This is a genomic window from Psychroserpens citreus (genome assembly GCF_055686305.1).
Genome location: NZ_CM145999.1, coordinates 90,172 through 320,857, shown reverse-complemented (window position 1 = coordinate 320,857; position 230,686 = coordinate 90,172). Strand labels below are relative to the sequence as shown.

General features: G+C 31.3%; 234 protein-coding genes and 2 pseudogenes (2 of these 236 running past the window's edge). 35 read left to right on the top strand and 201 right to left on the bottom strand.

Annotated elements, in window-relative coordinates; translation table 11 throughout:
- The 6 genes from ACTU6T_RS01650 to ACTU6T_RS01625 all read right to left on the bottom strand — a co-directional run.
- On the bottom strand, window positions 1-500 hold the 5' portion of the coding sequence (locus ACTU6T_RS01650; RefSeq protein ID WP_460219524.1) for a GIN domain-containing protein. The gene continues 334 nt to the left of window position 1, outside the view; 500 of the gene's 834 nt are visible here — the first part of the coding sequence; the start codon lies at window positions 498-500; its stop codon lies beyond the left edge, outside the window.
- Between the two features lie 108 nt (window positions 501-608).
- Complete coding sequence (locus tag ACTU6T_RS01645; protein ID WP_460219523.1) at window positions 609-1,337, bottom strand: head GIN domain-containing protein; 729 nt, start codon at window positions 1,335-1,337, stop codon at window positions 609-611.
- Window positions 1,338-1,359: 22 nt separating this feature from the next.
- Window positions 1,360-2,163, bottom strand: a complete 804-nt coding sequence (locus ACTU6T_RS01640; protein ID WP_460219522.1) for a nuclear transport factor 2 family protein — start codon at window positions 2,161-2,163, stop codon at window positions 1,360-1,362.
- A 108-nt stretch (window positions 2,164-2,271) separates the two neighbouring features.
- Window positions 2,272-4,113 carry a PspC domain-containing protein gene (locus tag ACTU6T_RS01635; protein ID WP_460219521.1) on the bottom strand — a complete coding sequence of 614 codons (1,842 nt, stop codon included), beginning with the start codon at window positions 4,111-4,113 and terminating at the stop codon, window positions 2,272-2,274.
- On the bottom strand, window positions 4,113-4,451 hold the full coding sequence (locus tag ACTU6T_RS01630) for a PadR family transcriptional regulator (RefSeq protein ID WP_460219520.1): 339 nt from the start codon (window positions 4,449-4,451) through the stop codon (window positions 4,113-4,115). The genes ACTU6T_RS01635 and ACTU6T_RS01630 overlap by 1 nt, the downstream gene beginning before the upstream one ends.
- 65 nt (window positions 4,452-4,516) lie before the next feature.
- Window positions 4,517-4,963: a DUF4870 domain-containing protein gene (locus ACTU6T_RS01625; RefSeq protein WP_460219519.1), complete on the bottom strand. Its 447-nt coding sequence runs from the start codon at window positions 4,961-4,963 to the stop codon at window positions 4,517-4,519.
- A 144-nt stretch (window positions 4,964-5,107) separates the two neighbouring features.
- Here ACTU6T_RS01625 and ACTU6T_RS01620 point away from each other — a divergent pair, with 144 nt between their 5' ends.
- The 3 genes from ACTU6T_RS01620 to ACTU6T_RS01610 all read left to right on the top strand — a co-directional run bounded on the left by ACTU6T_RS01620 (window position 5,108) and on the right by ACTU6T_RS01610 (window position 6,751).
- Window positions 5,108-5,566: a DUF4442 domain-containing protein gene (locus ACTU6T_RS01620; RefSeq protein WP_460219518.1), complete on the top strand. Its 459-nt coding sequence runs from the start codon at window positions 5,108-5,110 to the stop codon at window positions 5,564-5,566.
- Window positions 5,567-5,625: 59 nt separating this feature from the next.
- Window positions 5,626-6,423 carry a TIGR00266 family protein gene (locus ACTU6T_RS01615; RefSeq protein ID WP_460219517.1) on the top strand — a complete coding sequence of 266 codons (798 nt, stop codon included), beginning with the start codon at window positions 5,626-5,628 and terminating at the stop codon, window positions 6,421-6,423.
- 130 nt (window positions 6,424-6,553) lie between these two features.
- Window positions 6,554-6,751 carry a hypothetical protein gene (locus tag ACTU6T_RS01610; RefSeq protein WP_460219516.1) on the top strand — a complete coding sequence of 66 codons (198 nt, stop codon included), beginning with the start codon at window positions 6,554-6,556 and terminating at the stop codon, window positions 6,749-6,751.
- A 47-nt stretch (window positions 6,752-6,798) separates the two neighbouring features.
- Here the strand turns inward: ACTU6T_RS01610 and ACTU6T_RS01605 are convergent, their stop codons facing one another.
- Window positions 6,799-7,737 carry a LysR substrate-binding domain-containing protein gene (locus ACTU6T_RS01605; protein WP_460219515.1) on the bottom strand — a complete coding sequence of 313 codons (939 nt, stop codon included), beginning with the start codon at window positions 7,735-7,737 and terminating at the stop codon, window positions 6,799-6,801.
- Between the two features lie 103 nt (window positions 7,738-7,840).
- Between ACTU6T_RS01605 and ACTU6T_RS01600 the strand changes: the two genes are divergently transcribed.
- A complete protein-coding gene (locus ACTU6T_RS01600) occupies window positions 7,841-8,320 on the top strand; it encodes a Dps family protein (RefSeq protein ID WP_460219514.1) in 480 nt (159 codons plus the stop codon).
- Between the two features lie 91 nt (window positions 8,321-8,411).
- Here the strand turns inward: ACTU6T_RS01600 and ACTU6T_RS01595 are convergent, their stop codons facing one another.
- Window positions 8,412-9,887 carry a hypothetical protein gene (locus tag ACTU6T_RS01595; RefSeq protein ID WP_460219513.1) on the bottom strand — a complete coding sequence of 492 codons (1,476 nt, stop codon included), beginning with the start codon at window positions 9,885-9,887 and terminating at the stop codon, window positions 8,412-8,414.
- A gap of 123 nt (window positions 9,888-10,010) precedes the next feature.
- On the opposite strand from ACTU6T_RS01595, the gene ACTU6T_RS01590 reads away from it, so the two are divergent.
- From ACTU6T_RS01590 to ACTU6T_RS01580, 3 genes are read left to right on the top strand one after another with little or no spacing between them, the layout of a single operon-like run.
- Window positions 10,011-10,523, top strand: a complete 513-nt coding sequence (locus ACTU6T_RS01590; RefSeq protein ID WP_460219512.1) for an RNA polymerase sigma factor — start codon at window positions 10,011-10,013, stop codon at window positions 10,521-10,523.
- A 58-nt stretch (window positions 10,524-10,581) separates the two neighbouring features.
- The gene (locus ACTU6T_RS01585) at window positions 10,582-11,514 is read left to right on the top strand and encodes a FecR family protein (protein ID WP_460219511.1); all 933 of its coding nucleotides are present in this window, start codon (window positions 10,582-10,584) and stop codon (window positions 11,512-11,514) included.
- A complete protein-coding gene (locus tag ACTU6T_RS01580; RefSeq protein ID WP_460219510.1) occupies window positions 11,511-13,808 on the top strand; it encodes a TonB-dependent receptor domain-containing protein in 2,298 nt (765 codons plus the stop codon). Before ACTU6T_RS01585 ends, ACTU6T_RS01580 begins: the two co-directional genes overlap by 4 nt.
- Before the next feature lie 38 nt (window positions 13,809-13,846).
- Here the strand turns inward: ACTU6T_RS01580 and ACTU6T_RS01575 are convergent, their stop codons facing one another.
- The 9 genes from ACTU6T_RS01575 to ACTU6T_RS01535 form a co-directional block, all read right to left on the bottom strand.
- Window positions 13,847-14,419: a hypothetical protein gene (locus tag ACTU6T_RS01575; RefSeq protein ID WP_460219509.1), complete on the bottom strand. Its 573-nt coding sequence runs from the start codon at window positions 14,417-14,419 to the stop codon at window positions 13,847-13,849.
- Window positions 14,420-14,439: 20 nt separating this feature from the next.
- Window positions 14,440-15,090 (bottom strand): hypothetical protein, encoded by a 651-nt coding sequence (locus ACTU6T_RS01570; protein WP_460219508.1) that lies wholly within the window; start codon window positions 15,088-15,090, stop codon window positions 14,440-14,442.
- A 64-nt stretch (window positions 15,091-15,154) separates the two neighbouring features.
- Window positions 15,155-16,486, bottom strand: coding sequence for a DUF58 domain-containing protein (locus ACTU6T_RS01565; protein ID WP_460219507.1), 1,332 nt, complete (start codon window positions 16,484-16,486; stop codon window positions 15,155-15,157).
- The gene (locus ACTU6T_RS01560) at window positions 16,483-17,016 is read right to left on the bottom strand and encodes a hypothetical protein (protein ID WP_460219506.1); all 534 of its coding nucleotides are present in this window, start codon (window positions 17,014-17,016) and stop codon (window positions 16,483-16,485) included. Before ACTU6T_RS01560 ends, ACTU6T_RS01565 begins: the two co-directional genes overlap by 4 nt.
- A 2-nt stretch (window positions 17,017-17,018) precedes the next feature.
- Complete coding sequence (locus ACTU6T_RS01555; RefSeq protein ID WP_460219505.1) at window positions 17,019-18,116, bottom strand: AAA family ATPase; 1,098 nt, start codon at window positions 18,114-18,116, stop codon at window positions 17,019-17,021.
- Window positions 18,117-18,119: 3 nt separating this feature from the next.
- Window positions 18,120-19,325 (bottom strand): DUF4350 domain-containing protein, encoded by a 1,206-nt coding sequence (locus ACTU6T_RS01550; protein ID WP_460219504.1) that lies wholly within the window; start codon window positions 19,323-19,325, stop codon window positions 18,120-18,122.
- On the bottom strand, window positions 19,322-20,077 hold the full coding sequence (locus tag ACTU6T_RS01545; protein ID WP_460219503.1) for a DUF4129 domain-containing protein: 756 nt from the start codon (window positions 20,075-20,077) through the stop codon (window positions 19,322-19,324). Before ACTU6T_RS01545 ends, ACTU6T_RS01550 begins: the two co-directional genes overlap by 4 nt.
- Window positions 20,070-21,011 (bottom strand): hypothetical protein, encoded by a 942-nt coding sequence (locus ACTU6T_RS01540; RefSeq protein ID WP_460219502.1) that lies wholly within the window; start codon window positions 21,009-21,011, stop codon window positions 20,070-20,072. Before ACTU6T_RS01540 ends, ACTU6T_RS01545 begins: the two co-directional genes overlap by 8 nt.
- Window positions 20,998-21,975: a stage II sporulation protein M gene (locus tag ACTU6T_RS01535; RefSeq protein ID WP_460219501.1), complete on the bottom strand. Its 978-nt coding sequence runs from the start codon at window positions 21,973-21,975 to the stop codon at window positions 20,998-21,000. Before ACTU6T_RS01535 ends, ACTU6T_RS01540 begins: the two co-directional genes overlap by 14 nt.
- 23 nt (window positions 21,976-21,998) lie before the next feature.
- Between ACTU6T_RS01535 and ACTU6T_RS01530 the strand changes: the two genes are divergently transcribed.
- On the top strand, window positions 21,999-22,742 hold the full coding sequence (locus ACTU6T_RS01530) for an RDD family protein (protein ID WP_460219500.1): 744 nt from the start codon (window positions 21,999-22,001) through the stop codon (window positions 22,740-22,742).
- Complete coding sequence (locus ACTU6T_RS01525) at window positions 22,742-23,347, top strand: trimeric intracellular cation channel family protein (protein WP_460219499.1); 606 nt, start codon at window positions 22,742-22,744, stop codon at window positions 23,345-23,347. The genes ACTU6T_RS01530 and ACTU6T_RS01525 overlap by 1 nt, the downstream gene beginning before the upstream one ends.
- Before the next feature lie 7 nt (window positions 23,348-23,354).
- On the opposite strand, the gene ACTU6T_RS01520 is transcribed toward ACTU6T_RS01525, so the two are convergent.
- The 9 genes from ACTU6T_RS01520 to ACTU6T_RS01480 form a co-directional block, all read right to left on the bottom strand.
- Window positions 23,355-24,650, bottom strand: coding sequence for a leucine-rich repeat domain-containing protein (locus ACTU6T_RS01520; protein WP_460219498.1), 1,296 nt, complete (start codon window positions 24,648-24,650; stop codon window positions 23,355-23,357).
- A 58-nt stretch (window positions 24,651-24,708) separates the two neighbouring features.
- The gene (locus tag ACTU6T_RS01515) at window positions 24,709-25,224 is read right to left on the bottom strand and encodes a TlpA family protein disulfide reductase (RefSeq protein WP_460219497.1); all 516 of its coding nucleotides are present in this window, start codon (window positions 25,222-25,224) and stop codon (window positions 24,709-24,711) included.
- Window positions 25,225-25,285: 61 nt separating this feature from the next.
- On the bottom strand, window positions 25,286-25,828 hold the full coding sequence (locus tag ACTU6T_RS01510) for a DinB family protein (protein ID WP_460219496.1): 543 nt from the start codon (window positions 25,826-25,828) through the stop codon (window positions 25,286-25,288).
- A 65-nt stretch (window positions 25,829-25,893) separates the two neighbouring features.
- The gene (locus ACTU6T_RS01505; protein ID WP_460219495.1) at window positions 25,894-26,787 is read right to left on the bottom strand and encodes a DUF6882 domain-containing protein; all 894 of its coding nucleotides are present in this window, start codon (window positions 26,785-26,787) and stop codon (window positions 25,894-25,896) included.
- Window positions 26,788-26,917: 130 nt separating this feature from the next.
- Window positions 26,918-27,733, bottom strand: coding sequence for a DUF3179 domain-containing (seleno)protein (locus ACTU6T_RS01500; protein ID WP_460219494.1), 816 nt, complete (start codon window positions 27,731-27,733; stop codon window positions 26,918-26,920).
- 725 nt (window positions 27,734-28,458) lie between these two features.
- Window positions 28,459-29,238, bottom strand: a complete 780-nt coding sequence (locus ACTU6T_RS01495) for a DUF6090 family protein (RefSeq protein WP_460219493.1) — start codon at window positions 29,236-29,238, stop codon at window positions 28,459-28,461.
- A gap of 115 nt (window positions 29,239-29,353) precedes the next feature.
- A complete protein-coding gene (locus ACTU6T_RS01490; protein ID WP_460219492.1) occupies window positions 29,354-29,992 on the bottom strand; it encodes a T9SS type A sorting domain-containing protein in 639 nt (212 codons plus the stop codon).
- A 217-nt stretch (window positions 29,993-30,209) separates the two neighbouring features.
- Window positions 30,210-32,363 carry a M3 family metallopeptidase gene (locus ACTU6T_RS01485; RefSeq protein ID WP_460219491.1) on the bottom strand — a complete coding sequence of 718 codons (2,154 nt, stop codon included), beginning with the start codon at window positions 32,361-32,363 and terminating at the stop codon, window positions 30,210-30,212.
- Window positions 32,364-32,459: 96 nt separating this feature from the next.
- Entirely contained in the window at window positions 32,460-33,167 is a 708-nt protein-coding gene (locus ACTU6T_RS01480; RefSeq protein WP_460219490.1) for a peptidylprolyl isomerase, read from the bottom strand.
- 6 nt (window positions 33,168-33,173) lie between these two features.
- Here ACTU6T_RS01480 and ACTU6T_RS01475 point away from each other — a divergent pair, with 6 nt between their 5' ends.
- Together ACTU6T_RS01475 and ACTU6T_RS01470 are read left to right on the top strand one after the other, a co-directional pair.
- On the top strand, window positions 33,174-33,815 hold the full coding sequence (locus ACTU6T_RS01475) for an NUDIX hydrolase (RefSeq protein ID WP_460219489.1): 642 nt from the start codon (window positions 33,174-33,176) through the stop codon (window positions 33,813-33,815).
- A 47-nt stretch (window positions 33,816-33,862) separates the two neighbouring features.
- Window positions 33,863-34,663 carry a lysophospholipid acyltransferase family protein gene (locus ACTU6T_RS01470; RefSeq protein WP_460219488.1) on the top strand — a complete coding sequence of 267 codons (801 nt, stop codon included), beginning with the start codon at window positions 33,863-33,865 and terminating at the stop codon, window positions 34,661-34,663.
- 3 nt (window positions 34,664-34,666) lie between these two features.
- Here ACTU6T_RS01470 and ACTU6T_RS01465 read toward each other — a convergent pair whose 3' ends face one another.
- The 3 genes from ACTU6T_RS01465 to ACTU6T_RS01455 are packed head-to-tail and all read right to left on the bottom strand — an operon-like array spanning window position 34,667 to window position 36,287.
- Entirely contained in the window at window positions 34,667-35,146 is a 480-nt protein-coding gene (locus ACTU6T_RS01465) for a hypothetical protein (protein ID WP_460219487.1), read from the bottom strand.
- Between the two features lie 3 nt (window positions 35,147-35,149).
- Window positions 35,150-35,788 carry a hypothetical protein gene (locus ACTU6T_RS01460; protein WP_460219486.1) on the bottom strand — a complete coding sequence of 213 codons (639 nt, stop codon included), beginning with the start codon at window positions 35,786-35,788 and terminating at the stop codon, window positions 35,150-35,152.
- A gap of 4 nt (window positions 35,789-35,792) precedes the next feature.
- Entirely contained in the window at window positions 35,793-36,287 is a 495-nt protein-coding gene (locus ACTU6T_RS01455; protein ID WP_460219485.1) for an RNA polymerase sigma factor, read from the bottom strand.
- Window positions 36,288-36,420: 133 nt separating this feature from the next.
- Between ACTU6T_RS01455 and ACTU6T_RS01450 the strand changes: the two genes are divergently transcribed.
- Window positions 36,421-37,692 (top strand): NAD(P)/FAD-dependent oxidoreductase, encoded by a 1,272-nt coding sequence (locus tag ACTU6T_RS01450; protein WP_460219484.1) that lies wholly within the window; start codon window positions 36,421-36,423, stop codon window positions 37,690-37,692.
- Window positions 37,693-37,822: 130 nt separating this feature from the next.
- Here ACTU6T_RS01450 and ACTU6T_RS01445 read toward each other — a convergent pair whose 3' ends face one another.
- Complete coding sequence (locus ACTU6T_RS01445) at window positions 37,823-38,509, bottom strand: lysoplasmalogenase (protein WP_460219483.1); 687 nt, start codon at window positions 38,507-38,509, stop codon at window positions 37,823-37,825.
- A 138-nt stretch (window positions 38,510-38,647) separates the two neighbouring features.
- On the opposite strand from ACTU6T_RS01445, the gene ACTU6T_RS01440 reads away from it, so the two are divergent.
- The gene (locus tag ACTU6T_RS01440) at window positions 38,648-40,798 is read left to right on the top strand and encodes a TonB-dependent receptor (protein WP_460219482.1); all 2,151 of its coding nucleotides are present in this window, start codon (window positions 38,648-38,650) and stop codon (window positions 40,796-40,798) included.
- A gap of 93 nt (window positions 40,799-40,891) precedes the next feature.
- Entirely contained in the window at window positions 40,892-41,620 is a 729-nt protein-coding gene (locus ACTU6T_RS01435) for an energy transducer TonB (RefSeq protein WP_460219481.1), read from the top strand.
- Window positions 41,621-41,713: 93 nt separating this feature from the next.
- Here the strand turns inward: ACTU6T_RS01435 and ACTU6T_RS01430 are convergent, their stop codons facing one another.
- From ACTU6T_RS01430 to ACTU6T_RS01420, 3 genes are all read right to left on the bottom strand, one after another.
- Window positions 41,714-44,989 (bottom strand): glycosyl hydrolase, encoded by a 3,276-nt coding sequence (locus ACTU6T_RS01430; RefSeq protein WP_460219480.1) that lies wholly within the window; start codon window positions 44,987-44,989, stop codon window positions 41,714-41,716.
- Between the two features lie 115 nt (window positions 44,990-45,104).
- Window positions 45,105-46,070, bottom strand: a complete 966-nt coding sequence (locus ACTU6T_RS01425; protein WP_460219479.1) for a gliding motility protein GldB-related protein — start codon at window positions 46,068-46,070, stop codon at window positions 45,105-45,107.
- A 50-nt stretch (window positions 46,071-46,120) separates the two neighbouring features.
- The gene (locus ACTU6T_RS01420) at window positions 46,121-46,681 is read right to left on the bottom strand and encodes a thioredoxin family protein (protein ID WP_460219478.1); all 561 of its coding nucleotides are present in this window, start codon (window positions 46,679-46,681) and stop codon (window positions 46,121-46,123) included.
- A 36-nt stretch (window positions 46,682-46,717) separates the two neighbouring features.
- Between ACTU6T_RS01420 and ACTU6T_RS01415 the strand changes: the two genes are divergently transcribed.
- Genes ACTU6T_RS01415 through ACTU6T_RS01405 form a run of 3 tightly spaced genes read left to right on the top strand, consistent with a single transcriptional unit; the run spans window position 46,718 to window position 48,996 of the window.
- On the top strand, window positions 46,718-47,053 hold the full coding sequence (locus ACTU6T_RS01415) for a tRNA-binding protein (protein ID WP_460219477.1): 336 nt from the start codon (window positions 46,718-46,720) through the stop codon (window positions 47,051-47,053).
- A gap of 3 nt (window positions 47,054-47,056) precedes the next feature.
- On the top strand, window positions 47,057-47,968 hold the full coding sequence (locus tag ACTU6T_RS01410) for a bile acid:sodium symporter family protein (RefSeq protein WP_460219476.1): 912 nt from the start codon (window positions 47,057-47,059) through the stop codon (window positions 47,966-47,968).
- Window positions 47,965-48,996, top strand: a complete 1,032-nt coding sequence (locus tag ACTU6T_RS01405) for a 1-acyl-sn-glycerol-3-phosphate acyltransferase (protein WP_460219475.1) — start codon at window positions 47,965-47,967, stop codon at window positions 48,994-48,996. The genes ACTU6T_RS01410 and ACTU6T_RS01405 overlap by 4 nt, the downstream gene beginning before the upstream one ends.
- On the opposite strand, the gene ACTU6T_RS01400 is transcribed toward ACTU6T_RS01405, so the two are convergent.
- From ACTU6T_RS01400 to ACTU6T_RS01390, 3 genes are all read right to left on the bottom strand, one after another.
- Window positions 48,991-51,492, bottom strand: a complete 2,502-nt coding sequence (locus tag ACTU6T_RS01400) for a M14 family metallopeptidase (protein WP_460219474.1) — start codon at window positions 51,490-51,492, stop codon at window positions 48,991-48,993. The genes ACTU6T_RS01405 and ACTU6T_RS01400 overlap by 6 nt on opposite strands.
- A gap of 82 nt (window positions 51,493-51,574) precedes the next feature.
- Window positions 51,575-51,970 (bottom strand): PUR family DNA/RNA-binding protein, encoded by a 396-nt coding sequence (locus ACTU6T_RS01395; protein WP_460219473.1) that lies wholly within the window; start codon window positions 51,968-51,970, stop codon window positions 51,575-51,577.
- 66 nt (window positions 51,971-52,036) lie between these two features.
- Window positions 52,037-53,791: an ABC transporter ATP-binding protein gene (locus ACTU6T_RS01390; protein ID WP_460219472.1), complete on the bottom strand. Its 1,755-nt coding sequence runs from the start codon at window positions 53,789-53,791 to the stop codon at window positions 52,037-52,039.
- Window positions 53,792-53,921: 130 nt separating this feature from the next.
- Here ACTU6T_RS01390 and ACTU6T_RS01385 point away from each other — a divergent pair, with 130 nt between their 5' ends.
- The 4 genes from ACTU6T_RS01385 to yajC all read left to right on the top strand — a co-directional run bounded on the left by ACTU6T_RS01385 (window position 53,922) and on the right by yajC (window position 56,979).
- Complete coding sequence (locus ACTU6T_RS01385) at window positions 53,922-55,025, top strand: Glu/Leu/Phe/Val family dehydrogenase (RefSeq protein WP_460219471.1); 1,104 nt, start codon at window positions 53,922-53,924, stop codon at window positions 55,023-55,025.
- 124 nt (window positions 55,026-55,149) lie between these two features.
- The gene (gene nusB / locus ACTU6T_RS01380) at window positions 55,150-56,061 is read left to right on the top strand and encodes a transcription antitermination factor NusB (RefSeq protein ID WP_460219470.1); all 912 of its coding nucleotides are present in this window, start codon (window positions 55,150-55,152) and stop codon (window positions 56,059-56,061) included.
- A 126-nt stretch (window positions 56,062-56,187) separates the two neighbouring features.
- Entirely contained in the window at window positions 56,188-56,685 is a 498-nt protein-coding gene (locus ACTU6T_RS01375; protein WP_460219469.1) for a DUF1573 domain-containing protein, read from the top strand.
- 3 nt (window positions 56,686-56,688) lie between these two features.
- On the top strand, window positions 56,689-56,979 hold the full coding sequence (gene yajC, locus ACTU6T_RS01370; RefSeq protein ID WP_460219468.1) for a preprotein translocase subunit YajC: 291 nt from the start codon (window positions 56,689-56,691) through the stop codon (window positions 56,977-56,979).
- A gap of 64 nt (window positions 56,980-57,043) precedes the next feature.
- Here the strand turns inward: yajC and ACTU6T_RS01365 are convergent, their stop codons facing one another.
- Together ACTU6T_RS01365 and pepT are read right to left on the bottom strand one after the other, a co-directional pair.
- Entirely contained in the window at window positions 57,044-57,643 is a 600-nt protein-coding gene (locus tag ACTU6T_RS01365; RefSeq protein ID WP_460219467.1) for a YdeI/OmpD-associated family protein, read from the bottom strand.
- Window positions 57,643-58,887 (bottom strand): peptidase T, encoded by a 1,245-nt coding sequence (gene pepT, locus ACTU6T_RS01360; protein WP_460220732.1) that lies wholly within the window; start codon window positions 58,885-58,887, stop codon window positions 57,643-57,645. Before pepT ends, ACTU6T_RS01365 begins: the two co-directional genes overlap by 1 nt.
- A gap of 124 nt (window positions 58,888-59,011) precedes the next feature.
- Between pepT and ACTU6T_RS01355 the strand changes: the two genes are divergently transcribed.
- On the top strand, window positions 59,012-60,055 hold the full coding sequence (locus tag ACTU6T_RS01355; protein ID WP_460219466.1) for a quinone-dependent dihydroorotate dehydrogenase: 1,044 nt from the start codon (window positions 59,012-59,014) through the stop codon (window positions 60,053-60,055).
- A 34-nt stretch (window positions 60,056-60,089) separates the two neighbouring features.
- Here the strand turns inward: ACTU6T_RS01355 and ACTU6T_RS01350 are convergent, their stop codons facing one another.
- From ACTU6T_RS01350 to ACTU6T_RS01340, 3 genes are all read right to left on the bottom strand, one after another.
- The gene (locus ACTU6T_RS01350; RefSeq protein WP_460219465.1) at window positions 60,090-61,808 is read right to left on the bottom strand and encodes a T9SS type A sorting domain-containing protein; all 1,719 of its coding nucleotides are present in this window, start codon (window positions 61,806-61,808) and stop codon (window positions 60,090-60,092) included.
- 127 nt (window positions 61,809-61,935) lie between these two features.
- Window positions 61,936-63,672 carry a T9SS type A sorting domain-containing protein gene (locus tag ACTU6T_RS01345; RefSeq protein ID WP_460219464.1) on the bottom strand — a complete coding sequence of 579 codons (1,737 nt, stop codon included), beginning with the start codon at window positions 63,670-63,672 and terminating at the stop codon, window positions 61,936-61,938.
- Between the two features lie 104 nt (window positions 63,673-63,776).
- On the bottom strand, window positions 63,777-64,724 hold the full coding sequence (locus tag ACTU6T_RS01340) for a spondin domain-containing protein (protein ID WP_460219463.1): 948 nt from the start codon (window positions 64,722-64,724) through the stop codon (window positions 63,777-63,779).
- Between the two features lie 93 nt (window positions 64,725-64,817).
- On the opposite strand from ACTU6T_RS01340, the gene ACTU6T_RS01335 reads away from it, so the two are divergent.
- The 6 genes from ACTU6T_RS01335 (at window position 64,818) to guaB (ending at window position 71,189) form a co-directional block, all read left to right on the top strand.
- Entirely contained in the window at window positions 64,818-66,347 is a 1,530-nt protein-coding gene (locus tag ACTU6T_RS01335; protein ID WP_460219462.1) for a LysE family transporter, read from the top strand.
- 172 nt (window positions 66,348-66,519) lie between these two features.
- Window positions 66,520-67,704 (top strand): hypothetical protein, encoded by a 1,185-nt coding sequence (locus tag ACTU6T_RS01330; RefSeq protein ID WP_460219461.1) that lies wholly within the window; start codon window positions 66,520-66,522, stop codon window positions 67,702-67,704.
- A gap of 107 nt (window positions 67,705-67,811) precedes the next feature.
- A complete protein-coding gene (locus ACTU6T_RS01325; protein WP_460219460.1) occupies window positions 67,812-68,339 on the top strand; it encodes an FMN-binding protein in 528 nt (175 codons plus the stop codon).
- The gene (locus tag ACTU6T_RS01320) at window positions 68,339-68,842 is read left to right on the top strand and encodes a hypothetical protein (RefSeq protein WP_460219459.1); all 504 of its coding nucleotides are present in this window, start codon (window positions 68,339-68,341) and stop codon (window positions 68,840-68,842) included. The genes ACTU6T_RS01325 and ACTU6T_RS01320 overlap by 1 nt, the downstream gene beginning before the upstream one ends.
- Window positions 68,843-68,871: 29 nt before the next feature.
- Window positions 68,872-69,375 carry a ferritin gene (locus ACTU6T_RS01315; protein ID WP_460219458.1) on the top strand — a complete coding sequence of 168 codons (504 nt, stop codon included), beginning with the start codon at window positions 68,872-68,874 and terminating at the stop codon, window positions 69,373-69,375.
- A gap of 341 nt (window positions 69,376-69,716) precedes the next feature.
- Complete coding sequence (gene guaB, locus ACTU6T_RS01310; protein WP_460219457.1) at window positions 69,717-71,189, top strand: IMP dehydrogenase; 1,473 nt, start codon at window positions 69,717-69,719, stop codon at window positions 71,187-71,189.
- Window positions 71,190-71,232: 43 nt separating this feature from the next.
- Here the strand turns inward: guaB and ACTU6T_RS01305 are convergent, their stop codons facing one another.
- The 3 genes from ACTU6T_RS01305 to ACTU6T_RS01295 form a co-directional block, all read right to left on the bottom strand.
- Window positions 71,233-71,763 (bottom strand): hypothetical protein, encoded by a 531-nt coding sequence (locus tag ACTU6T_RS01305; RefSeq protein ID WP_460219456.1) that lies wholly within the window; start codon window positions 71,761-71,763, stop codon window positions 71,233-71,235.
- A gap of 104 nt (window positions 71,764-71,867) precedes the next feature.
- Window positions 71,868-72,293: a hypothetical protein gene (locus ACTU6T_RS01300; RefSeq protein ID WP_460219455.1), complete on the bottom strand. Its 426-nt coding sequence runs from the start codon at window positions 72,291-72,293 to the stop codon at window positions 71,868-71,870.
- A gap of 183 nt (window positions 72,294-72,476) precedes the next feature.
- A complete protein-coding gene (locus ACTU6T_RS01295) occupies window positions 72,477-72,818 on the bottom strand; it encodes an avidin-fold protein (protein ID WP_460219454.1) in 342 nt (113 codons plus the stop codon).
- Window positions 72,819-73,121: 303 nt separating this feature from the next.
- Here ACTU6T_RS01295 and ACTU6T_RS01290 point away from each other — a divergent pair, with 303 nt between their 5' ends.
- Window positions 73,122-73,802, top strand: coding sequence for a DUF481 domain-containing protein (locus ACTU6T_RS01290; RefSeq protein ID WP_460219453.1), 681 nt, complete (start codon window positions 73,122-73,124; stop codon window positions 73,800-73,802).
- A 23-nt stretch (window positions 73,803-73,825) separates the two neighbouring features.
- Here the strand turns inward: ACTU6T_RS01290 and ACTU6T_RS01285 are convergent, their stop codons facing one another.
- The 19 genes from ACTU6T_RS01285 to ACTU6T_RS01195 all read right to left on the bottom strand — a co-directional run bounded on the left by ACTU6T_RS01285 (window position 73,826) and on the right by ACTU6T_RS01195 (window position 92,811).
- A complete protein-coding gene (locus tag ACTU6T_RS01285; RefSeq protein ID WP_460219452.1) occupies window positions 73,826-74,113 on the bottom strand; it encodes a YdhR family protein in 288 nt (95 codons plus the stop codon).
- A gap of 43 nt (window positions 74,114-74,156) precedes the next feature.
- Window positions 74,157-74,594: a hypothetical protein gene (locus ACTU6T_RS01280; RefSeq protein ID WP_460219451.1), complete on the bottom strand. Its 438-nt coding sequence runs from the start codon at window positions 74,592-74,594 to the stop codon at window positions 74,157-74,159.
- A 68-nt stretch (window positions 74,595-74,662) separates the two neighbouring features.
- Window positions 74,663-76,069 carry a T9SS type A sorting domain-containing protein gene (locus ACTU6T_RS01275; RefSeq protein ID WP_460219450.1) on the bottom strand — a complete coding sequence of 469 codons (1,407 nt, stop codon included), beginning with the start codon at window positions 76,067-76,069 and terminating at the stop codon, window positions 74,663-74,665.
- A 146-nt stretch (window positions 76,070-76,215) separates the two neighbouring features.
- Entirely contained in the window at window positions 76,216-76,968 is a 753-nt protein-coding gene (locus ACTU6T_RS01270; RefSeq protein WP_460219449.1) for a class I SAM-dependent methyltransferase, read from the bottom strand.
- A gap of 159 nt (window positions 76,969-77,127) precedes the next feature.
- Complete coding sequence (locus tag ACTU6T_RS01265; protein WP_460219448.1) at window positions 77,128-77,811, bottom strand: DUF4253 domain-containing protein; 684 nt, start codon at window positions 77,809-77,811, stop codon at window positions 77,128-77,130.
- A 37-nt stretch (window positions 77,812-77,848) separates the two neighbouring features.
- Entirely contained in the window at window positions 77,849-78,745 is an 897-nt protein-coding gene (locus ACTU6T_RS01260; protein ID WP_460219447.1) for a hypothetical protein, read from the bottom strand.
- 131 nt (window positions 78,746-78,876) lie between these two features.
- Window positions 78,877-79,254: a DUF2200 domain-containing protein gene (locus ACTU6T_RS01255; RefSeq protein ID WP_460219446.1), complete on the bottom strand. Its 378-nt coding sequence runs from the start codon at window positions 79,252-79,254 to the stop codon at window positions 78,877-78,879.
- 199 nt (window positions 79,255-79,453) lie between these two features.
- A complete protein-coding gene (locus ACTU6T_RS01250; RefSeq protein WP_460219445.1) occupies window positions 79,454-80,605 on the bottom strand; it encodes a hypothetical protein in 1,152 nt (383 codons plus the stop codon).
- A gap of 120 nt (window positions 80,606-80,725) precedes the next feature.
- Window positions 80,726-81,202, bottom strand: a complete 477-nt coding sequence (locus tag ACTU6T_RS01245) for a tetratricopeptide repeat protein (protein ID WP_460219444.1) — start codon at window positions 81,200-81,202, stop codon at window positions 80,726-80,728.
- A complete protein-coding gene (locus ACTU6T_RS01240) occupies window positions 81,175-81,447 on the bottom strand; it encodes a hypothetical protein (RefSeq protein ID WP_460219443.1) in 273 nt (90 codons plus the stop codon). Before ACTU6T_RS01240 ends, ACTU6T_RS01245 begins: the two co-directional genes overlap by 28 nt.
- A 94-nt stretch (window positions 81,448-81,541) precedes the next feature.
- A complete protein-coding gene (locus ACTU6T_RS01235; RefSeq protein WP_460219442.1) occupies window positions 81,542-82,678 on the bottom strand; it encodes a TlpA family protein disulfide reductase in 1,137 nt (378 codons plus the stop codon).
- Window positions 82,679-82,924: 246 nt separating this feature from the next.
- On the bottom strand, window positions 82,925-86,461 hold the full coding sequence (locus ACTU6T_RS01230) for a T9SS type A sorting domain-containing protein (RefSeq protein WP_460219441.1): 3,537 nt from the start codon (window positions 86,459-86,461) through the stop codon (window positions 82,925-82,927).
- A 247-nt stretch (window positions 86,462-86,708) separates the two neighbouring features.
- A complete protein-coding gene (gene hchA, locus ACTU6T_RS01225) occupies window positions 86,709-87,620 on the bottom strand; it encodes a glyoxalase III HchA (protein WP_460219440.1) in 912 nt (303 codons plus the stop codon).
- A gap of 8 nt (window positions 87,621-87,628) precedes the next feature.
- Window positions 87,629-88,258 carry a nitroreductase family protein gene (locus tag ACTU6T_RS01220; RefSeq protein ID WP_460219439.1) on the bottom strand — a complete coding sequence of 210 codons (630 nt, stop codon included), beginning with the start codon at window positions 88,256-88,258 and terminating at the stop codon, window positions 87,629-87,631.
- Window positions 88,259-88,334: 76 nt separating this feature from the next.
- Complete coding sequence (locus tag ACTU6T_RS01215) at window positions 88,335-88,910, bottom strand: Crp/Fnr family transcriptional regulator (protein ID WP_460219438.1); 576 nt, start codon at window positions 88,908-88,910, stop codon at window positions 88,335-88,337.
- A 139-nt stretch (window positions 88,911-89,049) separates the two neighbouring features.
- A complete protein-coding gene (locus ACTU6T_RS01210; protein WP_460219437.1) occupies window positions 89,050-89,913 on the bottom strand; it encodes a hypothetical protein in 864 nt (287 codons plus the stop codon).
- A gap of 77 nt (window positions 89,914-89,990) precedes the next feature.
- Window positions 89,991-90,596, bottom strand: coding sequence for a hypothetical protein (locus tag ACTU6T_RS01205; protein WP_460219436.1), 606 nt, complete (start codon window positions 90,594-90,596; stop codon window positions 89,991-89,993).
- A 192-nt stretch (window positions 90,597-90,788) separates the two neighbouring features.
- Window positions 90,789-91,988 (bottom strand): hypothetical protein, encoded by a 1,200-nt coding sequence (locus ACTU6T_RS01200; RefSeq protein WP_460219435.1) that lies wholly within the window; start codon window positions 91,986-91,988, stop codon window positions 90,789-90,791.
- A 307-nt stretch (window positions 91,989-92,295) separates the two neighbouring features.
- The gene (locus ACTU6T_RS01195) at window positions 92,296-92,811 is read right to left on the bottom strand and encodes a GNAT family N-acetyltransferase (RefSeq protein WP_460219434.1); all 516 of its coding nucleotides are present in this window, start codon (window positions 92,809-92,811) and stop codon (window positions 92,296-92,298) included.
- Between the two features lie 394 nt (window positions 92,812-93,205).
- Here ACTU6T_RS01195 and ACTU6T_RS01190 point away from each other — a divergent pair, with 394 nt between their 5' ends.
- Window positions 93,206-93,616: an Lrp/AsnC family transcriptional regulator gene (locus ACTU6T_RS01190; protein WP_460219433.1), complete on the top strand. Its 411-nt coding sequence runs from the start codon at window positions 93,206-93,208 to the stop codon at window positions 93,614-93,616.
- A gap of 144 nt (window positions 93,617-93,760) precedes the next feature.
- On the opposite strand, the gene ACTU6T_RS01185 is transcribed toward ACTU6T_RS01190, so the two are convergent.
- The 4 genes and pseudogenes from ACTU6T_RS01185 to ACTU6T_RS01170 all read right to left on the bottom strand — a co-directional run bounded on the left by ACTU6T_RS01185 (window position 93,761) and on the right by ACTU6T_RS01170 (window position 97,871).
- Window positions 93,761-94,861, bottom strand: a complete 1,101-nt coding sequence (locus tag ACTU6T_RS01185) for a glycoside hydrolase family 3 N-terminal domain-containing protein (protein WP_460219432.1) — start codon at window positions 94,859-94,861, stop codon at window positions 93,761-93,763.
- A 761-nt stretch (window positions 94,862-95,622) separates the two neighbouring features.
- Window positions 95,623-96,345, bottom strand: a pseudogene (gene bla / locus ACTU6T_RS01180) (subclass B1 metallo-beta-lactamase); the annotation flags it as partial.
- A 160-nt stretch (window positions 96,346-96,505) separates the two neighbouring features.
- Window positions 96,506-97,171: an ankyrin repeat domain-containing protein gene (locus ACTU6T_RS01175; protein ID WP_460219431.1), complete on the bottom strand. Its 666-nt coding sequence runs from the start codon at window positions 97,169-97,171 to the stop codon at window positions 96,506-96,508.
- A 298-nt stretch (window positions 97,172-97,469) separates the two neighbouring features.
- Window positions 97,470-97,871 (bottom strand): CPBP family intramembrane glutamic endopeptidase, encoded by a 402-nt coding sequence (locus ACTU6T_RS01170; protein WP_460219430.1) that lies wholly within the window; start codon window positions 97,869-97,871, stop codon window positions 97,470-97,472.
- Here ACTU6T_RS01170 and ACTU6T_RS01165 point away from each other — a divergent pair.
- Complete coding sequence (locus ACTU6T_RS01165; protein ID WP_460219429.1) at window positions 97,846-98,514, top strand: response regulator transcription factor; 669 nt, start codon at window positions 97,846-97,848, stop codon at window positions 98,512-98,514. The two genes, ACTU6T_RS01170 and ACTU6T_RS01165, sit on opposite strands and share 26 nt — an antisense overlap.
- Window positions 98,515-98,723: 209 nt before the next feature.
- Here ACTU6T_RS01165 and ACTU6T_RS01160 read toward each other — a convergent pair whose 3' ends face one another.
- From ACTU6T_RS01160 to ACTU6T_RS01145, 4 genes are all read right to left on the bottom strand, one after another.
- The gene (locus tag ACTU6T_RS01160) at window positions 98,724-99,248 is read right to left on the bottom strand and encodes a GRAM domain-containing protein (RefSeq protein ID WP_460219428.1); all 525 of its coding nucleotides are present in this window, start codon (window positions 99,246-99,248) and stop codon (window positions 98,724-98,726) included.
- A 156-nt stretch (window positions 99,249-99,404) separates the two neighbouring features.
- Window positions 99,405-100,742: a S41 family peptidase gene (locus tag ACTU6T_RS01155; protein ID WP_460219427.1), complete on the bottom strand. Its 1,338-nt coding sequence runs from the start codon at window positions 100,740-100,742 to the stop codon at window positions 99,405-99,407.
- A 4-nt stretch (window positions 100,743-100,746) separates the two neighbouring features.
- The gene (locus ACTU6T_RS01150) at window positions 100,747-101,187 is read right to left on the bottom strand and encodes a MarR family winged helix-turn-helix transcriptional regulator (protein ID WP_460219426.1); all 441 of its coding nucleotides are present in this window, start codon (window positions 101,185-101,187) and stop codon (window positions 100,747-100,749) included.
- Between the two features lie 362 nt (window positions 101,188-101,549).
- Complete coding sequence (locus ACTU6T_RS01145; RefSeq protein ID WP_460219425.1) at window positions 101,550-102,083, bottom strand: lipocalin-like domain-containing protein; 534 nt, start codon at window positions 102,081-102,083, stop codon at window positions 101,550-101,552.
- A gap of 274 nt (window positions 102,084-102,357) precedes the next feature.
- Here ACTU6T_RS01145 and ACTU6T_RS01140 point away from each other — a divergent pair, with 274 nt between their 5' ends.
- Window positions 102,358-103,485: a T9SS type A sorting domain-containing protein gene (locus ACTU6T_RS01140; RefSeq protein ID WP_460219424.1), complete on the top strand. Its 1,128-nt coding sequence runs from the start codon at window positions 102,358-102,360 to the stop codon at window positions 103,483-103,485.
- A gap of 170 nt (window positions 103,486-103,655) precedes the next feature.
- Here the strand turns inward: ACTU6T_RS01140 and ACTU6T_RS01135 are convergent, their stop codons facing one another.
- The 16 genes from ACTU6T_RS01135 to ACTU6T_RS01060 all read right to left on the bottom strand — a co-directional run bounded on the left by ACTU6T_RS01135 (window position 103,656) and on the right by ACTU6T_RS01060 (window position 116,803).
- Complete coding sequence (locus ACTU6T_RS01135; protein ID WP_460219423.1) at window positions 103,656-104,324, bottom strand: hypothetical protein; 669 nt, start codon at window positions 104,322-104,324, stop codon at window positions 103,656-103,658.
- 144 nt (window positions 104,325-104,468) lie between these two features.
- Window positions 104,469-105,197: a fibrobacter succinogenes major paralogous domain-containing protein gene (locus tag ACTU6T_RS01130; protein WP_460219422.1), complete on the bottom strand. Its 729-nt coding sequence runs from the start codon at window positions 105,195-105,197 to the stop codon at window positions 104,469-104,471.
- A gap of 214 nt (window positions 105,198-105,411) precedes the next feature.
- Complete coding sequence (locus tag ACTU6T_RS01125) at window positions 105,412-106,317, bottom strand: hypothetical protein (protein WP_460219421.1); 906 nt, start codon at window positions 106,315-106,317, stop codon at window positions 105,412-105,414.
- 206 nt (window positions 106,318-106,523) lie between these two features.
- Window positions 106,524-107,591, bottom strand: coding sequence for a hypothetical protein (locus tag ACTU6T_RS01120; protein ID WP_460219420.1), 1,068 nt, complete (start codon window positions 107,589-107,591; stop codon window positions 106,524-106,526).
- Window positions 107,592-107,857: 266 nt separating this feature from the next.
- Window positions 107,858-108,052 carry a hypothetical protein gene (locus tag ACTU6T_RS01115; RefSeq protein ID WP_460219419.1) on the bottom strand — a complete coding sequence of 65 codons (195 nt, stop codon included), beginning with the start codon at window positions 108,050-108,052 and terminating at the stop codon, window positions 107,858-107,860.
- A 214-nt stretch (window positions 108,053-108,266) separates the two neighbouring features.
- Window positions 108,267-108,569 (bottom strand): type II toxin-antitoxin system RelE/ParE family toxin, encoded by a 303-nt coding sequence (locus ACTU6T_RS01110; RefSeq protein ID WP_460219418.1) that lies wholly within the window; start codon window positions 108,567-108,569, stop codon window positions 108,267-108,269.
- The gene (locus ACTU6T_RS01105; protein WP_344731073.1) at window positions 108,566-108,808 is read right to left on the bottom strand and encodes a type II toxin-antitoxin system ParD family antitoxin; all 243 of its coding nucleotides are present in this window, start codon (window positions 108,806-108,808) and stop codon (window positions 108,566-108,568) included. Before ACTU6T_RS01105 ends, ACTU6T_RS01110 begins: the two co-directional genes overlap by 4 nt.
- A 193-nt stretch (window positions 108,809-109,001) precedes the next feature.
- Complete coding sequence (locus ACTU6T_RS01100) at window positions 109,002-110,927, bottom strand: TonB-dependent receptor (RefSeq protein ID WP_460219417.1); 1,926 nt, start codon at window positions 110,925-110,927, stop codon at window positions 109,002-109,004.
- A 232-nt stretch (window positions 110,928-111,159) separates the two neighbouring features.
- Window positions 111,160-111,597 carry a hypothetical protein gene (locus ACTU6T_RS01095; protein ID WP_460219416.1) on the bottom strand — a complete coding sequence of 146 codons (438 nt, stop codon included), beginning with the start codon at window positions 111,595-111,597 and terminating at the stop codon, window positions 111,160-111,162.
- A gap of 155 nt (window positions 111,598-111,752) precedes the next feature.
- A complete protein-coding gene (locus ACTU6T_RS01090; protein WP_460219415.1) occupies window positions 111,753-112,517 on the bottom strand; it encodes an NADAR family protein in 765 nt (254 codons plus the stop codon).
- 151 nt (window positions 112,518-112,668) lie between these two features.
- Window positions 112,669-113,463, bottom strand: coding sequence for a cation efflux transmembrane domain-containing protein (locus tag ACTU6T_RS01085; protein WP_460219414.1), 795 nt, complete (start codon window positions 113,461-113,463; stop codon window positions 112,669-112,671).
- Between the two features lie 175 nt (window positions 113,464-113,638).
- On the bottom strand, window positions 113,639-114,328 hold the full coding sequence (locus ACTU6T_RS01080) for an MBL fold metallo-hydrolase (protein ID WP_460219413.1): 690 nt from the start codon (window positions 114,326-114,328) through the stop codon (window positions 113,639-113,641).
- 159 nt (window positions 114,329-114,487) lie between these two features.
- Window positions 114,488-114,889 (bottom strand): hypothetical protein, encoded by a 402-nt coding sequence (locus tag ACTU6T_RS01075; protein ID WP_460219412.1) that lies wholly within the window; start codon window positions 114,887-114,889, stop codon window positions 114,488-114,490.
- Window positions 114,890-115,492, bottom strand: a complete 603-nt coding sequence (locus tag ACTU6T_RS01070) for a hypothetical protein (RefSeq protein WP_460219411.1) — start codon at window positions 115,490-115,492, stop codon at window positions 114,890-114,892. It abuts the gene before it with no gap.
- Between the two features lie 42 nt (window positions 115,493-115,534).
- Window positions 115,535-116,245 carry a hypothetical protein gene (locus ACTU6T_RS01065; RefSeq protein WP_460219410.1) on the bottom strand — a complete coding sequence of 237 codons (711 nt, stop codon included), beginning with the start codon at window positions 116,243-116,245 and terminating at the stop codon, window positions 115,535-115,537.
- A 186-nt stretch (window positions 116,246-116,431) separates the two neighbouring features.
- The gene (locus ACTU6T_RS01060; RefSeq protein WP_460219409.1) at window positions 116,432-116,803 is read right to left on the bottom strand and encodes a winged helix-turn-helix transcriptional regulator; all 372 of its coding nucleotides are present in this window, start codon (window positions 116,801-116,803) and stop codon (window positions 116,432-116,434) included.
- A 93-nt stretch (window positions 116,804-116,896) separates the two neighbouring features.
- On the opposite strand from ACTU6T_RS01060, the gene ACTU6T_RS01055 reads away from it, so the two are divergent.
- Together ACTU6T_RS01055 and ACTU6T_RS01050 are read left to right on the top strand one after the other, a co-directional pair.
- Window positions 116,897-117,274, top strand: coding sequence for a hypothetical protein (locus ACTU6T_RS01055; protein WP_460219408.1), 378 nt, complete (start codon window positions 116,897-116,899; stop codon window positions 117,272-117,274).
- Between the two features lie 18 nt (window positions 117,275-117,292).
- Window positions 117,293-117,604: a monooxygenase gene (locus tag ACTU6T_RS01050; RefSeq protein WP_460219407.1), complete on the top strand. Its 312-nt coding sequence runs from the start codon at window positions 117,293-117,295 to the stop codon at window positions 117,602-117,604.
- Between the two features lie 248 nt (window positions 117,605-117,852).
- On the opposite strand, the gene ACTU6T_RS01045 is transcribed toward ACTU6T_RS01050, so the two are convergent.
- From ACTU6T_RS01045 to ACTU6T_RS00835, 43 genes are all read right to left on the bottom strand, one after another.
- On the bottom strand, window positions 117,853-118,719 hold the full coding sequence (locus ACTU6T_RS01045; protein ID WP_460219406.1) for an alpha/beta hydrolase family protein: 867 nt from the start codon (window positions 118,717-118,719) through the stop codon (window positions 117,853-117,855).
- Window positions 118,720-118,938: 219 nt separating this feature from the next.
- Window positions 118,939-119,682 (bottom strand): hypothetical protein, encoded by a 744-nt coding sequence (locus ACTU6T_RS01040; RefSeq protein ID WP_460219405.1) that lies wholly within the window; start codon window positions 119,680-119,682, stop codon window positions 118,939-118,941.
- A gap of 1,041 nt (window positions 119,683-120,723) precedes the next feature.
- The gene (locus ACTU6T_RS01035; RefSeq protein WP_460219404.1) at window positions 120,724-121,446 is read right to left on the bottom strand and encodes a hypothetical protein; all 723 of its coding nucleotides are present in this window, start codon (window positions 121,444-121,446) and stop codon (window positions 120,724-120,726) included.
- A 157-nt stretch (window positions 121,447-121,603) separates the two neighbouring features.
- Complete coding sequence (locus tag ACTU6T_RS01030; protein ID WP_460219403.1) at window positions 121,604-122,656, bottom strand: cadherin repeat domain-containing protein; 1,053 nt, start codon at window positions 122,654-122,656, stop codon at window positions 121,604-121,606.
- A gap of 172 nt (window positions 122,657-122,828) precedes the next feature.
- Window positions 122,829-123,284 carry a GNAT family N-acetyltransferase gene (locus ACTU6T_RS01025; protein ID WP_460219402.1) on the bottom strand — a complete coding sequence of 152 codons (456 nt, stop codon included), beginning with the start codon at window positions 123,282-123,284 and terminating at the stop codon, window positions 122,829-122,831.
- 166 nt (window positions 123,285-123,450) lie between these two features.
- A complete protein-coding gene (locus ACTU6T_RS01020; protein ID WP_460219401.1) occupies window positions 123,451-123,981 on the bottom strand; it encodes a hypothetical protein in 531 nt (176 codons plus the stop codon).
- 148 nt (window positions 123,982-124,129) lie between these two features.
- The gene (locus ACTU6T_RS01015; RefSeq protein ID WP_460219400.1) at window positions 124,130-125,614 is read right to left on the bottom strand and encodes an alpha/beta hydrolase; all 1,485 of its coding nucleotides are present in this window, start codon (window positions 125,612-125,614) and stop codon (window positions 124,130-124,132) included.
- A 22-nt stretch (window positions 125,615-125,636) separates the two neighbouring features.
- Window positions 125,637-126,317 (bottom strand): helix-turn-helix domain-containing protein, encoded by a 681-nt coding sequence (locus ACTU6T_RS01010; protein ID WP_460219399.1) that lies wholly within the window; start codon window positions 126,315-126,317, stop codon window positions 125,637-125,639.
- A gap of 645 nt (window positions 126,318-126,962) precedes the next feature.
- Window positions 126,963-127,784, bottom strand: a complete 822-nt coding sequence (locus ACTU6T_RS01005) for a DUF695 domain-containing protein (protein ID WP_460219398.1) — start codon at window positions 127,782-127,784, stop codon at window positions 126,963-126,965.
- 155 nt (window positions 127,785-127,939) lie between these two features.
- Window positions 127,940-128,566 (bottom strand): hypothetical protein, encoded by a 627-nt coding sequence (locus ACTU6T_RS01000; RefSeq protein WP_460219397.1) that lies wholly within the window; start codon window positions 128,564-128,566, stop codon window positions 127,940-127,942.
- A 79-nt stretch (window positions 128,567-128,645) separates the two neighbouring features.
- Window positions 128,646-129,206 (bottom strand): NIF family HAD-type phosphatase, encoded by a 561-nt coding sequence (locus ACTU6T_RS00995; protein WP_460219396.1) that lies wholly within the window; start codon window positions 129,204-129,206, stop codon window positions 128,646-128,648.
- A 445-nt stretch (window positions 129,207-129,651) separates the two neighbouring features.
- Window positions 129,652-130,158 carry an SMI1/KNR4 family protein gene (locus ACTU6T_RS00990; RefSeq protein ID WP_460219395.1) on the bottom strand — a complete coding sequence of 169 codons (507 nt, stop codon included), beginning with the start codon at window positions 130,156-130,158 and terminating at the stop codon, window positions 129,652-129,654.
- 157 nt (window positions 130,159-130,315) lie between these two features.
- Entirely contained in the window at window positions 130,316-132,001 is a 1,686-nt protein-coding gene (locus ACTU6T_RS00985) for a S41 family peptidase (protein ID WP_460219394.1), read from the bottom strand.
- 89 nt (window positions 132,002-132,090) lie between these two features.
- Window positions 132,091-132,477, bottom strand: a complete 387-nt coding sequence (locus tag ACTU6T_RS00980) for a helix-turn-helix domain-containing protein (RefSeq protein WP_460219393.1) — start codon at window positions 132,475-132,477, stop codon at window positions 132,091-132,093.
- A gap of 813 nt (window positions 132,478-133,290) precedes the next feature.
- Window positions 133,291-133,998, bottom strand: coding sequence for an SIMPL domain-containing protein (locus ACTU6T_RS00975; RefSeq protein ID WP_460219392.1), 708 nt, complete (start codon window positions 133,996-133,998; stop codon window positions 133,291-133,293).
- A gap of 393 nt (window positions 133,999-134,391) precedes the next feature.
- The gene (locus tag ACTU6T_RS00970) at window positions 134,392-135,957 is read right to left on the bottom strand and encodes a DndE family protein (RefSeq protein ID WP_460219391.1); all 1,566 of its coding nucleotides are present in this window, start codon (window positions 135,955-135,957) and stop codon (window positions 134,392-134,394) included.
- Window positions 135,950-138,055, bottom strand: a complete 2,106-nt coding sequence (dndD, locus tag ACTU6T_RS00965) for a DNA sulfur modification protein DndD (RefSeq protein ID WP_248413974.1) — start codon at window positions 138,053-138,055, stop codon at window positions 135,950-135,952. Before dndD ends, ACTU6T_RS00970 begins: the two co-directional genes overlap by 8 nt.
- Window positions 138,052-138,234, bottom strand: coding sequence for a DNA modification system-associated small protein (locus ACTU6T_RS00960; RefSeq protein ID WP_338101652.1), 183 nt, complete (start codon window positions 138,232-138,234; stop codon window positions 138,052-138,054). The genes dndD and ACTU6T_RS00960 overlap by 4 nt, the downstream gene beginning before the upstream one ends.
- Window positions 138,224-140,134: a sigma factor-like helix-turn-helix DNA-binding protein gene (locus tag ACTU6T_RS00955; RefSeq protein ID WP_460219390.1), complete on the bottom strand. Its 1,911-nt coding sequence runs from the start codon at window positions 140,132-140,134 to the stop codon at window positions 138,224-138,226. Before ACTU6T_RS00955 ends, ACTU6T_RS00960 begins: the two co-directional genes overlap by 11 nt.
- Window positions 140,135-141,391: 1,257 nt before the next feature.
- Window positions 141,392-141,814 (bottom strand): hypothetical protein, encoded by a 423-nt coding sequence (locus tag ACTU6T_RS00950; RefSeq protein WP_460219389.1) that lies wholly within the window; start codon window positions 141,812-141,814, stop codon window positions 141,392-141,394.
- A gap of 160 nt (window positions 141,815-141,974) precedes the next feature.
- The gene (locus tag ACTU6T_RS00945; protein WP_460219388.1) at window positions 141,975-142,571 is read right to left on the bottom strand and encodes a DUF3841 domain-containing protein; all 597 of its coding nucleotides are present in this window, start codon (window positions 142,569-142,571) and stop codon (window positions 141,975-141,977) included.
- Window positions 142,572-142,726: 155 nt separating this feature from the next.
- Complete coding sequence (locus ACTU6T_RS00940) at window positions 142,727-143,446, bottom strand: DMP19 family protein (RefSeq protein ID WP_460219334.1); 720 nt, start codon at window positions 143,444-143,446, stop codon at window positions 142,727-142,729.
- 235 nt (window positions 143,447-143,681) lie between these two features.
- Window positions 143,682-144,203 carry a cytochrome b/b6 domain-containing protein gene (locus ACTU6T_RS00935; protein ID WP_460219387.1) on the bottom strand — a complete coding sequence of 174 codons (522 nt, stop codon included), beginning with the start codon at window positions 144,201-144,203 and terminating at the stop codon, window positions 143,682-143,684.
- Window positions 144,204-144,234: 31 nt separating this feature from the next.
- Complete coding sequence (locus ACTU6T_RS00930) at window positions 144,235-144,657, bottom strand: antibiotic biosynthesis monooxygenase family protein (protein ID WP_460219386.1); 423 nt, start codon at window positions 144,655-144,657, stop codon at window positions 144,235-144,237.
- A gap of 37 nt (window positions 144,658-144,694) precedes the next feature.
- The gene (locus ACTU6T_RS00925) at window positions 144,695-145,126 is read right to left on the bottom strand and encodes a MarR family winged helix-turn-helix transcriptional regulator (protein ID WP_460219385.1); all 432 of its coding nucleotides are present in this window, start codon (window positions 145,124-145,126) and stop codon (window positions 144,695-144,697) included.
- Between the two features lie 274 nt (window positions 145,127-145,400).
- The gene (locus tag ACTU6T_RS00920) at window positions 145,401-145,922 is read right to left on the bottom strand and encodes a hypothetical protein (RefSeq protein WP_460219353.1); all 522 of its coding nucleotides are present in this window, start codon (window positions 145,920-145,922) and stop codon (window positions 145,401-145,403) included.
- Between the two features lie 704 nt (window positions 145,923-146,626).
- Window positions 146,627-147,292 (bottom strand): hypothetical protein, encoded by a 666-nt coding sequence (locus ACTU6T_RS00915; RefSeq protein WP_460219384.1) that lies wholly within the window; start codon window positions 147,290-147,292, stop codon window positions 146,627-146,629.
- 166 nt (window positions 147,293-147,458) lie between these two features.
- Window positions 147,459-148,181, bottom strand: coding sequence for a 3-keto-disaccharide hydrolase (locus ACTU6T_RS00910; protein WP_460219383.1), 723 nt, complete (start codon window positions 148,179-148,181; stop codon window positions 147,459-147,461).
- A gap of 188 nt (window positions 148,182-148,369) precedes the next feature.
- Window positions 148,370-148,960: a hypothetical protein gene (locus ACTU6T_RS00905; RefSeq protein ID WP_460219382.1), complete on the bottom strand. Its 591-nt coding sequence runs from the start codon at window positions 148,958-148,960 to the stop codon at window positions 148,370-148,372.
- Between the two features lie 537 nt (window positions 148,961-149,497).
- Entirely contained in the window at window positions 149,498-150,061 is a 564-nt protein-coding gene (locus ACTU6T_RS00900) for a hypothetical protein (protein ID WP_460219349.1), read from the bottom strand.
- Window positions 150,052-150,753, bottom strand: coding sequence for a hypothetical protein (locus tag ACTU6T_RS00895; protein WP_460219381.1), 702 nt, complete (start codon window positions 150,751-150,753; stop codon window positions 150,052-150,054). Before ACTU6T_RS00895 ends, ACTU6T_RS00900 begins: the two co-directional genes overlap by 10 nt.
- Before the next feature lie 144 nt (window positions 150,754-150,897).
- A complete protein-coding gene (locus ACTU6T_RS00890; RefSeq protein ID WP_460219380.1) occupies window positions 150,898-151,656 on the bottom strand; it encodes a hypothetical protein in 759 nt (252 codons plus the stop codon).
- Between the two features lie 165 nt (window positions 151,657-151,821).
- Window positions 151,822-152,478, bottom strand: a complete 657-nt coding sequence (locus tag ACTU6T_RS00885; protein ID WP_460219379.1) for a hypothetical protein — start codon at window positions 152,476-152,478, stop codon at window positions 151,822-151,824.
- Between the two features lie 155 nt (window positions 152,479-152,633).
- Entirely contained in the window at window positions 152,634-153,314 is a 681-nt protein-coding gene (locus ACTU6T_RS00880; protein WP_460219378.1) for a hypothetical protein, read from the bottom strand.
- A gap of 187 nt (window positions 153,315-153,501) precedes the next feature.
- Complete coding sequence (locus ACTU6T_RS00875) at window positions 153,502-153,990, bottom strand: GNAT family N-acetyltransferase (protein WP_460219377.1); 489 nt, start codon at window positions 153,988-153,990, stop codon at window positions 153,502-153,504.
- A gap of 165 nt (window positions 153,991-154,155) precedes the next feature.
- A complete protein-coding gene (locus ACTU6T_RS00870; protein ID WP_460219376.1) occupies window positions 154,156-154,689 on the bottom strand; it encodes a hypothetical protein in 534 nt (177 codons plus the stop codon).
- Window positions 154,690-154,797: 108 nt separating this feature from the next.
- Window positions 154,798-155,184 (bottom strand): hypothetical protein, encoded by a 387-nt coding sequence (locus ACTU6T_RS00865; protein WP_460219375.1) that lies wholly within the window; start codon window positions 155,182-155,184, stop codon window positions 154,798-154,800.
- Window positions 155,185-155,432: 248 nt separating this feature from the next.
- Window positions 155,433-156,002, bottom strand: coding sequence for a hypothetical protein (locus ACTU6T_RS00860; protein WP_460219374.1), 570 nt, complete (start codon window positions 156,000-156,002; stop codon window positions 155,433-155,435).
- Window positions 156,003-156,016: 14 nt separating this feature from the next.
- Window positions 156,017-156,322 (bottom strand): hypothetical protein, encoded by a 306-nt coding sequence (locus ACTU6T_RS00855; protein ID WP_460219373.1) that lies wholly within the window; start codon window positions 156,320-156,322, stop codon window positions 156,017-156,019.
- Between the two features lie 154 nt (window positions 156,323-156,476).
- A complete protein-coding gene (locus tag ACTU6T_RS00850; protein ID WP_460219372.1) occupies window positions 156,477-156,815 on the bottom strand; it encodes an avidin-fold protein in 339 nt (112 codons plus the stop codon).
- A gap of 119 nt (window positions 156,816-156,934) precedes the next feature.
- Window positions 156,935-157,372 carry a DinB family protein gene (locus ACTU6T_RS00845; RefSeq protein ID WP_460219371.1) on the bottom strand — a complete coding sequence of 146 codons (438 nt, stop codon included), beginning with the start codon at window positions 157,370-157,372 and terminating at the stop codon, window positions 156,935-156,937.
- Between the two features lie 22 nt (window positions 157,373-157,394).
- Window positions 157,395-157,718, bottom strand: a complete 324-nt coding sequence (locus ACTU6T_RS00840; protein WP_460219370.1) for an antibiotic biosynthesis monooxygenase family protein — start codon at window positions 157,716-157,718, stop codon at window positions 157,395-157,397.
- 12 nt (window positions 157,719-157,730) lie between these two features.
- Window positions 157,731-158,726 (bottom strand): leucine-rich repeat domain-containing protein, encoded by a 996-nt coding sequence (locus tag ACTU6T_RS00835; protein ID WP_460219369.1) that lies wholly within the window; start codon window positions 158,724-158,726, stop codon window positions 157,731-157,733.
- A gap of 90 nt (window positions 158,727-158,816) precedes the next feature.
- Here ACTU6T_RS00835 and ACTU6T_RS00830 point away from each other — a divergent pair, with 90 nt between their 5' ends.
- Complete coding sequence (locus tag ACTU6T_RS00830; protein WP_460219368.1) at window positions 158,817-159,737, top strand: LysR family transcriptional regulator; 921 nt, start codon at window positions 158,817-158,819, stop codon at window positions 159,735-159,737.
- Window positions 159,738-159,880: 143 nt separating this feature from the next.
- On the opposite strand, the gene ACTU6T_RS00825 is transcribed toward ACTU6T_RS00830, so the two are convergent.
- From ACTU6T_RS00825 to ACTU6T_RS00475, 71 genes and pseudogenes are all read right to left on the bottom strand, one after another.
- On the bottom strand, window positions 159,881-160,756 hold the full coding sequence (locus tag ACTU6T_RS00825) for a nuclear transport factor 2 family protein (RefSeq protein WP_460219367.1): 876 nt from the start codon (window positions 160,754-160,756) through the stop codon (window positions 159,881-159,883).
- A gap of 7 nt (window positions 160,757-160,763) precedes the next feature.
- Complete coding sequence (locus ACTU6T_RS00820) at window positions 160,764-161,174, bottom strand: MoaF-related domain-containing protein (RefSeq protein ID WP_460219366.1); 411 nt, start codon at window positions 161,172-161,174, stop codon at window positions 160,764-160,766.
- 97 nt (window positions 161,175-161,271) lie between these two features.
- Window positions 161,272-162,150: a helix-turn-helix domain-containing protein gene (locus ACTU6T_RS00815; RefSeq protein WP_460219365.1), complete on the bottom strand. Its 879-nt coding sequence runs from the start codon at window positions 162,148-162,150 to the stop codon at window positions 161,272-161,274.
- 141 nt (window positions 162,151-162,291) lie between these two features.
- A complete protein-coding gene (locus tag ACTU6T_RS00810; protein WP_460219364.1) occupies window positions 162,292-162,888 on the bottom strand; it encodes a hypothetical protein in 597 nt (198 codons plus the stop codon).
- Window positions 162,889-163,029: 141 nt separating this feature from the next.
- Complete coding sequence (locus ACTU6T_RS00805) at window positions 163,030-163,818, bottom strand: hypothetical protein (protein WP_460219363.1); 789 nt, start codon at window positions 163,816-163,818, stop codon at window positions 163,030-163,032.
- A 510-nt stretch (window positions 163,819-164,328) separates the two neighbouring features.
- Window positions 164,329-164,853 carry a hypothetical protein gene (locus ACTU6T_RS00800; protein WP_460219362.1) on the bottom strand — a complete coding sequence of 175 codons (525 nt, stop codon included), beginning with the start codon at window positions 164,851-164,853 and terminating at the stop codon, window positions 164,329-164,331.
- A 163-nt stretch (window positions 164,854-165,016) separates the two neighbouring features.
- Window positions 165,017-165,205: a hypothetical protein gene (locus ACTU6T_RS00795; RefSeq protein ID WP_460219361.1), complete on the bottom strand. Its 189-nt coding sequence runs from the start codon at window positions 165,203-165,205 to the stop codon at window positions 165,017-165,019.
- Between the two features lie 9 nt (window positions 165,206-165,214).
- Complete coding sequence (locus tag ACTU6T_RS00790; protein WP_460219360.1) at window positions 165,215-165,712, bottom strand: hypothetical protein; 498 nt, start codon at window positions 165,710-165,712, stop codon at window positions 165,215-165,217.
- Between the two features lie 165 nt (window positions 165,713-165,877).
- Window positions 165,878-166,279 carry a hypothetical protein gene (locus ACTU6T_RS00785; RefSeq protein WP_460219359.1) on the bottom strand — a complete coding sequence of 134 codons (402 nt, stop codon included), beginning with the start codon at window positions 166,277-166,279 and terminating at the stop codon, window positions 165,878-165,880.
- Window positions 166,279-166,656, bottom strand: a complete 378-nt coding sequence (locus ACTU6T_RS00780) for a DUF4844 domain-containing protein (RefSeq protein ID WP_460219358.1) — start codon at window positions 166,654-166,656, stop codon at window positions 166,279-166,281. Before ACTU6T_RS00780 ends, ACTU6T_RS00785 begins: the two co-directional genes overlap by 1 nt.
- 85 nt (window positions 166,657-166,741) lie before the next feature.
- Window positions 166,742-166,960, bottom strand: a complete 219-nt coding sequence (locus ACTU6T_RS00775; RefSeq protein ID WP_460219357.1) for a hypothetical protein — start codon at window positions 166,958-166,960, stop codon at window positions 166,742-166,744.
- Between the two features lie 163 nt (window positions 166,961-167,123).
- Window positions 167,124-167,861 (bottom strand): DUF6090 family protein, encoded by a 738-nt coding sequence (locus tag ACTU6T_RS00770; protein ID WP_460219356.1) that lies wholly within the window; start codon window positions 167,859-167,861, stop codon window positions 167,124-167,126.
- Between the two features lie 156 nt (window positions 167,862-168,017).
- The gene (locus ACTU6T_RS00765) at window positions 168,018-168,236 is read right to left on the bottom strand and encodes a hypothetical protein (protein WP_460219355.1); all 219 of its coding nucleotides are present in this window, start codon (window positions 168,234-168,236) and stop codon (window positions 168,018-168,020) included.
- A 36-nt stretch (window positions 168,237-168,272) separates the two neighbouring features.
- Window positions 168,273-168,767, bottom strand: coding sequence for a hypothetical protein (locus ACTU6T_RS00760; RefSeq protein WP_460219354.1), 495 nt, complete (start codon window positions 168,765-168,767; stop codon window positions 168,273-168,275).
- A gap of 1,760 nt (window positions 168,768-170,527) precedes the next feature.
- Window positions 170,528-171,049, bottom strand: a complete 522-nt coding sequence (locus ACTU6T_RS00755; RefSeq protein ID WP_460219353.1) for a hypothetical protein — start codon at window positions 171,047-171,049, stop codon at window positions 170,528-170,530.
- Window positions 171,050-171,769: 720 nt separating this feature from the next.
- Entirely contained in the window at window positions 171,770-172,156 is a 387-nt protein-coding gene (locus ACTU6T_RS00750; RefSeq protein WP_460219352.1) for a hypothetical protein, read from the bottom strand.
- Between the two features lie 728 nt (window positions 172,157-172,884).
- The gene (locus tag ACTU6T_RS00745; RefSeq protein WP_460219351.1) at window positions 172,885-173,970 is read right to left on the bottom strand and encodes a nickel-binding protein; all 1,086 of its coding nucleotides are present in this window, start codon (window positions 173,968-173,970) and stop codon (window positions 172,885-172,887) included.
- A gap of 93 nt (window positions 173,971-174,063) precedes the next feature.
- Window positions 174,064-174,441 (bottom strand): DUF4242 domain-containing protein, encoded by a 378-nt coding sequence (locus tag ACTU6T_RS00740; protein WP_460219350.1) that lies wholly within the window; start codon window positions 174,439-174,441, stop codon window positions 174,064-174,066.
- Between the two features lie 253 nt (window positions 174,442-174,694).
- Complete coding sequence (locus ACTU6T_RS00735) at window positions 174,695-175,258, bottom strand: hypothetical protein (RefSeq protein WP_460219349.1); 564 nt, start codon at window positions 175,256-175,258, stop codon at window positions 174,695-174,697.
- A gap of 154 nt (window positions 175,259-175,412) precedes the next feature.
- Window positions 175,413-175,904 (bottom strand): hypothetical protein, encoded by a 492-nt coding sequence (locus ACTU6T_RS00730; RefSeq protein WP_460219348.1) that lies wholly within the window; start codon window positions 175,902-175,904, stop codon window positions 175,413-175,415.
- Window positions 175,904-176,860, bottom strand: a complete 957-nt coding sequence (locus ACTU6T_RS00725; RefSeq protein WP_460219347.1) for a hypothetical protein — start codon at window positions 176,858-176,860, stop codon at window positions 175,904-175,906. Before ACTU6T_RS00725 ends, ACTU6T_RS00730 begins: the two co-directional genes overlap by 1 nt.
- Before the next feature lie 152 nt (window positions 176,861-177,012).
- The gene (locus ACTU6T_RS00720) at window positions 177,013-177,414 is read right to left on the bottom strand and encodes a contact-dependent growth inhibition system immunity protein (protein WP_460219346.1); all 402 of its coding nucleotides are present in this window, start codon (window positions 177,412-177,414) and stop codon (window positions 177,013-177,015) included.
- Between the two features lies 1 nt (window position 177,415).
- Window positions 177,416-177,814 carry a hypothetical protein gene (locus tag ACTU6T_RS00715; protein ID WP_460219345.1) on the bottom strand — a complete coding sequence of 133 codons (399 nt, stop codon included), beginning with the start codon at window positions 177,812-177,814 and terminating at the stop codon, window positions 177,416-177,418.
- A 166-nt stretch (window positions 177,815-177,980) separates the two neighbouring features.
- On the bottom strand, window positions 177,981-178,886 hold the full coding sequence (locus ACTU6T_RS00710) for a hypothetical protein (protein WP_460219344.1): 906 nt from the start codon (window positions 178,884-178,886) through the stop codon (window positions 177,981-177,983).
- 746 nt (window positions 178,887-179,632) lie between these two features.
- Window positions 179,633-180,073, bottom strand: coding sequence for a cbb3-type cytochrome c oxidase subunit I (locus ACTU6T_RS00705; protein ID WP_460219343.1), 441 nt, complete (start codon window positions 180,071-180,073; stop codon window positions 179,633-179,635).
- A 190-nt stretch (window positions 180,074-180,263) separates the two neighbouring features.
- Window positions 180,264-180,944, bottom strand: coding sequence for a DUF6090 family protein (locus ACTU6T_RS00700; RefSeq protein ID WP_460219342.1), 681 nt, complete (start codon window positions 180,942-180,944; stop codon window positions 180,264-180,266).
- 246 nt (window positions 180,945-181,190) lie between these two features.
- Window positions 181,191-181,892: a hypothetical protein gene (locus tag ACTU6T_RS00695; protein ID WP_460219341.1), complete on the bottom strand. Its 702-nt coding sequence runs from the start codon at window positions 181,890-181,892 to the stop codon at window positions 181,191-181,193.
- Between the two features lie 251 nt (window positions 181,893-182,143).
- Window positions 182,144-182,494, bottom strand: a complete 351-nt coding sequence (locus ACTU6T_RS00690; protein WP_460219329.1) for a CPBP family intramembrane glutamic endopeptidase — start codon at window positions 182,492-182,494, stop codon at window positions 182,144-182,146.
- 493 nt (window positions 182,495-182,987) lie between these two features.
- Window positions 182,988-183,728, bottom strand: a complete 741-nt coding sequence (locus tag ACTU6T_RS00685) for a hypothetical protein (RefSeq protein WP_460219340.1) — start codon at window positions 183,726-183,728, stop codon at window positions 182,988-182,990.
- 143 nt (window positions 183,729-183,871) lie between these two features.
- Window positions 183,872-184,849, bottom strand: coding sequence for a DUF1444 family protein (locus ACTU6T_RS00680; protein WP_460219339.1), 978 nt, complete (start codon window positions 184,847-184,849; stop codon window positions 183,872-183,874).
- A gap of 704 nt (window positions 184,850-185,553) precedes the next feature.
- Entirely contained in the window at window positions 185,554-185,913 is a 360-nt protein-coding gene (locus ACTU6T_RS00675) for a hypothetical protein (protein ID WP_460219338.1), read from the bottom strand.
- Between the two features lie 1,065 nt (window positions 185,914-186,978).
- Entirely contained in the window at window positions 186,979-187,443 is a 465-nt protein-coding gene (locus ACTU6T_RS00670) for a hypothetical protein (RefSeq protein ID WP_460219337.1), read from the bottom strand.
- A gap of 35 nt (window positions 187,444-187,478) precedes the next feature.
- Complete coding sequence (locus tag ACTU6T_RS00665) at window positions 187,479-187,949, bottom strand: nuclear transport factor 2 family protein (RefSeq protein WP_460219336.1); 471 nt, start codon at window positions 187,947-187,949, stop codon at window positions 187,479-187,481.
- A 159-nt stretch (window positions 187,950-188,108) separates the two neighbouring features.
- Window positions 188,109-188,834 carry a DUF6090 family protein gene (locus ACTU6T_RS00660; RefSeq protein ID WP_460219335.1) on the bottom strand — a complete coding sequence of 242 codons (726 nt, stop codon included), beginning with the start codon at window positions 188,832-188,834 and terminating at the stop codon, window positions 188,109-188,111.
- A 672-nt stretch (window positions 188,835-189,506) separates the two neighbouring features.
- The gene (locus ACTU6T_RS00655; protein ID WP_460219334.1) at window positions 189,507-190,226 is read right to left on the bottom strand and encodes a DMP19 family protein; all 720 of its coding nucleotides are present in this window, start codon (window positions 190,224-190,226) and stop codon (window positions 189,507-189,509) included.
- 162 nt (window positions 190,227-190,388) lie between these two features.
- A pseudogene (locus tag ACTU6T_RS00650) lies at window positions 190,389-190,985 on the bottom strand (DUF3841 domain-containing protein).
- 157 nt (window positions 190,986-191,142) lie between these two features.
- Complete coding sequence (locus ACTU6T_RS00645; RefSeq protein WP_460219333.1) at window positions 191,143-192,486, bottom strand: hypothetical protein; 1,344 nt, start codon at window positions 192,484-192,486, stop codon at window positions 191,143-191,145.
- Window positions 192,487-192,630: 144 nt separating this feature from the next.
- Window positions 192,631-194,355 carry an HsdM family class I SAM-dependent methyltransferase gene (locus ACTU6T_RS00640; RefSeq protein ID WP_460219332.1) on the bottom strand — a complete coding sequence of 575 codons (1,725 nt, stop codon included), beginning with the start codon at window positions 194,353-194,355 and terminating at the stop codon, window positions 192,631-192,633.
- Window positions 194,352-194,552: a helix-turn-helix transcriptional regulator gene (locus ACTU6T_RS00635; RefSeq protein WP_460219331.1), complete on the bottom strand. Its 201-nt coding sequence runs from the start codon at window positions 194,550-194,552 to the stop codon at window positions 194,352-194,354. The genes ACTU6T_RS00640 and ACTU6T_RS00635 overlap by 4 nt, the downstream gene beginning before the upstream one ends.
- Window positions 194,553-195,219: 667 nt before the next feature.
- Window positions 195,220-195,852 carry a hypothetical protein gene (locus ACTU6T_RS00630; protein WP_460219330.1) on the bottom strand — a complete coding sequence of 211 codons (633 nt, stop codon included), beginning with the start codon at window positions 195,850-195,852 and terminating at the stop codon, window positions 195,220-195,222.
- 147 nt (window positions 195,853-195,999) lie between these two features.
- Window positions 196,000-196,350 (bottom strand): CPBP family intramembrane glutamic endopeptidase, encoded by a 351-nt coding sequence (locus tag ACTU6T_RS00625; RefSeq protein ID WP_460219329.1) that lies wholly within the window; start codon window positions 196,348-196,350, stop codon window positions 196,000-196,002.
- Between the two features lie 1,103 nt (window positions 196,351-197,453).
- Window positions 197,454-198,194, bottom strand: a complete 741-nt coding sequence (locus ACTU6T_RS00620) for a DUF6090 family protein (RefSeq protein WP_460219328.1) — start codon at window positions 198,192-198,194, stop codon at window positions 197,454-197,456.
- Window positions 198,195-198,354: 160 nt separating this feature from the next.
- Window positions 198,355-199,302: a DUF4238 domain-containing protein gene (locus ACTU6T_RS00615; protein WP_460219327.1), complete on the bottom strand. Its 948-nt coding sequence runs from the start codon at window positions 199,300-199,302 to the stop codon at window positions 198,355-198,357.
- Window positions 199,303-199,460: 158 nt separating this feature from the next.
- On the bottom strand, window positions 199,461-199,901 hold the full coding sequence (locus ACTU6T_RS00610; protein WP_460219326.1) for a hypothetical protein: 441 nt from the start codon (window positions 199,899-199,901) through the stop codon (window positions 199,461-199,463).
- Window positions 199,902-200,969: 1,068 nt separating this feature from the next.
- Window positions 200,970-201,476, bottom strand: coding sequence for a hypothetical protein (locus ACTU6T_RS00605; RefSeq protein WP_460219325.1), 507 nt, complete (start codon window positions 201,474-201,476; stop codon window positions 200,970-200,972).
- 248 nt (window positions 201,477-201,724) lie between these two features.
- Window positions 201,725-201,985 carry a hypothetical protein gene (locus ACTU6T_RS00600; protein ID WP_460219324.1) on the bottom strand — a complete coding sequence of 87 codons (261 nt, stop codon included), beginning with the start codon at window positions 201,983-201,985 and terminating at the stop codon, window positions 201,725-201,727.
- Between the two features lie 13 nt (window positions 201,986-201,998).
- Entirely contained in the window at window positions 201,999-202,259 is a 261-nt protein-coding gene (locus ACTU6T_RS00595) for a hypothetical protein (protein ID WP_460219323.1), read from the bottom strand.
- A 684-nt stretch (window positions 202,260-202,943) separates the two neighbouring features.
- The gene (locus ACTU6T_RS00590) at window positions 202,944-203,519 is read right to left on the bottom strand and encodes a hypothetical protein (RefSeq protein WP_460219322.1); all 576 of its coding nucleotides are present in this window, start codon (window positions 203,517-203,519) and stop codon (window positions 202,944-202,946) included.
- Window positions 203,520-204,186: 667 nt separating this feature from the next.
- Complete coding sequence (locus ACTU6T_RS00585) at window positions 204,187-205,086, bottom strand: hypothetical protein (RefSeq protein WP_460219321.1); 900 nt, start codon at window positions 205,084-205,086, stop codon at window positions 204,187-204,189.
- A 228-nt stretch (window positions 205,087-205,314) separates the two neighbouring features.
- Window positions 205,315-207,285, bottom strand: coding sequence for an ATP-binding protein (locus ACTU6T_RS00580; RefSeq protein ID WP_460219320.1), 1,971 nt, complete (start codon window positions 207,283-207,285; stop codon window positions 205,315-205,317).
- Between the two features lie 162 nt (window positions 207,286-207,447).
- On the bottom strand, window positions 207,448-207,972 hold the full coding sequence (locus ACTU6T_RS00575; protein WP_460219319.1) for a RusA family crossover junction endodeoxyribonuclease: 525 nt from the start codon (window positions 207,970-207,972) through the stop codon (window positions 207,448-207,450).
- Between the two features lies 1 nt (window position 207,973).
- Window positions 207,974-208,396 carry a hypothetical protein gene (locus tag ACTU6T_RS00570; RefSeq protein WP_460219318.1) on the bottom strand — a complete coding sequence of 141 codons (423 nt, stop codon included), beginning with the start codon at window positions 208,394-208,396 and terminating at the stop codon, window positions 207,974-207,976.
- 179 nt (window positions 208,397-208,575) lie between these two features.
- Entirely contained in the window at window positions 208,576-209,166 is a 591-nt protein-coding gene (locus ACTU6T_RS00565) for a hypothetical protein (RefSeq protein WP_460219317.1), read from the bottom strand.
- Between the two features lie 345 nt (window positions 209,167-209,511).
- Window positions 209,512-212,529: a type I restriction endonuclease subunit R gene (locus ACTU6T_RS00560; protein WP_460219316.1), complete on the bottom strand. Its 3,018-nt coding sequence runs from the start codon at window positions 212,527-212,529 to the stop codon at window positions 209,512-209,514.
- Window positions 212,513-213,280: a restriction endonuclease subunit S gene (locus ACTU6T_RS00555; protein WP_460219315.1), complete on the bottom strand. Its 768-nt coding sequence runs from the start codon at window positions 213,278-213,280 to the stop codon at window positions 212,513-212,515. The genes ACTU6T_RS00560 and ACTU6T_RS00555 overlap by 17 nt, the downstream gene beginning before the upstream one ends.
- Window positions 213,277-215,043, bottom strand: a complete 1,767-nt coding sequence (locus tag ACTU6T_RS00550; RefSeq protein ID WP_460219314.1) for a type I restriction-modification system subunit M — start codon at window positions 215,041-215,043, stop codon at window positions 213,277-213,279. The genes ACTU6T_RS00555 and ACTU6T_RS00550 overlap by 4 nt, the downstream gene beginning before the upstream one ends.
- 659 nt (window positions 215,044-215,702) lie before the next feature.
- Window positions 215,703-216,218 (bottom strand): hypothetical protein, encoded by a 516-nt coding sequence (locus ACTU6T_RS00545; RefSeq protein WP_460219313.1) that lies wholly within the window; start codon window positions 216,216-216,218, stop codon window positions 215,703-215,705.
- A gap of 150 nt (window positions 216,219-216,368) precedes the next feature.
- Window positions 216,369-216,908, bottom strand: coding sequence for a dihydrofolate reductase family protein (locus tag ACTU6T_RS00540; RefSeq protein WP_460219312.1), 540 nt, complete (start codon window positions 216,906-216,908; stop codon window positions 216,369-216,371).
- 167 nt (window positions 216,909-217,075) lie between these two features.
- Window positions 217,076-217,735, bottom strand: coding sequence for a DUF6090 family protein (locus ACTU6T_RS00535; RefSeq protein WP_460219311.1), 660 nt, complete (start codon window positions 217,733-217,735; stop codon window positions 217,076-217,078).
- A 555-nt stretch (window positions 217,736-218,290) separates the two neighbouring features.
- On the bottom strand, window positions 218,291-219,049 hold the full coding sequence (locus ACTU6T_RS00530) for a DUF6090 family protein (protein WP_460219310.1): 759 nt from the start codon (window positions 219,047-219,049) through the stop codon (window positions 218,291-218,293).
- Window positions 219,050-219,539: 490 nt separating this feature from the next.
- Window positions 219,540-220,064 (bottom strand): hypothetical protein, encoded by a 525-nt coding sequence (locus ACTU6T_RS00525; protein ID WP_460219309.1) that lies wholly within the window; start codon window positions 220,062-220,064, stop codon window positions 219,540-219,542.
- A 920-nt stretch (window positions 220,065-220,984) separates the two neighbouring features.
- Window positions 220,985-221,455, bottom strand: coding sequence for a hypothetical protein (locus ACTU6T_RS00520; RefSeq protein WP_460219308.1), 471 nt, complete (start codon window positions 221,453-221,455; stop codon window positions 220,985-220,987).
- A 114-nt stretch (window positions 221,456-221,569) separates the two neighbouring features.
- Window positions 221,570-221,950, bottom strand: a complete 381-nt coding sequence (locus ACTU6T_RS00515; protein WP_460219307.1) for a hypothetical protein — start codon at window positions 221,948-221,950, stop codon at window positions 221,570-221,572.
- 865 nt (window positions 221,951-222,815) lie between these two features.
- Entirely contained in the window at window positions 222,816-223,400 is a 585-nt protein-coding gene (locus ACTU6T_RS00510) for a methyltransferase family protein (protein ID WP_460219306.1), read from the bottom strand.
- Between the two features lie 53 nt (window positions 223,401-223,453).
- On the bottom strand, window positions 223,454-223,870 hold the full coding sequence (locus tag ACTU6T_RS00505) for a Fur family transcriptional regulator (protein WP_460219305.1): 417 nt from the start codon (window positions 223,868-223,870) through the stop codon (window positions 223,454-223,456).
- Between the two features lie 2 nt (window positions 223,871-223,872).
- Window positions 223,873-226,059 carry a TonB-dependent receptor gene (locus ACTU6T_RS00500; protein WP_460219304.1) on the bottom strand — a complete coding sequence of 729 codons (2,187 nt, stop codon included), beginning with the start codon at window positions 226,057-226,059 and terminating at the stop codon, window positions 223,873-223,875.
- A 51-nt stretch (window positions 226,060-226,110) separates the two neighbouring features.
- Window positions 226,111-226,428: a DUF6660 family protein gene (locus ACTU6T_RS00495; RefSeq protein WP_460219303.1), complete on the bottom strand. Its 318-nt coding sequence runs from the start codon at window positions 226,426-226,428 to the stop codon at window positions 226,111-226,113.
- A gap of 462 nt (window positions 226,429-226,890) precedes the next feature.
- Window positions 226,891-227,469: a hypothetical protein gene (locus ACTU6T_RS00490; protein ID WP_460219302.1), complete on the bottom strand. Its 579-nt coding sequence runs from the start codon at window positions 227,467-227,469 to the stop codon at window positions 226,891-226,893.
- 153 nt (window positions 227,470-227,622) lie between these two features.
- Complete coding sequence (locus ACTU6T_RS00485; protein WP_460219301.1) at window positions 227,623-228,378, bottom strand: DUF6090 family protein; 756 nt, start codon at window positions 228,376-228,378, stop codon at window positions 227,623-227,625.
- Between the two features lie 106 nt (window positions 228,379-228,484).
- On the bottom strand, window positions 228,485-229,648 hold the full coding sequence (locus ACTU6T_RS00480) for a tyrosine-type recombinase/integrase (protein ID WP_460219300.1): 1,164 nt from the start codon (window positions 229,646-229,648) through the stop codon (window positions 228,485-228,487).
- Window positions 229,649-229,759: 111 nt separating this feature from the next.
- Window positions 229,760-230,686, bottom strand: partial view of a M1 family metallopeptidase gene (locus ACTU6T_RS00475; protein WP_460219299.1) — the final stretch only. 942 nt of this gene lie beyond the right edge of the window; 927 of the gene's 1,869 nt are visible here — the last part of the coding sequence; its start codon lies off the right edge, out of view — the gene reads right to left on this strand; its stop codon occupies window positions 229,760-229,762.

Below are 230,686 nucleotides of genomic sequence, written 5' to 3'. Positions count from 1 at the left end.
ACACTGGTAGCAGAGATATTCAATTTCACCTTTGTTTTATCTGTGCTTATAAAACTAAAATCATCCGTTTTGATATTAAGATATGCTCGTGAAGATCCACTAGTTTTTAATGAGGCATTTGTTAATTCTAATGAGGTAAGCGATCGTACTTCTGCATCTCCTTTAACTTCTATATTAGAAAAAGAATCTCCGTAATTAACTTTTATATTAAGTTTTTTTGGTCTAATATCTGCAGTTGTAGTAAGTGTAAGTACGCTATCGATAACTTGAATGTTTATATAAGCGTGAAGATTCTCATCGGTTTCAATTTCAACGGAAGGTTTTTTGTTATAAAATAATTCTATTTTAAAATCTTCGCCTACTACAATACCACTAAAATCATCAATGTAAGTTTGTTTAATGGTTAGATTTCTATCACCTTTTATTTTTTCAGAATTCTGAGCAAAACCGGCTAAACTATAACCAAATATGATTAATAGAAATAGAGTAATGTTTTTCATTTTAATTTATTAAGTGTTATAACAAATATAAAACAAAAACCATCCCAAACTCGATTTGAGTTTGAAATGGTTAAAAAAATGATTGATTAGTTGGTTGGTTATAAGGTTCTATTGTCCTCGAATACTGCCAGAAACACCGTCACTCTCGCTTACTTTTTTTGGATTGCCATAGTATTTAATATCTCCGCCACTAGTAGCGGTAGCAGTTATTTTATCTTCTGCATAAACCACAATATCTGCACCACTAGTTACTGAAGCTGTACACGATTGCGAAATTAACTGACGGGCTTTTATGTCACTTCCGCTTGTAGCCGAAGCACTTAATGTATTGGTTTTGCCAGATACAATAAGATCGCTACCACTAGTAGAGGTTAATGTAGTTGATTCTGCATCAATTTCTACTTCTATATCTGCGCCACTAGTAGTAATTAATTTGATATGATCTGCTTTAATGACATTTGTTGAGTAAACATCACTTCCGCTAGTAGCACTAATTAAATTAAGATCTTTAACATTGATCATAACTTTTTTAGATTCTGAATGGCTAATGTTTTCATCTGCATAAATTTTTAAAACACCGTTTTCAACTTCGGTGATAATGATGTCATGTAAGTTTTCATCGGCTTGAACTTTTAGCATAGAAGCATCACTTTGAGTTAAGTAGACGTCTATACCTCTACTGGCTTCAATCTGATAAAAGTCGTCCTCAAGACTACGTTCAATAGTTGAGACATTACCATTTCCTCTAACACCTGGATTTAAATTGATGTCAAAATTGCAAGACATTAGTAGTACGCCTAATATCACTGCGACTGTGTATTTTGTTAATGTTGTCATGATTGTTTAATTTAATTGATGATTAATTGATTTGTTTAATAGCTTCTTCTACAATATTGTTATTTTCTCTTACGATGAATTTTGTAACCTCACCATTAGTATTCTTAATAAATTCAAAAGTGAGAGGTGCTTTTTTATGTGCAAACAGAGTGTCTGATTTTGCATAAATGTCTGCGTTCATTCCTCCTGTATTGATGTGCAGTCCGTTTTCAGTTCTTGAAATAATAACTAATCCAGAATCTTTGCCATTATATTGCCCGATGTAGGCGTCTAATATTGTTTCTAATACATTCACTGAATCCGTTATAGGCTGATCTTGCATTTGATGATCAAAACTAATAACGCGCTTTAAGAGCCAAGTATCGTTCTCTAAAATCCATAGATGAGAAAATTTTGCAATGCTTCCAGCTACTTCTTTGCCATTAGTGGTTTCAAAGAACTTATGAACCCCATTTTGTAAAGCACCGTAAATTTCACCATTGTTTTTAAGTGGAAAAACTTCTAAGCTGCCTTCTACTAATTCACGTCTAGACTTTGTTGCGTTATTAGAGTTACAAATACCATTTCTCATCGATTTTATAAACCCTTCTTTTGAAGACTCTATGCCACCAATATCATGATAAAACTCAAAATCTTCAGCTATAAGTTGCTTTAAGTATTGTGTTTCACATGCATTAAAAGCACGTTCAAATAGCAAACTATCATTTGCTTTCAAAATATTGTAAACCTCACTATGCGTAGTATTGGGTTGTGCTTTTTTACTCAATGCAATAGCACCAATTGTTAAGACTGCTAATGTGATTATTTTATAAATGAACTGTAACATTTTTTGATTGATTAATATTTTTTGATTGATTAATGGTTCAAATATTTAAAAAATGGTTGGTTAGTTATAATTTAAATATCTGAACCGTTGATTGTTGATGATGAGTTGTTAATTATTATCGTCTTTGTTGTCGGTTGTGATTTCAATACCATTTTCATCGATATTGACTTTGACCTCATCTGATTTAGCTTTAAGACCATTTTCGTCAATTTCTAAACTACTATTTTCAGACTTAGCCTTGACTCCATTCTCGTCAATTTTGAGTCCAGATTCTTCGTCTTCTATGTCGACTTTGACTTTAAAGTCTTCATCTTCTGGACAATCTAAACACTTAACACCATTGGAAATTATTTTTAGATAATGCTCTTCCATATCATGATCTAAGATGTCGTTGTGATAGTGATGGTTACTATGGAAATTGTAGGTGTTACTATCAGCATATAATACAGCACCTTCAGGTATATATAAAGTGACCGTAACTTCTTGTCCTTTTCTTGATTCATTAAGAGGAATCGTTAGATAGCTGTCTAAAAGTAATTCTCCATTTTTTATTTCATAGTCATAGCTAATACGCTCTGCTCTGTTTTTTGCATCTTCAAAATCAAAACCTCTTGCGCTGCGTTCAAGTCTTAATTTCGCAATACTGTCTTTAGTAGATCTAACAATGAGTCTTACACCTCTAGAGAACAATACTTTATTGTCGTTTTCATCATAAGCAGTATCAAAGCCATAGCTTCTATAATAACTATGATTTGTATACAAGTCATTATTGTTCATTCTAACTCGAATGGTATCATTTGCTGTAATAGAAGCTATTTTCTCAGTTTTAATAAAAGAACCTTCTTCTTTAAAACTTAATCCAAATCGCGCAAATAAGATAATAAGCGAAATAAAAGAAATTAACCAAAGTCCAAGCAGTGTATATTTTGCAGGATTACCTATCGATTTTAAGTTAGTGATTAGTATTTTAAGTCCTAAATAAAATATGAAAAATGCTATAATTCCTATAAAAAGAAATACCAGTAATGACATTAACCATATTGGAACATTTGCAGCATCTGCTACATCATAAAAGTTCGTGCCAGGAATATGGATAGAATCTAAAAAGTTAACGCCAACAAGGCTTACAATCAAAGATATAATAGTTACTGCACCAACAAACATTAATATGGCACCGAAGAACTTAGCAAAAATCTTTAGAAAGAACATGATAATATTCCCTATGGTTTCAAAAAAAGATGATGATGATGATTTGATGCGTTCACCTTGTTTAGGTAAGTCGGCCTTTTTAACACCTTCAGAAATGGAATCTGTAACACCACTTATGGTTTCGGTAACACTACTTAATGAATCTGATACACTTTCAAATCCGTCTTTAATTTTTTTTTCGATGTTACTAATGTTTACAGGTTGTCCTTTCATCATTAGTTTTTCTGAAGTTGTTGTAGCTTCAGGTACAAAGATCCAAAGTAAAATATACAATAATACACCAGTACCAGCACCAAAAATAAGGAGCACCCAAATTAATCTAATCCATAGTGCATCGATGCCAAAATAGTGACCTAATCCAGCAGAAACACCACCAACATAAGAGTTGTCTGTATCTCTATATAGTTTTTTAGACGACGTTCTTCCACTATGACTAGATGAATAAGAACGTTTTGGAGTATCTTCAAAAATTTCATCATCAACTAAATAGTCTTCTGGTTGTCCCATGATGGTAATAACTTCATCGACTTCTTTAATACGAATGACTTGTTTTTCGTTTTGAACACGCTCGTTAAATAATTCGGCGATTCGTGCTTCAATATCTGCTATAATTTCTGAACGACCTTGAGAGTCTGTAAATGAACGTTTTATAGCCTCAAGATAGCGTTGCAATTTTAAGTATGCATCTTCATCTATATGGAAGAATATACCTGCTAAATTTATGTTGACTGTTTTATTCATTATTTTTTTGTTTTTTCTCTGGTTACTATGTTAACTGCGTTTTGTAATTCGTTCCAAGTAACAGTTAATTCTTTAAGAAATAACTGACCTGTTTCTGTAAGACCATAATACTTTCTTGGCGGTCCTGATGTGGATTCTTCCCAACGATAATTGAGTAGTCCAGCATTTTTAAGTCTTGTGAGAAGTGGATAGATTGTCCCTTCTACAACAAGCAATTTTGCGTCTTTTAAAGTGTCTAAGATTTCTGCCACGTAAGCGTCGTCATCTTTTAATACCGATAAAATGCAGTATTCTAATACACCTTTTCGCATTTGTGCTTTTGTGTTCTCTATCTTCATAAATGGGATTTTAAAGTGAAACTGTTCATTTTTTGATTGATTGATGATGGTTAATTGATGAAATATTATTTTAAAAAGTTGATGGTTAATGGATACTCATAAGCCTCACCATCTCTAGCTTTCAAACTTGCAATAACAATAAATACTAATTCTAATATAAATCCAATAATTGCTAAAAAGCCTAGCCCTCCAGTAATGAAAAGCAGAGGAGATGGTTCTCCTATGTTGATATGAAAATCATGAAAGCCGTGAAAATCAACAAAATCTAATCCGTTAAAGAATTTAAAAATAAAGAATGGTACTGTAATGGTTCCAATGATTAGCGTATATAGTAAAATGCTAATTTGAAAATTTATGGCTTGCTTTCCGTGACGATCTACAAACTCTGATTTGTCTTTGTTGATCATCCATAATACAATAGGACCAATATAATTCCCTAACGGAATTAAAAATCTACTAAAGGTAGATAAATGGATAAATGTTGCGATGTTTTTTTGGTGATTGTCTAACATGATTTTAAAACATATAGTAATTTCTTATGCAAATATATGTCTAAAAGAAGGTATTATGTTACGCATAGTACTAAAAATTAACATAATTTTAACAAATTGAATTGTCGATTATTTTCAATATTTTAGCTGAAATATCCAGTAAACATGACTATTTCGCCAAGAAAACTTAATGCATTTTTAATATTCAAATTACCAGCAGCTTATTTTTGCGGTGTACGCACAAAAGCTCTTGATGATACCACTTGTGTCGTATCTGTTAAACATAGATGGATTAATCAAAACCCATTTAACTCCTTATTCTGGGCTGTTCAGGGCATGGCTGCTGAGCTTACTACAGGAGCTTTAATGATGTCCAAAATTAAATCGAGCGGAAAAAACATTTCGATGTTAGTTGCTAATAATAATGGAACCTTCACTAAAAAAGCTACTGGAAGAATTACCTTTACATGTACCCAAGGTTTAGATATAGATTCAGCAATTGCTAAGGCTATTACCACTGGAGAAGGCCAAACCATATGGTTGAATTCAAAAGGAATAAATGCAGAAGGTATTCAAGTATCCGATTTCAATTTTGAATGGACGATTAAAGTAAAAGGTAAATAGAATGTAACAAATAGATTATTCTGGAAACATATAAGTAATCAATTAAAAAACAAAAACACATGACATCACACGAAATCGATTACAGAATTTACGGAGAAGAAATGCAATACGTTGAGATAGAACTCGACCCTCAAGAAGGTGTTGTTGCAGAATCTGGAAGCTTTATGATGATGGACGACGGCATTAAAATGGAAACCATTTTTGGTGACGGTTCACAAAAAGACACAGGTTTTCTTGGAAAAATATTGGGTGCTGGTAAGCGTATCCTTACAGGAGAGAGTTTATTTATGACCGCTTTTTATAATAATCTTTCGGGAAAACGTAACGTATCTTTTGCCTCACCATATCCAGGAAAAATTGTACCTATTGATCTCACAGAATACAATGGGAAGTTCATCTGTCAAAAGGATGCCTTTCTTTGTGCAGCCAAAGGCGTTAGTGTTGGTATAGAATTTTCTAAAAAATTAGGTCGTGGTCTCTTTGGAGGAGAAGGTTTTATCATGCAGAAATTAGAAGGTGATGGTATGGCCTTTGTACATGCTGGTGGAACCATGGCTAGAAAAGTATTGCAACCCGGAGAAACGTTGCGCGTAGATACAGGCTGTATTGTTGGATTTACACAGGATATAGATTATGACATCGAATTTGTTGGAGGTATAAAAAACACCGTATTTGGAGGCGAAGGTTTGTTTTTTGCAAAGCTTCAAGGTCCAGGGATTGTTTATGTACAATCTTTACCATTTAGCAGGTTAGCTGGACGTGTATTATCATCATTACCAAAAGGAGGCAATAGCAAAGGAGAAGGAAGTATCCTTGGAGGTTTAGGCGATTTATTAGATGGAGATAATAGATTTTAACAAACAATTGGCTGTTAAAATTTGAGTTAAATTTATTAAGCAATCGTTTTTTTTACTACATTTAGAATGTAATAATTAAAATTATAGCCTATATAACAAATCTACTTTAACCCTAAACCCAATTAAAAAAATGGCAAGAGCAATGTTTGAGTACACCAAAACTGTACTTAATAAAGTGAGTTTTGACCCTACATTGTTTTGCAAAGAATTACAAAAAGCGCTTCAGCGATTATTACCTTACGAAATTGAAGAGCTTAAGATTTATATTAAATCTTTAATCTTGCAAAACCCAGAATTAGATCAATGTTTAATCTTATTAAAACAATAGAAAAAAGCGACTCACGAGTCGCTTTTTTTATGTAAACTATTTTATAATTATTTTGCTAACGGACTTATAATCTCTACATTTTGGAAGGCGATGGCACCTCTAATAATACCAGAGATAACGTTATGTAATGCATCAATAATCTGCATCTTAAGTTCATTTTTGTGGTAGATGATACTCACTTCACGAGCTGGTGAAGGCTCATTAAAATGATGTAACTGACTAGACATTTTTTCGTTTAAATCTAAGGTATTGAGGTAGGGAAGTAACGTCATCCCTAAACCTTCATTAGATAGTTTAACAAGCGTTTCTATACTACCGCTTTCTAGTTGAAATTGATCGTCTTCATGAGATTTAAACGCTTTGCATAAATTGATAACACCATCTCTAAAACAGTGACCATCTTCCAAAAGAAGCATATCATTGATATCAAGATCAGCAACATCGATTTTCTTTTTGTCTTTAAGTCTATGGTCATTTGGGATATAACCTACAAATGGCTCATAATACAATACATGTTCCTTAATACTATCATGCTCTAATGGTGTAGCGGCTATTGCGGCATCTAAGTGGCCATCTGTAATTCTTGTTATGATTTCCTCAGTAGTTAATTCTTCGATTTTGAGTTTCACTTTTGGATATTTCTTAATGAAATTTTTAAGAAACATAGGTAAAAGAGTTGGCATTATGGTAGGGATGATGCCAATTCTAAACTCACCTCCAATAAACCCTTTTTGTTGATCAACGATATCTTGTATGCGGTCTGATTCGTCAACTATATTTTTGGCCTGCTGAACTATTTTTCGGCCTACATCAGTTAATTCAATAGGTTTTTTGCTTCTATCAAAAATTTGAACATCGAGTTCATCTTCTAATTTTTGTATTTGAGTACTAAGCGTTGGTTGTGTTACAAAACACTTTTCTGCAGCTTTAGTAAAGTTTTTATGTTCTGCAATAGCCAAAACATAATGTAGTTGAGTGATTGTCATAGTTATTCATTTAGACTATAAAAATATAAAAACTATTTATAAAAACTATGATTAATATTAATTATTTTAAAAGAAGTTTGTATTGATAAAAACAATTATAAGTATGAAACTAAATAGTATAGGTCTTGAGACCACAAAAACAAAATCAATAGCTGAAGATTTAAATCATTTATTGGCCAATTTTCAGGTATATTATCAAAACCTGAGAGGGATTCATTGGAACATAAAAGGAAAGCGCTTTTTCGATTTACACGCTAAATTTGAAGAATTGTATACAGATACTAATATGAAAGTTGATGAAATTGCCGAACGAATTTTAACGTTAGGAGAAACACCTTTGCACACTTTTGGAGATTATATTAAAGCGGCAAAAGTTCCCGTGGGTCAAAATGTGTCCATTGATGAACAAGCAGTTAGGCTTATTGTGAATTCACTTACCGAATTATTAAGCATCGAGCGTCAAATTCTGAATGCTTCTGGAGAAGCTAATGATGAAGGGACAAACTCAATGATGAGTGATTTTATTACTGAACAAGAAAAAACAGTTTGGATGATGAAGGCTTGGTTAGGAGAAGGAATTTGATTTAAAATGATATTAAAAAAACCCCTTTCAGTATATACTGAAGGGGGTTTGAATTAATATAACCAACCAATTTAAAACTTAGTGTTGTTCATTATTCGCATCCAGATTCTATATTAGTAATCCAATCTGTAGTACTTACAACTTCTGGTCCTTCAGGATTATCACAATTAAAGAAGATCCAAACAGTTGCAAAGTTTCCAGAAGCTGTATCTATAGTTACACCAACGTCACCTATAGGACTTGTGTCAACACTCCAAGTTCCAGATGTAACCGTATCATTAGCAATACTAACAGTTACGGTACCATCACTAGTAAATACATAGGTGTATTCTTGTCCTTCAATTGTTACTGTCCAAAATTGACATCCAACTAATAAGTCCGCTATTTCATCTTCAGTACAATCTGAAGATTGCTCTTCACAATCAATAAAGTCGTCTTCGTCAAACCCTTCACATTCTGCATAGCATGCATTAGGGAATGTGTAAACTACGACTTGTCCATCAAATTCTACTTCAACACATACTGGGTCATATTCGTCTGGGCATTCACAACCACCATTGTCTTCACAATCAACAAAATCTTCTTCATCAAACCCTGCACATTCAGCAAAGCATGCATTTGGGAATGAAATAATTTCTGTTACGCCATTTGGTGTTTCAAATTCAACACAAACAGGATCAAAAGCTTCATCTTCACATTCTTCACAATCTTCAAAGTCATTGTCGCCAAAGCAATCTTCTAAAAGTTCTTCAAGTTCTTCAGCATTGTTAATTGTAATCACTTCACCATCTTCGGCTAATGTTACACTAAAAGGATATACGAAATCAAAGTAGTAAGCATCATAAAGTTCATTATCTAATTCTTCTTGAGAATTTACTTCAATCGTTTCACCATCATCAGTTATAATGCTTAATGGGAAATTAAATTCAAAGCATTCAATACCTCCTGGACAGTTGTAATCTTCTTCGCAGTTTTCAGCGAAATCATCTTCAGTAAACCCATCACATTCAGCATAACATTCGTTTGGATATGTGATTAAGAATGTTTCACCGTCTGGAGTTTCTACTTCAACACATACAGGATCATATTCATCATCGCAATCACAAGGTTCAAAATCATCAAAATCGCAATCTTCAATGAGATCAATAAACTCTTCTTCATTATTGATTGTCAGTATTTCAATCGCATCTGAGTCATCATTATATACTTCAACATCAAAAGGAAACTCTATCCCGTCAATATATAATTCATCAGTAGAATTAATGATAACATCTATTAAATCATCTAAGCTTTCAACAGTAACTGTAGAACCGTTGTTATACGATAGATTTAATGGATATACAAAGTCAAAACAGAAATCAAAGACAATATTTCCGGTCACATTTTGACTAGGAATAACATCTCCTTGAGCATTGAATTGTGTACTAAGTTGAGTTAGAGCAGTAGTGATAGATTCACTCTCTTCAATATTTTGCTCTTCAACTAAAGGTTCATCATTTGTACATGATGTTAAGAAACTTGCAATACATACAAAGCTTAATAGAAATAACTTGAATTTTTTCATCATAGCAATTTTTTGGTTAATAATTTTTCGACTAATTATACCTAAGACAACTCACAAAAAAATAACCCTACTTTTTTATCTAATTTTTTTTTATTTAGTTTTGAACCTTCACTTTCAAGCTAAATAATGCCTAAAGATCAATATAATATATGTCACTCAAAAACTTTTGAAACCATATATAATACATATGCAAAAGATTTAAGGCGATTTATTTTTTACAAAACTCAAGATATTGATCAGGCCGAAGATATTTTGCAAGAGACTTTTATAAAGCTTTGGGATAATTGTGGTAAAGTCTCTTTTGAAAAGGTAAAGAGTTATCTGTATACTGTTGCTTCAAATACATTTTTAAATATGGTGAAGCACAATAAAGTAGTTCAAAAACATCAGCAAAATTCAGGTAGTCATCAGACCAATGAGTCTCCTGAATTTATTATGCTTGAAAAAGAATTTATGGAAAAACTTGAACGCACCATTAATGGGTTACCAGAAAAACAAAAAGAAGTATTTTTATTAAACAGAATAGAAAAGAAAAAATACAAAGACATTGCTGCTACTTTAGATATTTCAGTAAAAGCAGTAGAAAAGCGAATGCACCAAGCGCTACTAGTTATTAGAGAGGAAATAGGAAATATTTAAATAAATGAATACTAAAGTAGGGTTTTTAAACTTACAGTTGTCTTAATATTAGAAAACGATGAAAGTACAAGATTTAAATAACGATAATGAACGATTTTTAGCCCAATGGCTATCAGGTGATCTATCTGATCAAGAGTTGAAAGCATTGGTTTCTGAAGGCGATTTTCAATTGTTTTTAAAGCTTAGAAAAGGCATTGAAGCTTATGAAGTTTTAGAATCACCAACAGATGCTTCGTTTAAGAAAATACAGAATCGTATGTCCTATAAGCCGAGTGAAGATAAAGTTCGGAAACTTAAAGCTAATACTTGGCTTATTGGAATAGCTGCATCAATTGTTTTGTTTTTTGGGTTATTCTCGTTACTTAGTGATGATGTTATAAGTGTCAATACCAATTTTGGAGAGCAAAAAACAATTGCCTTGCTAGATGGATCAGAAGTGATATTAAACTCTAAATCTACCTTGACTTATGATAAAGAAAAATGGAAGCTTAATCGTAGTTTGACACTAAATGGAGAAGCCTATTTCAAAGTAAAAAAAGGGAGCGATTTTACAGTAAATACTGAAAATGGAACGGTTAAAGTTTTAGGAACTCAATTTAATGTGAATTCTGTAAGCGATTTGTTTGAAGTGGTTTGTTTTGAAGGAAAAGTGAGTGTACATACCAAGGCCGAAGATTATACATTGTTGCCAGCAAATTCTATTAGACGCATTAATGGTCATGAGGTTGAGCAATGGAATACCAAATCACTAAGCCCAACATGGATTGAAGGGGAGAGTTCGTTTAAAAGTGTACCACTGTCATACGTGATTTCTGCTTTAGAAGCGCAATATAATATTACAATTGATTCAAATTCAATAGATCAGTCTATTATTTATACAGGAAGTTTTACTCATAAAGATTTAAACACTGCACTAAAAACAGTTTTTAAATCGTTACAAATACAATATATTGAAAAAGAAAGCGGTCATATACATTTGAGCACAAAGTGAAAAACATTATTTTTATTTTACTAATGCTACCAGCTATAGCCTTTTCGCAAGAAGAGGCTAAATTGTTATGTGGTTTTGATAAACAGAAACTCGAAGATGTATTTGATACTATTGAAGATATTTTTGACGTTCGGTTTTCGTATAACGATGCATCTATTGCTCATAAAACAATTAGCTTAAAACGAGAAAAACGTACTTTAAAAGAACTGCTTAGCGCAATTGAGATACAAAGTGGTTTACGGTTTGAAGTGTTAGCCAATCGATATGTTATAGTAAATAAGGTTGACTATAATGTAAATGTTCAAGAGCTAGATAAAATTATTCTTAATAGTTACCTCACCAAAGGTATATCTAAACAAAAGGACGCATCCTATCAAATAGACCTCACGAGTTTAGGAATTTTGCCAGGGCTTACAGAGCCCGATGTTTTAGAAAGTATCCAATTGTTACCAGGAGTTGTTAGCCCAAACGAAACAGCCTCTGGTTTTTTAGTAAGAGGCGGGAAAATAGATCAAAATCGGTTATTGTGGGATGGTATAAATATGTATCATAAAGGGCATCTTTTTGGTATGATTTCTCCGTTTAATCCTAATGCCACTAAACATGTTGCTTTTATAAATAAAGGAGCGCATCCAAGATATGGTGAACGTGTTTCTAGTGTGATTTCTATGTCCACAACAACAAAAGTAGCAGATCAAGTACATGCTCAAGTTGGGTTTAATGGTATTAATGGGGATGCATATTTAGATTTTCCTATTATTGATAATCGGTTAAGTGTCCAAGCTTCAGTGAGATCTAGTTTTACAGATATTTATCAGTCATATACATTTAATAGGCTTGCCGACAAAGTTTTTGAAAGTACTAAAATTGAAAATGGTGATAATCCAAATAATGATTTTAATTTTTTAGATTATAACATTAAGTTAAACTATCATCACAATGAAAATAATCGGTTTTATGCTAGCTTGATTTCTATAGATAATGCTATGGATTATACTGTGAGTGATATAGAAACTAACGAAACTTTTAATGATCGCTTATCCATTAAAAATGTGGGTTATGGCTTAGGTTGGGATAAAATTTGGACAGCCGATTTAAAGCAGAAAACCTCTGCATATTTTTCTGATTATGATTTGAATTATAACTTCATAGTGTCTCAAAATGGTACGCAAACTTCTGATTTTGAGAAACGAAATGTGATTTTTGATTCTGGTATTTCAACAGAGTTTCAATACACTATAAGTGATAATAATATTGCGAATTTGGGTTATCAGTATGCATTGAAGGATGTTGGTTATGCGTTTTTAAATACGACTGATGTGTCTTTTATTTTAGACGAAGATAAATCTGTGATACAAACCCATAGTTTGTTTGCAAATTATGAATACAAAAGCCCAAAATGGATTGATGTATCACTTGGTTTAAGAGCTACTTATTTTGACGAACTCGATTCCTACAGATTAGAACCACGATTGTTATTATATAAGCAGCTTTTAAGAAATGTAAAACTTCAAGTCTCAGGCGAAATTAAGAATCAAGTTATTAGTGAAATCGATGAAACTATTATAAGTGATTTATCGCTAGAAAATCGCTTGTGGAGATTAGCTAATGGTGATCAGTTTCCTATTATTAACAGTAAGCAAATTTCTGCAGGTTTTATTTTTGCAAATAAAGGATGGACGATAGATGTTGATAATTATTACAAAACATTAGACAATGTTACTGCTTTGTCCTTGGGGTTTTTAAATCCAACCAATAGTCAGTTTAATATTGGTGAACAACGTGTTTATGGGATTGATCTTTTTTTGAGAAAACGATTTAATGGTTTTAATGCCTGGATAAGTTATTCGTTTAATAATGCTGAAAGTCGATATGAAAACCTTAACGAGAACAGTTATTTCACATCGAGATCTAACGTAAGACATGCGTTGTCGACTTCATTGAGTTATAAGGTTTCAGATTTTCAAATTGCTTTAGGTTGGCGTTGGCAAACGGGTAAGCCTTATACTGAATCGTCTGATGGGGTTGATGGATTAGAATTTAACAATGGAATTAATACCAAGCGTCTGCCAGATTATCATCGTTTAGATTTGTCTTCAACCTATAAGTTTAAGTTTTCTAGCGACAGTAAATTGAGGGCTAAAGTTGGTTTTTCTATTAGAAATGTATACGATAAAGAGAATTTAATAAGTCGGGAATATCGAGGAAATAATGGGTTAAGTAGTGAGATTGAAACTATTGATCGGTTTGGGATTGGATTTACTCCAAATTTGATGTTTAGATTGTATTGGTAAGTTTTTATACTTAGACTTTGCATTAAAGCTACAGGTAGTTAGTCCAAAGGAAACGAAAACCCTATCGCTGCTGCTCCTGCAAATTGCTCTACCGATGGATGCATATAATAGGTAAATGCAAAATCCCAATTATGTTTTCGCCCTAATGCTAAACCCAAAGTTACAGGAATGTGTAGTAACACACCTTTTTGTTCGAGATTTGTTTCTGGTGTTATAGTTTCAAATGACCCAATAGATGCGCCAATTCCAGTTTCTAGATAGGGAGCAACCCAAGGGATTGGTATTGCTACTCTAAATTTTCCGCCTAATAAGAAGGCTTTTGAGGTGACCTTGTATCCAGCTTCATTAATTTCCAAATCACTGTTATCTTCAGAGGTTAGAATAAGTCCAGCATAAGGACGTACACCAAACCATTTTGATATGGCTATTACATATTCTCCTTGAGCATAGAATCCATAACCAGAAATATCTACATCTTCATAAGGAGCACTTACACCAAAGCCAATGGAGGCATTAATAAATTTACCTGTTTGAGGTTGAGCGTTAACATTTTTACATAGTAAAAAAGAAAAACATAGTAGTGTAAAGTAGTAGTTGAGGTTTTTCTTCATTTTATGATGTTTGTTGAGTTTTATAAGTCATTTGTTGCATTGATATAAAGACTAATGATTTCTGCAACGTCTTTTTTCTTGAATTCTTTCTTTAAAACACGATCTACAAGATTTGGGGCTTCAGTTAGGTGTAATTTTGTTCCTTTTTTAATACCGCCTAAATGCCCAGTCATATAAAATAAATTTGCAACCGATTTATCTCTTTTCTTTATGTAGTAAGCTACAGTTGGGAAGTCTTGACCATAATTGTATCTGTATAATAAACCTAATTCACCATCACTTTTATCAACTTTATAAGCACCTGATTCTACATAAAACGTCACATAATCATTTTTTGCACTTACTAATAGTAATGAGGATGTTGATGGTTTTTCTCTTTTCATATGAAGAATACATTTGGTGTTCTCATAGAGGTAGGCATTGCCATTTTCAGAATATACAACCACAGATGCTATGGCATCACGTTTTATTTTTTCTACTTTTCCTTTTTCTGAAATTTTATAAACGACTCTTTTTTGTTTAGGGTTATTGGGAACTTTAACTAATCCAGATTTAACTGTGCCATTGGATAAAGTAATGTCACCTTTCCAAAAAGGGTTTGTATTAATATTTTGAGATACCATTACATTGGCACTTAATAGAAACGCGAAGATGCATATTAATTTCTTCATGATTTTGGATTTGATGGATGACTAAAATAATAAAAAAAAACAGAAAGAGAATTCTTACTACGTATTATAACAAACCTCGAGCTTTAATTTCTAAATATTTATTTATGGTATCAATAGTTAGGTTTTCAGGAGAGGTTAAAATGGATTGAATACCATATTTCTGAAGCTCGTTTACAATCAGCCGTTTTTCAAAAGCAAATTTTTCGGCGATGACTTTGTCATAAGCTTGTTGCACAGTTTCGGCTTTTTCAGTAATTAAGGTATTAAGCTCTGTATTTTTAAAGAAAATCACAACGAGTAAATGATTCTTAGCAATACCTTTTAAATAAGGTAGTTGTCTATGTAATCCATCTAATGTTTCAAAATTGGTGTACAATAGCATCAAACTTCGATGGGTAATATTTCTTTTGCAATCGGCATACAGTCGACTATAATCACTTTCGTAGAAATCGGTAGAAGTATTATATAATGTTTCAAGTATCAAATTCATCTGTGAAGTGCGACGCTCAGCAACCACAATATTCTCGACCTTTTTTGAAAACGCTAAAATTCCAGCTTTATCTTGCTTTTTTAGTGCTACATTAGAAATCACTAAAGCAGAGTTAATCGCATAATCCAACAGTGTAAGTCCGTCAAACGGCATTTTCATCACACGACCTTTATCGATTATAGAATATACAGGCTGTGATTTTTCATCCTGAAATTGGTTGACCATCAACTGATTTCTCTTAGCAGTAGCTTTCCAGTTAATTGTTCTTAAATCATCTCCTAGAACATAGTCTTTAATTTGTTCAAACTCCATGGTATGTCCAATTTTTCTAATCTTTTTAATACCATATTGCTGAAGATTATTACTAATTGCCATGAGGTCGTACTTTCGTAATTGCATAAAACTTGGATAGGTAGGAACCATGGCATTGTCATCTGCAGTAAAACGACGTGCAATCAATCCGAAAACAGAAGTGACATAAATATTTAATTTTCCGAAGTGATATTCACCACGTTCTACGGGGCGTAATTTATATTCTAATTCGGTAGTACTTGAAGCTGATAACTTTCGTTCAATACTGAAATCACGAACTTGAAATTGTTCAGGAATTTCATCAATAATTTTTATATGAACATCAAAAGTGTAATAATTGTGGATGACTAAGTTTACTGGATTTTGATCTCCATTAGAGAATTTTTCAGGTAATAAGCGCTTGCCTTTAACACCATTTTGGGCAGCAAATAATATAATGGTGTCTAAAATTGTAAGTGTGACTAGCAGAAGTAGCAATAATTTGACAACAGCAAACCCTCTAGGAAAAATAAAACTCAATACAAACAGCACCATGATGGTAATGCATGCATAAAAGAATCTGTTTTGTAAATAAAAAGGTTTAATACGTTTCAAATTACTGTATTATTTGTTTTTCTAATTTTTAAATCGGTGTCATAGCTCATGTTACCTAAGCTATCTTTTTTGTGGGTAATATCTATGTCGTATGTATGTCCGTACATTTTACACAGATCGTCGACTACATGTTTTCTTTTTTTAGCAATATTAAGATTGGTGCGATATAAATTAAGAGGTGCGAAAGCAAATCCTAAAGCAGCAAGACCAATGGTCATGATGATAATTGGAATTGTAGATATCACTCCTTTCTCTAAAATAAATTTTCCCAGTAAGAAACCTCCAAGTATAATTACGACTGCAAGAATAGAATACATAATGACATGACCAACAGTGTCTGTTTTTGTTTTCAAAACAGATTCGTATTTAATATTTACATCTTCTATTTCATTTTTAAATTCAGTATCCAATTTAATTACACCGCATTTATGTTGAAATTCAGGTTTTTTGTTCGTTAAACCACAAAGTGTACCTGTCTTAAAATCAACAATTTTATGATCACAAATTTTACAATGTTGGGTGAGTTCCATTATTATCTAGGTATTTCTACGGCTTCAATAATTTGTTTAATGATTTGTTTGGTTGTCACACCTTCCATTTCGCGTTCTGGAGTTACAATAACGCGATGTTGCAATACAGGTATGGCAGCGCGTTTAATATCTTCAGGCGTTACGAAATCGCGTCCAGACATGGCTGCAAAGGCCTTGCTGGCTTTTAATATTGCAATAGATGCTCTAGGTGAAGCGCCTAAATATAAAAACGGATTATTACGTGTGTTGATTATCATATTTGCGATATACTCAATAAGATGAGATTCGATAATGATTTGGTCAACTAAACCTTGAAATTTATTGATTTGAGCTTTATTAAGATGGGCTTTTACTTGGTCTGTTTTAACAGCACCTTGTAAATTTTGTTCTCGGTTTAGTATCTCAACCTCTTCCTCTAGATTCGGATAGTCAATATCTATTTTGAATAAGAAACGGTCTAACTGAGCTTCAGGTAAGCGATACGTTCCTTCTTGCTCTACTGGGTTTTGAGTTGCCAAAACAATAAATGGTAAATCCATTTTAAATTTATTCCCATCAATAGTAATTTGACGCTCTTCCATGACTTCAAATAGAGCGGCTTGTGTTTTAGCAGGTGCTCTATTAATTTCATCAATAAGAATCATATTAGAGAAGATAGGGCCTTCTTTAAATTCGAACTCTGAATTTTTCATATTAAAAACCGATGTTCCTAAGATATCACTAGGCATCAAATCTGGTGTAAATTGTATCCTGCTAAAATCAATATCTAAAGATTTGGCGAGTAACTTAGCAGAAATGGTTTTGGCAACACCTGGAACACCTTCAATGAGTGAATGGCCATTAGCTAGGATAGAGGCGATGAGCATATCTATCATACCTTTTTGACCAACAATGACTTTACTAATTTCATTTTTTATAAGTGCAATACCATCTTGAAGTTCTGATAAATCAATTCGATTTTTAAAACTAAGATCAGTTTCGGTTTCTGATTGTGGTGCTATTTCAGAACTGTTTGGAGTATCTCCACCTAATAATGACTCATCAAACTGATTGTTTTTAGGTGTTGGGTCTTCGTTCTGGTTATTGTCTAAATGTTCCATAGTTTATGTAGTGTAAAAATCTTCGATTGCTGTATTTAAACGTAATAAATCACCTTCGTTACAGGCTGTTTTTGCTTTTAAATATACAATTTGGTTAATTAATGTTTTGATATCGTTGTCGTCTTTTCCTGATTTTTTTGCTAGATTTTTTACGAATTTGTCATCTAATATCTGCGTATCTAAATAATAGACGCGACGTATATATTCTAGGAAGTAAGTGATCTTTTTATCTATTAGGTTGTCATGGTCTTTGGTTTCGTAATACAAATTACCAATCGTTTTTGTAAAATCGACTGTAGTATTCTTTAAAGGAACTTTAACGTTTACAATGCGTTGCTTACGTTTGGCATTAAAAATCATAAAAATCACAGTGGTGATTAGTGCTAAATACCACGCCCAACGTAAAGGTGGTTGACTTAAAACAAACCTTAAAGGAGAGTCTCCTGGTCCACCTCTTCTATTTGCAGCTTTATTTCTAGAATCGAAATAAATGGTGTCGTCACTAAGATAAGACATGATACTTGCTGCGTATTTGTAATTCTCTTTTTTTAACAAGTGGTAGTTTGTAAATACAATTGGTTGAACATGCAAATAAAATTGTCCGTCACCCCAAGGTATCTTAACAAAATTGGTATATGTGCTGTCATCAAATTTTTGACGACCTAGTATGGTGGTTCTGTCAGTGTCAATTTTAGAAAAATAAATATTACTCAAACCTTTTTCTATGGTAATAGAGTCATTTTCAAACATAGGATTTGTAAATGTAAATTCTCCTTTGCCTTTAAACGTAAATTCATTTTTAGTATCAAATCCGAGGGAATCTAAAAGTTTATCAGGAAAATAATTACTTGCAATAAATATATCATTTCCATAAGAGGCAAAATCAAGTAACTCCTGAGCTGAAGCATTGTCAATGTTAGGAAAATCATCGATTACAACATATGTTCCAGTAGTGAGATAAGTACTGTCTTCCCAGCTGTAATAGTCATCAAAAAACTCATAAGGTGTTACTTTAATTGAGTTGACTTTACTGTCTGGGAATAAATTATTTAGTTCTTCATGAAAAACATATGTTCCATAGGGGATTTTATGGGTTTCGTTATAGGTTTTTCTCCAATCAACAGGAGGTGGAGTTGAGAACTCAATAGCTATAATTCCTACAAAGAGTAGAATTAAAATTCCTAGATATATTTTTAGTGTTTTACTCATTTCTTAATGGTATTTAAAAATTGAGTAAAAGCATCTTTTGCTTTTAGAAATTGGTGGTCATCAATATCAAATTCGCCATACCAAATATAATTGTATAAATAGGATGTATAGGAAAAATCGTCTTGAATAGATGAATTGCTTAATTCAAGATAATAATCACTATTAGTTTTTTCTACATCATATTCAATTAGTTCTTTTTCTGAGAGTGTTTTAAGTAACCATAGGTAATAATATCTGATGGCTAATCTATAATTGTTGTCTTTTTCAGCATCTTTTATCAGAGATTCAAAATCGGTTTCATAAATATTATTTTCAATATCAGTAACCGGAATAATGCTCTTATCATTTGATTTTCCAAAAATCCAATTACCTTCTTTATTCATAATGGCTTTTACAATAAAAAATATAACTAAAAGGAATATGACAACGTAAAATATTTTTAAAGCGATATCAGTTACGTCAGCGGCTTTTGCGTCTGAGTTGATATCAAATAAATCTTTAAAAAAATCGGAAAGCCATTGTTTAAATCTTGTCCACCATCCCGAGTTTTCTACAGTACGCTCATATATGAACTCTTCACCATTATACTTGTCTTTAAGATTATCATATTCTCGAATTGAATAAGGTTCGGTATCAGATGAGGATGAATTTGTGTTTTGAAGTCCTATAGTTTGATAAAGAGTAGTAGCATTACCAAGAAATGATAGGCTTAAAAGGATAATGACGATATGTAGCTGAAACCAATTACGCACCAGATCCAATTAGGTCAATATCACTTTTTGTATTGATGTTTTCGTTGTCTTCTTTAAGGCTATAATACACTACCCCTTGATTGAGTTGCACAATTACATTTAAAATACTGCCAAAAAGAAAACTTAAGAGAAATATAGCGAGCATCATTATGGTCATTGTTTTTTGCACTGTCATTGGTTCAGGAACCGAGTTAGTTTCAATTTCTGTAAAAAGATTTACCATACCAAAAACATAAGGTATAAGCGCAATAACGTTTTGCACGATATAACTCATTAAATAGAAGAGGCCAACACAACCAATCGCTGCCCAAAATTTAGAACTCATCATCCTCCAAGCGTATCCAAAACTGTCCCAAATTCCTTTTTTGTTATCCAAATATTCTATAAGTGTTCCTTGGTAAAATAAACTCACAGCACCAATAACTAAAGGCATAGCAAGAAATCCTATAATGGTAATTGCTAGAACAAAAATTAATAGACCAACACCAATTATCAAAGGAATGGCAATTATAATTCCACTGATGAGAAAAATAAAAATTTTCCCAATGTTAGATTTATATACGCTTATAATATCTGAAGCATTAAACCCTTTACCATTATGCTGATTATAAAGTTTCAAATAAATTGGCACAAATGAATAGGATATGACTGCAGCTGCCAATCCAACAACAATAAAAAGTATGAGAAGTAAAATAAAAACACCAGAATTTTGGTTCATATAATCATCTAATGCATTATTGCTGCCATACAATACACCACCAAAAAGTATTTCGGTGTAAAATTTGCTCATGAAATACCCAATGATAATAAGGATTAATAGGAACATTCCATTAACAATGAAAAAGTGTTTAAATAGGTGTTTTCCATTTTGCTTTAAAAACGCAAAGGTATCCTGAAAATATTCACCAAAACTTCGGGACTTATAGAGTTGCATAGGTTGCTTTTATTTTTCTGTTGACTATAAAAGGATATATTAAGTAATAAAATGATATCAAGCTAAGCGTAAATAATATAATGCCTACAGATAACCAATTGGGCATTGTGTTAGAAAATCGAGTCACATAGCCTTCAAGAAATCCAGCGGCAATCGTAAACGGAAATGTACTAATTAAAATTTTCACTCCATTTTTCACGCCCATTTTAAAAGAGATCATTCTAGAATATGTTTTAGGAAATAAAATACTAGCACCTAATATTAAACCTGCTGCGCCTTCAATAACGATGGCGAATATTTCCATTGAACCGTGAATCCAAATCCCTCTAACGCTTTCCCAAAGTACACCTTCTTGATAGAAAAAGTATTGGAAAGCACCAACCATAATGCCATTGTACAGTAAAACTAATCCTGTTCCTAATCCGCCAAAAACACCATAAATAAAGGATTTGATACCTACGTAGAGGTTATTGAGCGTTATTCCAATAAAACTTCCCCAATTGCTACCACTTTTATAGACAGCAACAGGGTCACCAGCTTCAATATTTTCTAAAGTATCGTTCACATAACCATCCCCTAAAATTAACCGCACAAAGGAATCATCATAAGCAGCAGACAAGGCTCCAATAGATACAAAGCTTAAAAAAATGATAAACGCATAGAGTACATAGCGTCTATATTCATAGACAATTAAAGGAACTTCAATTTTCCAGAAATGAACAAAACGATTAGTATCTTCACGCTTGGTTTTGTAAATTTTTTGAAAAGCTTTAGCCGCTAAGTTGTTTAAATAAAGAATTGTTTTACTTTTGGGATAGTAAGTTTGGGCGTAAGATAAGTCATTTACTAACTGAATATAGAGTGAAGCGAGTTCATCGGGATTTTTAAGGGTTTTTCCAAAAATAGCCTTTTCAAAATTGAGCCATTTTTCCTTATTTTGTTTAATAAAAGCCACTTCTCTCATACGCTTTCAAATTAAAGCAATTAATGGTAGAGTTACAAATAAATACCACACAAAACGTTAATATCAATTTCATCGCTGCTAGTGTAGGCGAACGTATATTGGCCTATATTATTGATTTGATAATTAAGATCGCTTATGTTGTTGTTACCTATCAAATCATGTTCAATTTATTTAATATTGATGAATTTATTGAGGATATGGATCAATGGTCGCAAATTGCAATTGTTGTTTCTTTTTATCTTCCAGTTGTTTTTTACTCGTTAATTTTTGAGACCTTTCTTGACGGTCAAACTATTGGGAAGCGTATTATGAAAATTAAAGTGGTTAAGATAGATGGTTATCAAGCGGCTCTAGCAGATTATTTAGTACGTTGGATATTTAGGATTGTTGACTTAAATATGATGTCTGGTGTTGTGGCACTTATTGCCATTGTAACAAGTAAAAAGAGTCAGCGTTTAGGAGATATGACCGCAGGGACTTCGGTAATTACCTTAAAGAATAACGTTAATATTAGTCATACAATTTTGGAGGAGTTAGATGATAGCTATACACCAACTTATCCAAATGTGATTAAGCTATCCGATAATGATGCACGTATTATCAAAGAAACCTATGTGAGAGCAAAAGCTGCTCGCGATTATGAGACTCTAATAAAGTTGCGAAAGAAAATTATTGAGGTGGTAGAGATTAAAGACTTCAATGATACCGATATTCAGTTTATAGATACTATTCTTAAAGATTATAATTATTATACCCAAGGCATGTGATGTTTTTTCAAATTGTCGATATTTTAGGAACTATAGCTTTTGCAATTTCTGGTGTTCTTGTGGCATTAGATAAGCGTATGGACGCTTTTGGAGTATTAATTATTGCTTTTGTAACTGCCGTGGGAGGAGGAACCTTACGTGATGTTATGGTTGGTGTGAATCCTGTATCATGGATGACGAATATGACTTACGTTTATGTAATTGTGGCCTCTGCTGTTTTTGCTGTTGTACTTCGGAAAAAAATAAATTACTTACGTCGATCACTCTTTTTGTTTGATACTATAGGTATTGGATTATACACTGTTGTTGGTATAGAAACAGGAATTGTTGCAGGTTTACATCCTATTATTTGTATTGCACTAGGAACGATGACAGCTTGTTTTGGTGGTGTACTTCGTGATATTTTGTGTAACGAAATCCCTGTGATTTTTAGAAAAGAGATTTATGCTACTGCTTGTATTTTGGGTGGCTTGACTTATTTTTTACTTCGGAAATTCGTAGCAGATACTAATTTTATCTTTGTTATTGCTGGTCTTGTAGTAATTATTATAAGATTACTTGCTGTTAAGCTGAAGATTAGTTTACCTAGTTTGTATAAAAATTAAATACCCTTTAGTTTTGATAGTCGATACTTAATCGATCGCAATGTTTCAAAAATTTCTCAATTTTTTTCTTTTCTTTATTACTTATATTATTGTGGTCTAAATCAATATCATACAGTTCAGGAAGTTGTTCTAAAGATTTTGGAATTGTTTTTAACTTATTATTATCTAGCCTAAGTCGTTTTAATTTTGGGAGACTACTTAATTCTTTTGGTAGAGTCTTAATTTGATTATTATGAAGTATAAGTGTTTTTAAGTTTTTGAGTTTTTCAACACTTTTAGGGATTTGAGTAATGTTATTACCATAAAGTTTTAAAGATTGAAGGTTTGGCAATTCTGTAACAATTTCGGGAAACTCTAAAAAAATATTATTGCCTAAGTCTATACGTTTCATTGCTGTAAGCTTACTAAACGAATTAGGTAATGAAGTCATTTGATTTCTTGTAAGTAATAATTCTTCTAGGTTTTTAAGGTCTCCAATACTTTCGGGTAATGATTTGAAATTTCTGTTTTTATATAAAGCTATAAACTCTAATTGACTTAAATTGCCAATGCTTTCAGGTAAAGTTTCTAATTCATTGTTAGACAAATCCAAGCCTGTTAGATGTGTTAAATCACCAATAGAAACAGGAAGTTCTTTTATTTTGTTGTTTTGAATAAATATGAGGTCTAATGCTTGTAGCTTTCCAATGTTAGGAGATATATAATTAATCTGGTTATCGGTAGCTCTAAAGATTTCTAAATACTCCAAATTTGAAATATTGTCGGGGATTTCTGTGAGGTAGTTTTTGTCAACATCTAAAAATGTTAGTGCTGTCATTTCAAATACACTTTCTGGTATGTCATGAAAATGATTACGACCAATAGATAATTTCGTTATATTTTTTAATTTGGAATAATTATTAGGGAGGTAATCCAATTCATTTTCGTACAAAATGAGTTCTTTTAGGTTGTTTAAATCACCTATACTCTTAGCTATTGTATAAATGGCATTGCTTTTTGCGTAAATATATTCAAGATGTTTTAACTCTCCAATCCATTCAGGAATTTCGGTAATGTTATTGCGAGCAAAGCGAAGACTCTTTAGATTTTTAAATTTCAATATATCTTTTGGAAGTTCATCTAGGTTTTGCTTTCCTAGTTCTAAATTGTAGACCAAATGTGGAGTTTCTAACGCTTCAGAAAGAGAAAAATAATATTTATCTTCTTGAGAAAAAGAATTGAAATAAGACAAAAAGAGGAGGATAGCTAACGAAATAAGTTTAGCTGTAGGCGCGAATTGGATTTTAGTTGTTTTTGAAATCATTACAATTTTGAAATAACTATTACTGTATGCTTTAAAAATAGTTTTGAAGTAAAAAGAGTTAATTCTTTAAAAGTGATTTGATTTCCTTGACAAGCTTATCTACACTATCATCAGCATAGCCTGTGGACGCATATTGAATAACACCATCTTTATCAATTAAAAAGTTCTTAGGGATATATTTAGTGGCATATTCATCCCAAATACTTTTGTCTGGATCTAAACCGACGTTAAAGTCAATGCCTTTGGTTTTGAGGCTTTCCATTTTCTGCTTTACAAGAAATTCATTTTCGCCTCTGGAAATAGGAATAAACACAAAATCATCTGTAGCAAAAGGTTTTAAAACTTTGTCTGGAAGCTCTTTAAATTCCATTAAACAAGGCCCACACCATGTTGCCCAAAAATTGATAAGCACAACTTTTCCTTTTAAATCTGAAAGTGTTAAGGTTTCTCCATCTAGCATTTGAACCGTAAAATCTGCAGCCTTGTCACCAACCTTGAGCTTGGCACCTTTATTAGATTGTGCAAATACAGTAAAACTTGATAGTGTTAATAATAAAATAAAAAGATGTTTCATGGTTTTGGGCTTTTGATAATACTAAAATAGTAAAAGAAAATTAATAGTAAAATTATATAACTTACTGAAACAAAACATATCTAGGAGGTACAATACCGTTGAGCCTCAAATACACAAGCATTTGACCTCTATGATGCGTAATATGATCTGCGAGTAAGGAAAAGATTTGTCGTTTAGATCGTTTCAAACCAAAATAGTCTAACTCATCATTTAGTTGAGAGGTGTCAAATGTTTTAATAAAGTTAATGGTTTTGTTAAATGTCTCGTTTATTAATGCAATCATATCTTTTTTAGATTTATCTGCAACTTTAAAGACGGTATCAGTTTTCCAATCTCTGGATTTTCGTCCACCTAATAAAGACTGGCTGTGCCAATCCATTGCATAGCCTATATGTAACAAGTTTTCGGCAAAGCTTAAAGATTCTGGTGTTGCTTTAAAACTATAGGTGTCTTCAGGCATCATTTCGGCTACAAGAATTAAATATTGACGTGAGTTTTCTAGACGCTCGAGATAATCTTCTATAAAGTCATTTTGTTGCGCCAATAGAGGAGAGGTTGAACAACTGAATAGTATAATGCTTGCAATGATAATTAGGCGTTTCATAGTAGTAAATTTTATGTGTGTATACTCTGTTTAAGGGTTAATCTATTATATCCAGTAGTATGATTTTAATATTCGTTTATGATCACTTTATGTCCAGTAGCGATTACATCTATTTCATAGGCATAAGATTGAGTTGTCCAACCCAAATCTGTCGTGTACATTACAAAATGTCTACCATCATCAAATTTGAATTCTTTCCATTCAAGAATTGATTTTTCATCAAAATCACAAGGCCATGATAATGATGGAAAAAAGTAGGGATCTTCATTTAGCCAATATTTTAGATGAACAGCTTTAATTTGTTTAAACGCTTCATCTAAACTTATGTTGTCTTTATTATACTGTTTATTGACGTTGAGTTTTTCGTTATGGAATTTTTTTATAAGATCAATATATTGCGGAACTTGAAGCGGTATTGTATGGTTATTAGGTTCAATAACGAAATGTTCTTGTTTTTCTTTGAAAACCTTGATGTTTAAAAGCGCATAATACATTATTGTATTGTCTTGACGCTGAGTATCAAAACCATTTGCATTCAATAGATAGCTAAAAAGAGCTAATAAATTGGTGTTGAATTCTGTTGAAGATTTAAATTTATTCTTTTGATATGCTCTAGGTAAAGTTGTTCTAAATGATGCTACTTTGTCATTTAGATGGTCATGGATCGACGAGTTTTTATCTGCCCATAAAAAGGTTTTGTCATCAAGATTGAATGTTCCCAAAATTTTAGGCGTAGCAATTACCTCGTAGCCATTTTCTTTTACTGTATATTTTACTTCTCCTTTATTTTGATCAAACAGATATTGATTTGTAGGTTGCATTTGCCACACAATTCTTTGATACATATTTCTTAAATTCATATCAGAGTTGGCCTCAGAGAATTTTGCATCCAATTTGGATTGACCTTTAGAAAAAAATGAAAACATAATGAAGAGCGTTGTTATGATGGTTTTTTGCATTCTGTTTTTTTAGTTATTTATAATGACTAGGTTTAAGATAGTAAAACGAAAGGTCATTTGGGGAATTTATAGCATTCTCCAAAGTTTAAGAAGGACTTAGTAATGAACAATACATCATTATTGGGAAACATTATTGGTTTTCTTTCGAAAAGTTGTCTATTATAGAAGTTACATCTTCTATTTTTTTCCATTCCGTTGGTCTTTCAAAATCCTGTCCTGACTTAAGAACTTTTGCGCTAGGATAATTATCTCGTATGTTTTTCCAAGTAGTATCGCTCCATTTGTTTTTATTCATCTCAATAAGCTTTACATTCTTTAAAGGCCCAGAAACAGCTTTTCCAATCAGTGGCCACCAAAGGCTTTCAGTTTCTCTATCCCAAAATACAAATCCATCCAATCCATTCCAAACATCTTTGTCATAGTAGGTGTATCCGCTTAATGCAAATGTAAGTTCTTTATCTCCATAGTTTCGTTCATAAATGGCACCTAAATCTGCTAATATGCAATACGCAGCCATAATGGGTTGCCCGTCTAAAACGTCATTTACAATTTCGTGTCTTGTTAGGTCTTTGACAGAATAAGCCTTGATGTCATTACCAGATTTTGCAAGTAAAAATCTCGTGCTATCTGCCCAAATTTTGTTTGCTTCATTGACTGAAATGAATTCTGGTTTTAATAATGCTGGAAATCTTTCACGACCAATTCCGTAATGAAACTGTTCATCTTTGAGTAGATAGTCAGTTATGTTAAAGTGTTGATTTTTATGTTCTCCACCATATAACATTTTCTTCCCATCAACCTCGAAAAACTTTCCATTTTCAAGAGCAACTGGACGTTTCTTTTTGACAACTTCTTCGGTCTCTTTTGGCTTTATGTCTTTTTTAGCTTCATGATCTTTACATCCTATTAAAAGGAGTATTGCTGCCGAAAAAATAATTTTTTTCATAATATACATTCTAATGTTTGTCAATGGGTTCTTGTAAGGGTTGTCGTATTGGTTAGGTTAAAGTTAATAAAAGGAAACGAGCGATTAGGGAAATCCGCAGGATTTTCCGAGTTTAAGTAGAATGAGTAATTAATTATACACGTTGTTGGGCTTGGTTTTTTGCTGTTTTTTGTATGTGATAGTAAGAGAGATGACATATATTAAACAAACAATTAACATTGTCACAAGTTGAACAATTCCATGAGGAAACCTTTGGATGTATCCAAATGAAAAATCAAAATATAAGGCTTGAATATTGAATACATAAATGAAACTATACCAAATTGTAATCAATATGAGTGGACTCATTGCGTAAAAAACAATTTTCTTAAAATCCGTCTCAAAAGAAAACTTTTTGATTGTTAAAATTGGAAGTGTGAAAAACCAAGTCTTAACTGAATAACCAATTACTGACCAAATCAGAATCGCCAAGAAACTTTTTAATTCAAAATTCAGCAAATTAAGTGTAAATATTATTAAAATCAGATTAAGAAATATTCCGATTAGATTTAAAGTTAAATATGTTCTTTTTTTAATCATTTGAATTTAGTCCAACGTGTTCGAGTATAGTTTGTTGCGTTCGTTATAACTAAGTTAACAAAAGAAAACGAACCAGAGGAAAATCTATTGGGTTTTCAGAGTGTAAGTAGGACTAGTAATTGACTATGTACGCTGTTGCGCTTTCGTTATTTGTTTTTCTTAAATTCTTGGTCAATTTGGAATAATAAATCTTTTGAATTGTTTTTTAATTCATCGAATAGATTAATAAAAGCTTTATGTTTGTCAATATAGACAATTATAACGTCCTCTAAACTTTGAAATTGTGAATTGGATGGATTATTAATGAATTCAAAGTCTTTCATTCGAAACGTTCTCTCATTGAAAATTTTTGTCCACTCTTTTGGATTTCTTGTAATTTTTATAGCTCCTGGATAAGCACCGACATGATTAGCCATAAGATCTCTGGAAAATTCATTAAACTCTTTAATATAATTGACTTTGGACTCTATTAATCTATAATAATCAATCATCGCTTTTTTTAAAGTTGGATTGGAAATAAAATTTAATTTTCCAGAACTTACGAGTTCCCTGTAGGTATTGTCCTGAATAGTAAGGTATTCAGAATACCATAATGGAATATTCATCAAATCTCTACATTCATCAATAGAGTTTTGTACTTCATATATTTTTTGTAAAAATAAATTGTTCCGATTTATTAATAAATTAGCTCTATCGATTCTATTATTATAATAAAGAGCATCTTTTTTTAAATCTATTTTTAATCTTTTTAAATAGAGTGTTTCTTCTTTTTTCAGTTTGTTAGATTCATTCCAATTATTAATGCTTAAGGCAATTAAAATTCCAATAACTACAAGAATTATTTCTCCAACGGCGTAAGTCAGGTATTTTCCGAATTTATTTTCAGAGAGCAGTTTTTGTCTAATCTTTCTAAAGAATTTTATCATTGGTTGGGAATTTATCAGAAGAACAGTTTTTTACAGTCATTTAGACCAACTAGTAAAAAAAGTACTATAATTAGTTCAGGTAATAAACAAGTATTACATATGTTGTCATCTTATGTTATTTCTTCAACAGTTTTTTATGAAAAACTCTATTGTCAGTTTCGACTGCAATAAAATAAACGCCTTGATTTAAGTAAGAAATGTCAAATTCAATATTTTCGTTATGAAAATTATCTAATCTTATTATGATCCTACCAAAGCTATCAAATAAATAAATTCGTTTGAAGAATTTTTTTTCAACTTTTAAATTGACTTTTGTTGATGCAGGGTTAGGAAATATAATAAAACTTTCCTTTTTTAAACCTTCAAAATCATTGATTGATAAAGAGTTATATTCCGCACTAATTGAATCTGTATCTGTTACGACAGTTGAATCACATGTTGTAGAACCCAGTGACGATACAATGACATCAATATTAATAGTGTAATTACCACTATTAGTTAATGGGATAAAAAAGTCATTATCTTCTTGGTGATACGCTAAAGTGCCTTCATCTCTAAAACAAATTGAAAGATTTATTATATTATTTTCTATTGAAAAATCACTACTTAATAAACTAAACCCTTGAACCCAAAAAGTTTCAACATTTACATTTAAACCTCCTGTTATTTGTGAAGCAGAAGTGCTAGTTATATCTATTGCAAATGATGGTAAAGAAACTACCAATAGAATTAGAGGAAGCATTATTTTTTTCATTTTTCAAATATTTTATTGTGTTCAATTAACCAAAGTATAAAAGTAATTGTATTTGGCTAAAATATCCGTTAACAATTCAGATTAATAAATCTACTTTTAAAATTATTAACTTGAGACTGAGTAATGCTTTACAACATCTTTTATATCAATAAATATACCCCTTATCCTGAATATTATTATAGATAAGGGGTATTTTAATTATTAATTAGCTGTCTGTTTATTCTGCTTTAGGCACAGGGAAGCCACGATCACGCATCAAAGCTTCAATTTTTGCATCACGTCCTCTAAATTTACGATAAGCTTCAGCAGGATCCATAGAATTTCTTGGAGCAAATAAATACTTCACAAGTTTATCTGCAACTTCCTTGTCATAGAAACCTCCTGGTGCTTCTTTAAAGGCTTCCGAAGCATCACTAGTTAATACATCGGCCCACATGTAGCCATAATATGCTGTAGCATAACCTTCACCAGAAAAGACATGTCCAAAATGCGGTGTTCTATGACGCATTGGTAATTCTTTTGGCATATCAAGTTCGGCTAATGTCTCACGTTCAAACTTGTCAATATCTATATCAGTTGGATCTGCTAAGTGCAATTTCATATCAATTAAAGCAGAGGCCAAATATTCTGTAGTACCAAATCCTTGATTAAAGGTTGATGCATTTTTGATTTTTTCTACTAAAGCTGCTGGAATAGGCTCGCCAGTTTTATAGTGCACCAAAAACTGATTGATGACCTCGTCTGTTGATAACCAGCGTTCTAATAATTGCGACTGAAATTCTGTATAATCTCTTACTCCGCTATTTAAGGTTGGGTACTTTACATTACTAGAAAAGAAGTGTAATGCATGTCCAAATTCGTGGAAAAAAGTGGTGGCATCATCCCAAGACACTAAAACTGGTTCTCCTGGAGCTGGTTTAACAAAGTTTGAGTTGTTAGAAGCTAATACATTAGTTTCTCCTTCAAAAGATGTGTAACTTCTGTAGGTTGTAGCCCAAGCTCCAGATCGTTTTCCTTCACGAGCAAATGGATCTAAATACCATAAGCCAATGTGTTTTCCAGAATCTTTGTCGGTAACTTCCCAAACTTTAACATCTTCATGAAATACAGGGACCTTTCCTTCTTCAACAGGTGTAAATTTATAGTTAAACAAGCGTCCTGCTGTATAAAATAAGGCTTCAGTTAACTTGTCTAGTTGTAGGTATTGCTTAACTTCATCACTATCGAGATCATATTTTTGTTGCCTCACTTTTTCAGCATAGTAACGGTAATCCCAAGGTTCAATAGTAATATTATCACCATTGGCATCAGCAATAGCTTGCATATCTGCAACTTCTTCTGCGACTCTGGCAATTGCTGCAGGCCAAACTGCTTCCATAAGAGCCATGGCGTTTTCTGGTGTCTTTGCCATTCGATCTTGTAATCGCCATTGTGCATAATTATCGTAACCCAATAAGGCAACTCTTTCTTTACGGAGTTTTAAAATCTTAGCAATAATGGCATTGTTGTCATATTCATCACCATTGTCTCCTCGAGAATAGTAGTTTGTCCATACTACTTTTCGCAAATCACGTTCTGTAGAATAGGTGAGAAACGGATCCATTGACGATCTTGTATTGGTTATTGCATATTTGCCATCTTCACCTTTATCTGTAGCTATCTTTGCTGCCGATTTAATAAACGATTCAGACAAGCCACCCAACTGATTTTTATTCAAATACGTGACATAGTTTTCCTCATCGTGTAAGGTGTTGTTCGAAAATTTAGTGTATAAGGATGATAGCTCTTTATTAATCTCTGCGTAACGTTTTTTCTTCTCGGCATCTAAATTAGCACCATTCATTTCGTAACTCTTGTAAGTTAAATCAACCACTCGTTGTTGATCTGTAGGTAACGGATTGCTTTGTGAAGCCTCATAGACTGCTTTGATACGCTTAAAGAGTTTTTCGTTTTGCGAAATTTTTGAATTGTAATCAGATAGTTTTGGAGCCATTTCAGCTTGAATATCTCTAAATTCTTGAGACGACATATTACTACTTAAAATACCATAATAGGTAAATACATCATTCAGTTTCGCACCTGAAGCTTCTAAGGCTACTATCGTGTTTTCAAATGTTGGTGCATCAGGATTATTGGCAATCTCATCGACTTCTTTTAAACTAAGCTCCATACCTGTTTCCATAGCCTCTTGAATGTCGCTAGCTTCCATCTTGTCAAATGCTGGAACACCTTCATAAGGTCCTGTCCATTCTTGTAGAAGCACATTATCGTAACTCATAGCTGTTTGCTCTTCGGGTTTTGATTCTTCTTTGCAGGCTGCAAAAAGAACCAAGCTACATAAAACTGTAGCTTTTAGGGATTTTGAAATCATTAGAAAATTAATATTGGTTTTAAGGCCTGAAGGTACTTAAAAATGATGAGGTAGATTGTTGTGAATGTGTTAAAATCTGAAGACTTCAAAAACGCACTAATCTAAAATTTCTACGCGTTGTATATACACATTTTTTAGAGGCCAATCGGCATCATCTGTATCTACATTTGCAATTTTATCGGCTACATCGAGTCCGCGAATCACTCTTCCAAAGATGGTATAATCACCATCTAATTGATATACGTCTCTTAAGGTAATAAAGAACTCATAAGGTGAGGCCAATTTATAAGGATTGTCAATATCGCTACTCGGCATCGAAATCACGCCTCTATCATGACGAAAGCCTCGTTTGGTATCTGTTGGGAGTAAGTACTTGCCTATGTATCTACGTTTACGCATCACATCTCTGTCATCTGTACTTCCTCCTTGAATGATGTAATTTTCGATGACGCGATAAAACTGTGTGTTATCAAAATAGCCCTTTTTAGCAAGGTAAATGAAGTTAGATCGATGGAATTTTGTTTCATTAAATAACAAAATGTCAATATTTCCAAAGTCGGTTACAATACGCACTTTATTTTCTTTATGCACTTTGTCATACTGTAAAAAGAATTCCATAGCATTATCCTTAGTTAGTAGAAATGTGGAGTCTTTGTCTTCGGAAATGATCTCGTTTAGTGTTGTTTTAGGTTCTTCCTTAACTTGAGTAGAATCTAAGGTTTGTGTAGGGCTTTTCTTTTGAGATTGTTTATCTTCACAATTGAAAATTAGTAAGCTAATAGTGATAAGCACAAAAAATCTCATAAGGGAATGCATTTTGAAACGTTCATTAATTCGGTATCAAAAATAAAAAATCTAAATCTTCCAGGCGAAGACGCACAATTTAAAATGTCGCCACCTTTTCGAAAAGCATTGGTTGAAGAGAATAAGGCCAAAATGAAACATGCTAAAAAGGCTGGAGTAATGGCTTTGTTTTATCCTAGTCAAACTTTTGATACGCATTTAATTCTTATTTTGAGAAAAACTTACAAAGGTGTGCACTCAGCTCAAGTAGGATTTCCAGGAGGAAAACTTGAAAATGATGACCCAAATCTCGAATATACAGCACTTCGTGAAACTCAAGAAGAAGTTGGAGTAGCTATCGAAACCGTTGAGGTGTTGAAGTCCATGACACCCTTATACATTCCGCCAAGCAATTTTACCGTAGCTCCATTTTTAGGAATTACACACCATACACCAAAATTTGTAAAGCAAGATGAGGAGGTTGAAGATTTAATTGAAGTAAAGCTTTCCGATTTTATTGACGATTCTAATGAGACCCAAGTTGCAGTAATGACATCGTATGAGGTGGAAATTGAAGTTCCGGCATTTATGCTTAATGGTCATGTGGTTTGGGGAGCAACAGCAATGATGCTTAGCGAATTAAAAGACTTGTTAAAAAAGGTGCTGTAACCCTAAGTTTTTGTAAGTTTGTCTTTCCGCTTAATAACTATCAATTAATGGGATTATTTAAAAGAAACCCTTTTGGGCACATACTTTTTGTAAAAAAATGGCTAATTAGAATTCTCGGCCTCCTAACACATAGGCGTTTTAGAGGATTTAATGAACTTCAAATCGAAGGGTCAGACATCATTAAAAACCTTCCCGATACTAACGTTTTATTTATTTCAAATCATCAAACCTATTTTGCTGATGTAATCGCTATGTTTCATGTGTTTAATGCAAGTCTTAGTGGGCGACTAGATAATATTAAGAATGTAGGATATTTATGGAATCCTAAACTCAATATGTATTACGTAGCAGCCAAAGAAACCATGAAGGCTGGACTTATACCTAAAATATTTGCTTATACAGGATCTATTAGTATCGAACGTACTTGGCGATCACAAGGAAAAGATGTTAACCGTCAGGTAAAGATGAGTGACATCACGAGTATTAAAAGAGCCTTAGATGACGGTTGGGTTGTTACCTTTCCTCAAGGTACTACAACACCTTTTAAACCAATTAGAAAAGGAACGGCACATATCATTAAGCAATACAAGCCTGTTGTTGTCCCTATCGTTATTGATGGATTTAGACGTTCGTTTGATAAAAAGGGGTTACGTGTTAAAAAGAAAAATGTATACCAATCTTTTGAAGTTAAAGCACCTTTAGAAATAGATTATGAGAATGAATCTATAGCAGATATTGTTGAAAAAATTGAATATGCCATCGAACAGCATCCGTCGTTTTTAAAAGTAATTCCTCAAGAGGTTCTAGAAGAAAAAGAACGCCTTAATAGAGAACTTCGCGACTGGTAGAGATTAGTGGTCTTTACTGTCTATGTCTGTTTTGCTTTCTGAGGTCTTTAATGCTATTTCTGTTCTACAAATAGCATCAAATAGAAATATCAACCCAAGAAATAAAAAGAACTTTGACCAATCAAAGCAAAGGGATAATACTATAAACATTACGCCAATTAAAAACATTGAATTGGATGAATTGGTATCTGGCGAACTGGTTTTTGGAGTCCCAATTTCGGAATAAAAATTAATGACTTTTTCGTCTTTTAGTTCCCCGTTTAAAAACAAGCTAATGGTAACGTTACCAAGCGCAAAACTTTGCTTAGACTCAATGTGAATCGTTTCTAAAACTCCATTAATCATTAGTTCAAAGGTATGAACACGTTTACCTAAAGAGAGTTTTTTAGAAATCTTTTTACCATTGAGTAAAATCGTTTCTATTCCTAACCAATTTATGGTATAGGTAATAGCATGATTCTCAATATTAAAGGTTGCTTCCATGTTTTATACTTCTAATTTTTTCAGCTCTTTATAATTTCTATTTAATCGTTTTAATAGAATTCCATAAATGATGCGATAGAACAACCAAAAAACAATTAATAAAACTAGTGTAGCAATAATCATTGTCATGGTTGCAATGAACATTTGCTTACTTGAAAACTCAGCAAACTGTTGCGATATTTCAGGGTTTTTATAAACCATATAATATAAGCCATAAGACATCGATAAAAAGAGAGCTACTAAATTGTAGATTACATAATACTTGATGATTTTTCTGGTTCTAAGAATATTTTCCATTAATGTTTTTGCATTATCTGTTACTGAAATGGATTTATAAGATCGATAAAGCAAGTACACAAATATTAAAATTATAGAATAGGTGAAAATTGTTAACCCAAGTAATACAGCGCCATTTCCATACATGGCTTCTAGTTCGGCTCTATATTCAGCAGATGCAAAATAAGGATACGTATTAATCAATATCCAGAACGCTAATTCACCTAAACTAATATAGAAGAGTGTCTTCACAATTGATGATGATTTTTTATGCATCATCGGGTAAATCTCTTTACTAGACAATCTAACTTCGTCTTTGGGAACTCCAGACTGCCAATCCTTTTTTAATAAATCTAATTCATCCATAATATCACGGATTTAGTATTGTTTTTAATTTCTTCTTAACCCTATTCATTTTAACACGAGCATTCACTTCTGTTATACCTAAGGTTTCACTTATTTCACTATAATTTTTATCTTCTAAATACAAAAACACTAGTGCTTTTTCAATATCATTAAGCTGATGTACCGCTTTATATAATAATTTGAGTTGCTGCTCTTCGGTGTCATCATAAGCTTCCGATTTTATTTTAAAAGAGACACTCTCAAATTCTTGAGTCTTTATACTTCGTTTAGACTTTCGGTATAATGTAATTGCGGTATTTAAACCTACACGATACATCCAAGTGCTAAACTTTGCATCACCTCTAAATTTTGGATATGCCTTCCATAATTGTATAGTAATCTCTTGAAACAAATCATTATGCGCATCTTGGTTATTAGTATATAATCTACATACTTTATGCACGATGTTTTGATGCTTTTCAAGCAATTCAACAAAACTATGTTCGAGTTCTTTATTCAAATTTTGATCAGTTAGTTATCTATAAGTAGCATTATAATTTAAAACGTTACATCGCAATAAACATTAATTTAAAAATAAGGGTTTAACAGCTGTAAATCGTATCTTTGTAAAAGTCAGTTTAAGGCACTTTTTTATGAATATTCCTGAATCTAATTATCCAAGAATCGTTATCATAGGTGGTGGTTTTGCAGGTGTCAATTTAGCAAAATCATTAGCAAACAAAAACTTACAAGTCGTTTTACTTGATAAACATAATTACCACACGTTTCAACCACTATTATATCAAGTGTCTAGTTCAGGTTTAGAGCCCGATTCAATTGCTTATCCACTAAGAAAAATAATAAAAAAGCATAAACAATCTTTTTTTAGATTGGCTAATGTTGAGAAGATTAACACCAAGTACAATTCGATTGATACAAATATTGGTAGTATCAAATATGATTATTTGGTTATCGCTACTGGGACAAAAACTAATTATTTTGGTAATACAGCAATTGAAGCAAATAGTATGCCTATGAAGAGTGTACCTCAAGCACTTAATATTAGAAGTTTAATTCTTCAAAACTTTGAAAAAGCAGCCATAGCAAATTCAGATGAGCAGCGTAAAGCGTATCTTAATTTTGTGATTGTTGGAGGAGGGCCAACTGGCGTAGAATTGGCAGGTGCCATTGCCGAGCTTAAAAACCATGTATTACCACGAGAATATCATGACTTAAATACCAATGATATGCACATTCACTTGTTAGAAGGTGCAAATCGTGTATTACCACCAATGAGTGAACATGCCTCTAAAAAAGCAGAAAGCTTTCTAAAAAGCCTTGGGGTTAAAGTACATACAAATACATTTGTTACTAATTATGATGGATTGAAAGTGACAACCAATTCTGATTTGCAATTTCAAACCGAAACTTTAATATGGGCAGCTGGTGTTACTGGCGCACCAATTAAAGGACTAAAAGCTGGATCTATCAAGGAGAAAACCAATCGTTATCTCGTTAATCGTTTTAACCAAATTGAAGGTTATGACAATATCTTTGCGATTGGAGATATTGCGTTTATGGCCACAGAGAACTATCCAAATGGACATCCACAAGTTGCTCAGCCAGCTATTCAACAGGGTAAGCTTTTAGGGAGAAACCTAATAAGATTTGCTAAAAATCAATCACCTAAACCATTTACATATCATGATAAAGGCTCTATGGCTACAATTGGTCGCAATAAGGCTGTAGTCGATTTAAAGCATTTTAAATTTGGTGGGTTCTTCGCATGGTTTATCTGGATGTTTATTCACCTTATGTCGCTCGTTGGCTTTAGAAATAGAGTGATTGTTTTCTTTAATTGGACCTATAATTATATCAACTTCGATAAAGCAGCGCGACTTATTATAAGACCGTTTAAAAAATAGAATTTGGGCGTTAACAACCTTCATTTGTGTTGCAGTTGGTCAGGCTGTTCACTATATCTTTTTTGTTTTTATTAAAACCCTTTCGACTGCGCTCAAGGTGACAACACAAAAAAGGATGTCGTTACCATCCTTAACGCATGGTTTTAGATAACTTCAAGAGTCCAAAAACAATGAAATATTGTGCTAAAGCATAGGTCGTCATAATGCTAATACCTGAATAAGCGAGTGGTTTGTAAAATTTATTTAATGCCAAAATGCTATCAGAGATCATAAATAAAATAGCACCTAAAAAGACAAGCATATAACTCCATGTCGTTACATTACCTTTACGTAAAAATGCCGTTGTAGCCATACTCAAAATGACAACCATATAAACGACAACAGGAATGAGCATGTCTTGAAGTCCATTTTTTAGAAAGTAAAACAATCCAGCAGCATACAGTAATAAGAAGATGATAAAACCTATTGGGTTTGTATTCTTGCTTCTATGTTTTAAAAAAACCAATACATACATGATGTGTGCAATTAAAAAGGCAACAAGCCCAAATAGAAAATAATTTGGAGATTTGTTTACAAACATTAATAAACTATCTCCAGCTAGAGAAAACACTAATGCTAAAGTTGTTAAAATTCGTATTGCGTTATTGATGTGATTACTGTTTAGCCAGAAAAAAGTGAGTAATGACAATGTTATGGCTGGCTTAGTCAAGTAATGTGCCTGAGTTAATGAAGCGGTGTTGTCACAAACCAATTCTGCAACAACAATCAGGAAAAAAATAATGCTAAAGGTAATTTCAGATTTTGAAAGTGTAATCATATCGTTATGAATTAATCAGTTTTCAAAAATATGCAATTCAGCATTCAATTTTAACAATTCAGTAAAATAGAATTTAATTCACAGTCTTTGTTTTACATCTTTGACCTATCAAAAACGAACAGTTAAAAATCATCAACCATGAGATCAATAATCAAATTCTTAGTTATTCTTATTACAACAGTATCTTTTGCGCAAACCACAGTGAGTGGGAAAGTCATCGATTCTAAACATCAACCTATTGTAGGAGCCAATGTGTATTTGGATGGAACCTATGATGGAGACACAACAGATGAGAACGGCAATTTTAGTTTCTCAACCAGTGAAACAGGAACTCAAGCTTTAATCATTTCTTATTTGGCGTATGAGACTAAAACCATTGTAGCCAATGTAACTACTTTTAATAAGCTTCAAATCAAACTAAAGGATGATATGGAAGCTTTAGATGCTGTAGTCATTTCTGCAGGAACCTTTGAAGCAAATGATAACAGTAAAGTATCTGTATTGAATTCTTTAGATGTTGTAACTACAGCTAGTGCGCTTGGAGACTTTGTTGGCGCATTACAAACCCTGCCTGGAACTTCTACAGTTTCTGAAGACGGCCGACTATTCGTAAGAGGAGGTGATGCTAACGAAGCTCAAATTTTTATTGATGGTATTCGTGTGTTTACACCGTATTCACCAACAACTAATAATATACCAACACGAGGACGATACTCACCATTTTTATTTGATGGAATAACTTTTTCAACAGGAGGGTATTCTGCCGAGTATGGTAATGCATTGTCTAGTGTTTTGTTATTAAATACTATAGATGAGCCAGATCAAAATAAAACTGATATTGGTATTATGAGTGTGGGAGGAAGCTTAGGTCATACAAAAAAATGGGATAAAACGTCTCTAAGTGTGAATGCATCTTATATTAATCTTGCACCTTACTTAGCTGTCTATTCAGATCGTAATGATTGGCACAAGCCTTATGAAGGAGCTCAAGGAGAGGCTGTGTTTCGTCAGAAATTTGAAAACGGAATGCTGAAATTTTATGCTGCTTTTGATGCTGCTAATTTTGAGCTAACACAAGACGATATTAATATTACTGAAGGTGTACGATTTAAACTTAATAATAAAAATTTCTATGCTAATACATCTTATAAAGGTGTCTTAAGTAATGGATGGTCTATGCATACAGGATTAAGTTATACCATTGCAAAAACAGATATTGAGGTTATAGGTAATGATATTCAAAATGATGAAAAATCGGCTCATGTAAAATTGAAGTTTAAAAAGCGTTTTAATAGCAGATTTAAACTCAGTTTTGGAGCAGAGCATTTTACAACGAAATTTGACGAAGCATTTTCAAATAATGACTTAAATGTGTCTTACGGCTTTACGAATAACAATACAGCCGCTTTTGCTGAATCTGATATTGTATTTAGTAAAGACTTTGCCCTTAAATTAGGAGTTAGAGCAGATCATTATGCCTTATCAGATGAGTTTCAAATAGCGCCAAGAGCATCAGTAGCTTATAAAACGTCAAAAAACGGGCAATTATCTGTAGCCTACGGAAATTTTTATCAGAATGCCAATAATAATATTTTGAAGTTCAATTCCGAAGTGCAAACTCAAAACACGGCACATTATATTATGAATTATCAGCATGTTACTGATGGCCGAATTTTCAGAGCTGAGGTGTATAGAAAAGAATATAATGACTTAGTAAAGTTTGATACCCAAATGGAAAGTTTTGATTCTAACTTCGATAATACAGGCTCAGGTTATGCACAAGGTTTAGATTTGTTTTTTAGAGACAATAAAAGTATTAAAAATGTCGACTATTGGTTGAGTTATTCTTACCTAGATACAGAACGTAATTACCGTAATTATCCCACACAAGCACAACCAGGTTTTGCGAATACTCACAATTTCTCAGCTGTTGCCAAGTATTGGATTAATGATTGGAAAAGCCAAGTTGGATTTGCTTATACCTTTGCTTCTGGGCGTCCTTATGATAACCCAAATGCAAATGAGTTTTTAGGAGAAATGACGAAAAGTTATAATAGTTTAAGCCTAAATTGGGCCTATTTAATAAGTCAACAAAAAATCTTATATGTCTCTGTAAATAATGTCTTAGGGTTTAAAAATATTAATGGATATCAATATGCAAATACACCAGACATGAATGGTAATTTTGCTAGACGTAGTTTGCGTCCTGCTGCAGACCAATTCTTCTTTGTAGGGTTCTTTTGGACTATTAGTGATAATGGTACTGATAATCAATTGGATAACTTGTAAGTTTCTGAAATTCATAGGTTTGTGATATGATAATTATCATATTTTTTTAGACTGATATGCAGTAACTTAGAGTAAATCATAAATCTCAAAGTTATGCAAGTCAAGAAAAATCCAGAGGTTGAAGTGGGTAGAAATAGTAGTCTGTATTTTGCAATTGGTTTAAATCTAATGTTGTTAACAACATACCTTTTGTTTGAACATAAATTTTATGAGTCTGATGCGTATGTTGTAGAGCAATTACAATTAGACGATTTTGATCAAGAGGATATAGAAATTATTAATCTTAATACACCGCCACCACCACCTCCAGCTGCTCCGGCAATTGTTCCTGAGGATATAAAAATTGTTGAGGACGTTGTCGAAATTGAAGAAACTATTATCGAAAGTAGTGAGATTGGACAAGACGATATCATTGCTGATGTTGTTAGTGTAGAAGAGGTTGAAGTCGAGGAAGTTGAAGAAGATATTGAAGTGCCTTTTGCAGTCATTGAAGATATTCCTGTATTTCCGGGTTGTGAGAATGGCTCTAAAGCTGAAAAAAAAGCATGTTTCGAGAAGTCTATTAAAGCTCATGTTAAAAAGCACTTTAAATATCCTGATACAGCTTTAGAATTAGGGATATACGGTAAAGTCTATGTCCTTTTTGCAATAGATAAAAACGGGCAAGTTTCAAAGATAAAAACAAGAGGCCCAGATAAGATTCTTGAGAAAGAAGCTGCTCGTATCATTGGATTATTACCTAAAATGACACCTGGTAAACAACGAGGACGATCTGTTAGTGTACCTTATAGTATTCCAATTAGCTTTGTACTAAAAGAGTAAATAGTTCTTTTAACGTTTTGTATAACACTTATAAAAAAATCGGATAATTGAATATTATCCGATTTTTTATGGTTTTCTATTAAAAAATTAAATCTAGTTCTTATAACCTCGTCCTGGTGTATAAGGTGCGCCAGATTTTATAAGTTTGTCTTCTAATTGTTTTAGATCAATATTAAATATAGCTTCAGCTTTTTGCTTTAATGCTGTAATTTTTGTTTTAGCAATAGCATAGCTGTCTTTGTGCGTCTGCGTAGGAGCTGAGGTAGAATATTTTTGTTCGTAGCTCATTACTCCAATACGAGCTGCGGGACTCTTAGGTTGACTAATATCTAATTTGTTTTTTACTGGATCACCATAAAGCGCTACATTGAGATTATTAATTTTATCTTCAATAGTTTTTACCGATTTTGATAGTTCTCCATATGGTAACTCAGATCGTTTAATAGCAGCTTTAATATGTTTTAATCTAGTGTTCGTTTCACCAATTATTTTTTGACAAGCTTCTAAGTCGGCCTCAAGTCGCAATACCTGTTTTTGAAATGCAACTTTTGCTGCTCTGTCATCAGCTGGCATAACTGTGTTTTCTAGAGCAACAACTTCAAAAGAAACTGGAGCAACTAACTGACGCATATCTCCGTTCTGATACAAGTCCATTTCAACAGTATAAGTCCCAGGAGTGACAAGTGTACCTTCGTCTACCGTTGCCCAAGGATTATAAAATGCAGGCTTTTTTAAATTAATAGGTGTTTGAAGTGTGTATCTTAAATCCCAATGGAAACGTTGTAAGCCTTCTTTAGGGGACTTAAAATCCTTTTTTACCACATTGCCTTGGCTATCTTTAATGGTAAAGACTAAGGATGGTTTGTCTTCTTCCATTTCAGCTTTTAAAGAGGTGTAATCTGGATAATTTGCATCTATTTGGTTTTTGATAAGTTCTTTTTCTTTTTCAGTACGTTGATCTTTTAATGATTTAAAAGTATCTCCATAATAATAAGTAATAATAGCCTCAGGACCTAAGTTTGGAGCTGTGTAAAAATTATCGCCTTGGAATGACTTTCCTGGTAAACCTAGAGGAAGACTTCGTTCCCAACTCAAGGCTTTTCTAACAGGATAAATTATAGCATCTTCTGAAGGTTTTTTGTTTTCTATATTTCGAAGTGCAGAATAATCATCCATAACGTAAAACCCTCTTCCAAATGTTCCTAATACTAAATCATTTTCGCGTTCTTGAATAGCTATATCTCTTACAGCTATGGTTGGCAATCCATTAGATAGTTCTTTCCAACGTTGCCCTTGATTTGGAGAAAAGAATGCGCCATATTCTGTTCCGCAGAAAATCAAATCTTTATCAACATGATCTTCTTCTATCGCATAGATACTACCTTTTTTTGGTAAGTTACTGCTTATCGATGTCCAGGTTTTTCCTTTATCATTAGATTTAAAAATATAGGGTTTAAAATCTCCATATTTGTGATGGTTGAATGCCACATATATGACATTAACATCGTGCTTTGATAAGTATACACTATTGACATAGGATTGATTTGGAGCTCCAGAAATATTAGATATGGCTCTCCAGGTTGATCCTCCATTTTCAGAAATATGGATAAGTCCATCGTCTGTTCCAGCAGCAATCAAATTTTCGTCAATTGGAGACTCAGATAAAGCAACAATACTACCATAAAGTGAGGTAGAGCCATTTTTTGCAACTGCATCAATACTAACAATACGGTCGTAAACTTTCAATGTGTTTCGATCTATTTGACGACTTAGGTCGTCACTAATGACTTCCCAGCTATTTCCATAATCATTAGATCTAAATACTTTATTAGCTGCAAAGTACAAGCGTCCCGAAGCATGTCTGCTCACTACTAATGGTGAGTCCCAATTAAATCGGTAGCTATTTTCATTCTCACGTTCAGTAGGTTGAATCCCCATAATTTCCCCACTTTTTTTGTCGTAGCGTACCAAAAATCCATATTGAGATTGTGCGTAGACAATATCTGGATTATTAGGATCAATTTGAGATTCAAACCCGTCACCACCATTAGTGATAAACCAGTCAAAATTTGTAATGCCATGATCGGTAAGTACACGAGAAGGTCCTCCAATACTGAAGTTGTCTTGAGTGCCTCCATAAACATTATAGAATGGATAGTCATTATCAACAGCAACTTTGTAGAATTGTGTTACAGGTATATTTTCTTTAAAATCCCATGTTTTGGCGGCGTCAAAGGTTTCGTAAACACCACCATCACAACCAACAAGCCAGTGTTTGTTATTGTTTGGATCTATCCACATGCAATGATTGTCTACGTGTTTAGTAACTTCACCTACATGTTCAAATGTCTTTCCGCCATTGTGACTTACAGACATCCATGTATCCATCGAGTATATAGTATTTTCATCAATAGGATCTGCAATGATTTCTTGATAATAGTTTCCACTAGTTTTATGAGAACCTCTTTTTTCCCAACTTGCACCTCTGTTTGTAGAAGCAAAAAATCCACCTTTCCCATCTGCAGCTTCAACGATGGCATAAATGATTTCAGGATTGGCAGGAGAAATGGCTAATCCAATACGTCCTAGTTCTGTCTTTGGTAAGCCAGTATTAATTTCGATCCAAGTATTACCTCCATCGGTACTTTTATGCATGCCAGAACCAGGACCTCCACCAACATAAGTAAATACATGTCGTCTACGTTGAAATGTTGATGCATACAAAATATCTGGATTTCTAGGATCCATTTGAACATCGTTGACTCCAGTATGCTCATCAACGGTAAGAATGGCTTCCCAAGTTTGTCCGCCATCGGAAGTTCTATATAAACCACGATCACCTCCTTTGCTCCATAAAGGACCAATAGCAGCTACATAAACGATATCAGAATTTTCTGGGTGAACAATGATTCGACCAATGTGTTCAGAGGTCTCTAACCCCATATTTTTCCATGTTTGTCCTCCATCAATAGATTTATATACGCCATCACCATAGGATACAGAACGTTGATTGTTATTCTCACCACTTCCAACCCAAATGACATTAGAATTATTTGGATCTATGGTGATACATCCAATAGAGTAGGAGCCTTCATTGTCAAATATTGGAGTATACTCAACTCCTGCATTAATTGTTTTCCAAACCCCTCCAGCCGAAGATGCTACATAGTACTCAAAAGGATTGTTTGGGTTTACTGCAATGTCTGAAATTCTTCCAGAAGTTAATGATGGCCCAATACTTCTCCATTTGAGGCCATCAATTTTAACCTTATCTAAAGGTTGCGAATCATCTTTTTTAGATTTTTGTGCATTAGTGTATTGCAAGCTCATCATGATAATGGCAAGCAATAAAATGGTTGATTTTTTCATTGTTATGATATTATAAACGATTAAAATAGGTTGTTGATTCGTTAGGAAATGGGCAAGACGAAGTTCGACATTTTTATTGATAACAACAAGTCTGAAATGTTAAGATGCTTAAGTGTTATAAACCACCATTATAGTTACTTAACTCCAATAGTTTTTCACTGTTAGAGCTGTCAAGCATAAAGGCAATTGCTTTATGTTTATCTTTAGCATCATTGTAAAATTTTTCACAAATCTTAAATCCCATAAAATACCCTAAGTCAGGCGGTATGTCTGTACGGTCATAATTATAAAACCAGTCGGTTTTGATATATTGGTATTTAATGTCTAGGTCGCCTAAGAATTTTACCCATAATGATGATTCATTTGCTTTTCCGTAGGCATAAGTTTCCAAAAGAGAAGATGGTAATTTTCCCGTTTGGAGGTACATTAAAAAATCGGCAGAACCCTCACAAATCGATTTTGATAGCAAAGTCCTAGTATTGATGTTTTTTTGATTAACATGTACTTGTTCATGGACAACTAAAGGAATTAATGACTCATAATGGTTTATGTTTTTAAGCTGATCATCATTAAATAAAAATGCTGATTTTGTGTGTTCACTTCGTGCGTTTTTTTCAAGCTGAATAATCATTGTACTATCTATTACTGTCCCGGCACGTTTAAACTGTCCCATTACAAAGTAAATATCATTGAATTGGGCATCTGGATATAATTTTTCAAAATCACGCAAATGAGATCTTATGTTTGAAGTGTCTTTTTTAGAGTTTAGGGTTATCGATTTAATAGAGTTAAAGAATACAGTGTCTTTCATAAAAGTAGCATAATCCGATGCTGTTAATTGGTCTTTTTTAATCAGTAATTTTAAGCCTTTGCTACTTTTGTTGATATAGTGGTGTTGGATGATTTTTGTACGTTCACTATGGTCTTTTAAGGTTTTAATTTTGTCGTAAGCACTCCAGAAATTATCAATATCCTCAAAGTGCATTTCTATGCTGTTACAATCTTTTGAAGCATCATTGCTGCAATTAAATAGGCTCGTAAAAATTAGCAATAGTATGCAAAATTGAAGTTGTAGTTTCATAGACTGATTTTGATAAAAACGAAAAACTTAAACACTTATTTTGACAAAGTTTAACCTTGTTTCCATTTAATATTACAACCGATACTTGGTTTTTGTGCTTCGGGAATAGACTCATTATTTAACATGCTATCTAATACATTTCTTATGTCCTTTCCAGTAACTGGAATGCCATTACCTGGTCTTGAATCATCCAATTGACCGCGATAAACTAATTTTAGATGAGTGTCAAACACATAAAAGTCAGGTGTACAAGCAGCATCGTAAGCTTTTGCTATATCTTGGGTTTCGTCATACAAATATGGAAAAATAAAATTGTTATTTATAGCATTCTGTTTCATTAAATGAGGGGAGTCTTCAGGGTAATTTTCAATATCATTACTCGAAATTGCAATACAGTTTATTCCTTTTGAAATATAATTTTTTGCAAGTATAGATAAAGCATTGTTGATATGTTTTACAAAAGGGCAATGGTTGCAAATGAACATTATAATCGTGCCATTTACACCTTTAGCATCCTGTAATGATAGTATTGTGTTATCTATTGTATTGATGAGTTTGAAATCTGGAGCTATTGTTCCTAGAGGAAGCATATTAGAAGGAGTTAAGGCCATAGATTAGATGTTAAGATTAATTTGTAAGTTTAAAGAATGGATAATATAGTAACTTTCGAAGACTTCACAAAAGTCGATTTAAGGGTAGGAACAATAATTGAAGTCAATGATTTTCCTGAAGCTCGAAACCCATCATATCAGCTTATTATTGATTTTGGGGATTTAGGAATTAAAAAATCATCTGCACAAATCACAATGCTTTATACAAAGGAACAATTATTAAACAGGCAGATAATTGCGGTTGTTAATTTTCCGAAGAAGCAAATAGCTAAATTTATGAGTGAGTGTTTAGTATTAGGTGCTGTACGTGACAAAGAGGTCATTCTGTTGCATCCAGAGCAGATCGTCAAAAATGGGTTAACAATAAGCTAGTACATGGAAGACTTAGATAAGGTAAACATTCAGTTTGATACTGAAAGTCTATGGATTTTAAATACGGCTTTAGCATTAATTATGTTTGGCGTGGCTCTTAGTATTTCTATTAGCGATTTTAAAGTTTTGCTTAAGCAACCTAAGGTTGTCTTGGCTGGAATAGTGTCCCAATTTGTGTTATTGCCTTTAGTTACATTTTTACTAATTATATTAGTGAAACCACAACCAAGTATCGCTTTAGGAATGATGATGGTCGCAGCTTGCCCTGGTGGGAATATTTCAAATTTCATGACACATTTGGCAAATGGGAATACAGCATTATCTGTGAGTCTTACAGCTATTGGAACATTATTAGCAATAATTATGACGCCATTAAACTTTCAATTGTATGGTCATTTGTATGAACCCACAGCCCTACTATTAAAACAGGTTGCGTTAGAGCCTTTTGAGCTTGTTAAATTAGCCCTTTTGATTTTAGGAATTCCACTGATACTAGGTATGTCAATGAGATTTAAAAACAAACTTCTCGCAGACAAATTGTCTAATGTACTTAAGCCAGTTTCAATAATAATTTTTATTGCAATTGTAATCATTGCATTTTCCAAGAATATGGAGGTGTTTAATGCCTATATTCAACATGTTTTAACGCTTGGGGTTACTCATAATATCCTGGCTATTGTTCTTGGTTTTTTTGTTGCAAAAGGTTTAGGTTTATCCTTTAAAAATCAAAAAACATTAGCTATAGAAACAGGTATACAAAACTCAGGTTTGGGCTTGTTGCTTATTTTTACATTTTTTAGTAACCTTGGAGGTATGGCTATAATTGCCGCTTTTTGGGGAATTTGGCATATTATATCTGGCTTGTTTTTGGCCTTGTTTTGGAGTTGTAAACCCTCAAAAATTATTAAGAATTGAAACAGTTATGGTTATTTAGTGTACGCGCTTATTTGCGTTTAGGGTTGTTCTTTTACTTTAAAAAAATAGAGGTGGCCAATGCGAATGTGATTCCAAAAGATAAGTCAGTGTTATTTTTGGCCAATCATCAAAACGCATTATTAGATGCCTTACTTATCGCAACAAAAAATGGTCGGTTTTCCTACTTTTTAACACGAGCAGCCGTATTTAAAAAACCTATGGTGAGTAGGGTGTTGAAAAGCCTTCAAATGCTTCCTGTGTATCGTATAAGAGATGGCTGGGGAAATTTGACTAAAAATAATTCGATATTTTCTAAGAGTTCTGAATTGTTAAGTCAAAATGAAGCGGTTGTGATTTTTCCTGAAGGGAGTCATAATCTAAAGCGAACAGTTAGACCCTTGAGCAAAGGGTTTACTCGTATAGTATTTGAAACACTAGAACGGTATCCTGAGACTGAACTCCATTTGATTCCTGTAGGGCTTAATTTTCAGCATGCAACCCAGTTTAGCGATAGTGTGCTTATCAATTTTGGAACCCCTATGCTAGTCAATTCTGATGTGTTAAAACATGAAAACAATCAAGTTTCTCACTTGAAATCAAAAGTTGCTTTACAATTAAGGCAACTTACAACGCATGTCGATACCAATGATTATGATAAAATAATACAACAATTACATAACTTGAATGTCGATTTTACAAAGCCTGAAGCTGTTAATGCTTGTATAGCGAGCAATTTTAAATTTTGTAAGCAAGAACCTCCAAATCGATATCAGTATTTAAAGAAGGTGTTTAAGATTTTGCTAATAATTAATTTATGCTTGCCTTATGTTATTTGGAAATTTGTTGCTCAACCAAAAATTAAAGAAATTGAATTTACATCTACATTTAGGTTTGCAATTGCTATCACTTTAGTGCCACTTTTTATCATTTTTGTGATGCTTAGTTTAGGGTTGATCTTGCATCTCAAATTTGCACTTATGTACCTTTTCAATGTATTCCTACTAGCTTTGTTATCAATAAAATTATAACTCTTCTCTAAAAAATATAGCGTTCATCATAAGTTTGTTAGTGCCATACCAAAACGCCCTAAAATTTGTATTGTCGGTAAATACGACTACAGTTCCTCGACCTAAACCTTTAGATTTATAAGGTACTGTTAATGCCAGACTATCTAAATTCGGTTTAGAAATATAACCACTTAACAGTGGGGCTTTAGTATACCTAATAGGGTTGTTATAGCTTTGTTTATCAGCTTTCATAAACAAGGTGTTATTTCTAAATAATGCTATTTTATCATTTTTATATCCAAAGTTTATAGGGTGAGATCGGTCGATGTCTGCTTCAAAAATGGCGCCGCCAATCACTTGCGCTCCTCTAAAATCACCACGTTGTTCGAAAGCGATGTCTTTAGCTTCTAGCTCCATCTTTTTAAAATCTAGTTTTATAAATTCATTCGATTTTAACCAATTTAAGGCACTGCGATATCCAATTAATGTGCCACCTCTTTGAACCCATTCCTTAAGCTGTTTTGTAGCACTTGCTCCAGGAGAACCACTCGGTAAAATGATAGCGTTATAGCGACTTAAATCAACACGATTTAAAGATCGTGTATCTAGTTTTGTTAACTTTATATCATAACGCTGGTCAAAAGCATGCCAAATTTCGCCTGCATCATAGCTCCTAATGCCATCACCAACAATCATTGCTACTTTTGGCTGTTCTATAGCTCTAAATTGGCTGCTGCCTAAATCAATACCTTTTGTTAATCCGGTGCTTACAGCATCAATATCGATATGACTTTCTTTAGCAATCTTTTGCAAGAATGTATACAGCTCGTCTATAGATTTATTTTGATTTTGGACAGGAATTAATATAGTACCATAATCATATGCTTTTCCATTCATACTGAATTGCTTCATCCCAACTTTAGCGCGTAAGCCACTTTCTAATATAGCGTTTAGTGCCTTAGGAGAGTAATATTCATGCCATTCCATTAAATACGCGTAGTTACTTTTTGAGGTTACTGAACCTGGCTTTAATTGTAAACCACTAATTTTTTCTCCTGCGTTAGTGGTTGAAATATCTTCAGAATAGTCTAATCCGAATGCCAATGGGAAGGTCCAAGCCGATACATCATAAAACAAGCTATCTTGAAACTTGGTACGCTTTTCAAACATAGCATTGATTAATCTTATGTTCTTTTGGTTCTTAGGAATTACATAGGCATTCCCTTTTTTAAAGCGTTTTCCATTACTTACGATATCAGATTTCAATTCATGAATATCTATTTTATGACGGTTTAAAATTTCAGCTAAATGATATGTTTTTGCTGCATCTTTTTCATCGCCAAAAACAATGGCTTTTCCATGTTCTTTATTTGCTTCTGCTCTGGCATTTTTATAAAAATCATGCTGGTATTGGAGAATCTCCTTACGCATTCCTTTAGCAGCAGCCAGTGTAGATAATGCTGTAGTAAATTGATTTCTTATAGTGTAAGGAAATGTCAAAATACCATTATCACTTTCTTGAGCGTGCCCACGAGAACTTGCTTGTTCAAATAGGATTCCAATACTCCCGTTAATATCTGGAAAGGTAGATCCTTTTCCGTAGTAAAAATCATCAAAATTCTCTTCGGTGTAATATAGAGACCCAATTTTATCTAGAGCTTCAGCATGATAATTTCCAATGTTTTTTGTGAGTTCTTGATTTAGTTTTGGCGTTAATGGATGAGTTCTTGATGGAATTCCAGGCTGAAAAAAGAAACTAGCATTAGTTCCCATTTCATGATGGTCTGTTAAAATATTTGGTAGCCATTTATGAAAACTTGCAATTCGTACTCGAGATTCTGGAAGTTGTACAGGAAGCCAATCACGATTCATATCAAACCAGTAATGATTTGTTCTCCCACCAGGCCAGACTTCGCGATATTCTCTATCATTAGGATCTGGGTTTAAATTATCACTTTTATTGGTGTTTGCCCAATAAGCAAAACGTTGTAATCCGTCTGGGTTATAAGATGGATCAAATAGAATCACAGTTTGATCAAGGAGTTCTGTAACGTCACTACTTTCGGCAGCCGCTAAATAATAAGCAACCAAGAGTGCTGCATTTGAACCACTAGGTTCATTTCCATGGATAGAAAACCCTTGGTAAACGACTATTGGCATATTGTTAGTTTCTACTGAATTACTTTCTGTAGAAGCTAGATGTTTTTGTCTGATATCCTCAAGATTGATATGGTTTTTTGGAGATGTAATTGTGAGTAGAAGTAGAGGTCTGTCTTCAAACGTCGACCCTCGATTTTCAATAGAAATTCTATCTGAAGCCTTTGCTAAAGCTTCCATATACTGTACTAGTTTGTCATGAGTTACATGCCATTTGCCAACTTGATGACCAATTACCGATTCTGGTGTAGGTATGTTTTTGTTATATGTAGTGTTTTGCGGGAGGTAATATGATAAGTCTAATTGTTGTGCATTTAGTTGAAGTAGGCTAAGTGCAAGTAGAAGGAAAGTTAGTCTCATAATAAAAGTTAGTTAAGGTATAAAAATATAAAAACCGCTATTCATAGAATAGCGGTTTAGTATAATTTAACAAAGTGAAGCACTATATGTCTTCAAAATTGATGTCTGTAAATTTATCTGCAGAATCAGAATCGGTATTAGATTCTGAGCTTTCAGTATTGTTATCTGAATAGTCTTCTTTTTTGAAATCTTTTTGATGACGCTCACTAATTACTTCGTCTCCTTTTTCAGAAATAATGTAATCTGTCATTTCTCTTAAAATCTCATTAAACTCTGAAAAATCTTCTTTATACAAGTAGATTTTGTGTTTTTTATAATGAAACGAACCATCATCGTTGGTAAATTTTTTACTTTCTGTAATCGTAAGATAATAATCTCCAGCTTTGGTTGCTCTTACATCAAAAAAGTAGGTTCTTCGTCCTGCTCTTAATACTTTTGAATATATTTCCTCTTTTTCCATCATTCCGTGATCACTCATAGCTATTTTTTTTTGTTTTGAATGCGCATCAAAAATCTAAAAAAAAAGATTAGTAAACAACAAAAATTATAATTCTTTTGTACTTAGCTGTTTCAAGTAAAGTTCTTTGTAGTAACCATCAGTGTTAGCTAAAGATTCGTGTGTTCCGTTCTGGATGATTTTACCATCTTCAAGCACGATAATTTTATCAGCATCTTTAGCAGAAGATACACGATGGCTTACAATGATTGTAGTTTTTCCTTTGGAAATTTTACGCAAACTTTTGAGTATTTTTTCTTCTGTTTCGGTATCTACAGCAGATAAGCAATCATCAAATAACATGATTTGTGGTGCTTTAATAATTGCTCTAGCAATTGAGATTCTTTGTTTTTGACCACCTGATAAGGTTATTCCACGTTCTCCTAAAATGGTTTGATATCCTTTTTTAAATGCTTTGATGTTTTTGTGTACGTCTGCAAGTTTTGCAGCATTAATGATGTCTTCTTCGCTAGCATCTTCTTTACCGAACTTAATATTATTTTCAATAGTATCTGAAAATAAAAAGGCATCTTGAGGTACATATCCAATATTATTTCTTAAGCTTTCGAGATTTATTTGACTTATGGCAGTGTTATCAATCGTAATACTACCTTTTTGAACATCATATAAGCGTCCGATCAGATCCAAGATGGTAGATTTACCAGATCCTGTTTTTCCTAAAATAGCTAAAGTTTCTCCTTTGTTAAGAGAAAAACTAACATTGTCTAGTGCTGTAATATTAGTGTCTGGGTAGATGTAAGTAACATTATTAAATGCGATATCACCATTAATGGTAGTAGACATTGGATTGAGACTCTTTATTTCGGGTTCTTGTTTTAAAAACTCATTGATTCGCTTTTGAGAGGCTTCTGCTTGTTGTACCAAATTTGTAACCCAGCCAACCGTTGCCACTGGCCAAGTTAGCATGTTGACATAAATTAAAAATTCGGCAATAGTTCCTATTTCTTCAATTTCACCATTAATGTATTGCATGCCACCTACGTATGCAACCAATATATTACTTACACCAATGAGCAAAATCATAGACGGAAAAAATAAGGCTTGCACTTTGGTTAAATCTATTTGTTTTTGTTTGCTTTCTTCGGATAGGGCATTAAACTCATCAAAATTAGGACCTTCAATTCCATAGGATTTAATGACTGAAATTCCACTAAAAGATTCTTGAGTAAACGTTGATAAATGTGATAAGTATTCTTGTACAATTCTACTACGTTTGTTGATGACACGACTTAATTTGTAAATAATAAAAGAAAGAATTGGTAATGGTAAAACGGTATATAAAGTCAGTTTTGGTGCTACACTTAACATGTAAATAAGTGCAACAATGAAAAGCGTAATAGTATTAATGGTGTACATGATGGCTGGCCCACAATACATTCTTACTTTACCAACATCTTCACTAATTCTATTCATTAGATCTCCAGTTCTGTTAGCTTTATAAAAATTAAGCGATAAGTTTTGATATTGTTGGTAAACTTCATTTTTTAGATCATATTCTATGTAGCGAGACACATTTATGATGGTTTGCCGCATTAAAAATGTAAAGATGCCAGTAACAATTGCAGCTCCAATGATATAATAAATATGTAAAGCTAATTGCTCTTTAAAGACAGAATTGGAGATTTCATTATTGTACGCTTTCGATATAATCGTAATTGCTTTGCCTAAAAATCTAGGCATAAAAAGTGCAAATATTTTTGCGCCAATGGTAATTAAAATTCCAAATAACAACCTATAACGATACTTAAAAAAGTATTTGTTGATATGTTTTAGTTCTTTCATTTATTATTTGAGGCTTGTTTTTAGCGATTTAATAAATTAACATACTTATTTTTGCTAATACTCCAATATTGAGTTATTTTTGCTCGCTATTTTATACATAATGTAAAATAGCTTCTAAATCTAAATTTACATGACATCAGATGTTATCAGTTCTAAAGAACTTTCAAAAGTAGATCCAGTTTTTGGTCAGTTATCTTTTGATAATCATGAACAAATAGTTTTTTGCAACGACAAAGATACTGGTTTAAAAGCAATAATAGGAATTCATAACACAGTTTTAGGACCTGCACTAGGAGGTACGAGAATGTGGAATTATAATAACGAATGGGAAGCACTTAATGATGTTTTACGTTTGTCTCGTGGAATGACCTTCAAGTCTGCAATTACTGGACTCAATTTAGGAGGAGGAAAAGCTGTGATTATAGGCGATGCTAAAACTCAGAAGACTCCAAAGCTCATGAGAAGGTTTGGAGAGTTCGTACATTCACTAAGCGGGCGCTATATTACAGCAGAAGATGTGGGTATGGCTACAGAAGATATGGATACTGTTAGAGAGGTAACACCTTATGTTACTGGTATATCTGAAAGTAAAGGTGGCGCAGGAAACCCTTCTCCAATTACTGCTTATGGTGTGTTTATGGGAATGAAAGCAGCTGCTAAATTTAAGTATGGAAGCGATATTCTTGAGGACAAATCTGTATTTGTACAAGGTATTGGACATGTTGGTGAAGCCTTAGTTGAACATTTAATGAACGAAGGTGCTCGTGTTACCATTTCTGATATCAATCAAGAGCGTTTAGAGTCTGTAAGTTCTAAGTATGGTGTATCTATTTATAATGGGAATGATATTTATAGTGAGTCTATGGATATTTATGCGCCTTGTGCTTTAGGAGCAACCATTAATGATGATACTATTTATAAACTCAAGGCAGATATTATAGCTGGTGCTGCAAATAACCAATTAGCCGATGAGGTAAAACATGGTCGTTTGTTGCAAGAGCGAGGTATTTTATATGCTCCAGATTTCTTAATCAATGCTGGTGGAATTATTAATGTGTATGCTGAGTTAGAAAATTACGGAAAACAAGAAATTATACGTAAAACAGAAAATATCTATAATACGACTTTAGAAATTTTTGAAGGAGCTAAGCAAAATAATGTAACGACCAATGTCTCTGCATTAACCATTGCAAAGCAACGTATAGCTAACCGAAAAGAAGAACAAGGAAAATAATCTAAATATTTTTATAGGATTAAAATAATAGTATTTTTGCAGAGCGAAAGAGATTCACTTTCGCTTTGTTAATTTATAGCTCTTTGCAACCATGTTAAATAGACGACACATTCGTATTAAAGTTATGCAAACACTTTATGCTTCTAATGGCATTGAAAGTGATAACATCAAAACCAATGAGAAATTTCTACTTCAAAGTCTAGATAACATGTACGATTTATTTATTGCACAGTTGTCTCTTTTAGTTGAAGTCCATAAAAAATCTAAAGATCGTTTAGAGAAAACACAAAAAAAACTCTTAGCAACTCAAGAGGATAAAAACCCTAATTATAAGTTTATTAATAATGAAGTTCTTGTAATGCTAACTTCAAATGAAGCATTAAAAGACACTATTGAATCTCAAAAAGAAAACCTTTGGTATTTAGATTTTGAGTATGTTGACGTTATTCTTAAGTCCATCTTAGAAAGTGACATTTATAAAGATTATATGTCAACTAAAACATCAACCTTTAAAGAGGATAAAAATTTTGTTATTGATGTGTTTACTGAAATCATAGCACCTAACGATAAATTGTATGATTATTTTGAAGACAAGCAAATTACTTGGTTGGATGACCTTCCGGTTGTGAATACTGCTATTTTGAAACTTCTTAAAAAGGTCAAGGTATCAACAGAAGGAAAATACTTTACGCCTCAATTATTTAAAGATATAGAGGATAAAGATTTTGGTGTTGATTTATTGAAAAAAACCATCCTTAATCAATCAAGTTTTAGTGATGAAATCTCAGCTAAAACTAAAAATTGGGATGCCGAACGAATTACTCAAATTGATACCGTCTTAATGCAAATGGCTATTTGTGAGTTTCAAAAATTCCCTTCAATACCAGTCAAAGTAACGATTAATGAGTATTTGGAGATAGCTAAAGAATATTCAACACCTAAGAGTAGCAATTTTATAAATGGTATTCTTGATAAGATCGTTAAAGAGTATACTGAAGAAGGAAAACTTAACAAAATGGGGAGGGGATTGATGTAAACCTTCAGGTTTTATAAGCATTATACTGTTAATGTTTTGTTTGAAAATGGACTAAAAATTTTAATTAGATGAAATAATTAGTACATTTGGCTTCTCGAATCAAAGAAATAATTAAAAATTATAGTAATGAAAAAAGCAATTTTAGCATTAAGCGCATTATGTTTGGTAGCGTTTACATCTTGTAAAGAAGATGCAACAAGTAAAATCAATCAAGATAACGTTGCTGCTGCTGCAGAAAGAGACGCAAGTGCTGCAGACTATCCAGTGATCGCATTTGAAGAAACTGAACATGATTTTGGAACTATCGTTAATGGTACTCCAGTAGAAACAAAATTTAAATACACAAACACAGGTAAAACACCTTTAGTAGTTAGTAACATTAAAAGTACTTGTGGATGTACTGTACCTTCAGATTGGAACAGAGATCCATTAGCACCAGGTGAATCTGCAGAATTCACTGTAAAGTTTAACGGAAAAGGATCTAACCAAGTTCAAAAGACAATTACATTAACTACGAATACTGAAAAAGGTTCTGAACAAGTTAAGATTAAAGCTTTTGTTGAAGCAGATCCAAATGCACCAACTAAAGCTGGTAAAGCTTCAATTCAATCTGTAGGTAAATAATATATGGGTTCAATTGGAGATTTTTTACCTTTTATAGCCATGTTTGCTGTGGTGTATTTCTTTATGATTGCACCTCAAATGAAACGCGCAAAGCAAGAAAAGTCATTTGCTGCAAGCTTAAAAAGAGGTGATAAAGTTGTAACTAAAAGCGGTATGCACGGTAAAATAGTAGACCTTAATGATAAGGACAATAGCTGTGTTATCGAGACACTTGCTGGAAAGATAAAGTTTGAACGTTCTGCAATTTCAATGGAAATTAGTAAGAAGTTAAATGCTCCAGCAACTGTAAAATAGAATTTTAAAATTCAATAATAAAAAACTCCGAAATTTAATTTCGGAGTTTTTTTATATCTAGTACTTAACAATTTTTGTATTTATCATTAAGGCCTACGCCTTGTATAATCATAGGTGTAATTTTTTCTATACGTGAAATTTTGGTAGCCTCACGTTTGGCTTGAGAAATATACTCGCAATATTCACGTTGCTTACCTGGAGTTAAAGCAGTAAAACTTGTATTCAATATTGGATTTGAAGACAAAACCTTTTGTAATTCAGTGGGGATTTCAATAGTTTTTGTTTTTCGAATGGGTTTTAGTTCACGTCCTAATCGCTGATTTTTTATAGCTTCTTTTACATAAGATAAAACAGCCCCTTCATTAATATCGATTTTGGTTTCAAATCGCATTTGTCGCATCGCTTTAGTCTTATTTTCTTGAGCATTAATTAAAAGTTGATGCTCATCTTTTAGAAACACGCCTTGATGAAACCATAAACAAAAGTGCTTCTTAAATGCACCAATACCAATTACATTTTTTCCATTGAGACAATAAGTGGGCATACTCCATTTTATGGTCTCTACTAATTCAGTAGTATTTATGATATTACGGAGAATGGTTAACTCTTCTGCAAAGTGTGGATTCACTTCAATATACTCTTCTACGGAATAGATTTTTTGCATTATATTTTTGATTTATCTGCAGTTAATTCTGCAATTTTGCAAATAACTTCTGTGGCTTTTATCATACTTTCTACTGGGACATATTCATAGCGTCCATGAAAATTATGTCCACCAGCAAATATATTAGGACATGGTAAGCCCATATAGCTCAGTTGTGAACCATCAGTTCCACCGCGTATAGGTTTTATTAAAGGCTCAATTCCTAATTGTTTCATCGCTTCCTCAGCAGTATCAACAATATGCATAACAGGTTCTACTTTCTCTTTCATGTTAAAGTACTGATCTTGTATCTCTATACGTATCACTTCGCGCTCGTATTGTGCATTAATCTCATTGGTTAATTTTTGCATCACTTCTTTACGAGCTTCAAAATGTGCCATGTCATGATCTCTTATGATATATTGTAAAATGGTTTCCTCAACTTTACCTTCAATACTATACAAATGAAAAAAGCCTTGATAGCCTTCAGTGTGTTCTGGAGTTTCCATACGCGGTAATGAGTTGATAAATTCGGTAGCGATATACATCGAATTTACCATTTTACCTTTAGCATAACCTGGATGTACTATTTTACCTTTAATAGTTACTTTGGCACCTGCAGCATTGAAATTTTCGTATTCTAGCTCGCCAATTTGGCTACCATCCATAGTATAAGCCCAATCTGCACCAAATTTTTCAACATCAAATTTATGTGCACCGCGACCAATTTCTTCGTCGGGAGTAAATCCTATCCTTATATCACCATGTTTAATGTGAGGATTATTTATGAGATATTCCATAGCAGATACTATTTCTGTGATACCAGCTTTATCATCAGCACCTAAAAGTGTAGTGCCGTCTGTAACAATTAAAGTTTGCCCTTTATATAAAAGTAAGTCTTCAAAATAATCTGGTGACAATATGATGTTTTCGACTTCGTTTAATAGGATATCATTTCCATCATAATTGTCAATAATTCTTGGGTTTACATTTGCTCCAGTGAAATCTGGAGAGGTGTCAAAATGGGATATAAAACCTATAGTTGGAACATCATGGTCAACATTACTAGGTAAGGTTGCCATGATATAGGCATTGTCATCAATTGTGACATCAGACATGCCAATTTCTTCTAGCTCTTTAGCAAGGGCATTAGCCAAATCCCATTGTTTTGCTGTGCTTGGTGTTGTGTCACTTGTTGGGTCAGATTCTGTATCTACGGTAACGTAACTTATAAATCGTTTTATAATGTGTTCTTTGGAGATCATATAGTTTAAAATTATAATGGTATTATGGGTTTGCAGGCATTTAAATAAAAATGTATAAGGTTTGGGATGGAAGTTAATGATTTTAATTAAATCTGTAGTATTTTTGCACTTGAAAAGATTTTCCATGTACAAGCTTTTACTAAGACCAATATTATTCGCTTTCGATCCTGAAAAAATACATTATTTTACCTTTTCCTTAATTAGAAATGTGTCCAAAATACCTGGGGCTTCATCTTTATTTAGACGTTTATATTTGGTTCAGGATTCGTCACTTGAACGCGAATTGTTTGGTCTTAAATTTAAAAATCCAGTTGGTTTAGCAGCTGGGTTTGATAAAAATGCAGTGTTGTATAATGAATTGGCAAATTTTGGTTTTGGTTTTATTGAAATAGGAACTGTTACGCCAAAAGGGCAAGTTGGAAATCCTAAAAAGCGCTTATTCAGATTAAAAGATGATCAAGGAATTATTAACCGTATGGGATTCAATAATGAAGGACTTGAAGCAGCTATTCAGCAATTAAAAAAAAATAAAGGGCAACTGATTATCGGTGGAAATATTGGTAAAAATACAACTACAAAGCCTGAAGATTATACTAAAGATTATTTAGAATGTTTTAAAGGCCTTCATCCTTATGTAGATTATTTTGTACTCAATGTGAGTTGTCCAAATGTTGGGAGTCATGCAAAACTTAATGATAAAGATTATCTTTTAGAGCTCATTTCCGAAGTGAAAATGGCTAATCTCAAATTTGACAAACAAAAGCCTATTCTACTCAAGATTGCACCAGATTTGAATGATAATCAGTTAGATGAGATTATTGAGTTAGTTAATGAAACTAAACTTGATGGTGTGATTACGAGTAATACTTCTATTGATAGAACAGGTTTAAAAGCTTCTGAAGCACGTCTTTCTGAAATTGGAAATGGCGGATTAAGTGGTCAGCCTATAAAAACGAAATCTACTCGTATTATAAAATACCTTTCTAAGAATAGTAATAAAGCATTCCCAATTATTGGAGTGGGTGGTATACATTCTGCTGAAGATGCTCTAGAAAAAATTGAAGCAGGCGCAGATTTGGTACAAATTTATACAGGCTTTATATACGAAGGACCAAGATTAGTGAGAGATATTAATAATGCACTAATAAAAAAAGGCAAATTGAAATAAATCAATTCACTTTTTTTATGATGTCGAGTCCCATTTAGTTTTTAATAAAAGGGATGGTTTTAGATTGCGTTCCTTTTATTAACTTAATATAGTAAACTCCAGTATCAAATGGTTTTGTTTGTACACTTAAATCTTTTATAAGAGTTATGTTTTTACTTGACACTACTTGACCTAACATATTATAAACACTATATCTGTCAGGTAAATCGTTGATATTTGTAAGCCGTATGTTTAAAATATCACTAGTTGGATTTGGATATAATGAAACCCCATTTATATTAAAGTAATTGTCAATACTTAATACGTCATTTCCAATAATTGTTGATTCGATAGATTGAAACAGCCCGTTAGAAGCGTAAATAGATTGACCATCCAAAGTTGTTAATTCATACGCAATTACTCCTTCAATTCCACAACATATGCCGTCATTATTACTGTCGTAGACATTAAAAGTATAGCATTGACCACTCGAAAGATCAAAGTCATAGTTAAAAGTTTGAAAATTGTCTATTCCAGAAATATAAGCTGGACTTGCATATAATACGGTTCCAGTATCATCTTTTAGTTCCCATGAGGTTTCTTGAGGAGTACTATCTAAAGTAATAGAAAGGTTTATTTGTGATGTTGATACATCTACTCGAGGAAAATTCACTAAGTCTTCATAGACTTTTGTAATCGTTTGAGTTCCATTCGAAATGGTTAAGGTTACATCAAAAGCTCCAGTAGTTACATAAGTATGCGAAGGGTTTTGAATAGTATAGTCTATAACATTGTCACCATCAACATCCCATTCCCAGGATAAAGCACCAACGCTGTTATCAATAAAGTTAACATCTAACGTATTATTACAAGAAGCTGTATAATTTGCATCGATATCAATATTAAAGTAAGAGCAGGTCATGTCAATTCTTGTTGCCTGATAAGTAGCATAAATACGCGCGTACTGTTGTGGTGAAAATTCTGAACGACAAGATGGTCGAGTATACGACATAATATTACGTGTATTAGGCATATATAGGTCACCATTACTATCAAATTCAAATGCTACATACTCACAATTTTCATTAACTTTGGAGTCATCAAGAAAAGGGTCTGCTGGTGTGTCACAGAAGAAATCGCCTGCCAATTGACAATTTGAACCATTCACTAATTCATTCGTGCTTCCATCTCCGTGAGTGTGAGGCAATCCAAAAAAATGTCCCATTTCGTGACTTAAAACTGTACCGTTTGTAGTACACCAATTGGTCATCATAACAACTTCAGGACCTCCAGGAAAATAACTATAGGCACAATAATCTATGGTGTTAACAGTAATAGTATTAACAAAGTAAATATTGATTACATTATCTACGTTATTTGCGATTAAAAATTCTTCTTGACTATAGTCTAAATCATAAAATGTGTCGCTATCAATGTAATTGATATCTTCACATAAAAAGAATTCTAAATACGCATTTGCATAGTAATTGTTTAAGCCTTCAAATGAAGTTTCAAATTCGGAAAGTGTTATGCCGCCATTCCCATCTCCTGGTCTTACAATGTGCACTTTAACAGGAACATGACTAATAGCTTCCGAAGAGCGTCTTGTCTGAGTTAATTCAAAATAATCTTGTTCATATTGTTGAATTTGTGGTAATAGTTGATCGAATCTGTTTTGAGATTCATCAGTCATTGTTGTCCCACATCTTTGTACGGATTGTGTATATAAAATTACAGGAGAAATTAAAGCAATATATAATAGTATTTTTCTCATAGGTCAACAGGTTTATTATGAAATACACCTCTAGTTTTACCTAAAAATAACTAAAAAATATGGTTTTCAATTTCTGAATTTCGACAAAATATATCCAATTTGAAAAACAAGCCATAATTAGTTGCCTTTATTGTTTAACAAATGGAATTGTAATTGAACTTGTTCCCTTAGATAGTTTTATATAATACATACCATTACTAAAAGGCTTCACTTGAATGTTTAAGTCGTCTAATTGATGGATTGACTTTTTTGTAACCTCTTGACCTAACATATTATATATGGTATAGCTTTCTGGTAAGTTATTACTATTCGATAATTCAATATGTAAGATGTCTTCAGTTGGATTAGGAAATACAGACACATTATTATTACTAAAAAAGTCATCAGTACTTAAAGTTGTATTAGACATGTATGTAGTTTCGCCACTAGCAATTTCTGCTCCAGTCCTAATTTCTGTACCTTCTAATGTTGTAAGTGTATAAGATCCATTACCTGAAGCGCAACATAATCCATCTCCGAAAGAGTCACTGATTTCAAAAATATAACATTCGTTTGCTGATACAATAAAGTCATAAGTAAAGGTTTGATTACTATCGGTACCATTGGTATATCCAGTACTCGAATATAAAGATGTTCCATTAGAATCAATTAAGTTCCATGAAATATCACCTGGAAAATCATCCATTACTAATGTTAATTCAATTTCAGTAGTCGTTATTCCCAATGGAGCAATAACTTCAACATAATTTTGATACACTTTTGTTATAGTTGAAGCACCATCAGAGATGGTTAATGCAACATCATATGAGCCTTCACCATTATAGGTGTGTGTTGGATTTTGAGTCGTATAATCTATAACATCATCGCCATCTACATCCCATTCCCATGATGTGGCACCAACGCTGTTATCTGTAAAGTCAACATCTAAAGTAGCGTCACAAGATATGGAAGCATTAGAACTAATATCTATGTTAAAACTAGGGCAAGCCATTACTGATCGTGATGCTTGATATGTTGCATAAATTCTTGCATATTGATCTTGTGATAACTCTGTACGACAAGATTGTCTAGAATAGGACATAATATTTCTAGTATTTGGCATAAAAAGTTGTCCATTAGCATCAGCCTCAGCTGCAGTATAAATACAAGAAGAATTCACTTTTGAAAAGCTAAGTTGAGGATCTGCAGGTGTATCACATAAAAAATCACCGGTAGTTGCACAATTAGAACCATCTACAAGTTCTTCGGTTAATGTACCATTCGTATTTCCATGAGTGTGTGATAACTGAAAAAAGTGTCCCATTTCATGAGTTAATGTGCTTCCATTGGTCGTACAGCCATTGGCCATTAATATAGTTTCTGGCCCTCCAGGAAAGTAAGCATAACCACATAAGCCGCCTCCCGATGTTGTTGAAATAGAATTAACAAAGTAGATATTTATTACGTTCGCCACATTGTTAGGACCTGTAAGTGCTGCTTCTTGATCTGTCACGTAATCGTAAAAAGTGTCATCATCAATATAATTAATACCATCACATAAAAAGAATTCTAATAATGCATTAGAAAAGTAACCATTCATAATGGCTATTGCATCATTCAATTGCACTTCAGTCAAACCTCCAAAACCTGCACTTGGTCTTACAATATGGGCTTTAATAGGGACACTACTAATAGCCGTTGATGAACGACGACCTTGTGCAGATAGCCTAAAATACTCACGTTCATATTCTTGTAATTGTGGAAGCATTTGTTCAAAATAGGATTGAGCTTCTGGAGTCCAATTGGTACCACATTCAGGAGTGTTTTGAGCATTAACTAGTGTACATGTGATAAAGCTAACAACAAGTAGTAGTATTTTTTTCATGATATCTGTTGGTTAAATTAAAAAAAGCTTTTTGATATGAATGCCATAAACATATCAAAAAGCTGACTAAATACCTAAATATATTGATAAAAAGCTCTTGTGCGTCAGTTAAGTATTACTTTTTTTGTAATTCTTAATCCATTTTGTAGAAATACTCTTACAAGATAAATTCCACCCTTCAAATGATTATAGTCAAATTCTGATTGGTGATTTTGATTTTTGTTTTTGAAACTCGCGACTTTTTTACCCAATACATCATAAACCAATGCTTCTTTTAAAGGATTAGTTGAAGAGGTTGTGATATTAAGTTTTCCTCTATTAGGGTTAGAAAATATACTTAATTCTGACGGTTCTGGATTTTCAATATTTAAGGTTTGATTAAATGTTATGGTTAAAGTACCAATAGGTTTATCATTAAAAGGAGCCACATTTACTAAAGAACTAATAGGTTCTGGATTAGTTGTAGGTTGGTTTGCTGAGGTATAACTTGTTCCGCTATCTGTTCCAGCATCATAAGGAAATAAAGGAATTGATAAGCTTTGTACCCAAGCGCCTCCATCTCGTAAATTGATACTATTCACCGCAATCATCCAATCTGGACTTGGTGCAATCATAGATAGTAAACTCAAAAGTGGATAATCTTCGCTCACAGTAATTTCCATCAAAGTGGCAGAAGTCCGTGGTGCAAATTCTTCAAATCCAGCTTGAAGGAACTGATCAGCATTATTATCATTAATAAGAGCTTGTACTTCATTCATAATGGCTGTATTGTTTCCTAGTTCTGCTACGTTTTTTACACCTGTGGTAGCTAAACCACCCATTTCTAGTAGTGTTACAGAATTGTTATGAGTAGCTCCAACTAGATCAGACCAATGTGCATTTCCGGGTAATTCTACAGTACTATTCCCGTTTACTGGGTCATTTGTAACCGAATTCCAATCACTTGAAAATGATATGGTATAAGATGCCATAGATTGTGCACTACTCGTCTGAAAAGCAACTAGTATTGTAATTAGGGTTAAAGATTGTAATACGAAAGTAATTTTTTTCATAGCTGATATGTATTAGTTTATAAAGTATTACGTCGGTAAAACACACCCTTTCTTACAGTAAAATTTGATTATTTTTGAAAAAAATATAGTGTATTGAATTACGACCTACTTCTGTCTTTTGTTTTAGCCACTTCGGCACTGGCAATATCTCCAGGTCCAGATAATATTTATGTATTAATGCAAAGTATTGTTAATGGTAAAAAATTTGGATTAGCTACTGTGGCTGGTTTAATTTCTGGTTGTTTGGTACATACAACGTTGGTTGCTTTTGGTGTATCGGCAATTATTAAAGAAAATGATACTCTTTTTTTTGTAATTAAACTGTTAGGTGCCCTCTACTTATTATATCTGGCTATTAAAGTTTACCAATCTGAATCCAATTTAAGTTTAAGTTCAGATGATATACCAAAAAAAAGTGTATTGCAATTATTTAAGCAAGGCTTTATTATGAATGTACTTAACCCTAAAGTATCTATTTTCTTTTTAGCATTTTTTCCAGGGTTCTTATTTAGTAATACTGTGAGTACGATTACTCAATTTTTTGTACTCGGATTATTATTTATGGCTGTTTCTGGAATTATTTTTTCTACCATTGCAATTCTAGCAGGTTCAATTTCCGAATATATAAAGCAAAATGAGCGAATTGGGATTTACCTTAAGTGGTTGCAAATTATAGTATTTATAGGTATAGCTATTTTTATTTTTATTTCTGAAAATAACTCCTTCAAAAAATCATCTGAATTACTATCTTTGAAAGACATGAAACGACCTCTCAAAATTATAGAATGTCCTCGTGATGCGATGCAAGGTATAAAGACCTTTATTCCTACGGAACAAAAAGTGCAATACATTCAATCTTTGCTTCGTGTTGGTTTTGATACTATAGATTTTGGAAGTTTTGTATCTCCTAAAGCTATTCCACAAATGGTTGATACTGCTGAGGTTCTATCAAAACTAGATTTAAGCCAAACCACCAGTAAACTTCTTGCCATTATAGCTAATACTAGAGGTGCTAACGATGCTTGCAAACATGCAGAAATTGACTATTTAGGCTATCCGTTTTCTATTTCGGAAAACTTTCAGATGCGAAATACTCATAAAACGATTGCACAATCTGTTGTAACTCTATCGGAAATATTAGAACTCTCAAATAAGCATAATAAAGATGTTGTGGTTTACATTTCTATGGGATTTGGAAATCCTTATGGAGATCCTTGGAACGTGGATATCGTAGGGGAGTGGACTGAACGTTTGAGTAAAATGGGCGTAAAAATTCTTTCGTTAAGTGATACCATTGGCAGTTCAAATCCCGAGAGCATAGATTATTTGTTTTCTAATTTAATACCTCAATATCCTGACATAGAATTTGGAGCTCACCTACACACAACACCCACAACATGGTTTGAAAAAATAGACGCTGCTTTTCGTGCAGGATGTATGCGATTTGATGGAGCCATTCAAGGGTTTGGTGGCTGTCCCATGGCTAAAGATGAGCTAACAGGAAACATGCCAACAGAAAAAGTACTGTCCTATTTTACCTCTAAAAAGCATAATAACTTAAATGCAATGAGTTTTGAAAGTGCTTATAATGAAGCGACCAAAATTTTTACATCATATCATTAATTAGAGTTTTTTAAATTTTAACATCTTATAAATAACACATTTTCAATGTGTTATTTTTTTTTGCTCAAAAACTATTTAAAATTAATCTAAATAAACTTTGCGCAAGTAAAAATCTCTTCTAAATTTGCACACTGAAACAACAACTATTTATATTCAGTCTAAATAAAAACAAATGAAAAGATTATTTACTTTTATTGCAATTTTCACAAGTGTAATCATCTATGGACAGGTTACACCTACATCTCAAGATAGTATCACTTTTAACCCACAACAACAATTAAATGCTGCACAACGTATTTTATCTGGAAATTACGGAAAGGCAGTTACAGTTGGTGCTTATGGTGAAATCACATACAATCAGCCTGAAGGTAAAAATGGAGAGATGGATGTACAACGACTAGTTTTATTATTTGGATACCGTTTTAATGATAAAGCACAATTTGTCACAGAACTGGAAATGGAGCATGTAGAAGAAGTTTTTGTAGAGCAAGCATTTGTAAACTATGCAGTTGGAGACAATGTTAGCTTGCGAGGTGGTTTAATGTTAGTGCCAATGGGTATTGTAAACGAATTTCACGAACCAACAACTTTTAATGGTGTTGAACGTCCAGCAGTAGATAATGCAATTGTTCCAACAACATGGAGAGAAATTGGTATAGGTGTTACAGGGCGTCTTCCTGAACAATCATTGTCATACCAAGCATATATTTTTAATGGATTTAAATCTACAATCAATAGTGATGGTGAAGTAACAGGGTTTTTAAAAGGTAGTAATGGTTTAAGAGGTGGCCGTCAAAAAGCTATTAAATCTACAGTAGATAGCCCAACATTGTCAACGAAAATTGAATATTATGGCTTACCTGGATTACGTCTGGGCTTGTCGGGTTATTTTGGAAAGACACAAGCTGCCGATGATGTAGAAGATCTAGATGGCGCTAATATTGGAATTAGTATGGTAGGTCTTGACGCACGTTTTGCTTTAAATAGATTTACAGCTCGAGGACAGTTTATTTATGCATCTTTGAGTGATACAGAAGATTATAATGAATTAGTGGATAGTGATTTAGGAAGTGCATTAATGGGGTATTATGCAGAAGTTGCTTATAATCTATTACCTCAAGACAAAGCACAGCGATTATTTGCTTTTGTACGTTATGAAAATTATGATACTCATGCTGATACAGCAGGTGATTTGGCAAGAAACGATGCCTATAATAGAACAGATGTAACTACAGGCTTAAGCTATCATATAGCTCCAGGCGTAGTTTTAAAAGGAGATTATCAGTTTAGAAGTAATGCATTGGAAAATAGTGATGTTGATAATCGATTAAACTTTGGAATAGGAGTTTGGTTCTAAAAATATATAATTAAGTGTTTTATAGCTAAAGTTGAAATTTAATATTTCACTTTGGCTATTTAACATTTTAATTACTTTAACAGAGATATAATTAATATTTTTGCTACATGAATTTTAAAAAGCTTTTAGTACTCTTCATAATAAGTACTTTTTTATCTTTTGGTATCTCTAAAAAGATTGAAAAAAAAGTACTTAAAGAAATTAAATCGACCTATGAGGTCGAAAATTTTGAATTTAATTCTTTTGAAATTCCTGAAGAACACACAAAAGATTTGGCATCAGCATTTGGCGTCGACAATTTTTTTAAAATTACGGCAGCAGATAACCCAATTGGTTTTGCTTATATTTCTAAGGCACCAAGTAAGACAGCTCAATTTGATTATTTAATTTTATTAGATAATGATTTAGCAGTTAAAAAGGCTAAAGTTTTAATTTACAGAGAAGAATATGGTGGTGAAATTGGAAGTAAGCGATGGCTAAAACAATTTATTGGAAAAACACCATCCGATGACATTCAGTTTCCTAATGATATTGTAGCAATAGCAGGAGCTACAATTTCTGTTCGTTCGATGACTTCTGCAGTGAATGATTTACTCCAATCACTTGAGGTTTTAAAATCTAAAAACATTCTATAATGAGACTTAACGGGATGCTTTATACATTTCCAAAGGAAGTAAAAATGTTAATAGTAGCATTCGTTATGGTATTGAGTGTGGGGTTTTACACGGGTTTATTATTTGTTGGAGAAACATCTTCTGTTAATCCAAGTGGTATAGAAGAACAATATTTAGGAAATGAAGCTGATGAGGATGCGACTGTGATGAAGTTTAAAAAAAACAAGCAGCAAATGCTAACACTTGTTCATGGGCATATCTTATCGATGTCAATTATTTTCTTTTTGATTGGAGTTATACTAACAACGACTCGACTTCCTAAGACATTGAAAACATTTTTAATTGTTGAGCCATTTATTTCCGTATTACTCACCTTTGGCGGACTATACTTTCTCTGGAAAGACGTCATATGGATGAAATATATTGTAATGGTTTCTGGAACTTTAATGACCCTAACCTATACAGTATCTGTTTCAATAATTCTGTACCAAGTATTGGTATCAAAAAAAACGCTTCAAACATAAATTACTATCTTCGTAAAAAATAAAAATCTATGAATAGTGCAATAGAAACTTTATTAAATAATCAAATTAAATACGAAGCGCAAGCCTCTATGCAATATTTAGCAATGGCTTCTTGGGCTGATGCTGAAGGTTATAATGGTGTGGCCGATTTCTTTTACAGTCAATCTGAAGAAGAACGTTTACATATGACCAAACTTATTAAGTTTGTAAACGAAAGAGGGGGAAAAGTTATCATTCCTGAGTTGGATCAACCAAAACCTGCATTTGATGGATTGAATGAACTTTTTGAGAAGTTTTTGGATAGTGAAATATTTGTAACTGAGCAGATAAATCATGTGATTTATGAATGTTTACAGCATAAAGATTATAACGTGCATAATTTTATGCAATGGTATGTAACAGAGCAACTTGAAGAAGAAGCTATGGCAAGAACTTTGCTCGATAAATTAAATATTATAGGTACAGATAAATCTGGACATTACTTATTTGATCGTGACATTAATACTATTGCGGCTGCTCATGAAAACGAATAACATATTGTTAATAATTATATGAATTAAGATACCTTTTTAGGAATCTTTTTTTTGTACATTTGTCTTTATTTAGAATAAATTAAAATAATGCAAGACGAATTAACAATAGACAGTTCTCCTATTATCATCACTTCATGTGTATTGTATTGTGATGTCAACAAGAAATCGAAATGTTGTAAAAAATACAAGAAAAAAGGGAAGACGAATTGTAAACGTTGTCCTAGATTGTAATAAAATTTTTATTTTACTCTAAGTAGTATTCGGTTAAGATTTCAACTACACTTCATATTATTCTACATTAAAATCGTATATTTGTGCGCAATTATAACTGTAATTGCATCATGACAGCACACGAAAACAAAATTGTTGGAGAAGGTCTAACCTACGACGACGTACTATTAGTTCCAGCATTTTCTGAAGTTCTTCCACGAGAAGTTAACATCCAAACAAAGTTCACTCGTAATATCACCATAAATATCCCTGTTGTTTCTGCAGCTATGGATACGGTTACCGAAAGTAAAATGGCTATTGCAATGGCTCAAGAAGGTGGAATAGGTGTACTTCATAAAAACATGACCATTAATCAACAGGCTGAGAAAGTGCGTAAGGTAAAGCGGGCAGAAAGTGGTATGATATTAGATCCTGTGACTTTGCCTATGACAGCAAAGGTTAGCGATGCAAAGCTTAGTATGGCAGAGCATAAAATTGGAGGTATTCCTATTGTAGATGATACTGGTACATTAAAGGGAATTGTTACCAATCGTGATCTTCGATTTGAACATAATAATGATCGGCCAATTGTTGAGGTAATGACCTCTGAAAATTTGGTAACATCCTCCCAAGGTACTTCATTAAAAGATGCTGAAAAGATTTTGCAGCAAAACAAAATTGAGAAACTTCTAATTGTTGATGATAACTATAAACTTGCTGGACTCATAACCTTTAGAGATATAACTAAAGTAACTCAAAAGCCTATTGCCAATAAGGATACTTATGGCCGATTACGAGTTGCGGCCGCTATAGGCGTAACTGGCGATGCTGTTGAAAGGACTACAGCTCTGGTAAAGGCTGGTGTAGATGCGGTTATCATTGATACTGCTCATGGTCACACTAAAGGTGTGGTTATGGTATTAAAAGCGATTAAAGAAAAATTTCCTGATCTTGAAGTTATCGTTGGAAATATAGCTACTGGAGAAGCCGCTAAATACTTAGTTGAAGCAGGAGCAGATGCTGTGAAAGTTGGTATTGGCCCTGGATCTATTTGCACAACTCGAGTAGTTGCTGGTGTTGGATTTCCACAGTTTTCAGCAGTATTGGAAGTCGCTGCCGCAATTAAGGGTTCTGGAGTTCCTGTAATTGCTGATGGAGGAATTCGTTACACTGGAGATATTCCTAAAGCCATTGCTGCAGGTGCAGACAGTGTAATGTTAGGATCCTTATTGGCCGGAACCAAAGAAAGTCCAGGAGAAACAATTATTTATGAAGGACGTAAATTTAAATCGTACAGAGGTATGGGATCGGTAGAGGCGATGAAACAGGGTAGTAAGGATCGTTATTTTCAAGATGTTGAAGACGATATTAAAAAGTTAGTGCCTGAAGGTATTGTAGGACGTGTGCCTTATAAAGGAGAATTGGTTGAAAGTATACATCAGTTTGTTGGAGGTTTAAGAGCTGGAATGGGTTATTGTGGCGCTAAAGATGTGCAAACACTAAAGGACACTGGACGTTTTGTGAAAATTACATCGTCTGGTATTAATGAGAGTCATCCACATGATGTTACTATTACTAAGGAAGCACCAAACTATTCAAGATAATTAATAAAACATATAAATACATACAGAAAAAGGCACAACATCATTAAGTTGTGCTTTTTTTATCTAACCATGTTGCTATTCTCTTGCAATTTGTTAATAGAATATAGCCTAAAATAAGATTGGCAGTAGAATAAAACCAATTAAAATAATCTTCAGTAGATCCAAATTCAAAAACAATATCTAAATACCCTCCTTTACGTGACACCTGGTCTCTAAAAGCTAGAAATGTGTATTGTAAAAACTCAATTAAATGAGTTATAAATAAATAACCTCCAAGAAGCACTATACCTAGTATAAGGATTTGTTTGGTTTTTAAGTTGCTAAAAGCAAATTTTTCATCATCAAAACCTCTATCAATTTTAATAAAATTAAGAATATTGTCAGTATATTTTATAATGAGGATATAAAATAGAAATGCCAATACTGTCATTACTAGTAATCCGATAACTGGAAGGAGTTCAAAACCATATATAGTGTATATATAATTTGATGGAATCCAATAAAATATAGTTATAATGAGCTGATATAAGGCAAACAGTTTAATGATTATTCTGAAAAAATCTCGTTTTGTCATGGTGGTTTGCTTTTTGAGTTTTGAGGAGTTAACTTAAAGGGGCTAAACAAAAAAAGCTTAGAAAATGATTTATCTCCCAAGCTATTTTTAAGACATTAATTTAATCAATCTTCAGGTTCTTCATCCAAGTAAAACACTTCTATTGAAAAATCGGTTCCGTTAAGAGATTGTTGTATGGTCATTGAACTTTCTTGTAGGTCAGAAATTTTCAAAAAGACTTCTGATATAGCTTGACCAGCTCCTGTTAAATCGGTAACTTTTATAATTCCAGCATCTTGATCTTCCCAATCCCAATTTCCTGTTGATGTAGCATCTAGTCCACCAAAATCAACATATTGTTCATAGTTACCGTTTGAGTTGAAATACAAATCGGCAGCAAAATTGTTAGAGTCATACCACCATTTGTCTGTAAAACTGGTGTTGCCTGGTCCATCATTGTCACTGCTGTCATCGTCGCTACTACAGCTTGTTAACATGACGAAACCGAAAATAAAAATCCCTATTAGTTTTAAGTAAGTTTTAGTGTTCATCTATACTAATTATTTGGTTAAAGTTATGCTTTCGAATATATGAAAAAGGGATATCATTATACGATTTATATGACTGTTTTTTTTATTCTACTGAAATAGTAAAGCTTATGAGAAGTTTGCTCTTGCAAATAATAAGATATTACTGTGCCTACTGCACCAATACCCAGAATACCTATGGATGTATTAGTTTTCAATATATTCTGAAGTTCCACTTTGGTTATCACTATCAAGCCATTCCCAGTTTAAACTTAATTTTACTTTTCCGTTTTCTAATTCAGAAATTTTCGCAATGGCTTTGCCAGCTTTTAATTCATAATCTGTAGTAAGACATTGATAGCGCATATCTAAATAAGTGCCTTTGTGCAAGGCGATAATTTTGCCATAGATTACTGAGCCACCATGATAATTGGCCGTAACCAAATTTCCGTTTTGTTGGTACTCAAAAACCGTATCTGAACTGACTTTACCATTTTCTGAATTATCTATTAATGAAAAGGTTTTATGGTTAAAGTTGATGTTTACCATTGTAATATTTCTGATGGATGTATTGATTTGCTTTTCATAATTAAGTAGCACTAAGTTACAAAAGAAACTATTTCAAAGTCTAAATAGGTGTAGTTCAATTGTTTTTATGATAGATTTATTAAATGTAACATTTGAGATGTAATGTTTTTAATTAAATGTGTAAAATAACTGATAAATAATTATATTTCGACCTTCAAAAAAACGTCTTAATTTCAGTGAAACGTTATGAAGCAAACTCTGTACTTTATCTTATTTTTCCCATTATTTCTTTCAGCACAGATCAACGAGAGTGACTCACTAAAATTGAAAGCTAACCTATCAATCACAGGATTTTGGCAAAGCGGAAATGTCGAAACTTTGATTTTTAGAGCGAAATCTGATGTAAGTTATAAACCATGGAGAAAATGGGTATTTAAAACTAAAAATTCCTATGTCTATCAAGAATTTGGGAAAGAAAAAGCTGATGAAGACATTTTAAGCTTGAACTTTTTATATTTTAATCCAGAACGACAGTTTTATCCATTTGTATTAGGATTTGTTAGTACAAATTTCCGTAGAGAAATAGACATACGTAGTTTATTTGGTGCTGGTGTTACCTATCAGTTATTGAATAAAAAAGATCATTGGCTGAAGTTTTCTCTATCTTGTGAATATGAGCAGACAAATTTTGACGAAACTAATTTTAACCGTTCTGTATATGATGGAAATAGGTCAATAAATACTTTTCGAGGTACGCTTTGGGTTAATGGAAAATATAAATTGTTTAAAAATAAACTTATTTTAAGCCATGAGAGTTATGTACAGCCCTCTCTTGAGAAAAGTGATAATTATCGCTGGCAAGCCGATTTAGGTATAGAACTTCCAGTTTGGAAGTTTTTAAATTTTAAAGTTAACTATCTTCATACCTACGAAAGTATTGTTATTGAAAATCAAGAACAACAGGATCAATTTTTAACTTTTGGTTTGACCTTAAAGACCTATTAATTTAAAAAGAACAGTATAGTTTATTATTCTCTAAGCTGAAAAAGAATATCCATCATTTCGATACTTGGAGCTTCAATAATCTCATACGCTTCAGGAATACTTTTTGCTAAATTTGATTCTCGATAGGCATTTAGCGCTTCTTGTGATTCCCATATATAAATACCACCATATTGACCAGATTGCCCAATTTTTACATAATATTTTTGTAATAAACCCTGTATTTTTTTAAACTGAGGTTCACGTTCTTTTGCTCTACTTAGTAAATCTTCTTCTGGTAGATTAGACTTTAATTTGATTATTTGTAATATCATAAAATTGATGTTTTGAGAATCTAATATAAATTTAATGAATGGTTTATTTAGATATTTTTGTGTCTATAAATTCATAATCTTCATTGAAAACTTCAAATGACATTTTTTTAGCTTTAAACTTAATTTGTGTTTTACTTATTATTTCATAATAATAAATATCTGTTTTACCAGAATCATTATGAAACTCATGAAAAAGCCCATCTTCAATCCACCATATTCCTAATTCGGTTCCTTCTATAATTTCATTATCTAAAGTTGCTTTTACATCAAGTGAAAATGTGCCATCCACGTTTCTAATCATTGTCCACTCTGAAGTCATGCCTTCAATAATATTGCCCGACTCATTCCCTTTCCATTGTCCTACTAATCGTTTATCAATGGATTTGCCATTATCATTTTTGATGAAATGTCTATTTGGACCACATGATGATAGAGTGATACTTAATACGCATATTAGGATGTAGGTGAGTTTGTTATTCATGTTATAGAAATCAATTTAGATGTGATGTTATTTTGAATTTTATTATATGAGTTTTGATTTTACTTGGTTTATTGAATCACTAATTTTTTTATAATTTTAGTTTTAATAGTGTTAATTTCAATATAATACATACCAGATGATAGTTTAGAGGTGTCTATTATATTATTCTTAGTTGATAAAACTACTGCACCTAAACTATTATAAATTATTGCATTTTTAAGTTCGATATTTATTGGTAAGCCTATGTTTAATTGGGATTTTACGGGATTTGGAAATACACTTATTTTTGGATGTTTATAAGCATCAATAGACAGTAAATCACTCAAGTTAAAAATTCTTGCATGTCCAGAATCAGTCCCATTTCCGTCATTATAAGCTGCACCAATCACAATAGTATTTGCATTTGCGGATAAACTTATGCTAGACCCAGAGTGGTCTAAATTACCTTCACCAAATATGTCATTTCCAATTTGCGCCCAAGATTGCCCTTGATTTTTAAATAAACGAATACGGCCAGTATCTGCAGTTCCATTATCGTTAGAACTTCCAATTTCGCCAATTGCTAATAGTTCTCCATTAGATGACAAACTTACGCTTGAACCAGTTCTGTAATAGGCAACTTCACCAGTTATATCACTTCCAATTTGTGACCAAGCACTATCATTATAGCTAAAAACTCTTACGCGTCCACGTTGAATAAGACCATCTGTAAAATCTGGTTCACCAATAGCTAATATATTCCCATTAGAAGATAGACTTACCGCTTTATTTGGAAACTGGCTTCCTTGAGCTGGGATTTCGTTACCTAGAATGGTCCAAGTATCAGAAACATTTTGATAAACTCTAACAGCGTTATCATTTAATATTGAGATGATATTGCCATCAGAGGACAGGTCAATACTACGTCCAGAATGTTCTGTAGCATTTAAACCAACAATGTCATTACCAACTTGATTCCAAGAATTAGATGCGAACTGAAATATTTGCGTAATACCTGCTTCAGGCACAATTGGGGAAGCAGGGCTTCCAATAGCTAGTATATTGCCATCAGCTGATAATTTGAGACTATATCCAAAATGACTTATGGTTGCGCTATTAGTAATAGCATTCCCTTTTGGCGACCATACACCTATACTAGCATCATAACTATATATTTTGACAGATTCACCTAAACTACTAAAAGCAATCGTGTTACCATCTGCAGATAAACTCACACTAAATGCACCAACACCTCCAAAATTTTGATTATTATTATCAGTTCCGTACAACACCCATTCATCTTCGGTGTTTTCAAATACACGAATGCGTCCATCACCAGGAATACCAGAAAATCCGACTATCGCAACAATATCTCCATCTGCAGATATACTCACACCAGTACCAAAATTATGACCAGCTAATAGGCCATCGATATCATTTCCAATTTGTATTTGCGCATTTAGGCCAAATACGAAGCTAATTATAGTTATAACCATATAATATGTGCTTATCCCTTTCATCTCTTATTGGTTATGTAATATTCTTTCTTTCATTAAGAATGTGTTGTTATGCAACTAAGTTAACAAAAGAAAATGAACCTTATGGTAAAATCGAAGACTTTACAGGATCTAATAAATGCTCCTTATTGACAAACAAAAATCTGTTTTTCAGAATCATCCGTAAAAGTATCTTCTTCAAAGCTGCCGTATTTATGTATAATATTGAACCCATTCGATTTTAGATATGTATCTAATTCTTGAGGGAAATAAAGACGCATATCCAAATTTTGAATAGAATCAAATTGGCCATTAATATAATAGTGCCATTCGATGCGATTAATTTGAGTACTGCTTTCGTAATGCATTATTTGTTTTATTAATATGTCTCTTCCATCGGTTGTAGTATAGCGTGCGATTTCTTGTTCTTTTTTTTCAGCCTCAACCATATATTTAATATTTGGGTTAAAGCAATCAAAAAGAAATAAACCTTGGTCTTTAAGATGCTTTTTTACAACATTAAGAGTTTTAAATAGATCTTTATTTAGGTAGAGGTGATGAATTGAATTAAATGGTATAAAAATTAGATCGAACCGTTCTGATAACTCTAAGTTTCTCATATCTGCTTCGATAAACTTTATATTTAATTCAGCTTCAGAAGCTTTGATTGTTGCTTGTTCTAGCATTGAAGGTGTAATATCAACACCAGTAATATCATATCCTTCTTTTGCGATTGGAATTGTAAGTCTGCCTGTACCACAGCAAAGTTCGAGTATACGTGCTTCCTTGTTTTTTGGTAGCCAATTTTTATAGAAAAGCAAATCATTTAAGTTGGTATTCAAACCATCATATATGTTCGCGTCATAAATTAAACTACCTACTGTATATTTATTGTCCATTTTTTAGTTTAAGTTTAACTGCTTTGAAGCACAAAATTGATTAATAACCCATCCAATTTCTTTTGCTGAAACCATAATTGTTTAAAGTGATTGTTATCCTGGAAGGTGAGGAATGTTCGCATCTTATTTTTTGAAGCACTTTTTTATCTTAAATTATTTTTAGTCCCACCAAAGCCAAAAATATTGATTTGTTTTATAATCTAAAATCATGTCTTCCATTGAGCTATATCCTTGGTCAATAACGTCTGGACAAAATTCATAAACTTCGGAAGTAAATGTATTTATATCATTTGGGAGTTTAGTCATATAAGCATGTATTCTTGAATCATCTATAACAACTAATTTAAAATTCACTTGCTCATCCCATTCTTTTAACTGTTTAATAATGTCTGGATTATAAATGTCGTAGTTCACTCCATTCGTTCCAATTTGTTCTATTAACTTGAAAGGGTCAGCACCATCAATTATTACAATGTCATAGTAGGTTTTATATGATTTATCAAATTGCATATTAGTGAGAAATAGGTAGTTATTTCCTTTAGTTATGTTCTTATAATATTTATTGAAAATTGAATGAGCTTTTTCTTCATTTACAAATTTGAAGATTAATCCTTTATCCAAAAAGTAGTGTTGTTCATTTCCTTCTCTGTCATAAGTCCAAACCTCACGATTTAATTTAATAGGTTCTTCTTTGATGTCGTTTATTATGTTAGAAAGAAGTTCAGAATTAATGTTTAGGCCATTTACATTACTATTTTTATAAGCAACATCTATAGTTGAGTCGGTCTTATTCAAACATGATAATGTAGTTATTAACATAATGTAATAAAATATCTTTTTCATTGGATTAGTAGTTTATTATAATCGCTTTTGTTCAATGTTAATTTTCAATTCTTCTGAAGTTTTTCAGAACTTTCAAAGCCCATAATGTTTGAATACCTGCCCATTCTAATTTAGTGCCTTCGCTTATACCATACCAAGTATCCCATCGTCCGTCTTCTTTTTGTTTACTAATTAGTGCTTTTATATCAGATTCAATAGTCTCTTTAGTAAATAAGGAATATAGAATACTTTCGGGAGAATCGGCATAATTTAAACTATGTGGTTTGCCATAGAGTCCCCAGCCGTCGTCTAATGCATCTTTACACATTACACCATCAACCAAAATCCATGTCTTCAAGTTCTCAATGATTTTTTTAGCCTTCTTTTGACTTTTGGTGTTTTTTAAAAATGTAAGCCATCTCGGAACACATAAATAACAAAAAACGTGCTTGTCTTTTAGTCTATCAAACTCACTCCAAACAAACTCTTCAGCTTTTTTCATCCAAGGAATATCAATGTTATATTTCTCTAACATTCCAAGTAATGGGGCAGTAGTACTCAAAGCACTCCACTCTTTTACGGTTTCAAAATGCGCTTCACAAGGATATTTGCTTTTTGGTTTAAGCATCCATGGAATTCCACCTTTTTCGGTTGTTATGCTTTCAAAATAAGGCATAAAATCATTTAAAATAATATCTTTAGTAAGATACTCAACCTCATCAAGTGTTTCGAGTGCCATTATACTAAAAAGAGGTTGACTCTCAGGTGACGCAGTATCAGGCTCCATGCCATGTCCAAATCCACCATCTGTATTTCTATAGGCATAAACGGCGTGATAAACCCCTTTGTTATCTCCCTTTTCAAAATAAAATTCAAACAAACGCCTTTCAATCATTCTTGCATTTGTCAATATGAAATCTCTAGCTTTTAAGAAGTTTTTTTTGGGTAAAGTCATTTCGTTTTTATTGATGTATAGCAGAGCCTTGTGAGTTCTTGTCTGACTAGGTTAAAGTTAACAAATAGTAGTGAGCTGCGATTAGACTATTTTTTATTGACAAACGATCAGATAATGATAAAATAGAAGGTTTATTTCTTTTCTTCTCGTAAAATTTTCTCCATTTTGCGGCCTCTAGCTAATTCATCAATTAACTTTTCCATTTGTCTACATTGCTTATACAATTTAAATTCATCGGCAATGTCTTCAATTCGATAACCACAAACAACACCTTTAATTAAATGCGCATTAGGATGTATTTGAGCTTTCTGAAAAAAATCTCTATACGTTGCTTTTTCATCAATGAGTGCGTCTAAAGTTTTTTGATCAAAACCTGTAAACCATTTAATAACTTGATTAAGTTCTTCTTTTGTTCTACCATTTTTCTCCAGTCTATTCAAATAGAGTGGATAAATTGATCCAAAAATCATATTTGCAACCTTTTCGTTTTTCTCTACTGTTACTTCCATTTTTACTTGATTTTGAAATTTTTAATGCTACCTAAATTGTCTGCGATTGATTTAGAATGCTTAGCAACTAAGTTAGTGAAAAAGTATGAGTCACTAGGAAATGTGTGAAGTAGCCCTTTAATAAGACCCATGAATAGTAAATTCTATATGTCAATGCTCACCATTATTATAAAATTTATACAACCGAAATGATTCACAATTAATTTACTTTAAAGTCTTTATAGAATTCCAGATTCCTCATATCATTAGTCGATATAGAAATGGAATAAGATTTTGGCCGAAAGTTTATTTCAACGTATTCTATATTTTCAAGGCCCACCTCTGTTCGTTTTACTTTTTCTTTATGATTGTCAAAAAAATCCTTGTATTTACATTTAAATCGATAGCTTTCTATCGTTGTACTATCCTTTGTTGGATAGAGTTTCATTGAGAATTCATAGTTTTTATTTTTATAATCATAGTTTAAATCATAATCAATTTTATGAATGAAAAAACTCACGAGTTTTTTAGAAGATGAAGAAACATGTTTAAAATACTTTTTAGGTAAGGTTAATTTGACTTTTTTTGTCTCAAATTCTAGATCTCCATATGGTGTTATGTTGTCATTTATGGTGCTTTCAACATCGTATACACTTAAAGGTCGAAAAAAACGTTCCAAGTTAATCCTTGTGTCTTTTTCAATTTTGGTGTTAATATAGGTGTTATATGGAGCCCAATACACATTTGTGCCAGTTGGCATTTCATTATTAATGGCCTTGCTCAATTCTGATAAGGTCATGTCTTTATTATAGACTACATTAATCTCGTTAGCGTTATTAACATCCTCAATGAATTTCTCTAAAGCAGATTGGTCTTTGTTGGGTTCGGTAAATACGTTTATGAAATTGGCAAGGGTTTGTGCCTCACTCATAGATTGCATACGTCTCAAAATTAAAAAACGATAGAAATCACCTTCAGGATTATAATCATCTAAATTGATTATAATGCCATAGGCCAACCCATTCCAATAGTGATTATTAATAAGTCTTACCGGATCTACCTTTTTTTGAGGGTCAACTTCAAATGAAATTTGAAGTCCGCTTTTGTAAAACTCAAATTCTTTGTCTTTCCTGAAAATCAACCCAAGACTTTTGAATGTTGCAGAATTTCTTGGATTACTATTAAACTGCATGTCTTGATAGTAGATATGTTTTACACATTGATCATACCAGTTTTTGAGATATATTAAATCTTTAGGAATACTAGATTGTTCTTCTAATTCAACTAAGGAGGAAAGACTTGGGTAATACCTGTTTTGGGCATTAATTGTTACGAGCGACAGCATCAAAATTATTAGTTGGAGTTGTTTCATAATTGAGAACAAAGTGTCTTGATTGGGTTAATATGATACTTATTTATGAGATATTAAATGAGTGTGTTCTTGACAGAAATAAGAATGTTTTTTATGACGTAATAAGACAGAATAACCTGTTTAATTTTTAAGCGAATCTAATTTTGATTTAATTGTGATTAATTCATCAGGAATCCAGTCAAATGAATTATCCAATTCATAAGCTTTCTGTTTTAGTTTTAATGCTTCATGATAGTTTTTTAACTGTAACATTAAGTCAGCTTTTGAATCATATGCATTGCCGTTTTCTGGTTCACATCTTATAAAATTATCAAAAGCTTCACTTGCTTTATCAAGCTCTTTATTGTTTATATATGCATAACCTAATATGTTATAGCCTGAGCCATAATTTGAGTCTATTTCAATAGCTTTTTTACCAGCCTTTATGGCTAAGCTCGGATTTTTTCTAAATAACAAAAAGCAAATGCTATGATGAAGATATTTGTCTGAGGGACAAAGATCTGCGAGTTCAAATAGCTTTGATTCATAAATGTCATCAGGATTATTTAGTCTAAACTCAGTGGCATCTACTAGCATTTGTTCTTCCTTAGAAACCAAATGCATATATTTTTTGCTAATTGATGATTTTGTCTTTTTATAGAATCATCGCGAGAATACATTGATATGAAATTGTAAACTCTAACAAATTTATCATCTAATGCTATTGCTTTTTCATATAGATCTGTAGGGTTTCCATTTATTCCATTTTGAACTTGAAATCTCGCATTTTCAAAATACTCTCTAGCTTTTTCTGATGATGTAGTAATTGGAATCGTTTTTTGTTCTGCCACGTGTTCGTCCATTTTATGGTTTTTACAAGATAGTAGTAATAAAAAAAATACTAATCTAATTATTCTCATATTGAAATATTTGGTTAAGTTAATTAGTTAAATGTTGTTATGGTTCTATATTTAAACTTTTATTGATAGCATTTTGCAAATCAATTTTATTTAAACCAATAGAAGTATATTTTATTTCTCCATTTTTATCAATTAAAAAAAACGTTGGTGCGGCTTGAACACCATATGCTTTAGAAACTTTATGTCCGGAAAATAGTGTTGGATATTCTATGCCTATTTTTTTTATATAGGTTTCAATTGACTCGTGATTTTGTTTTGTGAATTCAATTCCATAAACTTTAAGTCCTTTATCTGAGTATTTATTTTGGATGTCATTTATTTCTGGAATAGCACTTACACAGCCTCCACAGTTAGGAAACCAAAATTCTAGTAATACTACATTTGCATTTAATTCGACGAGACTAATTGAATCGTTTGAAATTTGAGGTAGTTTCCATTGTGGCGCTTTTTCTCCAACTTTAGTTTTGATACTAGAGAAGTATCTTTCTGTTAGTTCTTCTGGTGTCAACATTAAGTAAGTATTATTAAATCTTTTAATGTCCCAAATTGAGTCTGATCTGGTGGCAGACTTATTTATTTTAGAGAATCTCGAAGATATAAAGTTATCCGTACCATTATAAATTTTCTTAAAAGCTGAGGGCAAATAATCATCTTTAGAAATTATTAAACTATAACTTTCGTTATTAGAATGCTGTTCATTTTTGATTTGAAAATTATAATTTACTACATTGTCTATAATTGTATCGTTTAATCTTGTGACCTGAAATGAAGGGTCACGAATCAATTGATTTAAAAGGTTTCTTATTTCATAAAAAGAATTCTCAATGGGAAGTGCCGAACTTACAAACTCTAAGCTAGGTTCATTGGAATACACAATACGCTCTTTGTTATGCTGAATCCCAAATACGCTTTTTCCATTAAAAATGTTCTCATTATCTCCAAATTGAAAATGATATTTTGAACCGATTAAAGAATCTTTACTAGTAAAGTCAAAATAGGATTTAATGTTAAATATAGTATCTATTTGAGGGTTTTTAACGTGACTTGAAATATCATATTCAATCATTTTTACTGCATTTAGTATTTTTGCAGATTCGTCTAAAATGTCCTTATCTGTTTTACTACAGTTAATTAATAAAAATGACATTAGTAGTAACACAGTTATTTTTTTCATCATAATATGCTTTAGTATTATGTTAATATTATTTTAAGGTTACTTTGCAAAGGAGTTTAATTATAAACTAGTTTACGAATGGTTTTACTACTTCTAAAAATTTTAAGTTAGTAAAAAGGAATTTATAATTATATAAATTCGTTGGAATTTTAAAATTAAGATGGAACTGGAAATGAAAACGATTGACGTCGTTTTAAATCCCTATTTCATTTACTTAAATCGTTTTAAAGCATATTATTTGTTCCTTTACTGCTTAATAAATTGTTTAACAACATTAATGTTATTGTCACTTTCAATTTTTATAAAATACATTCCATTAGACAAGTGTTCTACATTTATAGTAGATAGGTTGCTTTCTAATACTTTTTGTCCAAGAAAATTATAAACCAAAACTTTAGAGAAAGGTAATGTAGCTTTAATGTGAACCTCTGTTTGAGTTGGATTTGGATATATCGTAAAATTTGAAGTGTCAACATCATTGACTGAGAGATTACTTCTGTTATAATGCATAATCCCATCATCTTCCTTAAATCGAGTGATTAATCCATCGATTTCATCAACTTGAGGAATGACATTACCAAAAGTTTCATAATCACTTGCACCATTGAAAAACCAAATATTCATACTAGAAAAGTAATAATCATCTTCTCCTTTGAAAAAATCAATTTTACCAGAATGTCGTGTTGTACTTCCTGAATTATCACCATTCGTGAAAAGGCGTAACAATACACCATTTTCGTCGTAGACAGAAATGAAGTGATCATCTGCCGAAATGGTTAAATCATAATTCATATTGTCACTACTTGTAAACTCAGATTCGCACATAGGTTCATTATTGTTTGATACTTTTCCTAAAACACATATTTCATCATTGTTTTTTATCACTTTGTATCCATACCCATAATACGTAGACTTTGCACCTTGCATCCATTGACAAACTCCATTAGCATCAATCTTAGCAACGAAGTATTGTCCAGCATTCATTGACGTTGTTGAGCCGTCTGTATTTTCAAAAATATGGTTATTATCCATAGATGTAAATGTGTTTCTCACAGCATTAGTACCAGAGATGTATGAGTTTCCATCGCCATCGGTTACCATTGATCGGGCTTGAGTGTCATCTGTAAACTCAGTATCTGTGTAACTTCTTATCTTCCAAAGTAGCTGACCATTTTCATCAAACTTAGTTAGAAATAATTTTTGACCATAATTATTGAATTCTCTCCATAAAGTTTCGGCCACTGGATTGTTTACAGAATAAAAATCAATAAAAATTTCAAAAAATCCGGACATGTAATAATTGTTATCATTGTCGAAACCAATATGAACAATTTCACCTCCATTAACATTATTGTTGTAAAAGGCTGTATCCCAAATAACATTACCATCGGGTGCAAATTTTACAATGGCATTATTCCTTGGATCGCCATCCACATTTTCACTTACAACATGAGAAGCAACGCCATTTAAGTAAATTTGGTTATTGCCATTGGATATTAATCCTGTTGCAACTAGATTATTGTCGTTGTCTATAAACAATCTTTTTGCAGCAAAAACACCATGAACATACCATTGAAATTCACCTTTAGAATTGAGTTTTATTAGAAAGCTTTCATTTGCCGATGAAGGACTTAACTCTAGTGGATTGCCTAAAGTGTCGTAAAATGTTCCTTCAGAAGCACCACAAACATATATATTGCCTAATTGGTCTTCTACTACAGAATACATTTCATCTCTATCATTATAACTGTTAGCAGTCTGAGTCTTAACTAACCATTTAAGCGCTCCATCATTATCGTACTTAGTTAAATAACAACCTTTCTCACCTTCTTCAAAAGTGAAAGAGGTTCCTACATTAGATTCTAATGTTTGATTTTCATTATAATAGCCGCATGCTAAAAATCCATCTTGAGTTTTTTCAATATCGGCAATATCATCATAATAATAACCAGACCAATCAGGATCTACACCATCATTTAATATGGTCCAGCTAGTTTGTACGGTTGGCGCTTCATATATATATGGGCCAGGTTTTTCAACAGAGTCATAACATCCATTATCAGACCAACATTCAAAATTTACTGTTGTTTCACCTAAATTAGAAAATGTAACTTCTGGATTTTCTAAATTAGAATTAAGTGGAGTAGCATTTGGAGAAAACTCCCAATTAAAATTTTGGGCGTCAATAGAGTAATTGTTAAATTCTACTAGCTCATTTTGCTTGGCATTAATTAAGGATTGAAAATAAATTGCTTCAGTTTGTTCAACATCAATATGAAATTGATCCGTAAAGTTTTTATTGCAATTTGCAAGTTCATGTTCGGCTCTTAAATAATAATCACCTGTAGTATTTATAGGAGAACTTACTAAGGTTATTGTTCCTCCATTTCCAATTGGACTTGTTCCATATGTGCCACTTTCTCCTACCATTTTAAGAACATATCTTACATTTGGTTCAGAATTTTCAATTTGGATTTCAATAGATTCTTCAATACAAAGTAGGTTATCAGAAATAGTTGTAGGTTTATTAGTTTCAGGCTGATTAACAATGTGAATAGTTGTTGTTAAGGACGATTGTTCACCAAAGCTATTTTCAGCAGTTACAGAAATGTCATAACTCCCAACAGTATTAAAAGAATACGAAAAATCATTACATCCTGTATTAATTTCATTACCATCAAGTGTCCAGCTACATGAATTAGAAGACCCTCTAAAGAAATCAAAATATACCGACGACCCTACACAAGTACCAAAAGCATTTAAGGAGATATACGGTTTTGTGGCACCTCCTAAATTAGTGGTTTTAAGAAGAACTCCATTATCACCACAGGCATATATAATTGAATCATCGTTAGGATCTATCCAAAAACTACGAATTGAATTTGTACTTGAGCTTGGTTGCCATTCGAGGTAGTTATTTCCAGACGTAGATTTAAAAATTCCATGGTCTGTACCAACTAGATGTTGATTGTAAGAATTTACCATGGTTTGAGCATTTAATTCGCCAAAATCATATCTGTTATTGTATGTTATTCCTGAAGATGTTGAAAATCTAGTATAATTGTTTCCTGCAGAATACATGCTGTATGAATTCCTAAAATCTAACCCTACATGATTGATGTTTGGTGTTTCATGCCCAGTTAAATTGATAGAGTTATTTGAGCCATAGTGGTTTCCAGTTAAAATTTTCCCGTTAGCACCAAGCCATAAACTATTATAATTAAAACTTACCGAATTAAAATCCTCATTATTAAAATTGGTGCCAGAAGGATTGATGATAAAGCTTGTTGCATTAACATCATTGAAACCAACGATCAAGCCATTATCACCTACAGCATAATAGGTGTCTGAAGACTCATTAAATCCAATTTTGTTTATGTTCGTGTTAACATTACCATTATAAATAATTTCGTAGCTTAAAGAAGGAAAACTCAATCTAAAAATAACAGCACGATTTGTTAATGTATTAACACCCGAAGCATATACAAAACCAGAATTAGTCGCTTCTTCATCATTTGCATAACAATGAGAGAACACTGTGTTTTCATAGATTTCAGAATCGGTAGAATTGGTAGTGATTTCAAATCTTGTCCAGTCTGATGGGGAATTGCCATAATTGGTAGTATAGTATAACCCATCATTTCCAGATAAAAGTCCATTATTGTCTAAAAAAACAACACCAGTAAAATTATCATTAATATTAGTATTGATTGTTTCCCATTGACAAAATGAAAACTGAACAGAAATAAAAAAAATAAGAACAGATAGTATTGTTGATTTCATAAGTAAGATTTTGTACTAATATAATAGATATTATGGATTAAACGATAAATTAAAAGTATCTTCTTTAATACTTTAATATATTTAAAATGAGTCTATTAACTAATTGGTATTTCAAAACAGATAAATTTAAGCTGAAATTTAGAGCTGTTGTTAGTACAGTTACCTATTCAATGATTCAATGTCTTTCGATTTTTAATAATAGCTTTTGTTTTGTCCTTATTTAGAATATAGTATGTATCACATGTTTTTAATTATTCAATTCTTTAAGAAGTTCTGTAGCAGCTAATTTCCCAAAAGCATTTGCAGCTAAAGGGCTTGCTCCTGTAATTAATTTTCGGTCTTTATAAACTGTTGAATCTGCCTCTTTGTTTATGATTGTAACTCCTAAGTTGTTGAGCTTTTCTCCATATTTATAAGGCATTCGACCTGGAGTATAGCCAATCATTTGTCCTTGCTCATCTACGGCATCTGGAAATGAAGCAATTTTATAGCCATTATATATAAAATCATCAGTATTACTATTTAATCCAGCTGATAATAATGCTGCAGGGCCATGACAAATGGCAAGTGTAAACATACCATTGTTGTGTGACCAATTTATAATTTTACTCACATCACTGTTTTCTGGAAGTCCTAGCATTGCTCCATGACCTCCAGGGATGAAAATAGCAGCATAATTTGAATTGTCGTTCATAGTATTGGCTACAAAATCAGATAAATTTCCAGGTTTATCAAATGTTTCCTTGAATTCAGTATAAATTGCTTTTACATGCTCATCATCTTCAGGCATTGCCCATTGCTCAATTACTACAGGTTTTCCTGTTGGTGTTACAACGTCGACTTCAAAACCAGCATTTCTTAAATGGAGTATAGGTAGAAGTGTTTCGACTGGATGATTCCCAGTTGAAAACATTTTGCCATTAGCCATAGTCATATTTTTTTCCTCTGTACAAATCATTAGTACCTTTTTATCACCAGTATATTTATTTTTATAAACGGTATTATCAAAATCGGTTATAGGAGATGTTGCTAATTTTAATGCTAATGGCGATGGAATGTAAGATCCGTCTTCAGTTTGTGTTGGTCGCGATGTAAAATATAAGATGATACATGCTAGTAAGATGAAACTTACTATAGTTAATATTATTTTTTTCTTCATGGTTATCGCTATATGTAAGTAACTAATTTTTCTATTGGCTTTCTTACCTTTATAAGGTTAACTAACCAATCTTTATCTACGTCTTTATAACCTATAGGTAATAAAAGTGTACTGCGTAATCCTTTTTCACGTAATCCAAGAATTTTATCTAAAGCATCTGGATCAAAACCTTCCATTGGCGTACTATCTAAATCCTCATAAGCGGCTTGAGTAATTGCTGCCATAAAAGCAATATAGGTTTGTCTTGCGGCATGTTCAAAATTTGTTTCAGGATCACGTTTTGGATAACCATCTAACAGCATTTGACGATAATTTTCCCAACCTTCATTTTTAAAACCACGAATTTCGTTAGTTAAATCGAACATATAATTAATTCGGTCTTCAGTATAATTGTCCCAAGCAGCAAACACTAACAAATGAGAGCAATCTGTAACCTGTGATTGATTCCAAGCAATGTCTTTTATACTAGATTTGGTGTTTTCGTTAATGATTACAAATACTTCAAAAGGTTGTAATCCGCTAGAAGTAGGCGCTAGTCTAATCGCTTCTAATATGTTGTCAATTTTCTCTTGAGGAACTACTTTGCCGTTCATGGCTTTAGTAGCATAACGTTTTTTTAATTTGTCTAAAAAGCTCATTCTCATACTTGTATTATTGGTTAAGAGGCGAAATTAGTTAATAACCAATTCAAGAATATGAACATATGGTAATAAATTAACTTTTAATTCTTTCTCTTCTAACTCTACTTAAACTCTGTGGAGTAATACCTAAGTACGATGCAATTTGATAATTTGGAATTATCTTTTCGAATTCGGTATATTCTTCAATGAACTGCGTGTATTTTTGTGCTGCAGTTAAGGCTAATAAACTTAAAATTCGCTTTTGCAATGCAGCAATGCGCTTTTCAAAATTTTTGCGTTGGAAACTTTCAAATTGAGGGAATTCTTGGTAAAATTTTTCAACCTTTGAATTATCTATAATTAAAACTTTTGAATGCGTTAAGCTTTCTATAGAAATAACAGATTTATTTTCTGTATAAAGAGTTATATAGTCACTAATCCACCAGTTTTTAATAGCAAACTGTATCGTGTGTTCTTTCCCGTCTTCTGTTTTGTAAAAAGAACGTAAACAGCCACTAACAACAAAAACATGTTCCTTTTTTAAAGAGTTATCTGCTAGAAGTTGTTCTCCTTTAACTAGGTTTCTCTCTTTGACTATGTCGTGAAGTTTGAGTTCTATATCTGGTGAAAGAGAAATCGTGTTTTTAAAATAATTTAAAAGTTCATTCATGTATTTAACTTCATGTCAATTCTGTATTTCGTTGATAAGCTATCAAATAGTGTAACAACTTTATCAATTTTCATTGATATTTTTTTCAAAAAAGGGCTGTGCTTTATTGTTTTAACCAAGCAAAGTAATGCATGCTATTTTATTGTTTGATATATTTTTTAGTTTTAAAAAAAGTAAAAGAATCGTTGAAGTCTTTACCAGTTTGAAAATCATCGAGCCACATATTAACTTTCAAACCGTTTAATAGCTCATATTCCATTTTTACAAACCCATATTTTTCTGAAAAATAACTTTTAAGTTTTGTTGTACCAATATCAGATTTTGCAGTACTCTCAATAATATAGCAATCTATTTCTCCTAATTGTGTATGTATTGAGGCTTTACTGATAATTTTATAAGTATAGGACAATAGTAATTCTCCTTCCCATTGTCCCCATTTTTCATTGCCCCAATTTTCTCCAATGGCCATTTGGTCTGTCCATTCAGCACCAATTTCGATAGGTGTTTTTATAAAAGGAAATGGTGCCGTTTCTAAAGCACTAAAAAAACCTTTACGGATTGGATGAATCCAGATATTATTGGAGTTCTCAACCACACCAGTTGAAGATAAAGATGCAAATACAGGAGCTTGTAAATATGAAATTTGAGTTTGATTGTTGTTTGTTCTGTTAGAATCTGCAACAGGCTTTACAATGAGATGAATGGTATTAACGCCTATGCTATCAGTTTCCAAAGGGACTAATTCAAAATGAATTTCTTTCATTTTTTTCTCACGATTGTACCTGCTTTCATTTTTTTTTAATTTATGTTTTTTATCATTTTCAATGATTACATAATCATAAATAAACACATTTCCAGGTTTGTAAATCGTATTGTTTGCATCGATATTTTCATGCTCAATTATAACAGAATCGTATTGTTGAGAAAACCCGAAATGGAATACTGAAAGACAAAAAAGAATTAATACTAATTTCTGAGGCTTGTTCATTCTAAAAAAAGGCATAAATAGTAGTTATGTATAATAAGTGATGTTAATAAAGACTAATATAATAAAAGAGTACGAACCATTGTAATTAATTATTATATCGTTATTTTTTTAGTTTGTTTTATAGCTTCGTCATAGAGATTGATCATTAATTCTTCTTGGCCAGTTAATTCCCAGAATCTTAATTGAAATTGGATTAGAATGTTATCAATATTTTCCATGTTATGACTATTTGTGTCAAAATAGAAATCTAAAATATTAATGATAGTTCTTTCTGTTAAGATATCCTGCATAGCATAAACGTGAGTTAACTTTTGCGTTGTCTCAAAATCAAATTCTGAAATAATACCTGTGGATTTAGCAGATTCCCAAGCTGTATTAGTTATAATCGCGTCAATTAAACTTTCATTGTTTGTTAGAACCCCAAGATTTAAGAAATTACTCTTCAATAATTCATTTTTTAGACTATCATTTCTACCTTCAATAATTTCAGTAATTCGATTTCTTATTTTTATATGTCGTTCTTTCCAATTGGCAATTATGGTTGAATTTCGGTTTAATTCTTTTTGAATACTATCAAAGGCGATTAATTTTTTTTGATTGGTTTTATAGTCGTCAAATACCTTATTTATGTATAAAGCAAATAAAACACTAAAAACAATTAATAATCCTTCTGCAATATATTTTTTTACATACTTCATTTGTTCTGCATTGGACTAACATCATGAAATTTTGTTAGTTATGTTGGCTTAGACTAAGATAGTAAAAGAGAATGAATCATTATGAAAATCTACAATATTAGCTGTAAGCAAAAGGTTTAAAATTTAACTATGCTATATTGGATTTAGTCTATTAATTTAAATTTTGGTTATTATCAGTTAACCATTAGTAGATTACAAACTACAATTACCATTTACAAAGTCAGTGTGGTTTATAGGATTGAATCCGTTGCTTGCTAATAGAATGTATTGACCATTGTAATCATCATAAATATTTGTAACTAATTGAAGAATTCCACATAAATCTGTTAGCGAAGCATTAGCTCCAACTCTAACTGTTGAATTCACATATGGAATATTGTCTAATGAATCTATATTAGTTATTAAATTATTACCCGTTATTTTAACAATATCACCAACATGGTTTATGTTTTCCAAACCATCTACATTAGTTAAGACATAATTATCATGTATTTCTAGTTCATGTTCTATTTGAGTTATGTTCTCTAACCCATCTAAATTTATTAACGCGTGATTATCACGTATATTAAGAGAATATAAATTAGAATTTACATTTCTTAATCCGTAGATGCTTTCTAAAGCATAGTTTTGTGTTATATCAATGGCTGAAGTGCTATTCAAGTTTTCCAAACCGTCTATATTTTCTAAAGCACTTGAATTACCATCATTACTGAAAAAAAACAAACCACCAGCAGATTCAAGGCTTTCTAGTCCATTTAAATTTGTTAATAATGAATTTTCAAAAATTTTAAATGTTTGTCCAATACTTTCGAGATTTTCCAATCCTTCTAAATTCTCTAAATAACAACGATAAAGCTCAAAGTCTTTACCAATTACTGTTAAACCTCCTAAACCAGTTAAGTTTCGTAAGTTTTCATTACCTCTTATAGAAATATCTTCTTCAACAGTACTAATATTATTAAGTCCTGTTAAATTAGATAGTGAGGCATTATCAACAATACTTATATTTTTTACAGAGGAAATGTTTATTAATGCAGATAGATCTTGTAAGTTAAAATTAGTTTCTATCTCAATGGTTTCGGCAGTACTTACATTTTGTAATCCAGTTAAATTATTTAAAGCTGTGTAATATATTGCCAAACGACCATTGATAGTAGTAATATTGTGTAAACTACTTATATTGTTTATAGCACCATTAAGAATTAAAGAACCATTTATTACACTATAGCAAGTACTATCAAATGCATTCAATTCTTCTTGACTTTCAAAAATTAAATCTCCTTGGAATATTTCACTTAGACAGTCATCATTGTCATTATTGCTATCGGTAGAACAACTATTTGTAAATAAAAATACCAATCCAACAAATAGGAGTAAAGTTGTTTTTTTCATTCTTAATAAATAGGTTAAAACTTGATTAATATTAAGGCCAACGTGTGAGTTGTATAGTTCATTGTGTCTGGACTAAGATAGTAAATAGGAGGGAACTCTCAGGTATGTAGCAACAGAAATTTTAAATGATAATTCTTAACAATTAATTATCTATGTTGTTACCTGTTGACTATAAGGAAAGTTTATAAAATGAAATATAGCATTAAGGAAATCAGTAGGATTTTCTGAGTGTAAGCGTAATAAGTAATATCTATGCATACTGTTGATTATAGTTTCTCATAGGACAAGATTTTTTTAGCTATGATACTTATATTTTTTTTGAGAAAACAATGTTCTCATAAGCTTTACCATTGACATGAAAATCTACATTTCCGACGTTTATGAAATCATTTTTTTCATAGAATCGTATGGCTCTTGTGTTCTTAATATAAACTGTTAGCCAAATGGTGTCTAATTGTAATTTTTCAACTTGTTCTTCAACAAAGGTTAATAGCAACTGCCCAATCTTTAATGGGATGAAATCATTTAATATGAAAATGCGCTCTAATTGACATTTGTTTTGTGAATTAATATGCTTATTTGCTGCATTTATAACCAATTTTGCATAGCCTACAGGTAATTTGTCTACGTAAATAATACAATAGAGTAGGTCAGGGTTGTTTACATTTTGTTTTGTTTTAAATACTGAAAAATTCTCGTTCAAGTATTTTAAAACATCGGTTTTATCTTCTATATAATGACCATGAGATTCTGCCCAAGTTAATCGGCCTAAAAGTGCTAAAATCTCTACGTCTGTTTTCTTAGCTATTTTTATCGTAATCATTTCTATTATTATTTATTCGTAATCTTCTTATGTGATATGCATGAAGTAAAACTGCAATTGTGCAACCTACAATTATTGGAGCCGCACTAATTAATGCACCATAAACAATATAAATTATATTGGCTATTAGTGAAATTAACCTTAGTTTATATTCCCCTTTAGTAGACATTGAATATAAGTTTATCACTAAACCTCCGTAACCAATACAATCAATTAAAAATGGATTCATACTATGTTTTTTATAAGTGAATGATTAAAGTTAGTAATCATTCGTATTAATTTTGATTAAGTAAATATAGAAAGCAAAACATTAAAACAGCTTTATAATCGAATTAAAAAATGTATATTAGCATTTGATAATATCAAATATTTGATAATAAAATTACGATTATAAATGGATAAGTTTGATAAAAAAATACTTGAAATGCTAGATGTTAATGCTAGGGAAAGCTTTGCTAAAATTGGGAAAGAAGTTGGCTTGTCTGCTCCAGCAATAGGGAAGCGTGTTAGGCAAATGGAAGAAGATGAGATAATAATAGGTTATGCTTTAAAAGTGAATCATGAAAAATTAGGAATTGAGACTAAAGCGTATATAACCTTGGTACTACACCGAGGGCCAACCGGATCATTTAATGCTCAAAAAGAAATACAAGCAATGGAAGAAGTACAGAGTTGTCACAGAATTACTGGAGATGATTGTTTGTGCGTATTAGGTTATTTTAGAAATAATAGGCACCTTATTTCCTTTCTTGAGAAAATCTCAGCATACGGAACGACTAAGACGAGTATTATTTTAGAGGCTTAATTAATTATCTTGAATGAACCAGGAAGTGTATAGAATATATTAATTTTTCTTTATAAGGTTATGAGGATTCTATTTAGACAAAATGGAATTACTAATATATCTGTTCCAAAATCTTTTATGTTGATTGATGAATAAGTTTATTTTTCATGATTGAATTAATCCTAAATATAATTTTAAGCGAATAATTTTTTTTACCGATTGATAAACCTGTTCTTTATACTTAGGATCATTATTCATTTCGGTTAGAATAGAATGGATTGTTTTGGTTTCATCAATTGGCATTAATAACATGTCATTTCCAGCTTTTGAAGCCAGTAGAGGTGCATTATCGATTATTGTAACAGCTTTCATTATGTTTAAGGCATCTGTTATTACAAGCCCTTTAAACCCTAACTCGTCTTTAAGTAAACCTGTAACAATATTTCTAGAGCAGCTAACAGGTAAACCATTGGTACTATATTTTTCGTTATTGATTATTGTTAAATGAGATGTCATTATTGAAAGTACGCCAGCGTCGATCAATTCTGGATACACTTCTAGTTCTTTTAGTTCGCCATTAATATAAACAGATTGTTTATGCGTATCTCCTTCAACCAGCCCATGACCAGGAAAATGCTTTACAGTAGCAATGATTTCTTGCTCTTGAGTTGTTGTAATAAAGGCTTTACACAACTCTACTACCTTTTCTTTATTGTTACCGAAACTTCTATTTTTAATGGCCTCATTTTTAGGGCTAATATCACTCACTGGAGCAAAATTTTGACGAAAACCAATTTTTAATAATTCTGTACTAATAATTGAAGCAATTGAATCTGATTGCTTGGGAGTTTTAATATCTATAGTATTCATTATAGAATTAATCCCTTTTAACCGACCATTTATTAGACTAGGTTCCGCATCAATAGAAAATAATAATGGTATTTGATTTTGAGCACGACTAATATCATTTAAACTGTCAATCATACGTTTATGATTTTCTTTTGTACCCTTTAGAAAAACAACGCCACCAATTTTATTTTCTTTAGCAAGTTTTAAAACAATATTATCAGACTTTCCTAATTCTCCTGCAGAAGTTACTATCATTTGACCAACTCTGGTGGTATCATTTAACGAAAGGAAAATGTCATCTGCCTTGTGTTCAATAATTGGGTCGTAATTATAAAAATCTTGCAATTTAATTGACTGCCCATTTACAAGCCAAATAGAAATTAATAAAAGTAAAATTGTTAGTGTAGATTTAATCATGTTGTGGTAATTAATGTTTGATGCTTACTAATTGTTCCTATAAATTTAGTAACGTACAGTTATGTAAGTTAGTGGCAAGTTAGCAAAACAAAATAAAACAAAGGTAAAAGGGTTTACAGTAGTATGATTAATAAAAATCTTTGAAAGAAATGAGGAACATTCTTGTCAATAGATATTTATTTCAGAATATAATTTCCTTTTGCCCATTTTATTGTTGGATCAACCCATTCTGCTAGTGGTTTAAATAAAAAACCATGTTTCATTCCAGTATTAAGTTCAATCTCTTTAAAGTGAACAATTTCACACGTTGAGTTTTCTATTCTTTTAAGAGCTGAAACTCCATTAGGATCAGATTTTTCAAAAATATTCAAGATGTTTCCACAGTAATTTATTTCGGGAATGTTTTGGATATCATGATCTTGAAAGCTAGCAATAAACACAAAATTCAATTTTGGATTATTTGCTAAAGTTGAAACGTACTGAGCGATATATCCACCTTTAGATGTTCCTACGACTGTTATTTTATTCGGGTTAACTCCAATAGAGATTAGACTATTAATTTGATTGACTATATCATTAGCATAGTCACGAGCGTTTATGTTTCCACTTCTTTTTTCGCTAATAACCTTTAGTCCACTTTTTTCAAATTCGGTTAAAATTTCTTTATATTCTGTTTGGCCATATTCGGGATGGGATTCCTCTAATTCGTGAGTTTCTAAAAATCGATTGTGAAGAAAAAACACAAATCTTTCATTGTATACTTTAAATTGATTGATTGTATAATCTAAAAGTTCCATTCCTCCACTTTTGCCATGACCTGGAATTACATTTTCAATTTCTTGGAATTCACGTTTTACTTGTTCAACAGTTTTTGACCACTCTTCAGTGTTTGCGTCTGCAAGATTTCCTTTAGGTGCATTTAAATGCTTAATTAGGCATCCACCAAACAAGGTTTTTTCATGAGGAACATAGCCTACAATGTTGTCTTTTGTATGTCCTTGACCAAAAAAACGAGCCAAAACGGTTTCATTTCCAATTGTGAATTTGTATTCTTTATCAAAACCATTTTGAGGCATGATTTCCGTGTTATTTTTTTTGGCTAATTGAATGGTTTGATTTGTAGCATATGACTTTATTCCTTTTGAATGAAACTCATTTAATCCACCTAAACAATCTATATGAAAATGAGTAGCAACAACAGCCTTTATGTTTTTATTTCCGATCCAGTTTATTAATTCTGAAGAAGCTTTGTTATTTGTTGGTGTATCAAAAATTATGGCGTCATTACCATTTATGTAAACCATTCCATTACAAGGGTATTTTCCATAACTTTTAGTATCTAAATAAGAAATGTGTTGGAAAACATTATCGCTAATTCGGACAATTTTAAGAGTGTCAGTTTCGTAATTTTGAAATACTTGGTTATTATGCTTACAATTGATTAAAATTAAACTAATTAATAGTATTTGCTTTAGATTCTTCATAGTTGTAAACAATATGCTTTTTTTGATTTGTAGCTAAAATCTAACAGTAAGAAAAGACGAGTGACTTAGACTAGACTTTTGTTTAGGCAAGATTAAATAATATATGTATAAACATGTTTAATCTTAATCTAGTTTAGGGTTAAACGACATAGAGTAGTGTTTAGTATTTTTTTTCAAGTATTTCGATAATCTCATAATGATTATTTATGATTTCTTTAGATCCATATCCTTTAACATCTTCGAGACTTGCCCTAAATTGTTCAAGCGCTGTCATACCTTGAAAACTCTTCAGATAAATATCTGCATTTTTCGATAGTAAATAGGTCAATATTTTGGGACTTGTCGTATAAGTTAAAGCTGTATAACCGCTATCGCATTGTAAATTTACATTCGCTCCTTTTTCAACTAATAACTTTACTAGATCAAATTGATTTCTATTGGCAGCCATCATTAGTGTTGTCATTTGCCTATATCCTCTGTTATCAATTTTTGCTCCTTTGTCGATTAAATTTTCGGCAATATTGGTAAGGCCATAGAAGCTGGTCTTAAAAAGAGCATCACTTTGACTTTCGTCTATTTTTTTTATGTCAGCGTTTTGTTCAAGTAAATAATGAGCAACATCTTTTTTCCCATTTTGGATAGCTATCATCAAAAGCGTTTGTTGCCATTCTCCTAAACAATTAATATGTTGTCCATCATTTATCATTTCTTTGACTAACTCCAATTGCCCGTTTTCTGCAGCTAATTGAATGTCTTTACTACATTTTTTTTGTGAAAACATATTAAAGGGAATCATAAAAATAATTATCAGAAAACTCGCTTTCATTCAATTTAATAATAAATACGTTCGCATATGATTTAATGTTTGACTAGATTAGGATAAAGTTAATAAAAGGAAATCAATCATTAGAGAAATACATTCAATTTTACTAGTATGGATATGGTTAAGTAATTAATTTTACACGTTATGGTACGTTTATTTTTTTTCGATTTCATATGGTACAATTTTCACAATCCTTTAAATTCAGAAAGTAAGTTTTCTAGTGTTTTAAAGAAAAAAATAAATTACAAAAAGACACACTGTAATGATTAGATAAAATTGATAGAGATATTTATAGATATCGTCAAGCCCAACCTAAGTAAATGCAAGTTAAAGCTATAGTGTTAAAAAAACAGTGCACAGAACAAACAAACCATAAATCATATTTCCGCAAGTAGAATATTAACGCTATAATTGATCCAATTATAAAAGTTACAATTTGTCCAGTAATACCTTGACCACTGTGCATAAAACCAAAAAAGCCAGTAATAAGAACAATACTTAATGCAATACTGATTTTACTTTCTCCAAAGAATTTTAAAAATTGTCTCATAAAGTATCCACGAAAGATGATTTCCTCTCCAAAGCCAGAGCCAATTAATATTAATATTAAGCTAATAAGAAAGGTTTGAAGGTCTTTTGTAATTTCTTTAAAAAAAGAATAATCTATAGGAACCCCTGTGAGTTTTGTAATTCCTGGAATCAATGGAAAAAAAGGAGTTGAAAAAGCTACAGACATAATTCCAGATATCATTATATCTGATGTCATGATGCCTTTTATGGATGGTTTTCAAGTGTGCAACTTCCTCAAATCTGATGACAAAACTAGCCATATTCCAATTATACTATTAACAGCAAAAGCTGATCTAAAATCTAAGATAGAAGGTATTACGCATGGAGCTGATGCTTACCTTGGGAAACCTTTTAATAAAATCGAATTATTAGCTCATTTAGACAATCTTATTAAGCTAAGAGAAAAACTAAAAACTAAGTATTCTCAAGAAATAAATGAAGTGAATACTTCTAAAACTAAGCTTACAGATTCTTTTTTAAATAAGCTTCAAAGTTTATTACTCCTAAAAATTGATAATGAAAGCTATGGGATACATGAAATTTGTTTAGATTTAGCAATAAGCAGAACCCAATTACATAGAAAAATAAAAGCAATTACAGGATTATCATCATCAATCTTTATAAGGGAAATTCGCTTAAAGGAAGGATATAAACTATTATTAATTGGAAACTTAACGGTATCTGAAGTTGCCTATTCTGTAGGATTTTCAGATCCCAATTACTTTACTAAATTGTTTACTCAAAAATACGGAAAGACACCTTCATCAATAGAATGAATGGTTTAAAATGGCTAAAAATAAAACCAAAAACTACCTGTAATTCCTCATTGTTTTTTAGACAGAATTTTCGACTTGTGTTTTTTTAGAATAGACCTTTTTGTTCATTAAGGTTATAGTTTATTAAACCAGAATATTGGAGTTTCCGATAATTATTCCGAAAGGGTTAGGGAAGAAGCAATGCAATATACACGTTGTTGTATAACGTTTTATTTTATTCTTTCGTTTATTTTTTCAAACCACAAATCTCTTTCATTTACTGCAAAATCAAATTCTTTATTTTCTTTCGTTATTATTCTGATTCGGTTATTAATTAATTTTGCAGTTTTCCTTTTTAACATGTCTTTTACATTTATGTATTCAATATCCGTTTGTCCTTTTCGAATATTCACATTATGCGATTTAAAAATCAATTTTTTATTAGTCAAGAAGATTTTTCCGCCTACACCTTCAAATCCACGAAATAAATAAGCTGGACCTTCGATTTCAATATTTTCGTCTAACTCTAATTTGGGTTTTATTTTTGCTATAATTTTGTTGGAGAATTTTTTAGCAATTTTTCTGTTTATGTAAGGAAATCCAATCCCAAACAATATTCCAAAAATCACACCTTGAGATATTAAACTATTGATAGAATATTGATTGTTATTTAAGAAATAACCAAATAACCAAAGTATAAATGAATACATTGTAGAAGCTCCTAACGCGAATATTATTCGTGATTTCAAACTCATCTGCATCAATTTTGTTCCTATCTCCATAATGTCTTCTTAAATACTATACAACGTGTTCGCGTATAGTTAGTAGTGTTGACTAGCACTAAGTTAGAAAAAAGGAATCGAAATCTAGCAATTCCTTTTTCGAAGCATTAAAATTTAAACAAAGAGAATCTACTTTTTCCCTTTTGCATTTTTATCGGTATGTCCATTATCATACAATCCTTGCAAAGCAATTATTGTGTTCCCTTCGGCTAAAAAACGTATTCTAAAGCTATCGAGGCCCTTCAGCATAAACTCATTATTACTATACGGAAGCAATTCATACTTTGTTCCACTACCTCGTTGATAGAATAATTTGCCATTTTCGAAGGTCACAATACGTGGACCATAAATTCCTGCGAAGGCTTTTAGCTTTTTTGCATCTAAGGTCACCGGATTAATTTTTAAACTTAGTTCGGCAAGTGGCCATTCGTAGAATGCTTTTAGATTTTCTTCCGTGCTATTCATTATAAGCAATTCCAAAGCTTTAGTATAGGCTACATCTAATGCATCTGCAGCTGAAGTTTTAATATGTGGGCTAACACCAGTACCTTCCCAATTGGTTTTAGTGATGGGGTTAATGGCTCTGCCTGTAGGCACCCAAACCATAAATCGATCTGTAGCCACAACCGAACCACCAGGATGTGCTCCACCACCTGTAGTTTCACCTACTAGAGTAGCACGTTCTAGATGCTTTAAATTATAACTAAACTCTTCCGCTGCCGAAAAAGTCCTGCCACTTGTTAATACATAAACGGGAGTATCTGGGCTACGCTTACCGCTCACATGTGGTAAGGTCCAGGTTTGAGAATTTTGATCAGATGGACGCCAATAGAAATTGTTCAAATGAACTGGGTCACTTCCAAAGAGATAACTCGTTATGAGTTGGATCATTGCAGGACTTCCACCTCCGTTATTTCGAAGATCAATAATAATCGCACTTGCATTACTCAAAAAATTCATGGCAGATACGGCAGTTTCTCCAGCGTATTCTACATTAGAAAAACTTCGAAGATCCAAATAACCAATATTACCAGCCATAATTTTCACTTCCTTAAAACCAAAGTTGTTTCGTTTCATATTGTTGACATAGCGATTCAAAAAAGCGATGCTATCTTCAGTAGTAATTGCCTGTTGTTGTTCAGCTATTCGGCCTGGAGCAAAAGTGACTCTTAAATGTTTATCGTTACTAATCGCTTGGAGATCTGTGGTTAAAGTGGTGGCAAATTCATGAGGATCTATAATGGGTTTATAATTACCGTTTCTAAGCTTCGATTCAATATTTGAGATCATCTTCATGGCAATCTCAGGGAAAACATAGTTTACTTTTAATTTACTGCCTATAGAATCGACAACAGTTTGCTGTTCTTTAGGTGTTAATAACTCTACTTTTTGCTGTGCGTTCAGTTGAGAGACGAGTAGCATTAAAAATATGATTGTGATTACGGTAAATTTGCTTATAACTTTCATAATGTCATGTTTTTATACAATTGGTTCTGATTTTACCCAAAATGATTTCCAATTGATTAAGTTCGTTTTTTGTGATTCCTTTTAATGATGATTTTCTATTGTGATGAATGATAGGAGGAAGGGTTTCTAATACTTCCTTTCCTTTGTCTGTGATTTCAATTTTGTAGCGCCTTCTGTCTTCAGGATTCATTGAACGTTTCAGATGTTTTTTCTGAACCATTGTATTGATCATTCGGGTCATCGATGCGTTGTCTTTAAACACCAGTTCGGCAATTTCTTTCTGAGTCAGGTCTGGATGTTCATTTAGAAAGAGTAGTACCATGCCCTGATCAATGGTCATATCTTTTATTTTTTCTGAAATATTTTTCTGTGCATATTTTCGATATTCTTTAATGGTACTTTCGATTACGTGAAATATTGTTTCAGATGGAAGAGACAGATTCATATATCATTAATTTGATACAAATATAATTGATATATCAATTATGTAAAAATATTTAACTTTTATTTTATAATCTTCTTCATCACTTAGTATGTGTTTATAGTTTGTTGTTTATTGAAAAATCTTTGAAAGAAAGGAGGAGCATTCTTGTCGATAGTTGTTTTTTATATAAATACAATAATCCACCATAGCTATGATAAAGTTTAATATTTATCATTTCTAATTATTGCCAACTTGTTCGAGTATGGCTAGTTTCGTAGGCTAGGTTAAAGTTAGTAAAAGTAAACGAACCATTAGGGGAATCCATAGGATTTTTCGAATGCAGGTTGAACGAACAATTGACTATACACGTTGTTGATATTTCGTTATTTTTCTTTCACCCATTTCAGACGAAATCTAGCTCCTAAATCCTCAACAGGTTCTAGAATTAATGTATCTCCTTTGAATGTGTATTTTCTCCTAACAATTTCACTCCACTGGTTTGGGTTTATGTGAGAAATTCGAGAATGTTCAATTATCTTTTTCTCTTTATCTACTTCGTAATTACTGAAGTATACAATGTTCTTTGCAAGTTTTTGAAGCATATGACTCGGAATTGAATCAAATTTCTGCAAGGCATTTGGGAATATTAAATTCGTTTTTTCATAATCTTTAGCGACAAGGTGAACTGCCATATGATTAGAATTGTCATAAAGTATATATCCTTTAAGGCCATTTGGAAATCCATTTGTAGAGTCAGAATATTCAGTCCATTCATCAGCTTCCTTATCAAGTACCTCCATTCTGTCAAGAGTCCAAAGTCCTACAAACTGATTGACTTTCTCTATTTCTTGTTTTTGATTGCAAGAGGTAAAACTTACAATTATTAGTACTACAGCTATTACTATGTTTTTTCTCATTGTTTTGATTCCATAATGAATGCCATCAACGTCTTTGTGTACGGTTAGTTACGTAGGCTAGGTTAAAGTTAGTAAAAGTAAACGAACCATTAGGGGAATCCACAGGATTTCCTAGTAGAGACTGTACCAATAATTAATTATATAGGTTGTTGTAAAACGTTTTCATATTCCGAATTTATTTATTTCTTACATTTAATTATAAAATAAGTTATTTAATAATAAGGGTTTATTACTATCGTTTTTTTATTATATATCTTAGCAGTTCTATATCTTTATGAAAACAAAACTACTATACTTTATTCTTGTCCTTTTTGTGCAATTAACATTTTCACAGACTACTTATGTACCTGATGATAATTTTGAGCAACATCTCATTAATTTAGGATATGATGATGTTTTAGACGACTATGTCCTTACTGCAAACATTAATACTGTTACGGCTGTTGGAATAAACAATAAAAATATTTCAGACTTAACAGGAATTGAGGACTTTACTGCTTTAGAGTTTCTGACATGTGAATTTAACCAGCTTACTAGCCTAGATCTTACCCAGAACATCTCTTTAGAGTTTCTTAGGTGTAATAGTAACCAAATTTCTGGTGAATTAGATTTATCTCAAAACACGAGCCTTTGGCAAGTAGATTGTTATCAAAACTTTATTAGCACATTAACTTTACCAGCTACAACAACGTTATCTATTGTAAATGCGCATTACAATGAAATATCATCTGTAGATTTTTCTAATGTACCACAATTAACTCAGCTAGACTTAAGGGTAAACCAAATACCAGGTGCCTTAGATTTTACACCTCACACAATGCTTTGGGATTTAAATGTTAGTGTAAACCCTATAACTAGTATAACCTTACCTAATAATTCAAGTATGTTGTTTTTTTCATGTGGAGGAACTCAGATTACTACATTAGATGCTTCCCAGCAAATTGAGCTCCAATCTATTAGCTGTAGTTATAATCCTTTATTAACTTCATTAAATGTTAAGAACAATAATAATACAAACATTGGTCTGTATTTTTTTGCGGATAATAACCCGTTATTAACATGTATACAGGTAGATGATGTTGATTATTCTAATGCCAACTGGACAAATATTGACTCGCAGCACTATTTTAGTGAGGATTGCTCTAATTTAAGCTTAGATGAATTCCATGAAATCAATGTGAACTTATCTCCAAATCCAGTTATCGACAAACTCTTTTTAACTTTTAAAATCTCGGAAAATATAAATTACCAATTGATAAACCTAAATGGACAACTATTATTTGAAGGAAAGTTTAATGAGCAAAATGATATTCTAAATCTATCTAGAATTCCGTCAGGTATTTATTTTCTAAAATTAGAAACCTTAAATCGATCTATAATAAAGAAGATTATAAAACGGTAATTAAGAAATCACGGGTTTGTTCAAAATGTTTTACAATGTGTTTGTGATTGGTTAGTTACGTTGATTGAAAACTAAATTAGGAAATAATACTAGAACATAGGAGTTTCCGATAATTATTCCGAAAGGTTAGGGAAGAAGCAATGCATTATACACGTTGTTGTACGCAGTATTTATTGTTCGGTTAAAAATTCGGATGTATAGTTTATTATGTGGTCTTTCAAAAATTCTTCAATAAACTTTTTGTTACTTTCGGGAAAGTTCTTTTTAATATCCTCAAACTGACTTTTATAATTTTTAGTTTTTTTGAATTCGTTAAACTGTCTTTCCTTAAATCTCAAAAATTCTTTGCGCGTGTAGTTTTTATCGCTATTGAATTTTCCGTTTTTTATTTCCAATAATATGTAATTGCTATATTCAGATGCGTATCCAGAGTGAACGTATTTAACTCTTTCTCCATAAGGTAAAATTAAAATTCCAGAATACCAGTCGATTTTCATAGTGTCTATTTCTGGGAATATGCGTTTTTTGATAGATATATTTTTAAAACTTGTTTTTCCATCTTTATCTTTTACGCGTCTTGGTTGAGATATATCAGTCAAAAGTAGTGTGCTATCAATTATTTCAAAATGTCCGATATAACCACGATATAAAGCTGTTGAAGGCCATTGAGGTCTTTTATCAGGGTTTTTCTCAAAATATGGTTCTAACGGATTGGTGTTCAGAGAATATTCTGTTCCTTTAAATTTTATTAAGTCAGGATATTGAGCAGTAAACAAACTCTCAATTTTGGAAAATCCAAATGAGAAAACCACAAATGGTATTATGAAAAGTTTTTTCATATTGCGTACAACGTGTTCGTGTATGGTTCAGTTGTGTTGACAAGCACTAAGTTAGTAAATAGAAAACGAACCAGTAGGGAAATCCGCAAGATTTTCCGAGTATAAGCTGTACCAATAATTAAATATACACGTTGTTGGCAAACGTTATTCTTTAATGCAACGTATTCCAGCACCTAATTGGATAGCATTATCACTATATAGTATATTTTCAGTATCGAAAAGTTGTACAAGAACTCTAGTTCTAGATCCTAGAGGCAAGTCTGTGTTTACATTAGTGGTAGCCCAAGTACAGATTCCTTGTCCAAGAGTTGGACCACCAAATGCATTGATATAGCCATTTGGTAAACCATTGAATTCACTAGCATTTGTTCCATTTCCAGAACTTGGAAGCCAACCAGTTGAGGATTTCAGTGCAGAAGCTTCTTGATTATTAAATCCGTTTTCTGATAAATAATTTTCTAATTCCTCAAAATCTGCTTGCGAAGGAATTCGCCATCCTTCAGGAGCTAATTTTCCGCTTTCTATTGCCCAATGATTATACATTGCTCCATAAAAGTCGAATGGTAGCTCTTCATCAACGACATTATTTAAGTCACTGGTATCTGCCCATTGATATTGAGAAGTTTGATTAGGTAAATCTCCCCAATCCATACCAAATAAGTGTTCAGTAATTGATGTACCATCATTAAAGGTTGTTGTCTTTAGATTTTCCAACATCCAAGTTTGATTTCCAATAGTTATGGTGTTGTAAATATTACCATCAACATCAGTTACTGTTAATGCAGGTTCTTCATTTGAGTTATTGTCATCTTCTGAACAACCAAAACTAATTAATAATATAAGGATAACGCTAAGTCTAATAAGTGATTTCATTTATTTGTTTTTATATACAACAACTTCATTTGCATTTTTCCTGAAATAAGGTTGATAAACTTTAGCGTTAATGTTTGCCAACAACGTGTATGGCTTGTTACGTAAAATTACAGCTTAATTTTCCGCAGTTACATTATAGTAAAAAGTAGGGAAGAACCATCGTCTTAGCCAGCACTAGCAATGCAATATACACGTTGTTGGCAAATCGTTTTTTTTAATAGTTAATATAATAACGTTGCCAATATTGATATCCATCTTCATATCCATAGTCTACAAGCTTATTATTCACATAATTTGTCGTGAAATACTCATATTGAGGCTCATTGTCGTTATTTATGTACTCTTTTTTAATTGATGTAATGTTGTTACTTGATAAAAAGAAAGGTCCACCGCCACTTTCCCAACCAAAACTGGGTTGATAAAAAGAATAAATTACAAAGAATCCTTTATAAATATTTGTATTGGTGTCATATGTATAGGTGTATTTTCTGTCATAAGTATTTGAGTGAGGTCTTTCTGTTATGTGTTCTAAAACGTTATCATTGTTGTCATAAACAAAGCTTGTTTTTATATATCCGTCAGCGTAATCGCTTAATGAACGATGGTCAGAGTAAATGGAAGCAATTGTACCATTAGAATTGTAAGAAAAATAATTTTCCTCAATAAGACTCTCATTGTCCATTATTATACTTTCTAAATAACCATTTTTGTAATTATAATTGTAAAGCTTATCAGCAACAAATTCTAAACAAACATTTGTTCTTAATGAATGGATTTTGTCAATGAGTTTATCCTCACGATAGTAATATTGAATTACAGTTTCTTCACACAAATAGTTTGGGTCAGTTATTATAATTTTATCTATTCTATTTGTGTTTTCAATAAATTCAAAAAAATAATTTAAACCAATTCCATTATAGGTTTGATGATATAAAGCTCTAATTTTATCTTCTAAAGTGCCTTTTGCTAGTTCATTCAGAATTATGTCAGGTGCTTGAAGTTCAGGAATTTCAATATTATTTTGTTGGTCTATTTCTGAATTATTATTATTAATATCATCATCTTTTGAACAGCTAACTAATATTAGAGATATAAAAAATAGAATTTTATTTATTTTCATATTTCGCTTTTTATTTAAGACGCAATATTTTAGGAATGGTTGCGTCAAAATGTTTTACAACGTGTACGTGTATGGTTTGTTGTGGTTAAGTACGCGATTGTTTTTCCGAAGTTACAATATAGTAAAAAGCACACAAAGATCTTCGTCTTAGCCAGCAGAAGCAATGCATTATACACGTTGTTGTAAAACGTAATTTTTAAAAACTATTAATTATCTAACATTATTTCCAGACCTTCTTTGAGATGATTTTCCCATTTTCCGTGTTCTACTTTAACACTTTTCACTTCAGCGTTTTTTGATTTTAAAAAGGCTATTTCGCTCTCTGTTAGTTTGCCAACACTTTGATCAATGTTGCTGTAAATGTATGTAAGATTAGAGAGGTCGGTGTTTTTTAGTAATTCAGTATATTTTTCGTCTCTGCTTATCGCGGAAGCTATTTTACGCATATTAACGGTATAAACATTGTCTGATTTCTCACCGATTATTGGTGTGATAGCATCTGATTCAAATTTTGCTTTCAATCCTTTAGAATAAGCTTTACTTACTTCTTCAGTCATATCCAGTCTACCTACCATTAATAAATATCCATCGGCAATATTTTTATAATCAACAATGGATTTCAAACCAACAAATGAGCCATATGATGCTCCAACTACATATACTTTTTTGTTTTGTGATTTAAAAAAGCTGATAAGTTCATAAAGTGTTTTAGTCGTTTTTTCATTATAATCTTTTGCCTGTTTCCACGAAATTTCTTCCTTTTCTGTTTCTTCAGGATGAAGTGTTTGCGCTTCACGCATATTGATTAAAAAAAAGTCTTTTTCATCTAATCCACCAGAAATATTCATTCGCCCTTCGAATCCATAAGTATTAAGAAAATTTACGGGTCCACCCTGAAGGTATATAATCACTTTCTCACTGTTAGGATTTCCAAATGAATAGCCAAATTTTGCTAAACTTTCAGGGATATTTTCATATTCAAGCCTTATATCTTCGTTTTTAGTAAGGTTTTTAACAACCAAGACTTTGTAATTCCCATCTTTATCAACAAACATTAGTGGTCTTAATTTTTGCTCCTTTATTAGCGGTAAAACCTCTTTAAAAACTGCTTTCGTACCATTTTCATAGTAAACTGGCTCAAAATCTACTGGTGGTTGCTTTTTAGCAAGTTCTTGTATAGGAAGCAATTTTAAACTGTCAGATATAAAACTATACTCTTGACCTTGAACGAAAATAATTGTCAACAAACTTGTAATTAGGATTAATTTTTTCATTTTGTTCTTCTTTATGTTTGGTTGATTATGTTTTACAACGTGTTCGCGTATGGTTTAGTTACGTTGGCTAGGTTAAAGTTAGTAAAAGGAAACGAACCATTAGGGAAATCCGCATGATTTTCCGAGTACAAGCTTTACTAGTAATTAACTATACACGTTGTTCTACGCAGTTTTCTATTCCGTAATAATTTATTCCTTTTCAGTTAAGTTCTCACAATATTTATAAACTCGGTTTGAGTATATAATTCCGAAAAGGTCATTTCAGTTTAAGATTGAGGGAATTTGAAGTTTTTAATTCCATTAATTATCTCATTTAAATTAAACGATACAAAAATGAATAAAACACCATAAAATAATTCTTGTTTATATTCAATAAATGATTGATTATAAATCATATTATAAGTGGTTGCAATCAAGCCCAAAATTCCGATAAATAGAAGTGTGTATTTTAATAATTTCATTTTTTATAATTGTTTGCTTTTTGTGAATTAGTAGCTTATCCGTTCGATTTGTTACAACGTTTGCTTTTAAATTACGTAGAACGGTCTAGTGTATGATTTCGTTGCGTGTTTAAGCAATAAAGTTAGCAAATAAATCGCAGATAGAAAGTCCGCGAGGACTTTCGTAAGTAGGCTCTAACTAGCAATGAATTATACACATTGTTGTGTGCAGTTTTTATTTCAGTCGTTTTTTAATATCCATTCTCTGATGTAGAACTCTTACGATTTCTACGATTCCATTATCAATTTTTCTGTAAAAAATCAGATGCGATTTAATTTTCGTTACTCTATAGTTTTTACGAGTTTGTTCTGCCGATTTTCCTGTCATAAAGTTGACAGAAATAAATTCGATTTCGGCTATTATTAAATCATAATATCTGTCAGCCTGTTTTTTCGACCATTTGTTAAGTGTATAAACCCAAATTTTGTCTAAATCTTCAATCGCTTGTTGGCTTATGCGATATTTGTTTTTACTCATAAGTGTTTGCGATGTAATTCTTTCAGATGTTGTTTAGGGTCAAAATTTTCAACAAATCCGCTTTGTTCTCCGATTTCTAGGGCTTTAATCAGTTCTCGTTCTTTTTTTTCTTCACTTTCTAATAGTCGTAGAGCAGAACGAATGACTTCGCTTACAGAACCATATCTTCCAGATTTTACTTCTTCTCTTATAAAGTCTTCAAAATGATTTCCGAGTGATATTGAGGTGTTTTTTCCCATTTTGGCTATAATTTACTCAAATATACCAAATCTTGGTAACGTAGCCAAATTGCACACAACGTGTACGTATATGGTTTAGTTACGATGGCTAGGTCTAAGTTAGTAAAAAGGAAGGAACCATTAGGGAAATCCGCAGGATTTTCCGAGTGCAGGCTGTACTAGTAATTAATTATACACGTTGTTGTGTGTAGTTTTATTGTCTGGAGGCATTAATTATTCCTTGACAACTAAAAGAGTGCACAGCACTTGGATCTGAACAGGCATTTCCAGGTAGCGTGTTTGCTTCTGAGTAAATTAAATCTCCAGAAAAAGAATTGTTTACCACTTCTATTTGTGCTAAAAATTGATGACTAACATCAACATAAGAATCAACTGTATTGCCGTCATCGTCTGTGCAAGAAAAAGGATAATCCTTACTACTATGGTAGCTTAGATATATTGTGTTTCCATTAAGTGAATAAGTATTATTCAAGATTTCATCATAATCAAAATTATTTACACTTATTGTGTTATCATCATTAAATGAAAATGTCACACTTCCTACGTTATTAAAGTCTGGTGTAGTAGAACAATTTGTTGCGGAGAAAGATAAAGACCAAGTGCCTGACAAATCAACTTCATTTTCTTGAGTACTTGCGTAAAAAGTAGCTGTATTTTCAATATTGTTGCCATCAGCTTTTTTAACAATAACTTCAATAGTTTGTTGATCGATATTATTTCCAAGAGTCCAAAACACTTCTGCATAACCATCGTCATCAGTTAGTACTATTTCTTCATTTACAGTTCCATCACCAGAGGTAACATTGAAATATACAGGCACATCTTTTAAATATAATAAACCAGAATTATCAGAAACTCTAACTTTTATGGGTTCAGCCAATTGTTCACTTTGATTTCCAATTTGATTATTTCCAGAAATAATCTCAATCGTTTCTGGTGCATTCCAGATTGGTTGCTCAAATAAATTGTAAGAGTCAAATGGTAAGGATAATAATGTTTCACCTAAAATACCAATGCTGGCGCCAAGCTTTAAATCTATTTTGCCATTTAGAAAAGCATCCCAATCCTGAGTAGGACTAATATTTAATCCTAAATTACCCGAAAAAGTAGGTTCTATTAATGGACCATTAATGCCATAAAAAGCTATAATAATCTCAGGCACTAATGATATATTATCAGTAATATTTACATATGTGCCTTGTAAATCAATTGGATGATTTATGAATTCTGTGTCAAGTTCAGCGAATGGCGACCAATTACTATTTTCATATTCTGCTCCTAATGAAAGTGTAGAGTTATGTTCAAGTTTTTTTGTTAGCGACAGATTTCCATCAATGGTTAAATCGGTCTTAGCTTTTAATTTGAGGAAAACAGTTATTACTACTGGAACATTTCCAACAAATCTTATAAATGTTTTACTATTCTCGTATAAAGTATAGTCGGTTATAGGAAGAGAGGTTTCTCCATTCGAACTAATTTGGAAGGTGGCATCGGTAATTAATTGTGCATTATCCATTCCAAAAGCAAAACGATCAAGAGAGAATAAGTTATAATCCAAATCAAAATTATAATTTGGATTAAAAGACAAAGAACCATCAATTAATCTCAAATTTGCGGATGCATTTGAATTTATTAGGACATTTGTAAAGCCTAGAGCAAAATCATTTCTTCTTTGGACTCCTTCAGCGAAGTATTCATAGTTTAATTTTTCTGAATATCCTCCAGAGCTTAATCGATTCAGACCAGATAAATCAGCTGTGAAATTAATATTCGCGTTTCCAAAAACATCTTCCATGTTGGCTTGAGAAGTTTGCATTGTAATAATATTATCAGAATTACTAATACTGGTTACTTTTCTTAAAAACCCTAGACCTTCATTGCCGACTAGAATATCATTTATTTCTATTTCAGGAACTACTTGATTAAATTGAATTTTATAGATTCCATTGTTTAATTCTGATTCAGAACTTATAAGTTCAGAGCTTTCTTCTAGTACAACAACTACATTATCAGCAATAGTCGCATTTGGGTCTTGTATTTGCGGTTCTACATTAGATGAATCATCTTTTGAACATCCAAAAAAAGATATTAAAACAAATAGAAAGAGTAGGTTTTTCATGAAGTAATAAGGTGGTTGATTAATAGCTTGTTAAAAGTAGGGAAAATAATATTAATGTTAAATATCCAAAAGGAGGTATGTTTTGGGTCAAAATTACACACAACGGTCTCGGCTATGAGTAGTTGCGTGGATTAGCACTTAACTTTGCAAGTACACACCAAGTTGGAAATTCCGCAGGAATTTCCAAAGTAGGCGAGAACCAGCAATTACTTATAGCCATTGTTGTGGGTAGTTATTTTATTAATTCGTTAAAAAGCTTTTCGCTAAACTCAATAGCTTTTTCTTTTGTGTCTATTGTTGTCAAATTTTTCGGCTTAATCCATTCTATTAAGTTGTCAATTCCAATTTTGTTTTTCGGTTTTATAATTAAAATCGGATTCTCTTTTTCCTCTAAATCTCTACCTATTTCGTTGAAAAAGTTTAAAGTTTTTCTAAGCCTATCGCCAAATTCATATTGCAGTTCAGAGAAATCTAAAATCAATACATAACAATTAGTTTGAAAATAATATTGGCAAATTTTCCCAAACAAATAGTCAGCTGAATTATTTCCGTTACTCCCTTTTTTTATTTGTCCCATAACTTTACAGTATAAAAACCGGAAGTCTTCATCAGTTTCAAAATCAACTGTTAAGTCTTTATCTTTTTCGTAGTTTATATTTACTAATTCCATTTCTCTAATTACCCACAACGTGTTCGTGTATGATTAGTTGCGTGGTTGAGCCTGTGATTTAGCAAACTATCACTAACCAGAGAAAATTCCGAAGGAATTTTCCAAATAGGCACTTGCCCAAGCAATGAATTATACACGTTGTTGCCATTAGTTTTTTATTCGTAATCATCATTATACCAACCTTTCCATTCTCCAGTTGCAGAATAAGTCAGTTCGTAAATTCTCTTTTCAGATGCACTTAAACTGTCCAAATATTTACTCAATTCCATTATATGAGTTTCTCCATAACCCATTCTCCAACCAATACTATATTTGTCAATTTCTGGATAAGCTAACCAAGGTGGTAAAATCGGATTTTCGAGAGTTTTAAATTCTCCAACTTCATTTAGAATGTCTCTTGTTTCCATTAAAGCGTATCCGAGTAAATTCAGTCCATTCCAAAAGTATGGATTTTCAGCGTCTTCATTATTTTGAACGAGTCCAATTCCCCAAATATTGTCGACAGGACTTGCCTCAACCAAAATTCGGTCATTTGTATTTCTTAAAAATTCCGATAGTTTTGGGTTTTGACTAAACTTGTGAAAATTACCTCTTACAACTATTTCAAATCTATTTTCTTCCCAAATTCGTTGGTTAAAGTTTTTTACTTGTCTACCAAGTTCTTTTACTTTTCCAGCTTTTGAGCTTTTGATTATTTGTTCATAAATGTCTTTGTCATTAAACAACAAAGCTTTTTCAGCCATCATAAAATGTTCGGCTGTTTGATATTCAATTCCGTTAACCTCAAATTTGGATTCGTACCATTGACTGAAACAAGATTTAGTTATTAAATCAGATTTCGTGTGTCCCCAAAATAATAGGAATTTCAGGTTTTCGCCTGATTCAAATCGTTCAATTATTTTCTCGTTCGTGTAGTTCATTCAAATTAATGGCAACGTGTTTGTATAAGATTAGTTGCGTTGTTTAAGCACTAAAGTTAGCAAATACAAACCGAATAGAAAATCCGCGAGGATTTTCGTAAGTAGGCGAGTACTAGCAATGAGCTATACACGTTGTTGTGACCTGTGCTTTTTACTTTCCTAGTTTCAAAATTCTAACAGCACCTTGAATAACTAACGTAAAGACAATTGTTCCAATAATTAAATCGGGTTTACTTGAATTTAACCAATTTACTAGAACTCCTGCGATTATAACTCCTAAATTTATAATTACATCATTCGAAGTAAATATCATACTTGCTTTCATGTGAGCTTCTTCTTTACTCTTTGATTTTTGTAAAATATAAAGACAGATTCCGTTTGCAATAAGTGCAAAAATCGAAACGATAATCATAGTCGAAAAATCAGGAAGTTTCTCGTCTCCAAAAAAACGTCTCAGAACTTCTAAAAATCCAATAACGGCAAGTATAATCTGAAAATAACCAGCAAGCTTTGCAATCCGTTTTTTTCTTATTACTGTTCCTCCAACGGCAAACAGGCTAATTCCATAAACAAAACTATCTGCGAGCATATCCAAACTGTCAGCTACAAGTCCCATCGATTTTGATATCAGACCTGTTGTCATTTCGATTATAAAAAAAGCAAAATTGATTAAAAGAACAGACCAAAGAAGCCTTTTCTGGTTTTTATTTTCTTCAAATTCTGTCTTTTCAGATTGTTCGGTAGATATTTTCTTTTCGCCTAGTTTTAATTCTGAGATAGATTTTTCTATTTGTTGAATTTCCCCGTTATGAAAGACTGTCAATATTCGGTTAGGAATATCAAATTCTAAATTCGTAATACTTGAGATTCCATCCAATTTCATTCGGATTAGGTTTTCCTCTGAAGGACAATCCATTTTGGTGATTTCAAATATCGATTTTTGCATTCAATATCGATTTTTAAGCATTGGTTACAACGTCTTCGTGTATGGTTTGTTGCGTAGGTTAGGTCTAAGATAGTAAAAGGTAACGAACCATTAGGGAAATCCGTAGGATTTTCCGAGTGCAAGCTGCACCAATAATTAGTTATACACGTTGTTGCCCACTGTACTTTATCACAAGCTAATATTCAATTCTAATTATTTCTCCTTGTTCCGTTAAAGGATGAATATTATCTATCTTATCCCAATTTTCTTTTGCGCTAGGAATTTGGACATTCGCTAAATGATAAACTCCATACATTTTTGTATCTATCTCAATTTTCTTTTCTTTTGCATCAACTAGAATCCAATAAGGAACAAAAGCCCAATCAATATTTTTCATTGTTCCAATTGTTTCTGCGCTTTCTGTATCTCCAGAAAGAAATATCTTTTTTCCATGCCATGTTATCAAATAGGAATAATGATTTAAAGAGAACTTATGTTTTGTTTTAAAAGCTTTAATACTAAAATTGGGTATTGATTTTTCTAAGTTTTCCAATTCAGTTATATTCCAAGATCCGTATTGAGTTCCATTCTTTTCATTAATAACTTTCTTGATATTTTTTTTTGAATAATGATCAGAGTGCTTGTGAGTAAATATAAAATGGGAATCATTTTTTAAACTATCTAGTTCACTTTTGTTAAATTCCATATAATTATGAGCTCCAGATTTATATGGGAAATCAGTATATATATTAGTTTTACCATCTGTCAAATGTAAGCCACAGTTACCAATAAATTTTATTCTGATTTCATTGGATTGTGAAAACCCAATATTTACAATTGAAAGCAAGAGTATTAAAAGTAAATTTTTTCTATCGGTTATATTCATTTGAGTGAGTTTTCGTATTGTGGGCAACGTGTTTGTGTATGATTTCGTTGCGATGGTTGAGAACTAAAATAGTAAATAAAACTAGAACATAGGAGTTTCCGATAATTATTCCGAGAAGTTATGGAAGGAGCAATGCATTATACACATTGTTGTGCAACGTTATTTTAGGTTTGTAGTTTTTACTATCTGTAAACAGTCATAAATCCCAGTTTCTTTTGCTCCTCGTTTAAGCATATTATCATAAAAACTGTCTGTCATTTGTACAAGTGCCAATCCAAAATTAATTTTCTCTGAAATCTCAAAAATAAATGCAACTAGTCCCAAACCAATTCCTTTTTTTCTGTCTTCTTTTGGAAGAAATATAGTTGGAATTAAGAACTCTTGATTTTCTAAACTCACATTTAATCTCAAAAGATAAAAGTCACTTATATCATCTTCTTTTCTTTTTCCAACAACGCAAACTGTATTATCAACTGAATAAACTGAAAACTGATGTAAGGTTAATAAATAGCTCTTTAAATGTTTTTCAATCAGTTTTTCTACTGTATTTACTAATTCCATTTATTGTTTTGGATTTTGTAATGAATCATTTTGTTTTTTTAGAACATCAATTCTATCATTCAGTTTTATTATTTCCGCTTTATTTTCTTTGAGTTCTTTCTCCAAATCAGATTTGTCATATTCGGCCTTATATGTACCTGCAAAATATGCTAAAGCAACAGCTAAAGGCAAAATAGTCCAAAATAGACCTGACGAGAAAATGCTCTCTTTTTTTTCTTTTGGTAAATTCATTTTCTCTTTGATTTCGTTTTGAAGTATATCCAGAAGATTTATTAATCCAATTCTGTCATTCGACCAAGCTTCATTGTTTCTGTAATGAACTGTATTAAAAACTCCTTCTTTTGGACTAAAAGTCAATTCTGAAAGTTGCTTGAAATAAATACTATCATTTTCTAAATTCGCACTAAAAAAACCTAGTATTTTTCTTATCAGTTTGTTTTTATCTCCTTTGATTTTTGCTATTTCATTATAAACTTGAGCAGAATCCTCTTCGGACTTTGCATCTGTATATATTTCGTAATTTCTTTCGGACAGTAATTGTTTGGGAAGTTTTTTAGCTTCTTTCTTTAATTCAACTAATCTTTTTAGTGTTTTTTTATTCAATTTTTTCTTGTCTATAGAGGTTTCTCTTAATGTTGCACAACGTTATTTATATTCAAATGCGATTTTTAATGATTGTTCCACTGGTAGACCTTGTATATCTGTACTTTGTTTGACTACGTTATTTATAAAGGTCTGAGCTTCATTCCAGAAAAAATCAGCGATTTTGGAATTTATTAATTCAGTTTCCATAGATTCATAAAAATCAATTTTATTGATTAATTTTTTTTCAACTAAAAACTGATATACTTTTTCATAATTCCCAAGATGTCTCATAACAGGTTTTTTGTTAATCATTTTTACTGAGAACATAATAGGTTTACTATGAGTGAGCATATTTCTAAATGAGAAGAGAATCATAATTGCTTTCCAGTTTTCTGGCTCAGTTAGTGAATTCAATCCGAAATCAAATACAGTTTGAAAGTGATTTATTAGTTCATTCCATGAAGAATTATCTAATCTTTTATTAAACTCAGTATTTAATCTGTCACTGATAGTTTTATTCCAAACCATTTCTCCAACATGGTCCTTTATCGTTTCGTATAAAAAACCTTCAACTATAATTGCAGAGTTCATAATTATGGAGATATTCAGGGAATATTCTAACCTGTTATTCTTTCTAAGACTAATTAAGTAATCATTTAACTCTGGTAATTGCCACCATGCATTAGATTTACTTGAGTCCTCGTGATAATCATAGTCATCATTATCCTCTACATCTTCAGGTCTTGCTGAATAGCCAAATGATAAGGACATTCTTTCTAAGTGATTATCGTCTTTTTTATTCATGTTTTTAATGTTGCACAACGTGTTTGTGTATGGTTAGTTACGATGGCTAGGTCTAATTTAGTAAAAAGGGACGAACCATTAGGGAAATCCGCAGGATTTTCCGAGTGCAGGCTGAACTAGTAATTAACTATACACGTTGTTGCCTACAGTACTTTACTTTTTAATTATTTCAGTTCTATGATTTATTCCCCAGTCTATAACTTCTCCAATTAAATTATCTAAAGTTCTTCCGTGTTCGGTTAAAGCATATTCTACCGTAACAGGCTTTGTATCTTTTACTGTTCGGGTTATAAGTTTATTTAGTTCTAATTCGTGTAAATCACTCGATAGTTTTTTTGCTGCGATTCCGTTAATGGCTCTTTTCAATTCCATAAATCGCATTGTTCCTCCACGAAGTAAAGTGCCTATTATTTGTATTTTCCATTTACCAGATAGTAATTCCATTGTATCGCTTATGGCTCGTAATTGTTTTACACACTCTATAGATAATGGTTCTCTAGGTTCTATTTTCATTTTATCACTCATTAGTTTCTTTTAGGAAATCACTTTCTTTTTTAAAGTCGGTATCAAAAGTAAACTATTTGTTTTAAATTTGTAATATTAAAATCAAATTTTATTATGAGTACTAAAACATTTTTAACAGTTCACGGAATAATTTATGCGGTTTTCGGATTAGGATTATTTTTTATTCCGAATTTATTATGGCCTAACTATGGGCTAGAACTTAATGATAAATATGCTGTATTTCTATCACAACACACGACAATTTTTTTAGGCGGAATAGCCATTATTAGTTTGTTATTTAGAGATTTAGAAGAAAAAAGTATCTACGCGAAAAAAATATTAACAGGTTTACTCTGGACAAATATCTTGGGCGTAATTATTACGCTTTATGCTATTTACAAAGGAATATTTTATGGATTTGGTTGGTCAGACCCAGCATTTTTTGCATTACTATCTATCTTAAGTTATTTACAATTAAAGAAAAATCAATAATCTTAAAAACAATATATTATGAGTACACAAAAAATTTGGGATTTGCATTTGAAATATGATGGTCCGGTTACACAAGAATTTATGGATGGCAATAAAAAGTTAGCAGAAAGTATTGCCGAAGAAGAAGGGGTTGTATGGAAAATATGGACATACGAAGAAGGTACAAATCATTATGGTTCAACTTATTTATTTAGAAATCTTGACTATTTAAAAAAGTATCGAGAAATGCACATTAAAAGATTAAATGCCATAGGTATAACAGATGTTACTGACCATATTTTTGACATTTTTGAAGATTTGAGTAAAATCGATAACGCTCCGATTGGTTAAGAAAACCATAAGCTATTATTGAGTCTCGAAAAGTAAAGAAACTTACTTTTGAGGCTCTTTTTTGATTTTAAACAGGAAGTTCAGTTGGTTTTCTCGTATTGTAGGCAACGGTCTAGTGTATGAGTAGTAGCGGGTTTTTACTCACGAATCTTTCAGTTTTGCACTGACCTTTGATTTATATTTTATCTTTCGTTTAAGCACTTAAACCGCTATTACTTATACACATTGTTGTAGGCAGTGCTTTATTTCTATTTATTATTCTTAATTTCCAATGACTTTTGTTTTATCCAATTAACTACTATATTTATTGGTTCTTTCTTGTTAGTATTATGTCCTAATGACGGGAACAAAACATATTCAAATGGTTTGTTTTCTAATTTCAAATTATTAAGATGTTCAATGCACATCTTTACAGGGATTTGAATGTCTTTTTCTCCAAAAACCCAAAGACCAGGAATGGAAAGGGTTTTCAAACTCTCTTTTGGGTCAGTAGCTACAAATTGATATTTGTCCGGGTCGTTTTTGATGTGTTCACGTGCATCTTTTTCTGTATGATTATCCCAAAAATCTGTTCTCCCATTTGTATAAAACTGAAATCTTAATTGTTCAAGAGTAGTTATTGTTGGGCAACTCAATAAAACCATAAATTCTACTAATGGATTTTCATTTACAACGATTGGAATTATCCAACCTGCTTGACTTGCACCAATAAGTCCAATGGGTAAATCTTTTTCTTTTCTATGAATTAAATTAACAGCTGAACTCGCATCTTTCGCTAATAGATTTAAATTTTCAACACTAATATTATTTGTTCCGACTTCTGGTCCTGCATAAACTCCACCAGACTCTCCAACACCACGTTTATCATAGGTCAATACTAAAATATCATTCTTGGCTAACAATTCAGCAAATTTTGTCATTCTAGGTATTCGGTCAGAACCGTGTACAATGACGACTGCCGAATGTGGGTGATTAGGACTATAAATTGTACCTGCCAATTTAATTCCTTCACTTTCAAAAGTTATATTTTCGCTTTCTATAGAATCAATCGATTCAGTTTTTTCTTGAGTAAGTGTAGTATTTTTTTGTTCGACTGATTTATTGCAACTGTTCATAGTTACAATTAGGATTAATAATAAAAGTCGATTTGTTGATTTCATCATTTAATTTTCTTCATAGTTTTGGTCGCATTGCCTACAACGTGTTTGTGTATGATTTCGTTGCGTGGTTTAAGTACTAAAGTTAGCAAATAAATCACAGATAGAAAGTCCGCAAGGACTTTCGTAAGTAGGCTAGAACTAGCAATGAATTATACACATTGTTAGCACACGTATTTATTCGTTTTTTTCGTCAGTCAAATATTTGTAACTCTGGTCAAAATATTTTTTAATTGAATTATTCAAATACTTACTGAATTCAGTTTTTTCATTCCTTTCTTTAGATAACCAAGCCATTGCATAGGCAATTATTTGCTCTGGTAAATATCCTTGTCCAGTTGAATTCCAACCAAATGTTCCGCCTGTTGCAAATTGGGAAAAATTAAATCGAGAATTTCCAATAAAAATTCCAAATCCGTAAGCAATTGCTGTGAAGTCAGTTAAAAATTCGTCATTTTCTTCTATTCGGTTTTCTCCTAATAAAATCTGATGTGATAATTCGTGCGATATTGTCGCAATTAGTGAAATCGTATTTTTTAATTGGCTTGATTCTATTGATATTATCGTACCATTTTCTGTTTGTTGATATGTTCCGCTTGCACTTTTCCAACTTCCATTAATATCTGCTGGTGTTGTCAAAGTTGTTCCGTCATCCATTTCAATCGGTTCGTCTGAAAAGAATTCGAGTTTAATTTTAGTGTCTCGAATGTTCATTAATTCCATTGTACGTTCGAGTATGAATTCCGCATCTTTTTCTGTTCCGTCAAAAGTTCTGTCGTAAAAATCTTTTGTTGGCGTTACTGTTCTGATTTCCATAAAATGTTCTTCGCCAAATTCAGTCCGCAACCAATTGAGGTCTTCGTCAACCCAAATTTTGTCTTCTTTGGTAATCGGTAATTTTGTTTTTTTATTCCAGAACATTATTGGTTGATCATATGTGTGCTAACGAGTTTGTGTATGATAAGTGCGAAAGAAAGTGATAAGATTTTCCGTCGCTATTATTATAGAGTTTAAATATAAGGCTTTTAATTGAAGCTTTATTTAAGCATTTATTATACGCGTTGTTAGCTATTTTAGTGCAACACTGTCCTTAGGCAAAGCTAAAAGTTAGCTTATAAACCAAAAGCAACCGAGAGAAAATGCGATCTCACAATTTACAGATATGTATAAGACTACAATGCCAGAAGCAATTACAGACTTAACATACTCGCATTTAGGTTGCACCTAAGAGTTATAAACAGCCACCTTTTATGGAATAAGAACGAATCAGAACGCTTACCAGCTATTTACAAGTATGTATGAGATTACAAAAAGAATTTAGGTATTCACGAACCATACTAGCGTTTAGTTCCCATAAAAGGATTGAATTGATTTTTTAAAAATCCGAAGATTTGAATAGTGAAGGAAGTTAGCTGAGGTTAATTAATTTTCGGCAATGCACTATTTTAGCTAACGGTTTTGTGTATGATATCGTTGTGTTGATTAGGAACTAAGTTAGCAAATAAAACCACAACGTAGGAAAATCCGCAGGATTTTCCGAAAGGACACAAAGAGAACAATGAATTATACACATTGTTACCTAATAGTTACGACACAAAAGAGTGATCACGAATGATTAGAGCGTTGGAGCAGGAGTGAATTCCGAGTTAGAGTAAACAGTTTATTTCGTATGAGTATTAAGTTCCGCAAAGTTGCTCAAAATTCCGCACGACTAAGATTCCGATTCCGAGTTTAATTCAGAGTTGAGTAAGATTAAATTCAGAGTTTGAGTGCTTAAAAAATCCGCATAAGAGTAAGTTCGGAGTAATTTTAGGTAACGTGTTTGTGTATGGTTAGTTGCGTTGGCTAGGAACTAAGTTATCAAAAGAAAACGAACCAGAGGAAAATCCGTAGGGTTTTCCGAGTACACACAGAACAAGCAATTGACTATACACGTTGTTAGCAAACGTATTTTATTCATTTTCAATATGCTAGTTCAAGCACAATTATTTTCCTATTCAGTTTATCGTTCAAATCAATGTCGTAATTCAGCATAACCCTTGCAGTCGATTCAGGGAATAGAAATCCAGCGTTTTTCTTTGTCTCATAAAACTCTTTATGAAATTCTCCTTTGTCTTTAATCGATTCCAATGCTTGTAAATATTTACCGATATAATTAAAATTAGGTAAGTTCATTTCACGGTTTATTATAGAATCATAATCAACTTCGGATATGTTTTCTCCAAAACTTCTAGAGTAAGTGTATTCAGTTGTTCCGTCAGGATTTATGTATTTATATCTCGATTTAACATAAGGAATTGGGCTTTCCAAAAAATTTAAAGAATCCGATTCTATTTTATCAAAAGTACTATTCTTTAAAATCCAAACCGAGTCTGGAAATTCATACATTTCGTGTCTCAAATCACTTGCTTTAAATTCATTCCTAGCCTTTTTGGATATGCTTTTCCAGTTTTCGGTTTTCTCATCACTTAATTCGGTCAAAAATTGTCGATAGGCATTTTCTGTGTCCAAATTCGGATATTGTCTTTTTAAAAAGTCATTCTCAAAATCGGAAACAAGGAAGTCCAAAGTCTTGATATTCTCTTTGCCTAAAGCTTTGTCAAATTCCGATGTGTTGATTTCAGCTTTTTTGTCAGAGCAACTTATGATTAGGATAAAAAATATGAATGTTTTGATAAACTTCATTGGTTGGTCATATGTTTGCTAACGTGTTCGTGTATGGCTAGTTATGTTGGCAAGGCTAAAGTTAGTAAAAGGAAACGAACCATTAGGGAAATCCGCATGATTTTCCGAGTGCAAGCAGAACAAATAATTAGTTATACGCGTTGTTGTGCTTTCGTTATTATTTAATTTTCTTTATCAATTGTTCTCCTTCATTTAGATTGAGTGTAATTTCATATTCTCCATTCTCAATGATGAAGTTATTCCCATAAAATTCTATTTTGCTATCATCATCATCATCAGATTTTATACCCCAATTTCGATTCCAACTATTACGTTCTCGAAACTTATATTCACCTTTTTTCATTATGACTCGAATTTGCCATATTGAATTGTCTTCATCTATTAATTTCATTGGAATAGATTTGCTCCATCCACTTTCTAACGCAGATCCTATTATACCAATATCTGAAAATGCCAGATTTATTTCTGGATTATACTTTTCTATTTGACTTAGGATTGAAGTAGCATCCGCTAATCTGTTATTTAGACTACTGATTTGGTTATCTATTCTAGAGCTAATCATCAGAAGTTTGTTTTTAAATACTACATTATCTAGTAATGCAAAAGTTTTCAATATATCGTCATTAGAAAAATATGTTGTGTCTAGGTTGCTTAATTTAGATTGAAATAAATTATAATTATAAGGTTTAATATTTTTTTCATCCATTAGAGTTCTTAAGAATTGTATTTTGTTTCTTTCCATTACTTCATCCCATTCTTCCCATACGTTATAGTAAGAATATATCTGTCCAACAAGCTCTTCTTTAGTGTTCTGACTGCTTTCGAATTTGATTTGGTTAAGTAGAAACTTTGAATTTGTATTATATTTTAGATATTTCTCATCAAGAAAATATAGTAGATAAGGGATAACTTTAGGGTTGACATTTTTAGGTTTATTTTGAAGAAGTTTTAATATGCTATCTTGTTGCTTTAATGCCTCCAAAGCTCTGTTATTCCAACCTATATCACACGAAATATTAGTTTTGATTTGTGAAAGTATTCCATCAAAATGTGTCTTTTGATTTTGATTTTCATTTCTATTGTTTACCCAAATTGCTATCAAAATTCCAATTACAACAAGAATGATTTCTCCAAGAGCATAAATCAAATACTTGCTGAATTTATTTTCAGAGAGTAATTTTTGTCTAATTTTTCTAAAGAATTTTATCATTGTTGGTTAGTGGTTTGTCATAATGAAGCACAACGTGTTCGTGTATGGTTAGTTGCGTTAGGTACTAAGATAGCAAAAGAGGACGAGTCTGAGGAATATTCGGAGAATATTCCGATTAGAACATACCATACTCTAGCAATGAATTATACACATTGTTAGCAACTGGCTTTTTTTATTTAAAGTGCATTTTCATTCCCTCGTGAGTGGATTTAAATCCCAAATCTTCATAGAATTTAATTGCTTTTGGACGTTTCTTGTCTGTTGTCAATTGGAGTAAATGAGCATTCCGTTCCTTTGCTCTGTTAATAGCCCATTCAAACATTGTTTTTCCAATTCCAAGTCCTCTTTGGTCTTTTCTTATTCTTACCGCTTCTATTTGCGCTCGAATTCCGCCACGATAAGTTAGGTATTGAATAAATGACAATTGCAGGGTTCCTATAATTTCAGAATTTTCATTCTCTACAACAATCAGTTCCTGATTTTGGTCAGAATTTATATTTTCGAATGCGACAAGATATTCAGTCGGTAAAGGAATTTGAAAGCTTTCTCTTGTCTTTCCAAGTTCATCATCTGCAATCATTTCCACAATTTTTGGAACGTCATTTTTAGTTGCTTTCCTAAATTTCATTTTCTAATTCAGTTTTTAGAGCTTGTTGCTAACGTGTTTGTGTATGGATAGTTGCGTTGGCAAGAACTAAGTTAGTAAAAGAAACCGAACCAGTAGGGAAATCCGTAGGATTTTCCGAGTACACACAAACCAAGCAATTGGTTATACACGTTGTTAGCTGTAGTTTTTATTTCAGAGTATACGGTTTTTTCCGTTTCGCTCTTTTTTCAGATTTTACGTTATGACCTTTACTATCATAAAAACTGACCTTTGATAATTTATTTTCTGAATCATATTCATACAATTTTGTATAAATAAATTTTGGATCGAAAAGAGTTTGTTTTCTTAGATTTCCAGAATCATCATATTCATTAATAGATAAATACCATATTTCCCCATATATGTCTTCATTTTTTGCTACAATGATATTTCCTTTAGCATCATATATTTCAGTTCTCGGTCCACTAAAACCGAGTGAAGAACGTGGATTTATATTTATTCTTTTAATTAAGTTTTTATCTTCCCCATAAGAACGAGTCATTTTCAAAAAATTTACTTTTAGATAAGTTGTGTCTTTAATTTCAGTCGTATGAATTTGAGAGGAATAAGCCTTAATAATTTGATTAGACTTTTTAATCAAAGCTCTTTCATTGAAAGATTCTTGACAATACATAATATTGCTTAATACTAAAATTGATATAAGAATGATGTTTTTCATTAATTACAGCTAACGTGTTTGTGTATGGTGTCGTTGCGATGGTTAAGAACTAAAATAGTAAATAAAACTAGAACAAGGGAGTTTCCGATAATTATTCCGAGAGGTTAGGGAAGGAGCAATGCAATATACACGTTGTTGTACGTAGTTTTTAAAAGTTTAGACTTCTAATAAATTCGCTTGTAATTTTTGAAACTTCGGCAGAATGTTTACCAAACCATATCCAATGATCAGCATCCTTAATAGTATGTAATTCTATATCGTTTCCGAGTGCTTTCATTTGGTTATAAAAAAATGTTGCAGTTTCATAAGGACAATTCCTGTCTTTTTCTCCATGAATCAAAAGTATTTTAGAAGGACTTTTTTTAAATAAGTGGTTTGGCGAAATTTCTTTAGCTAATTCTTTATTTTTATATTGTTCAGTAATCCATTTAGTTTCCCTTGTTGTTAAATCATAAACTCCTGAATTTACTATGATAACATTTGGTACTGGATTTATTTGAAGATTATCTGTACTCTCATTCCAATTCTCAACAAGTGTTATTGCTAAAGATAAGTGACCGCCAGCTGAATCTCCTGTGGCAATAATTTTATTGGAATCCACATTGTATTTATCCGCATTTTCTCTTATCCAGCGCATTGCAGATTTTGCATCTTTAACAGATTCAAACGGATAAATATTATGTCTTCCTTTTATTCGGTATTCAACAACAGCAACTACCCATCCTTGTTTAGCGTATGATTCTGCTGTGCTAAAAAACCAGTCAGGTTTCCCTTCTGACCAACTACCTCCATGAAATTTTACTATTGTAGGGAGCTTTCCTTTAAATTCTTTAGAATTTGGTAAGAAGAGATGCATATCTAATTTAAAACCATCTACTTCTTTATAGGTTTCTATAATATGATTTTCCCTTACCGCTTTATGAGAATTGTATAGTTTGTTTATGCTTTCTTTATATTCATCTGTTTTACAAGAGGCCATAAAACTGGAATAAATTTTGTCAATATTTTTTATTCCGAAATTGTTAATATGATAGTCTAAATATTTGTGTTTCCATGAATCAATGATTTTACTATTGGTGAATATTTTATCCATAACACTCCAATCTGCTTGTAACTGCTGATTATCAGATTCGCTAAAAACATCACTTTCTAGTATTTTGTCTGCTTCAATTCTTATATATGAAGTTATATATTGTTTTAATTCTCTTGTTGAAGAAAATGTTGTGTCGTTAAAGATTTTTAAGTTCTCATTCAGTTTAGATTGATTTGTTTTAGATAAGGAAATCTTTTCACCAGTAAATCTTTTATGAAGTTCTGGATATTCTAAAATAAACTTATCGAATGCCAATTTAATTAGTACAGTTTCTTCATTAATGGTATTCTTATCTAATTTATCTTTATTGGCATTAAGATAATCGTTAAAAATAAATCGCAATGAATCTATTTTTTTTGTAAAATCATTTTGGTTTAGGATGTTTAAAGGGTACTTATTTCCTTGAATATATCTATGAATTGAAGTCGCAAATTCTGACTGCTCTTGCATGTATAGTTCCTTATTTTTTTCATAATCTACACTTTTACAACTTTGTATAAGTATTATTAATGACAATATAAAGATTAGTTTAACTCTCATGTTTTTTGTTTTTAGTAGATTGTTAATCGCGAAATACATCATATGTAATTAGCCATTTGCCATTTTGGAAATGCCATTCTGTAATTCCCACTTGATTACTAACTTTTCCTTTATATCTATAAGTGTTTTTATATTTCTCTACAGCAATAGTGTCACTAACATTAATTGATATAGAATTATATTCAATTAATTCATAACCATTGTTAACAGTTTCATTCATCATTTGTCGAATTTGAATCTTTCCACATACTGAATTTAAAATGCAGGCATTATCATCATATATTGTTAATACTGAATCAACTTGTTTATTGTTCATCCACCTTTTAATGTTTGATTGATTATTGTTTATTATTTCAATTACTTCTTTAGCTGATTGTTTATTAGGGGTAGAGATTAATTTAAAAATAAGAATAGAAAGAATAGAAGTCGTTAAAAGTAAAAGAATAGTTCTAACTATATTTTTTCTCGAATTATTTGAGTTTTCTGATTTTATTGATGAATTTTTATTTGGTGAACTAAAACCATCAAAATCCAGAACCTCAAAAATTAACTTAAGTGTATAACTTCTTGGTGTAACTTCTGTAGACTCTATTCTTTGAATCGTCCTCAAACTTATATTGCACTTTTCTGCTAGTTCAGTTTGCGTTAATCCTTTGTTTAGTCTTAACTCTGATATTTTTTTACCTAATTGAGGTTGTTTCATTTCTTTTAAATTCGATGCAAGATTAAATCAATCTTTAATTTCTATCAAATTTAAGCAATGTATTTGATACGTCATTAATATGACATTTGATCTTAAAACTGTGTTTAGATGTGACTTTTAGAGTTCGACTTAAATTACGTACAACGGTTTTGTGTATGATATCGTTGTGTTGATTAGGAACTAAGTTAGCAAATAAAACCACAACGTAGGAAAATCCGCAGGATTTTCCGCATAGTCACAGAGCGAACAATGTATTATACACATTGTTACCTAATAGTTACGACACAAAAGAGTGATCACGAATGATTAGAGCGTTGGAGCAGGAGTGAATTCCGAGTTAGAGTAAGTAGTTTATTTCGTATGAGTATTAAGTTCCGCAAAGTTGCTCAAAATTCCGCACGAGTAAGATTCCGATTCCGAGTTTAATTCAGAGTAGAGTAAGATTAAATTCAGAGTTTGAGTGCTTAAAAAATCCGCATAAGAGTAAGTTCGGAGTAATTTTAGGTAACGTATTTGTGTATGGTTAGTTGCGTGGTTAAGCAACTAATTTAGTAAACAAATACTTGCCAGAGAAAATTCCGAAGGAATTTTCCAAGTAGGCACTTGCCAAAGCAATTAATTATACACGGTGTTGTACATAGTGCATTATTCTTTTTCAACTGAGGTTTCCCAACCATCGTAATCACCTTGATTTGAAATAGCTAATTTTCTTAATGACGAAGTTATTGAATAAATCGAATCAAGATCAACATTGTCTGTTCTATAAAATTGTACTACATATGGTGTAGATTCATGCTCAATTTTTGTAGAATTTTGAACTTTAAATCCCAATTTTTCAATTTCTCTTTTGAATGATTCCAATTTAGACTCATCACTAAAGTAGGTCCAATGATCAACACGTCGAGCTTTACTTAAATTATCTCCAGCTTTTAATAGAGCATCAACTACGCGTTGATCTCCAAGATATTCAATGATTTCCTCGCTAGGATAAAGAAACTCTCTATAATAACTCCAGTTTTTGTCTTCTTTAAGATTTATATAAAATTCATTATTTGGATAATTAGAGTTATAGAATTCCTCAAGTTTTTTTTCAATTCCTTTATTATTCTTAATATAAAAGTATTCAAGACGTTCAAAATCAAACATGAATGAACCAACAAAAATATTTGTAGAATTTTCATTTACTAGTTCAACTAGTTCATCACCAAGTTTGTGTAACAATTGAAAAGTTTCGTCTTCAGGAAATCCATTCTCTAGTTTACTTTCGTATTTGATTCCAGTTACTAGCACATACTGATATTCTGAAATAGGAATTTGATCGAAAATATCCATTCTTACAGTTGTTGATCCTGGTTTATTTTCTTCATATGAAGCTATGTAAGATTCCCAACTTTCAACTTCGTTTTGTCCAAAAGAATATAGACTGCAAAAAATAAAGAAAATAAGAAGTAAGTATGTTTTTTTCATTTTAAGTATTATGTACAACGTGTTCGTGTATGGTTAGTTACGTAGGCTAGGTCTAAGTTAGTAAAAAGGAACGGATCATTAGGGGAATCCGTAGGATTTTCCGAGTGTAAGCTGTACTAGTAATTAGTTATACACGGTGTTGCCCACAGTTTTTTTTAGTTTTCAATGACAAATTCAGTTGTGAATTCAATCCGTTCAAGTTCTTCGTTTATCAAATTGTCTAATTCTATTATTTTCAGCGTATTATTGAATTCATAGTTGATGTTTTTCTCGGTTTTGGAATTTTTTAGGGATTTAACAAGGTCAAAATAATCAAATAGTTTTTGATATTCGAACTTGTCGGATTTGACATAAATATTCCGATAACAAGAATGTGAAGTTTGTATATATCCAGTTGAAACAGTTCCAAACTCTTGCTTATCATTTACTTTAATTTGAAAATTCTTTAAGTCTTTATCACTCTCAAGAATACTTTTGTTTTCTTCGAAATTGGAAAAAAAGAAGTCAGTTTCCAACTCAATTGGGCGATAGATTTTAAATTCCTCTTTTGGGTATTCTATAAAATCAACTTTCTGTAGTTTAATCAATGAGTCTTTTTCCCAAAATATATATCCTGTAGAGTTTACTCCATATCCAGTGCAAGATTTCCTGGTAAATCCAACTTTTTCTAAATTCAGTTCAGATATTTTTTTTGCAACAAGGCTGTCAATTTTGAAAGTCGGATTTTGTCCAAGTAAAGCAACTGGAATAAAAAGAAAAATAATAAGAGTTAATTTATTCATGAACATATAATTTACTCAAAAGTAAATTCTAATAATCGTTTGGGAAATTTAGAATGAGTGAATGGTTCTTTTCGATTAGTTAAATGTTATCTGAAGTTTTTATATTACGCCAACCTCTTTTTTCAATTCCTCTAACATTTTCAGAATCCTTAATTGATTTAAGAAATTCAGCAAGAAGAGTCAATTCGTTGTCTTTTAAATTTCCTTCGTAAGGTTGCACATAAATTGCGTTTCCAAAATTATCTCTTGTCTTTTCAGGTGAATCATCGACAATCAGAGATTTTTCAAGTCGGAAACCTTGTTTTTTAATTTTCTTTAATCTTTTTTCTCGCACATATTTATCCAACTCATAATCACGTTTTAAAGTACATCTACTTCTTGCCCAAACAAATTCAAAATCTATTTCAGGAGGTCTAATTAAATTCACAACATCATTTACATATTTGTCGTCAGCAGATGACCAAACAGCGAGTTTAAAGTGTTCGCTCATTTCTGTCAGAAATTCGATTAAATACGGACGTTTATAAACGAAATATTCCGCATACTGAAAGTCAGATTCTATATCGAGTTTTTTTTCAGTTGCGTGAATTAGAGTTTCGTCTAAATCCAGAATTAATAATATTTCTTCGGTTTCTCTCAAATTGTGGGCAACGTGTTCGTGTATGGTTTAGTTACGATGGCTAGGTCTAAGATACTAAAAGGGAACGAACCATTAGGGAAATCCGCAGGATTTTCCGAGTATAAGCTGTACTAGTAATTAACTATACACGTTGTTGTGTGTAGTTATTTTTTTATTAATTCAGTTAAAGGTTTGATTTGTATTAAATTTGACTTTAATTTTTCCACAGCTTCATTCTCAACTTCTTTGCTTGAAAAACTAATGAGTAAGTCAGAATTTGATATTTCTGGAAACCTCAAAGAAGTTCCTTTCGATAATTCAATAAGTTCTTGATATCTGTCTTCATTTTCTCTAACAAAACCGTTTGGTACTAGGTTAGGACTTAACCAAATCCAACTTCCATCTAATTCACTTCTATATTCATCATATCCGTGAGCAAAATTATCTGGTTCTTCAAACTTGATGTTTAGTATTTTTCAAGTTCTTTAGAGATTTCGGTAATAGTTTTATTTGTCCTGATGACCAACTCATCATCTATATCATAATCAAGTTGAGATAAATATTCCGAAAAAGATTCCGCAATTAATCTTTGACTATCACTTTCTACACTGATATAAGTTATCTGTGGATTTTCATTGTTTTTTCTATAATCAAGACATATATGCCAATGTCCATCACCATCAAACGGGATTAATCCATTTAGTTCAAAACTTACCCAATCTTTATAATCTGTCCAATCTACATCTGTAAGAGAAGGAAAATGCGGACCAATTCCATAAATTTGTTCGTTTAGAGATTCCTCAAGTGTTTTTCTAATGTAGCCTCCGTTTTGAATTTTCAATAATTCAACAAGCTCTTTGGGTAGTTTATAACCTAATTTCAATTCTGCCTTTTCCAAAATTTCATGAGTCAATTTCGGTTGCAAATATGGAAGGTAAATAGGCTTTTGCCAGATTAATTCTAATTCTGTCATTCTCGGTTTTCTCTAATTACACACAACGTGTTTGTGTATGATTAGTTGCGGGAAAGTACACGATTCATTTTCCGCAGTAACAATATAGTGAATTGTAAGAAAAGATCCTTCTCTTAGCCAGCTTGAGCAATTAATTATACACGTTGTTGGCTGTAGTTTATTCTTTTTCGACTAATTCTAAAGTGTATTCTAAAGTGGTGTCAATACCATTAAGATAATCTTCAATAGTTTGAATGCTATAATGGTGAGGGAATACACCTCTTTCTTCTGACATAGAATCTATGTCATTAATATGTGTTGCGCTACTTACCAGGTAAAATACGCTTGTATTTTTTAGGTAGAACATCCTTTGACCTCCAGTATAAAAAATTGAACCATTGGATTCTTCGCCTATTATGGTACCTATGTTATGATGCTTTGCCAAGGCAAGCAATTGCCCTGTGGTAGAACCTGAGCGTCCATCTGCTAAAAAGTAAATATTACCTTTATATATGGTTTCGAATGGGTCTAATGGCTTTAATTTTCTATCATTGTGTGGGGCAACTTTAAAATAAGTGAACGGTTTTTTAATCAAATATTGTAAAAGATGTGATGCTCCCCAAGAATTTCCACCACCATTTCCACGAACGTCTATAATTAAGTTATGAGGATTTTTTTTGAATATTTCTTTAAAACTATTATCGATAAATTTTTGAAGAATGGAAAAACGATTTCCATAAAAATCCCAATGATTTATTGTTAAAAGAGCTGTGTTTTTATTAATAAAATCTAAGCAAAATGTTTCTTTACAGGTACTTAAATTTTTCAACCCAGACTTATATTCATCTAATCTTTTTAAAGCAATAGGTTGTTTTTGACCAGCAACAACTACTGTATAGTTTTTTGGAAAACCCAATGCATATGGAATGATGGCTGATGAAAACGCATTGAAAAAATGTCGTTTAGAAGCACTCTCCACTTTGCCTTGTGTAGAAATATGCTTAAAAATATCTTCTGTAATTTCAATACTACTTTTCCCATTGATTGAAAATACTTCTGTACCTGCACGTATACTATGGTTATTTGTTAAAGCGTCAGCCACATACAGTCTTCCATCGATATAAAACAACTCCATAGGGAAACGTAAAGTATCCAGAAGCATTTCACTTTCTTGCTGAAAATACATTGGTATTGCACTATGCCCACAATTTATATTGGCTACTAACTCGCTACAATGCCAGATAAAATCGGCATAAGTAGTGTTATCGGTAATTAAGCCTTTTTTATCTTCTACCACCTTCCAGAACCGATTTTTTGAAATGGATTTATATGGATGAGGATTTATAGTGGTTAGGGTTTTAGCCAATTCATCTAAATCATCTAAATACTGTTGCTTGCTATATGTTTTATAAAACTTATCCTTTTCTCTATTCTTAAACTTAATTTCTGCTATTATACGTTCGGCATTGGTGTTTTCAGGATTTAAATCGAGTGATTTTTGATAATTAACGATAGCTTTTTCATAATCTCCTTTGATATAATAGGCTTCGCCCAAACTATCATAGCCATTATAGCCATTTGGGAATTCAGATACTAAAAATTGAAAAACCTTTATTGCGTCATTAACTCTGTTATCATTAATTAATTGATAGCCAAGGCTGTTGAGTTCATTTTTGTCATCAAAATTATAATCTTCTTCATTGTTTTTTTTGAGGTTTTTATAATGAACAATTGCTTTGTCAATATCATTGTAAGCAAATGTTATTATAGCTTCTTTAATTGATTTTTTTGAATGTACTTGTGCAGTACAACTACTTGTGAAAAATAGAATAGAGACAAAAATTATTAGTTGTTTAAATTTCATTCGTATTATTTTTTTGGCAAGTATAAACGGTTTTAATAAAAGTGCTTAGTGAATGAACCCAAAAAGTGTACTGAATTATAAAAAAGGACTTATAATCTTGATTTATATTGAGCAGGTGTAGTATCCGTATGCTTTTTAAAAGCTTTGTAAAATGCTGATTTTGAATTAAAACCAGATAAGTTGCCGATAGCTTCAATAGTGAATTTGTTTTGTGTTGCAATTAATTGTTTAGCTTCTTCAATACGATACCCATTTATAAAATCGGTAAAATTTTTACCTAAATTATCGTTAACAAATTTAGATAATTCGTGAGTTGTTAGTTCCAATTTTTCGGCAACATCTGCAATTTTAAGATTTGGGTTAGTATAGGGTTTTTCGGTGGACATTATTTTGTCTATCTCTTCTGACACCTTATTAGAAGTAACAGGCGTTAACGTAGTTTTTTTGATTTTGTTCTTGATAAAAATTTTGTTCATTATTCTTTTATTAAAAAGAAAAAACAAGAAAAAAGCATAAAAGAAAACAGAAAAAATGATAGAGCCGCTTATAAAATAATCAAAACCAACAAGTGTAAAACTTGCCCAAATAATCAGATTTACACCAATAAAAATGATATTCCAATTATGCAGAATAAGGTTACATTTAGGGTATAATACCATTAATCCAGAAAGAAGAATATAAATCAACCATTGAATGTTAATTATGGGTAAAATAGTTTCTTTATTCAGTTGTACATTTTCTTTAAACGGTACAAAAATCATTAATGCAATAACAAGTAAACACCAAAATAAAATATGGTATTTCCAGTTTTTTGCCCAGAAGGATTTTGGTTTAAACACACTAATTAAGTAGCTAAACAATAACGGTCCGATAAGGAAAAAAAATGCAGGGCCAATATTAATATACCATACGGAATCAGTTGTAGAGAATGCATAAAATATAGATTTTAAAACTCTAAAATTTAATACAAAAAGAAATAATCCAAAAAGTCGATTACTTTGTTTGTTGTAAGATTTACTGATTAAAAAATAAATGGAAACAATTAGGCTATTAATAAATCCAATTGCTCCAAAAGAGAATAATATTTGAGGTAAATAATTCACAAGCTCAAAGGTAAAACTTTCTTTCGTTTCGTTGTGGAAATTACTGCCAACGTGTTCGTGTATGGCTAGTTATGTTGGCTAGGTCTAAGATAATAAAAGGGAACGAATCATTAGGGAAATCCGTAGGATTTTCCGAGTGCAAGCTGCACCAATAATTAGTTATACACGTTGTTGCCACACGTTTTTTTATTCAATTCCAAATTTTATTGTTACTGCACTTTCTATTTTTATTTTTTCAAATTCAATGTCAATTGGCTGATATTCTTTCGCTCGATAGTTTGAGCTATATCCTCTAATTTGAATTCCAGCAGCTTTTCCTTGAAGTAAATTTGTAATATTTGAGTTCAAGTCCGAAATATAAAGTGCTCTTCCAATATTTTGATTCAGCGGTTTCAACATTGATTCAGCTTGCATTTTTGCTTTAAGAACTGCCTTTTGTTTCAATTTGATTTTTAATTCTTCGATTTGAGAATATTCCGTTTTATTTAGATGGACATTAGAAATTTCTATTGATTCAAGTCCAACGATTACTTTTCCTGCGGTTTCTGCGTCATAAACTAATAATGTATAGGCTTTATTTTTTAATACATCTTTTCCTTTTAAAAAGTAGTTTTTGAAATTACTTGTTACATCAGATAGAGTAAGTTGTTTTTTTGTATCAATTCCGAGTGCGATTAGTTTTGTATTCATTCGGTTTTCCAATTCCTCGACAGAAGTTCTGCCTCTTGTATCTTTTTCTGTTATCAATATTGATAAATAAATTCGGTCAGGAACAACCAAAGTATCAACGATTGCTGTAGTTTCTAAATATGGTTGGTCAATAAAGTTTTTTTCTTGAGAATATCCTTGTAAAGATAAAAGAGCGATAATTAATAATAATTCGATTTTTTTCATTTCGTTTTGATTTAGTCAGTTCTTAATTCATTTGTTTCACGAAACTATAATTTCAGTTTGTTTCGTAAAAGTCAGAATGAGTAAATGACCTTTTTCAGTTAGTTTATTGTTCAACTTTCACTATTTCTCAAATGTGTGGCAACGTGTACGTGTATGGTTAGTTACGTTGGTTAGGTCTAAGATAGTAAAAGGTAACGAACCATTAGGGAAGTACAAGCTTTACTAGTAATTAACTATACACGTTGTTGTAAACTGGCTTTATTCCGTTCAGCTTGATTTTTCAACTTTTTCTGTTAGTTCAATGTCAGCTTTGCCGCGAAAGCTCTTTTATTTTTTAGCTTTGGCTTTTATTAGCTTTGGAAAAAAATAAATGTGCTTGAGCATAGCTTCGACTTAAATATTTTCCTCTTTTTTAGTTTTCCACCATTGCTTTAATTCAATTAGTTTAGGTTCTCCTATATTTATTATAGCTTTTCCTCCTTCAAGTTTATCTAATTGAGTGTTCAGTTTAACTTCACTGTTTACACTACCAAGAAATGGAATAATTCTTTTAGTAGATTTATCTTTTACATTAGCACAAATAGGAAATTGAATTTGTGACATAAAATTAAAATCTTTATAAACAAAGTCTTGAGTTTCTTGAGCAATTAAGATGATTATTATTCCCATTGATCGCAATTCTCTCAACATTGACTCAATTACAGGTCTTGCATTTTTATGTTGCAGAAAATTCTGTGCTTCATCAATAATAATTACGTGTTTTAAAGCTTTTATATTGTTTGTTACAGCTGTATCTCCAGATTTCTTAATGTTATCGTACATATACTTCAAAAGATTAAATGTTACAAATTGTTTAATCTCTTTTGTGACCTCTGAAGGCATTGAAATGTATGTACTTTGATTAAATATTGAATATGACTTTGATTCATCATAAATTCCAGAATTAATTAATTGTTGAATTACACTAGTCGTCGTATCAAATTTACCTTTGTTTTTCTCTAAAATATTCTCTAATAAATCGTCTAATGTTGGTGAAGAATTATTATCAAAATAATAGTCTTTTATTTCTCTTACTAAACTAGCTGATTGAACTTGACCAATACTCTTAAAAAACGTTCTTAAATCACTTGCAAAAGATTCAATATAGTTTTGATTACTTAAATCATAGTTTTTTAATGGACTAAAGGGGAAACCATTTTGATGCTTAACATCTATGAAGTTAGCTTGAGTTGAAGATAAAAAAGTGTCAAGTTTTTCTTTAGTATCTGTTCCTTTAAAATCAAAAAATGTAAAATTTAATTCAAAATCTGTCTGTTTGGAAATTTGATAAATTAAATCGAATACTAATTGTGTTTTTCCTGATCCTGTAGTTCCTGCAATTCCAAAATGACGACTTGTATATTCTGTTTCGTCATTAATTTTAACCTTAATTGGTTCCCCATTAAGTTCGATTCCTAGGTTTAATTCAATAGGTTTATTTGTACTGTTTATTAAATTAGCTGTTTCTGTTTTATTAGAACTTGAAACAAACACATTAGATTTTCTTTTGTGTAATCCTTTTTTTACAGGTTTCAATAAAAGTGAAATATGTTCTCCTTTCGTAATGTCGCTATTGTTTAATTTACTATTCCAAACTTCTAGACCATCTTTTAAATGAAGTTTATAAAGCTTAATAAATTCACTTTCTGTCAATTCTTTATTATAATGTTGATCGAAAATAGTTTTATAAAGAGTAAAATTATCTACGTCATTAACTAATCGACCAAAGATGTTACTTGTAGGTGTGTATTCTCTACCGTTTTGAGGTAGACTATTTTCGTTTTCGTGAAAAAGACGTCCTTTTTCAATACTTAATGATAATGCAATTCTTCCTGTAATTGTGTCTCTTTTAAAATTATAGATATTTGTAATTCTATCTAATAATTCTGTGCTTTCTAAATCTATTTTAAATCTAATCATTGCTTGTAGTATTAAAATAACCGTTTTTTAAACTTGTGTTTGCCCCATCATTAAATAGTAGATAAGATTTTGAAATGTTTTCTGAAATATCTTTAAATCTTTTAGGTGTAATTTCACTATTTGTTGAAAATAGAACGACTTGTTCTGAAAGAGCTGGATAATATTTTTTTGTAATGCTATCTCTATGTTCTTCATCAAGTCTACCAAGAGGTGTATCTATAAATATTGGTAAACTTTGTATCGATTCGTTTAATATAGATTTAATCAAACAGGAAATATAAATTTGCTTTTCTCCAGACGATAAACTTTCTTTTCTTATTTCATTATCATCTTGATCTAATAATGTGATTTTCATTCCTTGTCCTGATGCCAATATTGTAACTTTTACATCTTCAATAAATTTGCTACTGTTTTCTTCACTACCAAGTTTGTGCATTAATATTTTTAGTTCGCTTAAAATTGTTTTTTCAAGACTACTTTTGTGTTTGCTTTTCTGTTCTTCAAGGAATGAATTCAAAACGTCAATGTATTTCTGACTTTCTTTAATTTTCAGTTTATTTTGTGCATTTATATCTACCTTTTTTACCAACGTTTGTAGCTGCTGATTTAAACGAACAATATCACTTTTTAACTTTGTTATCTGCTGGTTGTTTTCTCCAATTCTTCTATTATTTTCTGTGATATTATAATCTGCTGTATCTTTTTTGGATGAGTATTCCAAAATTAGTTCATCTTCTAAATCAGCATCAACTTTACTTAATGTTTTGTGTAATTCTGAAAGTTTAATTTGTACTTCATTGAACTCTTCAATTGTAGTCTCGAATAAATCTTTTGATTGTTCATTAACTAGATTTATAGCATCTTTAATTAGATTTTTTTCTGAATTATTCAAATCGAGTTCAAATTCTAATTCTTGATAATCTCCATTATCACTAAATAATTCTGAACCTAAATTTTTAGCTTTTTCATAATAAAAGTTCTTGTCTTTAAAAGACATTGTAGAATTATCTGGTTCAGGTGGTTTGTTAAAAAGTAATTCAATAAAGTTTTCTATTTTTTCAGAATTTTCTTTTGATAAATTTTGCGATAATTCGTTTTTTTCTTGAATTTCTAAATGTTCATTAACTTCTTCTAGTTTGCCAGTTAATATTGCTAATGGAATAATCTCACTTAATTCATTAAACCTTTCAGAAAGTTCAAGTTCCTTTGTTTTTAGTTTTTCTATTTCTGATAATACAGATTCTCTGTCGAAAGTTGAATTACCTTGTTTACTATGTTGAGAAATTAGATTATTATATTGACGAATTGTCTTTTTTAAATCATCAATTTCTTTTAGCTTTTCAGCATTTTCTTCTTCAAGTTTTTCAATATCTATATTTGAAAATTCAATTGCTTTCTCTTTATCTACAATTTGCTCTTGTAAATTTTTAGTAGCTCCTTCTTTTTTAAGAGAATTTATGTAAAACTCTATATCATCGATAAGTGTATCATAAGTGTCTAATCCTAAAATTTTACCTAAAGCGTCATTTATAAAACTGCCTTCTTCTTTAATTGATAAGTTGGCTATTTCAGATATTTTTTCTGCATCAAAAAAGACGAATTTTGCTGCATCTATCGGAATTATGTAATCATTTATAAAATTAATCTTATCTGCTTCATCATCAAAAATTTCCATTTTTGAATCAGAATCTAAAATAAAAAGTTTTTCATTCATACTAGTAACATTAAACGTTCTAGTAATAATTACACTTTCAGAATTTGAGTTTAATTTCTTTAGTTCTGGTAATTCGATTTCGGAAACAAGTATACTAACAGAAAAAGTGTCTTTATTTTCTTTTTTTGCAGTCCAATTTATGGATTGCTGCATAAAAGATGAATAGTTTTTTTCTTTCTGAATTTCCTTTTTGAAGTTGTTATCAATTTGAGAAATTTTTTCTCCATAAAGACACCAAACTATTGATAGCAAAAGATTTGTTTTTCCATAACCATTTCTACCACCAATTACAATGATATTTTGATTTGGATTGGTTGATAAATCAATATTAACTTCATTGTAATATTGTCTAAAATTGTTGATTTCTATATTGGATAACTTCATTTTATTGTCTTTTCAATTACATCATTAATTTTTTGTTGGTGGTAATTGTTTCTTTTTAGCAATTTTTTAGTCTTTACAGAATCCAATAAAATTTCTAGAGAATCATAATTCACATCTTTTTTATTGCATATTTCTTTGAGTCTTTGGCTCTGTAGTATTTTAGTTTCTTTAATTTTCATTAAAATATTTTAAATTATTTAATATTAATTTTGATTCTTCAAAAGTTAGATTATATGAATTTAGCAAGAAATTTTTTATATCATTTATTGAAAAACCTTTTTTATGTTTTGCAATAATAGTTTTACCTAATTGTACTGGTAAACTTTTAAACTTATCATCGTATTTATTCTCTTTACTTTGTAAACCTATAAACCCTTGATTATAAATCAAAAATCTTTTCAAAGGATCAACTTTAAGATTAGTTAATACACTTTTTGCATCTTTATTTTTCCTGAATTTATCCAAATATTCTAATACTAAGAGAATATGAATTGGTTCATTTTTATCTTCCAAAAATTCTATTATTACATCCTTAATTGTACCTCCTTTGAAGTTTTCTAATTCTCTTTCCCATTTTTTTAATCCAAAAACACTTTTTCTTCCTATTGGCACAAATCCATTCCTTCTGGCCATAGAAGCACGCAAACTTGCTTCATCTGTGACGTAATTTGGATTTAATTCTAATACCTTATCAAAAATTATATTGATTTTAGATGGATTCCCTAATTCTTCAAGTGCTTCAAGTGCATATTCGTGTACTTGTTTTTTAGTATTTCTTTCAAATGTTATGTTCTCATCTAAATCAAGGAATAATTCAAATTCGTCATTAATTATTTTTTCGCCAATCGGAAAAGCTGAATCTAATAAATCAATATTATTATTAGTTAAAAATCTCGATAAGTAGCTTTTAAAATTAAATGAGTAGGATTCTACAATTTTATCACTTATTCTATTATCAATATCATTAGCTAAAGCATTAAAATCAATTTCTTTGACTATGTCTTTTTCAATTAAGTGGAAATTCTTCCAATTATGTCTGTTCCGAGCGTTAAAGTATCTTGGTTGCAAAACATCTTCAATTTCTCCAATCAGAGAAAATTTATCCTGTAAATACGCAAATAATATGTAGGAAATAAACTCTTTGGATAAATTTGTGTTATTTGTCTTATTTACTAAATCTACAATTTCTGTGTCAATTTCTAGTTGATTAGAATTAATGTCTATATTATATTTTTGAAATAAGTCATCGCTGAAATTTTGAATAAATAAAAGTTTATTAAAAAGATCATCCATACATGACTTTCTTATTTGCCTTACTCTTTCTCTAGACAAGTTTACTTTTTCTGCAATATCATCTAGGGTTAATTCTTTCTGATTTTGATATATTCTAAAAGCATTTTTAACAATTAATGTTTGAGTTTTATCAAAAAGAGCATTTTGATTTAATAAAAAATCAGTTAATAAGAAAATTGATTCTGATTCGAGTATTTCATTAGGAATTTTTGAAATTGAAAAAGTTCGTTGAATTAAAAAGTTATTCTTTAATGAAATAAGTTTTTTGTCATTATCTGATTGATTTACTTCATTTAAGAAATCCTTAATTATTGAAATATAAATTTCTAATTCCGGAACACATTTAGCTCCAACGTTTTTTATGTTTTTAACATTAAAAGTATCGGGAAGCAATATTTTTTCAGCGAAATTTTTAATCTTTAAATTTCTTCTTAAATGAAGTATTATTGCATTTTTACTTCTAACAGTAAGACTATTTGTATTGACTAGAATAAAACTATTTATTACTTCTCTTTGAACTCTTGTTAATTCTGAAATTATTGTTTTTAGAGGATTTTCTAATTTGATTTCAGTTTCTCGATTGTCTAAATGATCTCCTGGATATTTGTTGCAGATTTCAATTAATTCTTCGTTAGATTTTCTGCCACAATTACGAAGTTTATCGAAAGATTTATGTTTGAAGTAATATTCGTTTAAATCTTTTACAGAATTCAAGTTGTTGTATTTACAAACGTGATATGATCTAACACTAATCTCTTCCTTTCTATAAATTTCTTCTATTGTCATTCTAATTGGTGCAGATTCTTTTTAATACAATTTTGATTTACCTAAATTACGATTAAGTTTTTATTCAATTTATGATTTTTCTCACTTTATTTCAGCGATGGCAAGATTAGGCTCTTTTGGTTTTTTTGTATTGGATTTGGGCGTTTGCATAAAACCAAATGTGCCTAATATGTGGCTGGCTTCAGCTTGTTTACAACGAGTTTGTGTATGATAAGTGCGAAAGAAAGTGATAAGATTTTCCGTCGCTATTATTATAGAGTTTAAATATAAGGCTTTTAATTGAAGCTTTATTTAAGCATTTATTATACGCGTTGTTAGCTATTTTAGTGCAACACTGTCCTTAGGCAAAGCTAAAAGTTAGCTTATAAACCAAAAGCAACCGAGAGAAAATGCGATCTCACAATTTACAGATATGTATAAGACTACAATGCCAGAAGCAATTACAGACTTAACATACTCGCATTTAGGTTGCACCTAAGAGTTATAAACAGCCACCTTTTATGGAATAAGAACGAATCAGAACGCTTACCAGCTATTTACAAGTATGTATGAGATTACAAAAAGAATTTAGGTATTCACGAACCATACTAGCGTTTAGTTCCCATAAAAGGATTGAATTGATTTTTTAAAAATCCGAAGATTTGAATAGTGAAGGAAGTTAGCTGAGGTTAATTAATTTTCGGCAATGCACTATTTTAGCTAACGTGTACGTGTATGGTTTGTTGCGGAATTGAACGTGCGTTTTTTTCCGCTATATTGATTTTTACTAAAGGTAGGAATTTTTCTTTGTCTTAACCAATTTAGCAATGAACTATACACGTTGTTACCTGCTGGCTTTATTCAATTTCTATCATTTATCTTTCCGAAACTATATTTTCCAATTCGGAATAAAATTAGAACGATAACAACTACTGCTGAAAACCAAGCCGTATTATAAACTCCGTAATAAAATTGGTCGATTGGAATAAAATTCGAAAATTCAGTTCCTAAAATTATACACACTAAAAATATTCGCATTGTTGTTTTTAACCAACTTGGTTTTGTCAACATTTCATAAAGTCCAATTATAAAAACGAAAAAAATAAAGAAGTATAGGTAGTATTATAACAAATCAGTCCAAAAAGTTCAGGATCAGTTTTTTCCATCTCTTCTGCCCATTTGAGATGTGCATAATGATGTTTTAGAGACAATATTAATTGGATAATTATTGCAATTATTGAAAAAAGAGGTTTAGAGAATTTCATATTCCTTTTTATTTCAATCTCTATTATTCTTTTCTAATATGTTTTGAACTGCCTCAAAAAACTTATCATTCCTAAAACGACTAATGCCTTTGTCATCTTCCAATATAATTATTTGTCCATTGCTATTACTATAAAAATTTAACAAAGTAATATTTTTTTCATCTGTTCTTTGTAATTCAAGTCTAATGTACCCTTTGTTTGAAGAAACTATTCCATCTAGCAATTGCTCAGATTTTTTTAAGAGGTCAATCAAATTATTAATCTCAATCGAGTCTATTATTTTAGCATTATTTGCAATGTTTTGGATTTCATTGTATCCTTTATTTGTAATTATTACCTCCTTGATATTTGATAAATCATATTCGGACAATGGCCTATCATTCGCACAAGAGACTAAGGTTAAAGTTAGAATCAAATACAATATTTTACTTTTCATTTTCATTTTTCAGCTTGCAGGTAACGTGTTCGTGTATGGTTTGTTGCTGTTAGCGCTAAGTTAGCAAAAAGAAACTGCGTGAAGGAAATTCGGCAGAATTTCCGTGGTAATCTTTAAACACCATTAAGCAATGAACTATACACGTTGTTAGCTACTGTTACTATCTAGCTATAAATTCTGTTACATTAACAATATCTTCAATATTCAATTCCCAAAATGTTGCCTGAATTTTTTTTTCATCCATAGGAAACGTATAATAATCAAGATCAAAATTCATATCAAAAATTTTTTCCCAACTTTTTTCAATCTTGTTAATCAACTGATCATTCTTATTTTTTGAATTGATAAGTTCATCATATTCAGGAATATTTTCACACTCTATTGCCTCAGATTCCGAATTTGCTATATAGCTCCTATAGCATAAGGGAAAATGCCACAATACAAAATCAGAAAGTAGAATATCTTTTCTTTCTTTTAATATTTCTATTCTGTATCCTTTCGTTCCAGGCGGTAAATGACCAGATTTTCTCAAATCGGGTTTAGGTTTTCTTGAATCATAATGTTGATACCAAGCCCAAATTGGAAAACTGCTATTTTGCGAATCAACACTGAGCCTTTTTTCCATTTGAGTTTTCATCCATTCATATCCAAATTTAAATTCTTGATAAATGAACTTTTCTTTCGCTATTAGAATACCTTTAGTTTTTAGCTCTTTCCAACCTTTTTCATCTTGTATTGTCCAAAGTTTCACCTTCATTTTCTGGTAATTGTAGCTAACGTGTTCGTGTATGGTTCAGTTACGTAGGCAAGGTCTAAATTAGTAAAAGAAAACGAACCATTAGGGAAATCCGCAGGATTTTCCGAGTGCAGGCTGTACTAGTAATTAATTATACACGTTGTTGTAAGCCGTTTTTATTCCGTTACTGTTGCAAATTTGTCAATATTATTCTCGATTAAATCAGCAACTTGTTTGTAAAGTTTTTTCTTAAAATCTTTATCGTAATAATAATCCTCAATTTTTTCGGTCGATTTTAATTCTTTATATCCATCAGCAAACGAACTCCATCTTTTTTCCCAATCTTTAGACTCATCATTAAAAACTGCTTTAAGTTCGCTAATTTTTGTCGACTTTCCAGTTAATTCTTTCAACACATTTTTATAGTCAGAATTCAATTCGGTCATTTTTAGTTCGTCCCAAGTTTCTGCAACAGCAATAATAAATTCAGGTCGATTGAAAATAAATTGATAAACACCTCCATTGTCAGTATCTCCATTAAAAGATAGAAATGCCCAAAATATTTTTTGTTCACGAGTTAATTTATTCCATAACTCATTGTAGTCCTCAATTCCACTTTTAGCAACTGTCTCGTCAAAGAATTTATACATATATTCCCACATTCTGTTGTCGTATTCATCAAATTCATTCCAGTTATATTTTGTCTTCGTTGAATCAATCCATTTTTGAGGAATTTCCATTGATATAATCAGTTCACTTTGGTTTCCATCATTTAATGAGAAGAAACTAACTGGTTTAGCATTTTCCGATGTTGATTCTGTCTGGTTTTCTGTTTTCTTATTTAGATAAAAAAACAGAAGCCCGATTGCTATAATTATTCCGATTATTATTTTCATTGACGTTTTTCTCAAATGGCTTACAACGGTTTTGTGTATGGCTCGTTGCGTGCAAATTAGCGATTATTTTTCGGTTAGGCACAAGCCAGATTTTTAAATTTTACTATTTATTTTTTTGTTAGAAATCGTCAAATTTAAAAATTTGGCGACTTTCCAAATATACTCTAACTTCGATTAAGCATCTGATTAGCAATGAGCTATACACGTTGTTACCTGCTGGCTTTTAAATTCTTTCTTATGTAATTCTTTTAAATACATTTTCCTTTTTGAAAATCAAGTGCTTTACAACTCCAATAACGTGCATAACTAACAATATCATCATAATCATTGCCAAAATTCCGTGAGGTTGTAAGGATGTAATTTCATTGTGAGGCTTAATCAATTCTATAGAATTAGTTTTAAATGCTTCTATATATCCACCCAAAATTAATGTGGCTATTCCCGAAATTGCAATTCCGAATAGTAAGAAATAGAAGGCATTATGTATCCAAACAGCCAATTTATCATTGAATTTTGAACCTGTCTTTAAATCGACTGGTCTTTCGTGTTTAAAAAAATAAAAAGACCGAAAGATTGTTAGAATTAAAACAATTGTACCCAAGATTGCGTGGATTTTTATTAAATCCATTTTCTCGGATAGTTCAAGTCCTTCCATATATTTTCCCATAGGAAACAATACAAGAATTAATACCGCTGTTAACCAATGAACAATAACGGTTCCTTTACTGTATTTTTTTACTGAATTATTTTCTTTCATAATTAGTTCTTTTCATCGAAATATGCGTTTATTAGTCTCTAATTACGGTATAAAGCGAAGGTGTTGGCTTTAATCCATCGACAGGAATGATATTGGGTTGTTGCATCATTTTTTTAGTTGCGTCCATAAACGTTTTCGGACTTTCCCAAACAGCAACATTTATCAGCTCGAATTTAGCATCGTCTTTTATTGATTGGTGCAACTTTGTAGATACATAACCTGGTTGCATTTTTAAAAAGTCTCTACACGCTTCCCAATATTTAATTGAGGCTTCTAATTTTCCTGCTGGTACTTCAAATGGATTGATTAGTACTGTGTGGTTTTTGTTCTCACTTGTCATGGCTTTTTCGTTTTTAGTTGTTTTTTCAGTTTTTTTCTCATTGTTACACGATGTTATTCCTAAAAATAAAAGTGTAATAAAAATTGCTTTTGTGAGATTTAATGTCTGTTTCATATTGTTTAATTTTTATGATTAAATAGCTAACAAAATCTTAACTAATGTTTTGCTTTATTTTTTTAATGACAGATAAGAATACGTTTATCTCGTTTTTTGCAATACCTTTTGTAGCGTTGTCTATGAAAATCTTGGCGATTTTGTTCGCTTTTTTAACTTCCATTGTTCCTTTTTCCGTAATATAAATGAGTTTTAATCTTCGGTCTGTTTTAGAGTACTTTCTTTTTACAAATAGTTGTTTTTCAAGAATATCCACCATTCTTGTCGTTGCAGAGTTATCTTTTTTTGTAATAGTTGTAATTTCTTGCATCGAACGGTTGTTTTTCTCAAACAGAACGTTGAGCAACTCTAATTGTTCAGGCGTTATTTTTAATCCATTTTCTTTTAAATGCCTTTTAAATTCTTTGAGGATAATTACTCTTGTTACTGCTATTTGATAAGTTGGACTTTGCTCTCTGAATGAATCCATATTAATTTGACTAATCAATGTTTGACTATGCAAATATATTAAAAAAAATAATATTTGCTATTTTGAAAAGACTATATTTTCGGGTTTGCCCTTACGTTATTTTTTAATAACTGACCATTCGGGTTTGTAGCTTGCAGGTAACGTGTTCGTGTATGGTTAGTTACGTTGGCAAGGTTAAAGTTAGTAAAAAGGGACGAGCCATTAGGGAAATCCACAGGATTTTCCGAGTGCAGGCTGTACTAGTAATTAATTATACACGTTGTTATGTAACGTTTTATAATTCGGATAAATTCCATATTTGTTTGCACAAATTCAAATATTCTTCCAAACCTCTTTCTTTAGTTTTTAATTCAGGTGTATGTGCTTTAGCAGTTATCTCATATCCATTTCCTGAAAAAGTAAGGTAGTACCAATTTCCGTCCATAATTCCGTTACTAGTGGAGTTGTTTACTTTGTCAATGTTAATTTCTTTTAGTTTAGATACTATCATATCAAATTCGGAAGTTGGAATTTCAATCGCATTTTTCATAAATAGCTCTTTATAGTTGAGTTTTGAATCTCCAATAGTATCTTTTTTATCATACAGTTTCCATAAATAACTAATACTGTCATTACGTCTATTCAGGCTTATTCCTATTTGTTTTTTACTATTCTTTGTATATACTATTGATGATTTTATTTTCAGACAGATAAAGGTAATTTCAACGTGCTTATCTATTTTATATTCATTGGAGTTTTGAGAATAATTGATTTTGTAGAAGAAAAGCAAAATTAGAAATGGAGCAATTTTTTTCATTCTTGGTCAAATGTTACATAACGAGTTTGTGTATGATAACGTTGTGTTGGCAAGGAACCAAATTAGTAAATAAAACTAGAACATAGGAAAATCCGTAGGATTTTCCGAATAGTCACAAACTAAACAATGTATTATACACATTGTTACCTACTGTAGTGACAGATAAGAGTAAGTATGTTAATTTTTGCCGTAAAGATTTGAACAATTAATAACTCAAAAGCTAAACTATAGTTTTGCTTTTAACGAATTAAATAGCAAAAAGTGTTTGTAAAACTCTTTGCAGCGCTTATTTCCGAATTTTAAATCAAAAAGACTAAACAGTAAATTCTAGTCTACTTCGAAATCCGCGTCTGAGTGAGATTCCGCATTTGAGTAAGCAATTCCTTTAGAGTTGTAAATTCCTCCGATTTTAAATTCAGAACTAAATTCTTGATTTTAAAACTCTAAATATCATTTCCGAATTCCATTCAGAGAAGAGTGATTAGTAATCCGATTTTCTTGTTATGAAAAGGATTTTGAGTCAGAGAAAAAATCCGTGTTATATTATGATATTCAAGACTTAATTTTCCGATAGAAGTTCTTCAGGAGCTATTGTAGGTAACGTGTTTGTGTATGATTTCGTTGTGGAATTATCCGCAGGATTATTCCGCTTTAGAAATCAGTATAATTTATAAATCAAACTTTGATTTGACTCTCTGCCACAATTAATTATACACGGTGTTGTACACAGTTTTTATTTCTCCTTTTTTGATTAAATCAATTAATTCACACCTTTTTGCCGAATTGGTTTGTTCCGTGAAATTTTCTCCAATTCTAACAAAATCGTATGGAATATGCTTGTTTTCAGATTCGATTGTCTTTTCAAAGCTACTTTCTCCATAAGCAAGAAGTGTTGTCTTGTCAGTACTTTTAGAACTCAACAAGATTCTTTTTAATTCTCCGTTCTTTTGCTTGGTAAAAACCCTAAATCGAGAGCTTTGTAATTCCAATTCAGTTGGATAAAAAGCAATTCCATTTTCGTCAAACTCAATTTGTTCTCGACGATTCTTTTTGTCAAATTTTTGTCCGAAATCTGTATTGTCAATAATTATTGCAGTTCCTTTGAAGTTTGCTGGTAAAATTAAATCCACTTTCTGAATGTCGGCGAAGTAAAATGCTATTTCATAAACTGCTTTTGAGGTTGGATAGAACAAAACCAAAGGCGTCAAAATCCATAATAACTTTTGCTTTAGTTTAAATGTTCCAAAAAGTAGAGAAATTACTCCAATGATAAAAATCGGAAGCCCGATTATAAATCCCATAAAGACAAACATTGGAATCAAAAATCCAATTATTATTAATCCAATTCCAATTTTGTCATATTTGTTCATTTCTCAAATTGTGTACAACGTGTTTGTATATGGTTTGTTGCGTGTTTTAAGCACCTAATTTAGCAAATACAAACTGAATAGGAAATCCGCGAGGATTTTCGTAAGTAGGCTAGAACTAGCAATAAATTATATACGTTGTTGGCAATTGGCTTTTTTAAAATAGTTACTATAGTTCTTTGAATCGTATATTTTTATAATGTATTTCATATGGGTCTCCAGAGTGTGCTTGAAGACATATAGATCCTTTTGAAGCAACATTATCTTTTTCTGTAAATTGTACTGTAGTAATTCCATTGACTTTAATCTCAATATCATTACCAAAAGCAATTACTTTCATCTCATTCCAGTCATAAGGTTTTACTATTTTATGAATTAATTCTCTCTCTGCAAATTTTAATCCAATGGCTGGGTACCAATCTGGGTCAGGGTATCTTGTAGTATCTAATCTACATTCGTCTATTAAACATCCCCAAAGAGAAAAAGGACTATTCATATCTTTAGGATTATGGTCAGAAGTACGGACTACAATATGTGGGTCTGTATATCCAATATCTGCTTGATAAGACGCTACTCTATTTGAATTTTCTATTCTTTTAGCTCTAAAGCTAATTCCGGCATTACCATTCAGTTCTTTGTGAATAAGTTTTACAGATATAGTTAATTCAAAGTCCGAATACTCCTTGTTACTACATAAATAGAAACTATCATCTAACCCTTTATTAAGACTTCCTCCAATAATAGTATTATTCTCAATTCTAAAAGCATTTTTCGAGCCTTCCCATCCTGAAAAAGTTTGTCCATCGAATAGTTGGGTATGATTTTCTTGATGACAAGATGATATTATTAATGTACAAATACAAAACCAGAATATCTGTTTTATTTTTTTCATAGAATTATATTTCAAATTTACGTTTTCATTTAGCTTGTTGCCAACGTGTTCGTGTATGGTTAGTTGCGTTGGCTAGGTCTAAATTAGTAAAAGAAAACGAACCAGAGGAAAATCCGTAGGATTTTCCGAGTACACACAGAACCAGCAATGAATTATACACGTTGTTACCAACTGGCTTTGATTCCGTTTTATATTTTTTTCCATTCTGTTATTGGAATCGGTTCGTATTTTATTTTTTTCACAATATGAGTAAATTCAGTCAGAATTTTTTCTAATTCTTGAATTGAATTTAGTTGCTCTTTTTTTGTATTTATTTTCTTTTTGAATCCGAAATAACTAAAATCTATATTGTGTGATTTGAGTTCGTCCAATTTTTTAGAAAATTCCGAATTGTTCAAATGGTTAGTAAATCCGTAAATCTGAAATTCCGCAATTTTAGATTTGTTTATGTCTATGTCGAAAATCATTTCGCAACCATTAATTTCAGCAACCGCAACATAGTCAACTAAACTATTGTGATTTGGTTTAGTAGTCTTTTTATTAAATCCGATATTTTTCAATTCAGAGTATGGCTTTTGAGATAATATTCGGTTTTTGTATTTCCTTTTTCTAAACCAATCCATTGTCCAAGTTCCAATAACAATTAATGGCAAAACAACTAAAGTCAGAGAATAGATTATAAAAATCCAAATAGCAGAGATTTCAGAGTGAAAGAAAAAAAGAAAAATGGAAAATCCAAGAGTCAGAATTCCACTTATCCACAAATATCCTTTAATCAAAAACTTTTTATTTAATTTCAGCAGTTCGTTCATTCAGCTTGTTGGTAACGGTTTTGTGTATGATAACGTTGTGTTGGTTAGGAACTAAGTTAGTAAATAAAACCAAACCATAGGAAAATCCGTAGGATTTTCCGAGTAGTCACAGAATGAACAATGTATTATACACATTGTTACACTCAAGTAAGCGACACAACAGAGTCATCACGAATGATTAGATAGTTGAAGCAGGAGTGGATTCCGAGTTAGAGTAAGCAGTCCATTCCGCAGGAGTATTAAGTTCCGTAAAGTTGCTCAAAATTCCGTACGAGTAAGATTCCGATTCAGAGTTAAATTCAGAGTTGAGTGAGAAATAATTCAGAGTATGGATTTCCGCAGGAGTAAGTTCGGAGCTATTTGGTGTAACGTGTTTGTGTATGATGTCGTTGCGTTGGTTGAGAACTAATTTAGTAAATAAAACCAGAACATTGGCGTATTCAGCTATTATTCCGAATACTCACAGAGAACGCTATGCATTATACACGTTGTTGTGCATAGTTTTTATCCATATTCAAACCAAACTGTTTTAGAGTTTCGTTCAATCGCATAGTCAATAAATCTTTTGAAATTCCTTAAGTCTTGTCCAAAATTATTTCTAATATAACCATCTCCTTTGTCCTTATTAAAGTCCGAAAAATAGTATTCAGAATTCATAGAGTCAAAATCCGTTTTTATTAGTCTTTCGTAGAGATTGTCAAGATTTTTCAGACTATTAACTAAGTTTTCGACAAGAATTTTTACTTGGTTTATGTTTCCATTTAATTCCTGTTTCCTTTTTTCAAAATCAGACTTTAAACGTTCCCTTTCTTCGTCGTTCCTCGCAAACTCAATCATATCGATTTCTTCCTCTTCGCTTGGATATTCAGTCATTTTGTATAAGTGAGATATATTGATATTAGTTATTTCACCAATTTGATCTAATTCAGGTTTATGTTCTATTACTCCAGGTCGGCACATTAGATTACAAAATTCTCTACTTAACGAATAGAGTTTACTATTCTCAAAATATTCAGACGTGATTACTTCACTATTATTATTTACACTTAAATTAATATCTAAACCCATTTTCCCCTATTATTCTTTTTAATATAAATTCTAAATCCCTCTCCATTTAGTATATCCATTACATAACCAACATTTATTATTCCATAAGATTTAGTTTTATCAAATAAAATTCTGTTGAATCCAACTTTTGCAGCTATTTGTATATCATATTTTGTCTTCCAAAATTCGCGTCCATCTGGGAATTCTGAGCGATATTTAAACCTAATCTTTTGGTTTTTTACATTTAATCTATTTAAGTCTATACGATAATCATTTTTAGATTCAGTACCAATTGTGTCAACTTCAATATTTTGTTTGCTGAAATGTTTTACTAATTCAGTCGAGTCTGCTCTGCTAAAACCAATAATTGAATCAGTTATGACTAAATAAATTGGTGTAGTATCTAGATTAATGGAATCTTTTTTCTTTTTCCATTTTTTTTTGATTTCTAAAAAATCGTCAGATTGTTTCCAATCTTTGTATGCTTTATTAAAATCTGATTCTACATCATACCCTTTTTCTTTGAGAATATTTGGAGGAGGAGGAGGAAGAAGTCTAAAGTCAAAGTAAACAGAATCTATTATTTCAGGAAAGATTTCATAAAAGACAGCTTGTTCAAATTCAGAGTTTGATAGTAATTTTTCTTCCTTACAGTTCCAACAAATCGAAGTAAGAATAATAACTATTATGATTATCCAGAGGTGTTTTCTCATATTTGTGCTAACGTGTACGTGTATGGTTTAGTTGCGTTGGCTAGGTTAAAGTTAGTAAAAGGAAACGAACCATTAGGGAAATCCGCAGGATTTTCCGAGTGCAGGCTGAACTAGTAATTAACTATACACGTTGTTGTGGTGTCGTTATTTTTTAGAATCAATTTCTTTTTTTAATTCCTCTTGTAAATTCAGATTAGCTTCTTTGATTTCGGTCAAATATTCAGATAGTCCACTGATTAGCATTTCTCCATAGCCAGTCGACTGTTTCATAGTTTTATATGCAGTTGAGTTTTTATCAGCTACAAATGATTCTATTAATTCGTCGACATTTTTGTCTCTTTCTCTTATATCCAAGTAGAGTAGCCAATATTCGTTCATTTCAGAACTGAAGTTGATATTTCTGTATTCAACTCTACTTTGTCTGATTTCATAGGTGTTTTTCTCAAGCAATTCGTAATAATCTATACACAAATCAGTCAAATTCTCATTTGAAAGGTTATACAGTTTTCCCGAATTTATCATTTCATCATATGTAGATGTTCGCGGATTAATATCTTGAAGTTGTGCGCCACCATAACCTCTTTTAATGTATTTAATTATTGAGTCGTTATTATTTTTAAAAAAAGCATATTTGGCTCCTTTTAAATTTTTTAAGTGTCTTGAATAATAATCTTCAATTTCCACTATATGTTCATAATCCGCTTCTATATCAGCAATTAGTTTTTTTAAAATTGTTGTTTCTACTTGTCTGTCCCTGTAATCATTATATGTTCCGTTAATCCAAATTGCAATAAGAATCCCAATAACGACCAATATTATTTCTCCAAAGGCGTATTTAAGATACTTTCCAGTTTTCCCTTTTGAAAGCAAGTTTTGTCTAATTTGTCTAAAGAATTTTATCATTGGTTAAAGGTTGTTCATAATGCACCACAACGTGTTCGTGTATGGCTAGTTATGTTGGCAAGGTGTAAGTTAGTAAAAAGGAACGAACCATTAGGGAAATCCGCAGGATTTTCCGAGTGCAAGCTGCACCAATAATTAGTTATACACGTTGTTGTGGCACGTATTTTATTCTTTTCGGTATGCTATCATTTCCATTGGTCCAGTTGGAATTAAATAAAGTTTCAAAAATTCCGACGTAACTTCTTTGATTGGAATTGAACCATTTCTTTTTCCATTAAAATAAATTGAAACAAAAAAGGTTGAATCAATTTGTTCAATTATTTTTTTCTTGCCTTCTTTTCTCTTAAACCTTTCCAGCCTTTCTTTATCCCAAAGTTCTTTATTAAATTCAAATTCCGATTCTCGTCCATTTTCAGTCAGTACGAAAGTCAGTTTTTCAATATCTTCTTTTTTCAGCGTTGTGATTGTCGGTTCAAGTCGATAAAAGTCACACTCAAAAACAGCGTCTTTGTCATTTGACTTTCCGTTGATAAACCATTTTATATGATTCTCATTAACGATTTCGTATTTAGAAGTTTTCTCGTTGTTAAGGTTCAAAAAGTCTCCATTACTCATTTTCAATGTCGTTGCCTTTTCTTTGAGTGAAAAATCAGTATAAATGTCAACATTGTCATTGTTGATTTCGAGAAGTTGAAAACCAGGATATCCTTTCTTTTCATTTCCTGAATCAACGTCTTTCAGAATATATTTTCCATTCATATTTTGTCCAATTACTGAATTAAAAATCAATGTTAATAATATGAAGATTGTTGTTTTTCTCATATGTGCCACAACGTGTTCGTGTATGGTTAGTTGCGTAGGCTAGAGCTAAGTTAGCAAAAGAAAACGAACCAGAGGAAAATCCGTAGGATTTTCCGAGTACACACAGACTAGTAATTGACTATACACGTTGTTAGCCACTGGTTTTTTTAATTTTCTTATATAGAACACTCATCTGAAAGCTTATAAAAATATTTTATTTTATACTTTTTATGAGCATTTTTCTCAGAACTTTTTTTAGTAAAAATCTCACAAGCTTTAAAATATTCTGATAGCTGCTTTAGACTAAACTTATCAGAAGTTGCTGTGCTATTATAGCTAAATATTATAGAATTAGAATTAGGTTTCGTTAAACAAGTTTTTCCGCCATTTTTTCCAGGTTTAGAATAATAATAAAAATCAGCATTTTTTCCTGAATACATTAATTTAGCTAAACCAACATTTTCTTCTTTGTCATTATAAATGACTTTGTAACGATTTATATAAGTTTCAATTTTAAATTCATCAGGATCGTCACTATTTTCAATAATCTTTTGATATTTTTTAGAAGTGTTTTTTTCGTTAATTTCTTTAAGTTGACTCACAATTAATTCGGGTGGCGCTTGGGTTATATTGTCAATATCAGATATTTGATATGAAACGCAATCTTTATTTTTTTTTCCATTACATAATTTTACTTTACCATTGAATTCTATTCCTTGGGAATTATTAAGCTTTAATTTACCTTTTTTAATTGTTCCATCATTAAATACAATTTTGTCAATTGTAGGAATTTCGTTCTGCGAAAAGGTATTAATACAATAAATAAATAGAATTAGTGTAGAGATGTGACTTTTCAATTTCATAATATTTAATCTATATTTTTTAGAGTTTGGTTAAACTTGTTGCTAACGTGTACGTGTATGGTTAGTTACGTTGGCTAGGTCTAAGTTAGTAAAAAGGAACGAACCATTAGGGAAATCCGCAGGATTTTCCGAGTGCAGGCTGAACTAGTAATTAATTATACACGGTGTTGTAGGTAGTTTTTTATTTCTTTAAATCCTTGTACATAATATAAGTATCAACCAATCCTAATTCAGAGTGTCTAAATCCTTTCGGTGTAGTTCCAATTATTTCAAATCCGTATTTTTTCCATAATTCAACTGCTCCTTTATTCGTACTTACTACTATATTGAATTGAATTCCCTCAAATTGATTTTCCTTTGCAATTTTGAGAGAGTGTTCACAAAGTTTTTTTCCAATTCCTTTTCCGTGAGAATTTGGGTTTACCATATAACTGCAATTTGCAATGTGGTTTCCTAAATCAATTTGATTGGGTTTAACGATATATGTTCCGAGTATTTTTCCATTTTCTTCAATCACATAAGTTTCCATATAATCAGCAAACCAATGCTTTTTTAATTCACTTTTTGGTGTATTTGGATTGAATACGTAAGTGTCCCCAGTTTCAATCACTTTTGAGAATATTTCCCAAACTTGGTCAATATCAGTTTCTTTTGCTTTTCTAATATTCAATTCAGATGGTCGTTTTTTAAATTACCTACAACGTGTACGTGTATGGTTAGTTATGTTGGCTAGGTCTAAGATAGTAAAAGGAAACGAGCCATTAGGGAAATCCGTAGGATTTTCCGAGTGCAAGCAAAACGAGTAATTGATTATACACGTTGTTGCCTAACGTATTTACCACAAATTATGACCTTTAAAAATCCATCTAGGAATTCCGATAATTAGAATAGCGATAATTATATTAAAAATCCAATTGTTTTTTCCGATTAGAGTATTCCAGTTCAGTCGACTTTTCCATTTCTCAGAATTTGAAATATATACAGCAAAGATTCCTAATCCGATTTGGAACATTAGTAAATATTCTGAGAAAAGTCCTTTATCATAATTTATAATTCGAATTATACATTCCGCAATTATTGATATACCAAACAGATTGTAAATCAATTGCGCTTTTTTATTTTTTAAAACTAAAAGTATTCCAGAAAGCCAAAGTAAATTTCCAATAATCCAACCTCCAGCGTGCAGTTCAGCCGTTAGCCAATAAAACCAAAGCTTGTCTTTATTTCCTCTTTGTTCAAAATATGTAGGTATTTCTGAGTATAAAAACAATACAGAGATAAGGATTGAAAGAATTCCGATTATTATTCTGTAGTTGGTTTTTGTCATATGTTTGGCAACGTGTTCGTGTATGGCTTGTTGCGTTGGCAAGAACTAAGTTAGTAAAAGAAACCGAACCAATAGGAAAATCCGCTAGGATTTTCCGAGTACACACAAACCAAGCAATTGGTTATACACGTTGTTGTGAAACGTTTATTATCAGTTAATGAATTCAGCAATTACGAATTCCATTATTTTAGTTTCTTCGTTAAATTCCGTTTTATTATCCATAAGCCTTTTAAATTCCGAAAATTTTAAAATCAGATTTCCATTCTGTAATTCATATTTGCCTTTTCCTTTTGCACCAGTTACATAACCAATATTTCCGCAAGTTTGGTTTTTCTCTTTTTCAGTTTTTCTTTTTTCCTCAATCGTCAACGGTGACCAATTATAATACTTGAAATACTCGAACTCATTATTTTCGTTTAAAGTAATGTATGTCAGTTTATCTTTATAGATATGCTGTCCGATATCCAACTTTTCTTGCACAAATAGATTAAAGTAATTTACTAGAAATATGAATATGATTAATTTTCCGAAGTTCATTTTATGAAATTTTAGATAAATTTCGATTTATTAAATCCAAATTCAAATTCCTTTTGAGTAAACACTAACTTTGGTTTAGTAATGTCTTACTTTTAGTTAGCCTAATGTTTTACAACGTGTTCGTGTATGGTTAGTTGCGTAGGCTAGGTCTAAGATAGTAAAAGAAAACGAACCAGAGGAAAATCCGTAGGATTTTCCGAGTACACACAGAACCAGCAATTGGTTATACACGTTGTTAGCCACTGGTTTTATTTCAATAAGTTTTCAGTTGCTATTTCTGCTATTTTTATTAATTCGGCAGATACTGTTTCACCTATAACTCCTCCTGCAACCATTTCAACTGTTTTGCCTGCAAGAAGCTGTTTCCAATTTTTCTTACCAAGAAAATATAGTTTTTTTAATTCCTCAAATTCTTCTGATAAATCATTGTATATTAATTCTTGACCTTTTTTGATTTCATTTAAATCATTTAAAATTCGGTCAAGCTTATTATTATATTCGGACTTTTCAAATTCGCTAAAAACATCTTCTTGTTTGAACTTTACTCCATAATCTGTTCCAAGACTATCAATAAAATATAAACCTTTTTTATAATCTTTAAGCTCATCACAACGTTCCCTGTTTTTGCATTCTTCATAATGATTGTCATGCTGTTCTTGTACGTAGTTCCTAACAACAGATATAAAGTTTAGTTTGTCAGAGTTATTGTTATATCTGTAAAGTTCAGACTTAAGCTTATCTATGAATTCATTTGGACTATCAGTGTAGTGATATTGATATTCAGAAAATTCCATTGCCATTTCTTTTACGATATCCATATATTTTTCAATTTTTATTTTTTATAGTTTGAGTAGCATTTTTTGCAAATAGCTTTTCTTTTGATGAGATTGTATTTTTCTGTGAGCTTCTTTTCAATCGATTCAGATTCGGAAATTTTGAATTCAACTATTTCTTCAACTTTTAGGTTTTCAACCTCTTGAAAAGAATTGGTTTTATAACAATCTTCACACAATTTAAGATTGAGTACTTCGATATAATATGTTTGAGAATTAATTCCGTTAATCATATCAGAATAGGCGTGTTCACAAATTTCGTGAAATGTTTGTCTTCCGTGTTCTTTGCAAATGATTATTCCCATTCTCTTAACTTGTGGCTAACGTGTTCGTGTATGGCTAGTTATGTTGGCTAGGTCTAAGTTAGTAAAAAGGAACGAGCCATTAGGGAAATCCGCAGGATTTTCCGAGTGCAAGCTGCACCAATAATTAGTTATACACGTTGTTGGCAGTAGTTTTTTATTGCTCTTCTATTGTAGATTTTCCTTTTGATTTATCACCTGATGTCCATTCCCAATTTTCGTGAAGACGGATTTTTCCGTTTTCTAGAATTTCAGGTTTTGAATTACAAATTCCTGTCATAATCTCATTTTTGTCATTCACTTGGTGGTAAGACATATCAATATTCCCATTTTTATCGACAACTCCAATTAAATGTCCTGCTATTATTTTCCCCCCTGAATATTCAGATGTCAAAATATTTCCAACTTGTTTGTACGGAAAAGCAGTTTCGCTTGAAGTTTCACTATTTTCAGAGTTTATAATAGGTCTGAATATTTTGTTGTTATAGTTAATCATTTATATTTTTAAAATCGAATTTTCATTCACTGTTGGATTCTTTTTTATACACAGTGATTTACGTAAGTTACAATTTATAACTTAAGGATTTAAATTGTTGGTGTTGGCGGTAGTAGTTTTTATTCAATTATTTGTTTTGTGTGGTGTTCGAAATGTTTAATATAATCTTCAATCAAGTATTTAAAGTCCAATTTTTTACTGTCATAAGTTATAATTTCATGATTAAGAGTTTTATTATTTTTAAAACTTACGACAGCTATTATTCTTTTGTTAATAGCGATTAATAAATCCAAAATATCTTTCGTTTCAGAATCTTGATAATTATTTACTTGTACCAATTTGTCTTGATTATAAGACCTTAATTGGTAGGGCTTTTCTTTAAATTCAATTTCCGTAAATAGTTGAAGATTATTAATTCCAGAATCTACTAAATGACCAAGTATTTCCTTTTTTGACCATTTTTCAGGATTAATCTTTCTTGATATTTTATCTTCTGAAGTCTCAAAAACATACTCCGAAATTTGTTCAATCAGATTCAAAAGTTTAGAACTATTCAATATCATTTGATTTATTAGTTACTTATTTTTCTTTATCAAACTCATAGTCCCACTCTACTTTTGTAATTCTTGTTTTGTAGGATTGATACCACTTTTTTCTACCAAGTTCCTGTGCAAAAGAATGTTCAGAATTTGCTTTCCAATTTTTAATAGAAGCTATATCCCTCCAATAGGATACTGTAATCCCGACTTCATTTCTTGCACTTTCTAATCCAAGGAATCCTTCTTGTTTACTTGCTAATTGAAGCATCCTTTCAGCCATTTCTGAGTAATCCTCTACATTTTCAGTATTTGTAGAAGTAAAAATAACTGCATAATATGGTGGTTTAGGTGTATTTGCTATCATTTATCTTATTTTTTAATCTTTAATAAACTTTTTTATAGCTATTCCTTTATCTGTATAGATTCTTAGAAAATAAACACCATTTGATAGGTCTGATATATTTATTCCAGAAGTGATTGTTAAGTTTACTTTGATGGTCTTACCAAAAATATCTATAATGCTCACGAATTTAATAGTTTCATTTGAGTTTAATTGAATTTGAGATTGTGCTGGATTTGGGTAGAGGGAAATGTTTTTAGATAATTTTAAATCATTTATTCCAAGAGTACCACAATCTAAACTGAAACTGGAAGCGGGATCAATATTTGTCCAGTTTGTAGTACTGTAGTTTACATCATCAACTTGGATACATGTAAGATTTGGGGTGTTTGTAGCAGCAAAAGTGGTAATGATAGTATTGTTGCCATTGGCAACATTTAGTGCCGTTATAGGTGTATTATTACAATACATCTCTGTTAAAACAGAATTATTTGAGAGATCTAAAGTCATTAAAGTACTATTGAAGTTACAACCAAAGGTAGTTAAAGCAGGGTTGTTTGAAAGATCTATAGACGTTATTGCATTAGCACCACAATCAATAAAAGTTAAAGCACTGTGGTTTGAGACATCTAAAGTGGTTAATGAATTACTACTACAACTAAGTTGTGTTAAATCGGTGTTGTTTGTCAAATCCAAAGTGGATAAAGCATTATTACTGCAGTTAAGTTCTATTAAGTTAGTGTTGTTTGATATATCTAAAGTAGTTAGGGAGTTGCCCTGACAACGAAGAGTAGTTAAATTTGTAAATGATTCTATGCCTGTTAAATCTGAAATGGATGAATTACCACAGTATATTGCCCCACTAAAAATACTTGCTTCGCTTACTTGAATTTCAGTGTCTCCATTGGTATTTATTGCAGAGTTCCCAACCAAATACGCTTTAAAATTTGCATCTGGTATGTTTACGTTTTGAGCATTAATCTGGAAGCATATCATTGTTAATACGCCAATAATTGGTAATATTTTATTCATGATTCTTTGTTTTAAAATTCATTTCAAATCTATCAGTTAACTTTGTATATTAAAAACGAAAAATCTTCATTAAAATCATGAGTAAAATTCATGGATAATATAAAATACATTAGTTATTTTTGTGAAATGGATTTTAAATACATTAAACTTATATCAAAAATTGTTGAATGCGGCACAATTACCAAAGCTGCTGAAGTTTTGAATCTAACACAATCAGCTTTAAGTCATCAATTGAAAGAAGTTGAAACTATAATGGGAATCAAGTTTTTCACACGTTCCAATCGAAAATTAGCCTTAACACCAGCAGGTAAAATGGTTTATGAGGCTTCTCATAAAATATTATTAGAACTTAATAGGCTTGAAACCAATCTTAAAAACTTAAATAAATTAAATAGTGGGACAATACGATTAAGTGCTGCTTGTACCACAAGTTATTATTGGTTGCCTAAACTATTGAAATCTTTTAATGCAGAATATCCAAATGTTAATATTGACATTGTTATTGAAAATTCTGCGAATACAATTAGTGAAATTATTAAAGGGAAACTTGATGTTTCAATTGTGGTGTCACCATTTGAAAATGAAAACATTGATTATAAGTTTCTTTTTGAGGACGAACTTGTTGCAGTTTTCTCAAAACAACACAAGTTTAATCGCAAACAATACTTAATAGCCAAAGATTTTAAAGATGAGCACTTAATCATTCATTCAAAGCCTCTAAATACAGTTGTTTTTTATGAACAGGTTTTAAAACCAAAGGGGATTGAACCGTTAAAAATATTAGAATTACCACTCACAGAAGCAGCAATAGAGTTAATTAAAGCAAATTATGGTGTAGCAGTTATGTCTAAATGGACAATTGAACCTTTTATAAAATCAGAATCTATTTCATTTAGAAAGATTAATCGAAAAGGGCTTTTTAGAAGTTATTATGCTGCATCTTTAAAATCTACTAACCACCCAGAATATTTAGAGAAGTTTATTTCTTATTTATCGCAAGGTCTAAGTTAATTACTGCCAACGTGTTCGTGTATGAGTAGTAGCGAGTTGAAGTGCGCTACTTTTCGGAAAGGAAAATACAAAATTAAAAAGAAAAGCGACTTGAATTAAGATTCAAATCGCTATTACTTATACACGTTGTTGTAGGTAGTATTTTAAAAATTAAATTTTCCATTGCTATTTTTCCTCTCAGCTTCTGGTAAAATAGACTCCATAACATCCCAATGCTCAACAATTTTTCCATTATCCACACGAAATAAATCGTAGTATGATGTTGGTGTTCCAGCAAAAGCACCTTCGCTTATTGCTAACACAAAATTACCTTCACCTAATACTTTATGAATAGTAGTATATCCCATCGATATACCTTGTTTAGCCATTCCTTCTAATGCTTGACCCAATCCAGATAAACCGTCACCAATTACAGAATTATGTTGAATATAGTTTTCTTTGCCTTCTTCAATAAAATTTTGAATTTTATCCATCTCACCTTTCATTAAGATTGTTGAAATAAAATCTTTTACTAAAGCCTTGTTAGCTTCTGTTTCATCTAAATCTTTTAGTTCTGTTGTCCCATCTGCTTGTGAATGACCACTTGGATTTGGAGGTGTTACATCACCTAAATTATCCCAATGTTCAACTATTAAGCCATTTTCAAATTTAAACACATCGAAACCTATTTTTGGACCAAAGAAATCATATATTGTATGTAAGAACACATAGTCTCCATCTTGGAAAGCTCTTACTACATTTGCTTTAAAACCACCTTCTGGTGCATTCTCCATAATTGCCCCAAAACCAGCCAAACCATCTCCTATTGCTAAATTGTGTTGAACATATTTGTTCGGATTAATATAACTTACAGGTTGAGAGTCTCCTGTTTCAAAACTTCTTAATAGTGCTATTGCTTTTTCTTTATTTGATAGTTCCATTTTTTCTTGATTTTTAGTTGTTTGTTCTTCTTTTTTCTGTTCTGTTTTGCATGCGCTAAAAGTTAAAATTATGATGCATGCTGCTAACGCTGATTTCATTTTTAATCTATTTAATTAATGTAAGTGGTCCATTTAAATGGTAAAAAGTCCCTTCCTCATCTGGTATTGCAATGTTAGTATGTGCAATTTCATTTTCAAAATCTTCTACGTGCACTATTCTGTTACCACTTTCTTCTTTCCAGTATATCATATAAACGTTAGACCTGATTTCTACCATTGTAATGTCCTCTGTATGTGGCTGTTTGTTATCACCCTGTAAAGGTGTCCATGTCATTTTAGTTTCTGAATGAAAATTAAGCTCAAATACAAAACCTTCTCCGAAGTTTACTTTGAACTTGTTCCCGATTACTTGAATTTTTTTTGTTTCCATTTTTTCTACTTTTTTAGTGTTGTTTTTATTTTTGGTATTACATGATACTGTGATTAATAGCAATAAAATAATAGTTAAAGATCTCATGCCTTTTGGTTTTAATTACACTGCAAATTTAGAGGAGGAAAGAAAAGATGTGTATGTTAATTTCAGCTAAAAATAGGTTAATATCGAACCTATAAATTTATTTATGTAGTTTTTTGAACTTATTTGGGGTTAATCTTGTATGTTTTTTAAAGTACTTTACAAAATTACTTGATTCATCGAATCCCATTGAGTATGCAAGCTCTGTACTTTTAATAGAGGAGTTAATAAGATTTCTTTTAGCTTCAAGAATGATAAATTCATCGATAAATTGCTTTGCTGTTTGATTTATAACTTCTTTGCAAATAGAGTTTAAATGCTTGTATGTTATATGTAGTTGAGAAGCATAGAAATCTGCGTTTCTGCTTTTGTGGTAATCTCTTTCTAGCAAAGTCTTAAAATTCAAAAATGTCTTTAGTTTGTCAGAATCTTTTAAATAAAATGTTTGGTATTGTTTTAATGATTCGAGTTTAGAAAAAATAATGCTGTATAAATTGTTAATAATATTTCTTCTATTAAATGTACCTTCTTCTTTATAAAACTCGTGAAAGAGAAAACGAATATAATCACCTACATTTGAGTTATTGGGAATTTGTACTTTGGGAGAAAATAAATGAGAAGTAAACAATCTTATAATTGTATCATTTGGCAATTTATTTAATTGAGCATTAAAATACTCTTCTGTAAAAAGTAACATAAACCCTTTCATCTCTTTTTTAAAGTGGAATGCATTTATTTGCCCTTTGGTTAAATAAATAACAGTGTTTTCTTTTACTTCATGCCAAACAAAATCTACAAGATGTTTTGACTTTCCATTAGTAAAGAGAATTAACATATAAAATTCTAACTGATGAGCTTTTTCAGGATTATGGTCTAATTGTGTTTTTCTTTCAATTAAGTTTTCGATAGGAAATATTTCTATCCCTTTTATCTCTGGGAATTTTGATTCAAATGAAATATGAGGGATTTTCTTTGTCATATTACCTACAACGTTGTTGTGTATGATTTCGTTGCGTGTTTCAGCAACTAATTTAGCAAATACAAACCGAATAGAAAATCCGCGAGGATTTTCGTAAGTAGGCGAGTACTAGCAATGAATTATACACGGTGTTGTAGCTAGTTATTTTTTGAATTTCATTTTTCCGTGTTCAGCGTGATATTCCGAAATTTTCTTCTTTATCTTCGTCAAGATTCTAATTAATTTAGAGTTTAAATTTATTATATCGATTGATAAAAAACCGATTTCTTTAGCATCAATCGAAAATAATTGTTCAACTAAACTTATTCTGTTTCCAGTTTTATGTGCAATAGTTTCGTGTCTGATTTTTTTAATAATATTTTCTTTCGATTTCTTTAAATCAGAAAATTCTTTATTCAGAGAATAAACGTGCTCAATAAGGTCGTCAAATTTATTTTTTTTTAATTCTTCAACTAATTCTTTCCCTAAAATTCGGCTTAAATCTTTCAGATATTCATAAAGAGTAAGTGAAAGTATTCTAGCATAAAATTTTTCTTCCAATTCATTTGACGCTTTGGATAATCCACCTATCGCAAGAACAAGGTCAGATTGAATTAAAGGACAATATAATCCTATTTCAGTTGAAGATTTGTATCTAAAATTATTTCTAGATTCCATTCCTTTATAAAAAGCGTAATCAAGAAGAATATTTTCAGGAATTTGACTTATTGTCTTTTTTATTTCAGAATGTATTTCCATTTCAGTTAATTAGCTACAACGTGTTTGTGTATGGTTAGTTGCGTGTGTAAGCAACTAATTTAGTAAACAAAAACTTGCCAGAGAAAATTCCGAAGGAATTTTCCAAGTAGGCGAGAACCAAGCAATTAAATATACACGGTGTTAGGCAACGTAATTTTCTTTCCAACCATTAGTTTTAGCAATCAATTCAGGATATAGACAAGATGAATTTCCGTCTTGTGAAACCAAAATTTTAATTGAATCTCCAATTGATTTATTATTTGTCAAAGCAAAATTATTAGTTCTTGATTTCGCAACGTTATTTCCATATTCATAATGCACATCCATTGACGAACCAAATTTCGAAAATGTGAAACCTTTATTATGACTTATTGAAACAATTTTTCCCTCCATAATTCTACCTGTTTTATATAATGAGATTTCCTTATTTATTCGTGAGTATAGAAGATAGCAAAGGATTAGTCCAATTAAAAGAATAACTCCAGCTATATAATACATAAAATCCATATTAAAAGTGTATTGCTCAAATTCTGTCGGTATTGATTGTCCATTCAAATGTTTAACTGGAATAATATCTCCAATTTTTAAAAGATCAGTTTTTTCAGGTTCAAATACACTAAACTTTGATTCTGTTTTTTGTCCATTAAAATCAAATTCATAGGTCAAGATTTGAGGATTATTTCCGTTAATCGTAATGTTGTTAATTCCTTTGATGTTTTTCAGAACAGCATTTTCATTTTCTCCATCAGATTGGATTTTTTCCACGTTTTCAACAAATGGGAAACTATCTCCCAATGAATTCATCATTAATCCCATTGGAAGAAATAGTAATAATGCAAATGCAATTCCTTGAAAAGCAAAAAGTAGTAATATTGGTCTGATTTTAGCTCTTTGCCAAATGATTTTGAAGTTGGTTTTTCTATCTGTCAATGTCGTTTCTCTTTATGTTGCCTAACGGTTTTGTGTATGATATCGTTGTGTTGATTAGGAACTAAGTTAGCAAATAAAACCACAACGTAGGAAAATCCGCAGGATTTTCCGAAAGGACACAAAGAGAACAATGAATTATACACATTGTTACCTAATAGTTACGACACAAAAGAGTGATCACGAATGATTAGAGCGTTGGAGCAGGAGTGAATTCCGAGTTAGAGTAAACAGTTTATTTCGTATGAGTATTAAGTTCCGCAAAGTTGCTCAAAATTCCGCACGACTAAGATTCCGATTCCGAGTTTAATTCAGAGTTGAGTAAGATTAAATTCAGAGTTTGAGTGCTTAAAAAATCCGCATAAGAGTAAGTTCGGAGTAATTTTAGGTAACGTGTTCGTGTATGGTTAGTTATGTTGGCTAGGTCTAAGATAATAAAAGGGAACGAACCATTAGGGAAATCCGCAGGATTTTCCGAGTACAAGCAGTGCTAATAATTAATTATACACGTTGTTAGCTGTAGTACTTTATTTCTTTTTCCTTTAAATTTCCTTTGTAAATTGTCACATCATATTCAAATTCGAAAGAGTTAATAAAATTTCCATTTTCAGGTGAGAACATTAACGTATATATAATATTCAGTTTGTCAAAAAGTAAATCGAAGTTCCGAATTAACAATTCCGATTTAATTTCCAGCCAGTCAGTTCTGTCGATAAGGAACTCATTCTTAATTATAATTCTATCAGATTTCTGTTCCAAAATCCAGTTTTTGATTTCATTCTTAGCATACAATTCCTCCTCAATTGTTTTAAACCTTAATTCCGTATAGATTGGTTTTTCAGGTTTGTCAATCAGAGTTGGTTGAGCAATATTTTCAATATCTATGTCTAAAGAAACGATTTTTACTAATTCAGATTCCAAACTATTCAATTCGGTCAAAAATTGATTTAGAGCATTCTCTTTTTTCTCGATATTAATTCGATTTTTATATTCAGCTCTTTTTAGCTTTAAATACTCTATTCTGTTAGTTTTGCTCATATTACAGCTAACGTGTACGTGTATGGTTAGTTACGTTGGCTAGGAACTAAGTTAGCAAAAGAAACCGAACCAGAGGGAAATCCGTAGGATTTTCCGAGTGCAAGCTGCACCAGTAATTAACTATACACGTTGTTGTAGGTAGTTTTATTCGAAAGATTAAGATTTAATAATTACCGAAAAACTCTTTTATTATTAATCCAATACCAATGATTATTAAGCCATATCCAGCGCTTAATCCCTTAATTGACATTCTAACAGTTTCTTTTTTCCTTTTTAAATGGAAATAATAATTTATAAATATAACTCCCACAAGAATGGATATAATTCCAATAATAATATTTGACCAATCCATGTTTATTATTTAATCAGTTTTCGGGAATTTAATTCCTAATATTTCCGCTTTTGCAACTAAATTTGGTCCTTCGTGAATAAACCATTTTCGACCAATATTTAGATGTTTCTCATTAGGTTGATGGGTAAGAAATCGAACAGTTACAATTCCTTTTTCTCCAGGTTCGAGTATTTTATCATTTTCAATTTGAATATCTCCAACATAGGAAAATTCAAATCGTCCATCGGTTTGGTATTCGAAAACATGATTTGGCCTATAACCACTTGAAATTCCATTTTTCCGACCACCATTTTCTGCGGAAATCAATTCGATATATGTCTTTATGTGAATTAATGGAGGTGTTTTTTCTAAATCAAAATCTGTTATACTTTGGTCAGTATATTTTCCCCAAGCAAAATGATCAAATACTTTAGAGTAACCTTGATTAAGCCATCTTTTGTAGATTAATTTTCCATTAAACCACAAGTAAAGTTCGTTATCGTCCTTTATTTCTTTTCGTATTATCACAGTATCTTTAAATTACCTACAACGTGTTCGTGTATGGTTAGTTGCGTGATTAAGCAACTAATTTAGTAAACAAAAACGAACGCGAGAAAATTCCGAAGGAATTTTCCAAATAAGCACTTGCCAAAGCAATTAATTATACACGGTGTTGGCAACAGTTTTTCTTTTTTATTCAGCAATTTCTACAGATTTTTTTGTTCGACCAAATAATATGGCAATTGCAGAGATTATAGCTGGTGAGAATAAAATAAATAAGGTCAATATCGCAACATAAGAGTTTCCAAAGCCAAACTGAGAAGCAAAAATAATTGGTGTAAATACAAGAAAAAATATTCCAAATATCAATGTCAAAATCCCGAGTATTTTTGAGAATTTCTTTACGTTAAAATTAGTTGAGCCAAACTTACGAGCATTCCAGCCTGTTGCTGACATTAGTATAAACATAAAAAATGTTATTATTATTCCAAATTCGATTTTTTCCTTAAACATTATTACTAAACTCACAATAGACATAATAAAATAGAATATTGACGCAAACCAAGCGCTTATTTTTACTAATATTAATTTCATTAATCTTCTTTTATCAATTTGTTTGGGTCAAATCCGTACATAAACTTATTTAATTGTCCATTCGAGCTTTCCAATTCGATAATGTCCATTAATTCCTCAATATATGTACAGACTCTTTCTCTGTCCTCCGTATCTAATTCCAGATAAATATCTGCAAACCTTGAAAGTCCAATTCCGATTTTTTCTTGATATTTCTTTTCAGTTGGTTTTTCCGATTCCGCAACAGTTTTAAAATCCAATGCGATTAGATTTATTTTTTCCGTAAAAACTGGTCGCATTTTTTCGTCCTCAATTCCTGGATAATGATTTTCAGACACGAACTTTTTCTTTGCAATAAATTCTGTAATTTTTTCATTCGTATTTTCGGGTGTTATCATTTCAGTCGCATTTTGTCCGCAGGCAGATAAGGTTAAAAAAAGAATCAAAATTTTGATGTATTTAGTCACTCTTAAACGAGTTTATTTAAGAGTTAAAAAAATCGTTTTTGTTCTGGTATCTGAAAATTTTAATAAGTAAACCAACAATAGACAGAAAAACTAAAATATTTATTCCTCCTCCAATAAATCCAAAAGTTAATGGGTCTATTTCTGTATTGGTAGCTAATAATGGCATTGATAAACTTATTCCAATTCTTAAAATCAAACTAATTATTACGAGATAGACTATATATTTTGCTTTCATAAATTATTTTAGGGTTGTTCAAATTGTTGCCAACGGTCTCGGCTATGATTTCGTTGTGGAATCATCCGCAGGATTATTCCGCCGAAATCCAGCCGTTTGATTTATACTTTTATTTTGGTGTGGCACTAAACCACAATGAATTATAGCCATTGTTGTGCTTTCGTTATTTTTTTTCAATCTTTATTTTTGACTCTAAACTTCTATATTCAGATAACAGTAGTTCATAACTACTAATTCTATCTTTTTCTATGTAATTTTTTAACAAAAAAGCAGATTCGCCAATAAGAATAATTTCATCCCAATTGGTCTTTATATTTAATATTCCTGATAACTGTTCTTGATTGCTTAATCTATTAATTATAGAGCTAAATCCTAATTTTCTGGCATCCATTTGCAATCGCATATATTCCGGGTCTAATTGGTCTCGCTGATTTTCAATAATCGTTTGTATTCTCTTTATGTCCAAAATATTATTTCTAATATCAATTGGCATTAATCCAATATCTCCTGTTTGTACCAAAGTAGTAATTGTGTTTGTATTGAAAGTAATTATTGGGTATGTGAAGTCTATTTTTCCTAGATTACTTATTACAGTTTGTATATCCAGATTTGGTCTTGAGTACGATTCAATGTAAGCGTCAAAAGTTCCAATACTTTTTTTTAAGCGATTAACCGTTTTCCTTATGTCTGTCGTATCTTTTGAGATGTCTACTAAAAGTTGGTTATAATACAATTGTTTTTTATCCTCTAATTTGCTTAAATCATTCCGATTATTAATCTGTAGAGCGATTAATATTCCGATAACGACGAGGATTATTTCTCCAATTGCATAAATCAGATACTTTCTGAATTTATTTTCAGATAGCAGTTTCTGTCTAATTTTTCTGAAGAATTTTATCATTGGTTAGCGGTTGGTTATAATGAAGCACAACGTGTTCGTGTTATGGTGTGTTGCGTTGGCTAGGAACTAAGTTAGTAAATAGAAAACGAACCAGAGGAAAATCCGTAGGATTTTCCGAGTAGGCAGGTAGAAGCAATGCATTATACACGTTGTTGGCTACTGGCTTTTTTCCTTTTCTTTCCACCATTTTATTAATTCCGTATTCAATTTATCATCGACTTTCGGACAAGAATATAATCCTAATACAACTTCTCGCTTCTCTTTGAATGCTTTGATAAAAATTCCAGCAAATCCTCCTTTTTCGGCAAATTCACCAATTGGTAAATGTGAAGAAAGTGGATTGATATAACATCCACAAACTTCCTTTGATTCCAACGATTCTATTAAATATTCAATATGTTCTTCTTTTACCTAATCAATTGGAAAATCTCCAATCATTGTCATTCCAATATTCAAAGTGTCTTTCTCCGTTTTTAAAGTTGAAGTAACTTCTTTTAAAAATGAAATTGGGTCATAGTTTTCTGGTCTTACAAACGAATATTTAGGTTTCCAAAACGAACTAATTAGTGTTGAGTCAGATAGGGAATAAGTCCAATCTTTTTTTTCTTTTATTAGGTTTTTATTTGTTCTGAATTTTCTAATTGAATCATTTTTGAGTTTTACAGTTATCCAAAATTTAGAGCTCATTTTATAAACCCCTTCATACGTTGCATTATTCCATTGTGTTACAAAAAGTTCGGTTTGTTCTTTATTCAAACGAATTGAATCGGTTCTGTTTGGTCCTTTTTTAATGTCGATATAATCAACTAATTGTAAGTCAATTTTTGTTTGTTTACGAATCGGTTTTTGAGAATCAACACAACTTAATAAAATTAAAAAAGTCAATATCAAAGTGAAGTTTTTCATTATTAGCGCGTTCTACTTTTAGCTTGTTGCCAACGAGTTTGTGTATGATAAGTGCGAAAGAAAGTGATAAGATTTTCCGTCGCTATAATTATAGAGTTTAAATATACAGATTTTCTAAGAAGCTTTATTTAAGCATTTATTATACGCGTTGTTAGCTATTTTAGTGCAACACTGTCCTTAGGCGAAGCTAAAAGTTAGCTTATAAACCAAAAGCAACCGAGAGAAAATGCGATCTCACAATTTACAGATATGTATAAGACTACAATGCCAGAAGCAATTACAGACCTAACATACTCGCATTAAGGTTGCACCTAAGAGTTATAAACAGCCACCTTTTATGGAATAAGAACGAATCAGAACGCTTACCAGCTATTTACAAGTATGTATGAGACTACAAAAAGAATTTAGGTATTCACGAACCATACTAGCGTTTAGTTCCCATAAAAGGATTGAATTGATTTTTTAAAAATCCGAAGATTTGAATAGTGAAGGAAGTTAGCTGAGGTTAATTAATTTTCGGCAATGCACTATTTTAGCTAACGAGTTTGTGTATGATAAGTGCGAAAGAAAGTGATAAGATTTTCCGTCGCTATTATTATAGAGTTTAAATATAAGGCTTTTAATTGAAGCTTTATTTAAGCATTTATTATACGCGTTGTTAGCTATTTTAGTGCAACACTGTCCTTAGGCAAAGCTAAAAGTTAGCTTATAAACCAAAAGCAACCGAGAGAAAATGCGATCTCACAATTTACAGATATGTATAAGACTACAATGCCAGAAGCAATTACAGACTTAACATACTCGCATTAAGGTTGCACCTAAGAGTTATAAACAGCCACCTTTTATGGAATAAGAACGAATCAGAACGCTTACCAGCTATTTACAAGTATGTATGAGATTACAAAAAGAATTTAGGTATTCACGAACCATACTAGCGTTTAGTTCCCATAAAAGGATTGAATTGATTTTTTAAAAATCCGAAGATTTGAATAGTGAAGGAAGTTAGCTGAGGTTAATTAATTTTCGGCAATGCACTATTTTAGCTAACGAGTTTGTGTATGATAACGTTGTGTTGGCAAGGAACCAAATTAGTAAATAAAACTAGAACATAGGAAAATCCGTAGGATTTTCCGAATAGTCACAAACTAAACAATGTATTATACACATTGTTACCTACTGTAGTGACAGATAAGAGTAAGTATGTTAATTTTTGCCGTAAAGATTTGAACAATTAATAACTCAAAAGCTAAACTATAGTTTTGCTTTTAACGAATTAAATAGCAAAAAGTGTTTGTAAAACTCTTTGCAGCGCTTATTTCCGAATTTTAAATCAAAAAGACTAAACAGTAAATTCTAGTCTACTTCGAAATCCGCGTCTGAGTGAGATTCCGCATTTGAGTAAGCAATTCCTTTAGAGTTGTAAATTCCTCCGATTTTAAATTCAGAACTAAATTCTTGATTTTAAAACTCTAAATATCATTTCCGAATTCCATTCAGAGAAGAGTGATTAGTAATCCGATTTTCTTGTTATGAAAAGGATTTTGAGTCAGAGAAAAAATCCGTGTTATATTATGATATTCAAGACTTAATTTTCCGATAGAAGTTCTTCAGGAGCTATTGTAGGTAACGTGTTCGTGTATGGTTAGTTACGTTGGCAAGGTTAAAGTTAGTAAAAAGGGACGAGCCATTAGGGAAATCCACAGGATTTTCCGAGTGCAGGCTGTACTAGTAATTAATTATACACGTTGTTATGTAACGTTTTATAATTCGGATAAATTCCATATTTGTTTGCACAAATTCAAATATTCTTCCAAACCTCTTTCTTTAGTTTTTAATTCAGGTGTATGTGCTTTAGCAGTTATCTCATATCCATTTCCTGAAAAAGTAAGGTAGTACCAATTTCCGTCCATAATTCCGTTACTAGTGGAGTTGTTTACTTTGTCAATGTTAATTTCTTTTAGTTTAGATACTATCATATCAAATTCGGAAGTTGGAATTTCAATCGCATTTTTCATAAATAGCTCTTTATAGTTGAGTTTTGAATCTCCAATAGTATCTTTTTTATCATACAGTTTCCATAAATAACTAATACTGTCATTACGTCTATTCAGGCTTATTCCTATTTGTTTTTTACTATTCTTTGTATATACTATTGATGATTTTATTTTCAGACAGATAAAGGTAATTTCAACGTGCTTATCTATTTTATATTCATTGGAGTTTTGAGAATAATTGATTTTGTAGAAGAAAAGCAAAATTAGAAATGGAGCAATTTTTTTCATTCTTGGTCAAATGTTACATAACGTGTACGTGTATGGTTTGTTGCGGTTAAGTACGCGATTTATGTTCCGCAGTTACAATATAATGAAAAAGGAGGGAAGAACCATCGTCTTAGCCAGCTTCCGCAATTAATTATACACGTTGTTGTGGCACGTTTTTATTTATTCAACTGTTCTTCGATTTTTTCTTTGATTAATAGATAATTCAAGATTATAATAATTCCTATTCCGACAAATAACAGTCCATATTTGATTAATCCTGAAATAAAAAGTGCAGGAAAACCTGAATAACGTAATTTGCTCGATTTTTCAATTAATTCAGGTAAGAAGTTAGTTTTTTCTAATAAAAAATAACATACTATACTGATTAAACTAATAGCGTAAAGTTTTATGATTTTAAGAACTTTTTTATTCATCTCTTATTCCTCAATATGCTACACTCAAATTATTTATCAATCCTCCAATGATTATTAAAACTATCATTGTTAAGTAACTTCGTTTGTTGGATATCTTTCCGTTCATTAATTTTATTCCAAAGTATAAGTTTATAATACTTAATAATATATTTAAAAACAGAACCCAATTTGCATACATAAAAGCAAAAAGAATATCTGTATAATGATACTTGTAATAAAGAGTTATCATTTCATATATCCAATAAACAGCTAATACTATTTGAATTAAACCTAAAACGATATTTGTATTCTTTTTTGACACAATGTTTTAGTTTAATTTTTGATTTTCCAATTCCGAAAATTTTTGCTTATCAGTTGGGAAAATATCAACTAGTTCAAAACGTTTTTTATCCAAAACATTAAAATCCACTAGACTTAAATATTGGTCAACTACCTTTCTATCAATCATAATTTTTCCACCACCAGCCCAATGTCGGTCAGTTCCGTTTTTCTTTATTCCAGAAATCCAATATTCGTCTCCGTTTTCTATATCGTAGTAGTTTCCAGCAATTCCTTGTGCATTTGAATTTTTAAGAGCTTTCCCATTAAAATAAACTGTTCGACCAGATTTTGAGAATTCCGCTATTCCAATCCACGCAGGTCCAGTATCTCCAAATCCGCTTTTCAATTCTATATATTTTAATTCTGGTTTCATCGTTTCTCAAATGTGCTACAACGAGTTTGTGTATGATAAGTGCGAAAGAAAGTGATAAGATTTTCCGTCGCTATAATTATAGAGTTTAAATATACAGATTTTCTAAGAAGCTTTATTTAAGCATTTATTATACGCGTTGTTAGCTATTTTAGTGCAACACTGTCCTTAGGCGAAGCTAAAAGTTAGCTTATAAACCAAAAGCAACCGAGAGAAAATGCGATCTCACAATTTACAGATATGTATAAGACTACAATGCCAGAAGCAATTACAGACCTAACATACTCGCATTAAGGTTGCACCTAAGAGTTATAAACAGCCACCTTTTATGGAATAAGAACGAATCAGAACGCTTACCAGCTATTTACAAGTATGTATGAGACTACAAAAAGAATTTAGGTATTCACGAACCATACTAGCGTTTAGTTCCCATAAAAGGATTGAATTGATTTTTTAAAAATCCGAAGATTTGAATAGTGAAGGAAGTTAGCTGAGGTTAATTAATTTTCGGCAATGCACTATTTTAGCTAACGTGTATGTGTATGGTTTGTTGCGGAAAAGAACGTACGTTTTTTTCCGCCGAATTGATTTTTCTTAAAGGTAGGAATTTTTCTTTTGCTTAACCAACTTAGCAATTAACTATACACGTTGTTACCTGCTGGCTTTTCTTCTCATTCACTAGTTTAAATCGGATAGAAAGAATTTTTGGCCAATTTTTTATGTGCTAATTGTTACTTCTTATATTTTGATGGTAAAACACCGTAAGTTTCATTAAAACATTTCGAAAAATAAGTTGGACTACTGAAACCTGTTTGATAAGCGATTTCAGAAATATTTGACTCTTGTTTATCCAATAATTCAAGCGCTTTATTCAATCTAAATTCCTTAATGAAACTGTTTGGTGACTTCCCTATAATTGGCATTATAGTTCTATATAGTTTTGATTTACTTAAACCTAAACTCTTATTATAATTTGTGGCACTTATATTCGAATTTGTCCAAACACTTTCAGTATAATCAAATAAGCGGATTACAAATTCTATTTCTGTGCTACTTAGTGGTTTAATACCTTTAATATTAATTGGATTATTTTGGTTTTCACTTTCGTATAAATCTTTGACTTCTGGTGTTAATATTATATTCCCATTAGTAACATAAGTCAAATATTTCGCTTTTTTTACAGTATCTTCAAAAATACTTTCTCTTTTTGTTACTGGGTTTCCTGCACTTATTCCTACTTTAAATTCTAAATCAGGCGTTATTACAGAATTATGCAATTCTTGAATTTTAATAGCACTTTCAACAGCATTTGTAGCAGAAGTGAATGACATTAAAAATGAACTTGATTCCTGCTTAACTATGCGTCCTTTGTGCTTACTAATAATATTGATTACTGATTTTTTATAACCACGAATAGCAGCATTTAACGTTCCAATATTTTCAGTTCTTAATTTTTTCCTTTTTAAATGAATAACCATCAATATTCTAAATGCAGAATCATTAATGATATTTAGTTCGGTATTTTGATTGTTTACAGGGTCTTCTATACGACCTAAAAAAGATTCAACAAGAGTGTCATTTACTTCTATTATCCGCTGCGGAACTGCTCCGTGTGATTTTTCATGAAGTTCTTTTATTGCTTGTTCATTAGGTGCTTCTATTAAACAAAATCCCGTTCGTCTCCTTTCATCACACCAATAGGTCAATCCACGACAATTGTATTTGTGTTCAATTTTTAAATCCGCTTGATGCATTTCTGCTACATCCTTAGCAGTTACACCATCTGGTAAATCATGAAAATCCATATATATTGGCATAAGAAATATGTTTTACGTAATATAATATTTTTTAAATAAGAAGCTGTCTGTTTTGATAGTTTGACAGCTTCTTAAAACAGTTTTGAAGTATTTTTAAAATTCCGCTGTTGTTGGACTAATTACTGTTGTGACTTCACTTACCGAATTTGCTGGAAAACCACCTTTTTTTGCATGTTCTTCAATTAATTCTTTATTCTCCGCTTTGTAAACACAATACACTTTATCACCAGTAACATAGCTGTGTTGCCATTCGATTTTTGGTCCCATTTCTTTCAAGACTGAACATGATGTTTGTGAAATTCCTTTCAGTTGTTCAGCTGTTAATTCTCCTGCTCCTGGAATAGTGCGTTCAATTACATAAGTTTTCATAGTGTCATTGTTTTTAATTGTTTTTTGATTTTCTTTTTCTTGTGCTTGTGTATAATTGAAAGTAAACACAATTAGGACTAAAACTAATTTGATTGTTTTCATTATAAATGTTTTAATTATTAATAATTCAAAACTAAAACAGTTTATAATCAATCAATTATGCTTTTAGTCCAAAAAATCACAATTTTGGTTCAGGGTGTTTTTCAGCTTGCACAGGTAACGTGTTTGTGTATGATGTCGTTGCGTTGGTTGAGAACTAATTTAGTAAATAAAACCAGAACATTGGCGTATTCAGCTATTATTCCGAATACTCACAGAGAACGCTATGCATTATACACGTTGTTGTGCATAGTTTTTATCCATATTCAAACCAAACTGTTTTAGAGTTTCGTTCAATCGCATAGTCAATAAATCTTTTGAAATTCCTTAAGTCTTGTCCAAAATTATTTCTAATATAACCATCTCCTTTGTCCTTATTAAAGTCCGAAAAATAGTATTCAGAATTCATAGAGTCAAAATCCGTTTTTATTAGTCTTTCGTAGAGATTGTCAAGATTTTTCAGACTATTAACTAAGTTTTCGACAAGAATTTTTACTTGGTTTATGTTTCCATTTAATTCCTGTTTCCTTTTTTCAAAATCAGACTTTAAACGTTCCCTTTCTTCGTCGTTCCTCGCAAACTCAATCATATCGATTTCTTCCTCTTCGCTTGGATATTCAGTCATTTTGTATAAGTGAGATATATTGATATTAGTTATTTCACCAATTTGATCTAATTCAGGTTTATGTTCTATTACTCCAGGTCGGCACATTAGATTACAAAATTCTCTACTTAACGAATAGAGTTTACTATTCTCAAAATATTCAGACGTGATTACTTCACTATTATTATTTACACTTAAATTAATATCTAAACCCATTTTCTAAAATTATGCACAACGTGTTTGTGTATGATTTCGTTGCGTGTTTAAGCAACTAATTTAGCAAATAAATCACAGATAGAAAGTCCGCGAGGACTTTCGTAAGTAGGCTATAACTAGCAATGAATTATACACGTTGTTGCCACCAGTTATTTTACTTCTGCATTTTCAAAACTTTAGTCAAAACTAGTAAACATCTGTAAAGAGTCAGAGCAATAATTATTAAGCCAAAGACATTATAAAAAAATACATATTTCAAATATTCTTTCGGAATTCCAAGTTTTAATGCAAATCCAAATACTGATATTAAAATAAGTGACTTAATTGAGTTTTTTAAAATTCGGACTGTTATAAAATATAGGTCAGACGCAAAAAATAAATTAAATAGAGAATCATCCTCTGAATATTCTTTTTTGTTTATACTCGAACTGCTTTTAAACGTAATTAAAACTGTTAATAGCGTAAGTATAAATCCAGCACTAGTTAGACCAACGTTTGCTAAATCTGATGTCATAGATAATGAACGCTCATCTTGAGGTAAATTGAACAAACCTCTGTAAAAAATCAAATACAATAATGCACCAACTATAATTGAAATCAAATAGTCATACAGCACAGGTCTTCTGAAATATTTATCTAATATCATTAGTTAAATTTAACCATAAATTCGTCAAAATCCTTTTCTATTAATTCGTACCAATGCCTTTTCTTTTTTAGAGTTGACATTTCTACATCGTAATCTAATTCCTTTTTTTCTCGAAGTAAATTAAATAACTCTTCATTTCCTTCTTTATCCTCATATTTAATAACAAAATCGTCAAAACAGTCAATGTGAAATGGTCTTGCTTTAAATTTTCCAAGTAAAGTTTTAACCATTGAATTAGCTTCTTTGTTTAGTTCCTTACTAGTAATATTATTTCCAGGTGTTTGAAAATAAGTTTCTACTCTTATAAAATTTGGTTTTAATCTATTTCCAATTGTATTAATTCCCGTAAAATATTGACCTTTCACGTCATTATCCATTTGTGCTATTTTGCTCGGTTGTATTTTAATCTGCATATTTAAAACATTACGTAGATTTTCTAAAGTTTTGTCTATTGTATTACTCATATATAGATTTACTTCGACTGCTTTAGCTAGTTTTAATTTTTCTCGTGATACATTTCTTAAATAATATTCGACGTCTGACATTCTTGGTCCATAGTGATTATATTCAATGCAAACCACTGCATAGTTTCTACTATAATCGATAAAAAAATGTGTTTCTTCTGCAATAGAACCAAGAGTTTTGATAGGAACTAATTTATATTCGTCAACAGGTTTTATTTTTGGAATTCTGCCAGAACGTAAAAGAGCTAATGTGCATCTAATTCGTCTTTCTTTTGGCATAAACACAGCACTAGTCATAAATAGTTCTCTAGGACTTTCATTCTCTCGATTTCTATGTTTGTCAATTAAATAACCTTGTCCTTTGTGAAGTTCATTAGTCAAAAAAGTTATTGCATCTTTCAATATTGTTGTACTACTGTATTCTCTTTCCAACTTTGCATATGCTTTAAACTTAATCGAATAAAAATGGAATTTTAGTATTTCTCTTGACATATGTTTCTAGGTTCGTTTTAATTGGTGGCAACGTGTTCGTGTTATGGTTAGTTGCGTTGGCTAGAACTAAGTTAGTAAAAGAAAACGAACCAGAGGAAAATCCGCAGGATTTTCCGAGTACACACTGAACCAGCAATTAATTATACACGTTGTTAGCAACTGGCTTTTATTCTTTCCGAAATTCGGTCATATTCTTTTTCTCCTAGTTCCGATATAATTTTCTCTTTATTAGACTCAAAGATATTCTTGAAATTTAGAAATTCAGTTGAGTTTTTATTCCAAAATTCAGTTGGTACTTTTGAAACAGAATCTAATAAGTCTCCCTCATACAAATCTCCTTCGACAATTATATTCTGTTCAAGTTTTTCTATTGCTATTCCAATTAAAAATTCAATTCCGATTTTTTGCGAAATCAAAAGTCGAATTTGTTCTATTGTTAATTCTGACAATTTTATTTTTCTGTAATCAAAGCACCTTTTAACCAAATTAGTTGGAAATTCAGATGGTTCTTTCCAATAGTCATTTTCTAATTGTTCGATTGATTTTGATTGCATTTTAATCTGTTATTTCTACTAATCCTAAATCTTTAATTACTTGATTAATGTTAAATTCAAAATCTTTTGGGATATTAACAGTCGCAATACTTCCAAGGTCAACTTGCCAAAATCCACCTCTTTTTGTTAATTCTTCTCCAAGCATTCGATAATCAGATTCCTTATAGTTTGGTGTAAGTCCAAATCTTCGAGTAATAAATTCCGATTCTTTCAGAATTTTCACAACTTCGTGTCTGTTTTCAGAATTGATTTTAGTTTCAAATTCCACACCTAAAGTCAATTGTTTATTAAATAAGTCATTGTCAATCATCCGAAATTTATTTTCAGATAATTGTTCAACATAAATAGTAGTCGTAACTTTTTCTTCTCTGTTATAGACTTCAAGTTTAACTTCTTTCATTTTTCAGCGTTCTGATTTTTGCTTGTTGCTAACGTGTTCGTGTATGGCTTGTTGCGTTGGCAAGAACTAAGTTAATAAAAGAAACCGAACCAGTAGGAAAATCCGCAGGATTTTCCGAGTACACACAAACCAAGCAATTAGTTATACACGTTGTTGCCAGTAGTTTTTATCTTATTTCAATTTGTTTATTAATCAGTTCAGACAGTTTAATGTCAAGATTTAATTTTGTTTTTATTTTGACTGTTTTAAAGCCAATCATTTCATAATCTTTGTCATAATCGTAAGTTTCAAAATATTCCACTTTTTTTATAAGCCCATTCTTATCGTAAAACAGTTTTGTTTTATTTGCAACTTCTAATTTTGAGGTATATTTTTCTTCAAACTCAATTAATTGTCCGTTTTCATTATATGTTTTTATTTCTGATTTTGAACTGTTATCGCCATCATCGTAATAAGTTTGAAAAATTCCGATTCTTTGGTTGTCTTTATATTTGTATTTCCAATCCCAACGTAGTTTATTATTATAAACCTGTTTCAAATAAACTACTCTATTTAAACTATCATATTCTTTTTGATAATAATATGTAGGACTAAAAACTGATTTAATCTGATTTGAATTTAAATCATATTCAAAACTTGTTTTGTCATACAACGAATCGGTTGGAATATGATATAGTGATTTATCATTTAGTTTGTCTTTAGAGTTATATGTGTATATAGTTTTCCAATATGGATAAACACTTTTTTGGTAATCAGATTCATACTCTATTGATTCAGTTAATTTCTCTTCGTTATACTTATATACTTTGATAGTGTTTGTCAATCTTAAATCCGTATTGTGATGTTTTCCAAAAGTCACTTTTTTCAATAGGATTCCACTTGAATTAAAATATAATTTTGCATAAGGTCGCTTTCTTCGATTTGTCTTTCTTTTCGTTAATTCGTCATTAGAATTACGTTTATTATTTTGTCCGATTAATTGTATTTCTATTTCACCAACCTTTTCAGATAGGTTTTGTCCAAATGATAAGTAAGTAATAATTAGGAAGAAGATAAAGAGTATTTTTTTCATTTTTTATAAGTCTTTATCAAATCTAAATCAGCTGTTTTAATATAAAAAATTGGAATGAGTAAATAATCCTTTTCATTGAGTAAACACGAAAATTAGCAGGTTTGGTCAAATTACTGGCAACGAGTTTGTGTATGATAAGTGCGAAAGAAAGTGATAAGATTTTCCGTCGCTATAATTATAGAGTTTAAATATACAGATTTTCTAAGAAGCTTTATTTAAGCATTTATTATACGCGTTGTTAGCTATTTTAGTGCAACACTGTCCTTAGGCGAAGCTAAAAGTTAGCTTATAAACCAAAAGCAACCGAGAGAAAATGCGATCTCACAATTTACAGATATGTATAAGACTACAATGCCAGAAGCAATTACAGACCTAACATACTCGCATTAAGGTTGCACCTAAGAGTTATAAACAGCCACCTTTTATGGAATAAGAACGAATCAGAACGCTTACCAGCTATTTACAAGTATGTATGAGACTACAAAAAGAATTTAGGTATTCACGAACCATACTAGCGTTTAGTTCCCATAAAAGGATTGAATTGATTTTTTAAAAATCCGAAGATTTGAATAGTGAAGGAAGTTAGCTGAGGTTAATTAATTTTCGGCAATGCACTATTTTAGCTAACGTTTTGTGTATGATTTCGTTGCGTGTTTCAGCAACTAAATTAGCAAATACAAACCGAATAGAAAATCCGCGAGGATTTTCGTAAGTAGGCGAGTACTAGCAATGAATTATACACGGTGTTAGCCACTGGTTTTATTTCTCTTTTTTGTCAGTCCGTAAATAATGTTAATCGGAAAAATTAATTGTCCAACAATCATTAGTAAAACAATCAGAGTGATAATTAAAGATAGATTATTATTGAATTCATATTCCATAATTTCAGTCCGATAAAATTTAGTTAAAATCCAAACAACTAAAACTCCGCCAAAAGTCAATCCAACGTGTGTCCAATTCAACCACTTTGATAATTTTCTGTCCGCTTTTTGCATAATCCAATATCCAATTCCGATTACTCCAAAAAGTATTGAAATCAGCGTTGCCAAATGAAAATAAGCAATTACATAATAGGTGTCGTGAACATTTATATCCAATACTGCATCTCCACTCAAAATTCCAATTAGTATTATAATTGGAATAGCAATTAAAAAAATCAGATGCGGTTTATTTATAAGGTTTTTCATTTTTGTATTCAGACTGTTTTCTATTCAATATAGTCGTTCACGTCATCTTCAGGAATCCATTCCTTCATTTCTGGCAAAACTCTTTTTTGCATAAATTCAAAAAAATCCGAGTGCAGTCTGAACGAATAATTAAATATACACGTTGTTGTGCTTTCGTTATTTTTTATTGTCAACTTCAGAATTTCATACATTATTCATTCATATGTTTTTTAGACAGTTGTCTAATTCTCGATATTTTTTCTAGCGTAGCCTCTAAATATTGTTCTCTACCACTAAACCTATTTTCATTATAAAGTTTAATAAAACTTATGTTTGATTTTTTCTCAAAAAATGCTTTGGCGTCAGCTGGTATTGCGTACTCGCGCCATTTGTAATCTAAAAAATCTTCTTTAATAATTGGCACCCAATCATTTTTAAAAGACTCTTCTACATCTTCAAGAGCCTCATAAACACCATATAGACTTTCGTCGTAATAGGATATCAATTCTAATTGTAGCTCTTTATTAGAAATAACATCTATACCTTTTGACTTTAATATTTCAAAGGCACTTGATTGTGATTTAAACATTTCGAATGAAATAATTTTTCCCATCCATCGGTTTAGGCTATCGTCGTAATTTTCATTATTAATTCGCTCTAATAGTCTATTCGTTAGTTTAGTAGCTTCCTTTGAATAAGATACTTGTGTAGTTAAGGCAATGGAATCATTTTTTAAATTTTTATTAATAAGCGTTAGAATTTCTTGTTCGTATATTCGATTTTTTCTTTCATCATTCCAATTATTAATCTGTAGGGCAATTAAAATTCCAATAACTACAAGAATTATTTCTCCAATAGCATATTTAAAATACTTTCCAGTTTTGTTTTCCATTAGTAAGTTTTGGCGAATTTTTCTAAAGAACTTTATCATTGGTTAGTTATTTCTCTAAAGTTAGGATAATTATTCCATTCCGTTCGAGTGAGAATAATGAAGCACAACGTGTTCGTGTATGGTTTGTTACGATGGCTAGGTCTAAGATAGCAAAAGAGAACGAACCATTAGGAAAATCCGCAGGATTTTCCGAGTGCAAGCTGTACTAGTAATTTACTATACACGTTGTTACCTGCTGGTTGTTATTCAAAATTTTCTATAAAATGTTTTTTTCTGACCTAAAAATCCAACTTCTGGTTCAAATGTTAAAGGATATAGTTTTTTACCTTTTAAGATAAAAAGTTTTGTCATCCATTCCGTTATTGCTGGTTCTCCGTTTTCTTCACTTTCCGATGCGAAAATTTCAATATAATTTTTGTTTGTTTCTGGTCTGAAAATATAGTCAGTCAATTTTAGCATTGGTTCTATATTTTTCAATTCAATTTGGAAAATGTCTTTCAGTTCTATTTTTTCAATCTTTGTTTCTGGGATTAAAATCATTCCGTTTTCATCCGTTTCGATATATTCTTTATCGTTTATTGAAATGTACCAATGAAATCTGTCAATATCCACTTTGTTTTTAGGCGCAAGTCTTTGAAGATTAATTTGAATTTTTGTTGAATCAGGATTTGGATAATTTTTCTCAATAACTTTTGATTCCGACGAAAACCAAATCTTGTTTGGATTAAGTTTTAAAGTGTCTCCAATTTTTTGATAAGTTCCGATTAATGTTCCGCTACCTAAAACATCTTGATGGTATTGATATTCAAAAGTTCCATTTTTATTGAATTTATATACAAAACAATTTGGTCCGTATTTACAAATTTCGTGTTTATACTTTCCGCTGATTTGAGCATTCATTGTGAATGATATATTCAAAATCAATATTAGAAATATTATTTTTTTCAAAATGAGTTCAATTAGTGTTGCTCTAAAATAGTTTTGTTCTATTATATAGAAAAGTCAAAATGAGTTAAACTATATTTTTAATGAGTAAACGAGTTTGTTTGATCAACTTGCAGGTAACGTTGTTGTGTATGGTTAGTTGCGTGGTTAAGCAACTAAATTAATAAACAAATACGAACCTGAGAAAATTCCGAAGGAATTTTCCAAATAAGTACTTGCCAAAGCAATTAATTATACACGGTGTTGGCATGTCGTTAATTAAATATTGTATAAGCCATAATATTCCAAATCATATGTAAAACAATTGAAGGACCAACTGATTTGGATTTATAAAAAAACAAACCCATAATTATTCCACCAAAAAATGTCGAAAACGGATGATACATTGAAAACTCAATATATTCTGAGAAGAACGAAATAAATGGAATATGAATGAAGGCAAAAAGTAAAGACGTAATTAATATCGAAACAAGTCCGTTATAATTTTCACTCAGCTTTCCTTGAATAAATTTTCTAAAAAAGAACTCTTCAATGACAGGAACAATTAGTATTGAGGCAACAATGGCAATAGAATTTATTCTTGAAATATCAAATTGATATGTCAAAATAGTATTTAAATTTTCCTGAAAGTATATAGACCTTAAAACTGCTCTAATTAGAGGGAAAAAAAGTCCGATTACGAATGCGATTAAGTAAAATTTAAGCTTCGTGGACTTCAATTTAAAGAAATCCATACCTTCTTTGTTTTTAAAAAAAAGTGCTATGCAACCTAAAGTCAGAATAGAATTAAAAAAATGACCATTATTAATTAGCCAAGAGTATTCTTCGAAAGGAACTAAAAAAGCCCATAGAGCAATAATAGTAGTGAAAATTGTATAATAAAATGTGTAAATAATTGATTTCGGGATGTTCATTTTACTTATGCATGCCAACGAGTTCGTGTATGGTTTGTTGCGGAAATGCAGCGCACGTGTGCGGCTGGATTTCCGAGGGCAAACGTGCGCTGTTGGCGCAATTTTTCCGTTGTTTAAATATAGCGAATTTTAACTAAGGATTATTCCTTCCTTAACAAAATAGAGCCATAAATTATACACGTTGTTAGTAGCTGTGGTTATAACCGCTAATTAATTCAGTTGTGTTTTTTGTTAAATAATAAATGCTACTTTTTTGTACATTAATTTTTTCCATTTCTGTTTCTATTTCATTAATCAATTCTATTGGAGTGTTTTTGTCCATGTGCATTAGTACAACATGGTTTCGCATTTCGCAATGGTAACATAGTAGAAAAGGAATTATATCTTCAGTTTGTGCAATTTTATCATTTAATTGAATATAGTACTTTTCTTTATTGAATTTTTGATTTTTATTCCACACACTATTTTTGAGTGTACCTATAAAAATGTAAGATTTAATTATGCTATCATTCGGAGTAAAATCAAATTCAGCTTTATCCGTTTCTTTGGGATTAATATCAACTAATAATCCCACTGAAAAATCCGATAAAAAGCTTTGTTCATTATCAGTTTGTTTAATCCAGAATGTTGAATCGTTTACAATTAATTTGTTTCCGTTAATTTTAAAATCAGAAGTCCAATTATAATTATCATTCGCTAAACTTAATATTTCCGATTGATCAATATCAGAACCCCTTCTGTAGTCATCATAACCTCCATTAGTTAATGGATTAATTCCGATTGTACTGTCAGTAATGTGGTAGCAATTTAGATATTCAGATTCATTGGATTTAAATTCATGCCAATGTCCAATGAGTTTTTCTTGTTTGTTTTGACATGAAAGAAAACTAAAAAGTATAATTAATATCCGGATTTTTTTCACCATTGCTACTAACGTGTTCGTGTATGGTTAGTTGCGTTGGCTAGCAACTAAATTAGTAAAAGAAAACGAACCAGAGGAAAATCCGTAGGATTTTCCGAGTACACACAGAACAAGCAATTAGCTATACACGTTGTTGTATGCCGTTTTTAATTCTTTTCGGTCATTAATTCAGTCAAACCTATAGGTGAAATAACATTAAATTCTCCGTTTTCCTCTGTAATATAAATCTTTACAAATTTCCCTTTATAATACCAATAGAAATCAGTTGAAATGGGTTGAGAATGTTGATTGTAAAATTGTTCAACAACTGGTTTGAGTTTTTGGATATAAAGAATAAAATCCAATGGCTTATCTTTTGATACTTTGCAAATATTGACAATTCCTTTATTAGGAATAGCAATAACTGAACCCCATTCTCCAATAAATTCGGGAGCGTTGTTTTTTAAGTCAAGAGCAATACTCGCTCCATAATCTTCATTTTCTATGAAATTAACGTCAATCGATTTTCCGTCTACATCTATTGATTCAGTCATTTTTGTAAATTCCTGTTTGTTTACATTTTGTTGAGCAATTTCAAATACTTCATCAATTGTTTTATCCCATAAATCAAACATTTCCTTTTGAATTGGTGTAAATGCTGATGGTAAATCTAACATTAGAAGCGAAAGAGTTCCGTCCAAATGTGTTTTTACGATTAAATTATCACTTCCTCCATTTTGATTTACAAAGCTTTCTTGATAAATACGTATTGTAAAATAATCAATCAAGGTTTCAAATTTATTTGGATCAAGTTGCTTTTGCTTTTCCATTGATTCATGCATACTGCTAAAGTGGGAAGAGATTAATTCAGACCAATCCTTTTTATCAACTTCTGAACATTTTAAAATAAGATTGTGAAGATTTAATATAGAATAATCTTGTCCTTTTTCGAGTTCAATAACTCCTTCACTTATGGAAGCAATTTTGTAGTTTTTTGAAATAACCTTTACAGACTCATTTACTAAAAATTTGTAGTCTTCTTTTGATATTTCATTTCCATAACCTTCTGGAAATAAATAGTCAATTGTTTGTGCTGACACGTTAATACAAGTTAATAATATTAGTAAGGATAAAATTTTTCTCATTTAGTTCTGTTTTTCTCAAATGGCATACAACGGCTTCGTATAACCGTCAGTTACGGGTTAAATTAGTATTTATTTTTTGGTTTAAGAACTGACCTTAGCAATTCCGAGTGGATTCGGACGTAGTCGAATCCGCCGTAATTGCGGTTATACATTGTTGTAGGTAGTTTTTATTCAGTTTGTTTATCAGTTCCAAAAATTTTTCTTCTTTCAATTGTGTTTTTTCTTTTCCGTAACTTTTAAACAAAATTGTAATCTCACAGTTACTTTCGTCAGTTATTACAATCTTTTCGTTTTCAATTACATCAATTTTGGTAATCAAATAATTTGGAATTCGATTTTCTTTATTGTTATTTAAATTCTTATTTGTGTGGAAAATAAATCTTGTTCTTCGGTCTCTATAATAGTCAAAACCGTAAATCAACATGTTATTTTCGGAATAGATTATGTTCAAGTCAACGTCGTGTAAAATATGGATTCTTGAAAACTTAATTTTTCCGTTTGTTTTAATCCGATTAGGATATTCAGATTCCAACGATTTCAGAAAATTAGTAGTTCGTTTTTTCTTTTTAGTTTTATAAATTGTAACTGCAATTACAAACAAAATTAAAATAAGCAAAAAATTGTAATTCATATTTGTTTCAAAGCGAGTTTCTTAAATTAACTATATATGTTGTTGTAAATAGTTTTTATTTTTAAAACTTCCACTATTTAGTGTTCTTAGTTTTATCAATCCATTCAATTTCGTATCCAACCTCGCCTTCTTCTACTTCACCAACTTTAAATCCTAAAATTTCAGTTGCGACTTTTTTTATTTCAGCCTTCCATTCAATCCATTCATTTAATTCTATATTAGCTACAAAATGAATTCCGCTTGGTTCTACCGAAGCAAATATTGATTTTTCATTTTCGTTATAACTGAACCAATATGGAATTCCGTTTTCACCTTTTCCATCTTTTCCGAATCCAAGCCAGCCATTCATTTTCTCATAAACCAATGGTGTTTTCTCCCAGATTTCTTTAGGTAAATCATATCTTATGTTCAAATTGCATTCGTGAAGTTCCATTTTTCTTAAATTACCTACAACGGTTTTGTGTATGATATCGTTGTGTTGATTAGGAACTAAGTTAGCAAATAAAACCACAACGTAGGAAAATCCGCAGGATTTTCCGAAAGGACACAAAGAGAACAATGAATTATACACATTGTTACCTAATAGTTACGACACAAAAGAGTGATCACGAATGATTAGAGCGTTGGAGCAGGAGTGAATTCCGAGTTAGAGTAAACAGTTTATTTCGTATGAGTATTAAGTTCCGCAAAGTTGCTCAAAATTCCGCACGAGTAAGATTCCGATTCCGAGTTTAATTCAGAGTAGAGTAAGATTAAATTCAGAGTTTGAGTGCTTAAAAAATCCGCATAAGAGTAAGTTCGGAGTAATTTTAGGTAACGTGTTTGTGTATGATAAGTGCGAAAGAAAGTGATAAGAATTTCCGTCGCTATTATTATAGAGTTTAAATATACAGATTTTCTAAGAAGCTTTATTTAAGCATTTATTATACGCGTTGTTAGCTATTTTAGTGCAACACTGCCCTTAGGCAAAGCTAAAAGTTAGCTTATAAACCAAAAGCAACCGAGAGAAAATGCGATCTCACAATTTACAGATATGTATAAGACTACAATGCCAGAAGCAATTACAGACCTAATATACTCGCATTTAGGTTGCACCTAAGAGTTATAAACAGCCACCTTTTATGGAATAAGAACGAATCAGAACGCTTACCAGCTATTTACAAGTATGTATGAGATTACAAAAAGAATTTAGGTATTCACGAACCATACTAGCGTTTAGTTCCCATAAAAGGATTGAATTGATTTTTTAAAAATCCGAAGATTTGAATAGTGAAGGAAGTTAGCTGAGGTTAATTAATTTTCGGCAATGCACTATTTTAGCTAACGTGTTTGTGTATGGTTAGTTGCGTTGACTAGGAACTAAGTTAGCAAATAAAACCACAACATAGGAAAATCCGTAGGATTTTCCGAGTACACACAGAACGAGCAATTAAATATACACGTTGTTGTGTGTAGTTATTCATTAAACAGAATTTCTATAAATAATTTATCTATTAAATTATTGCTTTGTTAAGTTATATTCTAGAGAGTCATAACTAATTCCGTCAACTAATCCGCTTGCCTCTAAATTCCATTTCATAGTATTTTCAGTTGGAAAAGTTATTTCAAATTGGATAGTTAGAATACTTTGATCCGAAGTATCCATTCTACTGAATCTGAAAGTTCTATTGTTAAGATATTCCCAACTAATGTATGGAAAGTTACTTGATGGCATCGGTAAACAATTGTCAGTATGTGAAGTAATAGTTTCTATTGTTTGATTTTCGTTAATTTTTAGAATCAACTGTTCACCACATATGGCATACCATTGCTCAATTTCTGAACCATCAGATAAATTAAAAGTTGTATCATTAAATTCCCAAACACCTAAAATTTGAGTTGTATCAAATGATTCATTTTCATCATCAGATGTACATGAAAATATTAAAGATAAAATTAGAATGAGTAAGATTGGTTTTTTCATAGTGTTTTGTTCATGTTTTGTATTGTGTGTAGTTATTATTCCAATGACTTATATCCTGAAACATGAGATAGTACAGCTTTCCATTTTCCATTTCGCTTAATCAAAATGTTGCTGGATTGATAAATGGATTCTATGTTGTCATTTATAATATGACCAGTTCCTGCAATAATAGCTGTTCCGTTATCAAGAATTTCAAGCCTCTTAATTTCATATCTAAACGAATCGTGATTCATAGCAGTTTCCTTGATTCGTTTCATTTGAGCTTTTTTGTCAGACCACTCACCATCGTTTGTAACCATCTGAAAATCATCTCCTAAAATCCGATCTAGTAAAATTGTATCTTGTTCTTTGTAAGCTTTAGGCCATTCTACTTCTTTTAAATATCGTAAAGTTTCTTTTTCGTTTTCAAAACTCAACTTTGATTCTGTTTGAATATCAGAATTTGCTTTGTCATTACACGAAAAAAATAAAAAGACTAAAATGAACGGAAGTATTTTTTTTATCATGAACTCTATTTTCTTTAATTACACACAACGTGTTTGTGTATGGTTAGTTGCGTAGGCTAGAACTAAATTAGTAAAAGAAAACGAACCAGAGGAAAATCCTACGGATTTTCCGAATATGCACAGACCAAGCAATTGATTATACACGTTGTTGTGCTTTCGTTATATTTTATATTGCTCAATTTCTTTTTTAATTATACTATCTAATTTAATTAGCTGCTCATATCTATAGTCTATTATGTATCTATACCGAGCTCTCATTGAAATAATTGATTTTATGATGCTCAAATAAGTTGTGTCTTGTCTTAATTCTTCAAAATTGTTGGGTCTCATTGAAACAAAATTATAAGAATTAAATAGCGGTTGAATATGTGGTAAAACTGTATTTGACTTATAATCTTGAAATCTATTTTCTAGAACTTGTACGTAATCGAACGTATAACCGTTTACTTTTGAAGAGTAAAATCTAATCGAATCATTTGTTATAAAATACATTCCCTCTTCCTTAGCCATTTCGAAGGCTATTTTATTTGGTGATAAAGACCACAAGCGTAATGCTTTTGCAAAATGTGTATTTAAAGAATCATGATATTCAGTTTTATTTTCCAAGTGCTGTACTATAAGATAAGATGATTTTTGACTTTCTTTAATAGAATCTAGGGCATTAGTCATTTCTTCAATATCTTGGCTTACATCAGCTGACAATTCTAAAATGACTTTTCTTTCAAAATTAGAATCCTTACGTAATTCATTCCAATTATTAATTGAAAGAGCAATTAAAATTCCAATTACGACAAGAATAATTTCGCCAATTGCATAAATCAGATACTTACTGAATTTGTTTTCAGATAGCAGTTTTTGTCTAATTTTTCTAAAGAATTTTATCATTGGTTAGCGGTTTCTGATAATGAAGCACAACGAGTTTGTGTATGATAAGTGCGAAAGAAAGTGATAAGATTTTCCGTCGCTATTATTATAGAGTTTAAATATAAGGCTTTTAATTGAAGCTTTATTTAAGCATTTATTATACGCGTTGTTAGCTATTTTAGTGCAACACTGTCCTTAGGCAAAGCTAAAAGTTAGCTTATAAACCAAAAGCAACCGAGAGAAAATGCGATCTCACAATTTACAGATATGTATAAGACTACAATGCCAGAAGCAATTACAGACTTAACATACTCGCATTTAGGTTGCACCTAAGAGTTATAAACAGCCACCTTTTATGGAATAAGAACGAATCAGAACGCTTACCAGCTATTTACAAGTATGTATGAGATTACAAAAAGAATTTAGGTATTCACGAACCATACTAGCGTTTAGTTCCCATAAAAGGATTGAATTGATTTTTTAAAAATCCGAAGATTTGAATAGTGAAGGAAGTTAGCTGAGGTTAATTAATTTTCGGCAATGCACTATTTTAGCTAACGTGTTCGTGTATGGTTCAGTTACGTAGGCAAGGTCTAAATTAGTAAAAGAAAACGAACCATTAGGGAAATCCGCAGGATTTTCCGAGTGCAGGCTGTACTAGTAATTAATTATACACGTTGTTGTAAGCCGTTTTTATTCCGTTACTGTTGCAAATTTGTCAATATTATTCTCGATTAAATCAGCAACTTGTTTGTAAAGTTTTTTCTTAAAATCTTTATCGTAATAATAATCCTCAATTTTTTCGGTCGATTTTAATTCTTTATATCCATCAGCAAACGAACTCCATCTTTTTTCCCAATCTTTAGACTCATCATTAAAAACTGCTTTAAGTTCGCTAATTTTTGTCGACTTTCCAGTTAATTCTTTCAACACATTTTTATAGTCAGAATTCAATTCGGTCATTTTTAGTTCGTCCCAAGTTTCTGCAACAGCAATAATAAATTCAGGTCGATTGAAAATAAATTGATAAACACCTCCATTGTCAGTATCTCCATTAAAAGATAGAAATGCCCAAAATATTTTTTGTTCACGAGTTAATTTATTCCATAACTCATTGTAGTCCTCAATTCCACTTTTAGCAACTGTCTCGTCAAAGAATTTATACATATATTCCCACATTCTGTTGTCGTATTCATCAAATTCATTCCAGTTATATTTTGTCTTCGTTGAATCAATCCATTTTTGAGGAATTTCCATTGATATAATCAGTTCACTTTGGTTTCCATCATTTAATGAGAAGAAACTAACTGGTTTAGCATTTTCCGATGTTGATTCTGTCTGGTTTTCTGTTTTCTTATTTAGATAAAAAAACAGAAGCCCGATTGCTATAATTATTCCGATTATTATTTTCATTGACGTTTTTCTCAAATGGCTTACAACGTGTTCGTGTATGGTTTGTTGCTGTTAGCGCTAAGTTAGCAAAAAGAAACTGCGTGAAGGAAATTCGGCAGAATTTCCGTGGTAATCTTTAAACACCATTAAGCAATGAACTATACACGTTGTTAGCTACTGTTACTATCTAGCTATAAATTCTGTTACATTAACAATATCTTCAATATTCAATTCCCAAAATGTTGCCTGAATTTTTTTTTCATCCATAGGAAACGTATAATAATCAAGATCAAAATTCATATCAAAAATTTTTTCCCAACTTTTTTCAATCTTGTTAATCAACTGATCATTCTTATTTTTTGAATTGATAAGTTCATCATATTCAGGAATATTTTCACACTCTATTGCCTCAGATTCCGAATTTGCTATATAGCTCCTATAGCATAAGGGAAAATGCCACAATACAAAATCAGAAAGTAGAATATCTTTTCTTTCTTTTAATATTTCTATTCTGTATCCTTTCGTTCCAGGCGGTAAATGACCAGATTTTCTCAAATCGGGTTTAGGTTTTCTTGAATCATAATGTTGATACCAAGCCCAAATTGGAAAACTGCTATTTTGCGAATCAACACTGAGCCTTTTTTACATTTGAGTTTTCATCCATTCATATCCAAATTTAAATTCTTGATAAATGAACTTTTCTTTCGCTATTAGAATACCTTTAGTTTTTAGCTCTTTCCAACCTTTTTCATCTTGTATTGTCCAAAGTTTCACCTTCATTTTCTGGTAATTGTAGCTAACGTGTTCGTGTATGGTTTAGTTACGTTGGCTAGGTTAAAGTTAGTAAAAGGAAACGGATCATTAGGGAAATCCGCATGATTTTCCGAGTATAAGCTGCACTAGTAATTAACTATACACGTTGTTGTAGGTAGTGCTTTTATTTCCAAAATTCTTCCGATTGTTCTTTTAATTCCTTAACTCTTTTGTCAACAAATTTTCTTTCTCTTTCGTCTCTCAAATAATATTCGGGATAATATAAGTACCATTGGTTTTCTATTTTAATAATTTGAGGTATTTCGAAATAATATTTTTCGTTATTGTAATTCATTTCGACAGTTAAGTCAGCCCAATTTCCAATTATAGTTCTTCCAAATCCACCATAATTTTTTGTCTTTTCGTGTTTGTAATGCATCGTGTCGATAGTGGCTTTTTCAATTTCAAAATCTTTATCTACTTTCATTATTTCTAATATATATCCTGCTCTGACTAAAAAATTATCAACTCTATCATCATATTTTCTTTTTAGTTCTCGATAGATTGCCATTGTATCATTTTCTTGAGGATTATATTTTATATTATCCACAAAAAGCTTCTTCTGTTTGTCTAATGGGATAACTATGTTTAAATATTTAGTTGTATCTCTTTTTTGTAGAAATTCAATAACAGTTTTTGCAATATCGTAAGGTGAATTATCAGGTTCATTTATTAATGCTTTTTTTGTTTTTGTTTTCTCTTTTGATTTGTCAATTTTTTCCAAGAAGTTGACTTCATATTCATTTGAGCTATTAGAACTCATATAGAGGTCTTCATTGTCCGCTAAAGTTGTTAAATCGAACTTGACTTTTGATTTAATATAATAACCTTTTTCTATGTCAAAATAATATGTACCGTTTCCAATTTCAGAAAGTTTGTAGTTTCCTTCAAAGTTGTCTGGTAAATCTAGTTTTGAAACGTTAATTTCTCCTTTTAATACAGCACATTTATGTCCATCAATCTCATCATAATTAGAAAAAGTTAGCGTGTTAAAACCTTTAGAACTAATTAATGAGCCATTTATATTGAACGGAACGTTAAGCGGAATTCTACAAGTATCTCCTACACTTAATCTTTTATTCGGCAATGGAAGTAAAACTCGAACAAAATCATTTGCGGTTGAAGTCATTTGAAATGTTCCATTTGATTGTAAATCTTGGATTATAGAATTGGGTTGAGTATCAGTAATTGTATCGTTGCTAAAGTCATTTTTAAGTTTAACCTTAATTTCTTCGAAACTTAAATCGGCTAAACTTTTGGATTTTCCATTGATTATTAATTTTCCATTTCCGCTGATAGAAGATTTGTTGCTTTTTTCATTCTTTTTCATTTTGTTCTCACTATTTGTTACTTGTGAGAATGAATAAATGTACTTGCTGTTTGAGTTAAAATTCCATTGGAATGATTCTTTTTCATTTACACAACTCAAGTGAGTTATTAATAAAGAAACTAATAATATTCTTTTCATTCAGTTAGTGATTTGGTCGTTTTCTCGCATTACCTACAACGTGTACGTGTATGATTAGTTATGTTGGCTAGGTCTAAGATAGTAAAAGCGAACGAGCCGTTAGGGAAATCCGCAGGATTTTCCGAGTACAAGCTGTACGAATAATTAGCTATACACGTTGTTGTGCTTTCGTTCTTTTGCTCTTTCAGATTCTACCAAGCCAAGATGCTTTCTAACAATAAAACCATCGTCTTCGTAATTTATAAATTTGCAAAATTTATTAGTAGAATGTGGTTTGTGGGCTGAAAATATGGCAAGACAAGGATTTGTGCCAACACCATAAAACGTTTCTTTATTTAAAGTAATTACGCCTTCTAAAGTGTGTTTTTCTAATATTCGTTTTTTAACTTGTTTGTCTTCTTTGGTTTTACCAACCATTGTAGATTGAGGTACGATTAATACACATCTTGCATTATCCGCCAAACCATCTAATAAATGTTCTGTAAAATGGATTTCAGATAAATGAGAAGTATCTTTTCCTTTTGCTTGTGAATAAGGTGGATTTATAAAACCAACAGTATAATTTTTCTCTCTTAATTTGCTGATTGGCATTCTTAAAAAATCATCTTTAAGCAAATTACTTTTTCCATCTCCACGCAAAATCATATTTGTAGATGCAATAGCAAACATATCTTCTCTAATTTCAATTCCGTGAAGTCTATGTTTTTTTATAGTTTCAATTTCTTCTAGTTTTGCTTGTTCTAACATTTTGTGCATTGCAGAAATTAAAAATCCACCAGTTCCGCAACAAGGGTCAAAAACATTGTCAGAAGGTTTTAAGTCTACTAATTCGCAAAAAAGTTCAGTAATATGTTTAGGTGTTAAAACAACTCCTAAAGTTTGTCCGTCTCCACCACCATAACTAATAAATTCTCCGTAAAATTTCCCGAGTATATCTTCAGCTGTATTTGCTTTTATTGAACTAATTATATTTTTTTGGATATATTCTGTAAAGTATCTTAATGGTGATTTTTCTAAATATGTTTCTTTAGAAGTTTCTTCTTTTAAACGTTCGTCTTTTTTGTTTAAAATAGTTCTATCTTTTATTATGATGAACTGATTAAGTAATTGTTGTTTTTTAACTTCTGGCTGGACTTGAACACGTTTCATATGAGAAATTAAAGCGTCAAAGATTATGTCTCCATCAGTTTTTACTGTATCGCCTTCTAAATGTTCTATTTTAAAAGTTTTCTCACTTAATGCTAAAAGAATAGCAGAAACAACTAAAGGTTTTTCTGTATCACGAAGCTGTCCATAATTACGAAGCATTTCGTGTAATTCTCCAGCTTTCTTTATTATTTCTTCTGTTTCTAAAATTTCAGGTGGTGTTTCGCCTAATACTTGTTCTTTATAATATTTCTCAATGTTTTTAGCTGAAAAATTCTCAAAATTATCAACTGGTTGTAAAAGTTTGTAACCGCTTGAGTCAATATAAATTGGTCTAATTATATGGTGTTTTTCGTCTCCAGAACAACCAAATGCAAATACCTTCTTGAAATTTGTGTTTTCTATTATGTGCTTTCCGTAATGCAATGCTCCATTTTCTGCGTAATCTTTAAGAGATTTAGTGTCTACTTTATATTCCGCTTGTTCCTCGTTAACATAGTTAGCTTGCTTTTCTAAATCAGCTTTATCCTCAATTACGATAATAAAATCATTAGAAATACCCACGAATTCTGGAAATCCGACACGTCCTGTTCCTTTTTTGGAAGCTGTTTTTAATGCATCATTAACTTCTTTGATGCTACTTCCGTCAGCACTATATTTAATTTTAGCATTATCTAAAAGTTTGCTAATAAAAATATCAAGGTTTTTTTCTTTTTTACTCACTTCAATTCCGTTTTGTCGATTAGTAAATCCTTTGCTGAAACATTAAGGATTTCTGCTATTTCGTATAAATCTTCCAAACTCGGTTGTCTTTTATTTCGAGCGTATTCATTTACAGTATTATAGCTCTTGTCCATTTGTTTGGCAAGCCAAGTTTGCGTAATTCCTTTGTCTTTCAGGACTTCTTTAATTCGGTTCATTTAAACCTAATTTTTTCAATTCGGCTGTAATATAGCAAAAGTTCCCTGAAATATGGTGGAAATGTTCCTCGTAATATCGTGAGTGAGCGTTGGCAAGAAACAGCTCTTTTATTTTTTTTTGCGTTGGCTTTTCGCGTTGGCAAAAAAATAAATGTGCTGTTTGTGTGGTTGGCTTTTTTAGTTCAAATGTTCAATTTTAGCTCGATTTCCGCATTACTTACAACGGTTTTGTGTATGATATCGTTGTGTTGATTAGGAACTAAGTTAGCAAATAAAACCACAACGTAGGAAAATCCGCAGGATTTTCCGAAAGGACACAAAGCGAACAATGAATTATACACATTGTTACCTAATAGTTACGACACAAAAGAGTGATCACGAATGATTAGAGCGTTGAAGCAGGAGTGGATTCCGAGTTAGAGTAAACAGTCCATTCCGCAGGAGTATTAAGTTCCGCAAAGTTGCTCAAAATTCCGCACGAGTAAGATTCCGATTCTGAGTTAAATTCAGAGTTGAGTGAGAAATAATTCAGAGTATGGGTTTCCGCAGGAGTAAGTTCGGAGCTATTTGGTGTAACGTGTTTGTGTATGATGTCGTTGCGATGGTTTAGAACTAAAATAGTAAATAAAACTAGAACGTTGGAGTTTCCGATAATTATTCCGAAAAGTTAGGGAAGGAGCAATGCACTATACACGTTGTTAGCCACTGTTTTCATTTCTTTTTTTATTATCGAGTCAACTTCATTTTCGGTAAATCTTAAGTCTCCGTTTGAATAAAACCTTATTTTAAAATCATTCATTTTCCAAGGTTGCATTCTTTGAGATTTCCAGTTATTTGGGCTTTCCAATTCAATCAGTTGATAATTGTCAGCGATTGAGTTTATAATTCCAATATTGTCTCTAAATTCCATTTTTTTATTGAACGGAAAGGAATAATTTAATTCAGAATTTTTTAAAGTTCCGTTATTTTCAACCACAACAAAATAGTCAGTTTTCCTATCTCTCAAATCAATAATTATTTCACGTTTTGCGAATGAAAAGATTGTAATTCCAACAATCAAAAGCGCAAGCTCAATTCCGTTTAATTTTTTTGTGTTTACTCTTTTTGCAAAAATTCTGTCCAGAATTACAATTAATACTACAATTAAAACTCCAAATAAGATAATTGCACCACCCAAACTTCCACCACCATTTAAGGTCAATCCGTTGATTCCAATCGGAAGTCCAACCAATATCAGAATTATTCCCAAAATCGAGAATATTGTTTGATTCTTAAATATTTTTCCGATTGTGCTTTTCATAAATTGTGGCTAACGTTGTTGTGTATGGTTAGTTGCGTGGTTAAGCAACTAAATTAATAAACAAATACGAACCTGAGAAAATTCCGAAGGAATTTTCCAAATAAGTACTTGCCAAAGCAATTAATTATACACGGTGTTGGCATGTCGTTAATTAAATATTGTATAAGCCATAATATTCCAAATCATATGTAAAACAATTGAAGGACCAACTGATTTGGATTTATAAAAAAACAAACCCATAATTATTCCACCAAAAAATGTCGAAAACGGATGATACATTGAAAACTCAATATATTCTGAGAAGAACGAAATAAATGGAATATGAATGAAGGCAAAAAGTAAAGACGTAATTAATATCGAAACAAGTCCGTTATAATTTTCACTCAGCTTTCCTTGAATAAATTTTCTAAAAAAGAACTCTTCAATGACAGGAACAATTAGTATTGAGGCAACAATGGCAATAGAATTTATTCTTGAAATATCAAATTGATATGTCAAAATAGTATTTAAATTTTCCTGAAAGTATATAGACCTTAAAACTGCTCTAATTAGAGGGAAAAAAAGTCCGATTACGAATGCGATTAAGTAAAATTTAAGCTTCGTGGACTTCAATTTAAAGAAATCCATACCTTCTTTGTTTTTAAAAAAAGTGCTATGCAACCTAAAGTCAGAATAGAATTAAAAAAATGACCATTATTAATTAGCCAAGAGTATTCTTCGAAAGGAACTAAAAAAGCCCATAGAGCAATAATAGTAGTGAAAATTGTATAATAAAATGTGTAAATAATTGATTTCGGGATGTTCATTTTACTTATGCATGCCAACGTGTTTGTGTATGATTTCGTTGCGTGTTTCAGCAACTAATTTAGTAAACAAAAACGAACGCGAGAAAATTCCGAAGGAATTTTCCAAATAAGCAACGACCAAAGCAATTAATTATACACGGTGTTACCATACGTTTTTTATTCAGTTACTGTTTTGTATTGATTCCTATAAATCAAAATACTCAATACTGTTCCGATTAAAAAACCTATGAATAAATAAAGTCCAAAATTCATACTGTTCAGACTCATAGTGCTAAAATTAAGTTCTGTTTTAATTTCACTTCCATTATAAAAATTAGATATATTTTGAAATCTATTTTTTAATTGAAATATTCTGAATAGCCATAGTGAAATTCCACAAACAACTATTATTCCAAACGAAATTAAGCCTTTATTAAAAAAGGTAATTTTCGTAATTTTTTTTATAATCAGATAGAGTAGTGGAAGAATTCCGATAGATAATGCGAATAAAATATGAGAATAAAATTGTCCGCTTACAGTTCGGCTTCCAATCCTTATAGTTTTGTTGGCTATTTGAGAATGAGAAAAGTCAAAAAACAAATCTCGAATTATAAATCCGATAAAGAAAAATATTAAAATCAGTCCTAAATATTTTAATGTGTTCGTCATTTTCTCAAATGTATGGTAACGGTTTTGTGTATGGCTCGTTGCGGAAAATCAGCTATGATTTTCCGCCGTAACCGAAAGATAGCAAATTGCAATGAATTCTGATGAGGAATTCAGCCGCAATGAGCTATACACGTTGTTGTGCTTTCGTTATTTTATACGGTTTTTCAATTCGTTGTTAACCATTTTTAATGTCTTTTCAGTTTTTTCTTTGAATCTCATTAAATTTCGTTCGTATGCCAAATTTAAAAGTTCCAAATGGTAAAATGGCCCTAAAACTTTTGGGTCATTCAATAGTAGCTTGTAATCATAAGCTATCATCAATCCGCCAAAGCCCTCTGAAATTTTAGTAATTTTAAAGTTATCGTATATATTTTCGGCTTGAATCAAACCTAATTGTTCAATTCTTGATAGAATTCCGTTTATATCTGCCAAATCTGTTGTATAGTGTTGCGTGATTCGTTTTCTTAATTCGGTATTTTGAATAATATCAAAACCTCTTTCTTTTAATAACTCAAAACCAGAGTTGTTAAAAGTTTTGTAGCCTCTGTGATAGTAAACGTCCATAAATAAGCCATCCAGTTTTTTGTCATAAGGCAGTTTTTTCTCAATATGTAATATTACTTCTCTACTATGAAGTATTTTATTTTCTAAATTCTTTAAATTATTAGATAAAACTGATACATCTTGATTAAGTGCCACTTGTATTTCAGATAGCGTTTCTAATTCCGATTGACGTAATTGCTTATTCGTATTCCAATTATTAATCTGTAAAGCAATTAAAATTCCAATAACGACAAGAACTATTTCTCCAATTGCATAAATCAGATACTTGCTGAATTTGTTTTCAGAAAGTAAGTTCTGTCTAATTTTTCTAAAAAATTTTATCATTGGTTAGAGGTTTGTCATAATGAAGCACAACGTGTTTGTGTATGATTTCGTTGCGTGTTTCAGCAACTAATTTAGTAAATAAATCACAGATAGAAAGTCCGCGAGGACTTTCGTAAGTATGCTAGAACTAGCAATGAATTATACACGGTGTTGCCCACAGTTATTTATTCCACAAATAGTCTGTCATATCCTTAAATTTTGTCAGATATTCAATATGCTCAAATAAATTTCCAACTGTAAATTCAGAATCATTTACCTTATTAGATTCTTTATAATACTCGACATAGTAATCAAGTAATTCTTTGTTTCCAGAACCAATAAACCTCTCCGATTTGTTCATAATGCAAAGATTAATTCCATTAACAGTATAATCATCGATAAACGACGGATTTTTTTCATTCAATATCAAAGTTTTATTTTTAGAAATGGGGAAAATAATTTTCTCAAATACATTTTCTAAAGTCGGATTGTCATTTAGGTATAGAAAAGGCATATCTCCAATTAAAAATTCGTTATTAGAATTGGAATTTAGACTAAATAATTTCCACAATTTTATTAGTCTATTGATTTCTATTTTACTTGCATCAGAATTTGCTACAACTGGTTTTAAATGCTTTGCAAATTCTATATCTGTATGAATCTTATCTTTTATTTCTTTGATAAAAGCATCATCATTTGAGTATCTTTTTCCAGAATTTTCATCGTACAATCCAAAATATGAATTACAAAGACCTTCTTTTTTAATTAAATCCCTCAATATTAAATCTGAAGTAGGTGTCCGCCAAAACAAGTTTATCATAAAATTTAAGAGGTCAGTTTTTTCAAAATCAGTAGAGGAATCAGTTAAACTTTTATTCTCAATAAATTTTTTTACAATTTTACTTCCAAAACTATCAATTCGACCATAAAGGTCAACTTCCGAACTCGAAATAATTTTATTTTCGTGTATTACGTTATTAAGGTTCTTTTTGAAAAACCTTCTGTCAGGAATTGAAGGCGGATAAATCTTGTCTATTTTTTTGTCATAAACATAAATCAGTTCATTTTCATCACAAAATCCTTTCTGAAAAAAGATTGGAATAAAATGATGGTCTTTTGACTGTTTCAATGTTGGTTTTTAATTGTGGGCAACGTGTTCGTGTATGGTTAGTTACGATGGCTAGGTTAAAGTTAGTAAAAGGAAACGAACCATTAGGGAAATCCGCAGGATTTTCCGAGTGCAGGCTGAACTAGTAATTAACTATACACGTTGTTGTGTGTTGGCTTTTATTCCAACTTCACATAGAATTGGTGAATTTCACCTTTATCTTCACTGAATAATTGAGTAACTAATTCTGATTCAGTTAACGAGATTATTTTACAATGAGCTTCTCCTAAATCATCAGTTACTAATTCTTTTTTCCAGTATTCATTGTCAATATCAAAATGTATTATTTTATTTCCTTTATCAGATAATTTCCACTTTCCAGTTTCATTCCAAGCGCACTGTTTTGATATGTATTTACCGTTAGATATATATTGAATTGTGTCTCGGCAATTCAATCCTACGTATTCTTTTCCGTCTATAGTTCGATCAATTTTATTAACCCATTTACCCACAATTATTTTATTCCAATTAGTGTTTAATGAATCTTTTTGTCCAAACGCAATATTCGCGATAAGAGCATAAAAGAAAATAATTCCGATTTTTATTTTGAAGTTCATCATTTTGTTCAGCTTGCACACAACGAGTTTGTGTATGATAAGTGCGAAAGAAAGTGATAAGATTTTCCGTCGCTATTATTATAGAGTTTAAATATACAGATTTTCTAAGAAGCTTTATTTAAGCATTTATTATACGCGTTGTTAGCTATTTTAGTGCAACACTGCCCTTAGGCAAAGCTAAAAGTTAGCTTATAAACCAAAAGCAACCGAGAGAAAATGCGATCTCACAATTTACAGATATGTATAAGACTACAATGCCAGAAGCAATTACAGACCTAATATACTCGCATTTAGGTTGCACCTAAGAGTTATAAACAGCCACCTTTTATGGAATAAGAACGAATCAGAACGCTTACCAGCTATTTACAAGTATGTATGAGATTACAAAAAGAATTTAGGTATTCACGAACCATACTAGCGTTTAGTTCCCATAAAAGGATTGAATTGATTTTTTAAAAATCCGAAGATTTGAATAGTGAAGGAAGTTAGCTGAGGTTAATTAATTTTCGGCAATGCACTATTTTAGCTAACGTGTTTGTGTATGGTTTCGTGCGGATTTTCAGCCGAAGCGCCTTGCGCAAGGATGAGCCACTTGTGGCGAAAAATCCGATGGAAAAAAGGAGCAAAGCTGAGTCTTGCAATTTTTCCAAGAAAAACATACTTGTATGTTTAAAGATATAAATTTAATTCGAAGTTCAAATGCAAGCATGAACTATACACATTGTTAGCTACTGTTTATATCATTGCTAATAGAATTACAGATCCAATTATTAAAATAGTTTTGGTTATAAAAATAGACTTCATATAAAATTCCAATTTGGATTTACGAATCCATCTAATAATAATTATTAACCAGCTGACTAATCCAATAAAAATTGTAAATAAAGATATAAGTGCTGGAATGTTTATGGCAAAAGAATTTACTTCATTGGTTTGGTATATTCCATTTTTAAATATGTGATCTAAAAGTAGAGAAGTAGAAACGAACAAAAGCATAAGAGAAAATACATGAAAAATGATTATAGATATTTTTTTAATTTCTTGATATGTCATTTTATTTAAACTTGTGAGCTATAGTTTTTTATTTTTTATTCTTTCCGTTTTCAAGATATTTTCAATTTTGGATATTAAGATATCTGTTGAACTATTTGCAATAAGTTTAATGATAAAAAAATATGCTGTGCCGATAATTGGGAGAAACATAATTTCAATTTTATCAAATCCATTTATAATTATCAGATATAAACTAATTGTAAATGTTATTACAGTAAAAATTAAAGAGAACCAATATTGTATATAAAAAGTAACTCCATTTATACGTGTTAATTTTAGAATGCTTTCTGTTCCATCGATATTTGAATTTAAACAAGTTATATTCAGTTTTATTAATGGTCCTAGATTAGGCTGAAAAGTAATAAAAGAAATACCATTGTAGATTTCAATTCCTCCATCATTCGAATATTCTCCCGACAGATTATATTTTTTTTTGAAAACATTTTTATTGATTTCAGATGAAATTATTTCATTTAGATTATTTGGTGACTCAAATAGTTTGTATTTAACGATTTTTTCTTTCAACTATAGGATGATCTAAATTGTAGCTAACGTGTTTGTGTATGGTTTGTTGCGGAATTTCAGCCAAGCGCCTTTGCGTTTGGATGAGCCGTTTACGGCGAAAATTCCGTTGGAAAGAAAGGCGAGAGGCTGAGCCAGACTTTCTTTCCGAATTACTTTGTTTTAAAAGTAAGAAAAAATCATCTACTTAGCCAACATACCGCAATTGACTATACACGTTGTTGTGTACAGTTTTTGTTATTTAGTAGCATCTATTTGCTAAGAAAAGCAATCAAAAAAATAGAACCAGTCCAAAATAAATAGCCATAAAGCTTTACTTTTTTCACTTCTTTTAATTTGTTTTCAAATCCATAATCCTGAAATCTTTTCAGTTCAGATTCCGAAAAGTGATCATCTCTATAATTGGGCTTTGGAGTAAAAAAAGGTAAAAAGAAGAAAGTCAACCATTCCTCTAAGGTAAGAGAAGCATTTTTCCGTTTGGTTTGATTTTTTCTTTCAAGATTGTTTTCCATTTTCGCTATATTATTAAGGTTGTAGTTCCCACCACTTAGAAACTTCTGTAGCGAAATTGATTGCCTCATCATCTTCTATGTCAAAACCATAATATGAGATAAGTTCACTTTGAATCACTCTTGTTAAGGTTTTAAAATCTGATTTTCGATATAGGTGACTAATTAGTTTATGACTTAAAGCATCGAATTCACCTTTTGATGAGCCTGAGATCAAATTCCAAGACCTAATTAATTTCTCAAGTGCCAAAGCTTGAAACATAACTGTTTTGCTCATTTTTTTGCGATTGCCCATAAATTGTACACAACGTGTTTGTGTATGATAAGTGCGAAAGAAAGTGATAAGAATTTCCGTCGCTATTATTATAGAGTTTAAATATACAGATTTTCTAAGAAGCTTTATTTAAGCATTTATTATACGCGTTGTTAGCTATTTTAGTGCAACACTGCCCTTAGGCAAAGCTAAAAGTTAGCTTATAAACCAAAAGCAACCGAGAGAAAATGCGATCTCACAATTTACAGATATGTATAAGACTACAATGCCAGAAGCAATTACAGACCTAATATACTCGCATTTAGGTTGCACCTAAGAGTTATAAACAGCCACCTTTTATGGAATAAGAACGAATCAGAACGCTTACCAGCTATTTACAAGTATGTATGAGATTACAAAAAGAATTTAGGTATTCACGAACCATACTAGCGTTTAGTTCCCATAAAAGGATTGAATTGATTTTTTAAAAATCCGAAGATTTGAATAGTGAAGGAAGTTAGCTGAGGTTAATTAATTTTCGGCAATGCACTATTTTAGCTAACGTGTTCGTGTATGGTTAGTTATGTTGGCAAGGTCTAAGATAATAAAAGGGAACGAACCATTAGGGAAATCCGCAGGATTTTCCGAGTAGAGGCTGTACTAATAATTAATTATACACGGTGTTAGCAACTGGCTTTATACTTTTATTTATTCCGCTTGTTTTAATGTTCCGTCATCGTTGATAAATTCAAATTGATGATTTTGGTCTATTATTTTTCCACCTTGATTTAGAAAAGAACCAAACATTCCTCTCCAATCTTCGTCGTCAGATTCTTGATTGGAATCCCAGCGAATAATTCCGCACAAATTTGGTTCGTCCAATTCCGATTTAATTACAATTCCGAATTCTCCATTTAGTGAAACTTTCGTTCCGTGAGTGAAATCGTGATTCTTTTTCCAATTATCTACTCGACTGAAAATTCTATTTCCTAATTCCGAACCATCCATTCCAGTAAAGTCGTCCCAATCGCAAGTTGGTGCAAACCAATTCCAGATTTGAGTAAAATCAGCAACATTATCGTTTTCAATTTCATAAAGTTCTTCGACAAACGCTTTATAAAATTCCTCGGCAGATGAAAATTTGTTTGAATAACCACCTTTAAATTCAGATAACATTTTTTCGGCTAAATGTAAGTCCGCAAATAGTTCAAAAAGTTCCCACTTCTTCCAATATTCAATTTTGGACAGTTCCTTTGATTTTTTCCTAAATATTCGGTTAAACATTGTCGTTTCTTCAGCTTGTTGCTAACGAGTTTGTGTATGATAAGTGCGAAAGAAAGTGATAAGATTTTCCGTCGCTATAATTATAGAGTTTAAATATAAGGCTTTTAATTGAAGCTTTATTTAAGCATTTATTATACGCGTTGTTAGCTATTTTAGTGCAACACTGTCCTTAGGCAAAGCTAAAAGTTAGCTTATAAACCAAAAGCAACCGAGAGAAAATGCGATCTCACAATTTACAGATATGTATAAGACTACAATGCCAGAAGCAATTACAGACCTAACATACTCGCATTTAGGTTGCACCTAAGAGTTATAAACAGCCACCTTTTATGGAATAAGAACGAATCAGAACGCTTACCAGCTATTTACAAGTATGTATGAGACTACAAAAAGAATTTAGGTATTCACGAACCATACTAGCGTTTAGTTCCCATAAAAGGATTGAATTGATTTTTTAAAAATCCGAAGATTTGAATAGTGAAGGAAGTTAGCTGAGGTTAATTAATTTTCGGCAATGCACTATTTTAGCTAACGTGTTCGTGTATGGTTAGTTATGTTGGCTAGGTCTAAGATAGTAAAAGGGAACGAACCGTTAGGGAAATCCGCAGGATTTTCCGAGTACAAGCTGCACCAGTAATTAATTATACACGTTGTTGTGAAACGTTTTTTATTTCTTAAAAAGCCCACGAGCCTTAAAAACTCCATTCTTTTTGTCTGTAAAAAGCTTTTCAATACTCTCTCCTTTCAATCCTTTCCATGTTCCATCTGTTGATTTTTCCACTGGGTCAAATTGGTATTTTTGATGATAGTAATTTCCTTTTTCTTTACTCAATGATATGTACAGTAATACATTTTCATAATTCTCAAACGTTGGTCTTCCGTAGTGATCGTAGGCTAGGAATTCAATTGTGTCAGATTTTAAATCGTTAAATACATTTATCACCACTTTGTATTTAGCTTTAAACCCTCTGTCCATAACATAACTTTCTCGTATCAAAGTATCTCCAGTTATTGTATCAATTATTTTTCGCATGTTATTTTCGTTTGGGTCAAATTCCGTGACTGATATTTTTTTTCCGATGAATGCGTATAGATTTTTAGATTCATCTTTAAATTGAAATTCTGATTTTAAAAGATATCCATTACTTAAAATATCCCAAGCTTTATTTTTTTTATTAAATACAAAGCGAATGCCAGGTTGATAACCATTCGTTTCTTTGCCATTGTCAGTAAATACCAAATCAAAATTTATGTCTATTGTATCTTTAGATATGATTTTATGTGTTACTCTAAATGCATTAATTTTTTTCTTTTCTTTAATAGACAAATCAGTCAATTCTTTATTAGTAAGGAATTTGTATCGATCAGATACATCCAAACCTTCTATCCGACTTCCATATTCGTTCAACTCTATGTATTTCCATCCACTTGACAGCAACAAATCAAATCTGTTGTTCAGTGCTTGAACATATAAATTATCTAATTCTGTTGAATCGATTGAATTGTTTTGCCCACTAACTGATGAACTAGCTAGGGTTAGAAATAATATGATATTGAATAGTCTCATTTTTATGTTTTGATTAATCAATATTAATTACTTTTTGTATTTCAGAAAAATGATAATGAGTGAACCATTCATTTTGTTGAGTGAAGTTTGTTTTTAAATGTTTTACAACGTGTTTGTGTATGATTTCGTTGCGTGTTTCAGCAACTAATTTAGCAAATACAAACCGAATAGAAAATCCGCGAGGATTTTCGTAAGTAGGCGAGTACTAGCAATGAATTATACACGTTGTTATGTGCTGGCTTTTTTCAGTTCGTTTGGTAAATATTCGCTGTATTTTGATTTTAAATAATCTAAATTTTGTTGATTATCCATTAAATTCAAATTCAGTTTGTCTTTTATAAATTCGTATCTAGTTCTAGCTTCATTAAGAATATGTCCCCAAGTTAAAACGTAAACATCATATAAATCAGTAGCGACTACGTGTCCATATTTTCTATCGGTTTGTTCTAATTCCGATTCAATGTCTGGTTTGATATCTTTAGTTACTAAAAGGAATTTCCATTTAGTTTTTTCTTTTGGAAATCTTTTGTCTTTACTAATTCTAGCTGCATAAAGTTTTATTTGCATTAGTTCGTCAACTCCTGCATCAACTTTTGGTTTTTTTAATTCAATTATTAAGTTTGTTTTGTGACCTGGAATTCCTTGTGGGAATTGTCTCCAAAGACAAACATCTGGAATAATTTGTAATTCAGTATTTGATTCACTAGCTACAGTTTCTTCAAAATCCGTTCTGCCTAAATGTTTCAAATATTCTTTTAAAACATTTTTGAGTGTAATGTCATCAACGCCATAAGTATATTCATCTCCGAATAACCAAGTTTCGTTTACAAGAATTTTATGCAAATGTTTTCTTTCTAATACATTTTTGTTTAATTCTTTATTATAAATTAATTCTTCTAGACCATTAATAAAACGTAGTCTGTTTTTAATCTCTGTCATAGTATCTATAATACTTGACAATGATGTTTCCTCTAAAATCTCAACAAGTTCCTCTCTTTTTTCATCAGGTAATTCAATTACCTCTGTTAAAATTCTTTGAAGAGAAGAAGAATCTTTTTCTAATGCTTCTTTAATAAGTGAAAGCGTAAATTTTTTGCTTTTATCATCTTGACTTTCAAAGTCTGGTAAGTATTCATTGACTTGAAGCGCAACAATATCAAATACTTGTCTTTTGCTTTCCTCTACAAGTGAATCCGCATTTTCCTTATATGGATAAAGTCCTTTTGATTTTAATTCGTTAATAAATTCTCCAGAATATAAATGAAGTCGTTTTCTAACATACTCACGAGCGAATTTTTTTGCCTCTCCATAAGCACCTTGCAGTATATCATCAAAATTCTCTAAATCAATTCGATTTTCTCTATGCAACTTTTCTACATAAATAGACTGTATAAAAATTGAAATAGGAATTGTTGACCTAATTCCAAGATTTAATTCTTTGAATGGAACACCTTTGGTGTTACACAAATATGTTTTCTTTTTTATGTCAAAACTCCATTCGATTACTTTAATTACAAAACGATATGATAATTCTCCGTCTTCTACGAGAAAGTCTGTTTCATCTGTATTTTTTATTAAAGATTCAAATTCTAGTTTGTTACCATTGAAGTAAATATTGAAATCATTATAATTTATCCAATAAGAAGCAAACTTTTGCTCTATTTCTTTTCTGAATTTAAAATCCAGTGCTTGGTTTACATTTTCTTGGTTTACGTTTTGAATTTCAACTTTAAAACCTGTTTCCGCATTTCCCTTTGGAAGTGTTTTTAAATCACTAAAGTTTGAATGAGATAAATTATTTCGGTCAAACGTTACAGTAAACTCTTTTAATGATTCTCCATTTTTATAAACACTTGTGAATTTCACTAAATCTCCTAGCGCAAGTGATTTATATCTTCCTTTTCCCTCTTTTCCGTGATAATGTCGTCCGCTTGGACTTGTATTTGTTAGTTTCTTTTCTGAACCACCTAATCTGCCAAATACGTCTTGAGCTTTTGAATATTCAATTCCAAGTCCGTTGTCAATAACCATAAGGTTCTCATATCCTCCAAGTTTGTTTTTAACGTATTCGATTTTAATTTCTGTTGAGTCGGCATCAAGAGAATTCCATATAAGTTCAGAAATTGCTGTAATTCCACTCGCTCTCGTTAAAGATTCGATATGGTCTTGCTCAACTCCAACATCAATTATTTTTGGCATATTCTATGTTTTTTTCAGCTTGCACATAACGTGTTTGTGTATGATTTCGTTGCGTGTTTAAGCACTAAATTTAGCAAATAAATCATAGATAGAAAGTCCGCGAGGACTTTCGTAAGTAGGCAATAACTAGCAATGAATTATACACGGTGTTCTACGCAGTTTTTATTCCGATTCTACTTCGCCAAACAATTTAATATCATTCCCAAACCCTTTGTTTTCTTCAGTTAATTCAGTAATTCCAATAAACAAAGCATTTATTTTCATTTCGTGAACGTGTTTATTTACAATTAGGCTCGAAACCTGAGCATCATCTTCGAATGCAACTCCAGTTAATCCATCTAATATTGTTTTAGTTAAATTATCAATATCAACTTCTTTATAGCGTCTTTCCAAAACTGAAAATGATAATACAACTTCGACATCTGCTGGTTTTTTTATTATACCTTTTTCTTTAAAAGCTTCGGTTGCATATTCACTCACAAGGTCTTTCATTTCTTGAATAGAGTTTTTATCTTCTTTTCTTTCATAAAAGTTTTTTAACTCAACTTCATTTCCGTCTTTATCTATTTCAAAAGCCTCTAAAGGTTTGAACTTATCTTGTTTTGTTGGAATGAGCTTTCCTCCATAAAATCCAAATAGAATTTCAATTTTTGGGTTTTGACGAAAAGTTACAAATTTGCTTGCCATTTTATGAGTTTTTTAAATAGTTTTCTGCGTCTCGCAAATTCAATTCTGTTTCGTTAAAAGCAGAACTTCCATTTCTATCAATATTGAAAATAGGTTCTTCCAAATTACCTAATGCAATCATTAATTGATAAATAGTATCGACATTTTTATTTTCGAGTTCTATTTTTAGCCACTTTTTAAAGTTCGGGATTAATTCAGTTTTGTGAATTTTACTTAAAGTCCAATAAGCGCTTATTCGTTTTTTTGAGTCCGAGTAAAGTCCGTTATTTATTCCATTAATAATTTGAGTTTCTAGTTCAAATGGTTTTACGTTATTTAATCCAGATTCCGCAATTACTTTTTCTTCGTATTCCGATTTTTTATTTCCGTTAGCTCTTTCAAATATGTAAGCCACAGCCTCAAATTGGTCGTTTGTCAGTTTCATTTTCTTTTATGCACGATGTTTTTCAAATTGCGTAGAACGTGTTCGTGTTATGGCTAGTTGCGTTGGCTGGAACTAAGTTAGCAAAAAAGAAACTAACCATTAGGAAAATCCGCTAGGATTTTCCGAGTACACACAGACCAAGTAATTAGTTATACACGTTGTTGTAGGTAGTTTTTATTTTACCAAACACAAAGCCAATATATTAATTCATATTCTTTTTCATTCGTTGCTATTCCTCTTGAAAATCCGTTTTTCCATTTTTCAGGTAAATTTTTTCCAGAAGATAGGTTTTCATCTGCCAAATATTTTCCAGATTTAGATTCAAGAACATAAATTTTATGATATTCAGATAAGTACTTGCTGTTTATTCCAAAGTCCCTTTCATAGGAATCAAAATTCGGTAAGGGAATTCCGTTTAGTTTATCAGAATAGTCCAATGTATCTCCAACTATTATAAAAATACTATCAGTTGGTTTATACGACTGAAATTTATTTAATTCCAATTTGCGTTTAACTTTATTAAATTCCGATGAGTCAACTTGATGTGAGAAAATCATACTTGCCTTTCCAATTGCATAAACTCCAGAAGGATAACTCACGGTAAGTTTTTTTTCTGCTTTTAATTCACTCGGAAAATGGTCAGTCATTTCTTGAGGAAATGCTCCAATTCCATTTGCATAACTTTCCAAGAATCTTTTTTCTAATTCATTTGTTTTATTTAAACAAGAACTAAAAAGAAAAGGTAAAATTAAATAAATGTACTTGTTCATTTGGTTGGGTTAAATTACCTACAACGGTCTTGTGTATGAAACGTAGCGTATAAATAAACGCTAACTTTTCGGATTTAACACGAGCCGAATTTTTTATTTTTATGTTTAATTTTCTTTTATAAATATAACCAAATAAAAAATTTGGCGTACTTTGTAAATATACAAAAACCTCTCGGAAAGCCTATAATAGCTATGTTTTATACACGTTGTTGTGCATAGTGCTTTTCACGTTCAGCTTGGTTTTCCGATGTTTGTTTTTAGTTCGGATGTGAGGGTTGGCAAGACATACTCTTTTGCAATTTTTGGCGTAGCGTTGGCTTTAGCGAATTGCAAATGTGTATGGCTCTAAGGGTTGGCGTTTCCACCAATTCCTTTATTCAACATTTCTTTAACCAGTCCGAAAATCATATTATTCACATCTTCTTTAAATTCCTTATTGTCTGAATAATGCTTGTAAAAATTGAAATTCGAGTTTATGTGTTTCAGCATTTCATCCGCTACAACTTTGTCATTCGTAATTTTTGCGTTCTGTTCGTCTGAATATTCCATTGAGTTTTTCATTTCTTGGTTATTCATAACACCTTCTGCAATATCTACTGCCATTTTTCGGACTTTGTCTGTGTCTTCAAATTCAGTTCCATAACGTTCATTAAACGTTTGCAAAATGCTCGAAAGTCTGTCAATTTCTGGGTCGTTTACTCCACCACGCATTTCAGTTGGAATAGGTTTTAAATCTTCTCCTTGTTCTAAAACAACATTGGTAGTTGATTCCAATTGCAATCGGTAACTATCCATATCAATATTATCCAAAATGCCTTGTGCTAAATCTATAGAAGTGTCGCCACCTAATTTATTTTGCAAGTGATTCAAGAAAATATAAAGCCTTTCCAAATACGCATTTTCAAATTCCACAATTTGAGAAAGGAAAATATACAAACGTACATAGGTTTTAACTTTTGCTCTAAAGTCTGCTTGTTGTTCTTCTTCTAAATCGTTTCTGAAAACATCACTCGATTCATCCAATAAAGCGTGTAATTGGTCAACAGGAACATTGTCTAAAATCCGATTAGAAAAATCTTCAACTTGTTCTCTCGTATAAACTTGATAATTATCTAAAGCATCTTGTAAATCAAACAATTTATTTGGGTCTGTGGCTTCTCCTAAAATCGTGCTTTCAAAATAAGGTTTAAACGAGTTTTCTATTTCTTCTGCTGTATTTGCAAAATCTAAAACAAACGTTTCTTTCTTTAATGGATGACTTCTGTTTAAACGAGATAATGTTTGAACAGCATTTACACCACCTAATTTTTTGTCTACAAACATTGTATGCAGTAAAGGTTGGTCAAAACCTGTTTGAAATTTGTTTGCAACTAATAAAAAACGATATTCTTGTTTTTCAAATTCATCAGGAATTTTAGCACTTGGAAATCCATTTAAACTTGCTTCGGTTTCTCCATCTATTTCTCCAGAAAATCCAACTACAGCTTTATAAGGACTATTAATGTCTTTTAAATATTGGTCAAAAGCTTTTTTGTACTTTACTGCATTTGCACGACTACTTGTGACCATCATAGCTTTTCCTTTGCCACCAACTTTCTTATTTAGATTCTCCAAAAATTGGTTAATCATTAAAATTGATTTTTTCTTAATAGCGTGTTCGTGACTTTCTACGTAAGCTTTTAGTTTCTTTTGTGCTTTCTTTTTGTCGTATTCTGGGTCGTCTTCTATTTTTTTGAGTAAAGCATAATAACTTTGATATGTTGTATAATTCTGCAATACATCTTTTATAAAACCTTCTTCAATAGCTTGTTTCATTGAATATAAATGAAATGCTCTAAATTTAGTTTTATCATCTTCTTGATATGGAACTCCAAAAAGTTCTAAAGTTTTATTCTTTGGTGTTGCTGTAAAAGCGAAATAACTTGCATTTGGTAATAATTTACGAGCTTTTACCATTGCTCTAATTAAATCTTCTCCTGTAACTTCGTCATTTTCGTTTTCATCATAATTTTCAAGGTCAGATTGTAATTCTTCTTCATCTGAAACTTTTGCTAATGTTTCATTTAGCTTTCGAGCCATTTGCCCACTCAAACTACTATGTGCTTCGTCTATTATGATTCCAAAATTATTTCCAGGTAAATCTCCAATTTCTTCAACAATATGAGGGAATTTTTGAATCGTGGTAATTATAATTTTTTTACCTTCTTCTAAAGCAGTTTTTAATTGTTTACTGCCTTCTGTAATGGCTTGAACAACACCTTTTACTTGTTGGTATTGCTTAATATTATCTCTAATTTGCTTGTCTAAAACTCTTCGGTCTGTAATTACAATTACAGTATCAAAAATAGTTTTATCTCCTGCTTTATTATGTAAGCCAACTAATTGATGTGCTAACCAAGAAATGGAATTACTTTTTCCAGAACCAGCAGAATGTTGAATCAAATATTTTTGTCCTGCACCATTTTCTTGTGCATCTGCTAAAATATTACGAACTGCTGCTAATTGATGAAATCTCGGAAATATGAGTTTCTTAACTTTCTTAATACGCTTTTTACCTTTAGAATCTAAATATTCTTTTTCTTCGGTAATGATTTGAGAATAGTTTTGAATAATATTTGTTAAACTATCTTTTGTCAAAACCTCTTTCCATAAATAGTCTGTGCGAATACCATCTTTTGGTGGATTTCCTGCACCATTTTTATATCCTTTGTTGAAAGGTAAAAAGAAAGAGTTTTGTCCTTTTAATTCTGTACACATCCAAACTTCTTCGGTATCTACTGCAAAGTTGACCACCAAACGACCAAAACGGAAAATTTCTTCGTTTGGGTCTCTGTCTGTTTTATATTGTTTTATTGCGTGGTTTACATTTTGTTTGGTGAGTTCGTTTTTTAATTCAAAACTGACTATTGGCAAACCATTTATAAACGTGACAATGTCTAACGATTTTTTATTTTGTGGTGAAAAATAGACTTGTCGCATAGCCGAAAAAATATTGGTGTGGTACAAATCATTTGCTTTTTGGTTGTAATGAGAAACTGGTTTATCGTAAAACAGACGAAGTTTTGTATCTGTAAAGCCATCTACAATGCCTTTACGCAATACTTCTATAACACCTTTTTGTTTTATTTGGTCGTTTAAACGCTTTACTATTTTTTGCTTATAAAGGTCTTTATGGAAACGTTTTAATTTGTCTAATGCTTTGGTTTGAGTCTCTTCTAAAAACTGAAACAACAAATCTTCGTCAATACAATTTACGTTGTCGTAATTAGTGTTTTCTCTTTGAACATATTTATTGCTGTCAACTAAATAGTCAACGATATGTTTTTCAAAACCGTTTTCTTTTGTGTTAGTTGATTTGTTCATTATCTATTTCGCCATATTTTGTGATTTCTTCAGCAACTAATGCTAAATTTTCTTCCTCTAAATCCATTTCATTCCCAAAATTCGATAAATCAATTTTGCCAAAAACTGCATTAAATATTAATGTTTGAAGATATTCTTTCAAAAATCCTGTTTTGGGATTTGTTTTACCAAAAATTAGAGAATTGTAGTTTTTTAAAACTTTAATTTGCTTTTTCTTTAGTTCTATAAAATCAACAATTTTATTTTGTTCTTCAATATCAGGAACAAAACAAGGGATATTATAAAATTTATCGGAATATAGACGAAGTCTACTTTCGATAATACCTGTTGATTTTCTTTTAAATTCAGATTTATAAATTTCTGTTTTGAACAAATGTTCAAAATATTTTGGGTTGTAGTTTTCCCTAAATGAATATGTGCAATATGCAGGACTAATTATTCCGTTATATTCTGAAACTGCAATTGAACCATTCCAAGCAAGCATTATGTTGCTAACTAATTGATTTTGATAAACTTTTTTGTAACCAATTAAAGATTGAGCATTAGTTAAATTATCATTTTTATCTTTTAATTTGTCTTTCTTCTTTTCAACTCCAGTATATTGAGAAAGCGATAATAATTCTTCGTTACCAATTTCAGTTTTTTGTGTTACTTCAAAAAGAATATGCTTAACCTTTTTTAATTCCCAATTTGAAGGAATTTCGCCAAGCCATTTATATTTGGTTTCTATAAAGTCAGTTCTATATTTCATTTTAATACGGTATTTAAAAGACCTAAAGTTTTCGATTCTAATAATTCAATATCACTAATTATGTCTTTTAATTCTCGATAGTCATTTGCTTGATGAAATTTTTCAATAAAGTTTATTGAATAACCAATTTTAGCAGATTTTTTATCTGGTTTTGCATTTGGTGTATATTTTAAAACTTCATTTATAATGTATTCATCAATATTTTCGGTTAGTGAAATATATTCGAAATCTTTAATATCGTGATTATCTTTAAAGTCTTTCTCTGAATGTTTGATTTTAAGTGAATAGTATCCAAATTCTTCATTTGTGTAGATTTTTGAATATTTATTATTTTCATTACTTAAATATAATTCAACAATTTTATTGATATGTTCAGAATTCAATTCACTTTTTTTCTTTCCAAGAGCTTTGGTCATTTTTTTAAAGAAAGTATCAGCTTTAATTAATTGTACAAAACCTTTTCTTGATTTAGCTTTATTATTAGATAAAATTAAAATGTATGTAGGTTGTCCTGTATTGTAAAACATATCTAAAGGAAGAGCTATTACTGTTTCTAAAAGGTCATTCTCAATAATATATTGTCTTATACCACTTTCTCCACTTCCTGCATCTCCTGTAAATAGGGCAGAACCATTATGAACAGAAGCAATACGACTTCCTCCATCTTTTGGGTCTTTCATTTTAGACAACATATGTAGCATAAACATAAGCTGACCATCATTACTACGTGAAGTCAAACATTTTTCTTCGAGTTCTCCTTTGTGATTTTTTATTGAAAGATTAAATCTCCTGTCGTTAATTTCTACTTTTTTTCCAGAACCGACATTTAAGTTGTCTATGTCTTGTTTCCAACTTGTTCCGTAAGGTGGATTGGTCAACATAAAATTGAATTTTAAATTGGGTTCAAAACCGTATTCGCTTAATGTAGAACCAAATTTTATTTTTTCTGGGTCTTCATTTTTAAGTAACATATCGGATTTACAAGTGGCATACATTTCTCCTGTATTCTCTTGTCCGTATAAATGGAAAGTAGCTTTAGATTTGACTTCTCCATCTGGGTCTGTTGCGTACTTTTTTGATTGGGTAAGCATTGCTCCAGAACCAGCACAAGGGTCGTACACTAAAAAAGTTCCGTTTTGTATTTGGTCTTTTACTGGTAAATACACCAAATGGGTCATTAATTCAATAATTTCTCTTGGTGTAAAGTGTCGTCCTGCTGCTGCATTGGTTTTTTCGTTAAATCTGCGTATCAAATCCTCAAACATATAACCCATTGCCATAGGCGATATTTTTTCAGGACGCAACTCAACTTTCGGATTACAGTATTTTTCTATTAGTGAAAAAGTTATTCCACCATTTTCAAGCGTTTCTAATTGGTTTCTGAATTTGAATTTAGAAATAATGTCTTGTACATTTTCTGAATAGCCATTTAGGTAATCTAAAAAGTTACTGTCTATGTTTTTTGGGTCGTCCAACAACTTTTTCATTGTGTATGGCGAAGTGTTGTAAAATGCTAATCCAGAACCGTGTTCTTTACTTGTTAAAAGTCCATCAAGGTTATCCATTTTGGATTTAAATTCGTTGTGAGTTTTTAGGACTTTGTCTTTGCTTTTTTCAAGAGCCAAATCTAATCTTCTCAAAACGGTCATTGGTAAAATCACGTCTTGATATTGATTTTCAAGGTATTTGTTTATCAGTACATCATCTGCGACTGTCCAGATAAAGTTTATAATTGGTTGTAGGCTTTGCGTATCTAAATTCATTCAGTTTTTGTTCTTTTTTCTGTCGCTAATTCGAGCGTTGGCTAAAATAGCTCTTTTGTTTTTTTAGCGTTGGCTTTTGCGTTGGAAAAAAAACAAATGTGCTATTTATGCGGCTGGCTTTTATAGTACAAATTTTCAATTTTTATCGTTTTTCCGCATTATGCACAACGGTTTTGTGTATGATATCGTTGTGTTGATTAGGAACTAAGTTAGCAAATAAAACCACAACGTAGGAAAATCCGCAGGATTTTCCGAAAGGACACAAAGAGAACAATGAATTATACACATTGTTACCTAATAGTTACGACACAAAAGAGTGATCACGAATGATTAGAGCGTTGGAGCAGGAGTGAATTCCGAGTTAGAGTAAACAGTTTATTTCGTATGAGTATTAAGTTCCGCAAAGTTGCTCAAAATTCCGCACGACTAAGATTCCGATTCCGAGTTTAATTCAGAGTTGAGTAAGATTAAATTCAGAGTTTGAGTGCTTAAAAAATCCGCATAAGAGTAAGTTCGGAGTAATTTTAGGTAACGGTTTTGTGTATGGCTCGTTGCGGAAAATCAGCTATGATTTTCCGCCGTAACCGAAAGATAGCAAATTGCAATGAATTCCGATTAGGAATTCAGCCGCAATGAGCTATACACGGTGTTGGCAATAGTTATTTTTTTATTCCGCTTTCAAATTCTTTCAGCGATATTTTATTTTTCTTTTTTGTGTATTCTCCGTGGGCAATTCCGTTTTCAAAATCAACAGTCAGATAATCAGTCCAACAAGCGAAAAAATCATAATCTCCTTTATTTCCTTCTTCAGAGCTATTTTTAATTTGCAAAGGTGAGATTAAGTAATATTTTCCAACCTCAAAATTCGAGATATATGGTCTGCATAAAATTCCGTTATCGCCCCAAATTTTAATTCGCTTTTTTGATTCAGTTCCTTTATATTTTTTAATTATTTCAACTGTCATTGAAAAAGGCATTTTTTTATCATATCCGTCAATTTCATAATCCAGAAAATCAGAATACTCAATAACTTTTATAAGAGCAACTAATTCATTCCGATTCGATATGACACTAAACGAACAATCTCCTTCGCAATCGCAGTCGCAAGCGAATGAGTTGAAAGAAATCAACATCATTGTCAGAACTAATATTTTCTTTAAATACGGTTTTTTCATAATTATTGCCAACGTTGTTGTGTATGGTTAGTTGCGTGGTTAAGCAACTAATTTAGTAAACAAATACGAGCCAGAGAAAATTCCGAAGGAATTTTCCAAAGAAGCACTTGTCAAAGCAATTAATTATACACGGTGTTGGCATTTCGTATTTTATTTCTTTCGTTTGTAATGATTCTGTGTTACTTGATTCAAATATGTTTTTGTTCCAATCAGTTCAAATTTCAGTTCATTCGGAAGTTCTGAAAACAAAGAAGAGCCACCACCCAATAAAATCGGAATTCTCGTAAGCACCATTTCGTCAATTAAGTCTTCTTTTAAAAAATTCCGTATTGTAGTTCCACCGTCAATATAAAGTCTGTTAAATCCTTTTTCGTATATCTGGTCTAAAATTTCCGTCAAAGTTCCTTTAGCCAAAAACGCTTTCCCTTTATGACTTTCAGGTATTTCTTTTAATTTATTACTCAACACAAAAACTGGTTTATCATATGGCCATTCAACATCAAATCCGCATACTGTTTCAAATGTTGTTCGTCCCATAACAAGAGCGTCAATTCCATTATTAAATTCCACGTATCCCATATCGTCATTATCTGGGTTTGGAATAGAGTATAGCCAATCAATTTCGCCATTTTTGTCAGCAATATATCCGTCTAAACTTGTTGCGATAAATACGCTATTCTTTTTTCTCATTATTCTTTCGTGTTTCGTGTGTCATATGAATGCCAACGTTGTTGTGTATGATTTCGTTGCGTGTTTCAGCAACTAATTTAGCAAATACAAACCGAATAGAAAATCCGCGAGGATTTTCGTAAGTAGGCGAGTACTAGCAATGAACTATACACGTTGTTGTGCTTTCGTTATTTTTTAGAAATTAAGCTAATCAATTCCTTTGCCTTAATAGCGTTTTCCTCAATTATAAGTATTTGATTTTCAAAAGTAGAAATTTGCCAATTTACAAGGGACATTAATTTTCCGTTTTCTAACTCTTCAATAACTTCTTTAGGGTCGACAAGAAAATCTTTTTTATGATTTAACATTAAGAGTAAAGGGCCTTCAATATGATCCGACACAAAGTTTGCGTGAAATTCAATATTACTATTATATTTTACACAATTTACCAAGTAATATGTTTGTAAACTTTTACTTATTTGACTATTTTCAATATGCTTTATAATTCCAGATTCTAACATTTTAGTATAAGATAATCCAAAATTTTTGGAACTTGAATTCATCGCCAAAGAATTTGGCAATTGAGACAAATCAATTTCATCATATTTTCTTTCAGTAACCTTATAAAGGTAGTCAGTGTATCTTTTTATGTTAGATATATTCTCATTAAAATGAATTATGTCCGACTCTAATTCAGCTTCTATCTGTTCCAAGAAATTCGCTACTTCCTTTTTTTCTAACCTGTTTGTATTCCAATTATTAATCGATAAGGCAATTAAAATTCCAATAACAACAAGAAAAATTTCACCAATTGCATATTTAAAATACTTTCCAGTTTTGTTTTCCATAAGTAAGTTTTGGCGAATTTGTCTAAAGAATTTTAGCATTGGTTAGCGGTTGGTTTTAATGAAGCACAACGGTTTTGTGTATGATATCGTTGTGCTGGTTAGGAACTAAGTTAATAAATAAAACCAGACCATAGGAAAATCCGTAGGATTTTCCGAGTAGTCACAGAATGAACAATGTATTATACACATTGTTACACTCAAGTAAGCGACACAACAGAGTCATCACGAATGATTAGAGCGTTGGAGCAGGAGTGGATTCCGAGTTAGAGTAAGCAGTCCATTCCGCATGAGTATTAAATTTCGTAAAGTTGCTCAAAATTCCGTACGAGTAAGATTCCGATTCTGAGTTAAATTCAGAGTTGAGTGAGAAATAATTCAGAGTATGGATTTCCGCAGGAGTAAGTTCGGAGCTATTTGGTGTAACGTGTACGTGTATGATTAGTTATGTTGGCTAGGTCTAAGATAGTAAAAGCGAACGAGCCGTTAGGGAAATCCGCAGGATTTTCCGAGTACAAGCTGTACGAATAATTAGCTATACACGTTGTTGTGCTTTCGTTATTTTTTTATTTCCAATTCCAAAAGTTTAATTATCTCTTTATTTAATTCAAGACAACTTTCTTGTTTTCCAAGTAAAATTGTTTGATTAATAACTTGATTTTCTACAAAATTTTCGAATTCTGGTAATTTGAGCATTTCGTTATTATCTATTTCAAATCCAGATTCAGGGAAGCCTATTTCTCTAATTTGTTCATCTGTACTGACTTTATCAGCATTTAACCAACTACCGTTTTTCATTATGAATAGTGCAAGATATCTATTATATTCAAGTGATATTTGCTCTCTATCGTGCAAGTTTTCTAAAGTAGAGAACCAAAAGGAAAGTCTATTACGTAAAATTTCATTGCTAATTATTCCGAGTTTTCCAGAGTTGATTAATTCCAACAGAAAACCGTTTTGTGGAAAATAGACTGGTGTAAAAACTATTTGGTCAATTAAGCCGTCAATATTTGAATTATTCGAAATTCTGTTTCCTGTTTGAGCGATAATTTTTAAACCAGCCTTTTTGTTGTTTTTGAGCTGTTGAATGTTTCGCTCCATTTCTGCAAGATTATATTCAAAATCCAATTTCAGGTTTTGAAGAATTTTATACTCTTGTTTTTGTTGTTTTAAAGTGTCATTATAATTATTTAGTTGTAAAGCGATTAATATTCCAATAACCACAAGAATAATCTCTCCAATTGCATAAAGTAGATATTTACTGAATTTGTTTTCAGTCAGCATTTTTTGTCTAATTTTTCTAAAGAATTTTATCATTGGTTAGCGGTTTCTGATAATGAAGCACAACGGTTTTGTGTATGATAACGTTGTGTTGGTTAGGAACTAAGTTAGTAAATAAAACCAGACCATAGGAAAATCCGTAGGATTTTCCGAGTAGTTACAGAATAAACAATGTATTATACACATTGTTACACTCAAGTAAGCGACACAATAGAGTTATCACGAATGAATAGAGCGTTGAAGCAGGAGTGGATTCCGAGTTAGAGTAAACAGTTTATTTCGTATGAGTGTTATGTTCCGCAAAGTTGCTCAAAATTCCGCACGAGTAAGATTCCGATTCTGAGTTAAATTCAGAGTTGAGTGAGAAATAATTCAGAGTATGGGTTTCCGCAGGAGTAAGTTCGGAGCTATTTGGTGTAACGTGTTCGTGTATGGTTAGTTGCGTTGGCTAGGTCTAAGATAGTAAAAGGGAACGAACCATTAGGAAAATCCGCTAGGATTTTCCGAGTACACACAGACCAAGCCATTAACTATACACGTTGTTGTGCAACGTACTTTCTTTATTCAAAACAGTCAGAAACTGTTCCGCTTTGTTCTTAATTTCCTTTATCATTATTGGGCTTTTGTCACTTTCTCTCAAAGTCCAATATTTGTTTAAATTCCAACCCATTTTTCTGTTGTCTCCAGTTCCGATTTGTGTTATAAATCCCCAAAACCATAAATCATCCCAAACTTCAATGTCTTTTCCGCTATAATTTTCAGAGATAATTTTGTTTATATTCTTGAAGTTCCAACTCTTTGGTTGGATTTTCTTAAAAATCGCAATTATAACAGCATCTACAGGAAGATAGAATAAGTCGTTATTTTCTAATTCAGTTGGTGCGTCATTCCAAATTCGCAAGTCATTTGGATATTCTCTATTATGCAAGTGGAAAATGGTTTTTACAAATAGGGCAGAAGTCTTTTCTCCCCAACCTTTTTGTTCACGCATTCCGTTATAAAGTCCGTTGTAATTTTTCGGTTCAGTTCCATTTGGATTGATTACGGACATAAATCCATAAAATGTATTCAGCAAGTCTATATTCTGATAGATTTTTTGATAAAATTCAGCGAGATAGTCGATTTTCGGTTGACTTTGGGTGTTCGCAGTATGATACAAAAGCGAAACAATTTTTTCCGCTTTATTTTTCTGTGAATTTACAATTCCGCTGTAATATCTTGTCTGTAATTCTTTGTTGTAACTCCGATTTTCAATTAGGAATTCAAATATATTTTTCAGCGATTCAGTCAAATTTAGGACGGTTTTTGGGTATGTTGCACAACGAGTTTGTGTATGATAAGTGCGAAAGAAAGTGATAAGATTTTCCGTCGCTATTATTATAGAGTTTAAATATAAGGCTTTTAATTGAAGCTTTATTTAAGCATTTATTATACGCGTTGTTAGCTATTTTAGTGCAACACTGTCCTTAGGCGAAGCTAAAAGTTAGCTTATAAACCAAAAGCAACCGAGAGAAAATGCGATCTCACAATTTACAGATATGTATAAGACTACAATGCCAGAAGCAATTACAGACCTAACATACTCGCATTAAGGTTGCACCTAAGAGTTATAAACAGCCACCTTTTATGGAATAAGAACGAATCAGAACGCTTACCAGCTATTTACAAGTATGTATGAGACTACAAAAAGAATTTAGGTATTCACGAACCATACTAGCGTTTAGTTCCCATAAAAGGATTGAATTGATTTTTTAAAAATCCGAAGATTTGAATAGTGAAGGAAGTTAGCTGAGGTTAATTAATTTTCGGCAATGCACTATTTTAGCTAACGTGTTCGTGTTATGGCTAGTTGCGTTGGCTAGGTTAAAGTTAGTAAACTATCACGAACTTATGGAAAATTCCGCAGGAATTTTCCAAGTAATCACTGACCACAGCAATTAGTTATACACGTTGTTACCCAACGTTTTTTATTCATAGCATCAAGATTATCAGAATAGTTAGACCTATTGTTACAATAGTGAACTCAGTTAGTAATGCACTCTTAAAATTGATTTTTTCATTAATTAATATAAATCCAATTATAATTCCGATAAATGCTAATATTGAATTTATTATCAAAATCCAATCTGGAATAGGATAAGTTGTAAGTAAATCTGTGAAATGATATCTGTATAGAAGTTTTAGACTAAACCAGCTCCAAAATAGATTTATTAAAATAATAATTAGTCCAATCAATTTCTTTTTTTTTAGAAAAATCAGACAAGAAATAATTGTCATAACAAGAATTCCAATTGTTCCCAAAAACATCAAATTTATCCACATCCCAACATCATGAATTCCTGTTGCAAATTCATTTAGTAAAGCTTCGGATGTGAATAATAATATTAAAGTTAGTAGCATAAATACTGCTAAATGAATTAATATGATTTTCTTTTTACTCAATCAGTTTTTTTTAGTTTTCAAAATTCTCAAATACAATTATTTTTAAATATTTATGTCCGCAATCTACTCCAATTAATTAAGTTTTGAATTCAGTCAATTCGTTTTCAAAATCTTCTATTTATCTAATAAACTCCAATAGTTTTCAAAACTATCTTGATTTAATTCTGTTATATCAAAATGGTCTTTAAAATCAGTCAATAATAAATTATTGTCAGTCCAATAACCATAATTATTTTTGAATGGCATTATTACAATTATTCGTCCATCTTTATCCATTCCAATTTCACGTTCTGGAATCCCAGTTTCGCTGTCCAATTCAACAATCCACGTTTCTACAAGGTCAATTTTATTTTCAAAATCCGGATTTGCTTTAGGAATAATTGAGCCTAAAATTCCGATAATTGCTTTTTTTATATTCCGCTTTACAACTCCATCTGGTTCAGCATTATGTTCGTTTTTCGGAATTTTAAATTGTATGTAAGTCGTTTTTTTCAAATGTTGGGTAACGTGTTTGTGTATGGTTTCGTGCGGATTTTCAGCCGAAGCGCCTTGCGCAAGGATGAGCCATTTATGGCGAAAAATCCGATGGAAAAAAGGAGCAAGGCTGTGTCTTGCTATTTTTCCAAGTAAAACATACTAGTTTGTTTAAAGATATAAATTAAAATCGAAGTTCAAGGGTAAGCATGAACTATACACGTTGTTGTGCAACGTATTTTATACGTTTTCTCTGTTCCTTTTTATGTATTTTCCAATCAAAACAATTCCTAATGCTTGAATCAAAGTGTTCAAAAAGAGTAAAATCAGATTATTGATTTTCCAAAATTCAGTATTGTTCTGTAACAGTGGAAATCCGTCATTAAATTGTCCGATTGGAAATCCGACAACGCTATTCACAATTTCGTTTAATTCAACCTGTTTATGGTTCACATCATCTCCCAATGATAGGAATCCTAAAACAATAGTTAATATAGACAGTCCAATCAAGATAAAAACCATCATCAGTATTATTTGGTAAATAGTTTTTGTTCGGTTATTCAAAATTTAATGTTCCGTATTTGGATTGGATATGTTGCACAACGTGTTTGTGTATGATGTCGTTGCGTTGGTTGAGAACTAATTTAGTAAATAAAACACGAACTTTAGCGTATCACTAAAATATTCCGAATAGGCGAGTAGCAGCAATGCATTATACACGTTGTTGTGCATAGTGCTTTTCACGTTCAGCTTGGTTTTCCGATGTTTGTTATTTTGTTCAAAAGTGAACGTTGGCAAGACATACTCTTTTGCAGTTTTGGTGAAGCGTGGTTGATGCGACTGGAAATGTGTATGGCTTTGAGCGTTGGCAATTCTGTGTTTTAGCTTAAAACCATCTTCTCACTTTTTCCGTGTATTGTATATATTCATTTTCAAATTCGCGCTTTAAAAATTCTTCCTCTAATCTTATTTGTGTATTCACACTTAAAGTAGATAATGAGATTATGATCAAAGTAAATGCATTGGGAATTACAAGAAATAGTCCAATATTAGCAATCATTATTCCTAAAAAAATTGGGTTTCTTGAAATTGAAAACATTCCATTTGTTACTAATTTGGTTTTGTTTTTTTCATCAATACCAATTCTCCAAGAATTTGCCATTTGGCTTTGAGAAATCCAAACAACAATTAATGATATAACCAAAAGTGTCCAGCCAATCTTTTGTAAAATAGGATTTTCTAAATACCAAAAAGGAAGTAAATATTCGTACCACTCATTTTTAAAAGCATAGATTCCAACAACTATAACCTCAAAAATTGTGATAAAGGTAAAAACCTTACCATTATAATCGTGAGCATTATCTGACTTTTTAAACGTTAGCGGATTTATTCCTGTTTTTCTCCAAAGTAAAATAGACCTTAACACAAATACCAATAAAAAATATAATATTAGATAAGCAAATAATAACATAGTTTCTAATTTGATACAAAAGTGCTCTAAATATCAATGCAATGGAAGTGCAATTAGTGACCACTACATTTATCACAAATTCCTTTTACTACCAAGTTTACATTTTCTGAAACAAAACCATCAGGCACTTTTATTTGAGGGATTTTATGTTCTGTTAAACAAACAGTTTCGTTACAGTTGTTACAATGAAAATGCAAATGCAAATCGGTTTCAATTTCGCAACTGCAACCCTTTTCACACAAAGCATATTTTGTAATTCCTGTACCATCGTCTATTTGATGTACAATATCTTTTTCTACAAATGTTTTGACTGTTCTGTACAACGTTGTTCTATCTGCTTTATCAAAAGCATTTTCTATGTCACTTAATGTAACAGCAATTTGCCTTTCTGCAAGGAACTTGTAGATTAACAAGCGCATTGCAGTTACACGAATATTTTTAGATTCTAATAATTCTTCTATTGTTTGCATAATTAATCGTGGTCTTCGTTTCCAAATGGTTTAATAATAATTCCTACGCTGAATATAAAACCATCTGTTGGTGCATATATTTCTGGAAAAATCGGATTTTCGTGTGGTGGCAAAACCAAAGGTGAAAATCTGCTTTGTCTTCTGTCAGTAAAGTTCTCAAAATTTATAAAAACACTTCCGAAATTGAAATTACGCATTAGCAATAATCCCATTGTTACAAAATCTGTTGTTTCAGTTCCGTTTGATAAAAATTGCTTTCCAGTATAAAAAGTTTCGTAACCAATTCTCCATTTTTCAGATTCGTACATTAGCACGCTTCCTGCGTTATGCTTTGCTGTTAAAGGTTTTTGTGGATTACCTGGTAAATAATTTAGCTTGGTATCAATAAACGCATAGTTCAAAAACCATCTAAAGTCTTTGTAGGTAAACTTTATGTTTGTTTCTGCTCCTTTGCTAAAGATTTCATCTTGTGCATTTTCAAATTGAAATTGACCATTATTTGTCGAATTTAAAAGTAGTCCGTTATTAATTGCAGTAATATAGAATAATTGATTTATAGAAAAACCAATCTCATCAGTTAAACGTGTTTGATAATTAAAATCAAGATTTAAACCATAAGAACGTTCTGCTTTTAAGTTTGATTTATCTATACCAAGTACATTTTCGAAATTTATAAATTCAGCTTCTTCTGTGAAAATATCAGGTATTTTGTAGCCTAAACCACCACCAATTCTGCTTGAAAATCCATTGTCATTTTTATACAATAATGAAACTCTTGGAAGTGGAAAAAATCCATAGTCTGTGTTGTAATCTGCTCTCAATCCAGTTTCTAAAATCCAATTATCTGAAAGGTCATAAATGTTGTTTGCAAACATTCCATACGTTATATCTGTTTGGTCACGTTGTAAAGTTGCACTATCATTCTCATCAAACTTTGAAGTATATAAGTTTGCTCCAAAAATCCAATCAGCTTTTGAAGTTGCTTTTTGATAAGTAACTTCTGTAAACGTATTGATTTGTTTACCGTCAAAATTAAAATCTGGAATAGTAAGGTTTCTATCGAAAAACGAAATACTATTTTTTATGTTCAAAGAACTTATTGAATCTATTTGCGTTTTATAAACTGCTTGACTGCTCAACCTTTTTGAGATATTTTCTTCTGTATATTGATGAATTCCATTTTCTCCACTTTCAATTTTTGTTACATCTCCACCAATTCTGTCATCGTAAGTTCCATTTAAACCAATCCAAAACGTTGTTTTTTCTGATGGATAATAAAAGAATTTTGGGTTGAATGAAATAGAAGTTGTTTTTGGCAAATTACTAAAACCATCATTTTCTGGGTCGTATACTTTTTGAGAATGACCAGAACCATAAAGCGAAACACCAAATTTCTCATTTCGCTTGCTGTAAAATACATTTGCTGTACTTCCTAATGCTTGGGTTTGCGTTAACATAATATCTAAAGCTGGTTCTTCGTCAGGTGTTTTTGAAACCATATTTATTAAACCTGCAATTGCTCCACCACCATAAAGTGTTGAAGAACTTCCTTTAATAATTTCAAACTGTTGCAAGTCCAAAGGTGGAATTTGTAATATGCTCAAACCACTTGAAAAACCACCATAAAGAGGAAACCCATCTCTTAAAAGTTGCGTGTAACGTCCATCGAGTCCCTGAATTCTAATATTTGTACTTCCGCTACTTAAAGAAGTTTGTTGCATTTGTATTCCTGTGCTTTCACGAAGTACCATTGAAATATTGGTAGGATTCATTATGGCTTTTTCTCCCAATTCTTCTGCTCCAATAAATTCAATCCTTGTTGGAATTTTCTTTACCGTTCGTGTACTTCTTGAAGATTGTATTACAACTTCGTCCAATTCATTTCCACCACTTTTTAATTTGAAAACTAAATCGGAACTATTTGGGATTTGAATAGTAGCTTTTAAGATTTCATAACCCAAATATGAAATTATGATACTATGTTCTCCGTTTGGAACTTCTGTAAAAGTAGCTATTCCATCAAAATCAGTTACAGCTCCTTTTTCTAATTCCTCAAAATATACTGTTGCTGCAAATAAGGGTTCGTTTTCGGATTCTGAAACTACTTTTATTTGTATGTCAGATGTTTGCGCTTTTATAGAAAAGCACATTACGATTGTGAGCATTGCGCTCAATATGTATTTATTCATTGAAAATGTAAAAATTAATTAACTAAAAATTTTTGACTTTTGGTCGATAAATCAGCTAATCAATTGAGGCGGTTGCCAGATATTGGAATGAAAATTAAATCTGTAAATTGATTGATAAACAGATAGGATTTCTGTAGAAATTTGATTGTTAATACCTAATTCAAAAGTTTGAATTGGTTGATATGTAATTGCGATTCCGCAACAATTACAAATACAAGTTATTGGACAAGTATCATCACTATCATTTTGATGATTGTGTTCAGCGGTTATTTCGTCTTGGTGCAGGTCTTCAGCATTATTTCCGTCAGAACAAGGTTTGATTGACAAAACAAATATTAATAATGATAATATGATAGTAACAAATTTCATTGGCACAAAGATAAATAAATTTCAATGCAATGGTGTTGCAAAGTCTTTTCTTAATTCTGTTTTGTGTTCCGTTTTTGAGCGTTGGCTAAAAACAGCTCTTTTATTTTTTTAAGCGTCGGCTTTTGTGGCTGGAAAAAACAAATGTGCTGTTTGTGTGGTTGGCTTTTTTAGTTCAAGTGTTTATTTTTAGCACGATTTTCGCATTATGCACAACGAGTTCGTGTATGATTTGTTGCGGAATTTCAGTCGAACGCTTTTGCGTTTGGATGAGCCGACTCCTCACTTCGTAGCTTCAGCGTAGAAGTGGTCGGCGAAAATTCCGCTGGACAAAAAGCGTGAGGTTGAACTCGTACTTTTTTTTCCGTTTAGCTAAAGATAACAATTTGTAGGAATATTTGGTCTGCTTAAATCACTTGCGGAGCAATTAATTATACACGTTGTTAGCAACTGGCTTTATTCTTTTTATTCGTTCAGCTTTTTCAATGTTCCGTCATCATTGATAAATTCAAATTGATGATTTTGGTCAATTATTAGTCCGCCTTGATTTATAAATTTTCCGAACATTCCTCTCCAATCTTCATTGTCAGATTCTTGATTAGAATCCCAGCGAATAATTCCGCAAAAATTTGGTTCGTCCAGTTCAGATTTGATTACTACTCCGAATTCTCCATCAAGTGATACTTTTGTTCCGTGAACAAAATCGTGATTCTTTTTCCAATTATTAACTCTTTCAAAAATTCTATTGCCTAATTTTTCTCCTTGTTTTCCTGTAAAATCATCCCATTCACAAGTTGGTGCAAACCAATACCATATTTGCGTAAAATCAGCAACATTATCTTTTTCAATTTCGTAAAGGTGTTCAACAAAAGCATTATAAAATTCTTCTGCTGAAGAGAACTTTCCAGAATAACCACCTTTAAATTCAGACAGCATTTTTTCGGCTAAATGTAAATCCGAAAACAATTCAAAAAGTTCCCACTTTTTCCAATACTCAAATTTGGAAAGTCCTTTAGATTTTTTCTTAAATATTCGGTTAAACATTGTCCTTTTTTCAGCTTGTTGCTAACGGTTTTGTGTATGGCTCGTTGCGGAAAATCAGCTATGATTTTCCGCCGTAACCGAAAGATAGCAAATTGCAATGAATTCCGATTAGGAATTCAGCCGCAATGAGCTATACACGTTGTTGTGCTTTCGTTATTTTTTTAATTCTTTGTCAATCAATTCTATTAAACGTTCTGATTTGGATTTTATACTTTCATAAATTTCTATGAACCCTTCTGATGTCCAGATTGAAGTTACACAACCATTTTTATATTCTTTATTTTTGAATAAAGCACTAAAATCTTCTATAGTTATATTTACCTGATCTATTTTTTTAATTCCCAAAAACACAGGTTTCATTTTCTCGAGATCAGTAAATCGGTAAACAGGTTTAGATATAAATTCTTCATATTCTGCTGTTTCGTGCTCAACATAAAAAACATTTGTTTGGTATTGAAGTGACAATTCAAATAAGTATAATTTTATTGAATCATTAGTAATCAAGTTCATATTTCCAGAACTAACCAAATCATTATAGGTTATATTACTTGGAGTAAACCTCTCTTGATTTAATGTATTTACGACATTATAAGTTGTTTCTGTCAAATCCTTAATTGGCTGTCCATTTATTTGTTTTATGAGATTATTTGTTCCTTTATTTTTTTTCTTTCTAAAATCAATAATATACTCAAGACTTCCTATGTCTTTTTGAAGGTCAATTTTGATACTTTTTAAGTACTTGTTTTCTCTTTCTTTTTCAATTCTATTGTTGTTTAAATTATTAATCTGTAATGCAATTAATATTCCAATAACCACAAGAATTATTTCTCCAATGGCATAAATCAGGTACTTACTGAACTTATTCTCAGAGAGTAATTTTTGTCTAATTTTTCTAAAAAATTTTATCATTGGTTTTTTCTTTCACTAAAGTTAGAATAATTTTTTTATTCCGTAAGAGTGAGAAATAATGAAGCACAACTGGTTATATACAAACAAATATAACACATTTTAGATGTCATATTCCGGATATCACAAGTTTTGAGGTTTGTTTGTCCGTATTCATAAATTGCTTTACCGCAATATCTAACGGACTCTTAATACACAATAAATCCTTCTTTGCTACATGCGTATAAATCATTGTCGTTTCTGGTCGAGAATGACCCAATAATTCCTGAATATAACGCAAATCAATACCATCTTCCAATAAATGAGTTGCATAACTATGACGTAAAGTATGTGGAGTTACACGCTTGTATATTTGAGCCTGCTTACAAGATCGCCTTAAAAAATGACGCACGCTTTCTGCACTGTATTGCTGTTGTTGATGTCCTTCAACAAAATAACGTTTAGGAAGATAGGTGTTCAAATAATTATGTAGTAATGGTAAAAAACTTTCAGCAATAATAACATATCGATCTTTCCGCCCTTTAGAATTTTTTATTAAAATTTGACGCCGACTAATATCTATATGACCCAACTCCAAACTTAACAATTCACTTATTCGAAATCCGCATGAATATATCATAGCAATGATTGCTCTATGCTTTAAATTTTTTGTCACTTGAATGAGTCTAATTACTTCCTCTTTAGATAATACCGTTGGTAATCGTCTATCTTTATGAGGTCTTACAAGTTCTAAGTCATTAAAAGTAATGTCAGGGTAAAACCCTTTAAAAACTTTTAAAGCACTAATAAATTGCCGTTGCTTACTTATAGAATAGTTCCGTTTGATATAGATAGCTTCAATATACTTTTCAATATCACGATTTGTAATAGTCTTAACGGGTTTTAAATGATAATAAGCCAAACAATCGGCTACCAATTGTGTATAAGTTCTTACCGTACTTTGGCTATAACGTTTACCTTTTAAATAGATATAAAACTCATTGAGAATTTGACGTTGCTCAGCGGTTAATTGAGTTAAATCATGGGTTAAGACTAATTCTGGCGAAGACACAACTTCACTATCATTTATAGTATAATTACTAAGTGCCTCATGTATAATCTCCAACATTTCTGGCGAACGTTTTACATACCAATGCTGTAAACTATTACTCCATCGTCGTCCTGGAATCGTTTTAACCAAATTAATAATCGTCCAGTTATAGTCAAAACAAATCAAAATCTGTTCAACTTTTTTATGATACTTAGGTTTGAGTGTAATTTGTGCAGTTTTCATTAGGTCATAAATAAAATAACAACCTATAAATATAGAAAATAATCTATCAAAAAGCAACCTAAGTTAGTCTATAACTTCGGAAATGTGAAATCTAAATGATTTGGCTAAAACTTATTCTTTATAACCCAAAAGCGCATCAATAGTATTAGCTGTTACCGAATGGTAATTAGCTCTAGATTTTTTGTAAATAGCCAAAGCTTCGTCAACTTTGTCATTACGTTCAAAGGCCTTAAATAAGGTATTGACATACCATCGTCGGCCAACACGTATTAGAAAGTCCTCAATCTTTTGATCTACATTATTGCCATGATAATCATGATTAATAGCTTGCTCGTACCAAACCATAGCAATATGAGAATTTCCAGAGTTGGTAAAGTCAAAGGCCGCATCAAATCGTGCCAAATCTTCAATAGTGATAGTTTCTGGGAAATTTCTTATAAAATAGACCCATTCTTGAGTGGTCCAATTTTTAGTTTTTGAAACATCTACTGATTTGTTTTGTATAAAATCCGATAGAGTTTGCTTGGCGTTATCAAACTTATCCGAAACAATTATGGCTTGATTCTCAGGAAGTCCTGCTTCATATATCCATGCTTCTGTATTAAAATCTACGCCGTTTGGTTCTAACAAGTTACTATTCAAATAACTAATAAAATCTTCAGTAGTCACTGTAGAAAAAGCATTCGTCTTAAAATAGCTTTTCAGAAAAGCATCAAATTTTTCGCGACCTACAGTTTCTTCTAGAGTTCTTAAAAATAAATAACCTTTATCATAAGCAATACTATTCATACCATCGTCGGGATTTTTTCCGCTTAAATCCAATTTCAATTTGGTCATTTCTGGTTCCTCTTTAAATCCTTCAATTTCCTCTTCCAAATCTTGTCTGCCAATAAGCGCAATCATATTAGCACGTTCTTTTCCGTAAAGGGCTTCCATAATTCTAATTTCAAAATACACGGTAAATCCTTCGTTAAGCCAAAAGTCATTCCATGTGGCATTCGTAACCAAATTCCCAGACCACGAATGTGCCAACTCATG

Excerpts from the sequence above, each read along its gene's own strand:
- ACTU6T_RS01645 (WP_460219523.1), bottom strand. The coding sequence starts at position 1,337 with ATGACAACATTAACAAAATACACAGTCGCAGTGATATTAGGCGTACTA.
- ACTU6T_RS01640 (WP_460219522.1), bottom strand. The coding sequence starts at position 2,163 with ATGTTACAGTTCATTTATAAAATAATCACATTAGCAGTCTTAACAATT.
- ACTU6T_RS01635 (WP_460219521.1), bottom strand. The coding sequence starts at position 4,113 with ATGAATAAAACAGTCAACATAAATTTAGCAGGTATATTCTTCCATATA.
- ACTU6T_RS01630 (WP_460219520.1), bottom strand. The coding sequence starts at position 4,451 with ATGAAGATAGAGAACACAAAAGCACAAATGCGAAAAGGTGTATTAGAA.
- ACTU6T_RS01625 (WP_460219519.1), bottom strand. The coding sequence starts at position 4,963 with ATGTTAGACAATCACCAAAAAAACATCGCAACATTTATCCATTTATCT.
- ACTU6T_RS01620 (WP_460219518.1), top strand. The coding sequence starts at position 5,108 with ATGACTATTTCGCCAAGAAAACTTAATGCATTTTTAATATTCAAATTA.
- ACTU6T_RS01615 (WP_460219517.1), top strand. The coding sequence starts at position 5,626 with ATGACATCACACGAAATCGATTACAGAATTTACGGAGAAGAAATGCAA.
- ACTU6T_RS01610 (WP_460219516.1), top strand. The coding sequence starts at position 6,554 with ATGGCAAGAGCAATGTTTGAGTACACCAAAACTGTACTTAATAAAGTG.
- ACTU6T_RS01605 (WP_460219515.1), bottom strand. The coding sequence starts at position 7,737 with ATGACAATCACTCAACTACATTATGTTTTGGCTATTGCAGAACATAAA.
- ACTU6T_RS01600 (WP_460219514.1), top strand. The coding sequence starts at position 7,841 with ATGAAACTAAATAGTATAGGTCTTGAGACCACAAAAACAAAATCAATA.
- ACTU6T_RS01595 (WP_460219513.1), bottom strand. The coding sequence starts at position 9,887 with ATGATGAAAAAATTCAAGTTATTTCTATTAAGCTTTGTATGTATTGCA.
- ACTU6T_RS01590 (WP_460219512.1), top strand. The coding sequence starts at position 10,011 with ATGCCTAAAGATCAATATAATATATGTCACTCAAAAACTTTTGAAACC.
- ACTU6T_RS01585 (WP_460219511.1), top strand. The coding sequence starts at position 10,582 with ATGAAAGTACAAGATTTAAATAACGATAATGAACGATTTTTAGCCCAA.
- ACTU6T_RS01575 (WP_460219509.1), bottom strand. The coding sequence starts at position 14,419 with ATGAAGAAAAACCTCAACTACTACTTTACACTACTATGTTTTTCTTTT.
- ACTU6T_RS01570 (WP_460219508.1), bottom strand. The coding sequence starts at position 15,090 with ATGAAGAAATTAATATGCATCTTCGCGTTTCTATTAAGTGCCAATGTA.
- ACTU6T_RS01560 (WP_460219506.1), bottom strand. The coding sequence starts at position 17,016 with ATGGAACTCACCCAACATTGTAAAATTTGTGATCATAAAATTGTTGAT.
- ACTU6T_RS01555 (WP_460219505.1), bottom strand. The coding sequence starts at position 18,116 with ATGGAACATTTAGACAATAACCAGAACGAAGACCCAACACCTAAAAAC.
- ACTU6T_RS01550 (WP_460219504.1), bottom strand. The coding sequence starts at position 19,325 with ATGAGTAAAACACTAAAAATATATCTAGGAATTTTAATTCTACTCTTT.
- ACTU6T_RS01540 (WP_460219502.1), bottom strand. The coding sequence starts at position 21,011 with ATGCAACTCTATAAGTCCCGAAGTTTTGGTGAATATTTTCAGGATACC.
- ACTU6T_RS01535 (WP_460219501.1), bottom strand. The coding sequence starts at position 21,975 with ATGAGAGAAGTGGCTTTTATTAAACAAAATAAGGAAAAATGGCTCAAT.
- ACTU6T_RS01530 (WP_460219500.1), top strand. The coding sequence starts at position 21,999 with ATGGTAGAGTTACAAATAAATACCACACAAAACGTTAATATCAATTTC.
- ACTU6T_RS01525 (WP_460219499.1), top strand. The coding sequence starts at position 22,742 with ATGTTTTTTCAAATTGTCGATATTTTAGGAACTATAGCTTTTGCAATT.
- ACTU6T_RS01520 (WP_460219498.1), bottom strand. The coding sequence starts at position 24,650 with ATGATTTCAAAAACAACTAAAATCCAATTCGCGCCTACAGCTAAACTT.
- ACTU6T_RS01515 (WP_460219497.1), bottom strand. The coding sequence starts at position 25,224 with ATGAAACATCTTTTTATTTTATTATTAACACTATCAAGTTTTACTGTA.
- ACTU6T_RS01510 (WP_460219496.1), bottom strand. The coding sequence starts at position 25,828 with ATGAAACGCCTAATTATCATTGCAAGCATTATACTATTCAGTTGTTCA.
- ACTU6T_RS01505 (WP_460219495.1), bottom strand. The coding sequence starts at position 26,787 with ATGCAAAAAACCATCATAACAACGCTCTTCATTATGTTTTCATTTTTT.
- ACTU6T_RS01500 (WP_460219494.1), bottom strand. The coding sequence starts at position 27,733 with ATGAAAAAAATTATTTTTTCGGCAGCAATACTCCTTTTAATAGGATGT.
- ACTU6T_RS01495 (WP_460219493.1), bottom strand. The coding sequence starts at position 29,238 with ATGATAAAATTCTTTAGAAAGATTAGACAAAAACTGCTCTCTGAAAAT.
- ACTU6T_RS01490 (WP_460219492.1), bottom strand. The coding sequence starts at position 29,992 with ATGAAAAAAATAATGCTTCCTCTAATTCTATTGGTAGTTTCTTTACCA.
- ACTU6T_RS01485 (WP_460219491.1), bottom strand. The coding sequence starts at position 32,363 with ATGATTTCAAAATCCCTAAAAGCTACAGTTTTATGTAGCTTGGTTCTT.
- ACTU6T_RS01480 (WP_460219490.1), bottom strand. The coding sequence starts at position 33,167 with ATGAGATTTTTTGTGCTTATCACTATTAGCTTACTAATTTTCAATTGT.
- ACTU6T_RS01475 (WP_460219489.1), top strand. The coding sequence starts at position 33,174 with ATGCATTTTGAAACGTTCATTAATTCGGTATCAAAAATAAAAAATCTA.
- ACTU6T_RS01470 (WP_460219488.1), top strand. The coding sequence starts at position 33,863 with ATGGGATTATTTAAAAGAAACCCTTTTGGGCACATACTTTTTGTAAAA.
- ACTU6T_RS01465 (WP_460219487.1), bottom strand. The coding sequence starts at position 35,146 with ATGGAAGCAACCTTTAATATTGAGAATCATGCTATTACCTATACCATA.
- ACTU6T_RS01460 (WP_460219486.1), bottom strand. The coding sequence starts at position 35,788 with ATGGATGAATTAGATTTATTAAAAAAGGATTGGCAGTCTGGAGTTCCC.
- ACTU6T_RS01450 (WP_460219484.1), top strand. The coding sequence starts at position 36,421 with ATGAATATTCCTGAATCTAATTATCCAAGAATCGTTATCATAGGTGGT.
- ACTU6T_RS01445 (WP_460219483.1), bottom strand. The coding sequence starts at position 38,509 with ATGATTACACTTTCAAAATCTGAAATTACCTTTAGCATTATTTTTTTC.
- ACTU6T_RS01440 (WP_460219482.1), top strand. The coding sequence starts at position 38,648 with ATGAGATCAATAATCAAATTCTTAGTTATTCTTATTACAACAGTATCT.
- ACTU6T_RS01435 (WP_460219481.1), top strand. The coding sequence starts at position 40,892 with ATGCAAGTCAAGAAAAATCCAGAGGTTGAAGTGGGTAGAAATAGTAGT.
- ACTU6T_RS01430 (WP_460219480.1), bottom strand. The coding sequence starts at position 44,989 with ATGAAAAAATCAACCATTTTATTGCTTGCCATTATCATGATGAGCTTG.
- ACTU6T_RS01425 (WP_460219479.1), bottom strand. The coding sequence starts at position 46,070 with ATGAAACTACAACTTCAATTTTGCATACTATTGCTAATTTTTACGAGC.
- ACTU6T_RS01420 (WP_460219478.1), bottom strand. The coding sequence starts at position 46,681 with ATGGCCTTAACTCCTTCTAATATGCTTCCTCTAGGAACAATAGCTCCA.
- ACTU6T_RS01415 (WP_460219477.1), top strand. The coding sequence starts at position 46,718 with ATGGATAATATAGTAACTTTCGAAGACTTCACAAAAGTCGATTTAAGG.
- ACTU6T_RS01410 (WP_460219476.1), top strand. The coding sequence starts at position 47,057 with ATGGAAGACTTAGATAAGGTAAACATTCAGTTTGATACTGAAAGTCTA.
- ACTU6T_RS01400 (WP_460219474.1), bottom strand. The coding sequence starts at position 51,492 with ATGAGACTAACTTTCCTTCTACTTGCACTTAGCCTACTTCAACTAAAT.
- ACTU6T_RS01395 (WP_460219473.1), bottom strand. The coding sequence starts at position 51,970 with ATGAGTGATCACGGAATGATGGAAAAAGAGGAAATATATTCAAAAGTA.
- ACTU6T_RS01390 (WP_460219472.1), bottom strand. The coding sequence starts at position 53,791 with ATGAAAGAACTAAAACATATCAACAAATACTTTTTTAAGTATCGTTAT.
- ACTU6T_RS01385 (WP_460219471.1), top strand. The coding sequence starts at position 53,922 with ATGACATCAGATGTTATCAGTTCTAAAGAACTTTCAAAAGTAGATCCA.
- nusB (WP_460219470.1), top strand. The coding sequence starts at position 55,150 with ATGCAAACACTTTATGCTTCTAATGGCATTGAAAGTGATAACATCAAA.
- ACTU6T_RS01375 (WP_460219469.1), top strand. The coding sequence starts at position 56,188 with ATGAAAAAAGCAATTTTAGCATTAAGCGCATTATGTTTGGTAGCGTTT.
- yajC (WP_460219468.1), top strand. The coding sequence starts at position 56,689 with ATGGGTTCAATTGGAGATTTTTTACCTTTTATAGCCATGTTTGCTGTG.
- ACTU6T_RS01365 (WP_460219467.1), bottom strand. The coding sequence starts at position 57,643 with ATGCAAAAAATCTATTCCGTAGAAGAGTATATTGAAGTGAATCCACAC.
- pepT (WP_460220732.1), bottom strand. The coding sequence starts at position 58,887 with ATGATCTCCAAAGAACACATTATAAAACGATTTATAAGTTACGTTACC.
- ACTU6T_RS01355 (WP_460219466.1), top strand. The coding sequence starts at position 59,012 with ATGTACAAGCTTTTACTAAGACCAATATTATTCGCTTTCGATCCTGAA.
- ACTU6T_RS01350 (WP_460219465.1), bottom strand. The coding sequence starts at position 61,808 with ATGAGAAAAATACTATTATATATTGCTTTAATTTCTCCTGTAATTTTA.
- ACTU6T_RS01345 (WP_460219464.1), bottom strand. The coding sequence starts at position 63,672 with ATGAAAAAAATACTACTACTTGTTGTTAGCTTTATCACATGTACACTA.
- ACTU6T_RS01340 (WP_460219463.1), bottom strand. The coding sequence starts at position 64,724 with ATGAAAAAAATTACTTTCGTATTACAATCTTTAACCCTAATTACAATA.
- ACTU6T_RS01330 (WP_460219461.1), top strand. The coding sequence starts at position 66,520 with ATGAAAAGATTATTTACTTTTATTGCAATTTTCACAAGTGTAATCATC.
- ACTU6T_RS01325 (WP_460219460.1), top strand. The coding sequence starts at position 67,812 with ATGAATTTTAAAAAGCTTTTAGTACTCTTCATAATAAGTACTTTTTTA.
- ACTU6T_RS01320 (WP_460219459.1), top strand. The coding sequence starts at position 68,339 with ATGAGACTTAACGGGATGCTTTATACATTTCCAAAGGAAGTAAAAATG.
- ACTU6T_RS01315 (WP_460219458.1), top strand. The coding sequence starts at position 68,872 with ATGAATAGTGCAATAGAAACTTTATTAAATAATCAAATTAAATACGAA.
- guaB (WP_460219457.1), top strand. The coding sequence starts at position 69,717 with ATGACAGCACACGAAAACAAAATTGTTGGAGAAGGTCTAACCTACGAC.
- ACTU6T_RS01305 (WP_460219456.1), bottom strand. The coding sequence starts at position 71,763 with ATGACAAAACGAGATTTTTTCAGAATAATCATTAAACTGTTTGCCTTA.
- ACTU6T_RS01300 (WP_460219455.1), bottom strand. The coding sequence starts at position 72,293 with ATGAACACTAAAACTTACTTAAAACTAATAGGGATTTTTATTTTCGGT.
- ACTU6T_RS01295 (WP_460219454.1), bottom strand. The coding sequence starts at position 72,818 with ATGGTAAACATCAACTTTAACCATAAAACCTTTTCATTAATAGATAAT.
- ACTU6T_RS01285 (WP_460219452.1), bottom strand. The coding sequence starts at position 74,113 with ATGATATTACAAATAATCAAATTAAAGTCTAATCTACCAGAAGAAGAT.
- ACTU6T_RS01280 (WP_460219451.1), bottom strand. The coding sequence starts at position 74,594 with ATGAATAACAAACTCACCTACATCCTAATATGCGTATTAAGTATCACT.
- ACTU6T_RS01275 (WP_460219450.1), bottom strand. The coding sequence starts at position 76,069 with ATGGTTATAACTATAATTAGCTTCGTATTTGGCCTAAATGCGCAAATA.
- ACTU6T_RS01270 (WP_460219449.1), bottom strand. The coding sequence starts at position 76,968 with ATGGACAATAAATATACAGTAGGTAGTTTAATTTATGACGCGAACATA.
- ACTU6T_RS01265 (WP_460219448.1), bottom strand. The coding sequence starts at position 77,811 with ATGAAAAAGATATTTTATTACATTATGTTAATAACTACATTATCATGT.
- ACTU6T_RS01260 (WP_460219447.1), bottom strand. The coding sequence starts at position 78,745 with ATGACTTTACCCAAAAAAAACTTCTTAAAAGCTAGAGATTTCATATTG.
- ACTU6T_RS01255 (WP_460219446.1), bottom strand. The coding sequence starts at position 79,254 with ATGGAAGTAACAGTAGAGAAAAACGAAAAGGTTGCAAATATGATTTTT.
- ACTU6T_RS01250 (WP_460219445.1), bottom strand. The coding sequence starts at position 80,605 with ATGAAACAACTCCAACTAATAATTTTGATGCTGTCGCTCGTAACAATT.
- ACTU6T_RS01240 (WP_460219443.1), bottom strand. The coding sequence starts at position 81,447 with ATGGACGAACACGTGGCAGAACAAAAAACGATTCCAATTACTACATCA.
- ACTU6T_RS01235 (WP_460219442.1), bottom strand. The coding sequence starts at position 82,678 with ATGAAAAAAATAACTGTGTTACTACTAATGTCATTTTTATTAATTAAC.
- ACTU6T_RS01230 (WP_460219441.1), bottom strand. The coding sequence starts at position 86,461 with ATGAAATCAACAATACTATCTGTTCTTATTTTTTTTATTTCTGTTCAG.
- hchA (WP_460219440.1), bottom strand. The coding sequence starts at position 87,620 with ATGAAGAAAAAAATAATATTAACTATAGTAAGTTTCATCTTACTAGCA.
- ACTU6T_RS01220 (WP_460219439.1), bottom strand. The coding sequence starts at position 88,258 with ATGAGCTTTTTAGACAAATTAAAAAAACGTTATGCTACTAAAGCCATG.
- ACTU6T_RS01215 (WP_460219438.1), bottom strand. The coding sequence starts at position 88,910 with ATGAATGAACTTTTAAATTATTTTAAAAACACGATTTCTCTTTCACCA.
- ACTU6T_RS01210 (WP_460219437.1), bottom strand. The coding sequence starts at position 89,913 with ATGCCTTTTTTTAGAATGAACAAGCCTCAGAAATTAGTATTAATTCTT.
- ACTU6T_RS01205 (WP_460219436.1), bottom strand. The coding sequence starts at position 90,596 with ATGAAGTATGTAAAAAAATATATTGCAGAAGGATTATTAATTGTTTTT.
- ACTU6T_RS01200 (WP_460219435.1), bottom strand. The coding sequence starts at position 91,988 with ATGAAAAAAACAACTTTACTCCTATTTGTTGGATTGGTATTTTTATTT.
- ACTU6T_RS01195 (WP_460219434.1), bottom strand. The coding sequence starts at position 92,811 with ATGATTACGATAAAAATAGCTAAGAAAACAGACGTAGAGATTTTAGCA.
- ACTU6T_RS01190 (WP_460219433.1), top strand. The coding sequence starts at position 93,206 with ATGGATAAGTTTGATAAAAAAATACTTGAAATGCTAGATGTTAATGCT.
- ACTU6T_RS01185 (WP_460219432.1), bottom strand. The coding sequence starts at position 94,861 with ATGATTAAATCTACACTAACAATTTTACTTTTATTAATTTCTATTTGG.
- ACTU6T_RS01175 (WP_460219431.1), bottom strand. The coding sequence starts at position 97,171 with ATGAAAGCGAGTTTTCTGATAATTATTTTTATGATTCCCTTTAATATG.
- ACTU6T_RS01160 (WP_460219428.1), bottom strand. The coding sequence starts at position 99,248 with ATGAGTTTGAAATCACGAATAATATTCGCGTTAGGAGCTTCTACAATG.
- ACTU6T_RS01155 (WP_460219427.1), bottom strand. The coding sequence starts at position 100,742 with ATGAAAGTTATAAGCAAATTTACCGTAATCACAATCATATTTTTAATG.
- ACTU6T_RS01150 (WP_460219426.1), bottom strand. The coding sequence starts at position 101,187 with ATGAATCTGTCTCTTCCATCTGAAACAATATTTCACGTAATCGAAAGT.
- ACTU6T_RS01145 (WP_460219425.1), bottom strand. The coding sequence starts at position 102,083 with ATGAGAAAAAACATAGTAATAGCTGTAGTACTAATAATTGTAAGTTTT.
- ACTU6T_RS01140 (WP_460219424.1), top strand. The coding sequence starts at position 102,358 with ATGAAAACAAAACTACTATACTTTATTCTTGTCCTTTTTGTGCAATTA.
- ACTU6T_RS01135 (WP_460219423.1), bottom strand. The coding sequence starts at position 104,324 with ATGAAAAAACTTTTCATAATACCATTTGTGGTTTTCTCATTTGGATTT.
- ACTU6T_RS01130 (WP_460219422.1), bottom strand. The coding sequence starts at position 105,197 with ATGAAATCACTTATTAGACTTAGCGTTATCCTTATATTATTAATTAGT.
- ACTU6T_RS01125 (WP_460219421.1), bottom strand. The coding sequence starts at position 106,317 with ATGAAAATAAATAAAATTCTATTTTTTATATCTCTAATATTAGTTAGC.
- ACTU6T_RS01120 (WP_460219420.1), bottom strand. The coding sequence starts at position 107,591 with ATGAAAAAATTAATCCTAATTACAAGTTTGTTGACAATTATTTTCGTT.
- ACTU6T_RS01115 (WP_460219419.1), bottom strand. The coding sequence starts at position 108,052 with ATGAAATTATTAAAATACACACTTCTATTTATCGGAATTTTGGGCTTG.
- ACTU6T_RS01110 (WP_460219418.1), bottom strand. The coding sequence starts at position 108,569 with ATGAGTAAAAACAAATATCGCATAAGCCAACAAGCGATTGAAGATTTA.
- ACTU6T_RS01105 (WP_344731073.1), bottom strand. The coding sequence starts at position 108,808 with ATGGGAAAAAACACCTCAATATCACTCGGAAATCATTTTGAAGACTTT.
- ACTU6T_RS01100 (WP_460219417.1), bottom strand. The coding sequence starts at position 110,927 with ATGAAAAACCTACTCTTTCTATTTGTTTTAATATCTTTTTTTGGATGT.
- ACTU6T_RS01095 (WP_460219416.1), bottom strand. The coding sequence starts at position 111,597 with ATGGAATTAGTAAATATAAACTACGAAAAAGATAAAGACTTAACAGTT.
- ACTU6T_RS01090 (WP_460219415.1), bottom strand. The coding sequence starts at position 112,517 with ATGAACTACACGAACGAGAAAATAATTGAACGATTTGAATCAGGCGAA.
- ACTU6T_RS01085 (WP_460219414.1), bottom strand. The coding sequence starts at position 113,463 with ATGCAAAAATCGATATTTGAAATCACCAAAATGGATTGTCCTTCAGAG.
- ACTU6T_RS01080 (WP_460219413.1), bottom strand. The coding sequence starts at position 114,328 with ATGAATATAACCGATAGAAAAAATTTACTTTTAATACTCTTGCTTTCA.
- ACTU6T_RS01075 (WP_460219412.1), bottom strand. The coding sequence starts at position 114,889 with ATGGAATTAGTAAATACAGTAGAAAAACTGATTGAAAAACATTTAAAG.
- ACTU6T_RS01065 (WP_460219410.1), bottom strand. The coding sequence starts at position 116,245 with ATGTCCTTATCATTTGGCTATTCAGCAAGACCTGAAGATGTAGAGGAT.
- ACTU6T_RS01060 (WP_460219409.1), bottom strand. The coding sequence starts at position 116,803 with ATGAGTGATAAAATGAAAATAGAACCTAGAGAACCATTATCTATAGAG.
- ACTU6T_RS01055 (WP_460219408.1), top strand. The coding sequence starts at position 116,897 with ATGAGTACTAAAACATTTTTAACAGTTCACGGAATAATTTATGCGGTT.
- ACTU6T_RS01050 (WP_460219407.1), top strand. The coding sequence starts at position 117,293 with ATGAGTACACAAAAAATTTGGGATTTGCATTTGAAATATGATGGTCCG.
- ACTU6T_RS01045 (WP_460219406.1), bottom strand. The coding sequence starts at position 118,719 with ATGAACAGTTGCAATAAATCAGTCGAACAAAAAAATACTACACTTACT.
- ACTU6T_RS01040 (WP_460219405.1), bottom strand. The coding sequence starts at position 119,682 with ATGTTCTGGAATAAAAAAACAAAATTACCGATTACCAAAGAAGACAAA.
- ACTU6T_RS01035 (WP_460219404.1), bottom strand. The coding sequence starts at position 121,446 with ATGAAGTTTATCAAAACATTCATATTTTTTATCCTAATCATAAGTTGC.
- ACTU6T_RS01030 (WP_460219403.1), bottom strand. The coding sequence starts at position 122,656 with ATGATAAAATTCTTTAGAAAAATTAGACAAAAATTACTCTCTGAAAAT.
- ACTU6T_RS01025 (WP_460219402.1), bottom strand. The coding sequence starts at position 123,284 with ATGAAATTTAGGAAAGCAACTAAAAATGACGTTCCAAAAATTGTGGAA.
- ACTU6T_RS01020 (WP_460219401.1), bottom strand. The coding sequence starts at position 123,981 with ATGAAAAACATCATTCTTATATCAATTTTAGTATTAAGCAATATTATG.
- ACTU6T_RS01015 (WP_460219400.1), bottom strand. The coding sequence starts at position 125,614 with ATGAGAGTTAAACTAATCTTTATATTGTCATTAATAATACTTATACAA.
- ACTU6T_RS01010 (WP_460219399.1), bottom strand. The coding sequence starts at position 126,317 with ATGAAACAACCTCAATTAGGTAAAAAAATATCAGAGTTAAGACTAAAC.
- ACTU6T_RS01005 (WP_460219398.1), bottom strand. The coding sequence starts at position 127,784 with ATGAAAAAAACATACTTACTTCTTATTTTCTTTATTTTTTGCAGTCTA.
- ACTU6T_RS01000 (WP_460219397.1), bottom strand. The coding sequence starts at position 128,566 with ATGAATAAATTAACTCTTATTATTTTTCTTTTTATTCCAGTTGCTTTA.
- ACTU6T_RS00990 (WP_460219395.1), bottom strand. The coding sequence starts at position 130,158 with ATGACAGAATTAGAATTAATCTGGCAAAAGCCTATTTACCTTCCATAT.
- ACTU6T_RS00985 (WP_460219394.1), bottom strand. The coding sequence starts at position 132,001 with ATGAAATTTAAACAACTAATAATTTTTGTCTCTATTCTATTTTTCACA.
- ACTU6T_RS00980 (WP_460219393.1), bottom strand. The coding sequence starts at position 132,477 with ATGAACAAAATTTTTATCAAGAACAAAATCAAAAAAACTACGTTAACG.
- ACTU6T_RS00975 (WP_460219392.1), bottom strand. The coding sequence starts at position 133,998 with ATGAAAAAAATCGAATTATTATTAATTATCGCTCTTTTATCTTTACAA.
- ACTU6T_RS00970 (WP_460219391.1), bottom strand. The coding sequence starts at position 135,957 with ATGATTAGATTTAAAATAGATTTAGAAAGCACAGAATTATTAGATAGA.
- dndD (WP_248413974.1), bottom strand. The coding sequence starts at position 138,055 with ATGAAGTTATCCAATATAGAAATCAACAATTTTAGACAATATTACAAT.
- ACTU6T_RS00960 (WP_338101652.1), bottom strand. The coding sequence starts at position 138,234 with ATGAAAATTAAAGAAACTAAAATACTACAGAGCCAAAGACTCAAAGAA.
- ACTU6T_RS00955 (WP_460219390.1), bottom strand. The coding sequence starts at position 140,134 with ATGACAATAGAAGAAATTTATAGAAAGGAAGAGATTAGTGTTAGATCA.
- ACTU6T_RS00950 (WP_460219389.1), bottom strand. The coding sequence starts at position 141,814 with ATGAAAAGTAAAATATTGTATTTGATTCTAACTTTAACCTTAGTCTCT.
- ACTU6T_RS00945 (WP_460219388.1), bottom strand. The coding sequence starts at position 142,571 with ATGAAGGTGAAACTTTGGACAATACAAGATGAAAAAGGTTGGAAAGAG.
- ACTU6T_RS00940 (WP_460219334.1), bottom strand. The coding sequence starts at position 143,446 with ATGAAAATAATAATCGGAATAATTATAGCAATCGGGCTTCTGTTTTTT.
- ACTU6T_RS00935 (WP_460219387.1), bottom strand. The coding sequence starts at position 144,203 with ATGAAAGAAAATAATTCAGTAAAAAAATACAGTAAAGGAACCGTTATT.
- ACTU6T_RS00930 (WP_460219386.1), bottom strand. The coding sequence starts at position 144,657 with ATGAAACAGACATTAAATCTCACAAAAGCAATTTTTATTACACTTTTA.
- ACTU6T_RS00925 (WP_460219385.1), bottom strand. The coding sequence starts at position 145,126 with ATGGATTCATTCAGAGAGCAAAGTCCAACTTATCAAATAGCAGTAACA.
- ACTU6T_RS00920 (WP_460219353.1), bottom strand. The coding sequence starts at position 145,922 with ATGAAAAAAATTGCTCCATTTCTAATTTTGCTTTTCTTCTACAAAATC.
- ACTU6T_RS00915 (WP_460219384.1), bottom strand. The coding sequence starts at position 147,292 with ATGAACAAATATGACAAAATTGGAATTGGATTAATAATAATTGGATTT.
- ACTU6T_RS00910 (WP_460219383.1), bottom strand. The coding sequence starts at position 148,181 with ATGAAAAAAATAAAACAGATATTCTGGTTTTGTATTTGTACATTAATA.
- ACTU6T_RS00900 (WP_460219349.1), bottom strand. The coding sequence starts at position 150,061 with ATGGGTTTAGATATTAATTTAAGTGTAAATAATAATAGTGAAGTAATC.
- ACTU6T_RS00895 (WP_460219381.1), bottom strand. The coding sequence starts at position 150,753 with ATGAGAAAACACCTCTGGATAATCATAATAGTTATTATTCTTACTTCG.
- ACTU6T_RS00890 (WP_460219380.1), bottom strand. The coding sequence starts at position 151,656 with ATGATAAAATTCTTTAGACAAATTAGACAAAACTTGCTTTCAAAAGGG.
- ACTU6T_RS00885 (WP_460219379.1), bottom strand. The coding sequence starts at position 152,478 with ATGAGAAAAACAACAATCTTCATATTATTAACATTGATTTTTAATTCA.
- ACTU6T_RS00865 (WP_460219375.1), bottom strand. The coding sequence starts at position 155,184 with ATGAACTTCGGAAAATTAATCATATTCATATTTCTAGTAAATTACTTT.
- ACTU6T_RS00860 (WP_460219374.1), bottom strand. The coding sequence starts at position 156,002 with ATGGATATCGTAAAAGAAATGGCAATGGAATTTTCTGAATATCAATAT.
- ACTU6T_RS00855 (WP_460219373.1), bottom strand. The coding sequence starts at position 156,322 with ATGGGAATAATCATTTGCAAAGAACACGGAAGACAAACATTTCACGAA.
- ACTU6T_RS00850 (WP_460219372.1), bottom strand. The coding sequence starts at position 156,815 with ATGATTAACTATAACAACAAAATATTCAGACCTATTATAAACTCTGAA.
- ACTU6T_RS00840 (WP_460219370.1), bottom strand. The coding sequence starts at position 157,718 with ATGATAGCAAATACACCTAAACCACCATATTATGCAGTTATTTTTACT.
- ACTU6T_RS00835 (WP_460219369.1), bottom strand. The coding sequence starts at position 158,726 with ATGAATAAAATATTACCAATTATTGGCGTATTAACAATGATATGCTTC.
- ACTU6T_RS00830 (WP_460219368.1), top strand. The coding sequence starts at position 158,817 with ATGGATAATATAAAATACATTAGTTATTTTTGTGAAATGGATTTTAAA.
- ACTU6T_RS00825 (WP_460219367.1), bottom strand. The coding sequence starts at position 160,756 with ATGAAATCAGCGTTAGCAGCATGCATCATAATTTTAACTTTTAGCGCA.
- ACTU6T_RS00820 (WP_460219366.1), bottom strand. The coding sequence starts at position 161,174 with ATGAGATCTTTAACTATTATTTTATTGCTATTAATCACAGTATCATGT.
- ACTU6T_RS00815 (WP_460219365.1), bottom strand. The coding sequence starts at position 162,150 with ATGACAAAGAAAATCCCTCATATTTCATTTGAATCAAAATTCCCAGAG.
- ACTU6T_RS00810 (WP_460219364.1), bottom strand. The coding sequence starts at position 162,888 with ATGGAAATACATTCTGAAATAAAAAAGACAATAAGTCAAATTCCTGAA.
- ACTU6T_RS00800 (WP_460219362.1), bottom strand. The coding sequence starts at position 164,853 with ATGAGCAAAACTAACAGAATAGAGTATTTAAAGCTAAAAAGAGCTGAA.
- ACTU6T_RS00795 (WP_460219361.1), bottom strand. The coding sequence starts at position 165,205 with ATGGATTGGTCAAATATTATTATTGGAATTATATCCATTCTTGTGGGA.
- ACTU6T_RS00785 (WP_460219359.1), bottom strand. The coding sequence starts at position 166,279 with ATGAAATTAATATTAGTAAAAATAAGCGCTTGGTTTGCGTCAATATTC.
- ACTU6T_RS00780 (WP_460219358.1), bottom strand. The coding sequence starts at position 166,656 with ATGATAACACCCGAAAATACGAATGAAAAAATTACAGAATTTATTGCA.
- ACTU6T_RS00775 (WP_460219357.1), bottom strand. The coding sequence starts at position 166,960 with ATGAAAGCAAAATATATAGTCTATCTCGTAATAATTAGTTTGATTTTA.
- ACTU6T_RS00770 (WP_460219356.1), bottom strand. The coding sequence starts at position 167,861 with ATGATAAAATTCTTCAGAAAAATTAGACAGAAACTGCTATCTGAAAAT.
- ACTU6T_RS00760 (WP_460219354.1), bottom strand. The coding sequence starts at position 168,767 with ATGAAAAACTTCACTTTGATATTGACTTTTTTAATTTTATTAAGTTGT.
- ACTU6T_RS00755 (WP_460219353.1), bottom strand. The coding sequence starts at position 171,049 with ATGAAAAAAATTGCTCCATTTCTAATTTTGCTTTTCTTCTACAAAATC.
- ACTU6T_RS00750 (WP_460219352.1), bottom strand. The coding sequence starts at position 172,156 with ATGAAACCAGAATTAAAATATATAGAATTGAAAAGCGGATTTGGAGAT.
- ACTU6T_RS00745 (WP_460219351.1), bottom strand. The coding sequence starts at position 173,970 with ATGCCAATATATATGGATTTTCATGATTTACCAGATGGTGTAACTGCT.
- ACTU6T_RS00740 (WP_460219350.1), bottom strand. The coding sequence starts at position 174,441 with ATGAAAACAATCAAATTAGTTTTAGTCCTAATTGTGTTTACTTTCAAT.
- ACTU6T_RS00735 (WP_460219349.1), bottom strand. The coding sequence starts at position 175,258 with ATGGGTTTAGATATTAATTTAAGTGTAAATAATAATAGTGAAGTAATC.
- ACTU6T_RS00730 (WP_460219348.1), bottom strand. The coding sequence starts at position 175,904 with ATGATATTAGATAAATATTTCAGAAGACCTGTGCTGTATGACTATTTG.
- ACTU6T_RS00725 (WP_460219347.1), bottom strand. The coding sequence starts at position 176,860 with ATGTCAAGAGAAATACTAAAATTCCATTTTTATTCGATTAAGTTTAAA.
- ACTU6T_RS00720 (WP_460219346.1), bottom strand. The coding sequence starts at position 177,414 with ATGCAATCAAAATCAATCGAACAATTAGAAAATGACTATTGGAAAGAA.
- ACTU6T_RS00715 (WP_460219345.1), bottom strand. The coding sequence starts at position 177,814 with ATGAAAGAAGTTAAACTTGAAGTCTATAACAGAGAAGAAAAAGTTACG.
- ACTU6T_RS00710 (WP_460219344.1), bottom strand. The coding sequence starts at position 178,886 with ATGAAAAAAATACTCTTTATCTTCTTCCTAATTATTACTTACTTATCA.
- ACTU6T_RS00705 (WP_460219343.1), bottom strand. The coding sequence starts at position 180,073 with ATGAAAAACCTTATAAATAAACCGCATCTGATTTTTTTAATTGCTATT.
- ACTU6T_RS00700 (WP_460219342.1), bottom strand. The coding sequence starts at position 180,944 with ATGGAAAACAAAACTGGAAAGTATTTTAAATATGCTATTGGAGAAATA.
- ACTU6T_RS00685 (WP_460219340.1), bottom strand. The coding sequence starts at position 183,728 with ATGGTGAAAAAAATCCGGATATTAATTATACTTTTTAGTTTTCTTTCA.
- ACTU6T_RS00680 (WP_460219339.1), bottom strand. The coding sequence starts at position 184,849 with ATGAGAAAAATTTTATCCTTACTAATATTATTAACTTGTATTAACGTG.
- ACTU6T_RS00675 (WP_460219338.1), bottom strand. The coding sequence starts at position 185,913 with ATGGAACTTCACGAATGCAATTTGAACATAAGATATGATTTACCTAAA.
- ACTU6T_RS00670 (WP_460219337.1), bottom strand. The coding sequence starts at position 187,443 with ATGAAAAAACCAATCTTACTCATTCTAATTTTATCTTTAATATTTTCA.
- ACTU6T_RS00665 (WP_460219336.1), bottom strand. The coding sequence starts at position 187,949 with ATGATAAAAAAAATACTTCCGTTCATTTTAGTCTTTTTATTTTTTTCG.
- ACTU6T_RS00660 (WP_460219335.1), bottom strand. The coding sequence starts at position 188,834 with ATGATAAAATTCTTTAGAAAAATTAGACAAAAACTGCTATCTGAAAAC.
- ACTU6T_RS00655 (WP_460219334.1), bottom strand. The coding sequence starts at position 190,226 with ATGAAAATAATAATCGGAATAATTATAGCAATCGGGCTTCTGTTTTTT.
- ACTU6T_RS00645 (WP_460219333.1), bottom strand. The coding sequence starts at position 192,486 with ATGAAAAGAATATTATTAGTTTCTTTATTAATAACTCACTTGAGTTGT.
- ACTU6T_RS00635 (WP_460219331.1), bottom strand. The coding sequence starts at position 194,552 with ATGAACCGAATTAAAGAAGTCCTGAAAGACAAAGGAATTACGCAAACT.
- ACTU6T_RS00630 (WP_460219330.1), bottom strand. The coding sequence starts at position 195,852 with ATGAAAAGCACAATCGGAAAAATATTTAAGAATCAAACAATATTCTCG.
- ACTU6T_RS00620 (WP_460219328.1), bottom strand. The coding sequence starts at position 198,194 with ATGATAAAATTTTTTAGAAAAATTAGACAGAACTTACTTTCTGAAAAC.
- ACTU6T_RS00610 (WP_460219326.1), bottom strand. The coding sequence starts at position 199,901 with ATGATGAACTTCAAAATAAAAATCGGAATTATTTTCTTTTATGCTCTT.
- ACTU6T_RS00600 (WP_460219324.1), bottom strand. The coding sequence starts at position 201,985 with ATGGAAAACAATCTTGAAAGAAAAAATCAAACCAAACGGAAAAATGCT.
- ACTU6T_RS00595 (WP_460219323.1), bottom strand. The coding sequence starts at position 202,259 with ATGAGCAAAACAGTTATGTTTCAAGCTTTGGCACTTGAGAAATTAATT.
- ACTU6T_RS00590 (WP_460219322.1), bottom strand. The coding sequence starts at position 203,519 with ATGTTTAACCGAATATTTAGGAAAAAATCAAAGGAACTGTCCAAAATT.
- ACTU6T_RS00585 (WP_460219321.1), bottom strand. The coding sequence starts at position 205,086 with ATGAGACTATTCAATATCATATTATTTCTAACCCTAGCTAGTTCATCA.
- ACTU6T_RS00580 (WP_460219320.1), bottom strand. The coding sequence starts at position 207,285 with ATGCCAAAAATAATTGATGTTGGAGTTGAGCAAGACCATATCGAATCT.
- ACTU6T_RS00575 (WP_460219319.1), bottom strand. The coding sequence starts at position 207,972 with ATGGCAAGCAAATTTGTAACTTTTCGTCAAAACCCAAAAATTGAAATT.
- ACTU6T_RS00570 (WP_460219318.1), bottom strand. The coding sequence starts at position 208,396 with ATGAAACTGACAAACGACCAATTTGAGGCTGTGGCTTACATATTTGAA.
- ACTU6T_RS00565 (WP_460219317.1), bottom strand. The coding sequence starts at position 209,166 with ATGAACAAGTACATTTATTTAATTTTACCTTTTCTTTTTAGTTCTTGT.
- ACTU6T_RS00560 (WP_460219316.1), bottom strand. The coding sequence starts at position 212,529 with ATGAACAAATCAACTAACACAAAAGAAAACGGTTTTGAAAAACATATC.
- ACTU6T_RS00555 (WP_460219315.1), bottom strand. The coding sequence starts at position 213,280 with ATGAAATATAGAACTGACTTTATAGAAACCAAATATAAATGGCTTGGC.
- ACTU6T_RS00550 (WP_460219314.1), bottom strand. The coding sequence starts at position 215,043 with ATGAATTTAGATACGCAAAGCCTACAACCAATTATAAACTTTATCTGG.
- ACTU6T_RS00545 (WP_460219313.1), bottom strand. The coding sequence starts at position 216,218 with ATGAAAAAACCGTATTTAAAGAAAATATTAGTTCTGACAATGATGTTG.
- ACTU6T_RS00540 (WP_460219312.1), bottom strand. The coding sequence starts at position 216,908 with ATGAGAAAAAAGAATAGCGTATTTATCGCAACAAGTTTAGACGGATAT.
- ACTU6T_RS00535 (WP_460219311.1), bottom strand. The coding sequence starts at position 217,735 with ATGGAAAACAAAACTGGAAAGTATTTTAAATATGCAATTGGTGAAATT.
- ACTU6T_RS00530 (WP_460219310.1), bottom strand. The coding sequence starts at position 219,049 with ATGATAAAATTCTTTAGAAAAATTAGACAAAAAATGCTGACTGAAAAC.
- ACTU6T_RS00525 (WP_460219309.1), bottom strand. The coding sequence starts at position 220,064 with ATGTCCGTAATCAATCCAAATGGAACTGAACCGAAAAATTACAACGGA.
- ACTU6T_RS00510 (WP_460219306.1), bottom strand. The coding sequence starts at position 223,400 with ATGTTATTATTTGCTTATCTAATATTATATTTTTTATTGGTATTTGTG.
- ACTU6T_RS00505 (WP_460219305.1), bottom strand. The coding sequence starts at position 223,870 with ATGCAAACAATAGAAGAATTATTAGAATCTAAAAATATTCGTGTAACT.
- ACTU6T_RS00500 (WP_460219304.1), bottom strand. The coding sequence starts at position 226,059 with ATGAATAAATACATATTGAGCGCAATGCTCACAATCGTAATGTGCTTT.
- ACTU6T_RS00495 (WP_460219303.1), bottom strand. The coding sequence starts at position 226,428 with ATGAAATTTGTTACTATCATATTATCATTATTAATATTTGTTTTGTCA.
- ACTU6T_RS00490 (WP_460219302.1), bottom strand. The coding sequence starts at position 227,469 with ATGTTTAACCGAATATTTAAGAAAAAATCTAAAGGACTTTCCAAATTT.
- ACTU6T_RS00485 (WP_460219301.1), bottom strand. The coding sequence starts at position 228,378 with ATGATAAAATTTTTTAGAAAAATTAGACAAAAATTACTCTCTGAGAAT.
- ACTU6T_RS00480 (WP_460219300.1), bottom strand. The coding sequence starts at position 229,648 with ATGAAAACTGCACAAATTACACTCAAACCTAAGTATCATAAAAAAGTT.